Origin of the sequence: Amycolatopsis sp. lyj-23 (genome assembly GCF_046549135.1) — a bacterium.
In the GTDB taxonomy this organism is placed as follows: domain Bacteria; phylum Actinomycetota; class Actinomycetes; order Mycobacteriales; family Pseudonocardiaceae; genus Amycolatopsis.
In genome coordinates, this window is the sequence record NZ_JAJPWN010000012.1 from 113,736 (window position 1) to 333,514 (window position 219,779).

218 protein-coding genes, 2 tRNA genes, 2 pseudogenes and 1 riboswitch are annotated in these 219,779 nt (G+C 71.1%); of the genes and pseudogenes, 104 read left to right on the forward strand and 118 right to left on the reverse strand.

All coding sequences use genetic code 11. The annotated features are described in order from the left end of the window. Positions 1 to 2: 2 nt before the first annotated feature. Together ACLJPY_RS29200 and ACLJPY_RS29205 are read left to right on the forward strand one after the other, a co-directional pair. Positions 3 to 569 (forward strand): ArsR/SmtB family transcription factor, encoded by a 567-nt coding sequence (locus ACLJPY_RS29200; RefSeq protein ID WP_410593231.1) that lies wholly within the window; start codon positions 3 to 5, stop codon positions 567 to 569. 48 nt (positions 570 to 617) lie between these two features. Then, positions 618 to 1,874 carry an alpha/beta hydrolase family protein gene (locus ACLJPY_RS29205; RefSeq protein WP_410593541.1) on the forward strand — a complete coding sequence of 419 codons (1,257 nt, stop codon included), beginning with the start codon at positions 618 to 620 and terminating at the stop codon, positions 1,872 to 1,874. Here ACLJPY_RS29205 and ACLJPY_RS29210 read toward each other — a convergent pair. Beyond that, positions 1,871 to 2,464, reverse strand: a complete 594-nt coding sequence (locus tag ACLJPY_RS29210) for a C39 family peptidase (RefSeq protein ID WP_410593233.1) — start codon at positions 2,462 to 2,464, stop codon at positions 1,871 to 1,873. The genes ACLJPY_RS29205 and ACLJPY_RS29210 overlap by 4 nt on opposite strands. A gap of 159 nt (positions 2,465 to 2,623) precedes the next feature. On the opposite strand from ACLJPY_RS29210, the gene ACLJPY_RS29215 reads away from it, so the two are divergent. Together ACLJPY_RS29215 and ACLJPY_RS29220 are read left to right on the forward strand one after the other, a co-directional pair. Continuing rightward, positions 2,624 to 3,217, forward strand: a complete 594-nt coding sequence (locus ACLJPY_RS29215) for an RNA polymerase sigma factor (RefSeq protein ID WP_410593235.1) — start codon at positions 2,624 to 2,626, stop codon at positions 3,215 to 3,217. Next, positions 3,210 to 4,283, forward strand: coding sequence for a hypothetical protein (locus tag ACLJPY_RS29220; protein ID WP_410593236.1), 1,074 nt, complete (start codon positions 3,210 to 3,212; stop codon positions 4,281 to 4,283). Before ACLJPY_RS29215 ends, ACLJPY_RS29220 begins: the two co-directional genes overlap by 8 nt. On the opposite strand, the gene radA is transcribed toward ACLJPY_RS29220, so the two are convergent. Continuing rightward, positions 4,284 to 5,642: a DNA repair protein RadA gene (radA, locus tag ACLJPY_RS29225; RefSeq protein ID WP_410593238.1), complete on the reverse strand. Its 1,359-nt coding sequence runs from the start codon at positions 5,640 to 5,642 to the stop codon at positions 4,284 to 4,286. 40 nt (positions 5,643 to 5,682) lie between these two features. Then, entirely contained in the window at positions 5,683 to 6,390 is a 708-nt protein-coding gene (locus ACLJPY_RS29230) for a hypothetical protein (protein WP_410593239.1), read from the reverse strand. Positions 6,391 to 6,677: 287 nt separating this feature from the next. Here ACLJPY_RS29230 and ACLJPY_RS29235 point away from each other — a divergent pair, with 287 nt between their 5' ends. The 15 genes from ACLJPY_RS29235 to ACLJPY_RS29305 all read left to right on the forward strand — a co-directional run bounded on the left by ACLJPY_RS29235 (position 6,678) and on the right by ACLJPY_RS29305 (position 18,291). Further along, a complete protein-coding gene (locus tag ACLJPY_RS29235; protein ID WP_004559016.1) occupies positions 6,678 to 7,169 on the forward strand; it encodes a CarD family transcriptional regulator in 492 nt (163 codons plus the stop codon). Between the two features lie 53 nt (positions 7,170 to 7,222). Then, positions 7,223 to 7,837: a 2-C-methyl-D-erythritol 4-phosphate cytidylyltransferase gene (locus tag ACLJPY_RS29240; protein WP_410593241.1), complete on the forward strand. Its 615-nt coding sequence runs from the start codon at positions 7,223 to 7,225 to the stop codon at positions 7,835 to 7,837. Next, positions 7,834 to 8,301: a 2-C-methyl-D-erythritol 2,4-cyclodiphosphate synthase gene (gene ispF / locus ACLJPY_RS29245; RefSeq protein WP_086848942.1), complete on the forward strand. Its 468-nt coding sequence runs from the start codon at positions 7,834 to 7,836 to the stop codon at positions 8,299 to 8,301. The genes ACLJPY_RS29240 and ispF overlap by 4 nt, the downstream gene beginning before the upstream one ends. A gap of 265 nt (positions 8,302 to 8,566) precedes the next feature. Continuing rightward, the gene (locus tag ACLJPY_RS29250; protein ID WP_410593244.1) at positions 8,567 to 8,962 is read left to right on the forward strand and encodes a PPOX class F420-dependent oxidoreductase; all 396 of its coding nucleotides are present in this window, start codon (positions 8,567 to 8,569) and stop codon (positions 8,960 to 8,962) included. Positions 8,963 to 8,972: 10 nt separating this feature from the next. Further along, positions 8,973 to 9,368 carry a PPOX class F420-dependent oxidoreductase gene (locus tag ACLJPY_RS29255; protein ID WP_410593246.1) on the forward strand — a complete coding sequence of 132 codons (396 nt, stop codon included), beginning with the start codon at positions 8,973 to 8,975 and terminating at the stop codon, positions 9,366 to 9,368. Between the two features lie 22 nt (positions 9,369 to 9,390). Then, entirely contained in the window at positions 9,391 to 10,077 is a 687-nt protein-coding gene (locus ACLJPY_RS29260) for an HAD family hydrolase (RefSeq protein ID WP_410593248.1), read from the forward strand. A gap of 43 nt (positions 10,078 to 10,120) precedes the next feature. Further along, positions 10,121 to 11,509: a cysteine--tRNA ligase gene (gene cysS / locus ACLJPY_RS29265; protein ID WP_410593249.1), complete on the forward strand. Its 1,389-nt coding sequence runs from the start codon at positions 10,121 to 10,123 to the stop codon at positions 11,507 to 11,509. Positions 11,510 to 11,538: 29 nt separating this feature from the next. Beyond that, on the forward strand, positions 11,539 to 12,495 hold the full coding sequence (gene rlmB / locus ACLJPY_RS29270) for a 23S rRNA (guanosine(2251)-2'-O)-methyltransferase RlmB (RefSeq protein WP_410593251.1): 957 nt from the start codon (positions 11,539 to 11,541) through the stop codon (positions 12,493 to 12,495). A 52-nt stretch (positions 12,496 to 12,547) separates the two neighbouring features. Further along, positions 12,548 to 13,981: an MBOAT family O-acyltransferase gene (locus ACLJPY_RS29275; protein WP_410593253.1), complete on the forward strand. Its 1,434-nt coding sequence runs from the start codon at positions 12,548 to 12,550 to the stop codon at positions 13,979 to 13,981. Positions 13,982 to 14,004: 23 nt separating this feature from the next. Beyond that, the gene (locus ACLJPY_RS29280; protein WP_410593255.1) at positions 14,005 to 14,358 is read left to right on the forward strand and encodes a hypothetical protein; all 354 of its coding nucleotides are present in this window, start codon (positions 14,005 to 14,007) and stop codon (positions 14,356 to 14,358) included. A gap of 108 nt (positions 14,359 to 14,466) precedes the next feature. Beyond that, positions 14,467 to 15,072 (forward strand): histidine phosphatase family protein, encoded by a 606-nt coding sequence (locus ACLJPY_RS29285; protein ID WP_410593257.1) that lies wholly within the window; start codon positions 14,467 to 14,469, stop codon positions 15,070 to 15,072. 72 nt (positions 15,073 to 15,144) lie between these two features. Further along, complete coding sequence (locus ACLJPY_RS29290; protein ID WP_410593259.1) at positions 15,145 to 15,726, forward strand: transglutaminase domain-containing protein; 582 nt, start codon at positions 15,145 to 15,147, stop codon at positions 15,724 to 15,726. A 183-nt stretch (positions 15,727 to 15,909) separates the two neighbouring features. Then, the gene (locus ACLJPY_RS29295) at positions 15,910 to 16,923 is read left to right on the forward strand and encodes a hypothetical protein (RefSeq protein WP_410563953.1); all 1,014 of its coding nucleotides are present in this window, start codon (positions 15,910 to 15,912) and stop codon (positions 16,921 to 16,923) included. Positions 16,924 to 16,925: 2 nt separating this feature from the next. Then, a complete protein-coding gene (locus ACLJPY_RS29300; RefSeq protein ID WP_410593260.1) occupies positions 16,926 to 17,564 on the forward strand; it encodes a hypothetical protein in 639 nt (212 codons plus the stop codon). Between the two features lie 73 nt (positions 17,565 to 17,637). Beyond that, positions 17,638 to 18,291: an HD family phosphohydrolase gene (locus ACLJPY_RS29305; protein WP_410593262.1), complete on the forward strand. Its 654-nt coding sequence runs from the start codon at positions 17,638 to 17,640 to the stop codon at positions 18,289 to 18,291. On the opposite strand, the gene ACLJPY_RS29310 is transcribed toward ACLJPY_RS29305, so the two are convergent. Next, positions 18,288 to 18,938, reverse strand: coding sequence for a class II aldolase/adducin family protein (locus ACLJPY_RS29310; protein ID WP_410593263.1), 651 nt, complete (start codon positions 18,936 to 18,938; stop codon positions 18,288 to 18,290). The genes ACLJPY_RS29305 and ACLJPY_RS29310 overlap by 4 nt on opposite strands. Before the next feature lie 461 nt (positions 18,939 to 19,399). After that, positions 19,400 to 20,386, reverse strand: coding sequence for a hypothetical protein (locus tag ACLJPY_RS29315; protein WP_410593265.1), 987 nt, complete (start codon positions 20,384 to 20,386; stop codon positions 19,400 to 19,402). Positions 20,387 to 20,549: 163 nt separating this feature from the next. On the opposite strand from ACLJPY_RS29315, the gene ACLJPY_RS29320 reads away from it, so the two are divergent. Further along, positions 20,550 to 21,722, forward strand: a complete 1,173-nt coding sequence (locus ACLJPY_RS29320; RefSeq protein WP_410593542.1) for a DUF445 domain-containing protein — start codon at positions 20,550 to 20,552, stop codon at positions 21,720 to 21,722. A gap of 40 nt (positions 21,723 to 21,762) precedes the next feature. Further along, on the forward strand, positions 21,763 to 22,971 hold the full coding sequence (locus ACLJPY_RS29325) for a DUF445 domain-containing protein (RefSeq protein WP_410593267.1): 1,209 nt from the start codon (positions 21,763 to 21,765) through the stop codon (positions 22,969 to 22,971). A gap of 93 nt (positions 22,972 to 23,064) precedes the next feature. Here the strand turns inward: ACLJPY_RS29325 and ACLJPY_RS29330 are convergent, their stop codons facing one another. Genes ACLJPY_RS29330 through ACLJPY_RS29340 form a run of 3 tightly spaced genes read right to left on the reverse strand, consistent with a single transcriptional unit; the run spans position 23,065 to position 25,691 of the window. Next, positions 23,065 to 23,946 (reverse strand): metal ABC transporter permease, encoded by an 882-nt coding sequence (locus tag ACLJPY_RS29330; protein ID WP_410593269.1) that lies wholly within the window; start codon positions 23,944 to 23,946, stop codon positions 23,065 to 23,067. A gap of 3 nt (positions 23,947 to 23,949) precedes the next feature. Next, entirely contained in the window at positions 23,950 to 24,795 is an 846-nt protein-coding gene (locus ACLJPY_RS29335) for a metal ABC transporter ATP-binding protein (protein WP_410593271.1), read from the reverse strand. Between the two features lie 2 nt (positions 24,796 to 24,797). Next, on the reverse strand, positions 24,798 to 25,691 hold the full coding sequence (locus ACLJPY_RS29340) for a metal ABC transporter solute-binding protein, Zn/Mn family (protein ID WP_410593273.1): 894 nt from the start codon (positions 25,689 to 25,691) through the stop codon (positions 24,798 to 24,800). Positions 25,692 to 25,877: 186 nt separating this feature from the next. Here ACLJPY_RS29340 and ACLJPY_RS29345 point away from each other — a divergent pair, with 186 nt between their 5' ends. The 5 genes from ACLJPY_RS29345 (at position 25,878) to ACLJPY_RS29365 (ending at position 30,450) form a co-directional block, all read left to right on the forward strand. Further along, positions 25,878 to 26,978 carry a LacI family DNA-binding transcriptional regulator gene (locus ACLJPY_RS29345; RefSeq protein WP_410563935.1) on the forward strand — a complete coding sequence of 367 codons (1,101 nt, stop codon included), beginning with the start codon at positions 25,878 to 25,880 and terminating at the stop codon, positions 26,976 to 26,978. Positions 26,979 to 27,066: 88 nt separating this feature from the next. Continuing rightward, positions 27,067 to 27,558 (forward strand): beta-class carbonic anhydrase, encoded by a 492-nt coding sequence (locus ACLJPY_RS29350; protein WP_410593275.1) that lies wholly within the window; start codon positions 27,067 to 27,069, stop codon positions 27,556 to 27,558. A 45-nt stretch (positions 27,559 to 27,603) separates the two neighbouring features. After that, positions 27,604 to 28,545 carry a glycosyltransferase gene (locus tag ACLJPY_RS29355; RefSeq protein ID WP_410593277.1) on the forward strand — a complete coding sequence of 314 codons (942 nt, stop codon included), beginning with the start codon at positions 27,604 to 27,606 and terminating at the stop codon, positions 28,543 to 28,545. A 9-nt stretch (positions 28,546 to 28,554) separates the two neighbouring features. Further along, positions 28,555 to 29,430, forward strand: coding sequence for an A/G-specific adenine glycosylase (locus tag ACLJPY_RS29360; RefSeq protein WP_410593279.1), 876 nt, complete (start codon positions 28,555 to 28,557; stop codon positions 29,428 to 29,430). Positions 29,431 to 29,493: 63 nt separating this feature from the next. Continuing rightward, on the forward strand, positions 29,494 to 30,450 hold the full coding sequence (locus ACLJPY_RS29365; RefSeq protein ID WP_410593280.1) for an N-acetylmuramoyl-L-alanine amidase: 957 nt from the start codon (positions 29,494 to 29,496) through the stop codon (positions 30,448 to 30,450). Positions 30,451 to 30,516: 66 nt separating this feature from the next. Here ACLJPY_RS29365 and ACLJPY_RS29370 read toward each other — a convergent pair whose 3' ends face one another. After that, complete coding sequence (locus ACLJPY_RS29370; RefSeq protein ID WP_410593282.1) at positions 30,517 to 31,263, reverse strand: alpha/beta fold hydrolase; 747 nt, start codon at positions 31,261 to 31,263, stop codon at positions 30,517 to 30,519. A 126-nt stretch (positions 31,264 to 31,389) separates the two neighbouring features. On the opposite strand from ACLJPY_RS29370, the gene ACLJPY_RS29375 reads away from it, so the two are divergent. The 3 genes from ACLJPY_RS29375 to ACLJPY_RS29385 are packed head-to-tail and all read left to right on the forward strand — an operon-like array spanning position 31,390 to position 33,929. Then, the gene (locus ACLJPY_RS29375) at positions 31,390 to 32,796 is read left to right on the forward strand and encodes a M1 family metallopeptidase (protein ID WP_410593284.1); all 1,407 of its coding nucleotides are present in this window, start codon (positions 31,390 to 31,392) and stop codon (positions 32,794 to 32,796) included. Positions 32,797 to 32,827: 31 nt separating this feature from the next. After that, entirely contained in the window at positions 32,828 to 33,139 is a 312-nt protein-coding gene (locus ACLJPY_RS29380; RefSeq protein WP_285986939.1) for an antibiotic biosynthesis monooxygenase family protein, read from the forward strand. Next, the gene (locus tag ACLJPY_RS29385) at positions 33,132 to 33,929 is read left to right on the forward strand and encodes an SIR2 family NAD-dependent protein deacylase (protein ID WP_410593286.1); all 798 of its coding nucleotides are present in this window, start codon (positions 33,132 to 33,134) and stop codon (positions 33,927 to 33,929) included. Before ACLJPY_RS29380 ends, ACLJPY_RS29385 begins: the two co-directional genes overlap by 8 nt. Here the strand turns inward: ACLJPY_RS29385 and ACLJPY_RS29390 are convergent, their stop codons facing one another. Next, on the reverse strand, positions 33,930 to 34,889 hold the full coding sequence (locus ACLJPY_RS29390; RefSeq protein WP_410593288.1) for an endonuclease/exonuclease/phosphatase family protein: 960 nt from the start codon (positions 34,887 to 34,889) through the stop codon (positions 33,930 to 33,932). A gap of 162 nt (positions 34,890 to 35,051) precedes the next feature. Between ACLJPY_RS29390 and ACLJPY_RS29395 the strand changes: the two genes are divergently transcribed. Both ACLJPY_RS29395 and ACLJPY_RS29400 read left to right on the forward strand, forming a co-directional pair. Beyond that, the gene (locus ACLJPY_RS29395; protein WP_410593290.1) at positions 35,052 to 36,029 is read left to right on the forward strand and encodes an ATP-binding cassette domain-containing protein; all 978 of its coding nucleotides are present in this window, start codon (positions 35,052 to 35,054) and stop codon (positions 36,027 to 36,029) included. Further along, on the forward strand, positions 36,026 to 36,832 hold the full coding sequence (locus ACLJPY_RS29400; protein ID WP_410563919.1) for an ABC transporter permease: 807 nt from the start codon (positions 36,026 to 36,028) through the stop codon (positions 36,830 to 36,832). The genes ACLJPY_RS29395 and ACLJPY_RS29400 overlap by 4 nt, the downstream gene beginning before the upstream one ends. An 82-nt stretch (positions 36,833 to 36,914) precedes the next feature. Here ACLJPY_RS29400 and ACLJPY_RS29405 read toward each other — a convergent pair whose 3' ends face one another. Further along, positions 36,915 to 40,076: a BTAD domain-containing putative transcriptional regulator gene (locus ACLJPY_RS29405; protein ID WP_410593292.1), complete on the reverse strand. Its 3,162-nt coding sequence runs from the start codon at positions 40,074 to 40,076 to the stop codon at positions 36,915 to 36,917. Between the two features lie 148 nt (positions 40,077 to 40,224). Between ACLJPY_RS29405 and ACLJPY_RS29410 the strand changes: the two genes are divergently transcribed. The 3 genes from ACLJPY_RS29410 to ACLJPY_RS29420 all read left to right on the forward strand — a co-directional run bounded on the left by ACLJPY_RS29410 (position 40,225) and on the right by ACLJPY_RS29420 (position 42,767). Beyond that, a complete protein-coding gene (locus ACLJPY_RS29410) occupies positions 40,225 to 41,658 on the forward strand; it encodes a M1 family metallopeptidase (protein ID WP_410593294.1) in 1,434 nt (477 codons plus the stop codon). A gap of 66 nt (positions 41,659 to 41,724) precedes the next feature. Then, positions 41,725 to 42,366 (forward strand): pyroglutamyl-peptidase I, encoded by a 642-nt coding sequence (gene pcp, locus ACLJPY_RS29415; protein ID WP_410593296.1) that lies wholly within the window; start codon positions 41,725 to 41,727, stop codon positions 42,364 to 42,366. A 35-nt stretch (positions 42,367 to 42,401) separates the two neighbouring features. Then, complete coding sequence (locus ACLJPY_RS29420) at positions 42,402 to 42,767, forward strand: hypothetical protein (RefSeq protein WP_410593298.1); 366 nt, start codon at positions 42,402 to 42,404, stop codon at positions 42,765 to 42,767. 57 nt (positions 42,768 to 42,824) lie between these two features. Here ACLJPY_RS29420 and ACLJPY_RS29425 read toward each other — a convergent pair whose 3' ends face one another. Together ACLJPY_RS29425 and ACLJPY_RS29430 are read right to left on the reverse strand one after the other, a co-directional pair. Next, on the reverse strand, positions 42,825 to 44,504 hold the full coding sequence (locus tag ACLJPY_RS29425; RefSeq protein ID WP_410593300.1) for an Hsp70 family protein: 1,680 nt from the start codon (positions 44,502 to 44,504) through the stop codon (positions 42,825 to 42,827). A gap of 104 nt (positions 44,505 to 44,608) precedes the next feature. Beyond that, entirely contained in the window at positions 44,609 to 47,167 is a 2,559-nt protein-coding gene (locus ACLJPY_RS29430; RefSeq protein WP_364278627.1) for an ATP-dependent Clp protease ATP-binding subunit, read from the reverse strand. A 373-nt stretch (positions 47,168 to 47,540) separates the two neighbouring features. Between ACLJPY_RS29430 and ACLJPY_RS29435 the strand changes: the two genes are divergently transcribed. Beyond that, positions 47,541 to 48,365, forward strand: a complete 825-nt coding sequence (locus ACLJPY_RS29435) for a (2Fe-2S)-binding protein (RefSeq protein ID WP_410593302.1) — start codon at positions 47,541 to 47,543, stop codon at positions 48,363 to 48,365. A 403-nt stretch (positions 48,366 to 48,768) separates the two neighbouring features. On the opposite strand, the gene ACLJPY_RS29440 is transcribed toward ACLJPY_RS29435, so the two are convergent. Further along, positions 48,769 to 49,353: a TIGR03086 family metal-binding protein gene (locus tag ACLJPY_RS29440; RefSeq protein ID WP_410593303.1), complete on the reverse strand. Its 585-nt coding sequence runs from the start codon at positions 49,351 to 49,353 to the stop codon at positions 48,769 to 48,771. 33 nt (positions 49,354 to 49,386) lie between these two features. Between ACLJPY_RS29440 and ACLJPY_RS29445 the strand changes: the two genes are divergently transcribed. Beyond that, positions 49,387 to 50,244 carry a DUF6597 domain-containing transcriptional factor gene (locus ACLJPY_RS29445; RefSeq protein ID WP_410593543.1) on the forward strand — a complete coding sequence of 286 codons (858 nt, stop codon included), beginning with the start codon at positions 49,387 to 49,389 and terminating at the stop codon, positions 50,242 to 50,244. A gap of 130 nt (positions 50,245 to 50,374) precedes the next feature. Here ACLJPY_RS29445 and ACLJPY_RS29450 read toward each other — a convergent pair whose 3' ends face one another. Continuing rightward, complete coding sequence (locus ACLJPY_RS29450) at positions 50,375 to 50,725, reverse strand: histone-like nucleoid-structuring protein Lsr2 (RefSeq protein WP_410593304.1); 351 nt, start codon at positions 50,723 to 50,725, stop codon at positions 50,375 to 50,377. A gap of 145 nt (positions 50,726 to 50,870) precedes the next feature. Continuing rightward, a complete protein-coding gene (gene lysS, locus ACLJPY_RS29455) occupies positions 50,871 to 52,382 on the reverse strand; it encodes a lysine--tRNA ligase (protein WP_410593305.1) in 1,512 nt (503 codons plus the stop codon). A 76-nt stretch (positions 52,383 to 52,458) separates the two neighbouring features. Between lysS and ACLJPY_RS29460 the strand changes: the two genes are divergently transcribed. The 3 genes from ACLJPY_RS29460 (at position 52,459) to ACLJPY_RS29470 (ending at position 54,080) form a co-directional block, all read left to right on the forward strand. Further along, positions 52,459 to 53,211, forward strand: a complete 753-nt coding sequence (locus ACLJPY_RS29460; RefSeq protein WP_410593306.1) for a class I SAM-dependent methyltransferase — start codon at positions 52,459 to 52,461, stop codon at positions 53,209 to 53,211. 27 nt (positions 53,212 to 53,238) lie between these two features. Continuing rightward, positions 53,239 to 53,301: riboswitch (guanidine-III (ykkC-III) riboswitch) on the forward strand. A 29-nt stretch (positions 53,302 to 53,330) separates the two neighbouring features. After that, on the forward strand, positions 53,331 to 53,645 hold the full coding sequence (locus ACLJPY_RS29465) for a DMT family transporter (protein ID WP_410593307.1): 315 nt from the start codon (positions 53,331 to 53,333) through the stop codon (positions 53,643 to 53,645). Positions 53,646 to 53,678: 33 nt separating this feature from the next. Further along, positions 53,679 to 54,080: a DUF6640 family protein gene (locus tag ACLJPY_RS29470; protein WP_410593309.1), complete on the forward strand. Its 402-nt coding sequence runs from the start codon at positions 53,679 to 53,681 to the stop codon at positions 54,078 to 54,080. Between the two features lie 7 nt (positions 54,081 to 54,087). On the opposite strand, the gene ACLJPY_RS29475 is transcribed toward ACLJPY_RS29470, so the two are convergent. From ACLJPY_RS29475 to ACLJPY_RS29505, 7 genes and pseudogenes are all read right to left on the reverse strand, one after another. Continuing rightward, positions 54,088 to 54,864, reverse strand: a complete 777-nt coding sequence (locus ACLJPY_RS29475) for a type III pantothenate kinase (RefSeq protein WP_410593311.1) — start codon at positions 54,862 to 54,864, stop codon at positions 54,088 to 54,090. Between the two features lie 5 nt (positions 54,865 to 54,869). Then, positions 54,870 to 55,367, reverse strand: a complete 498-nt coding sequence (gene panD, locus ACLJPY_RS29480; protein WP_410593313.1) for an aspartate 1-decarboxylase — start codon at positions 55,365 to 55,367, stop codon at positions 54,870 to 54,872. Between the two features lie 10 nt (positions 55,368 to 55,377). Continuing rightward, positions 55,378 to 56,283, reverse strand: a complete 906-nt coding sequence (gene panC, locus ACLJPY_RS29485; RefSeq protein ID WP_410593315.1) for a pantoate--beta-alanine ligase — start codon at positions 56,281 to 56,283, stop codon at positions 55,378 to 55,380. Further along, positions 56,280 to 57,197 (reverse strand): annotated as a pseudogene (locus ACLJPY_RS29490) (Rossmann-like and DUF2520 domain-containing protein); the annotation flags it as partial. The pseudogene ACLJPY_RS29490 and the gene panC, both read right to left, overlap by 4 nt. A gap of 131 nt (positions 57,198 to 57,328) precedes the next feature. Then, positions 57,329 to 58,432 (reverse strand): PrsW family intramembrane metalloprotease, encoded by a 1,104-nt coding sequence (locus tag ACLJPY_RS29495; protein ID WP_410593545.1) that lies wholly within the window; start codon positions 58,430 to 58,432, stop codon positions 57,329 to 57,331. A 713-nt stretch (positions 58,433 to 59,145) separates the two neighbouring features. Next, on the reverse strand, positions 59,146 to 61,521 hold the full coding sequence (locus ACLJPY_RS29500; protein WP_410593316.1) for a DUF6779 domain-containing protein: 2,376 nt from the start codon (positions 61,519 to 61,521) through the stop codon (positions 59,146 to 59,148). Between the two features lie 69 nt (positions 61,522 to 61,590). After that, a complete protein-coding gene (locus ACLJPY_RS29505) occupies positions 61,591 to 62,052 on the reverse strand; it encodes a DUF3180 domain-containing protein (RefSeq protein WP_410593318.1) in 462 nt (153 codons plus the stop codon). 61 nt (positions 62,053 to 62,113) lie between these two features. Between ACLJPY_RS29505 and ACLJPY_RS29510 the strand changes: the two genes are divergently transcribed. Continuing rightward, positions 62,114 to 63,049, forward strand: a complete 936-nt coding sequence (locus tag ACLJPY_RS29510) for a MerR family transcriptional regulator (RefSeq protein ID WP_410593320.1) — start codon at positions 62,114 to 62,116, stop codon at positions 63,047 to 63,049. Positions 63,050 to 63,308: 259 nt separating this feature from the next. Here ACLJPY_RS29510 and folK read toward each other — a convergent pair whose 3' ends face one another. The 13 genes from folK to dacB form a co-directional block, all read right to left on the reverse strand. Continuing rightward, the gene (folK, locus tag ACLJPY_RS29515) at positions 63,309 to 63,800 is read right to left on the reverse strand and encodes a 2-amino-4-hydroxy-6-hydroxymethyldihydropteridine diphosphokinase (RefSeq protein ID WP_410593321.1); all 492 of its coding nucleotides are present in this window, start codon (positions 63,798 to 63,800) and stop codon (positions 63,309 to 63,311) included. Beyond that, positions 63,797 to 64,156, reverse strand: coding sequence for a dihydroneopterin aldolase (folB, locus tag ACLJPY_RS29520; RefSeq protein WP_410593322.1), 360 nt, complete (start codon positions 64,154 to 64,156; stop codon positions 63,797 to 63,799). The genes folK and folB overlap by 4 nt, the downstream gene beginning before the upstream one ends. Then, positions 64,149 to 64,946, reverse strand: coding sequence for a dihydropteroate synthase (gene folP, locus ACLJPY_RS29525; protein ID WP_410593547.1), 798 nt, complete (start codon positions 64,944 to 64,946; stop codon positions 64,149 to 64,151). Before folP ends, folB begins: the two co-directional genes overlap by 8 nt. Positions 64,947 to 64,981: 35 nt before the next feature. Continuing rightward, the gene (gene folE / locus ACLJPY_RS29530; protein ID WP_410593324.1) at positions 64,982 to 65,587 is read right to left on the reverse strand and encodes a GTP cyclohydrolase I FolE; all 606 of its coding nucleotides are present in this window, start codon (positions 65,585 to 65,587) and stop codon (positions 64,982 to 64,984) included. After that, the gene (gene ftsH, locus ACLJPY_RS29535; RefSeq protein WP_410593326.1) at positions 65,565 to 67,958 is read right to left on the reverse strand and encodes an ATP-dependent zinc metalloprotease FtsH; all 2,394 of its coding nucleotides are present in this window, start codon (positions 67,956 to 67,958) and stop codon (positions 65,565 to 65,567) included. The genes folE and ftsH overlap by 23 nt, the downstream gene beginning before the upstream one ends. 201 nt (positions 67,959 to 68,159) lie before the next feature. Continuing rightward, positions 68,160 to 68,984 (reverse strand): ESX secretion-associated protein EspG, encoded by an 825-nt coding sequence (locus ACLJPY_RS29540; protein WP_410593327.1) that lies wholly within the window; start codon positions 68,982 to 68,984, stop codon positions 68,160 to 68,162. Between the two features lie 100 nt (positions 68,985 to 69,084). Further along, positions 69,085 to 69,861 (reverse strand): ESX secretion-associated protein EspG, encoded by a 777-nt coding sequence (locus ACLJPY_RS29545; protein ID WP_410593329.1) that lies wholly within the window; start codon positions 69,859 to 69,861, stop codon positions 69,085 to 69,087. Between the two features lie 62 nt (positions 69,862 to 69,923). Then, positions 69,924 to 71,342, reverse strand: coding sequence for a hypothetical protein (locus ACLJPY_RS29550; protein ID WP_410593331.1), 1,419 nt, complete (start codon positions 71,340 to 71,342; stop codon positions 69,924 to 69,926). A 22-nt stretch (positions 71,343 to 71,364) separates the two neighbouring features. Continuing rightward, on the reverse strand, positions 71,365 to 71,730 hold the full coding sequence (locus ACLJPY_RS29555) for a hypothetical protein (RefSeq protein WP_410593333.1): 366 nt from the start codon (positions 71,728 to 71,730) through the stop codon (positions 71,365 to 71,367). Between the two features lie 157 nt (positions 71,731 to 71,887). After that, positions 71,888 to 72,439, reverse strand: a complete 552-nt coding sequence (hpt, locus tag ACLJPY_RS29560; protein ID WP_410593334.1) for a hypoxanthine phosphoribosyltransferase — start codon at positions 72,437 to 72,439, stop codon at positions 71,888 to 71,890. A gap of 3 nt (positions 72,440 to 72,442) precedes the next feature. Then, positions 72,443 to 73,402: a tRNA lysidine(34) synthetase TilS gene (tilS, locus tag ACLJPY_RS29565; protein WP_410593336.1), complete on the reverse strand. Its 960-nt coding sequence runs from the start codon at positions 73,400 to 73,402 to the stop codon at positions 72,443 to 72,445. Then, complete coding sequence (locus ACLJPY_RS29570) at positions 73,399 to 74,409, reverse strand: zinc-dependent metalloprotease (protein ID WP_410593548.1); 1,011 nt, start codon at positions 74,407 to 74,409, stop codon at positions 73,399 to 73,401. Before ACLJPY_RS29570 ends, tilS begins: the two co-directional genes overlap by 4 nt. Before the next feature lie 114 nt (positions 74,410 to 74,523). Continuing rightward, positions 74,524 to 77,226 carry a D-alanyl-D-alanine carboxypeptidase/D-alanyl-D-alanine-endopeptidase gene (dacB, locus tag ACLJPY_RS29575; RefSeq protein WP_410593338.1) on the reverse strand — a complete coding sequence of 901 codons (2,703 nt, stop codon included), beginning with the start codon at positions 77,224 to 77,226 and terminating at the stop codon, positions 74,524 to 74,526. Between the two features lie 171 nt (positions 77,227 to 77,397). Between dacB and ACLJPY_RS29580 the strand changes: the two genes are divergently transcribed. Beyond that, positions 77,398 to 77,910 carry an inorganic diphosphatase gene (locus tag ACLJPY_RS29580; RefSeq protein WP_410593340.1) on the forward strand — a complete coding sequence of 171 codons (513 nt, stop codon included), beginning with the start codon at positions 77,398 to 77,400 and terminating at the stop codon, positions 77,908 to 77,910. 67 nt (positions 77,911 to 77,977) lie between these two features. Here the strand turns inward: ACLJPY_RS29580 and ACLJPY_RS29585 are convergent, their stop codons facing one another. From ACLJPY_RS29585 to ACLJPY_RS29615, 7 genes are all read right to left on the reverse strand, one after another. Next, the gene (locus ACLJPY_RS29585) at positions 77,978 to 79,630 is read right to left on the reverse strand and encodes an MDR family MFS transporter (RefSeq protein ID WP_410593341.1); all 1,653 of its coding nucleotides are present in this window, start codon (positions 79,628 to 79,630) and stop codon (positions 77,978 to 77,980) included. A gap of 171 nt (positions 79,631 to 79,801) precedes the next feature. Then, positions 79,802 to 81,070, reverse strand: a complete 1,269-nt coding sequence (glyA, locus tag ACLJPY_RS29590) for a serine hydroxymethyltransferase (protein WP_410593343.1) — start codon at positions 81,068 to 81,070, stop codon at positions 79,802 to 79,804. 112 nt (positions 81,071 to 81,182) lie between these two features. Next, complete coding sequence (locus ACLJPY_RS29595) at positions 81,183 to 81,587, reverse strand: hypothetical protein (RefSeq protein WP_410593345.1); 405 nt, start codon at positions 81,585 to 81,587, stop codon at positions 81,183 to 81,185. A 1-nt stretch (position 81,588) separates the two neighbouring features. Then, positions 81,589 to 82,014, reverse strand: a complete 426-nt coding sequence (rplK, locus tag ACLJPY_RS29600) for a 50S ribosomal protein L11 (protein ID WP_410593347.1) — start codon at positions 82,012 to 82,014, stop codon at positions 81,589 to 81,591. Positions 82,015 to 82,047: 33 nt separating this feature from the next. Continuing rightward, entirely contained in the window at positions 82,048 to 82,566 is a 519-nt protein-coding gene (locus tag ACLJPY_RS29605; RefSeq protein WP_410593349.1) for a gamma carbonic anhydrase family protein, read from the reverse strand. 85 nt (positions 82,567 to 82,651) lie between these two features. Then, on the reverse strand, positions 82,652 to 83,875 hold the full coding sequence (locus tag ACLJPY_RS29610; RefSeq protein ID WP_410593351.1) for a M14 family metallopeptidase: 1,224 nt from the start codon (positions 83,873 to 83,875) through the stop codon (positions 82,652 to 82,654). A gap of 89 nt (positions 83,876 to 83,964) precedes the next feature. Beyond that, positions 83,965 to 84,552 (reverse strand): TetR/AcrR family transcriptional regulator, encoded by a 588-nt coding sequence (locus tag ACLJPY_RS29615; RefSeq protein WP_410593353.1) that lies wholly within the window; start codon positions 84,550 to 84,552, stop codon positions 83,965 to 83,967. Positions 84,553 to 84,676: 124 nt separating this feature from the next. Here ACLJPY_RS29615 and ACLJPY_RS29620 point away from each other — a divergent pair, with 124 nt between their 5' ends. Next, positions 84,677 to 85,132: a GreA/GreB family elongation factor gene (locus tag ACLJPY_RS29620; protein ID WP_410593355.1), complete on the forward strand. Its 456-nt coding sequence runs from the start codon at positions 84,677 to 84,679 to the stop codon at positions 85,130 to 85,132. A gap of 787 nt (positions 85,133 to 85,919) precedes the next feature. Here ACLJPY_RS29620 and ACLJPY_RS29625 read toward each other — a convergent pair. Together ACLJPY_RS29625 and ACLJPY_RS29630 are read right to left on the reverse strand one after the other, a co-directional pair. After that, a complete protein-coding gene (locus tag ACLJPY_RS29625) occupies positions 85,920 to 86,768 on the reverse strand; it encodes a glycosyltransferase family 2 protein (protein WP_410593357.1) in 849 nt (282 codons plus the stop codon). After that, on the reverse strand, positions 86,765 to 87,589 hold the full coding sequence (locus tag ACLJPY_RS29630; RefSeq protein ID WP_410593359.1) for a GntR family transcriptional regulator: 825 nt from the start codon (positions 87,587 to 87,589) through the stop codon (positions 86,765 to 86,767). Before ACLJPY_RS29630 ends, ACLJPY_RS29625 begins: the two co-directional genes overlap by 4 nt. Before the next feature lie 127 nt (positions 87,590 to 87,716). Here ACLJPY_RS29630 and ACLJPY_RS29635 point away from each other — a divergent pair, with 127 nt between their 5' ends. The 14 genes from ACLJPY_RS29635 to ACLJPY_RS29700 all read left to right on the forward strand — a co-directional run bounded on the left by ACLJPY_RS29635 (position 87,717) and on the right by ACLJPY_RS29700 (position 97,505). Beyond that, positions 87,717 to 87,896, forward strand: a complete 180-nt coding sequence (locus tag ACLJPY_RS29635) for a hypothetical protein (RefSeq protein WP_410593361.1) — start codon at positions 87,717 to 87,719, stop codon at positions 87,894 to 87,896. Between the two features lie 41 nt (positions 87,897 to 87,937). Beyond that, positions 87,938 to 88,261 (forward strand): hypothetical protein, encoded by a 324-nt coding sequence (locus ACLJPY_RS29640; RefSeq protein ID WP_410593362.1) that lies wholly within the window; start codon positions 87,938 to 87,940, stop codon positions 88,259 to 88,261. 110 nt (positions 88,262 to 88,371) lie between these two features. Beyond that, positions 88,372 to 88,635: a hypothetical protein gene (locus tag ACLJPY_RS29645; protein ID WP_410593363.1), complete on the forward strand. Its 264-nt coding sequence runs from the start codon at positions 88,372 to 88,374 to the stop codon at positions 88,633 to 88,635. Then, positions 88,632 to 89,060, forward strand: a complete 429-nt coding sequence (locus ACLJPY_RS29650; protein WP_410593364.1) for an RRQRL motif-containing zinc-binding protein — start codon at positions 88,632 to 88,634, stop codon at positions 89,058 to 89,060. Before ACLJPY_RS29645 ends, ACLJPY_RS29650 begins: the two co-directional genes overlap by 4 nt. 91 nt (positions 89,061 to 89,151) lie before the next feature. Then, positions 89,152 to 89,397, forward strand: a complete 246-nt coding sequence (locus ACLJPY_RS29655; protein ID WP_372671295.1) for a hypothetical protein — start codon at positions 89,152 to 89,154, stop codon at positions 89,395 to 89,397. Next, positions 89,394 to 89,687, forward strand: a complete 294-nt coding sequence (locus ACLJPY_RS29660; RefSeq protein WP_410593365.1) for a hypothetical protein — start codon at positions 89,394 to 89,396, stop codon at positions 89,685 to 89,687. The genes ACLJPY_RS29655 and ACLJPY_RS29660 overlap by 4 nt, the downstream gene beginning before the upstream one ends. After that, positions 89,684 to 90,784 carry a hypothetical protein gene (locus ACLJPY_RS29665; protein WP_410593366.1) on the forward strand — a complete coding sequence of 367 codons (1,101 nt, stop codon included), beginning with the start codon at positions 89,684 to 89,686 and terminating at the stop codon, positions 90,782 to 90,784. The genes ACLJPY_RS29660 and ACLJPY_RS29665 overlap by 4 nt, the downstream gene beginning before the upstream one ends. A gap of 13 nt (positions 90,785 to 90,797) precedes the next feature. After that, positions 90,798 to 92,987, forward strand: coding sequence for a zonular occludens toxin domain-containing protein (locus tag ACLJPY_RS29670; protein ID WP_410593368.1), 2,190 nt, complete (start codon positions 90,798 to 90,800; stop codon positions 92,985 to 92,987). A 232-nt stretch (positions 92,988 to 93,219) separates the two neighbouring features. Next, positions 93,220 to 93,393, forward strand: a complete 174-nt coding sequence (locus ACLJPY_RS29675; RefSeq protein ID WP_410593369.1) for a hypothetical protein — start codon at positions 93,220 to 93,222, stop codon at positions 93,391 to 93,393. Between the two features lie 5 nt (positions 93,394 to 93,398). Continuing rightward, a complete protein-coding gene (locus ACLJPY_RS29680; protein WP_410593370.1) occupies positions 93,399 to 93,860 on the forward strand; it encodes a hypothetical protein in 462 nt (153 codons plus the stop codon). Continuing rightward, a complete protein-coding gene (locus ACLJPY_RS29685; protein ID WP_410593372.1) occupies positions 93,857 to 94,792 on the forward strand; it encodes a bifunctional DNA primase/polymerase in 936 nt (311 codons plus the stop codon). Before ACLJPY_RS29680 ends, ACLJPY_RS29685 begins: the two co-directional genes overlap by 4 nt. A gap of 30 nt (positions 94,793 to 94,822) precedes the next feature. Continuing rightward, positions 94,823 to 95,872, forward strand: a complete 1,050-nt coding sequence (locus ACLJPY_RS29690; protein ID WP_410593374.1) for an AAA family ATPase — start codon at positions 94,823 to 94,825, stop codon at positions 95,870 to 95,872. A gap of 210 nt (positions 95,873 to 96,082) precedes the next feature. Continuing rightward, complete coding sequence (locus tag ACLJPY_RS29695) at positions 96,083 to 96,316, forward strand: helix-turn-helix domain-containing protein (RefSeq protein ID WP_020664218.1); 234 nt, start codon at positions 96,083 to 96,085, stop codon at positions 96,314 to 96,316. After that, entirely contained in the window at positions 96,300 to 97,505 is a 1,206-nt protein-coding gene (locus tag ACLJPY_RS29700; protein WP_410593376.1) for a tyrosine-type recombinase/integrase, read from the forward strand. The genes ACLJPY_RS29695 and ACLJPY_RS29700 overlap by 17 nt, the downstream gene beginning before the upstream one ends. A 71-nt stretch (positions 97,506 to 97,576) precedes the next feature. Here ACLJPY_RS29700 and ACLJPY_RS29705 read toward each other — a convergent pair. Continuing rightward, positions 97,577 to 97,650 (reverse strand) — tRNA-Thr (locus ACLJPY_RS29705). A gap of 133 nt (positions 97,651 to 97,783) precedes the next feature. On the opposite strand from ACLJPY_RS29705, the gene ACLJPY_RS29710 reads away from it, so the two are divergent. Continuing rightward, complete coding sequence (locus tag ACLJPY_RS29710) at positions 97,784 to 99,451, forward strand: hypothetical protein (protein ID WP_410593378.1); 1,668 nt, start codon at positions 97,784 to 97,786, stop codon at positions 99,449 to 99,451. Between the two features lie 53 nt (positions 99,452 to 99,504). On the opposite strand, the gene ACLJPY_RS29715 is transcribed toward ACLJPY_RS29710, so the two are convergent. The 8 genes from ACLJPY_RS29715 to topA form a co-directional block, all read right to left on the reverse strand. Then, positions 99,505 to 100,710 carry a DNA polymerase III subunit delta' gene (locus tag ACLJPY_RS29715; protein ID WP_410593380.1) on the reverse strand — a complete coding sequence of 402 codons (1,206 nt, stop codon included), beginning with the start codon at positions 100,708 to 100,710 and terminating at the stop codon, positions 99,505 to 99,507. Continuing rightward, on the reverse strand, positions 100,707 to 102,827 hold the full coding sequence (locus tag ACLJPY_RS29720; protein ID WP_410593382.1) for a bifunctional MFS transporter/dTMP kinase: 2,121 nt from the start codon (positions 102,825 to 102,827) through the stop codon (positions 100,707 to 100,709). The genes ACLJPY_RS29715 and ACLJPY_RS29720 overlap by 4 nt, the downstream gene beginning before the upstream one ends. Positions 102,828 to 102,976: 149 nt before the next feature. Continuing rightward, positions 102,977 to 103,576: a hypothetical protein gene (locus ACLJPY_RS29725; RefSeq protein ID WP_410593384.1), complete on the reverse strand. Its 600-nt coding sequence runs from the start codon at positions 103,574 to 103,576 to the stop codon at positions 102,977 to 102,979. 726 nt (positions 103,577 to 104,302) lie between these two features. Beyond that, positions 104,303 to 105,094 (reverse strand): hypothetical protein, encoded by a 792-nt coding sequence (locus ACLJPY_RS29730; protein ID WP_410593386.1) that lies wholly within the window; start codon positions 105,092 to 105,094, stop codon positions 104,303 to 104,305. Then, positions 105,087 to 105,287 (reverse strand): hypothetical protein, encoded by a 201-nt coding sequence (locus ACLJPY_RS29735; protein ID WP_410593388.1) that lies wholly within the window; start codon positions 105,285 to 105,287, stop codon positions 105,087 to 105,089. The genes ACLJPY_RS29730 and ACLJPY_RS29735 overlap by 8 nt, the downstream gene beginning before the upstream one ends. After that, positions 105,280 to 106,071 carry an ESX secretion-associated protein EspG gene (locus tag ACLJPY_RS29740; protein ID WP_410593390.1) on the reverse strand — a complete coding sequence of 264 codons (792 nt, stop codon included), beginning with the start codon at positions 106,069 to 106,071 and terminating at the stop codon, positions 105,280 to 105,282. The genes ACLJPY_RS29735 and ACLJPY_RS29740 overlap by 8 nt, the downstream gene beginning before the upstream one ends. An 86-nt stretch (positions 106,072 to 106,157) precedes the next feature. Continuing rightward, entirely contained in the window at positions 106,158 to 106,736 is a 579-nt protein-coding gene (locus ACLJPY_RS29745) for a hypothetical protein (protein WP_410593392.1), read from the reverse strand. Positions 106,737 to 106,884: 148 nt separating this feature from the next. Beyond that, complete coding sequence (gene topA, locus ACLJPY_RS29750; RefSeq protein ID WP_410593394.1) at positions 106,885 to 109,761, reverse strand: type I DNA topoisomerase; 2,877 nt, start codon at positions 109,759 to 109,761, stop codon at positions 106,885 to 106,887. Positions 109,762 to 110,057: 296 nt separating this feature from the next. Between topA and ACLJPY_RS29755 the strand changes: the two genes are divergently transcribed. Further along, on the forward strand, positions 110,058 to 110,864 hold the full coding sequence (locus tag ACLJPY_RS29755) for a serine protease (protein ID WP_410593396.1): 807 nt from the start codon (positions 110,058 to 110,060) through the stop codon (positions 110,862 to 110,864). 16 nt (positions 110,865 to 110,880) lie between these two features. On the opposite strand, the gene ACLJPY_RS29760 is transcribed toward ACLJPY_RS29755, so the two are convergent. The 3 genes from ACLJPY_RS29760 to ACLJPY_RS29770 all read right to left on the reverse strand — a co-directional run bounded on the left by ACLJPY_RS29760 (position 110,881) and on the right by ACLJPY_RS29770 (position 114,620). Next, positions 110,881 to 111,531 (reverse strand): hypothetical protein, encoded by a 651-nt coding sequence (locus tag ACLJPY_RS29760; protein WP_410593398.1) that lies wholly within the window; start codon positions 111,529 to 111,531, stop codon positions 110,881 to 110,883. 51 nt (positions 111,532 to 111,582) lie between these two features. Then, complete coding sequence (locus ACLJPY_RS29765) at positions 111,583 to 112,173, reverse strand: hypothetical protein (RefSeq protein ID WP_410593400.1); 591 nt, start codon at positions 112,171 to 112,173, stop codon at positions 111,583 to 111,585. A 146-nt stretch (positions 112,174 to 112,319) separates the two neighbouring features. Further along, positions 112,320 to 114,620: a sodium-translocating pyrophosphatase gene (locus ACLJPY_RS29770; protein WP_410593401.1), complete on the reverse strand. Its 2,301-nt coding sequence runs from the start codon at positions 114,618 to 114,620 to the stop codon at positions 112,320 to 112,322. Positions 114,621 to 114,894: 274 nt separating this feature from the next. On the opposite strand from ACLJPY_RS29770, the gene ACLJPY_RS29775 reads away from it, so the two are divergent. Further along, complete coding sequence (locus tag ACLJPY_RS29775) at positions 114,895 to 117,384, forward strand: DEAD/DEAH box helicase (protein ID WP_410593403.1); 2,490 nt, start codon at positions 114,895 to 114,897, stop codon at positions 117,382 to 117,384. 98 nt (positions 117,385 to 117,482) lie between these two features. Here ACLJPY_RS29775 and ACLJPY_RS29780 read toward each other — a convergent pair whose 3' ends face one another. The 9 genes from ACLJPY_RS29780 to ssd all read right to left on the reverse strand — a co-directional run bounded on the left by ACLJPY_RS29780 (position 117,483) and on the right by ssd (position 123,967). Continuing rightward, positions 117,483 to 118,100: a bifunctional DNA primase/polymerase gene (locus tag ACLJPY_RS29780; RefSeq protein WP_410593405.1), complete on the reverse strand. Its 618-nt coding sequence runs from the start codon at positions 118,098 to 118,100 to the stop codon at positions 117,483 to 117,485. A gap of 868 nt (positions 118,101 to 118,968) precedes the next feature. Next, positions 118,969 to 119,403 carry an Rv3654c family TadE-like protein gene (locus ACLJPY_RS29785; protein ID WP_410593407.1) on the reverse strand — a complete coding sequence of 145 codons (435 nt, stop codon included), beginning with the start codon at positions 119,401 to 119,403 and terminating at the stop codon, positions 118,969 to 118,971. Then, positions 119,390 to 119,746 (reverse strand): TadE family type IV pilus minor pilin, encoded by a 357-nt coding sequence (locus tag ACLJPY_RS29790; protein ID WP_410593409.1) that lies wholly within the window; start codon positions 119,744 to 119,746, stop codon positions 119,390 to 119,392. Before ACLJPY_RS29790 ends, ACLJPY_RS29785 begins: the two co-directional genes overlap by 14 nt. Next, the gene (locus ACLJPY_RS29795) at positions 119,743 to 119,919 is read right to left on the reverse strand and encodes a DUF4244 domain-containing protein (protein ID WP_410593411.1); all 177 of its coding nucleotides are present in this window, start codon (positions 119,917 to 119,919) and stop codon (positions 119,743 to 119,745) included. The genes ACLJPY_RS29790 and ACLJPY_RS29795 overlap by 4 nt, the downstream gene beginning before the upstream one ends. A gap of 28 nt (positions 119,920 to 119,947) precedes the next feature. Then, positions 119,948 to 120,664, reverse strand: coding sequence for a type II secretion system F family protein (locus ACLJPY_RS29800; protein WP_410593413.1), 717 nt, complete (start codon positions 120,662 to 120,664; stop codon positions 119,948 to 119,950). Next, entirely contained in the window at positions 120,661 to 121,419 is a 759-nt protein-coding gene (locus ACLJPY_RS29805; RefSeq protein WP_410593415.1) for a type II secretion system F family protein, read from the reverse strand. Before ACLJPY_RS29805 ends, ACLJPY_RS29800 begins: the two co-directional genes overlap by 4 nt. Before the next feature lie 64 nt (positions 121,420 to 121,483). Continuing rightward, the gene (locus tag ACLJPY_RS29810; protein WP_410593416.1) at positions 121,484 to 122,635 is read right to left on the reverse strand and encodes a TadA family conjugal transfer-associated ATPase; all 1,152 of its coding nucleotides are present in this window, start codon (positions 122,633 to 122,635) and stop codon (positions 121,484 to 121,486) included. Positions 122,636 to 122,639: 4 nt separating this feature from the next. Further along, positions 122,640 to 122,903, reverse strand: a complete 264-nt coding sequence (locus ACLJPY_RS29815) for a hypothetical protein (RefSeq protein ID WP_410593418.1) — start codon at positions 122,901 to 122,903, stop codon at positions 122,640 to 122,642. After that, positions 122,900 to 123,967, reverse strand: coding sequence for a septum site-determining protein Ssd (gene ssd / locus ACLJPY_RS29820; protein WP_410593420.1), 1,068 nt, complete (start codon positions 123,965 to 123,967; stop codon positions 122,900 to 122,902). The genes ACLJPY_RS29815 and ssd overlap by 4 nt, the downstream gene beginning before the upstream one ends. A gap of 593 nt (positions 123,968 to 124,560) precedes the next feature. Between ssd and ACLJPY_RS29825 the strand changes: the two genes are divergently transcribed. The 7 genes from ACLJPY_RS29825 (at position 124,561) to ACLJPY_RS29855 (ending at position 134,273) form a co-directional block, all read left to right on the forward strand. Further along, the gene (locus tag ACLJPY_RS29825) at positions 124,561 to 125,391 is read left to right on the forward strand and encodes an HAD family hydrolase (RefSeq protein WP_410593422.1); all 831 of its coding nucleotides are present in this window, start codon (positions 124,561 to 124,563) and stop codon (positions 125,389 to 125,391) included. Between the two features lie 796 nt (positions 125,392 to 126,187). Next, positions 126,188 to 127,945, forward strand: a complete 1,758-nt coding sequence (locus tag ACLJPY_RS29830; RefSeq protein ID WP_410593550.1) for a glycoside hydrolase family 3 protein — start codon at positions 126,188 to 126,190, stop codon at positions 127,943 to 127,945. Beyond that, complete coding sequence (locus ACLJPY_RS29835; RefSeq protein WP_410593424.1) at positions 127,942 to 129,198, forward strand: exo-beta-N-acetylmuramidase NamZ domain-containing protein; 1,257 nt, start codon at positions 127,942 to 127,944, stop codon at positions 129,196 to 129,198. Before ACLJPY_RS29830 ends, ACLJPY_RS29835 begins: the two co-directional genes overlap by 4 nt. Before the next feature lie 46 nt (positions 129,199 to 129,244). Beyond that, positions 129,245 to 130,966, forward strand: a complete 1,722-nt coding sequence (locus tag ACLJPY_RS29840; RefSeq protein WP_410593551.1) for a serine hydrolase — start codon at positions 129,245 to 129,247, stop codon at positions 130,964 to 130,966. Between the two features lie 211 nt (positions 130,967 to 131,177). Then, positions 131,178 to 132,179, forward strand: coding sequence for a MurR/RpiR family transcriptional regulator (locus ACLJPY_RS29845; RefSeq protein ID WP_410593552.1), 1,002 nt, complete (start codon positions 131,178 to 131,180; stop codon positions 132,177 to 132,179). 23 nt (positions 132,180 to 132,202) lie between these two features. Continuing rightward, positions 132,203 to 133,132, forward strand: coding sequence for an N-acetylmuramic acid 6-phosphate etherase (locus ACLJPY_RS29850; RefSeq protein ID WP_410593426.1), 930 nt, complete (start codon positions 132,203 to 132,205; stop codon positions 133,130 to 133,132). A gap of 52 nt (positions 133,133 to 133,184) precedes the next feature. Beyond that, on the forward strand, positions 133,185 to 134,273 hold the full coding sequence (locus tag ACLJPY_RS29855; protein ID WP_410593428.1) for a HoxN/HupN/NixA family nickel/cobalt transporter: 1,089 nt from the start codon (positions 133,185 to 133,187) through the stop codon (positions 134,271 to 134,273). On the opposite strand, the gene ACLJPY_RS29860 is transcribed toward ACLJPY_RS29855, so the two are convergent. Beyond that, complete coding sequence (locus ACLJPY_RS29860) at positions 134,209 to 135,402, reverse strand: MFS transporter (protein ID WP_410593430.1); 1,194 nt, start codon at positions 135,400 to 135,402, stop codon at positions 134,209 to 134,211. The two genes, ACLJPY_RS29855 and ACLJPY_RS29860, sit on opposite strands and share 65 nt — an antisense overlap. 61 nt (positions 135,403 to 135,463) lie before the next feature. Between ACLJPY_RS29860 and ACLJPY_RS29865 the strand changes: the two genes are divergently transcribed. After that, positions 135,464 to 135,769, forward strand: a complete 306-nt coding sequence (locus ACLJPY_RS29865) for an ArsR/SmtB family transcription factor (RefSeq protein ID WP_410593432.1) — start codon at positions 135,464 to 135,466, stop codon at positions 135,767 to 135,769. Here ACLJPY_RS29865 and ACLJPY_RS29870 read toward each other — a convergent pair. Together ACLJPY_RS29870 and ACLJPY_RS29875 are read right to left on the reverse strand one after the other, a co-directional pair. Continuing rightward, positions 135,766 to 136,488, reverse strand: a complete 723-nt coding sequence (locus ACLJPY_RS29870) for an oxidoreductase (protein WP_410593434.1) — start codon at positions 136,486 to 136,488, stop codon at positions 135,766 to 135,768. The genes ACLJPY_RS29865 and ACLJPY_RS29870 overlap by 4 nt on opposite strands. Continuing rightward, entirely contained in the window at positions 136,481 to 136,978 is a 498-nt protein-coding gene (locus ACLJPY_RS29875) for a phosphoribosyltransferase (protein ID WP_410593435.1), read from the reverse strand. The genes ACLJPY_RS29870 and ACLJPY_RS29875 overlap by 8 nt, the downstream gene beginning before the upstream one ends. Before the next feature lie 113 nt (positions 136,979 to 137,091). Between ACLJPY_RS29875 and ACLJPY_RS29880 the strand changes: the two genes are divergently transcribed. The 3 genes from ACLJPY_RS29880 (at position 137,092) to ACLJPY_RS29890 (ending at position 140,427) form a co-directional block, all read left to right on the forward strand. Next, a complete protein-coding gene (locus ACLJPY_RS29880) occupies positions 137,092 to 137,694 on the forward strand; it encodes a GNAT family N-acetyltransferase (RefSeq protein ID WP_410593437.1) in 603 nt (200 codons plus the stop codon). A gap of 100 nt (positions 137,695 to 137,794) precedes the next feature. After that, the gene (acs, locus tag ACLJPY_RS29885; protein ID WP_410593439.1) at positions 137,795 to 139,777 is read left to right on the forward strand and encodes an acetate--CoA ligase; all 1,983 of its coding nucleotides are present in this window, start codon (positions 137,795 to 137,797) and stop codon (positions 139,775 to 139,777) included. A gap of 143 nt (positions 139,778 to 139,920) precedes the next feature. Continuing rightward, the gene (locus tag ACLJPY_RS29890) at positions 139,921 to 140,427 is read left to right on the forward strand and encodes a DUF6319 family protein (protein ID WP_410593440.1); all 507 of its coding nucleotides are present in this window, start codon (positions 139,921 to 139,923) and stop codon (positions 140,425 to 140,427) included. 157 nt (positions 140,428 to 140,584) lie between these two features. Here ACLJPY_RS29890 and ACLJPY_RS29895 read toward each other — a convergent pair whose 3' ends face one another. Next, complete coding sequence (locus tag ACLJPY_RS29895) at positions 140,585 to 140,926, reverse strand: cupin domain-containing protein (protein ID WP_410593441.1); 342 nt, start codon at positions 140,924 to 140,926, stop codon at positions 140,585 to 140,587. Between the two features lie 129 nt (positions 140,927 to 141,055). Between ACLJPY_RS29895 and ACLJPY_RS29900 the strand changes: the two genes are divergently transcribed. Continuing rightward, positions 141,056 to 141,772 carry a VIT family protein gene (locus tag ACLJPY_RS29900; RefSeq protein ID WP_410593443.1) on the forward strand — a complete coding sequence of 239 codons (717 nt, stop codon included), beginning with the start codon at positions 141,056 to 141,058 and terminating at the stop codon, positions 141,770 to 141,772. Here ACLJPY_RS29900 and ACLJPY_RS29905 read toward each other — a convergent pair. Next, entirely contained in the window at positions 141,769 to 143,226 is a 1,458-nt protein-coding gene (locus ACLJPY_RS29905) for a peptide MFS transporter (RefSeq protein WP_410593445.1), read from the reverse strand. The genes ACLJPY_RS29900 and ACLJPY_RS29905 overlap by 4 nt on opposite strands. 188 nt (positions 143,227 to 143,414) lie before the next feature. Here ACLJPY_RS29905 and nhaA point away from each other — a divergent pair, with 188 nt between their 5' ends. Genes nhaA through ACLJPY_RS29920 form a run of 3 tightly spaced genes read left to right on the forward strand, consistent with a single transcriptional unit; the run spans position 143,415 to position 146,061 of the window. Continuing rightward, the gene (nhaA, locus tag ACLJPY_RS29910) at positions 143,415 to 144,602 is read left to right on the forward strand and encodes a Na+/H+ antiporter NhaA (RefSeq protein WP_410593446.1); all 1,188 of its coding nucleotides are present in this window, start codon (positions 143,415 to 143,417) and stop codon (positions 144,600 to 144,602) included. 42 nt (positions 144,603 to 144,644) lie between these two features. After that, complete coding sequence (locus ACLJPY_RS29915) at positions 144,645 to 145,130, forward strand: phage holin family protein (protein WP_410593448.1); 486 nt, start codon at positions 144,645 to 144,647, stop codon at positions 145,128 to 145,130. 4 nt (positions 145,131 to 145,134) lie between these two features. Continuing rightward, complete coding sequence (locus ACLJPY_RS29920) at positions 145,135 to 146,061, forward strand: alpha/beta fold hydrolase (RefSeq protein WP_410593450.1); 927 nt, start codon at positions 145,135 to 145,137, stop codon at positions 146,059 to 146,061. On the opposite strand, the gene ACLJPY_RS29925 is transcribed toward ACLJPY_RS29920, so the two are convergent. Beyond that, a complete protein-coding gene (locus tag ACLJPY_RS29925) occupies positions 146,048 to 147,136 on the reverse strand; it encodes an FAD-dependent monooxygenase (RefSeq protein ID WP_410593451.1) in 1,089 nt (362 codons plus the stop codon). The genes ACLJPY_RS29920 and ACLJPY_RS29925 overlap by 14 nt on opposite strands. Before the next feature lie 110 nt (positions 147,137 to 147,246). Here ACLJPY_RS29925 and ACLJPY_RS29930 point away from each other — a divergent pair, with 110 nt between their 5' ends. Then, a complete protein-coding gene (locus ACLJPY_RS29930) occupies positions 147,247 to 148,128 on the forward strand; it encodes a GntR family transcriptional regulator (protein WP_410593453.1) in 882 nt (293 codons plus the stop codon). Here the strand turns inward: ACLJPY_RS29930 and ACLJPY_RS29935 are convergent. Genes ACLJPY_RS29935 through nth form a run of 4 tightly spaced genes read right to left on the reverse strand, consistent with a single transcriptional unit; the run spans position 148,125 to position 151,279 of the window. Next, positions 148,125 to 149,309, reverse strand: a complete 1,185-nt coding sequence (locus tag ACLJPY_RS29935) for a MarP family serine protease (protein ID WP_410593455.1) — start codon at positions 149,307 to 149,309, stop codon at positions 148,125 to 148,127. The genes ACLJPY_RS29930 and ACLJPY_RS29935 overlap by 4 nt on opposite strands. A 4-nt stretch (positions 149,310 to 149,313) precedes the next feature. Further along, the gene (locus ACLJPY_RS29940; RefSeq protein WP_410593456.1) at positions 149,314 to 150,006 is read right to left on the reverse strand and encodes an NUDIX hydrolase; all 693 of its coding nucleotides are present in this window, start codon (positions 150,004 to 150,006) and stop codon (positions 149,314 to 149,316) included. Continuing rightward, positions 150,003 to 150,599 carry a TlpA family protein disulfide reductase gene (locus ACLJPY_RS29945; RefSeq protein WP_410593458.1) on the reverse strand — a complete coding sequence of 199 codons (597 nt, stop codon included), beginning with the start codon at positions 150,597 to 150,599 and terminating at the stop codon, positions 150,003 to 150,005. The genes ACLJPY_RS29940 and ACLJPY_RS29945 overlap by 4 nt, the downstream gene beginning before the upstream one ends. After that, entirely contained in the window at positions 150,596 to 151,279 is a 684-nt protein-coding gene (gene nth / locus ACLJPY_RS29950; protein ID WP_410593553.1) for an endonuclease III, read from the reverse strand. Before nth ends, ACLJPY_RS29945 begins: the two co-directional genes overlap by 4 nt. 226 nt (positions 151,280 to 151,505) lie before the next feature. Here nth and ACLJPY_RS29955 point away from each other — a divergent pair, with 226 nt between their 5' ends. The 4 genes from ACLJPY_RS29955 to ACLJPY_RS29970 all read left to right on the forward strand — a co-directional run bounded on the left by ACLJPY_RS29955 (position 151,506) and on the right by ACLJPY_RS29970 (position 155,382). Further along, a complete protein-coding gene (locus ACLJPY_RS29955; RefSeq protein ID WP_003081722.1) occupies positions 151,506 to 151,757 on the forward strand; it encodes a hypothetical protein in 252 nt (83 codons plus the stop codon). 149 nt (positions 151,758 to 151,906) lie between these two features. Further along, on the forward strand, positions 151,907 to 152,581 hold the full coding sequence (locus tag ACLJPY_RS29960) for a Crp/Fnr family transcriptional regulator (RefSeq protein WP_003081747.1): 675 nt from the start codon (positions 151,907 to 151,909) through the stop codon (positions 152,579 to 152,581). A 445-nt stretch (positions 152,582 to 153,026) separates the two neighbouring features. Then, on the forward strand, positions 153,027 to 154,280 hold the full coding sequence (locus tag ACLJPY_RS29965; RefSeq protein WP_410593460.1) for an MFS transporter: 1,254 nt from the start codon (positions 153,027 to 153,029) through the stop codon (positions 154,278 to 154,280). A gap of 40 nt (positions 154,281 to 154,320) precedes the next feature. Further along, complete coding sequence (locus ACLJPY_RS29970; RefSeq protein ID WP_410593462.1) at positions 154,321 to 155,382, forward strand: DNA polymerase III subunit beta; 1,062 nt, start codon at positions 154,321 to 154,323, stop codon at positions 155,380 to 155,382. On the opposite strand, the gene ACLJPY_RS29975 is transcribed toward ACLJPY_RS29970, so the two are convergent. The 8 genes from ACLJPY_RS29975 to ACLJPY_RS30010 form a co-directional block, all read right to left on the reverse strand. After that, complete coding sequence (locus ACLJPY_RS29975) at positions 155,372 to 156,334, reverse strand: hypothetical protein (RefSeq protein ID WP_410593463.1); 963 nt, start codon at positions 156,332 to 156,334, stop codon at positions 155,372 to 155,374. The genes ACLJPY_RS29970 and ACLJPY_RS29975 overlap by 11 nt on opposite strands. A 123-nt stretch (positions 156,335 to 156,457) precedes the next feature. Next, entirely contained in the window at positions 156,458 to 156,709 is a 252-nt protein-coding gene (locus ACLJPY_RS29980; RefSeq protein WP_410593465.1) for a glutaredoxin family protein, read from the reverse strand. Next, complete coding sequence (locus ACLJPY_RS29985; RefSeq protein ID WP_410593466.1) at positions 156,706 to 157,476, reverse strand: MBL fold metallo-hydrolase; 771 nt, start codon at positions 157,474 to 157,476, stop codon at positions 156,706 to 156,708. The genes ACLJPY_RS29980 and ACLJPY_RS29985 overlap by 4 nt, the downstream gene beginning before the upstream one ends. After that, positions 157,473 to 158,291 (reverse strand): NUDIX hydrolase, encoded by an 819-nt coding sequence (locus tag ACLJPY_RS29990; protein ID WP_410593468.1) that lies wholly within the window; start codon positions 158,289 to 158,291, stop codon positions 157,473 to 157,475. The genes ACLJPY_RS29985 and ACLJPY_RS29990 overlap by 4 nt, the downstream gene beginning before the upstream one ends. A 331-nt stretch (positions 158,292 to 158,622) precedes the next feature. Then, entirely contained in the window at positions 158,623 to 159,747 is a 1,125-nt protein-coding gene (locus ACLJPY_RS29995; protein ID WP_410593469.1) for a hypothetical protein, read from the reverse strand. A 36-nt stretch (positions 159,748 to 159,783) separates the two neighbouring features. Beyond that, positions 159,784 to 160,410, reverse strand: a complete 627-nt coding sequence (locus ACLJPY_RS30000; protein WP_410593470.1) for a hypothetical protein — start codon at positions 160,408 to 160,410, stop codon at positions 159,784 to 159,786. After that, a complete protein-coding gene (locus tag ACLJPY_RS30005) occupies positions 160,410 to 160,865 on the reverse strand; it encodes a RidA family protein (RefSeq protein WP_348948873.1) in 456 nt (151 codons plus the stop codon). The genes ACLJPY_RS30000 and ACLJPY_RS30005 overlap by 1 nt, the downstream gene beginning before the upstream one ends. A 4-nt stretch (positions 160,866 to 160,869) precedes the next feature. Beyond that, positions 160,870 to 161,031 (reverse strand): DUF4177 domain-containing protein, encoded by a 162-nt coding sequence (locus ACLJPY_RS30010; protein WP_003068074.1) that lies wholly within the window; start codon positions 161,029 to 161,031, stop codon positions 160,870 to 160,872. A 117-nt stretch (positions 161,032 to 161,148) separates the two neighbouring features. Between ACLJPY_RS30010 and ACLJPY_RS30015 the strand changes: the two genes are divergently transcribed. From ACLJPY_RS30015 to ACLJPY_RS30025, 3 genes are read left to right on the forward strand one after another with little or no spacing between them, the layout of a single operon-like run. Further along, entirely contained in the window at positions 161,149 to 161,397 is a 249-nt protein-coding gene (locus ACLJPY_RS30015; protein WP_410593472.1) for a hypothetical protein, read from the forward strand. 21 nt (positions 161,398 to 161,418) lie between these two features. After that, a complete protein-coding gene (locus ACLJPY_RS30020; RefSeq protein WP_410593473.1) occupies positions 161,419 to 162,426 on the forward strand; it encodes an ArsA-related P-loop ATPase in 1,008 nt (335 codons plus the stop codon). Next, positions 162,423 to 163,544, forward strand: coding sequence for an ArsA family ATPase (locus ACLJPY_RS30025; protein ID WP_410593475.1), 1,122 nt, complete (start codon positions 162,423 to 162,425; stop codon positions 163,542 to 163,544). Before ACLJPY_RS30020 ends, ACLJPY_RS30025 begins: the two co-directional genes overlap by 4 nt. Positions 163,545 to 163,582: 38 nt before the next feature. Here ACLJPY_RS30025 and ACLJPY_RS30030 read toward each other — a convergent pair whose 3' ends face one another. Then, positions 163,583 to 163,879 (reverse strand): WhiB family transcriptional regulator, encoded by a 297-nt coding sequence (locus tag ACLJPY_RS30030; protein WP_364283517.1) that lies wholly within the window; start codon positions 163,877 to 163,879, stop codon positions 163,583 to 163,585. Between the two features lie 345 nt (positions 163,880 to 164,224). Between ACLJPY_RS30030 and ACLJPY_RS30035 the strand changes: the two genes are divergently transcribed. From ACLJPY_RS30035 to ACLJPY_RS30045, 3 genes are all read left to right on the forward strand, one after another. Next, positions 164,225 to 166,399, forward strand: coding sequence for a transglycosylase domain-containing protein (locus ACLJPY_RS30035; protein WP_410593476.1), 2,175 nt, complete (start codon positions 164,225 to 164,227; stop codon positions 166,397 to 166,399). A gap of 184 nt (positions 166,400 to 166,583) precedes the next feature. After that, complete coding sequence (locus ACLJPY_RS30040; RefSeq protein WP_410593477.1) at positions 166,584 to 167,006, forward strand: hypothetical protein; 423 nt, start codon at positions 166,584 to 166,586, stop codon at positions 167,004 to 167,006. Next, positions 167,003 to 167,452: a hypothetical protein gene (locus tag ACLJPY_RS30045; RefSeq protein WP_410593478.1), complete on the forward strand. Its 450-nt coding sequence runs from the start codon at positions 167,003 to 167,005 to the stop codon at positions 167,450 to 167,452. Before ACLJPY_RS30040 ends, ACLJPY_RS30045 begins: the two co-directional genes overlap by 4 nt. A gap of 9 nt (positions 167,453 to 167,461) precedes the next feature. Here ACLJPY_RS30045 and ACLJPY_RS30050 read toward each other — a convergent pair whose 3' ends face one another. Further along, positions 167,462 to 169,183, reverse strand: coding sequence for a protein kinase domain-containing protein (locus ACLJPY_RS30050; protein WP_410593480.1), 1,722 nt, complete (start codon positions 169,181 to 169,183; stop codon positions 167,462 to 167,464). Between the two features lie 118 nt (positions 169,184 to 169,301). On the opposite strand from ACLJPY_RS30050, the gene ACLJPY_RS30055 reads away from it, so the two are divergent. Next, a complete protein-coding gene (locus tag ACLJPY_RS30055) occupies positions 169,302 to 170,282 on the forward strand; it encodes a metallophosphoesterase (protein WP_410593481.1) in 981 nt (326 codons plus the stop codon). Positions 170,283 to 170,310: 28 nt separating this feature from the next. After that, a tRNA-Pro gene (locus tag ACLJPY_RS30060) sits at positions 170,311 to 170,384 on the forward strand. Between the two features lie 41 nt (positions 170,385 to 170,425). Here the strand turns inward: ACLJPY_RS30060 and ACLJPY_RS30065 are convergent. Beyond that, positions 170,426 to 171,199, reverse strand: coding sequence for a methyltransferase domain-containing protein (locus ACLJPY_RS30065; RefSeq protein ID WP_410593482.1), 774 nt, complete (start codon positions 171,197 to 171,199; stop codon positions 170,426 to 170,428). A 39-nt stretch (positions 171,200 to 171,238) separates the two neighbouring features. On the opposite strand from ACLJPY_RS30065, the gene ACLJPY_RS30070 reads away from it, so the two are divergent. Continuing rightward, entirely contained in the window at positions 171,239 to 173,089 is a 1,851-nt protein-coding gene (locus ACLJPY_RS30070) for a prolyl oligopeptidase family serine peptidase (protein ID WP_410593483.1), read from the forward strand. A 37-nt stretch (positions 173,090 to 173,126) separates the two neighbouring features. On the opposite strand, the gene ACLJPY_RS30075 is transcribed toward ACLJPY_RS30070, so the two are convergent. After that, the gene (locus ACLJPY_RS30075) at positions 173,127 to 173,312 is read right to left on the reverse strand and encodes a tautomerase family protein (RefSeq protein WP_086840847.1); all 186 of its coding nucleotides are present in this window, start codon (positions 173,310 to 173,312) and stop codon (positions 173,127 to 173,129) included. A gap of 10 nt (positions 173,313 to 173,322) precedes the next feature. Further along, on the reverse strand, positions 173,323 to 173,949 hold the full coding sequence (locus tag ACLJPY_RS30080; protein ID WP_410593484.1) for a TIGR03085 family metal-binding protein: 627 nt from the start codon (positions 173,947 to 173,949) through the stop codon (positions 173,323 to 173,325). A 73-nt stretch (positions 173,950 to 174,022) separates the two neighbouring features. Between ACLJPY_RS30080 and ACLJPY_RS30085 the strand changes: the two genes are divergently transcribed. After that, complete coding sequence (locus ACLJPY_RS30085) at positions 174,023 to 175,084, forward strand: NADH:flavin oxidoreductase/NADH oxidase (RefSeq protein ID WP_410593486.1); 1,062 nt, start codon at positions 174,023 to 174,025, stop codon at positions 175,082 to 175,084. Here the strand turns inward: ACLJPY_RS30085 and ACLJPY_RS30090 are convergent. The 4 genes from ACLJPY_RS30090 to ACLJPY_RS30105 all read right to left on the reverse strand — a co-directional run bounded on the left by ACLJPY_RS30090 (position 175,081) and on the right by ACLJPY_RS30105 (position 178,195). Beyond that, the gene (locus tag ACLJPY_RS30090; RefSeq protein WP_410593488.1) at positions 175,081 to 176,469 is read right to left on the reverse strand and encodes a glutamate decarboxylase; all 1,389 of its coding nucleotides are present in this window, start codon (positions 176,467 to 176,469) and stop codon (positions 175,081 to 175,083) included. The genes ACLJPY_RS30085 and ACLJPY_RS30090 overlap by 4 nt on opposite strands. Before the next feature lie 73 nt (positions 176,470 to 176,542). After that, complete coding sequence (locus ACLJPY_RS30095; RefSeq protein ID WP_176174268.1) at positions 176,543 to 177,019, reverse strand: Dps family protein; 477 nt, start codon at positions 177,017 to 177,019, stop codon at positions 176,543 to 176,545. Between the two features lie 46 nt (positions 177,020 to 177,065). Next, positions 177,066 to 177,488 (reverse strand): organic hydroperoxide resistance protein, encoded by a 423-nt coding sequence (locus ACLJPY_RS30100; RefSeq protein WP_410593489.1) that lies wholly within the window; start codon positions 177,486 to 177,488, stop codon positions 177,066 to 177,068. 134 nt (positions 177,489 to 177,622) lie between these two features. After that, a complete protein-coding gene (locus ACLJPY_RS30105) occupies positions 177,623 to 178,195 on the reverse strand; it encodes an NADPH-dependent FMN reductase (RefSeq protein ID WP_410593491.1) in 573 nt (190 codons plus the stop codon). A 126-nt stretch (positions 178,196 to 178,321) separates the two neighbouring features. Between ACLJPY_RS30105 and ACLJPY_RS30110 the strand changes: the two genes are divergently transcribed. Beyond that, positions 178,322 to 179,374, forward strand: a complete 1,053-nt coding sequence (locus ACLJPY_RS30110; protein ID WP_410593492.1) for an alpha/beta hydrolase — start codon at positions 178,322 to 178,324, stop codon at positions 179,372 to 179,374. Positions 179,375 to 179,390: 16 nt separating this feature from the next. On the opposite strand, the gene ACLJPY_RS30115 is transcribed toward ACLJPY_RS30110, so the two are convergent. Next, the gene (locus ACLJPY_RS30115; protein WP_410593493.1) at positions 179,391 to 179,990 is read right to left on the reverse strand and encodes a TetR family transcriptional regulator; all 600 of its coding nucleotides are present in this window, start codon (positions 179,988 to 179,990) and stop codon (positions 179,391 to 179,393) included. Then, positions 179,971 to 181,497: a DHA2 family efflux MFS transporter permease subunit gene (locus ACLJPY_RS30120; protein WP_410593494.1), complete on the reverse strand. Its 1,527-nt coding sequence runs from the start codon at positions 181,495 to 181,497 to the stop codon at positions 179,971 to 179,973. Before ACLJPY_RS30120 ends, ACLJPY_RS30115 begins: the two co-directional genes overlap by 20 nt. Before the next feature lie 173 nt (positions 181,498 to 181,670). Here ACLJPY_RS30120 and ACLJPY_RS30125 point away from each other — a divergent pair, with 173 nt between their 5' ends. After that, positions 181,671 to 182,819, forward strand: a complete 1,149-nt coding sequence (locus tag ACLJPY_RS30125) for an MFS transporter (RefSeq protein ID WP_410593555.1) — start codon at positions 181,671 to 181,673, stop codon at positions 182,817 to 182,819. Positions 182,820 to 182,982: 163 nt separating this feature from the next. Here the strand turns inward: ACLJPY_RS30125 and ACLJPY_RS30130 are convergent, their stop codons facing one another. Beyond that, a complete protein-coding gene (locus ACLJPY_RS30130) occupies positions 182,983 to 183,363 on the reverse strand; it encodes a hypothetical protein (RefSeq protein ID WP_410593496.1) in 381 nt (126 codons plus the stop codon). Positions 183,364 to 183,378: 15 nt separating this feature from the next. Next, positions 183,379 to 184,569, reverse strand: coding sequence for an RtcB family protein (locus ACLJPY_RS30135; protein WP_410593498.1), 1,191 nt, complete (start codon positions 184,567 to 184,569; stop codon positions 183,379 to 183,381). A 98-nt stretch (positions 184,570 to 184,667) separates the two neighbouring features. On the opposite strand from ACLJPY_RS30135, the gene ACLJPY_RS30140 reads away from it, so the two are divergent. Further along, complete coding sequence (locus ACLJPY_RS30140) at positions 184,668 to 185,651, forward strand: DUF4034 domain-containing protein (protein ID WP_410593500.1); 984 nt, start codon at positions 184,668 to 184,670, stop codon at positions 185,649 to 185,651. A gap of 42 nt (positions 185,652 to 185,693) precedes the next feature. On the opposite strand, the gene ACLJPY_RS30145 is transcribed toward ACLJPY_RS30140, so the two are convergent. Continuing rightward, positions 185,694 to 186,734 carry an aspartate-semialdehyde dehydrogenase gene (locus tag ACLJPY_RS30145; protein ID WP_410593501.1) on the reverse strand — a complete coding sequence of 347 codons (1,041 nt, stop codon included), beginning with the start codon at positions 186,732 to 186,734 and terminating at the stop codon, positions 185,694 to 185,696. After that, the gene (locus ACLJPY_RS30150; protein ID WP_013230598.1) at positions 186,734 to 187,999 is read right to left on the reverse strand and encodes an aspartate kinase; all 1,266 of its coding nucleotides are present in this window, start codon (positions 187,997 to 187,999) and stop codon (positions 186,734 to 186,736) included. The genes ACLJPY_RS30145 and ACLJPY_RS30150 overlap by 1 nt, the downstream gene beginning before the upstream one ends. A gap of 243 nt (positions 188,000 to 188,242) precedes the next feature. On the opposite strand from ACLJPY_RS30150, the gene ACLJPY_RS30155 reads away from it, so the two are divergent. Then, on the forward strand, positions 188,243 to 188,818 hold the full coding sequence (locus ACLJPY_RS30155) for a nitroreductase family protein (protein ID WP_410593556.1): 576 nt from the start codon (positions 188,243 to 188,245) through the stop codon (positions 188,816 to 188,818). Here the strand turns inward: ACLJPY_RS30155 and ACLJPY_RS30160 are convergent. Continuing rightward, positions 188,815 to 189,516 (reverse strand): hypothetical protein, encoded by a 702-nt coding sequence (locus tag ACLJPY_RS30160; RefSeq protein WP_410593502.1) that lies wholly within the window; start codon positions 189,514 to 189,516, stop codon positions 188,815 to 188,817. The genes ACLJPY_RS30155 and ACLJPY_RS30160 overlap by 4 nt on opposite strands. Positions 189,517 to 189,599: 83 nt before the next feature. Next, the gene (locus tag ACLJPY_RS30165) at positions 189,600 to 189,965 is read right to left on the reverse strand and encodes a hypothetical protein (protein WP_410593504.1); all 366 of its coding nucleotides are present in this window, start codon (positions 189,963 to 189,965) and stop codon (positions 189,600 to 189,602) included. Positions 189,966 to 190,193: 228 nt separating this feature from the next. On the opposite strand from ACLJPY_RS30165, the gene leuA reads away from it, so the two are divergent. After that, positions 190,194 to 191,954: a 2-isopropylmalate synthase gene (gene leuA / locus ACLJPY_RS30170; RefSeq protein WP_410593505.1), complete on the forward strand. Its 1,761-nt coding sequence runs from the start codon at positions 190,194 to 190,196 to the stop codon at positions 191,952 to 191,954. A gap of 3 nt (positions 191,955 to 191,957) precedes the next feature. Then, positions 191,958 to 192,929 (forward strand): helix-turn-helix transcriptional regulator, encoded by a 972-nt coding sequence (locus tag ACLJPY_RS30175; protein WP_410593506.1) that lies wholly within the window; start codon positions 191,958 to 191,960, stop codon positions 192,927 to 192,929. Positions 192,930 to 193,036: 107 nt separating this feature from the next. Here the strand turns inward: ACLJPY_RS30175 and ACLJPY_RS30180 are convergent, their stop codons facing one another. Next, on the reverse strand, positions 193,037 to 193,939 hold the full coding sequence (locus ACLJPY_RS30180) for an SDR family oxidoreductase (protein ID WP_410593507.1): 903 nt from the start codon (positions 193,937 to 193,939) through the stop codon (positions 193,037 to 193,039). 130 nt (positions 193,940 to 194,069) lie between these two features. Between ACLJPY_RS30180 and ACLJPY_RS30185 the strand changes: the two genes are divergently transcribed. Continuing rightward, positions 194,070 to 194,621 carry a DedA family protein gene (locus ACLJPY_RS30185; protein ID WP_410593509.1) on the forward strand — a complete coding sequence of 184 codons (552 nt, stop codon included), beginning with the start codon at positions 194,070 to 194,072 and terminating at the stop codon, positions 194,619 to 194,621. Here ACLJPY_RS30185 and ACLJPY_RS30190 read toward each other — a convergent pair. Next, positions 194,608 to 195,222, reverse strand: coding sequence for a peroxiredoxin-like family protein (locus ACLJPY_RS30190; protein ID WP_410593511.1), 615 nt, complete (start codon positions 195,220 to 195,222; stop codon positions 194,608 to 194,610). The two genes, ACLJPY_RS30185 and ACLJPY_RS30190, sit on opposite strands and share 14 nt — an antisense overlap. A 58-nt stretch (positions 195,223 to 195,280) precedes the next feature. On the opposite strand from ACLJPY_RS30190, the gene ACLJPY_RS30195 reads away from it, so the two are divergent. After that, complete coding sequence (locus ACLJPY_RS30195; RefSeq protein WP_410593512.1) at positions 195,281 to 195,883, forward strand: TetR/AcrR family transcriptional regulator; 603 nt, start codon at positions 195,281 to 195,283, stop codon at positions 195,881 to 195,883. Here ACLJPY_RS30195 and ACLJPY_RS30200 read toward each other — a convergent pair. Beyond that, positions 195,873 to 196,778: a LysR family transcriptional regulator gene (locus tag ACLJPY_RS30200; RefSeq protein ID WP_410593514.1), complete on the reverse strand. Its 906-nt coding sequence runs from the start codon at positions 196,776 to 196,778 to the stop codon at positions 195,873 to 195,875. The genes ACLJPY_RS30195 and ACLJPY_RS30200 overlap by 11 nt on opposite strands. 86 nt (positions 196,779 to 196,864) lie before the next feature. On the opposite strand from ACLJPY_RS30200, the gene ACLJPY_RS30205 reads away from it, so the two are divergent. After that, the gene (locus ACLJPY_RS30205) at positions 196,865 to 197,755 is read left to right on the forward strand and encodes an EamA family transporter (protein WP_410593515.1); all 891 of its coding nucleotides are present in this window, start codon (positions 196,865 to 196,867) and stop codon (positions 197,753 to 197,755) included. On the opposite strand, the gene ACLJPY_RS30210 is transcribed toward ACLJPY_RS30205, so the two are convergent. Continuing rightward, a complete protein-coding gene (locus ACLJPY_RS30210) occupies positions 197,752 to 198,399 on the reverse strand; it encodes a DedA family protein (RefSeq protein WP_410593516.1) in 648 nt (215 codons plus the stop codon). The genes ACLJPY_RS30205 and ACLJPY_RS30210 overlap by 4 nt on opposite strands. Before the next feature lie 709 nt (positions 198,400 to 199,108). On the opposite strand from ACLJPY_RS30210, the gene ACLJPY_RS30215 reads away from it, so the two are divergent. Both ACLJPY_RS30215 and ACLJPY_RS30220 read left to right on the forward strand, forming a co-directional pair. Next, entirely contained in the window at positions 199,109 to 199,468 is a 360-nt protein-coding gene (locus tag ACLJPY_RS30215) for a YciI family protein (RefSeq protein WP_410593517.1), read from the forward strand. Continuing rightward, the gene (locus ACLJPY_RS30220) at positions 199,465 to 200,661 is read left to right on the forward strand and encodes an RNA polymerase sigma factor (RefSeq protein WP_410593518.1); all 1,197 of its coding nucleotides are present in this window, start codon (positions 199,465 to 199,467) and stop codon (positions 200,659 to 200,661) included. Before ACLJPY_RS30215 ends, ACLJPY_RS30220 begins: the two co-directional genes overlap by 4 nt. A 37-nt stretch (positions 200,662 to 200,698) precedes the next feature. Here ACLJPY_RS30220 and ACLJPY_RS30225 read toward each other — a convergent pair whose 3' ends face one another. The 8 genes from ACLJPY_RS30225 to ACLJPY_RS30260 all read right to left on the reverse strand — a co-directional run bounded on the left by ACLJPY_RS30225 (position 200,699) and on the right by ACLJPY_RS30260 (position 208,522). After that, positions 200,699 to 201,811, reverse strand: a complete 1,113-nt coding sequence (locus ACLJPY_RS30225) for an ABC transporter ATP-binding protein (RefSeq protein WP_410593519.1) — start codon at positions 201,809 to 201,811, stop codon at positions 200,699 to 200,701. Further along, positions 201,808 to 202,803, reverse strand: coding sequence for an ABC transporter ATP-binding protein (locus ACLJPY_RS30230; RefSeq protein ID WP_410593520.1), 996 nt, complete (start codon positions 202,801 to 202,803; stop codon positions 201,808 to 201,810). The genes ACLJPY_RS30225 and ACLJPY_RS30230 overlap by 4 nt, the downstream gene beginning before the upstream one ends. A gap of 6 nt (positions 202,804 to 202,809) precedes the next feature. Beyond that, on the reverse strand, positions 202,810 to 203,739 hold the full coding sequence (locus tag ACLJPY_RS30235) for an ABC transporter permease (protein ID WP_410593522.1): 930 nt from the start codon (positions 203,737 to 203,739) through the stop codon (positions 202,810 to 202,812). Continuing rightward, complete coding sequence (locus ACLJPY_RS30240; RefSeq protein ID WP_410593523.1) at positions 203,736 to 204,737, reverse strand: ABC transporter permease; 1,002 nt, start codon at positions 204,735 to 204,737, stop codon at positions 203,736 to 203,738. Before ACLJPY_RS30240 ends, ACLJPY_RS30235 begins: the two co-directional genes overlap by 4 nt. Positions 204,738 to 204,824: 87 nt before the next feature. Further along, a complete protein-coding gene (locus ACLJPY_RS30245) occupies positions 204,825 to 206,504 on the reverse strand; it encodes an ABC transporter substrate-binding protein (protein WP_410593525.1) in 1,680 nt (559 codons plus the stop codon). Between the two features lie 327 nt (positions 206,505 to 206,831). After that, on the reverse strand, positions 206,832 to 207,320 hold the full coding sequence (locus ACLJPY_RS30250) for a uridine kinase (RefSeq protein ID WP_410593558.1): 489 nt from the start codon (positions 207,318 to 207,320) through the stop codon (positions 206,832 to 206,834). Positions 207,321 to 207,372: 52 nt separating this feature from the next. Then, complete coding sequence (locus tag ACLJPY_RS30255; RefSeq protein ID WP_410593526.1) at positions 207,373 to 207,807, reverse strand: DUF2304 domain-containing protein; 435 nt, start codon at positions 207,805 to 207,807, stop codon at positions 207,373 to 207,375. Positions 207,808 to 207,820: 13 nt separating this feature from the next. Then, the gene (locus ACLJPY_RS30260) at positions 207,821 to 208,522 is read right to left on the reverse strand and encodes a glycosyltransferase family 2 protein (protein ID WP_410593559.1); all 702 of its coding nucleotides are present in this window, start codon (positions 208,520 to 208,522) and stop codon (positions 207,821 to 207,823) included. Between the two features lie 226 nt (positions 208,523 to 208,748). Between ACLJPY_RS30260 and ACLJPY_RS30265 the strand changes: the two genes are divergently transcribed. Further along, positions 208,749 to 210,809: a DUF6541 family protein gene (locus tag ACLJPY_RS30265; RefSeq protein ID WP_410593528.1), complete on the forward strand. Its 2,061-nt coding sequence runs from the start codon at positions 208,749 to 208,751 to the stop codon at positions 210,807 to 210,809. Between the two features lie 468 nt (positions 210,810 to 211,277). Here the strand turns inward: ACLJPY_RS30265 and ACLJPY_RS30270 are convergent, their stop codons facing one another. Together ACLJPY_RS30270 and ACLJPY_RS30275 are read right to left on the reverse strand one after the other, a co-directional pair. Next, the gene (locus ACLJPY_RS30270; protein ID WP_410593529.1) at positions 211,278 to 212,567 is read right to left on the reverse strand and encodes a hypothetical protein; all 1,290 of its coding nucleotides are present in this window, start codon (positions 212,565 to 212,567) and stop codon (positions 211,278 to 211,280) included. Further along, a complete protein-coding gene (locus tag ACLJPY_RS30275) occupies positions 212,564 to 213,583 on the reverse strand; it encodes a glycosyltransferase family 2 protein (RefSeq protein WP_410593531.1) in 1,020 nt (339 codons plus the stop codon). Before ACLJPY_RS30275 ends, ACLJPY_RS30270 begins: the two co-directional genes overlap by 4 nt. A gap of 71 nt (positions 213,584 to 213,654) precedes the next feature. Here ACLJPY_RS30275 and ACLJPY_RS30280 point away from each other — a divergent pair, with 71 nt between their 5' ends. Beyond that, positions 213,655 to 214,764 carry a UDP-N-acetylglucosamine 2-epimerase gene (locus tag ACLJPY_RS30280; RefSeq protein WP_410593533.1) on the forward strand — a complete coding sequence of 370 codons (1,110 nt, stop codon included), beginning with the start codon at positions 213,655 to 213,657 and terminating at the stop codon, positions 214,762 to 214,764. Positions 214,765 to 214,822: 58 nt separating this feature from the next. Next, entirely contained in the window at positions 214,823 to 215,377 is a 555-nt protein-coding gene (locus ACLJPY_RS30285; RefSeq protein ID WP_410593534.1) for a glucosaminidase domain-containing protein, read from the forward strand. Here ACLJPY_RS30285 and ACLJPY_RS30290 read toward each other — a convergent pair. Further along, positions 215,374 to 215,538 (reverse strand): annotated as a pseudogene (locus tag ACLJPY_RS30290) (recombination protein RecR); the annotation flags it as partial. The gene ACLJPY_RS30285 and the pseudogene ACLJPY_RS30290 sit on opposite strands and share 4 nt — an antisense overlap. Positions 215,539 to 215,670: 132 nt before the next feature. Between ACLJPY_RS30290 and ACLJPY_RS30295 the strand changes: the two are divergent. Further along, on the forward strand, positions 215,671 to 218,721 hold the full coding sequence (locus ACLJPY_RS30295; protein WP_410593535.1) for an AfsR/SARP family transcriptional regulator: 3,051 nt from the start codon (positions 215,671 to 215,673) through the stop codon (positions 218,719 to 218,721). On the opposite strand, the gene ACLJPY_RS30300 is transcribed toward ACLJPY_RS30295, so the two are convergent. Further along, a complete protein-coding gene (locus ACLJPY_RS30300) occupies positions 218,718 to 219,635 on the reverse strand; it encodes a PIG-L family deacetylase (RefSeq protein ID WP_410593537.1) in 918 nt (305 codons plus the stop codon). The two genes, ACLJPY_RS30295 and ACLJPY_RS30300, sit on opposite strands and share 4 nt — an antisense overlap. A 17-nt stretch (positions 219,636 to 219,652) precedes the next feature. Next, entirely contained in the window at positions 219,653 to 219,742 is a 90-nt protein-coding gene (locus ACLJPY_RS30305; RefSeq protein ID WP_410593561.1) for a hypothetical protein, read from the reverse strand. Between the last annotated feature and the right edge of the window lie 37 nt (positions 219,743 to 219,779).

A 219,779-nucleotide genomic window follows, 5' to 3' on the forward strand; every position in this document is an offset into this window, starting at 1 on the left:
CCATGACCAGCGCTCCACCACCGGAAGAGCTCGACCCGGACGCCCTCAAGGCCGTCACGCACCCGCTGCGCCGCCGGATCCTCGGCGTGTTGTCCGCGGGCCCGGCCACGGCCACGAAAGTCGCCAAGGCCCTCGGTGAGAACACCGGCGCGACCAGTTACCACCTGCGGGAACTGGCCCGCTTCGGGTTCGTCGAGGACGCCCCGGAGCTCGCACGGGGCAAGGAACGGTGGTGGCGGACGCGGCCGCGGGACATCCGCTGGCCGCGCCGCAGCGCCCAGAGCGCCGAATCCCGGGTGTTGTTCGACGACATGCAGCGCCAGGGGTTCGAGGACGACCTCGAAAAGCTCAACCGGTTCGCGGAACAGCGCGACGGACTGCCCGGCGACTGGCCGGACGCGCTGCTGTACGCGCGCGGCGGCACCTGGCTCACCACCGAGGAGACCAAGCAGTTCTGGGACGACTACCTGGAGCTGTTCCGCCGGTACTGGCGGAGCGAGGACGACCGGTCACCGGAAGCGCGGCGCGTGCTCGTGCGCTGGCTCGCGTTCCCGGATCCAGGGGAATGACATGACACAGGGGGTTTTTCCATGCGAAGAGGGGTTCTGCTGGCCGGGGTGATCCTGGCCGTCACGGCGTTGGCGCCACCGGCGTCGGCGGCGGAGGGGGAAGTGACGTTCACGAACGGCGGCGTGACCTTGCACGGCACCGTCGTCGCCCCACCAGGTGGGTCGAAACTGCCGGGCCTGGTGATGGTCCACGGCTCCGGGCCGCACAGCCGGGAGGACTACCGCGACCAAGCGGAAGCCTTTGCGCGGCAGGGCATCGCGACCCTCATCTACGACAAGCGCACCGAAGGCTATTCGCAGTTCTCGCGGTCGTACTCGACGCTGGCGGACGACGCGCTCGCCGCCGTGGAGGTGCTGCGGAAGCGACCGGACGTCGACCCGGCGCGGGTGGGCGTCTGGGGGTTGAGCGAAGGCGGCTGGGTGGCACCGCTGGCGGCTTCGCGTTCTTCGGACGTCGCCTTCGTCGTGACGCTGGGCGCGAACGGCGTCGAGCCGTCGCGGCAGCAGGCGTGGGCGGTGGAGAACCAGTTGCGGCGCTTGGGAATGGACGGGTCGATCGTGCGGATGGCGTCGTCGACGATGATGCGCCAGCTCGTCGGCGGCGGCGTGTTCCCGGAGGCGCACCACGACCCGGTGCCGGTGCTGAAGAGCCTGCGTCAGCCGGTACTCGGGCTGTGGGGCGCGAAGGACGTCCTTACGCCGCCGGGTGAAGCCGTCCGGATCTTCCGGGAATCGGTGGCCCACCACACGTTGCGGGTCTTCCCGGACGCGCAGCACCAGCTGCGCCGGACCACCGACGGCTTCGACAAGCTGCCCGGGTACGCGCCCGGGTACCTCGAGCTGGTCGGCACCTGGGTGCACGACCAGCTCGCCGCGTCGACGGCCGACGCACCGCCGGCGCAGGACCGGCCGAGCACCGACGTGCCGCCGCTCGCCTGGTACGAGCCGATGTGGCTGCAGCTGGTCGTGCTGGTGTTGCTGCTGGCCGCGTTCGGTTCGGGACTGGTCCGCCGGATCGCGCGCCCGGCTCGCTGGCTGTCGGTCCTCGGCCTGGTGTCGGTGCTCGGTTTCGCGGTCGTCGACGTCGTGATCCAGCTGAGCATGGGCAAGGGACTGGGCCCGGTGGTCCTGGGGCGCCCGCTGCCGTGGCTGGCGCTGCAGCTGCTGTCGCTGGGGACGGTGGCCGCCACCATCGGCACGGCGGTGGCGTGGTGGCGGCACCGCGGCCGGCGGCTCGGCGTGCTGCTGGCCGGCGGCGTGGTGTTCGTCCCGTGGGCGGTCTACTGGGGACTGCTGGGCGTCTAGGCGGAGTAGCCCTTCGGCGGGATCAGCGTCGCCAGCTGGTTGAAGGTCAGCCAGTAGAGCTGGTTCCCGCCGAAGCTCGCCGGGTCGGCGATCTTGACCGTCATGTCGGAGCTGTCGTACCCGATGACGGTGAAGTAGTGGTAGACGGTGTAGTTCGGGTAGCCCGGCGGGTGGTTGTTCGCGGGCGCGACGATGTTCGCGACGATCGGGTAGCCGTTGTTGATGTCGAGCACGATGTCGCGCCACAGGAGATCGCGCTGGGCCTGGGTGGGCGGGTCGTTCGGCATCTCCTTGGTCTCGTACCAGGAGGTGCCGAGGTCCCGGTTGAGGACGCCGGTGACCTGGCCGATCCAGTCGGTGCCGTTGGTGGTGGTGCCGAGCTGGCCGGCCAGGGTGGCCTGGCTCGGCAGGTTCGACGTCCGCGCGGACATGGCGATCCGCGTGGCGGCCGGCCCGCACCAGTAGCCGGTTTGCTGCACCTGGTACTGGACGGCGAGAACGGCTTCGGTGGTGGCCGAGGCCACGGCGGGCAGGGCGACGAGCCCCATGGCGGCCACGAGCGTGACGAAGCCCAGGCGGAATCTTCGCATGACGGTCCTTCCCCAGTTGTGGCGCCGGTTGGCCAGCGCCTCACCAGGGGATGATCTCGGCAGAACTCGCCGGTTGTCCCTCACCCGCCCCCGGACGGAGCACGACGAAGGTAGGCTCGCCCCCCTGAACGCTCGCGCGCGCTGCGGGCAACTGGGGGCATGCAGGTGATCCACGAGGGTCCGGAGCTCTGGGGGCACGACCGGCCCGACCTGGGCGGACCCGATCCCGGGCCGGCGTTCGGCCGGCTCTTCGACGTCCACGCCGCCCCGCTGCGGCGGTACCTGGCCCGGCGGGTCGGCACCGAACCGGCGAACGACCTCGTCGCCGAGACGTTCCTGGTCGCGCTGCGCCGCCGGGAAAGCTACCGGCCCGAGCTGGGCACCGCGCGGTCGTGGCTCTACGGCATCGCCACCAACCTCCTGCGCCACCACGTGCGGTCCGAACTCCGCGGGCTTCAGGCCACCGCGCGGCTGGCGCGGAGCGGTGAAACCAGCCAAGCGGGTCACGACGGCCGCGTCGCCGAGCAGGTCGACGCCCAGGTGCGGGCCGCGCAGCTGGCGGGTGCGCTGGCCCGGCTCAACCCGGCCGACCGCGACACGCTGCTGCTCGTGTCGTGGGCCGGGCTGGAGCCGGCCGAGGTCGCCGAGGCACTCGGGATCCCGCCCGGTACCGTCCGGTCCCGGTTGCACCGGATCAGACGCTGGCTCAGGACGAACGCCCCGGCTCCGGAGGAGGTGCAGGACCTTGCGTGAAGACAACGTCCGGAAGATCTGGTCCGAAGCCGAACTGGACGCGGCCCTGGCGGACCTGAACAACGACGTCGAAGCGGACGACGGGCTGGCCTTCGCCCGCGCCTCCCTGCTCGCGGCGGCCGGCGTCGAGGAGGCGCCGCCCGCCGGGCCGCGCCGGAGCGGGGCGTGGCGGTGGCTCGCGGTCGCCGCGGCCGTCGTCACCCTGGTCGGCAGCCTCGGCGTCGCGGCCACCCTGTGGACGCCCGACCCGCCGGCGATTTCCCGGCCCGCCGCGCCGGTCGACCTCGACCGCCCGCTCGTGCCCGGCGAATTCCGCTACGCGCAGAAGCTCGGCTGGGAGCTCCAGATCCGGTACCAACAGGCGGTCTGGGTCCAGCAGAAGGTGGAGCTGTGGATCCCGGCCGATCCCGCCGGCGTCTGGCACCGGCGGACGACGTGGACGGGTGTCGTGCAGGGCCTCGGCCCGGCCGACGCCCAGCACGTCCAGGTGGACCTGCCACCCAAGGACGAGTTCGGCCCGGGCGGCGGGTTCCCCGGCGATTACCAGGCGCCCGGCGCGAGCACGCCGCCCGGGCGAACGCCCCCGCAGAAGTGGCTGCAGCCGGACGCCGCGTTCGTGGCCTCGCTCGTCCCGGACCGGGCAAGCTTGGCCACCCGGCTGAAGTACGACCCCCTCAACAACTTCTACGACGGCCGGGAGCACTCCGCCACCGAGGCGCTCACCATGGTGCGCAGCGTGCTGGAACTGGGACTGGCGCCCGAGAACGTCCGGTTCGCGCTGTCCGGCGCCTTCGGCGGCGTCACCGGCGGGTTCGTGGTGCCGGGGCACACCCCGGACGGCCGCCCCGCCGTCGTCCTCGGCGCCAAGGACTCGGACCAGCGGCTGTACCTCGACCCGGCGACGGCTCACCTGCTCGCCTGGGACGGGGGGCAGCCGGCCCCGGCGATCACCTCCACGCCGAACTCCACGCCCTCGTGGACGACGACGGAACGGCAGAAGCCCCAGCGGCGGCCCGGTGACCCGACGTCGGTGTACTCGTTCGCCATCACGCGCACCTCGGGGTGATCAGCGGGCGTGGTTGGCGGCGTTCAGCGCGTCCGCGACGTTCGCCACCTCCAGCACCCGGATCCCGGCGGGCGGCTTGCCCGAGTCCGGCGGGACGAGCGCGTGCGTGAACCCGAGCCGGGCCGCCTCCGCCAGGCGGCGGCCCACGCTCGGCACGCGCCGGATCTCGCCCGCCAGCCCGACCTCGCCCACCGACACCAGCCGGGGCGACAGCGCCACGTCTTCGAACGAAGACGTCAGCGCCAGCACCAGCGCCAGGTCGATACCCGGTTCGGTGATCTTCATGCCGCCGACGGTGGCCGCGTAGACGTCCTTGTCGCCGAGCTTCAGCCCGCCGCGCTTCTCCAGGACCGCCAGCACCATCGCCACCCGCGCGGAGTCGAGGCCGCTGACCGCGCGCCGGGGCTGGGGCGCCGACGTCGACGACACCAGCGCCTGCACCTCACCCAGGAGGGGCCGCTTGCCCTCCAGCGACACGGTGATGGCGGTGCCCGACACCGGCTCGGCCGTGTGGCTCATGAACAGCCCCGACGGGTCCGGCACCCCGACGATGCCTTCTTCCTGCAGCTCGAAGCAGCCGATCTCGTCGGCCGCGCCGAAGCGGTTCTTGATGCCGCGGACCATCCGCAACGTCGAATGCTTGTCGCCCTCGAACTGCAGCACCACGTCCACCAGGTGCTCCAGCACGCGCGGACCGGCCACCGAGCCGTCCTTCGTGACGTGCCCCACCAGCACCACCGGCAGCCCGCGTTCCTTGGCCAGCGCGACCAGCCCGGACGTGACCGCGCGGACCTGCGTCACCCCACCGGGTGAGCCGTCGACCTGCGGCGACGCCATGGTCTGCACCGAGTCGACGATCAGCACGCCCGGTTTGACGTCGTCGACGTGCCCGAGGATGGCCGAGAGGTCGCTTTCGGCGGCCAGGTACATCCGGTCGTGGACGTTGCCCGTTCGCTCGGCGCGCAACCGGACCTGGCCCGCGGACTCCTCGCCCGTGACGTAGAGGGAGCGGTCGACCGTCTTCGCCCACTGGTAGGCGACCTCGAGCAGCAGGGTCGACTTGCCGACCCCCGGTTCGCCGGCGAGCAGCACCACGGCGCCCGGCACCAGGCCACCGCCGAGCACCCGGTCGAGCTCCGGCACCCCGGTGCGGCGGGCCCGCGCCGTTTCGACGTCGACCTCGCCGATGGGCCGCGCGGGCGCGCTCGGCGCCCCGGCCGCGACGCGCTGGATGGCCGGCTTGACCGGCGCCCCGCGCTCCTCGAACGAGCCCCATTCCTGGCACTCCGGACACCGGCCCAGCCACTTGGCCGCTTCGTACCCGCAGCTGCCGCAGCGGTAGGTGGTCCCCTTCTTCACCCCGCGAGGCTATCGGCGACCACCGACAAAACCGCCGGACCTACTCCTTGACGTGCGCCGGCGCCGCGACCGGCAGCTCGACCGTGACCGGCCCGGCGTTCTGGAAGACGAAGGTGACCTTGATGACCTGGCCGGGCCAGAGCGGCTGCTTCAGCGCCGGCAGCGTCACGGTGGCCTGGCCGACCTTCTCGGGCGCGGTCGGCGTCGCCGCCGGGCCGGAGGACGGGACCTCGGAGGTGGCCGTCGCGGTCAGGTTGCCCGGGCTGTTGGACGCCGAGCTGCTGCCGGGCGGGGTGGCGCTCGAGGACGGGGCGCTCGAAGACGGGGCACTCGACGACGAGGTCGGCGCGCCCGAGGACGTGGGCTGCACCTCGTTCGTGGACTCGGCGGCGGCGTCGGGGCCGATCACCAGGGAGTGCCCGGCGACGACGGCCTTCGAGCCGTCGATGGTCGCCTGGCCGCCACCTTCGACGGTCACCGAAACGAGCGAGTCGTCCCGGGCGTCGCGGTTCACGATCGTCAGGGTCAGCGCGGGGGTCGCGCCGGCCGCGTAGCCCGGCCCGGACGTCGGGTACTGGACCGCGGCGTTGCGCAGGTCGATGTTCTTGACCTGGGCGTGCGTCCCGTTGACCGCGGCCTGCTGCGTCGAGGTCTGGGTGATCTGGCCTGCCCCGCACCCGGCGAGCGCGAGCGCGGCACCGAGCGCCAGCACGCCCGCACCGAGCACGCGACGATTCTGCAGCCTCACGTCGCAGTCCTTCCCTTTTTCACGGCCTCGTCGCCCCGAAGACTAGCCGGGGTCGATCTCCGCCGCGGAACGGGTGGGCGTTGCCGGGGCGCGGCGACCAAGATCAACCGTCCACAAAGGAATTCCCGGCCTGTGACGAAACGCTTCCCCGCTACCTGCGTGAGCACGGGGGTCCGACGTTTGTCAACCCCCGGCCAGGCCGCTGACCTGCGAGGACGAGTCCGGCCCGCTAGGTGGGCACTGGCGGCCCGTGCTAGGATGGAGTCAGCGAAAGGGGCAGAGGACACATGGTTTTCAAGGTCGGAGAGACCGTCGTCTACCCGCACCACGGTGCCGCACTCATCGAAGCCATCGAGACCCGCGTGATCAAGGGCGAGGAAAAGAAGTACCTCGTCCTCAAGGTCGCGCAAGGGGATCTCACGGTTCGCGTGCCCGCAGACAACGCCGAAATCGTCGGCGTCCGCGATGTCGTCGGGCAAGAAGGACTGGACAAGGTCTTCGACGTTCTGCGTGCTCCGCACACCGAAGAGCCCACCAACTGGTCTCGTCGGTACAAGGCCAACCTCGAGAAGCTCGCCTCCGGCGATGTGAACAAGGTGGCCGAAGTGGTGCGCGACCTCTGGCGGCGAGAGAAGGACCGCGGACTTTCAGCCGGTGAGAAGCGCATGCTGGCGAAGGCGCGGCAAATTCTGGTCAGCGAGCTCGCGCTCGCGGAGGGCACCGACGAGGACAAGGCTGAGGTCCTCCTCGACGAAGTTCTGGAAACCGCGACGGTCTGAAGCCCGGGCATCCCGCTCGACGGGCGGGCGGGTGCCTCTACGATCGCGTACCGATGAACGTCGTCGCGATCGTGACCGTCGCACATCATGCCTCCGACGGGGAGCTCGCTCTCACGCCGGTCCATGGTGACGCGCTACTCACGCACACCGTGCGGGGGCTGCTCGAAGTACCGGAGATCGATCTGGTGCTCGTGGCGGCCCCCCAGCGGTGTGCGTCGTCGTTTTCCGAGGCGGTCGGCGGCCTCGGCTGCCGGGTCGTGCCCGGCACGCTCCGGCAGGCCTTCGCCGCCGTCGAGCCCGAACTTTCCCGTGACTCAGTTGTACTCCTCCACGACGCGCTGCGGGCCTTCATTCCTGCGCAAACGGTGAGTGACGTGATCGCTGCGGTCCGCGACGGCTCGCCGGTGGTGGTCCCGGTCCTCCCCATGGCCGACACGGTGAAGGTGACCGACGCGGCTTCGCTGATCGTCGGCACGCAGGACCGCGCGCGCCTGCGCACGCTCCAGACACCGGTCGGCTACGCGCTCGAAGCCTTCCAGCCGGACCTCGTCCCCGCCGGCGCGGCGACGGTCCCGGGCCACCCGGACGCGATGCGCGTGACCAGCGCGTTCGAACTGTCACTGGCCGAGGCGATCGCGGCGGCACCGAAGAACGAGGAGACGCTGTGAGGATCGGCAACGGGGTCGACGTCCACCCGATCGAGCCGGGCCGCGAATGCTGGATGGCGGGCCTGCGGTGGCCCGACGCGGACGGCTGCGCGGGCCACTCGGACGGCGACGTCGCAGCCCACGCCCTGTGCGACGCCCTCCTCTCGGCGGCCGGCCTCGGCGACCTGGGCGCGGTGTTCGGCACGGGTGACCCCCGCATGGACGGCGCCCACGGCACGGACATGCTGGCCGAGGTCAGGGGCCTGATCGAGGCGGCGGGCTGGCGGGTGGGGAACGCCACGGTCCAGATCGTCGGCAACGCGCCCCGGGTGGGCAAGCGCCGCGACGAGGCCCAGAAGGTGCTCTCGGAAGCGGTGGGCGGCCCGGTGAGCGTGTCGGGGACGACGTCGGACGGCTTGGGGCTGACGGGTCGCGGGGAGGGCATCGCCGCCTTCGCGACGGCACTGCTGCTGGCGGCGGAGTAGGTCCGCCTCTGTGGCGCTCGTCGCACCCGGCCCACTGCCGCGGTGACCAGGCCGTCGAGTCGTCCACAGGCTGCCGCGAATGTGGACAAGCCCGGCGCAGGATGTGAGCTTTCCCGCTTTTGTCAGACCGGCCCGATAGACTGGAGCGGGGCCGGTCCCCCGGAGAGGGTGGGGGTCGGTTCCGGGGCGGCGATCGGCGCTCAGCTCCCGGCGACCGCACCGCGGGCAGCGGAATAGCCGCCTGCCCGAGCCGGTTCGCCGTGATATGTCCCTCACGCTCCCGGAAGCCGTCCGCGCCCTGGTCGACGGCAAGAACTTCGCCACCGTCGCCACCCTCGACCCGGACGGCAGCCCCCAGACCTCCGTCGTCTGGATCGGGCTCGACGACGGCGAACTCGTCTTCAGCGCGACCGAGGACCGCCGGAAGGTCCGCAACCTGCGCCGCGACCCGCGCACCAGCGTCTCGATCACCGACGCCGAAGACCCCTACCGGCACACCCAGCTGCGCGGCACCGTGGAAATCACCCCGGACCCGGACAAGACCCTCCCCAAGACGCTCAGCCACAAGTACCTCGCCCAGGACCCGCCGCCCGAGGGCGCCGACGTCCAGCGGGTGGTCGTGCGCCTGAAAACCCAGCACATCGCCGGGAACGTCAAATAGGGTCCAGACCATGACCGCGACCTTCAACGAGGCCACCAAGGCCCTGCTCGACGGCAAGAACTACCCCGTCGTCGCCACGACCAACGCCGACGGCTCGCCGCAGAGCTCGGTCGTCTGGGCGCGCCGGGACGGGGACACCGTCGTCTTCGCGACCGTCCAGGGCCGGCGCAAGGAGCGCAACATCCGGCGTGACCCGCGGGTGTCGGTCTCCGTCTTCGACCTGGCCGATCCGGAGAACTACGTCGAGATCCGCGGGCGCGCCGAGGTCACCGCCGAGGGCGGCCGCGAGCTGATCGACGAGCTCTCCCGCAAGTACGTCGGCCAGGACTTCCCGCCCGAGCCGGCCGACGTCGTGCGCGTGCTCGTGCGCGTTGTCCCCGAACACATCACAGGGCATTCGGCCTGAAGGTCCCGTTAGGCTGAAACCCATGACGATCAGGGCGGTGTTGTTCGACTTCTCCGGCACGTTGTTCCGGCTCGAGCAGGACGAAACCTGGCTCACCGAGCTGACCGACCACGACGGCGACCCGCTCGACCTCGAGGCGCAGGCCGAGCTCATGCGCCGGATGACCGCCCCGGTCGGGCAGGTCGTCGAGCTCGACGCCGAGCACCTGCACGCCTGGCACCACCGGGACCGCGATCCCGCGCTGCACCGGAAGGTGTACCTCGAGGTGCTCAAGAAGTCCGGCGTCCCGCGCGCCGACCAAGCGAAGGCGCTCTACGACCGGCTCATCGATCCCAGCCAGTGGACGCCGTACCCGGACACCGAAGCCGCGCTGAAGGCCGTCGCCGAGCGGGGCCTCAAGGTCGGGGTGCTGAGCAACATCGCCTTCGACATCCGGCCGGCCTTCACCGCGCGCGGGTGGGACGCCTACGTCGACGAGTTCGTGCTGTCCTTCGAGGTCGGGGCGATCAAGCCGGAGCTGGAGATCTTCCGCAAGGCCGTCGGCGCCCTCGGCGTCCCGGCCACCGAGACGCTGATGGTCGGCGACAGCGAGGAGGCCGACGGCGGCGCCCGCGCGCTCGGCTGCGAGTTCGCGCTGGTCGACCCGCTGCCCACGGCCGACCGGCCGGACGCCCTGCTCACGGCGTTGCGCACGCACGGGGTGGCGTGAGGGCCTGCGACGTCGCTCACGCCCGACCCCGTACTCTCTGAGGGTGGCCCTTCACCTTTTCGACACAGCGACCCGGAGCGTGCGGGAGTTCCACCCCGTCCGTAGCGGAACGGCGTCGATCTACGTGTGTGGGGCCACCGTGCAGGGCGTGCCGCACATCGGGCACGTCCGCGGCGTCCTGAACTACGACGTCCTGCGCCGCTGGCTCGTCCACAGTGGACTGGACGTGCTGCTGGTGCGCAACGTCACGGACATCGACGACAAGATCCTCACCAAGGCCGCCGAGCACGAGCGGCCCTGGTGGGAGTGGGGCGCGACGCACGAGCGCGCCTTCGAGACCGCGTACGAGCAGCTGGGCTGCCTGCCGCCGTCGATCAACCCGCGCGCGACCGGGCACGTCACCCAGATGGTCGAGCTGATGGAACGCCTCATCGAGGCGGGCCACGGCTACGTCGCGGACGGCGACGTCTACTTCTCGGTCAAGTCGTTCGACGAGTACGGCAAGCTCTCCGGCCAGGTCCTCGAGGACGTCCAGCAGGGCGAGACGCCGACCCGCGGCAAGCGCGACCCGCGCGACTTCACCATGTGGAAGAGCGCGAAGCCGGGCGAGCCGTCGTGGCCGACGCCGTGGGGGCAGGGCCGGCCGGGCTGGCACCTCGAGTGCTCGGCGATGGCGACGGCGTACCTCGGGCATGAGTTCGACATCCACGGCGGCGGCATCGACCTGGTCTTCCCGCACCACGAGAACGAGCGTGCCCAGTCCAACGCGGCGGGCGACGCGTTCGCGCGGTTCTGGCTGCACAACGCGTGGGTGACCATGTCGGGCGAGAAGATGTCGAAGTCGCTCGGCAACACCGTGTCGATCCCCGCGATGCTGGAGCGCTACCGGGCGCCGGAGCTGCGGTACTACCTGGTCCAGCCGCACTACCGGTCGACGATCGAGTACTCCGACGCCGCGGTGTCCGAGGCCGCGCAGGGCTACCGGCGGATCGAGACGTTCCTGCGCCGCGCGGCGCAGTCGGGCCCGGTCGGCGTCGGCACCGTCCCGGAGGCGTTCGCGAACGCCCTCGATGACGACCTCGCCACCCCGCAGGCGTTCGCCGTGGTCCACACCACGGTCCGGGACGGTAACGCCGCCCTCGACGCGGGCGACACCTCCAAGGCACTCGAATTCGCCGCGGCCGTCCGCGCGATGACCGACGTGCTCGGCCTCGACCCGCTGTCCGCGCGCTGGTCCGAGGCGGGCGGTTCCGAAACGCCCACGAAAGAAGCGCTGGCCCGGATCGTCGAAGGGCTGCTGGCCGAGCGCCAGCAGGCCCGCGCCGAGAAGGACTTCGCCCGCGCGGACGCCGCCCGTGACCGCCTCTCCCAGGCGGGCATCGTGGTGGAGGACACCCCCAACGGTCCTCAGTGGACTGTGAAGTCCGACTGATCTCGTTACAAAGCAAGGAAACTTTCACCATGGCAGGCAACTCGCGGCGCCAGGGCGCGATCCGCAAGACGGGCACCAAGAAGGGTGCCGTCGTCGGCTCGGGCGGTCAGCGCCGCAAGGCCCTCGAAGGCAAGGGCCCGACCCCGAAGGCGGAGGACCGCCCCGGGCACAAGGCCTACCGCCAGGCGAACGCCCAGACCAAGCGCGACGCGGCCCGGCAGAAGAAGGCCGACAAGCCGGAGCTGATCGCCGGGCGCAACCCGGTGGTCGAGGCGCTGCGGGCCGGTGTCCCGGCGACGGCGCTGTACGTCGCGCTGAACATCGAGATCGACGACCGCGTCAACGACGCCGTCCGGCTGGCCGGCGACAAGGGCATCTCGATCCTGGAGATCCCGCGCGAGGAGCTGGACCGCAAGACGAACCGGGCCGTGCACCAGGGCCTGGGCCTGCAGGTCCCGCCGTTCGAGTACGCCCACCCGGACGACCTGATGGCGGTGGCCCGGAACTCGGGCGAGGTGCCGCTGTTCGTCGCGCTCGACGGCGTCACCGACCCGCGCAACCTGGGCGCGGTGATCCGCTCGGCAGCCGCGTTCGGCGCGCACGGCGTGCTGCTGCCGGAGCGGCGCAGCGCGGGCATGACCGCGGTGGCGTGGCGGACGAGCGCGGGCACGGCGGCGAAGCTGCCGATCGCGGTGGCGACGAACCTGACCCGCCAGCTCAAGGCGTGGGCGAACGACGGCCTGATGCTGGTCGGCCTGGACGCCGACGGCTCGGTGGACATCGACGAGCTGGAACTCGCGGCCGACCCGCTGGTCATCGTGCTGGGCTCGGAGGGCCGCGGCCTGTCCCGTCTGGTGCGCGAGACGTGCGACGCGACGGTGTCGATCCCGATGGCCGCGGGCGTGGAGTCGTTGAACGCCTCTGTGGCGGCGGGGGTGCTGCTCGCGGAGGTGGCGCGGCGCCGTCGTGCCGCCGGGCGGGTCTGACACCGCCACCCAGTCGGGTTAAGGTCACGGTCGGATAGACCGAGGGGACCCGATGTCGTTCGTTTCGCCGCTCTTCCTGTGGTACTTCATGCCGGCGGTGCTCATCGCCGTGCTGGTGTGCCCGCGGACGTGGCGCAACGGCATCATCGCGGTCGGCAGCCTGCTGTTCTACACGATCGGCGCCGGCGCGTTCGTGTTCCTCCTGCTGGGTTGCATGGTCGTCAACTTCCTGGCCGGCCCGCTGCTGGCCCCGAGCCCGTGGGACGTCCACGGCGTCCGGCGGCGGCGCATCCTGATCGCGGTGGTGTCGCTCGACGTCGCGGTGCTGCTGATCTGGAAGTACGCGGGGTTCGCGACGCAGCAGATCGCGGCGGTGGCGCACTGGTTCGGCGGCAGCGTGCCGGTGGCGAGCCTGGTGGTGCCGATCGGCATCTCGTTCTACACGTTCCACCACATCTCGTACGTGGTCGACATCTACCGGGGCGAGCGCCAGGCGCTGCGCAACCCGGTGTCGTTCGCGGCGTACATCGCGATGTTCCCGCAGCTGGTGGCGGGCCCGATCGTGCGCTACCGCGAGATCGCCGACCAGCTCCCCCAGCTGAGGTCGCACCGGCTCGACGACATCGCGGCGGGCTTCCCGCGGTTCGCGCTGGGCCTGTGCAAGAAGACGATCATCGCGGACTCCCTGAGCCCCTTGGTCGAGGCGTGTTTCAAGGTGCCATCGGACCAGCTGACGTTCGCAACGGCCTGGCTGGGCGCGATCGGCTACACGCTCCAGCTGTTCTTCGATTTCTCGGGCTATTCGGACATGGCGATCGGCTTGGGCCGCATGCTGGGCTTCCGGCTCCCGGAGAACTTCGCCCGCCCGTATTCCTCGGTGACGATCACGGAGTTCTGGCGCCGCTGGCACATGAGCTTGAGCCGCTGGTTCCGCGACTACGTGTACATCCCCCTGGGCGGCAACCGCCAGGGAGCGGCGAAGACGTACCGGAACCTCTGCATAGTGTTCGTCCTGACGGGTTTCTGGCACGGAGCCCAGTGGACGTTCCTGGTGTGGGGCTGCTACCACGGAGCGCTCCTGGTGATCGAGCGCCGCTTCGCGTTGGACCTGAACCCAACCCAGCCCTGGAAGCGCCACCTCCGCCGCGCCCTGACGATGCTCCTGGTGGTGTTCGGCTGGGTGTTCTTCAGATCCCCGGACCTGGGCCACGCGCTCTCGATGGTCGGCCACATGCTGATCCCCGACTTCGACGGCCTCGGCACAGGGGTCGAGCAGGCGTTCACGAACCAGCGCCTGGTCCTGCTGCTGGCGGCACTGGCGGTGTTCCTGCTCCCGGCCCACCCGGTAACGGGCCCGCTGCTGGAGTCATCCCGAAGCCGCCCGGCAACGGCGTTGCGCATCGGCGTGATGACGGTGGGGCTGTTGTACGCGGCGATATTGATCGCCACGGGAACCTTCAGCCCGTTCTTGTACTACCAGTTCTGAGCAACGGCCCCGAGGACGAGAACGTGACCGACCTGTCCAGCACCCCGGGCGTGATCCCGTACGTGGACCACCACAACGGCCCCCGCCGCCTGCTCACCGTGGAAATCCCCCACCTCGGCCACACGGTCCGCGCCTACGCCCCCATCGCCAGCGTCGACGGCCGCCAGTACATCGTCACCTGGGGCTCGGTCTCCTTCGAGATCCCGGCCGACCGCAACGTCCACGTGAGCGTCCACCTCCAGACGAACAGCGGCCACGACTACACGATCACCCCGTTCGCCTCGCTCGTCCTGTCACCGCACCCCGCGCCGGTGCGTCTGGTCGCCCAGTTCGCCCCCAGCCAGCGACCCGAAGGCGTCCTCGTTCCCATCGGCTGACTTCGCCGCAGCAATCCGGTCTCGTGGTCGCTCTCGACCGGGCTCGCTCACCAGTTCAGTATGCTCAACCAGCTCACCCGAACGGCGCAACCGTGAAAGCCTGACCCCGTGCTGACCACGCGGTACCTCTTCCTCACCCGTCACGGTGAAGCGGGTCCAAACGGGAGACTCACCGAAGCCGGCCAGCGGCAGGCCGTCCTCCTCGGCCTGCGCCTGCGTGACGTCCCCGTCACCTCGATCCACCACGGCCCCCTCCCGCGCGCCGCCGAGACCGCCCAGCTCATCGCCGCGCAGCTGCCCGGCGTGCCCATCCACGTCGATGAATCCGCCGGCGACTTCGTCCCCTACCTGCCGAAGCGCGAGGAGCTCCCGGAGACCTCCGGTGACCTCTTGCTCGCCTTCGCCCGCCAGTTCCCGCCCGCCGACGAAGAGCTCGCCGCCGATGCCGAACGGCGGTTCAGCGGGCCCGTGCCGGGGTCCGAGCCGCGGTACCAGGTGGTCGTCACGCACAACTTCCTCGTCGGGTGGCTCGTCCGCGCCGCGCAGGACGCGCCGCCGTGGCGGTGGCTGACCTTCAGCCACGCCAACGCCGGGCTCACCGTTCTCCAGTACTCGCCCGGGCGGCCCGCCGCGCTGCTGACCTACAACGACCTCAGCCACCTGCCCGCCGAACTGCGCTGGACCGGCTTCCCGCCCGATTTCTACATTCCGTAGTCGACGAACGCGGAGCGTGGGCACGCCGAAAACCGGTCTCGCCCGAATGGCCGCACCTGTCAGGATGCGTGGATGGACCCCGGCCCAACGCCCACCTCCGATCGGCTGAGCGACTACCTCGCCGCCGACGCCGTCGTCGACCACGAGCACCCGTCGATCCGCGCGCTGGCCGGCGCTTGGCGCCGCGACAGCGGGGATCCCGTCACCGGCGCCGAAACCGCGTTCCTCTTCGTGCGGGACGAGGTCGAACACGTCATCGACGCCGGTGATCCGCGGGTCACCTGGCGGGCGTCGGACGTCCTGCGCGAGCGCGTCGGGATCTGCCACGCGAAGGCGCACCTGCTCGCTGCTTTGCTGCGGGCGCAAGGAATCCCCGCTGGGTTCTGCTACCAGGAACTCTCCGCGCTGCACGGGCTGAATGCCGTGTACCTGCACGGCAAGTGGTCGCGGCTCGACGCCCGCGGCAACCGCACGGGCGCGCGCGGCGAGTTTTCGCTCGATGCGGAGAAACTGGCCTGGCCGGTCGACCCCGCCCGCGGCGAACGCGACCACCCGGAGATCCACCCCGCCCCGGCACCGGTCGTCGTCGACTTCCTGATGACGGCCGAGCCGGGTCCCGGCTGGTACGAAAACGGGCTGCCGACCACGCTTTGATCATGGTTTTCCGGTATTTTCGGAAAACCGGCCGACCCGGTGAATTATTGCCGAGAGTGACGTCTGTCCGTCAGTCTTGTCCCCCGAACTTCTTATTTCGCACACCCAGCGAGGCGCGTAAAGTGACTCCCCGCGCTCGAACAGACACTTTACGCGTTCGTCCGTTCGAGTGGTTCGAGGGAGGTGAAGCACGTGGCCGCGGCTGGCGGACGCCTCCGCCGTACCCCACTGCAGGAGATCTTCTGGACCAGGACGAGCCTGCTCCTCACGGTGCTCGTCGTGGTCGCCGGCCTGAGCCTGTGGATCGCCGGCCTGATGGATCCCGGCACCGGGAAGAACCTGGTGACGTCGCTGGGCACCGGCACCCTGATCTCCGCGATCGTCGGGTTCGGCCAGACCCTGATCACCGCCAGCGCCTCGCAGCAGGCGCTTGTGACCCCGGTGATCGAGGAAAGCCGGCGCGCGCTGGAGGACCTGAGCGCCGAATACCGCGCGCTGAACAAGGAGTTCTTCCCCACCGACGTGTTCGAGGCGACGACCGATCCCGACCCCGCGTTCAACCGCGCGCTGATGGCCGACCTCGACGCGACCCGGCAGTACTTCTTCCGCGGCTTCTCCGGGCGGCACGCGGCCGCCCGCCTGCTGCTTTCGCGCACCGAACGGGAACTGCGGGCCGTCATCGCCGATCCGCGCGACGCGAACTCGATCAGCGGGCGCGCCCGCTACCTGTTGCGCCGTGAGGCGGCCGACGTCGACTACGAGCAGATCCAGACCCGGCTCGAAGAAGAGATCAGGATCGGGCTCGTCGGCCTCTTCCTGGCGCGCAGCCGGTGCGCGTCGGTCGACATCACCGTGGTCGCCGATCCGCCGCTGGACCGGCTCGAGCTGTTCGACGACAGCGTTTGGGTGTCGCTCTACAGCGACGTCCGCGGCGCCACGAAGCTGTACCCGCGGTCCCTGCGGTTCACCGAAGGTTCCTTCCTGTACAACATGGAACGCGCCGAATTCCTGCGCGTCTCGCAGTCCCGGACCGGCCGCCACTTCCGCATCACGTCCGCGACGACGCGGACGGATTTCCTGGCGCTGTTCGAGAAGATCACCGGATCCCCGTTGTCCGAGGAGCAGTTCCGCGAGCTGGAGGGCAAGTTCCACGCCTTCCGCGCGGAGTTCTCCGCAGTCGCCGAGCTAGGGAGCTGACCTTGCTCACCCGCCTGTCCCCCCTTTCCGAACTGGCCACGCGCCTGCGCACCGCCGGTTTCCCGCTCGCCGCGGACTGGCGCGCGGTCGACGGCTGGTTCCGGCCGTGGGCCGCCCAGCCCGGCCTGCGGGAGGAGCTGCGCACGCAGCTCCGCGCGCTGTCCGCGGCGCAGGCCACCAAAGTCCTGCGCTCGTCCCGGGAAACGACCACCCACTTCGCCTGGTGCCTGCTCGATTCGCCGGCCGACCCGTTTTCCTTCTGGCTGCACGAATACAAGGCGCAGCAGGACTGGCGGGAGGGGTACGCGGATTCCGTGCACAACCACAGGTACCACTTCTGCACCACGATCCTCCGTGGTGACTACCTGCACGAAAGGTACGAGACGACGATCGACGGCGACACCGGGCTGATTTCGTCCGCGCGGTTGCGCCGCCGGACGCGGTGCGCGGCCGGGGCCTGCGCCACCATGCTGGCCCACGAATTCCACCGGATCCCCGAAGCCGGCACCGGCACGATGACTTTCCTCGTTAAATCACGCCCGGTGAGCAGTTTCAGCCTCTCTTTCGACCCGGCCAGCGGAATCGGGCATCGTCACGTTCCGGTGGAGGTCCGATTGGGGGATCTGGCCGACCGCATCTAGCTACACACCGGCGTCAGCGGCGCTTACCATTACTCCACCCGTCTGAACACCACGGCCGGGATGGGAGAGGTGTATGCGCACGCAGGAAAGCACGATCGACCACGTGATCGTCGATGCCGTCGAGAACCGGGTCCACCGGCTCTGCCGGCAGTACGCCGATCGGCTGCAGTTCCACGGCTGGCACCACGTGAGTTTCGTCCGCGCGAAGGCGGTCGGTTTCGCCCGCCACAACGGGGCCGACGAGGCGGTGGTGGAAACGGCCGCGCTCGTGCACGACGTCAACTACTTGGTGCTCCGGAACTCGCCCGCCGCGGCGGGGAGCAGCCTGCGGCTGGAAATCCTCGCCGAGTGCGGCGTTCCGCCGCGGATCGCGCGGTGGATCGACGAAATCGTCGACGAAGCGGAAATGGCCACGCGCGGCCGCGACATTTCGCTGGAAGCGCAGGCGTTGAGCGACGCGGACACGTTGTTCAAGGCGCTGCCGGTGACGCCGGTGGTGCTGGCGCACCGGTACCTGCGCGAAAACGGCCTGAGCCTGCGCGAGCTGGCGCACAAGATCGTCGGCGAGCAGTGCGACGTCCACGACGAGGGCTACTACTTCTACAACCCGGAGGCGGCGGCGACGTACTCGCGCTGGGCGACGGCGAACCTGCAGCTGTGGCAGTGCATCAAGGAGGCGGTCGACGACCCGACGGTGGTCGAGCTCCTGGACGCGGTCGCGTCCTAGCCCTGCCCGTACCCGCGAAGCCGTTCGACGACGTTGGCGACCTCGGCCGGCGGCAGCAGGCCGGGGCGCCCGGCGCTCTGGGCGAGCAGCCACACGCGGCAGGCCCACTCGAGCTGCTGCGCGCGGTGGTAGGCGGCCTCGAGGCCGTCGCCGTAGGTGAGGGTGCCGTGGTTGGCCATGAGGCACCCCCGCCGCCCGTCGAGCGCTTCCAGCACGGCGGCGGCGAGCTCCGGCGTGCCATAGGTGGCATAGCGCGCAACGCGCACGGAGGGTCCGATGGCGGCAACCATGTAGTGGATCGGCGGAACTTCCCGGACGAGCGTGGAGACGGCGGTGGCGTGCGGCGAGTGCGTGTGCACGACGGCGCTGACGGGCTCCCCGTCCGGGTCCCGGACGTCCCAGTACACGGACAGGTGCATCGGCAGTTCACTGGTCGGCTTGAGCGAGCCATCGACAACCTGCCCCCCGAGATCGACGACGGGGATATCGCCGGGGGTGAGGCTCGAGTAGGCAACCCCGGTGGGCGTGACGGCAACGAGGTCCCCACCCCGCACGGAGACGTTGCCGGAGGTACCGACGACAAGGCCATCCCCGACCATCCGCCGCGCATAGGCACAGACGGCGGCCCGTTCGGTCTCGAGGATCATGCACAGGTCCCGTCTCGTGGGTTGATCAGCAGTGCTTTGCAGACTGCCAGTCACCCGTGAGTGTCGGCCACCCACCCACCCGGGGGATTCGGTCCGACCTCGGCCCACCCAGAGTGGTGCCCGGCAGACAACGAACGCGAGATTCAGGTGCACAACCGGCACGCGGACGCACGACCGGCGTCCCCACCCAGACCTCCCCCGCCACCCCGATACGAAGCCAAAAACACGGACGGTGGTGCCGGGTCAAGGCACGCTTTCCCGCCTTGACGCGGCGCCACCGTCCGTAGTCACAATCAGGCTTCGGGGTGGAGGGTTTCGAACACCGCTTTGCGGCCCGGGCCGCCCCCACCAGACCAGCCCCCACCCTCTCCGGGGGGCGTCCCCAGTTCCAGTCTACCGGCCCTGGCCTGCAAAAACGCCCACTCCGAAAATCTGTGGACAGCCCAACCCGATGTGGATAACTACGCCTTCGCCGGAGAAGGAGCAGAGGCAGGACCAGCCGCGGACTTGGGAGCCGGAGCCGGCTTGCGCTCACCGCCCGCCGAACCCGCCGAGCCCGCCGGCCCAGCCGAACCCGCCGCGGAAGCCGGCCCACCCGCCTTCACCGCCGAAGCAGGCTTCTCCGCGGCCGGAGCATCCCCCTCAACCGGCGCCAACAGCCTCATCGCCTCCTTCACAGCCTCATCCGTAGCCGCGATCCGCTCCGCAACCTTCGCCCTCAACTCGAACGCCAGCTTCCGAGCCTGATCAGCCGCCGCCTGCTGGGACCGCGCCGACTCCAACGCCGCCTCGGTCTCCGCCTTCTTGCGCGCGAACTCCTCCTCGAACGCCTTCTTCCGCGCGGCCAGCTCCTCCGCGGCCTTCCGGTCCGCTTCCTCCCGCACCGCCGCCGCCGCGGCTTCCGCCGCCGTGTCCGCTTCCTTGCGGGCTCGCTCGGCCGCCGCTGCCTGCTCGACCCTCTTCGCGCCCGCCGCCGCGTTCAGCTTCTCGATCTCGGCCCGCGCCTCCGACAGCAGCCGCGCGCGGTCCTCCTCCGCGTCCTTCGCCAGCTTGTCGGCCGTGCGGCGGGTCTCGTGCGCGTACTTGTCCGCCTGGTCGCGGGTCGAGGCCGCGTCCGCCTCGGCCGCCGACCGCAGGTCCGCGATCTCCTCCTCGGCGAGCTGCATCATCATCCGGACGCGCTCGGCCATCGCGCCCGCGCCGGACGGGCTCGAGCTCATCCTGGCCAGCGCGGCCTTCGTCTCGGCCAGCTCCTTCTGCGCGTACGCGAGGGCCTTCGTGAGGTCCGCGGACGTCGCGACGGCTTCGTCGCGGCTGCGGGACGTCTCGCGCAGGTCCTTGTTCAGCTCGGCGAGGCGTTCGTCGACCTGACGCTGGTTGTAGCCGCGGACACCCACGGCGAACTGGGCGGTCTTCGGGGCGGACTGGGGCTTCTCAGGCGCGACCATCGGGCCACCTTAATGAGCGGGGGTCCGTGAAGACGTACCGCCAAACGGATGCATCACGATTTCGGCAACCCCCCGTGACGCATGGCATTCCGCGCTGGTGGCGGCCCGAGCCGCTACCGTTCGCCGCGTGGACTTCGGCACGCACTGGCAGGTGTACGTCACCATGCCGTTCATCGCGGCCCTGATCGGTTACGTCACCAAGCGCGTCGCCATCGAGATGATGTTCCGGCCCCTGGAGTTCGTTGGCGTCCGGCCGTTCGGCTGGCAGGGCGTCCTCCCGGCCAACGCCGAGCGCATGGCGGCCACCGCCACCGAAATGCTCACCACCAACCTCGTCGACCCGAAGGAGATCTTCGCCCGGCTCGACCCGGCGGAGGTGGCGAAGGAGATCGAGGAGCCGCTGCTGCGGGTCGTCGAGGACGTCACCCGCGAGGTGATGGAGACCTACCAGCCGCGGCTGTGGGAAGTGCTGCCGAACAGCGCCCAGCAGCTGCTGCTCAAGCGCGTCCAGGCCGAGGCGCCGAAGGCGATCACCAAGATCATGCGGGAGATCGCCGGCAACATCGAAGACGTCCTCGACCTCAAGCACATGGTCGTGACCAACCTCGTGCGCGACAAAGCCCTGCTCAACCGCCTGATCCGGGACATCTCGCGGCCCGAAATGCGGTTCATCGCCCGGTCCGGCATCGGCTTCGGGTTCGTCCTCGGCTGCGTGCAGCTCCTGGTGTGGGCGCTGACGAAGTCGCCGGTCGTGCTGCCGCTGTTCGGCCTCGGCATCGGCTGGTTCACCGACTGGCTCGCCCTCAAGATGATCTTCCTGCCGCGCGAACCGCGCCGGTTCTTCGGCCTCTACACCTGGCAGGGCATCTTCCAGAAGCGCCGCGACGAGGTGGCCGCCGACTACGGCGACATGATCGCGCGCGAGATCATCACCATCCCCAACCTCCTGGAAGCGGTGCTGCGCGGCCCGAAGTCCGACCGGCTGTTCGCGATGATCACCCGCGAGGTGCAGAAGACGATCGACGCGCAGGCGAGCGTCGTCAAGCCGTTCGTCGCCATGGCCGTCGGCACCAGACGGTTCCAGGAGATGAAGCAGACGGCGGCGGCGAAGGCCGCGGAGCGAGTTCCGGAGACCATCCGGTACGCCGAGGACTACGCGGTCAACGCCCTCGACGTGCGCAACACGATCGTCGACCGGATGAAGAAGCTGAGCGCCCTGGAGTTCGAGCAGCTCCTGCGGCCGGCGTTCCGCCAGGACGAGTGGAAGCTGATCGCCGTCGGCGCGGTGATCGGCGGGCTCGTCGGGGAACTGCAGGTGCTCGCCCTGCTCGGATAGCCGGTACGGTTTCGATCTCGGAACCGCGAGGGAGGCCGGAATGGACGCTGTCCTGCACGACCTCGCCCTGCACTGGCCGCTGTACGCGGCGATGCCGTTCATCGCCGCGCTGATCGGGTACGTGACCAAGCGCGTCGCCATCGAGATGATGTTCCGGCCGCTGGAGTTCGTCGGGATCCCGCCGCTGCTCGGCTGGCAGGGTGTGGTGCCGAAGCACGGCGGCCGGATGGCCGCGGTCGCGACCGAGCTGCTCACGGCCAACCTCCTCGACCTGCGCGAAGTGCTCGAGCGGATCGACCCCGTCATCATCACCAGCGAGCTGGAGCAGCCACTGCTGCGCGCGGTCGGCCAAACCGCGCGCGAGGTGCTGGCCGAGCACCACCCGCGGCTGTGGGAGGTCCTGCCGACGCTGGCCCAGGAGATGCTGATCAAGCAGGTCCAGGCGTCGGCGCCGCGGCTGGTGCGGGAGTTCCTCGACGACGTCCGGGAGAACCTCGAGGACGTCCTCGACGTCCAGCACATGACCGTCCAGCGCCTGACGCGGGACAAGAAGCTGCTGGTCCGGCTGATCCGCGAGACGTCCCGCCCGGAGATGGCGTTCATCGCCCGGATGGGCGTCTACTTCGGGTTCGGCCTGGGTCTGGTGCAGACGCTCGTCTGGGCGTTCACGCGCGAGCCGTGGATCCTGCCGGTGTTCGGCGGGGTCATCGGGCTCTGCACGGACTGGCTGGCGATCAAGCTGATCTTCGTCCCCCGCGAGCCGGTGCGGGTGGGCCGGGTGATCCTGCAGGGCAAGTTCCAGCGCCGCCGGGCGGAGGTGGCGCGGCAGTACGGCGAACTGATCGCGACCGAGGTCCTGACGGTCCAGAACCTCCTGGACGCCGTCCTGCGGGGCCCACGGGCCGACCGGCTGGCGGCCCTGGTGGAGAACCTGGTGTCGGAAACGGTCGACGCCCAGATGCCGCTGGCCTGGACGGTGGGCGGCACGCGCCTGCGTGAAATGAAGCGGGCCGCGGCCCGGAAGGCGCTGGAGCAGCTGCCGGACACGGCCCGGTACGCCGAGGGCTACCTCACCGAGGCGATGGACGTGGCGAAGGTGATCGAGCAGCGGATGCTGGCCCTGACCCCGCTGGAGTTCGAGGGCCTGCTGCGGCCGGCGTTCCGCCAGGACGAGTGGAAGCTCATCGCGGTCGGCGGGGTGATCGGGTTCGTGGTCGGCGAGCTGCAGGTCCTGCTGATGCTCGGCTGACAAGCGCCCCAATGTGGCCTTCGGTGCGTCAGACGCAACCAAGGTGGCCTTCGGTGCGTGGGACGCAACCAAGGCCGCTTTGGGGCGCTTGGGTCAGGCCGCCGCGACCAGGTCCGGGGCCGGGTCCACCGAGCGGACCCGGGTGCGGCGGTCGCGCTGCCACGCCAGCACCCGGCACACGACGTAGATCAGGAACGAAATCGCCGTCACGAAGGCGCTCACCGGCAGCCCGGGCGCCAGCGACAGGACGATCCCGCCGATCGCCGACACCTCGGCGAACACCACCGAAAGCACCGTCGCCTTCCACGGGGACGCCGTCACGCGCGCCGCCGCCGCCGCGGGCGTCACCATCAGCGCCACCACCAGCAGCGAGCCGACCACCTTCACGCTCAACGCCGTCGAGACGCCCACCAGCAGCGCGAACACCACCGTCAGCGTCTTCACCGGCACCCCGCGGGCCACCGCCACGTTCCGGTCCACCGAAGCGAACAGCAGCGGCCGGTACACCAGGGCCAGCACCGCCAGCACCACCACCGAGGACACCACGAACAACGTCAGGTTCGTCGAATCGATCGTGATGATCTGGCCGGTGAGGATGCCGAACTTGTTCCCGGACCGTCCTTTGTAGAAAGACAGGAACAGCACGCCCATGCCCAGCCCGAAGGACAGGATCACGCCGATCACCGAGTCGCGGTCGGCGTCGCGGGCGCCGAGGATGCCCAGCAGGAGCGCCGCCACCACCGCCCCGATCAGCGCGCCGTACTCGACGCCGATGCCCAGCAGCAGCGCCGCCGCGCCGCCGGTGAAGGCCAGCTCGGACGTCCCGTGCACCGCGAACGACATGCGCCGCATCACGATCAGCGGGCCCAGCACGCCGGCCACCAGGCCGAGGATGGCCGCCGCCAGCAACGCCGTCTGAACGCCGTCGAGCTCGGTGATCAGCTCCCAGGTCTTGCCGAAGTCGAACAGGTTCAAGACTCAGCCCACTTGTTCTTCGACGTCGTGTTCGTGGTGGTGCGGCTCCGCCTCGCACAACGCGCTCTGCGCGCCCGCGATGTGGATCTGGCCGCCGACCTTGAGCACCTCGACGCGGGTGCCGTACAGCTGCGACAGCGTCTCGGTCGTCATGACCTCGTCCGGCTTGCCGATCCGGAACCTGCCGTTGACCAGGTACAGCACGCGGTCGACGAACGGCAGCACCGGGTTGATCTCGTGGGTCACGAACAGCACCGCCGTGCCCGCCGTGCGCCGCCGCCGGTCGATCAGCTCGCTGATCGCGCGCTGGTGGGCGAGGTCGAGCGACAGCAGCGGCTCGTCGCAGAGCAGCACCTCGGGGTCGCCGACCAGGGCCTGCGCCACCCGCAGCCGCTGCTGCTCGCCGCCGGACAACCGGCCGACGGGCTGCTTCGCGTACCGGGTCGCGCCCACGGCGTCGACCGCTTCGGACACCAGCCGCCGCCGGGCCGCCATGCCGAACAGGCCGGGACCCCAGCGGTGCCCGTCGAGCCCCAGCCCGACCAGGTCGACACCGCGCAGCGTCAGCGACTCGTCGATCGCGCGCTGCTGCGGGATGTAGCCGATCTTGCGGTTCGCGCCGCCCGGACGGCCACCGGCGATCTCGACCGAGCCCGCCGAGAGGTCCTGCATGCCGAGCAGCGCCTTGAGGAAACTGCTCTTGCCGGAGCCGTTGGGGCCGAGCACGGCGAGGAACTCGCCCGGCTCGACGACGAGGTCCAGCCCGGACCAGAGGGTCCGCGGACCGAACGCCAGGCCGGCCCCGCGGACCCGGACCGCCGGACGCAAGTCGTCGGATACGAGTGCCATGGCTACTTCAACGCCCCAGCCAGCTCGTCGACTTCCCCGGTCATCCAGCCAATGTAGTCCGTCACACCCGCGGGGAGCGTTTCGGTCACGCCGACCACGCCGATCCCGGCTTCCTTCGCCTGCTTGACGACGTCCTGGGTCAGCGGCGTGACGGTCTGCTCGTTGTTGACCAGCGCCTTCACCTGCTTGGTCGCGATCAGCTGCTTGTAGGCGCTGACGGCATCGGCCGGGACGTCCGTGTCGTTCTCGACGGCGTCCGAGAAGGCCTTCGGCGTCGCGTCCGTCAGCTTCGCGCTCTGGAGCAGGTAGTGCGCCACCGGCTCGGTGACGACGACCTTCGTGCCCGGGTGCGCCGCGCCCAGCTCGCCGAGCTGCTTCTCCAGCGCGTCGACCTTCGCCTTGAACGCCGTGGCGTTGTCGGTGAACGCCTGCTTCGACGCGGGCTCGAGCTCGCCGAGCTGCGCCGCGACCTGGTCGGCGACCTTGCCGACGCCCGGCAGGTCGTACCAGACGTGCTCGTTCTCGTCGCCGGTCGCGGCGATGTCGTAGGCGACGAGCTTCTTCGCGGCCCCGGCCTGCGCGGTGAGCTTGTCGAAGAACTCGTCGTAGCCGCCGCCGTTGGACAGCAGCAGCTTCGCGTTCTTCGCCGCCAACGCGTCATCAGCGGTCGTCTCGTACGAGTGCGGGTCGGCCGACGGGTCGTGAATGATCGACTTGACCTCGACCTTGTCGCCGCCGACGGCGTTCACGACGCTGCCCCAGACGTCCGTCGAAGCCACGACCTCGATCTTGCCGGACCCGCCGGACTGCGCGCCGCCGCCGGAGCACGCGGCCAGGGCGAGCACGGACAGGGCCGAAGCGGCGGCGAGCACGCTCCTGGTGCGGCGGGAACTCATCGGTTGACTCCTGAGAGGGGCGCAGACGCTAATGGAAACCGTTGTCAGATTCACCTTACCCCATCCGGATGACTTTTCCGCCGTCCGCTCCCGCTTTGGTGTATGCGACTCCACGCATGCGGATCGAGACATCGACCACGCGGGGTGTCTCTTCAGGAAACCGATCTGAACCGTTACGGTTTGCTGATGGGCCGTCCTATTCGCACCCGGAGGCAGGCGACACTGGCGTCGCTCGCGGCGGAGCTCGGTGTGTCCAGGACCACGGTGTCCAACGCGTACAACCGGCCGGACCAGCTGTCCCCGGAACTGCGCCGCCGCGTCCTCGAGACCGCGCGGCGCCTCGGCTACCCCGGCCCCGACCCGGTCGCCCGCTCCCTGCGCACGCGCAAGGCGGGCGCGGTCGGGCTGCTGCTCACCGAGAACCTCTCCTACGCCTTCCGCGACCCCGCCGCCGTCGGTGTCCTCGAAGGACTGGCGCTGGCCTGCGAAGACGCCGGCGTCGGCCTGCACCTGGTGCCGGCCAGCCCGGGCCGCGAAGACGTCGCCGCGGTGCACCGGGCGGGTGTCGACGGCTTCGTCGTCTACTCCGTGCCGGACGACGACCCGCACCTGGCCGCCGTGCTCGAGCGGCCGGTGCCGACGGTGATCATCGACCAGCCGAGCCTCGAAGGCATCGACCGCGTCGGCCCGGACGACGCCGCCGCCGTCGGCAAGATCGCCGAGCACCTGGTGACGCTGGGGCACCGGCAGGTCGGCGTGATCTGCATGCGGCTGGCCCGCGAGCGCAACGACGACTTCGTGTCGGCGACCCGGCAGAGCGGCGCGCACTTCCACGTCCAGCGCACCCGGCTGGAGGCGCTGGCCGCCGCGTTCTCGGCGGCGGGTGTCGACTGGGCCGGCGTCCCGGTGGTCGAGCGCTTCGACCACACGGTGGACGACGGCGCGTCCGCGGCCCGCCAGCTGCTGGACGCCTACCCGCAGATCACGGCGGTGATCTGCACCTCGGACATCCTCGCGCTCGGCGCCATGGCCGAGGCCGAGCGGCGCGGCCTGCGGGTGCCGCAGGACCTGACGGTGACCGGCTTCGACGGCATCGCCGAAGCCGAGCGGATCGGGCTCACCACGGTCCACCAGCCGGTGCTGGAAAAGGGCAAGACGGCCGGCAGGCTGCTGCTCAGCTCGGGCGAGCGGAGTGCGCCGAAGGTGATCACCCTGCCGACCGAGCTGCGCGTCGGCCGGACGTCGGCGCCGCCGCGGACCGTCGAGGAGCCCTGGTTCGGGGGTTAACCCGCCGTGACATTGCTCGTACTGCATTGCCGGTTCGGCCGCCGCCCGGTGGAATGGAAGGGATACGCCACCGGCCGGAAGGTGACCGATGACCTCGATCGACGTCCTCCTCAAGCGCAACCAAGAGCTCGGCGAGGTGACGCCGGGTGACCGGTCGTCCCCGAAGCCCTCGTTGCAGGTGGCCGTCCTGACCTGCATGGACGCCCGGATCCGGGTGTTCGAGCTGTTCGGTCTGCTGCAGGGCGAGTCGCACGTCCTGCGCAACGCGGGCGGCGTGGTGACCGACGACATGATCCGCTCGCTGGCCCTGTCGCAGCGCAAGCTCGGCACCCGCGAGGTGCTGATCGTGCAGCACACCGAGTGCGGCCTTTCCATGGTCACCGAGGACGACTTCAAAGACGAGCTCGAGGAAGCCACCGGCCTGCGCCCGACCTGGGCGGTCGAAGCGTTCCGCAACGTCGAGAACAGCGTCCGGACGTCGGTGGAGCGCGTGCGGCGGAGCGCGTACCTGCCGCACACGGACAACGTCCGCGGGTTCGTCTACGACGTGAAGACCGGAAAGCTCGCCGAGGTCAAGTAGCGGCCGCTAGCATTCGGATGTTGCAATCATCCGGATGGGAGCGGCATGCGCATCCTCTTCGCCGGGCTGGCGTCGCCCGGCCACACGTACCCGATGGTCCCGCTCGCGGTCGCGGCGCGGGACGTCGGGCACGAGGTGCACTTCGCCGCCGGTGAGCACGTCCACGCGCCGCTGCGCCGGCTCGGGCTGAACCCGTTCCGGCCCGCGGACTCGTTCTACGAGATCTACGCCGAGGATCTCGAGCCGGACCTGAAGCGGCTGCGGCCGGACCTGGTCGTGCCCGGGTGGGGCGTTCCCGAGGTGGCGGTGGCCGCCCGGCGCGCCGGGATCCCGGCGCTCTGGCACGGGTTCGGCCGGATGATCCCCGACGGCATCGGGTTCGACCGCCCCGCCGGTGGCGTGCACCTCGACGTCTGCCCGCCGTCGCTGCAGGACGCGGACTTCCTCGCGACCGCCGAGCGCATCCCGCTTCGGCCCGTCCCGTACGCCGAGCCGGGCGGTTTCCGGGGGCCGCTGATCTACCTGACCCTCGGCACCGCGTTCGGCACCCCGGAGGTGCTCGAAACGGCCGTCGAGGGCCTGGCCACGCTCGGCACGCGCGTCGTGGTGGCCACCGGCGGGGTGCCCCTGGGGCCGCAGCCGGCCCACGTGACCGCCCAGGCCTGGGTACCGCAGGCAGCGGCGATCGTGCACGCCGACCTGGTCGTGCACCACGGCGGCAGCGGCACCACTCTCGGCGCGCTCGCCGCAGGCGTTCCGCAGCTCGTCCTGCCGCAGGGCGCCGACCAGTTCGCCAACGCCGAGGCGCTGGTCACCGCGGGTGCCGCCGTGCGCCTGTTGCCCGGTGAGCTGAGCGCGGACGCCGTAGCCGAACAGGCCCGGAAGGCGTATGCGTGCCGGGACGCCGCCCGGGCGATCGCCGGCGAGATCGCCGCCATGCCGGCCCCGGACGAGGTCGCTCGCGAGCTGCCGAAGCACGCGAAGTAGCCTCCCGGCGTGGCTGTGGACGCTGACGTACTGCTCGACTGGTTCTCCGCGCACGGCCGGGATCTCCCGTGGCGCGAGCCGAGCTGCTCGGCCTGGGGCGTCCTGGTCAGCGAAATCATGCTGCAGCAGACGCCGGTCGCCCGCGTGCAGCCGATCTGGCACGAGTGGATGGCGCGCTGGCCGGTCCCGTCGGCGCTGGCTGCGTCCTCGCAGGGCGAAGTCGTGCGGGCGTGGGGCAAGCTCGGCTACCCGCGCCGGGCGCTGCGGCTCCACGAGGCCGCCGGCGTCATCGCGAAGGAGCACGGGGACGTCGTTCCGTCCGATGTGGACACCCTGCTCGCGCTGCCCGGGATCGGCGCCTACACCGCGCGGGCCGTCGCCGCGTTCGCCTACGGGCGCCGGGCGCCGGTGGTCGACACGAACGTCCGGCGGGTCGTCGCGCGGGCGGTGCACGGGGCCGGGGACGCCGGACCGGCGTCCAACACCCGGGACATGAACGACGTCGAGGCGCTGCTGCCGGCCGAGGACGCACCCGCCGCCCGGTTTTCGGCGGCGATCATGGAACTCGGCGCGCTGATCTGCACCGCGCGCGCCCCGAAGTGCGCCGACTGCCCGATCTACGACGAGTGCGCGTGGCAGCACGCGGGACGCCCGGAGTACACCGGGCCGGCCAAGCCGGTGCAGCGGTACGCGGGCACCGACCGGTACGTCCGCGGACGCCTGCTCGACGTGCTGCGCGGCAGCGAGGGCCCGGTCGAAAAAGCGCGCCTCGACCTGGTGTGGCACGACGGCGGCCAGCGCGACCGCTGCCTGGACTCCCTGCTGGTCGACGGCCTGCTGGAGCAGACCAGGGACGGCCTCTTCGCCCTCCCGGGGGAGCACTGACGCACTACAACCAAAGTTGGTCAATAGTTGTCAATGACGCGGTGCGGAGTTACCGTTTCACCCATGGTCACTGTTGACCGCCGGACCCTCTTCAAAGCGGGGGTGACCGCGACCGCGGCCGGCGCACTGGGGATGACGACCACCGGGACGGCCGCCGCGGCCGTGCCGACACCGACGATCCACCCGACCTCCGACTGGGGCGCCCGGCCGCCCAGCGGCACGATCGTGGTGGAGAACCACAAACCGACGTACATCGTCGTGCACCACGCGGTCGACCCGCCGATGAACGACGACTTCTCGCTGGCGCGCGCGTACTACGTCTCGCGGTTCATCCAGAACCTGCACATGGACAAGAACGGCTGGATCGACAGCGGCCAGCAGTTCACGAACAGCCGCGGCGGGTTCATCACCGAGGGCAGGCACCGCAGCCTGGAGATCCTGCGCGGCGGCACGCAGCACGTCCAGGGCGCGAACGTCGGCAACCACAACAGCGAGGTCATCGGCATCGAGAACGAGGGCCTCTACAGCACGGTGGACGTCCCGCCCGCGCTGTGGAACTCGCTGGTCTCGCTCGTCGCCTACATCGCCCACCAATACGGCATTTCGCCCGAGTTCATCAAGGGCCACCGCGACTTCAACTCGACCGAATGCCCTGGTCAGGTGCTCTACAACCGGCTGCCCGAGCTGCGGACGGCCGTCGGGCAGGTCCTCGGGGTCGCGGTGGCGCGGACGGAGGCCGAGTGGCCGCTGCTGAAGCCGGGCGACACCGGCCGGAAGGTCCAGCTGGCGCAGCAGTTCCTGCGCGCGTCCGGCTTCGGCGTCCCGGCGGACGGGGTGTTCGGTAAGTCCACAAAGGACGCGGTGGCCGCTTTGTCCGTTCAGGCCGGGTTGGCTCGCGACACGTGCACCGCGACCAAGGTGACCGACGAGACGGGCTTCCTGGGCGCCGATGTCTGGCCCCTGATCGTGCCCGCGGACCGGTCGGCGGCGGCCTGGCGGGCGGACCTCGCCCGGACGTGACCGGGAGGTCGGTACGCCGGGCTCAACGACGCGCTCGATGTGCCGTCCTTCTGCTCACGCGCGCCTTCAGCGGCTCAGGACCCGGCTGAGGAACGCCTCGACGGCGCCGCGGTAGGTCTCCGGGGCCTCGTCGTGGGGCAGGTGGGCCGAACCCGGCACCACCAGGTGCTTCGCGCCCGGGACGCGCTCGGCGACTTCGGCCTGCTGCCCCGGCGGCATCGCCGTGTGCTCGCCCTCGACCAGCAGCAGCGGGCAGCGGATCGCCTCGACGACGTCCCAGTAGTCCCGGCGGCCCCATTCGGCGGCGACGACGTAGAGGTCTTCGAGGTCCGCGACCAGGTGGAAGCCGTCGTCGCGCTCCTCGACGCAGTCCGCGAAGTAGTCGCCGGCGTCGCCGAAGAACTCGCGGACGTGGTCGAGCGACGCGAACGGCACCGGCCAGCTCTCGAAGTACCCGCGCCAGGCCTCGACGGTCCGGCCGCGCTGGTCCGGCGCGAAGTCCTCGGACACGACCGCGCGCACCAGCTCCGGGTGCCGCGCGGCGGTCGCCCAGGCGTGCAGGCCGCCCATCGAGTGCCCGACGAGCACCGCCGGACCGGCGTCGAGGTTCCGCAGCGCTTCGGCGACGTCGTCGGCGAAGCGCTCGGTCGTCCACGGCCCGACGCGCGGTGCGTTGCCGTGGCCGCGGGCGTCCAGGCCGTAGACCGCGCCGTAGGGCCGGAGCCACTCCGCGACCCGCCACCACGTCCGCGCCCGGCCCATCAGGCCGTGGAGCAGAACGATCGGCACGCCGCTGCCGCCGAAACAGAGCACGCGGCCACCTAACCACAAACCCCTGGTGCAGAACGTGACCAAGTGCTCGCAAGCCATCCCCTCCCCGCCCCACCACCACCCTCAGCCGAGAAGCTTCGCTTCACTGTGTCTTCTATGGTGGTGGACATGCGCCGCCGACTCATCGCCCTGGCTGTCTGCGCCGCGGTGGTGCTCGCCGCGGCGTGCGGCGGCGACGCCGTCACGGCGGCACCCCCGCCGCCACCGATGCACCCCGTGCCGGGCGCGTCGGGCGCCGGGGATCCCTATTACCCCGACGACGGCAATGGCGGTTACGACGCGCTCGGCTACCAGGTCGACGTGAAGTACGACCCGCCGAGCGGCCACCTCGACGGCGACACGACGGTGACCGCGAAGGCCACCGAGGACCTGGGCTGGTTCGACCTCGACCTGCGCGGGCTGACCGTGCGCAGCGTCGAGGTCGACGGCAAGCCGGCGACGTTCCGCCGCGAGAAGGCGTTCGAACTGGTCGTCACGCCGCCGGCGCCGATCCGCGCCGGGACGACGTTCCGCACGCGGGTGCGCTACGGCGGCGACCCGGCGAAGACCCCGCACGAAGGCGGCAGCGAGAACGGCTGGCAGCACTCGGCCGACGGCGGGGCGTTCATGGTCGGCGAGCCGCACTCGGCGGCGTTCTGGTACCCGGTGAACGAGACCCCGCGCGACAAGGCGACCTTCACCCTCATCGCGCACGTCCCGGCGGGCTGGACGGTGATTTCGAACGGCCGCGAGGGACCGCCCGGCACCTGGACCGAGCCGAACCCGGTGGCGAGCTACCTGACGACGATCGCGATCGGCAAGTTCGGTGTCGACAGATCGACGTTGCCGGACGGCACCCCGGTGGTCTCGGCGTACGCGCCGGGCGCCGAGGGCCGCCGCGCGATCGGCGGCCGCCTGCCGGAGGTGCTGACCTTCCTGAGCAGCAAGTTCGGCCCGTACCCGCAGTCGGCGGCGGGCGGGATCTACCTGAACGAGAACGTCCCGTTCTCGCTCGAGACCCAGACGCGGCCCACGTACGCGAAGTGGGCCGACCTGCCGACGCTGGTGCACGAGAACGCCCACCAGTGGTTCGGCGACTCGGTCTCGGTGCGCAGCTGGTCCGACGTCTGCCTGAACGAGTGCTTCGCGTCGTACTCGCAGTGGCTGTGGGCCGAGCGCGAGGGCCAGAACCTGGACGACCGCTACCGCGCGGCCATCGAGATCACCCGCGGCAGCACGGACTTCTGGGCGCAGAAGCTGGTCGGCATGGGTCAGGGCCACGAGTTCGAGGGCGTCTACAACAAGGGCATCCTGGCGCTGCACGCGCTGCGCCGCGAAATCGGCGACCCGGCGTTCGCCCGCCTGCTGCGCGAGTGGCCCACCCGCTACCGCCACGGCAACGCGGACTGGGCCGGCTTCGAGGCGATGGCGACGCAGGTCAGCGGCAAGGACCTGCGCGAGTTCTTCGACACGTGGTTCCGCGGCACGAAGCTCCCCGCGGACGCCGACCTGTTCCCCGGCTCACTGCGCAGCTGAAGCCACCCCGCCGCCAACTAGGGTGGGAGGCATGAGTGTCGTGAAGATCAACGCGATCGAGGTTCCCGAGGGCGCCGGCCCCGAGCTGGAGAAGCGGTTCGCCGCGCGCATGCACTCCGTCGACGAGCAACCCGGCTTCCTGGGCTTCGAGCTGCTCCGGCCGGTTTCCGGCGAGACGCGCTACTTCGTCTACACGAAGTGGGAGACCGAGGAGCACTACCAGGCGTGGGCGAAGGGCGGCCCGGCCGCCGCGGCGCACGCCGGCGAGCGCGCCAAGCCGGTCTCCACCGGGGCGAACCTGCTGGAGTTCGAGGTCGTCCTCGGTTCCCAGCCGGGTGAGTGACGACGCCGCGAAGCTCCTGGACGGCGCCGGCGCGCTGCTGATCTGCGCCGGCGCCGGCATGGGCGTCGACTCCGGGCTGCCGGACTTCCGCGGCGGCGAAGGGTTCTGGCGCGCGTACCCGCCGTACGCCCGGCTGGGGCTGCGGTTCGAGGAGCTCGCCGACCCGCGGCACTTCGCCGAGGATCCCGAGCTGGCCTGGGGTTTCTACGGGCACCGGCTTTCGCTGTACCGCAGGACCGTGCCGCACGACGGTTTCCGGCTGCTGCTGGAGTTCGGCTCGCGGCTGCCGCACGGCGTGCGCGTGTTCACGTCCAATGTGGACGGCCAGTTCCAGGCGGCGGGCTTCGGGTCCGTCGCCGAGGCCCACGGCTCGATCCACCACCTGCAGTGCCTCGCCGGGTGCACCGCCGGCATCTGGCCGGCGGACGCCGAAGTCGTGGTCGACGAGGACACCGTGCGCGCGGTGCCACCGCTGCCGTCGTGCCCCCGCTGCGGCGGCCTCGCCCGCCCCAACATCCTGATGTTCGGCGACTCCTCGTGGGTCCCGGACCGCAGCCAGGCCCAGCTGGACGAGCTGACGGCGTGGCGCCGGACCGCCCGTGACCTGGTCGTGGTGGAGCTGGGCGCGGGCCAGGCGGTGCCGACGGTCCGCCGCTACGCGGAACTGGCGAGCGCGGCGACGGGCGCGTTGATCCGCATCAACCCGCGCGAACCGCAGATCCGCCACGGCCGCGGCGTCTCCATCGCGGCCGGTGCGCTGGAAACGCTCAAGCGGCTCCTGCCGCGCTGATCACGGCAGGCGGACCTCGGCGAACACCGCCCGGTGATCGCTGCCCGGGACGTCGAACACGCCGTAGTCCAGCACCGCCGCGCGGTTGTCCACCGCCACGTGGTCGATCGTCACCACCGGCAGCGACGACGGCCACGTCGGGATCAGTCCCGCGCCGCGTTCCTCGCCCGCGTCGCGGTAGCCGCGGGCCAGGATCGTGCGGTAGGCCGCGTGGTCCAGCGTCGCGTTGAAGTCGCCGGCCAGGATGCGCAGGCCGTGCTCGCCCGCCGGCTGCGAGAGGTCCTTGAGCTCGTGCTCCCACTGCGGTGTGTCGACGTCCGGGGAGATCGGGTGGACGGCCACGATCTCGGCCACCACGCCGTCGCCGAGGTCGGCCTCCGCGCCCGGCTGCTTGGCCGCCGAGTCGCCGGTCAGGTTGACCTCCTTCAGCGGGAAGCGCGAGACGATCCCCGAGCCGAACGCGCCCGGCGCCGGGTGCAGCACCCGGTACGGCAGCGTCTCGAACAGCCCGGCCGCGGTGAGCCCGTCGACCACGCGCGGGGTCATCTCGACCAGGTTCAGCACGTCGATCCGCTGCGTGCGCACCAGGTCGACGACGGCTTTCGGGTCCGCCTGGCCGTAGAGCAGGTTCGACGAAAGCACCCGCAGGGCCTTGCCGTGCAGGTCGCGCTGCTCGCTCACCGACGTCCGCGGGAGGACGAGCAGGCCCAGCGCGAGCGCCAGCACCAGCGCGACCCCGCCGGTCCACCACCGCCGCAACGCCAGCGCGAGGCCGCCGAGGAGCACGCCCGCGGCGGCCGCGTACGGCGTCAGTGACAGCGCGATGAGCGTGTACCAGCCGCCGTCGTACCCGACCAGGCGCAGGGCCGCCAGCACCGCCAGCGGCACCACCAGCACCGCGACCAGGCCCGTGACCAGCGGTTTCTTCCGCCGCAACCGCGTCCGTTCCGCAACCACCATGCTGCCGAGTATGCCGAGGACGGCGCCGGGCGGCCTGCGCTGCGGCAACTCCTCCACAAGATCTCCACCAGCGCCTGCCAGCCGCTGCCAGCGCGCTGTGCGCGGGCTACCAGCGCGGCCGTCCAGAGTGGGCTCCGACAGCGACGGTGAAGGAGGACGCCCATGTCGCACGCAATCCAAGCCGAAGGCCTGGTCAAGCGGTTCGGGGAGACGAAGGCGCTGGACGGGGTGGACCTCGAAGTCCCGTTCGGGCAGGTCGTGGGGGTGCTCGGGCCGAACGGCGCCGGCAAGACGACCGCCGTCCGGATCCTGGCGACCCTGATGAAACCGGACGCCGGCCGAGCCACGGTCGGCGGCTACGACGTGGTCGCCGACCCGGTCCGGGTCCGCAGCATGATCGGGCTGACCGGGCAGTACGCGTCGGTGGACGAGGACCTGAACGGCATCGAGAACCTCGTCCTGATCGGCCGGTTGTACGGCTACTCGCGCGCCGACTCGAAAGCCCGCGCCACCGAGCTGATCGACCGGTTCGAGCTGACCAAGGCGGCCAAGCGGCCGATCCGCACCTACTCGGGCGGCATGCGGCGGCGGCTGGACCTGGCGGCCAGCCTCGTCGGCCGGCCCGAGGTGCTCTACCTCGACGAGCCGACCACCGGCCTCGACCCGCACGCCCGCAACGAGGTCTGGGACGTCGTCCGCGGCCTCGTCGCCGAGGGCGCCACGGTGCTGCTGACCACGCAGTACCTGGAGGAGGCCGACCAGCTCGCCGACAAGATCACCGTGTTCGACCACGGCCGGGTCGTCGCCGACGGCCGGGCCGACGAGCTCAAGCGCCGCGTCGGCGGGCAGACGCTGCAGGTCCGCCCGACCCAGCTGTCCGACATGGACGCCGCCGGCCGGATCCTCGGTGACCTCTCCGGCGTCCGGCCGACCCGCGACGACGCGACCGGCCTGCTCACCGCGCCGGTCAACGACCCGGTGCTGCTGTCCACCCTGGTCCGCAAGCTGGACGAGGCCGGGATCACCGCGGACGAGCTGGCGCTGCGGCTGCCCAGCCTCGACGAGGTGTTCCTCGCCCTGACCGGCCACACCGCCGAACCGTCCGTTGAGGACAAGACCCTCGAAGGGAGCCTGGCATGACGACGCTGGCCCTCGACCGCCCGGCCCCGCCGCGGCACATCAGCCCCGGCAAGGGCCTCCAGCACGCGCTTTCGCTGGCCTGGCGCGGCATCCTGAAGATCCGCAAGAACCCCGAGCAGCTCGCCGACGTCACGCTGATGCCGATCGTCTTCCTGGTGATCTTCGTCTACCTGTTCGGCGGCGCGCTGTCCGGCTCGACCGACGCCTACCTGCAGATGGTCGTGCCCGGCATCATCGTGATGAACATCCTGCAGGCCTGCCTGACCGTCGGCGTGCAGCTCAACACCGACGTCACCAAGGGCGTGTTCGACCGGTTCCGCAGCATGCCGATCGCCCGCTCGGCGCCGCTGATCGGCGCGGTGCTCGCCGACGTCGTCCGGTACGTCGTTTGCCTGACCGTGCTGATGGTCGTGGCGACGATCATGGGCTACCGGATCGCGACCAGCCCCGGCGAGTTCGCGGTGGCGATCCTGCTCGCGCTGGCGTTCGGGCTGAGCTTCTGCTGGGGTTCGGTGTTCGTCGGCATGCTGATGAAGACGCCGGGCTCGGCGCAGGCGCTGATGTTCGTGTTCATCATGCCGCTGACGTTCGGCAGCAACGTGTTCGTGCAGACGTCCACCATGCCGGGCTGGCTGCGGGCGTGGGCGGACATCAGCCCGGTCAGCCTGATGGCGAACGCCCTGCGCGGCCTGATGAACGGCGGCGCGGTGGCCGGCCCGCTGACCGGGGCACTGGCCTGGATGGCCGGCGCCGTCGTCGTGTTCTTCCCGCTGGCCACCTGGGCCTACCGTCGGCGGGTCTGAGAAGGCGCACACACGGGGGTGAGTAGCGCCAGGGGAAACCGGAGGGGACGGCCGCGGGGGCGGCCGTCCCCTCCGGCGTGCGCTAGCCCAGCTCGGCCAGCAGCCAGCCGATGACGTCCTTTTTGGACTGGCTGCGGACCCCACCGTGGATGGCGTCGTAGTCCGGCAGCACCGTGCGGAGCTCGGCGATGAGTGCCCGGACCTCGGGGCTGCCGAGGTCGAGCCGCCCGCGCACGACGGCCGACGCGGCGAGGACCCGCGCTGCCCGCTCGTACCGGCCCTGCCGCGCGCGGATCATCGCGAGCAGTTCCACCGCGCCCGCCATGTCCGGCATGTCCCCGCGCTGGTTCGTCGCGCGGATGGACAGGGCGATGTGCGGTTCCGCCTCGTCGGGGCGGTCCTGGGCCAGCAGGATCCGCGCCTCGAAGGCGTGGATCCACTCGTCGCCGATCCCGCCGGGGAACCAGTCTTCGCCGCCGAGCGTGGCGACCCGGTCGAGCAGCGCCCGCGCTTCGGCCACCTCGCCCGTGCGCAGCAGCAGCTCGAGCCGGCCGAACATCAGGACGGCGCGCTGCTGCGGGTTCGTGATCTCCCGGCCGTAGCGCTCGGCCGCCTCCTGATCGCGCCAGGCTCCGGCGAAGTCCCCGGCCCGCGCCCGCTCCACGGCCAGCCGCCACCAGTGCTGCACGGCGTCCTCGTGCGAGCGCAGCTCCATCGACAGCGCCAGGCCCCGCTGGTAGGTCTCGATCGCCTTCGCACTCTCGCCGTCCTGGGACAACGCGAAACCCTTGAAGCTCAGCGTCATCGCGATGCCCCAGCGGTCGCCGACCGCCTCGAACCCGGCGTGGGCCAGGTCGCGCGCCCGGTCCGCGCCCTCGACGTCACCGGCGTCGTCGAGCAGGAAGCTGTCCACCCAGTACCCGCCCGCGCGGGTCCACGGATCGGCGTACTGCTGGGCGCGGCGCACCTCCCGGACCGCGACTTCGCGGTCGCCGCCCAGGAAGGCCAGCATCGGCAGCGCCACCGCGAGGCCGGGGTAGCGGTCCACCGCACCGGTGCGGACGCAGTCGTCGACCAGCGCCACGATCTCGGTCCGCTCCGAGCGCACCGGGATCTCGTCCATGAGGTAGACGAGCGCCCGGTAGGCGGCCGAGACCGGCTCGGGCAGGCGATCACCGAACGCCAGGGTGTCGCGGATCAGGCTGCCGACCCGGCCGCCCTGGCCCAGGATCGTGAAGTACCAGAACATCCCGTCCAGCAACGCGACCGAGTTGTCCACATCGGACATCTCGATCGCGCCGCGCAGGGCCGCGATCATGTTCGCGTTCTCGGCCTCGAACGCGTCGATCGCGGCGAGCTGGTCGGCGGTCCGCAGCGTCGGCTCCAGCCGCTGGGCGAACTCGGCGTAGTAGGCCGCCACGACCCGGCGGGTCCGGTCGTGCTCGCCCGACTCCACCAGGCGCTCGGTCGCGTACGCGCGCAGCGTCTCGAGCATCCGGTACCGCGGCTCGCCGGCCCCGGCGTCCACCCTGTCCACTATGGACTTTTCGACGAGGCTGCCGAGCACGTACGGCACGTCCGCGGCGGGCAGCCGCTCATCGGCGCAGACGGCCTCGATCGCGCCGAGCTCGGCGCCGCCGGCGAACACCGCGAACCGCCGGGCCAGCACCAGCTCCGGCTCGGTCAGCAGCTCCCAGCTCCACTCGACGACCGCGCGCAGCGTCCGCTGCCGCGGCAGCGCCGTCCGGCTGCCCGAGGTGAGCAGCCGGAACCGGTCGCCGAGGCGGGCGGCGATCTGGGCCACGGTCATCGAGCGCAGCCGCGCCGCGGCCAGCTCCAGCGCCAGCGGCATCCCGTCGAGGCGGCGGCAGATCTCCCCGACGTGGTCCACAGTGGACTCGTCGAGCACGAAGTCGGGCCGCACCGCGGCGGCCCGGTCGAGGAACAGCCGGGTCGAGTCGAGTTCGGCGGCCTCCGCGGGCGCGGCGCGTTCCGCGGGCACCGGCAACGGCCCCAGCGGGCACAGCGCCTCACCGGTGATGGCCAGCGGCTCACGGCTGGTGGCCAGTACCCGCAGCTTCGGCGCCCGCTGCAGCAGTTCGTCGGCCAGCCGGGCGGCGGCGTCGACGACGTGCTCGCAGTTGTCCAGCACCAGCAGCGCTTCCTCGCCGCCGAGCACCTCGACCGCCTGTTCCACCGGGTCCGGCTGACGGCGGTTGATTTCGGTCTCCGTGCGGATCTCCCGGACCTCGAGCGCGCCGAGCAACGCCCCGGGGACGTCGTCGGGGTCGCGAACGCCGGCGAGCGCGGCGAACCAGACCCGGCCCCGCTGGTGCGCGGGGTGCCGTGACGCCGCTTCGGTGGCCAGCCGGGTCTTGCCCGCCCCGCCCGGCCCGGCCAGGGTGACCAGCCGGGCGCCGGCGAGCAGCTCGGCCAGCAGCTTGAGCTCGTCGTCGCGGCCGACGAACGTGGTCAGCCGGGTCGGCAGCCGGTCGGTCACCGGGGACGGCGGCGCGAACTCGCCGCGCAGCGCGGCGACGTGGATCTCCTGCAGCTCGGCCGAGGGGTCGACGCCGAGCTGGTCGGCCAGGGTGCGGCGGAGCTCGCTGTAGACGGCCAGCGCTTCCGACTGCCGCCCGGCCGCGCACAGCGCGCGGATCCGCAGCCCGGCGAGCCGTTCGCGCAGCGGGTCGGCGTCGGCTGCCGCGGCCAGGTCGGCCAGCACGCCGGCGGGCCGGCCCAGCCGGATCAGGGCCTCGAACCGGTCCTCGGCCGCCTCGGTCCGCAGCTCGGTGAGGCGCCGGGCCGGCGCCGCCGCGAACGGCGCGTCCAGGACGTCGGCGAGCGCCGCGCCCTGCCACAGCGCGAGGGCCTCGGTGAGCAGGTCGGCGGCGTGGGCGTCCCGGCCCGCGGCCAGTTCCCGGCGGCCCTCGGCGGCGAGCCGTTCGAACCGCTCGGCGTCGACGTCGGCGGCCGCCACCGCGAGCCGGTAGCCCCCCGGGCCGGATTCGACGGCCACCGGCAGCACCTTCCGCAGCCGGGAGACCAGCGACTGCAAGGCGTTGGCCGCGTCGGACGGCGGCCCGGCGCCCCACAGACCGTCGACGAGGACGTCGGCGGGAACCGCGCGCCCGGCGTCCAGGGCGAGCCGGGCCAGGAGCATGCGGAGGCGGGCGCCGCCGATGTCGATCGGCGTGCCGTCGTCTTCCGCCGCCCGCAGCGGGCCCAGCAGCGCAACGCGCATGCGTCCAGCTTTCCAGACGCACGCCGGTCGCCGGGGCGGGCCGACGTAAGTGCTGATTATCCGGACAAACAAGACGAGACCGGCAGGGTCACCCGTTCGTGGCGATACGTTGCCGACGAGGTCCACCCGATTACGGACAGGAGCGTTCATGAGGGGACAGAAACCGGTCGTGGTGGCGGCCGCCGTGGTCGCCAGTCTCTGCCTCGGCGCCGGCGCCGCCGCGGCCGGTGACGGCTGGGGCCCGGCCAAGCCCGGCAGCGACGGCGCGGGCGACAGCTACTACCCGCAGGACGGCAACGGCGGCTACGACGTCGCCGACTACAACCTCAAGGTCGGCTACGACCCGGCGTCGCACCAGCTCACCGGCGTCCAGGACATCTCCGCCCGTGCGACGCAGTCGTTGAGCTCGTTCGACCTCGACCTGCACGGCCTGACCGTCGACTCGGTGCAGGTCGACGGCCGGGACGCGGGGTTCAGCCGGACCGGGGACCACGAACTCGTCGTCACGCCGTCGCGGCCGCTGTGGCGCGGCCGCAACTTCCACGTCAAGATCGCCTACCACGGCGTGCCCGTGCCGATCAGCGACCCGTCGCTCGGCGACAACGGCTGGCAGTACGCCCGGGCGGGCGGCGCGTTCGTCGCCGGCGAGCCGAAGTCGGCGACCACCTGGTACCCGGTCAACGACACCCCGCTCGACAAGGCCACGTTCCACCTGGCCATCACCGTGCCCGACGAGTGGGGCGTGATCGCCAACGGCCGCGAGCGCGGCTCGGCCAAGGCACCGGGCGGCACCACGCACTTCTGGGCCGAAGAGACGCCGATCGTGCCGTACATGACGACGGTGGCGATCGACAAGTGGACCTTCGACCGGCAGCAGCGCAAGGACGGCACCCCCGTCGTCAGCGCGTACGCCCCGGGCACGCCGGACTCGACGAAACAGGCCGAAGGGCGGCTGCCGGAGATCCTCGACTTCCTGGAGTCGAAGTTCGGCCCGTACCCGATCGACGCGGCGGGCGGCATCTTCCTCAACGAGGAGATCGGCTTCTCGCTGGAGACGATGAGCCGCCCGATCTACTCCGCGGGCTGGGCCGGCACGGTCCCGACGATCGTCCACGAGAACGCCCACCAGTGGTACGGCGACTCGGTGGCGGTCGCGCACTGGCGTGACGTCTGCCTCAACGAGTGCTTCGCCTCCTACGCCGAGTGGCTCTGGGACGAGGCCAAGGAAGGCGTCGACCTGGACAAGCAGTACGCGGCCGACGTCAAGACCGCCCCGGCGCGGCTCTGGGACGGCAAGCTCTACGACATGGGCGCGGGCAACGAGTTCACGTACGTGTACTCGAAGGGCCCGCTGATGCTGCACGCGCTGCGCCACTACATCGGGCAGCCGGCGTTCGACTTCGTGCTGAAGACGTGGCCGTCGCTGCACCGGGGCGGCAACGCGAGCATGCCGGAGTTCCAGCGCTTCACCGAACTCGTCGCGCACCGGAGCCTGAAGGGCTTCTTCGACGCCTGGGTGTACGGCACCGGCAAGCCGGCCGACCAGTACCTCTTCCCCGGCGGTCTGAAGCCCGCCGCCTGAGCGCGGTCGTCGAGGCCACCCTGCGGACGTAGGGTGGCCTCGACGCATTCCGCATCGGGAGGGTGCATGACGCAGGTGCTCATGACGGGGTTCGCGCCCTTCGGCGGCGAGGCGGTGAACCCGTCGTGGCAGGCGGTTTCGCGGGTGGCCGCGCGCCGGGACGACGTCGCGGCGGTGGAGCTGCCGTGCGAGTTCGAGGCGTCACTGCCCGCGCTGCGACGGGCGATCGAGGAGCACCGGCCGTCCCTGGTGGTCTGCACCGGCCAGGCGGGCGGCCGGGCCGGCGTGACACCGGAGCGGGTGGCGATCAACCTGGTCGACGCCCGCATCCCGGACAACGCGGGCGCGCAACCGGTCGACGTCCCGGTGGTCCCGCACGGCCCGGCGGCCTACTTCACGACGCTGCCGGTGAAGGCGGCGGTGGCGGCGATCCGCGCGGCGGGCGTCCCGGCGTCGGTGTCCCACACGGCCGGAACGTACGTGTGCAACCAGGTCTTCTACGGCTTGATGCACCTGCTGGCCACGGAGTTCCCCGACGTGCGCGGCGGTTTCGTGCACGTCCCGTTCAGCACGGAACAGGTCGCGGCGGCGGGCCAGGCGGAGCCGTCGTTGAGCGTGGCCAGCATCGCCGACGCCCTGGAAACGCTGGCGGACACGGCGTTGCGGGTCACCGAGGACTTGGCGGTCACCGCAGGCGCGGAGCATTGACCACGCAGCGGAGTGACCCACGGGTACTCGCCGCCGTGGGGACGCTGGGCGCGCTCATCGGCGCCGGCGCCGGCGCTTTCTGGGTCGCCATGGGCGGCCGCTACGACCGGGTGTGCGATGGCGGCGAAGAAACGTGCGGTCTCGGCGTGGTGCTCCTCGGCCTGATCGTCTTCTTCGCGACCGCCGCCGGATCGGCGCTGCTCACGCTGCTCGCGGCGAAGATGACCCGGATGTCGCCGAAAGCGCCGATCGTGCTGACCGCACTGCTGGCCCCCGCAGCGCTGGTGATCGTCTACAACGTCAGCGGGGCCATCGGCGCCTTCCGGATCCTGCTGCTGGCCGCCGTCTCCGCATTCCTGCACGTTCTCGTGGACACGGTCGCCCGGATCCGCGTCCGCTGACCGCCGCGGACGACGACCGGTACGGCCGCGGCGTGCGGCTCGACCGGGCCCGGTGAGTCAGGCCGGCTTGATCTCGCGGGTGAACCCCGCAACCAGCTCCTCGAGGCCGGTGGGGTCCTCCGTGAGGTAGATCGCGGCCACCCGGCGCTCGTGCACGCCGAAGAGCACGATCGACGACTTCCGGTCGGCGGTGGCGAGGTACTCGCCGTGCAGCCCGCCGCCGTCCCAGGTGCCGCGGCCGACGGCGCTGCCCGGGGGCGTCAGCTTCGTGTTCGCCTCGATGTATTCGGTGGTCAAGCCCTGGAAGTAGCGGACGCTGCCGCCCGTGAAGTTGCAGACGACCGAGAGCTGGGCGCCCAGCAGCTGGGCGAAGTGGTCGTTTTCCTTGCACGTGCCCCGGTCCGCGACCGGCCCGGCCAGTGCGCGCAGGCACGGGGTGAACCCGGCCCGGTCGCGCTGCGCCGTCTGCGTGCAGTCCGCGGCGGCCTGCGCGGCCTGGTCGCGGATGACGTACACGACGACGGTGGCCACGACCGCGGCGACCAAGAGCACGGCGAGCGCGAGGAACCACGGCTTGGGTTTCCGGCGCGGTTCCGCCGGCGGCGGAGCTTGCTGCCACGGCTGCGGCCGTGGCGGCGCCACCGGCGGCCGCACGGGCGCGAAGGCGGGCACGGTCAGGTCGGAGGCGCCGAGCGGCACCTGCTGGAGCCCGAACGCCACAGCCGTCTCGGGCTGGTCCTGCGTGGTCGGCGTGACGCCGAGCTGGCGTTCGAGCAGGGCGGCCAGCAGCGGCATCCGGCTCGGCCCGCCGACGAGGTAGACGCCGCCGAGCTGCGCGGGGGTCAGCCCGGCGCGCGCGATCGTGGCGGCGAGCAGTTCGGCGCTGCGCAGCAGGCTGGGCACGAGGGCCTCGAGTTCGTCCCGGCTGACCAGGACGTCCCCGAACGGCTCGGGCATCGGCACGTGGGTCTGCGCGTGCCGGGAGAGGCTTTCCTTGGCGTCGCGGACGTCCTGCAGCAGCGCCCGCCGCGTCCGGCGGTCGGCGGTGGTCTGCGGGCGCAGGAGGCGCTGCCACTGCGCCGGGTCGGCGTGCGAGACCGAGCGGCCGATGTGGACGAGCAGGGCCTGGTCGATGTCGAGGCTGCCGAGGTCGGGCAGCCCGTCCTCGGCGAGCACGGTGAACCCCTGCCCGGTGACCCCGACGACGGCGCAGTCGAAGGTGCCGGCCCCGAGGTCGTAGACGCCGATGGGACCGTGGTCCCGGCTCCGGAGGCCGGCGTAGTGCGCGGCGGCGGCGACCGGCTCGGGGATGAGCCGGACGTCGACGAGCCGTGCCTTCGCAGCGGCGTCCCGGAGGACGCCTTGCCGGGCGGCACCCCAGCCGCCGGGGTGCGCGATCCGCGTCTGCGCGGGCGGGCGGCCCAGCTGCCGTTCGGCCTCCTCACCGACTCGGCGCAGGACGGCGGCGAAGGCGTCTTCGATGCCGACCTCGGTGTCCCCGAGCCTGAGCACGCCCTCGTCGATCCGCCGCTTGGGGCTGGGTTCGAACCGGCTGGGGTCCAGCCGCGCCCGCCGTTCGGCGTCCTGCCCGACGACGAGCAGCCCGTCGTCGTTGGCGAAGACGGCGGACGACATCGTGACGGACCCGTCGACCTCGACCGCCCGCGCCCCACGCCCGCCGGCGGAAAGGACGGCGACGGTGCTGGACGTCCCGAAGTCGATCGACAGCACGTCCACGCGGATTCCCCTCCCAAGGTCCGCGGGCATCGTCTCACGGCCCCGGAACGCCGGAAGGGCGGCTCCCGCTCGGGGAACCGCCCTCCTGGCGCACTACTCGACGATCACTCGCCTTCGGCTTCGCCGCCCTGCTCCTCGTGGCCGGCGCCGATGCTGACCGGCGGGGCGTCCGGGATCGACGACGGACGGCGCTCGCCGCGGAAGGTGAACCGCGCCTGGTCGTCCTTGTCCTCCGGGTTGCCGCTCCAGCCTTCGACGTCGACCAGGATGATCTGGCCGGGCTCGACCTCGCCGAAGAGGATCTTCTCCGACAGCTGGTCTTCGATCTCGCGCTGGATCGTGCGACGCAGCGGCCGCGCGCCCAGCACCGGGTCGAAGCCGCGCTTGGCCAGCAGCGACTTGGCCTTCGCCGTCAGCTCCAGCTCCATGTCCTTGGCCTTGAGCTGGGTCTCCACGCGCCCGATCATCAGGTCGACCATCATGATGATCTGTTCCTGCGTGAGCTGGTGGAACACGATGATGTCATCGATCCGGTTCAGGAACTCCGGGCGGAAATGCTTCTTCATTTCCTCGTTGACCTTCTGCTTCATCTTCTCGTACCGGGTGCCGGTGTCGTTGGACCCGGCGAACCCGAGCGAGACGGACTTCGAGATGTCCGAGGTGCCCAGGTTGGACGTGAAGATGAGGACCGTGTTCTTGAAGTCGACCGTGCGGCCCTGACCGTCGGTCAGGCGGCCGTCCTCCAGCACCTGCAGGAGCGTGTTGTAGATCTCCTGGTGCGCCTTCTCGATCTCGTCGAACAGGACCACCGAGAACGGCTTGCGACGCACCTTCTCCGTCAGCTGGCCGCCCTCTTCGTAGCCGACGTAGCCCGGAGGGGCACCGAAGAGCCGCGAAGCGGTGTAGCGGTCGTGGAACTCACCCATGTCGATCTGGATGAGCGCGTCGTCCTCGCCGAACAGGAACGAGGCCAGCGCCTTGGACAGCTCGGTCTTACCGACACCGGACGGGCCGGCGAAGATGAACGAGCCCGACGGGCGCTTCGGGTCCTTCAGACCGGCACGCGTACGGCGGATCGCCTGCGAGACGGCCTTGACCGCGTCCTCCTGGCCGATGATGCGCTTGTGGAGCTCGTCCTCCATGCGCAGCAGCCGGGTGGTCTCCTCCTCGGTCAGCTTGAACACCGGGATGCCGGTCCAGTTGGCCAGCACCTCCGCGATCTGCTCGTCGTCGACCTCGGCGACGACGTCGAGGTCGCCGTCCTTCCACTGCTTCTCCCGCTCGCCCTTCTGGCCGAGGAGGGTCTTCTCCTCGTCACGCAGGCGGGCGGCCCGCTCGAAGTCCTGCGCGTCGATCGCGGACTCCTTGTCGCGGCGGACGTTCGCGATCTTCTCGTCGAACTCGCGCAGGTCCGGCGGCGCGGTCATCCGGCGGATGCGCATCCGGGCGCCGGCCTCGTCGATCAGGTCGATCGCCTTGTCCGGGAGGAACCGGTCGTTGATGTACCGGTCCGCCAGGGTCGCGGCGGCGACCAGCGCCGAGTCGGTGATCGAGACGCGGTGGTGCGCCTCGTACCGGTCGCGCAGGCCCTTGAGGATCTCGATCGTGTGCTCCAGCGACGGCTCGCCGACCTGGATCGGCTGGAACCGGCGCTCGAGAGCGGCGTCCTTCTCGATGTACTTGCGGTACTCCTCGAGCGTGGTCGCACCGATCGTCTGCAGCTCACCGCGGGCGAGCATCGGCTTCAGGATCGAAGCCGCGTCGATCGCGCCCTCGGCGGCACCCGCCCCGACCAGCGTGTGCAGCTCGTCGATGAACAGGATGATGTCGCCGCGGGTCTTGATCTCCTTGAGCACCTTCTTCAGGCGCTCTTCGAAGTCACCGCGGTAGCGGCTGCCGGCGACCAGCGAGCCCAGGTCCAGCGTGTAGAGCTGCTTGTCCTTGAGCGTCTCGGGCACCTCGCCCTTGACGATGCTCTGCGCGAGGCCCTCGACGACGGCGGTCTTGCCGACGCCGGGCTCGCCGATGAGCACCGGGTTGTTCTTGGTCCGGCGGGACAGCACCTGCATGACCCGCTCGATCTCCTTGCCGCGCCCGATGACCGGGTCGAGCTTGCCCTCGCGGGCGAGCACGGTCATGTTGCGGCCGAACTGGTCCAGCACCAGCGACGACGACGGGGTGCCCTCACCGCGGCCGGAACCGGTTTCGGTGGACTCCTTGCCGCCCTGGTAGCCCGAGAGCAGCTGCAGCACCTGCTGGCGGACCCGGTTGAGGTCCGCTCCCAGCTTGACCAGGACCTGCGCGGCGACGCCCTCGCCCTCGCGGATCAGGCCGAGCAGGATGTGCTCGGTGCCGATGTAGTTGTGGCCGAGCTGCAGCGCTTCGCGCAGCGACAGCTCCAGCACCTTCTTGGCGCGCGGCGTGAACGGGATGTGCCCGCTCGGCGCCTGCTGGCCCTGGCCGATGATCTCCTCGACCTGCTGGCGCACGCCCTCCAGGGCGATGCCCAGCGACTCCAGCGCCTTGGCGGCGACACCCTCACCCTCGTGGATCAGACCCAGGAGGATGTGCTCGGTGCCGATGTAGTTGTGGTTGAGCATCCTGGCCTCTTCTTGAGCCAGGACGACCACCCGCCTCGCGCGGTCGGTGAACCTCTCAAACATGTGCACTCCCTCGACTGCTGCGCCGGCGGCCCGTTTCCATCGCGTGCTTTCACCGCGATGGATTCAGCACCGTGAGACCACTCTAGTAGCCAAGTCGTCGCGCTGGCGTACCACTACGGCTGTCGGCGGTCGTTTCCGCACCCGGACGTGGCATCTCCCGGGTGCTCCCATCATCAGGTTGCCCTGCACCTTTACGTCAAGTCCAACGTGCGGACGGCCATCCGGATTCCGCCATCCGCGCGCTGTCCGCTCACCGCGAACAGTCCGCAACCTGAGAGGCCCGGATCACCGCGCCACCCGATTGGCGCAGCTCCCGCCGCCCTGTAAGGTTAGGCACGCCTAATCCGGTACGGCGCTTCGAGGAGGGCCGCGGTTGAACCAGCAGCGCTCCTTCCGTGACGCACGCGAGGTCGGCGACGGCCTCGCGTCGTCGTTGCGGCGGGTCGCCGGCCTGCAGGAGCGCAGCGAGCTCCGCCGGGACGTCCCGGCGGGTTGGATCCGCTGTTCGGAGCTGCTGGAGACGCCCGCCTACTTCGGCGAGTGGCGCGGCCTCCTCGGCGACTGGCTGCTGCGCGAGCACTCCTCGGCGCCGGCGCAGACCACGGCGAGCTGGGTGATGACGTGGTACCTGCACGTCCCGGCGTACGTCGGCGCGCTGTTGTGGCACCACGAGCGCCGGGTGCCGTCCCTGAAGCCGTCCGAGCTGGCCTTCCGCCTGGCCGACGACCGCCCCCACCCGGACGGCATGGCGGTGCTGGGTGACGCGTTCCACTGCCTCCCGACGGACCCGGGCTCGGCCCGCCCGGAGGCGACGACGGTCCGCGACGAGCGAGCGCTGGCGGCGATCCTGCGGGCGCGCTACCTGGCCCACGCGGCCCAGTTCGTCCGCGCGTACGCACCGATGAGCAGACTGGGCCGCCGCACACTGTGGGCGGCGGCGACGGACGCGCTGGAGAACTCACTGTGGTGGGCGGGCCTGCAGGGCGGCACCCCGGAGGCGGAGGGCGCGGGCGTGGCGGACGCGGCCTTGGTGCTGGACGAGCGCTACCCACCGCTGACGTCGGCATCGACGCTGCGGTTGGAGGAGGGGCAGGACGGCCACCGGGCGTGGACGCGGCGACGGGAGAGCTGCTGCTTCTCGTACCTGCTGCCGTCGTCGCCTGAGTGTGAGGGCTGTCCGCGGACCTGTTCGCGGTAGGCCCACGCGGTCGGTGGTTTCCTGGGGTGGCTGCGGGACCTGAGTGTTCAGGCGTTGCTTCATGCCCGGGCGTGATCGAGATCGTGTCCCAGGCTGCCTCTCCCGTGATCCTGGTCGGTCTGGGCGGGCGTTGACCGCCGAGCGGGAACCTACGTTGACCTGGTCGAAGCGGGGACAAGCAGCAGAGAAGCGACGCGGCTAGCCGGATCGATGACCCCGAAACGCCGGCGAGCCGCGGCTGCAGCGGCGCCCGATGGTTCCGCCGGCCGAGGTGTCCGCGAACCTGTTCGCGGCAGCCACCAGCCCCACCAAACAGCCCCCACCGCTCCCTGGGGGGCGTCCCCAAGCCAGTCTACCGGCACCCCCCGACAAAACCCCCCGCTCAACCGCACTTGTCCACACCTCAGCCCACCTGTGGACAACTCCACCCCGGATCCCGCCCAGCCGCACCCAGCGCCCGCTCCAGCGGCGAAGCCTCCGCAGGCACCGCCACCACCGGCCCGTACACCCCCATCGACCGCGCCTGCTCGCCCATGGCCACCGCGGACTCGTACACCGCCGTCGCCGCCTCCGGCGCGTACGAACACGACTGGCCGCTCGCCCGGGCCAAGTCCCAGCCGTGGAGGACGAACTCACCCAGCACCATCGCGCCCACCACCGCCGATGGCATCGGTGCCGATCCCAGCGACGTCGTCCCCGTCCACGCCGACGGCGTCTCGAACACCGAAACCAGCGTCTCGGTCTGCTTCTCCAGGTCCGCCCGCCATTCCGCCCCCACCAGCGCCGCCGCCGGGGAAGGCGGGGAAGACGGGGAAGGCGGCGCCGCACGGCGGCCCGCGGCGATCAGCCACGGTCCCCAATACAGGAGGTGGTTGAGCAGCCCGCGGACGTCGTACCCGGCGCACGGCGTCGGGGCGGTCAGGTCGGGGACCGCGCTCGCGATCCGGAGGAACTCGGCCGCGGCCGGGCGCAGCAGGGAAGCAGTCATTCGGTGATCGAAACCGCCGGCGACCGGGCCGTCTTGAACGAACGCGACAGCTACCGTGACCGGGTGACGCACCGGATCCCGCGTGGCATCGTGGCCGAGGCCACCGCGCGCACGATGTTCACGCTGACCCGGCACCCGCCCGCGCCGGAGCTCGCCGATTTCGTCGAATACCACTGGGTCCTGCGGTGGGACCGGCGCGGGAAACCGCCGTACGAGCAGCGCGTGCTGCCGAACCTCTCGGTCCACGTGACGTTCTTCCCCGGCGCCTCCGGCGTCCACGGCCCGGCCCGCGACGTCTTTTCGCACCGCTTGGCCGGCCGGGTGCAGGGCCTGGGGGTGCGATTCCGTCCCGGCACCTTCCGCGCGTTCCTCGGCGGCCCGGTGCGTGACATCGCCGACCGGGCCGTCCCACTCAGCCGCGTATTCGGGCCGGCGGCCTCGGCGGCCGCCGAATCGGTGCGGTCGGCGGCCGATGACGCGCAAATGGTGGGTGCGATCGACAACTTGCTGATCGCAAATCCTGTGCGGCTGTCCCCGGCCGCGCGCGAGGCGGCGGAGGCGGTGGAATCAATCGCGCGGGATCCGGGAATTACCCGGGTGGCGCAACTGTGCGCGGATACTGGACTAACCACCCGCTCTGTCCAGCGGTTGTTCGCCGAACACGTCGGCTGCCCGCCCAAGTGGGCGATCCGGATTTACCGCCTCAATGACGCAGCGCAGCGGCTCGTCACCGAAGGAGAACCCGATTACGCCGGTCTGGCGGTTCGACTGGGCTATAGCGACCAGTCGCACTTCATCCGCGATTTCCGGACCGTGACGGGCCAGTCGCCTGCGGAGTACGCGCGAACCGCACGTACCACCGATCGGGAACCGCACGGGGATCGGACGTGAAGAAAGCCGCCGGGCGGAATTCCACCCGGCGGCCACCCCGCGTCGACGATTGGCCACGCCGCCACCGGCATGGGGATAACTGCTGGTCAGCGCCCCACATAGGCCCGCACCAGTGCGGCGTGAACAAACTTCAGTTCTTCTTGTGGTAAGCCTCGACGACCTCGGAAGGGATGCGGCCGCGGTCGGAAACCGCGTACCCGTTCTTGCGTGCCCAAGAGCGGATGGCCTGGTTCTGCTCGCGGTCGACCGCGGCGGGCCGAGCGGAACCCTTACCGGCGACCGGGCGAACCGAGGCGCGCTTGCGACCGCCCGCGCGACGCGCGTGCTCGACATACTGGGCGAGCGCGTCCCGCAACTCCTCGGCGTTTTCCGAGGAGAGATCGATCTGGTAGCTGACCCCGTCCAAACCGAACTCGACGGTCTCTTCCGCCTCACCGCCGTCGAGGTCGTCGACCAGCGAGACGAGCACCTTCTGTGCCATCCGATTCCTCCTGCGGGGCTTACTCAATGATCTGGTACGGGGCAAGCCCCGGGACAGAAGACTTTGTCCAGATCATTAGTACCCGCTTCTGCAGTGCAACGCAAATCTCATTGCCATAACCGGCCGCTATCCTCACACGGCCGGGTTATTCGGGTCGCACCAGCGGGAAGAGGATCGTCTCCCGGATACCGAGACCGGTCAGCGCCATGAGGAGCCGGTCGATCCCCATTCCGACGCCGCCGCTCGGCGGCATTCCGTACTCCAGGGCACGCAGGAAATCCTCGTCGAGCCGCATGGCTTCGCTATCGCCCTGCGCGGCCAGCAGCGACTGTTCGGTGAGGCGTTCCCGTTCGACGACCGGATCGACCAGCTCGGAGTATCCGGTGGCGAGTTCGAATCCGCGCACGTAGAGGTCCCACTTCTCGGCCACGCCCGGCCGGGACCGGTGCTGCCTGGTCAATGGCGAGGTCTCCAGCGGAAAATCACGGACAAACGTCGGTGCGTGCAGGTGATCTCCGACGAGGTGTTCCCACAGTTCCTCGACGAGCTTCCCGTGCCCGAGCTTCGGGTCCACTTCCAGGCCCCTGGCCTGCGCGAATCCGAGCAGTTTGGCGGCGGGCGTCTCCGGCGTGACCTCTTCGCCGAGGGAATCGGACAACGACTCGTACATTCCGAGTGTGGTCCATTCGCCGGAGAGGTCGTACTCCGAACCGTCGGGCAGCGTGACGACCTGGGTGTCCAGCACCGCCTGCGCGGCCTCCTGGATCAGCTCGCGGGTCATCACCGCATTGGTGTCGTACGTGGCGTAGGCCTCGTAGTACTCGAGCATCGCGAACTCCGGCGAGTGCGACGAGTCGCTGCCCTCGTTCCGGAAGTTGCGGTTGATCTCGAAGACCTTTTCGATGCCGCCGACGACGCAGCGCTTGAGGTAGAGCTCCGGCGCGATGCGCAGGAACAGCTCCATGTCGAACGCGTTGGAATGCGTGACGAAGGGGCGGGCCGCGGCGCCGCCGTGCAGCGTCTGCAGCATCGGCGTTTCGACCTCGGTGAACCCGCGGCGGTGGAACGACTCCCGCAGCGACCGGACCACGCCGGCGCGCGTGCGCACGACGTCCCGCGCGCGCGGGCGCATGACGAGGTCGACGTAGCGCTGGCGGATCCGCGTTTCCTCGGCCAGCTCCTTGTGCGCGGTCGGCAGCGGGCGCAGCGCCTTCGAAGTGATGCGCCAGGCGTCGGCCATCACCGAAAGCTCGCCGCGCTTGGACGTGATGACCTCGCCGTGCACGAAAACGTGGTCGCCGAGGTCGACGTCGGACTTCCACGCCGCCAGCGCGTCCTCGCCGACCTTCGCCAGGCTGATCATCGCCTGCAGCTCGGTGCCGTCGCCCTCGCGCAAGCTCGCGAAGCACAGCTTGCCCGTGTTTCGCATGAACATCACCCGGCCGGTGATGCCGACGACCTCGCCCGTGGCGGTGTCGGCGGGCAGTCCGGAATGGGCCGCGCGCACCTCGGCGAGCGAATGCGTCCGGGGTACCTCGACCGGGTAGGGATCGATACCCTCGGCGAGGATCCGGTCGCGCTTCTCCCGGCGCACCCGCATCTGCTCGGGCAGTTCGTCTTCGGCGGGCTCGCTGGTGGAAGCGGGGTTTTCGGTCATGGCCATAGGGTACGAACCCGGCTGTCCGCTACGCCAACCGGATTACCTTTACGTTTCCGTCCATTAGCCTGGGTGTGTGAGTGATCCCACCCGAGGTCAGCGCGCTTCTTCCTTCGGCAGCCGCGCCGCCGAGTACGCCGAGCACCGGCCCGATTACCCGCGGGAAGCCATCGAGTGGGGCCTTTCCGGGGCGAGCGGAACACCGCGCCGGGTGCTCGATCTCGGCGCCGGAACCGGCAAACTCACCCTCGGCCTGACCGCGCTCGGGCTCGACGTCACCGCGGTCGAACCCGACCCGGAAATGCGCGCCCAGCTCGAGCGGGCCGTGCCGTCGGTGACGTCGCTGGCCGGCCAGGCGGAACGGATTCCGCTCCCGGACGGGGCCGTCGACGCGGTGTTCGTCGGCCAGGCGTTCCACTGGTTCGACGTGCCGGTGGCGCTGACGGAGATCGGCCGCGTGCTGCGCCCGGGCGGCGTGTGCGTGCCGCTGTGGAACTACGAAGACGAATCGGTGCCGTGGGTCGCCGAGTTCACCGCGCTGGGCCGCGACGGCGCCCGCCGCCCGACGAGCATCGAAGACATGCGCGAAGTGACGCACCCGCAGTTCGAGCCGTTCGAAAGCGACCGGTTCCGCCACGCGCAACGGCGCACGGCCGAGAGCCTGGTGGAAACGATCGCGACGTATTCGAAGGTGATCGTCTCGACGCCGGCGGAGTCGGCGGCCCTGCTGGGCAGGCTCCGGGAGTTCCTGGCGCGGAATCCGGCGACCGCGAACGGCGAGTTCGACCTCCCGCTGGTCACGACGGCCTTGCGCGCGCGACGGCGATGAGGACATTTCCGGCGTGCTAGGTTCGGCAGCGACCTGATCTCCAGGTCCCGGACGAGCGCGTCGTACCCGGTCAGGACAAGACGGCGCAGTGCCTGAAAAACACTGCGAAAGGTCCGATCGTGTCCTGGTTCGTCCTCGTCCTGTCCGGCGTGCTGGAAACCGTCTGGGCGGCCGCTCTCGGTGCCTCGAAGGGGTTCTCCCGGCCGCTCCCGGTCGTGACGTTCGTCGTCGCGCTGGTGCTGAGCATGAGCGGTCTGGCTTACGCGCTGCGCGAAATCCCGCTCGGCACGGGGTACGCCGTCTGGGTCGGCATCGGCACGGTCGGCACGGCGGCGTACGGGATCCTCGCACTGGGCGACCCGGTGACGGCGACCCGGATCACCTGCCTGGCGCTGATCGTCGCGGGTGTCGTGGGGCTGAAACTCCTGCCTTGACCTCGATCGAGGTGGAGGTTCGATACTGCGGGGATGCGCAGGAAATCACTGGGGCGGGCCTTGATCTCGCTGACCTCGTTGGTGACGGCAGTGGGCCCGTACAAGGCCGACTGGAACGAAACGCACGTCTACAACCCGCAGTGGCCACCGCACGCGAAGTTCCACAACGGGCAGACCATGAGCCTGGGGCTCGCGCTGGGGGCGACGAGCCTGTGGCAGCTCTGGCGACGGCCGACCCGGGCGGGTCTCGACGCCGGGGCCGTGCTGGCGTCGCTGTACTGGCTGACGCAGATTTCGGCGCTGGCCTACCCGGGGTCCCGCGCGGTGGACCCGCCGGGGGCCGACCGGTTCCCGCAGGCGAAGATCGCCTTCCCGGCGCTGGCGGTGACGGCCCTGGGGTACGTGCTGGAGCGCCGTCGCCTGGCGCGCGGCTGACGGCCGGTCAGGGCCGGGTGTTGCGCTCGTAGGCCAGCCGGAGGCCGAGCAGCGTCAGCTCCGGGACGTGGTGGGTGATCGTCTCCGACTCGCCGAGCACCAGTGGCGCGAGGCCGCCCGTGGCCAGCACCGCCACCGGTTCCGCGCCGCCCGGGGAAAGCTCGCGGACGATCCGGCGGACCAGGCCGTCGACCTGGCCCGCGAAGCCGTAGAGGATGCCGGATTGCAGGCACTCCACGGTGTTCTTGCCGATCACCGACCGCGGCCGGACCAGCTCGACCTTCCGCAGCGCCGCCGCGCGCAACGCCAGCGCGTCCACCGAGATCTCGATGCCCGGGGCGAACGCGCCGCCCAGGAACTCGCCGCGGGCCGAGATCGCGTCGACGTTGGTCGACGTGCCGAAGTCGACCACCACGCACGCGGTGTCGTGGAGGTGGTGCGCGGCCAGCGTGTTCACCAGCCGGTCCGCGCCCACCTCCTTCGGGTTGTCCACCAGCAGCGCCACGCCCGTGCGCACGCCCGGCTCGACCACGACCTTCGGGACCCGGGCGTAGTACCGCCCGAGCATCACCCGCAGCTCGCGCAGCACCGCCGGCACCGTCGACAACGCGCTGATCCCGGACACCTCGTCCGCGTGCGGGCCGAGCAGACCGCGGACCGTCAGCGCCAGCTCGTCGGCCGTCATGCGCGCGTCCGTGCGCATGCGCCAGTCGCCCACGAGTTCCGGCCCGGACCACAGGCCCAGCACGATGTTCGTGTTGCCGACGTCGACGGTGAGCAGCAAGCGGGTCAGCTTTCCGCGTGCAGCAACGCGTCGAGCCGGCGGGCGTCCGCCGTCTCGGCGACCGGGAAGATCGCCGCCTCGTCGTCCGGCGGCAGCGTCACCGTGCCCGAGAGCAGGCCCGATCCTTCCGGCGCGTGGCCGGGGTCGGTGTGCCGGTCGACGATCCGGTTGTCGGCGTCGACGAACACCACGCGCGGCTGGTACGTCGCCGCTTCGGCGTCGTCCATCTGGCCGTACGAGATGAGGATGACCAGGTCACCCGGGTGCACCAGGTGCGCCGCGGCACCGTTGATGCCGAGCACCCCGCTGCCGCGTTCCCCCTTGATGACGTAGGTCTCCAGCCGGGCCCCGTTGGTGACGTCCACAATGGACACCTGTTCCCCCGGCAGCAGGTCCGCGGCCTCCATCAGGTCCTCGTCGACCGTCACCGAACCGACGTAGTGCAGGTCGGCCTGGGTCACGGTGACCCGGTGGATCTTCGACTTGAGCATCGTGCGGTACATCGTGGACTCCTTATTCCCCTGCGTCCAACCGCTCCGGGTGCTCGACGGCGGCGCCGAGCAACACCGGAACGTTGTCGATCAGCCGGGTACTCCCCACCCGGGCCGCGATCAACAAGCGTGCTTCCCCATCGACGGGCGCGGGCCCGAGATCGGTTCCCCGCAATTCGAGGTAATCCACCTCGACCGCGGGCCGCGCGGCGAGGGTCTTCCACGCGGTCTCGAGGACCGCGTCCGCCCCGTCCCGGCCGACGAACGCCCCCGCGGTGAGGGCGGCCGACAGGACGATGGCGTCTTCGCGCTGCTCAGGCGTCAGGTAGACGTTGCGGGACGACAACGCGAGCCCGTCGCGCTCGCGCACGGTCGGCACGCCGATCACGCGCGTGTCGATGTTCAGGTCGCGCACCATCCGCTTGATCAGCACCAGCTGCTGGTAGTCCTTTTCGCCGAAGAAGGCGTAGTCCGGACGGAGCAGGTTGAACAACTTCGCCACGACGGTGAGCACACCGGCGAAGTGGCCGGGGCGCGCGGCGCCTTCGAGCTCGTCGCCGAGCGGGCCCGGGTGCACGGTCACCACGGCACCCTCGGCGTAGAGGGCGTCCACGCTCGGCGTGAACGCGATCTCGATGCCGTCTTCGCGCAGGACGTCGAGGTCGGCTTCGAGCGGCCGGGGGTAGGCCTCGAAGTCCTCGCCCGCGCCGAACTGCAGCGGGTTCACGAAGATCGAGGTGGCCACGACGGTGTTCGGCAGCCGCTTCGCGCGGCGGATCAGCTCGCGGTGCCCGGCGTGCAGCGCGCCCATGGTCGGCACGAGCGCCAGCTTGCGGCCGACGCCGTGCAGCGCCCGGCTGACCTGGCTCACGTGCTCGGGCGACGCGAACGCGTTCAGGGTGCCGCGGCTGAATTTCGGTGTGGTCACTGGTCTGGGTGCCCTTCGGCGGGATCGTCGAGGAGTTCGGTGAGGTCTTTCGCGGCCGCGGTGTCCAGCAGCCCGGCTGCCGACGAGCGCGCCACCGTGCGCTTGGCCAGCGCGCGGTAGGCCGGCGCCACGTCCGGCGCCCGGTCCGCCAGCACCGCGAGGTGCTTGCGGACGGTGCCGGCGTCGCCACGGGCGACCGGACCGGTGAGGGCGCGGTCGCCGTGTCGCAGCACATTATCCAACGCCGCCGAGAGCAGTGGGGCGACCAGGCGTTCGGATTGCCCGATTCCGGCTTGGCGCAACAGGTCCGCGCAGTCGGCGACCAGCGTCATCAGGTGGTTTGCGCCGTGGGCCAACGCAGCGTGGTAGAGCGCTCGCGCGGAGTCGGGGATCCGCACCGGTTCGGCACCCATCTCCACGGCCAGCGCTTCGCCGACGTGCCACGCGGCTTCGTCGTCCTCGGCGGCCGTGACGCCGATGCTGCACGCCGCCAGCCGCTCGAGGTCCTCCTCGCGGCCGGTGAACGTCATCACCGGGTGCAGGGCGAGCGGCAGGGCCCCGGCCTCGGCCGCGGGGGCGAGGACGCCGATACCGTGCGCGCCGGAGGTGTGCACGACGATCTGCCCGGGCCGCAGCGACTCGGTGGCGACGAGCCCGCGGACCATCCCGGCCAGCGCGTCGTCGGGGAGGGCGAGCAGCACCAGGTCCGCCCGGCGGACGGTCTCGTCGGGCGGCAGGAGGGGCACGTCGGGCAGGAGACGTTCGGCACGGGCCAGCGACGAAGCGGACAGGCCGGACGCGGCGACCACGGTGTGCCCCGCCCGGGCCAGCGCGGCGCCGAGCACGCTGCCCACCCGGCCGGCGGAAACGACGCCGACCGCAAGGCGGGCGGGCCGCATCATGGCGTGCGCCTGTGGACGCTCATGCTGGCAGACTCCCTCTGCTCTCGTTCCAGTCCCATTTCCGGGTACCGGACGACGGCGCGAGACTAACTCGGGCGAGCGGGCGCCGTTGAGCCCGGGTGACCAGCTTCACCCGGACCGGTTCACCCGCGGGCGGCCTCGTCGGCGAGGCGCGTCGCCTCCGCGCGGGCGGCTTTGAGGGTGCGCAGCAGCTCCTGCTGGCGCTGCCGGTCGGCGTCGCTGGTGAGCTGGTGCCGGTCGAGGAAAGCGAGCTCGGTCACGCTCGCCTGGTACACGGCGACGGCCTTCGCCGCCCGCTTGCCCGACTGCCGCTTGGCCTGCCGCCGCCACGCCCGCCTGCCGGGCAGGCTGGCCAGCAGCTCGACCTCCGACGGCGCGATCCACCGCGCCGCGGCCATGTGCGGCAGCGCGGCGGCGATGATCCGCTGTTCCCGTTTCCGCTGCAGGACGACGAGGTAGAGCACGCCGACGAAGAGCGGCAGCATGATCAGGAAGTAGACGGTGAGGAACTTCGACCCGCCGAGCAGCGCGGCGCTGTTCCACAGGGCGTGCAGGCAGACGGCGGCGAGGTACCCGGCGATCGGCGCGATGATCTTGAGGGCCTTGGTGGTCGTCCGCGCGGCGATGCCGAGCCCGATGCCGGTGAGCACGGCGAACAGCGGGTGCGTGAAGGGCGCGAGCACACCGCGGAGGAAGAAGGCGGTGATGACGCCCTGGCTGTGCCCGTCCCCGAAGCCGTAGTCGGCGAAGGCGCGCCCGAAGTAGTAGATGTTCTCGGTGAAGGCGAACCCGGCGGCGCTGAACCCGGCGTAGACGACCCCGTCCACGACGCCGTCGAACTCGCTGGAGCGCCGCCAGAGGATGAGCACGACGAAGAGCGCCTTCGCGGCCTCCTCGACGACGGGGGCGGAGACGAGCGCGGCGACGGTGTTGCCGCTGCCCTGGCCGAGCAGCTCGTCCCCGACGGCCTCGGCGGTGGTGTTGATGAGCAGCGCCGTGATGGTGGCGATGCAGGCACCCCAGGCGAAGGCGAGCAGCAGGAATTTGGCGGGCTCTGGCTCCCACCGGTCGACCCAGAGGAACCCGGCGACGACACCGGCCACGGGCACGAGCGCGGCGAGGACGCCGATGGTGACGGCGAGCGGGCCCACCCGCGCGGTGGCGAGCCCGAACAGGAAGAGGCCGCACAGGGCCACCACGATCAGCCCGAACACCGGCAGCAGCACGGTGACCCGGCGAGGCCGCCGTCCACGATCGAGTCCGGTCGCAGGCGAGAGGGTTCCGCTCACAGCGGGTCACCCTACGCAGACTGGACGGGAACACCAACGCCACCTGGCACAGACGGGCCCGTCTGCGGCTCGCACGGGTTGCGCCCCAAGGCGGCCTTGGTTGCGTGTGACGCACCCAAGGCGGCCTTCGGTGCGTCCGGTGCACCCGAGGCCGCTTTCGGTGCGCGACGCCAAAGCGACCTCGGGCGTGGCCAGCGCCCCGACGCGGCCTTAGGTGCAGCACCTCGAGCGGCTCGCGGTGCAACCGCCCGCGCAACCCGACGTGGCCGTAGTGGCGGCTGGCTTGTCCCACGCACCCGAAGCGGCCCGCGGCGCACCTGCGTACCCAGAACGGCGTCCGACGCGGCCCGCGCACCCAAGTGGCGCAGACATGTCCGCACCAAAGCGGCCTTCGTCGCGTAGTGGCGGCTGGCTTGTCCCGCGCGCCCAAAGCGGTCTTCGGTGCAACCTGCGCGCCCAGCGCGACCCGCGCACCCAAGTGGCTCAGATATCCCGCACCAAGGCGGCCTTCGTCGCGTACGCGACGTGGCCCTCGGCGCCTTCCGGACCCAACGTGGCCTTCGGTGCGTGAGACGCACCCAAGGCGGCCTTCGGTGCGTCTTGCGCACCGAAGGCCGCCTTGGGGCGCTTGGCTCAGCGGGCCGGGAGCCTCAGTCCTCCGCGCGCCGGCGGCGGCGGGGGGTCGAGCCCGTTCCGCCGTTGGCCGCCAGGAGCTCGCTCACCGAACGGCCCGCCGCGTGCGAGCCGCTTCCCGGGGCCGGCTCCGGGGCCGCGCGGTGGCCGTTGCGGGATCCGTTGTGGCCGTTCTGCTCGACCTCGGCCGGGTCCACCGGGGTCATTCCGCGGCGGGACATCGAAGCGCGCTCGGCGACCATGCCCTCCCAGGCCGGGGGCTCGCCGTCCGGACGGCGGCGGCGGCCTCCGCCCGGCGGCTCGGGCGCCGCGGGCACGGCCGGCAGCTGCTGCGAGTCCTCCGGCTTGCGGCGGCGGCCGCCCGAGCGGCCCTGGAAGTTGCGGACCGACTCCGGCAGCGTCGGGTTCGCCATGGGCGTCTCGGCCTTCGCGGCCTCCGCCGGCGCGCGGTGCGAGCCACCGTGGCGGGACGGCGGCTCCTCCAGGATCGGCGACATGTCCGCCCGCGAGAACTGCTCCAGCCGCGACGGGCGGCGGCTGTCGGCGGCCGGGACCGGCGTGGTCGGCGGCACCACCGGGGGCAGGTCCGTGCGCGACGGCTGCCGCGGCGACGGGCTCTTGCTCGGCACCGGTGTCGTCGGCGGGACGACCGGCGGGATGTCGGTGCGCGACGCCGCGGCGTCCCGCGGCATCGGCTCGGGCGGCTTCGGCCGGTTCGGCCGCTGGCGCTCGGCGAAGTCGTCGCGGTTCTGGAAGGCCGCGCTCAGGTCCTTGACCGGCCGGATGTCCGAACGCGACATCTCGGACGGCTTCACCGGCGGCACGTTCGCCGCCGGACGACCCGGCACCGCCCGCGGCGGCTCGGGCGCCTTGCGGGGCTCGGGACGCACGCCGTTCGGCTGGCCGCCCACGCGGGGAAGGTCCGGCCGGGACATCTCGACGCGCGGGATGTCCGGCCGGGACATCTCCACGCGAGGAATGTCCGGTCGCGACATTTCGACCCGCGGGATATCGGGCCGCGACATCTCCACCCGCGGAATGTCCGGCCGCGACATCTCCACGCGGGGGATATCGGGGCGGGACATCTCGACCCGGGGGATATCCGAACGCGACGCCTCGGCGCGCGACACATTCGGCCGCGGCGCCTCGACCCGCGGCATCTGCGGAATCCCCGGACGCGGTGCCTCCGGACGCGGCGCCTCGACACGCGGAATGTCCGGACGCGACATCTCCACCCGCGGGATGTCCGTCCGCGACACCTCGACCGGCCGGATGTCCGACCGGGACATCTCGGCCCGACGCGCGGGCGGCGGCTCGGGACGGCGGATCTCCGTCTTCGGCTCCGGCGGCTGCGGGCGGCGGATCTCCGTCTTCGGCTCCGGCGGCTGCGGGCGGCGGATCTCGGTCTTCGGCTCCGTCGGGCGCCGGATCTCGGTCTTGGGGTCGGCGGGCCGCGGCGGCACGTCCCGGCGCGTCGGCTCGGCGGCGACCTCGGGACGGCGCTCCGGCTGCTTCGCGGCTTCTTCCGGCTTCGGCAGCCGCATCGGCTGCGACTCGGCCTGGCGGCGCGCGGCTTCGGCGCGCAGTTCGGCGGCCTTCAGCTCGCGCTGCGCGGCGTTCAGCGCCGGGTCGACCGGCGGCACCGGCGGACGGCGATCGCTCAGCGGCTTCGGCCGCGCCATCTGCTGGGTGCTCTGCACGGAGACGTTCGCCGGGGTCTTCGGGACCGGCTTGCCGCCGAACCCCTTGCCCTTGCCGAGGCCCTTGCCGTTCGCGGGCTTCCCGTTCGACGCTTTGCGACGGCGCTCGTCGAGGACGCGGTCGATCAGCTCGGTCGGCCGCTCGCCGCCCTCGGGCACCGGCTTCTTCCCGGCCATCAGCTGAGCGGGCTTCTTCTTCGGCGCGCCGTCGGTGACCAGGCGGTTCTCGTCGGACACCTTGCGCATCCGGGTCGCCTGCGCGGTCAGCGCGACGCGTTCGAGCAGGACCTCGCCGCCGAACAGGGACTGGAGGCTGTCGCGCAGCGCGGACACCTCGGCGCGCAGCGCCTCCAGCTCCTCGCGGCCCTTTGAGTCGGCGACCGAGCTCTTCTCGGCCTCCACCTCCAGCTCGAATTCGCGCCGGGCCGCGATCTCGCGTTCCAGCTCCAGTTCGTACACAGCCTGCGCCTCGGCGACCGCGTCCTCGCTCTGTGCCGCGTGCTTGCGGTACTTCACGGCGAGGAAAGCGCCGATCAGGGCGGCCCAGAGGGCCGCGACGATCCCGAGCCTGAGGTAGCGGAGATCGTCGCTGAGCACCAGTGCGAGGGTGGCTCCGATGGCGAGGACAAAGCCGACGACGAGCCACGGCCTGCCCAAGAGGCGGCCGCGCGAGTCGTCACCCACGCCGGTCATGTCTGACACCGTACCTGCTCGTAATCCGAACGAGACCTACTCGGTCCAGCGAGCGGTGGGATTCCAGCGCTAACCGGTCGTCCCGCGGGTGCGCTCCCGATCGTGGTCGTTCGGGGTCCGGCAGCAGTGTTCGAGCCACAAAGCCGCTGCTACCAGGGCTGCGGCGGACGCCGCGCCGACCACCGCGGCCCGCGTGTCGAGCACCGCCGCGACGAGTTCGTCACGTCGGGGAAAAAGATAGGCGAGCGCCGCCAGCCAGGCGCCCGCCATGAAGGCTCCGGCGAGTGACGAAGCTTTGGCGAGCGCCACCGATCGGGCTACCCCGATCGCGCCGGCGATCCGGCCGTTCTTGATCCGCGACCGGATCGAGAAGGCCAGCACGAGCTCGATCACGGCGAGCACGGCGAAGGTGACGCCGGCGAGCAGCGGCAGCTGCGGCAGCGAGCCGTACGCCGCCTGGAAAAGCAGGTAGCCGAGGCCCAAGCCGAGCAGCCCGGCGACCACGAGGTCACGGGGCCGGGTGAAGTGCATGCCTCAACCGTACCGTGACAGAGTTGACTCTCCACCGACTGGAGAGTTCATCATGCGTTTTGTGGGCACCACCGCGACCTTCACCATCGGCGAGCTGTCCCGGCGGACCGGCCTGCCGGTCAAGACGATCCGCTTCTACTCGGACGAAGGCCTCCTGCCGCCGACCGAGCGAACGGACGCCGGCTACCGGCTCTACGACGCGGCGGCGATGGCCCGCCTGGAGCTGGTCCGCACGCTGCGGGAGCTGGGGCTCGGCCTCGCCGACGTCTCCGCGGCCCTGAGCCAGTCCGCGACCGTCGGCGAGCTGGCGACCCGGCACGTCGAGGCGCTCGACGAGCAGATCCGGCGGCTGCGGCTGCGCCGGGCGGTGCTGCGCGCGGTGGCCAAGCGCAATTCCGAACTGGAGGAAGTGAACCTGATGAACCGTCTCGCGTCGATGTCCGACGAAGAGCGCAAGCGGCTGGTCGACGAGTTCTGGGACGAAATGGTCGCCGGGCTCGACATCGACCAGGAGTTCTACCGCCGGATGCGCTCGGGCAAGCCCGAACTGCCCGACGACCCGTCGCCCGAGCAGCTCGAGGCTTGGATCGAGTTCGCCGAGCTGGTCCAGGACCCGGACTTCCGGGCCCTGATCCGCGGCATGAGCGAAACCCAGGCCCAGCAGATCAAGGACGGCGACTTCCAGCAGCCGGCGGACGCCTGGCGCACGCACTGGAACGAGTGGATGGCCCGCGCCCAGGAAGCCGTCGACGCCGGGGAAAACCCGACGTCGGAGGCGGGGCAAGCGCTTGCGGCCGAGGTCGCTACGGCCTCCGCGCGACCGGACCAGGACGCGGCGTCGGCCGGGTTCCGCCGCGAGCTGGCGGACCGCTTCGCGTCCAGCGGCGACGCCCGCGCCGAGCGCTACTGGCAGTTGCTCGCGATCATCAACGACTGGCCACCGGTGCCGACGACGCAGCCCGCGGTCGGCTTCATGATCGCGGCCCTGCGCGGCTGAGCGCACGGGAACGACAGCTCGCCGAACAACCGGGGGTGATCGGTAACGGCCACCCCCGGTTCACCGATATGCCGCTTCTCCAGCCCCGGCCGCTTGGGGGACCCCCGGTTTCAACGTTACTCGCGAGCACCGACAGTTCCGGGGCCGCGCACGGGAGTTGTCCACAGAGCTCGGCCTGTTGCTCGGGTTGTCCACAGAGTGCTCGACTCGGGTCCAGCTGGGCCGGCCACCTTCACGGCGCACCGGTCCGGCGCGGGTGTCAGCTCAGTTCGAGATCCGTCCGGCGGACCGTGGCCACCTCGTCCGCCGGACGGGCCTTCAGCAGCTCCGCGATCGGGCCGTGGCCCGGCAGGATCGCGTCCGGGTCGATTTCCGCCCACGGCACCAGCACGCTCGCGCGGTCCGGGGTGCCGGGGTGCGGCAGCAGCAGCTCCGGGTCGGCGGACGTCACGCCGTCCACCGTGACCACGTCGACGTCCAGCGTGCGCGGGCCCCAGCGCAGCTCGCGGACGCGGCCCGCCGCCTGCTCGGCGGCCTGGCCGGTGCGCAGCCACGCCCAGTGGTCGCGGGCCGGGTCGTCGACGATGCAGACCGCGTTCAGGAAGTCCGGCTGGTCCTCGACGCCCCACGCCTTCGTCTCGTACACGCTCGACACCGCCACCAGCGCCGGCCGGACCGCGTCCAGCGCCAGCCGCAGGAAACCCAGCCGGTCGCCCAGGTTGGAGCCGAGCGAGAGGACCGCGCGGCTCACCGGTCGCGCCGGACCGTGACGGCCACGTCGTCGAACGTCAGCGGGATCGGGGCCGACGGTTTGTGCACCGTCACCTCGACCGCCCTCAGGCGCTCATCCCGCATGACTTCGTCGGCCACCTTGCCGGCGACGCTCTCGATGAGGTCGTACGGCTCGCCCGCGACGATCCCGGCCGCCAGCTCGGCCAGCTCGCCGTAGTGCAGGGTCTTGGTCAGGTCGTCCGAAGCGGCGGCCGGCCCGAGGTCCAGCCACACCGTGATGTCGACGACGAACTCCTGGCCGTCCCGCTTTTCGTGCTCGAACACACCGTGGCGCCCGAACACGCGCAGGCCGGTCAGCGTGATCCGGTCAGCCATCCGTCCTCCAAGCGGCGGCCACGGCCACCGCGTCCAGCGATGCCCCGACCTCGTGCACGCGCACGCCCCACGCCCCGGCCGCTGCGGCGAGCGCGGAGACCGCGGCGGTGGCGTCCTCCCGGCCGTCCGGCGGGCGCGGGGTGCCGTCCGTTCCGGACAGCAGACGGCCGAGGAACCGCTTGCGCGAGGCGCCGACGAGCACCGGGAAGCCCAGCGACACCAAGGAATCGAGCCCGCGCAGCAACGCCCAGTCATGCTCGGCGTTCTTCGCGAAACCGAGCCCGGGGTCCAGCACGATCGCGCTCTCGGCCACGCCCGCCGCCAGTGCTTCGTCCACTCTGGACAACAGCTCGGCGCGGACGTCCGCCACCACGTCTTCGTACTTCGCGAGCGTCTGCATGTCCTTGCTGTGCCCCCGCCAGTGCATCAGCACCCAGGGCGCACCGCTGCCGGCGGCGACGCGCGCCATGTCCGGATCGGCCAGCCCGCCGGAGACGTCGTTGATCACGTGCGCCCCGGCTTCGAGCGCCGCGGCGGCGACGGCGGCCCGCGTGGTGTCGACCGACAGCGCCACCCCTTCGCCGGCGAGCGTCTTGATCACCGGCAGGATGCGCTGCAGCTCCGTCTCGGCGTCCACCCGGGACGCCCCCGGCCGCGTCGACTCGCCGCCGACGTCGATCAGGTCGGCCCCGCGCGCCCACATCTCGCGCGCGTGCTCCAGCGCCTGGTCGAGGCCGAGGTAGCGGCCACCGTCCGAAAAGGAATCGGGCGTCACGTTCAGCACGCCCATCACGACGCACCGGCCGGGCGCGGGGAGCCCCACGCTCACCGGCGGGCCCTGATGAGGTCGAGCGCCTCCGCCCGCGAACTGGCGGAGTTCTTGAACTGCCCCCGCACGGCGGACGTGGTGGTGCGCGCGCCGGGCTTGCGGATCCCGCGCATGGCCATGCAAAGGTGCTCGGCCTCGATCACCACGATCACCCCGCGCGGCTCGAGCTTCCGCACGATCGCGTCGGCCACCTGCGACGTCAGCCGCTCCTGGACCTGCGGACGCTTCGCGTAGAGGTCGACGACCCGGGCGAGCTTCGACAGCCCGGTGACCTTGCCGGCGGCGTTCGGGATGTACCCGACGTGCGCGACGCCGTGGAAGGGCACCAGGTGGTGCTCGCAGCTGCTGTACATCGGGATGTCCGTGACCAGCACGAGCTCTTCGTGGGACTCGTCGAACGTGCGGTCCAGGACCGCGTCCGGCTCGGTGTACAGGCCCGCGAACATTTCGCGGTACGCGCGGGCCACCCGGGCGGGGGTCTCCTTGAGACCGTCCCGCTCCGGGTCTTCGCCGCACGCCAGGAGGAGCTCGCGGATCGCCTTCTCCGCCCGGTCGTGGTCGAAGACCGGGCGGACGGCGTCACTGGGACTTTTCTGGTCCATCCACGTCACGACGCTGCTCCCCCTCGCTCTGCTGGTTGCCGGCTTGGTCGGCGAACCAGCCGTGCTCACGAGGGCGTTCTTCACCGCCGGGCCGCCACGACTGGCCCGGCTGACCGCCCGGCGAGGTCGCGGGCGTCCAGCCCGGAGGGGCACCGTAGTTCGGCGGACCGCTCTGGCCGGCCGGGCCGCCCGGCTGGCCGCCGTACGCCTGCGGCCAGTGCGCCGTGCCGTTGGGGCCACCGTTCGGGCCGCCGTAGGGACGGCCGCCGTTCGGGTAGGCGCCCGGTGGGGCGTACGGGTTCGCGTTCGGGTCGACCGGCGACGGGTACGGCGGCCCGCCGGGCAGGTCGCCCGCGCCCTGGGCGGTGCCGACCGGGGTCGGCTCCGGCTTCAGGACCGGCTTCTCCTTCTCCGGCGGGGGCCACGGCTCGCCGCGCTCCATCGCCAGCTCGCCCGGGGTCTTGATCGGCGGCTTGTCCGACGGCGTCCGCTCACCGAACTCGTTGAACACGGTGATGTGCGGGCGCTTCTCGACCGTCGCGAAGATCCGCTCCAGGTCCTTGCGGGTCAGCGTCTCCTTCTCCAGGAGCTCGATGACCAGCTCGTCGAGCACGTCGCGGTAGGTGTTCAGCACGTGCCACGCCTCGGTGTGCGCGGTCTCGATGAGCTTGCGCACCTCCTCGTCGATCTCGTGCGCCACTTCCAGCGAGTAGTCCGCCTGACGGCCGGCCGAGCGGCCGAGGAACGGGTCGCCCTGCTCCTGGCCGTACTTGACCGCGCCGAGCCGGGCGCTCATGCCGTACTCGGTGACCATCGCGCGGGCGATCTTCGTCGCTTGCTCGATGTCCGAGGACGCGCCGGTGGTGGGCTCGTGGAAGACGAGCTCTTCGGCCGTGCGCCCACCCATCGCGAAGACCAGCCGCCCGATCATCTCGGAGCGGGTCATCAGGTCCTTGTCGTCCTCCGGGACGAGCAGCGCGTGCCCGCCCGTGCGGCCGCGCGGCAGGATCGTCAGCTTGTAGACCGGCTCGATGTCCGGCATCGCCCACGCGGCGAGCGCGTGCCCGCCCTCGTGGTAGGCCGTGATCTTCTTCTCCTTCTCGGAGATAATCCGGCTCTTGCGCGCCGGCCCGCCGACGACGCGGTCGACCGACTCCTCCAGCGCCGCGTCGGTGATCACGTGCCCGTTCTGGCGGGCGGTGAGCAGCGCGGCCTCGTTCAGCACGTTCGCCAGGTCGGCGCCGGACATGCCGACAGTCCGCTTGGCCAGGCTGGTCAGGTCGGTGCCCTGGGCGATCGGCTTGCCCTTGGCGTGCACCTCGAGGATCGCCTTGCGGCCGCGCAGGTCGGGCGCGGACACCGGGATCTGCCGGTCGAACCGGCCGGGGCGCAGCAACGCCGGGTCGAGGATGTCGGGCCGGTTCGTCGCCGCGATCAGGATGATCCCGCCGCGGGCGTCGAAGCCGTCCATCTCGACGAGCAGCTGGTTCAGGGTCTGCTCGCGCTCGTCGTGCCCGCCGCCGAGGCCGGCGCCGCGCTGGCGGCCGACCGCGTCGATCTCGTCGACGAAGATGATGCACGGCGCGTTCTGCTTGGCCTGTTCGAACAGGTCACGCACGCGGGAGGCACCGACACCGACGAACATCTCGACGAAGTCCGAGCCGGAGATCGTGTAGAACGGCACGCCCGCTTCACCGGCGACGGCTCGCGCGAGCAGCGTCTTGCCGGTACCCGGCGGCCCGTAGAGCAGCACGCCCTTCGGGATCTTCGCGCCGAGCGCTTGATAGCGCGCCGGGTTCTGCAGGAAGTCCTTGATCTCGTACAGCTCTTCGACGGCCTCGTCGGCACCCGCGACGTCACCGAACGTCGTCTTGGGCATGTCCTTGTTCAGCTGCTTGGCCTTGGACTTGCCGAAGTTGAGGACGCGGTTGCCGCCGCCCTGCGCGTTGTTCATCATCCACATCAGCAGGCCCAGGACGAGGGCGAGCGGGATGGCGAAGATGAGGATCTGCGTCAGCACGCCCTGCTGGGTCACCTTGGTGGTGAACTTGATCGGCTGGGCGCCGTTCTTCGCCGCGATCAACGAGTCGTAGATCGGGCGGGTGGCGTCCGAGGGGTACTGCGAAATGATCTGGGTGACCTGCTGGCCGTCCACGTCGACAGGTTTGTTCAGCAGCAGCTTGAGCTGCTGCTCCTTGTCTTCGAGGCTGGCTTCCTTGACGTTGTTCGAGGTGATCTGGGAGTTCGCCACCGAGATGGGTGCCTGGGTGTACCCACGATCACTGTCGAAGATCGTGTTGTACGCGAACAACGCCAGCAACCCCGCGACGATCCACAGCAGTGGGTTCCTGAGCACGCTCTTCCGGTTCATACGACTCGGCCCTGGTGGCCTCGACCCTCCCTGGTTGGGCGGCTCCTGTGATACCCGCCATCACGATCTTGACAACCCGTGGTGCCTGGACACCTGCCCATCAGGGTACCGTCCGCTGCCGCGTTCATCCCCTGTGAGCCTCTCGCAGGTCAACGGGCGATACCGCGCCCGGGTTCCCGGCCGGTGTCCACGACCGCCACGCTAGCGCGTGCCGTCCGACACACTGCTCACCATCTCGCCCAGCCGGGTGCGCAGCGTCGCCGGGTCCGCGGGGGCCACGGTGACCCATTCGCGGCCGTCGCTACCTGCGCGGGAGACGCTCAGGTAGCGCCCGGTCGCGGTGTCGAACCAGCCCAGGACGCGGGACCGCTGCTTGGCTCCGACCTGCGAACGGCTGTTCGCGGCCAGCTGACCACCGCGCTGACGCGGCTGCCCGGCGATGCGGCCGTAGGCCTCCCGCGGGTCCGCCGTGAGCCGTTCGCTCAGCGGTGCCCGGCGGACCTTGCCCCGGCGTCTGTCTTCTTCCTCACCCCCGGACGGGAGCGACACCGGTACCCGGATCGGCGCCGTGCGCAAGGCGTCGTCCAGGGGGAGTGTGACCGACGCCTCGCTGCCGCGCGGCCCGGCGGGCAGCACCCCGACGACGGCGGAGACCATGCCGTCCGCCGGGACGTCGCGCAGCCAGATCCCGTCGGCGTCCTGGACGGCCAGCACGCCGGTGGTCTCGTCGGCCGCCGCGAGGACGCCGACCGTGGGGGCTTCGAACTGCGGGATGTGCAGCGCGTCGATGGTCAGCGGGGCGAAGGCCAGCAGGTGCAGGGCGTCTTCGATCGGCGGCGCGAGCCGGCCGCGCGGGTCGCGGATGCCCCGCGCCTTCAGTTCGACGTCGACGCGGTGACGCAGCGACACGCGCTCATCCTCGGTGGCGCCGTGCGACCGGACGACCAGCGGGTACGGCAGCTCCCCGACCTGCGCCGACTCCCAGAGGAAGTCGAACGCCAGTGGCGAGAAGAACTCTTGCATCATCACTCTCCCGGATCGGACTCTTGCTCACCGTAGCCCGCACCACCGACAAAACCGGACCGGTCCGGTGGCGAGCAGGGCACGGCCGAAGAACCCGGGCCGATCACACCGCGCTGGTCGTCGCGGCTCCGGCCAGCATCTCACCGAGGCGGTGGCGCAGCGTGGCGGCGTCCGCGGGGGCGATCGAGACCCAGTCCCGGCCGTCGCGGCCACGGGTGGCCTGCGTGAAGTACCGGCCCGTCTCGGTGTCGAACCAGCTCAGCACCGGCGTCCGGGTGCGCCCGCCCAGGCGGCTGCGGGCGTTGGCGCCGATCTGGCCGCCACGCAGCCGGGGTTGGGCCTGCAGCTTCGCCAGTGCCTTGCGGTCCTCGTCGGCCGACGCACGCTCGTCGCCGTGGCCGCGCCGCTGCAGGAAGTCGCCGCCGGTCAGCTGGTCCAGCGGGACGGTGACCGACTTTTCGCTGCCGCGCGGGGCGCCGGGCAGCAGCGACACGATCGCGCTGGCGAGCCCGTCGGGCGGGCACGGCTGCAGGTGCAGGCCGCGCGTGTCCTGCACGGCCAGCAGGCCCTGGCCGCCCAGCACGCCGGCGACGGCGAGCAGCGGTTCGGCCTCCGGGGCGATCAGCTGAACGGCGTCCAGGCTCAGTTCGGGGCTCGCCAGCACGCCGAAGTAGTCCTCGACGTGCGGCTCGGGCCGGCCGCGGCCGTCGGCGAGACCGCGCGCGGTGAGCCCCTCCAGCGTGCGGCGACGCAGCAGCTCCCGCTCGTCGACGGTCGCGCCGTGCGAACGGATGCGCAGCGGGTACGGCAGCTCGCCCAGCCCGGCCGACTCCCACAGGAAGTCCACCTCGAGCGGGGTGAGCAGCTCGGCGTTCGGCATCGAGCCCCCCACGAAGATGCTCGGGCCGGGCACACCACCGGCGTGCCCGGCCCGAGAAAGGATCAGTGGTCTTCGTCGTCCTCGGACCACGCGCCGATGACCGGCGGCGGGGTCGCCTGGTTCGCGCCGAAGGCCTCGTCCGGGTCCGCCTCGATGAGGAAGGACGCGTGCGTGTGCTCCTCGTCCTGCTCGCCCTGAGCACCGTGCGGAGCCATGCCGCCCATGCCCGCCGGGTTCATCGGCGGCGCGGTCTGCCCACCGATCGTGCCCGCGGACGAGACCAGACCCTGCTGCGGCGCCTGGGCCGACGCGGCGCTCTGGCCCTGGCCCTCGGCCGCCGCCAGCTTCGTGTCGTTCTCGGACTTCGCGCCGGACTTGCTGCCCGCGCCCAGCACCCGCGACGCCAGCGCGCCGAGACCGCCGGCGACCCCGCCGATGCCGAGGCCCATGCCGACCTTGCCGAGCGGGTTGCTGCCGCCGGGGTGGGCGCTGCCGGAGCCGACGGTGCCCGCACCGGTGCCGGTGCCCGCGCCCGTGCCCGTGACCGAGCCGCCCGCGCCGTCGCTGCCGAGCGTCGCCGCGTCCTGGCCGAAGCCGGCCGCCGGGACGCCGCCGTGGGTCCCGTTCGGCCCGGCGAAACCGGCGTGCTGCGCATCGATCGCGCCGCCGTGGCCGCCGAAGCCCGTGGCGCCGGCCGCGAAGACAGCGCCGCCCGCACCGGAGAGGCCCTCGACCGGGCCGGTGCTGCCGACGGTGTTCACCGAGTCGAACGAGAAGGAGTTGTGCGACCCCGTCGGCTTCATGCCGAGCGACTCGGGGCCGAAGCTCGGCGTCGAGTTGTCGACCTCCTTCATCGCCTGGGTGTAGGCGTTGAAGAACGCGACCTGCTGCGCCTTGACGTCGTTGGCGGCGTCCGCCTGCGCCTTCTGGTCGGCGATCAGCGCCGCCGGACCGCCCGCGAGCGCGGCCGCCATGGCCTGCTTGGGGTCGTAGTCCTTCGGGGCGGGCATCTTCTTGACCTCGGCGGCCGCGGCGGCCTGCCGGGCGAGCCGGTCGGACATCGTGTGCGCGGCGTCGGAGGCCTGCGAACCGGAGTTCGCGATGGCCACCAGCGCACCCTGCGCACCCGCGGCACCGCGGCCGACCCAGGCGTTGCCCAGCTCGGCGATCGCGTTGTACAGGTGGTCGGACGCCTGCTTCAGCTCGCTGCCGTGGTGCGCCCAGGCCTGCCCGGTCGCCTCGGCGGTGCCGGGGTCGTTGTTGTTGACCGCGCCGGCGTAGAGCTGCTGGCTCTCCTGCGCGTTCCAGTTCGGCGGGTTCGCGATCGCGCGGTCGCTGCCCATGTCGAAGCCGCCGGCACTGCCGCGGGCGTTCTGGACGATGTTCTGCGACGCCGAGTTGTCGCCGAGCGGCACCAGCGAGCCCTGGTCACCAGGGCCCGGAGTGGTCGCGGCCGGCTGGTCGGTGTGGTTCGGAGCCATGACTACGAGTTCCCCTCTGGACTCAGGCGTTGCGGAACGGGTCGGCGGCGGCCTGGTCGATCTCGTGGTACCGGGACATCGCCGTGACGATGCCCTCTTCGGCGGCGGAGTACTGGTCGAGCAGGTTCTGCAGCGCGGCGGCGTAGGAGTCGCCCCCGCCGTCCGCGCGCTGCACGAACTTCGCGGCCATCGCGTTGCCCACCGGGTTGTCACCGAGCTTCGGCGGCTGGGCGAGCGCGCCCGCCCCGGCGAGCAGGGCCTCGACCGCGTCCTTGCCGGTGCGGATCTTGTTCAGCACGGTCTGCGCGGCGTCGGGGTCGATCCCGACCTGACCCGCCGCGGCCGCGGCCTTGAAGGCGTTCGCGTCGGCAGTGCTGCTGTTCCCCATCTGCACTCTCTCCCGTTCCCCCGACCCGGACACCGCGGGCACGATTGGTCTTCGCATAGGTTAACGCACGTGATCAGAGCCTATGACGCAAACTTCGTGCCCGGGGTTCCGCGAATCCGGTAGTTGCGGTGAACGGTCGGTGAACTCCGCCGCCGGACTACGCCGAGTAGACCTTCGGGTCCAGCGTGCCGATGTAGGGCAGGTCCCGGTAGCGCTCGGCGTAGTCGAGGCCGTAGCCGACCACGAACTCGTTGGGGATGTCGAAGCCGATGTACTTCACCGGCACGTCCACCTTCACCGCTTCCGGCTTGCGCAGCAGCGAAACGACCTCGAGCGACGCGGGGTTGCGGCTGGCGAGGTTCTTCAGCAGCCACGACAGCGTCAGGCCGGAGTCGACGATGTCCTCGACGATCAGGACGTCGCGCCCCGCGATGTCCCGGTCGAGGTCCTTGAGGATCCGCACGACACCCGACGACGAAGTCGCCGAGCCGTACGAGGACACGGCCATGAATTCCAGCTGCGTCGGCAGCGGCAGCGCACGGGCGAAGTCGGTCATGAACATGACCGCACCCTTCAGGACGCCCACCAGCAGGAGTTCGCCCTGCCCGGTGGCCGGATAGTCGGCGGCGATCTGCTCCGACAGCTCCGCGATCTTGTCCTTGATCTGCTGCTCGGTGACGAGCACGGAGGCGATTTCGCCCTCGTACACGGGTCATTCTCCTCGGGTGGTGGGTTGGGAGGTGAGGGAGAGCCTGCCACGGCACCGGCGCGCCTCCAAGTTGCCCGGCAGCCACACGCCGCCCTGACCACGCCACCGGGCGACCAGCGCGTCGACCGCGCGCAGGTGCGCGTCGGTGAGCTCGCGCACACCCGATTGCAGCAGCCACCTGCGGAGAACCCGGCGCCGGATGGCCGCGGGCTCCGCCGCGAGCGCCCCTGCATCGAGCCCATCGGGGCCGCCCGCGCGGGTGAAGATCAGGTCCGCCGATGTGTCCAGCGCCTCATTGTCTTCACGCAGTTGCGCCGCCGTCCGGGCGAGCGCGGCGGCGACTCCGCCGTTGAGGACGTCTTCCAGCAGCGGCAGGACTTCGGTGCGCAGCCGGACGCGGGTGAAGCGCGGCTCGGCGTTGTGCGGGTCGTCCCACGGCTCGACGCCGAGCTCGGCGCACGCGGCCCGGGTGGTGGCCCGGCCGACGGCGAGCAGCGGCCGTCCCCACGGCGGGTCGTGCGGCCGCATGCCGGCGACGCTGCGCGGGCCGGACCCGCGGCCGAGCCCGAGCAGGACCGTCTCGGCCTGGTCGTCGAGGGTGTGGCCGAGCAGGACGAGGTCGTGACCGGCCAGCGCCCGGTAGCGGGCCTTGCGCGCGGAGGCTTCCGGGCCGCCGGGCCCGGTCACCTCGACCCGGCGCACCTCGGTTTCGTCGACGCCCAGTGCCTTCGCCGCGGCCGCCGCGTCGGCCGCGACCTTCGCCGAGCCCTCCTGCAGGCCGTGGTCGACGACCAGCGCGCGGACGGCGTGCCCGCGGTGGTGCCCGACGTGCGCGGCCGCCTCGGCCAGCGCGAGGGAGTCGGCACCGCCGGACACCGCGACGCACAGTTCGGGTGGGACGTCGACGCTCTCCAGGAAGGCGCGGACGGCCCGCCGCACGGCCGCGACCGCCGGCCCGGTCATCCGTGCAGGCGCCGGACCCACGCCGCCGGGTCGGCGATCTCGGCCCGCGAGGGCAGGGTGTTCGGCGACCGCCAGACGGCGTTGAAGCCGTCCATGCCCACGGCGTCCACGACGTGCTTGGTGAACTTCGCGCCTTCTTCGTACTGGCGGATCTTCGCGTCGACGCCGAGCAGCGCACGCAGCAGCCGGTCGAAGACGCCGCCACCCTTGCGCCGGGCGGTGAACCGCGAGCGGATCGTGTCGACGCTCGGCACGACCTGCGGCCCGACGGCGTCCATCACGTAGTCGGCGTGCCCCTCCAGGAGCGTCGAAAGCGCCAGCAGGCGGTCGAACACCGCGCGTTCCTTCGGCGACTGGATCAGTTCCGCCAGGTTGAGCTTCGGGCCCTGCTTGATCGCCTCGGGGAGCCGGCCGAACAGGTCGGACAGGCCGTCGGTCGCGCCGCCCGCGAGGCCGGAGACCAGCCGCTCGACCTCGTCGGCGAAGTAGTCGCGCAGCCACCGGACCGCGGTGAACTGGAGCCGGTGGGTGCACTCGTGCAGGCAGACCCAGAGCCGGAAGTCACGGCCGGGCACGTCCATCGCCTGCTCGGCGGCGACGACGTTGGGCGCGACCAGCAGCAGCCGGCCTTCCTTGTCCGGACCGCCGAAGGGGTCGTACTGGCCGAGCACGCGGCTGGCGAGGAACGCCAGCACCAGCCCGGTCTGCACGCCGGCGCCGCCGGCCAGGATCGGCCCGAGCGGGCCGCCCTGCTGCGGCAGCGCGCGCCCGGTCAGCGCGTCCAGCCCGGCCGCGGCCGAGCGGACCCAGCCCGGCCGGTCGACGACCTCACCGGGCAGCAGCGGCAGGTCGAGCCCCAGGTTCGTCAGCTGCCGCACGTGGCCCTCGGCCTCGGCGGTCAGCTCGCGCAGGTCGGTGACGGCTTCCTCGGCCCGTTCCCGCGGCACCTGCGGGCCGCCGCGCACCAGCAACGCGCCGGTCTGCGCGGCGATCGCCCAGTCGACCATGGGCCGGGTCTGCGTTTCCTGACTCACCCTTCCGACGCTACCTGCCCCGGCGCGGGTTTCCGGCCACGATCTTCGTACGGTTCGGCGTCCGCCGGTCCCGCGCGCCGCCGGCGCTCAGGCGCAGCCGCACTTGCGGAGGCTCGTCGCGAGGGCGTCGATGGCGTCGCGGCCGGGTTCGGTGTCGGAGCCGTTCGACATGAACGCGAACACCAGCACCCGGCCGTCCTGGTCGAGGACGAGCCCGGCGAGGGTGTTGACGCCGGTGAGCGTGCCCGTCTTGGCCCGCACCCAGCCGCGGCCCGCCTGCGACGCCGTCGTGTCGAACCGCTTGTCGGCGAGGGTGCCGGAGCCGCCGGCGACCGGGAGGCCGGCCAGCACCGGGCGCAGCTTCGCGGTGTTCGGGTTCTTGCCGTCCGGCGCGGCCGCGGCCGCCAGGAGCTGCGTCAGCAGCCGGGCCGGGATGCGGTTCTGCGACGAGATGCCGCTGCCGTCGGACAGCGTGACCCCGCTGACGTCGAAGCCGTGGTCCTTCAGCACCTTGATGGTCGCCCTGGTGCCGCCGGCGTAGCTGGCTTCCTCGCCGTTCGCGAGCGCGACCTGCCGGGCGACGGCCTCGGCGAGCACGTCGTCGGACAGCTCCATCAGGTCGGACACCAGCTCGGTCAGCGGAGCCGACTTGACCTCGGCGACCACCTTCGCGTCCTTGGGCGCGGTCGCCTGGCCGGCCGCCGACACCCCCAGCTTCGAGGCGATCGACGACGCCAGCGCGCTGCCCGCGTTCGCCGTGCGCTGCGAGTTGTTGTCCTTGGGGTTGATGCGGCCGCCGTCGGCCATCACGGGCGCCATCTGCGTCGCGTACGTCGACGGCGCGTCACCCGCTTCCCAGCCCGGCGCGGTCGTCGGGCCCTTGAACAGGGTCAGGTCGACCTGCACCTTCTTGACGCCCGGCACCGCCTTCTTGACCTGCGCGACGAGGTCGTCGACGTGCGCGCCCCCGGGGTACAGCGGGGAGTCGGTGCCCAGCGGCAGGCTGGTGAGCGTCGTGTCGCCGCCGCCGACCAGGATCACCGTGCCCGGGTCGGCGCCCTGCACGATCTTGGTCGACAGGCGCAGGTCGTGGTCCAGCGAGAGCAGCGCGGCCGCGGACGTGAGCACCTTCGTCGTCGACGCGGGGGTGACCGGGGTGGCCGAGCCGTGGTCCCACAGCACCGTCCCGGACACCGGGTCGATCACGCTGCCGGTGAGCTGCCCGAGCGCGCCGTTGCCGGCCGCCGCGGCCAGTGCGGACTTGACGCCGTTCGCGGTCGGCGTGGCACCGGAGGTGGCCGGCCCCTGCAGCTGACGCGAGGCCGCGGACGGCGACGGCGCTTCTCCCTTGGGCGCGTTCGGCGCCCAGGGCAGGGCCAGCCGGTTCGCCACCTTCGGCGTCGCCGCGGCGACCCCGGCGCCGGCCAGCACCAGGAGGACGACCACGACGAGCGCGATCAGCTTGCCCTTCCGCTTCTTCTTCGGCGGCTCACCGGCGGGCGGCGCGTCGGCCGCGGACGGCGACGGCGGCTCGGCGGGCGGCTCGCCGGTCCGCGGCGGCTCGGTGCGCTGCTGCGGCTGCTGCTGGAAGACGCCGGGGAACTGGCTGGGGCGTTCGATGCCGACGGTCGCCTCGGCGTCGAACCGCTGCCCGTCCGGTTCGATCCGCTGCGGCCGGGCGAGCGTCCCGGCGGAGGCCGATGGCACGACCCCGCGCGGCGGTTCCGGCGGCAGCACCGGACGGCGGTCGCCCGGTTCGGCAGGCCGGTCACCGGCGCGGTCCTCCTGCAGCTCGATGCGCTGGCTCCAAGGGGCGGCCGGGGCTTCTTCGCGGCGCTGGGCGGTGCCGCGGCTCAGCTGCTCCTCACGGCGCTGCTGCTCCTCGCGCCAGTGCTGCAGCTCTTCCCGCCACTGCTGCTGCGGCTCCTCCGGCTTCGGCTCCTCCCGGGGCGGGACGTGGCGCTCGATCGGCACCACCGGCACCGGCCCGGACGGCGTCACCTCGATGTACTGCGTGCTCTCCGCGGCCGACGCCGCCGCGGCGGGCTTGGGCTGTTCGACGTACTGCGTGCTCTCCGCCGACCCGGCAGCGGCGGTCTCCGGATCGGATGGCTTGGCGTACTGAGTGCTTTCCGCCGACTTGGCCGTGGCGGCCTTGGATTCCGGCGACTTGGCGTACTGAGCGTTCTGCGCCGCCGACCCAGCCGCGGCGGCCGTCGCCTCAGGCGACTTGGCGTACTGCGTGCTCTCCGCGGCCGCGGCGGCGGGCTTGGCCTGCTCGACGTACTGAGTGCTTTCCGCCGACCCGGGCGCCGACCCGGCCGTGGCGGTCTTCGCCTCGGGCGACTCGGCGTTCTGAGCGCTCTCCCCGGCCGATGCCGCCGGGAGCTCGAGCTCGGACCGCTCGACCCGGATGTACTGGGTGCTCTCGTCGGCGGGCTTGGCCGTCGACGACTCCTCCTGGGCCTGCTCAGCGGACGCCTGCTTCGCGGCGGGCGGCTGCTTCGGCGGACGGCTGCCGAGGCGGTCGGCGAGGTCCTGCTTGGCCGGCGTCGGCGGAGGCGGCGGCTCCGCCGCCGGGGCGTTCAGCCCGGGGATCGGCTCGGGCGGGACGTTCGGCGCGAACCACGAGCCCTTCGGCGCCTCACTGCCTGTGACCTTGGGCACGCCGGGGCTGCCGCCGCTGCCCGCCGGCGGGTCCGGCAGCGCCATCGGAGTGGTCTCCCGCGCGCCGGACGACGAGCGGTCTTCGTCCGACGAAGGCCACATCGGCTGGTCGTTTTCCGGCACCCACCACTCCTTCTCACCTGCCCCGGGAGGGGCCAAGCTCACATGCCGCGTGGCCGACATCGATGCGGCTCCCCGGCAGGGCGTAGTCCACACTAGGAGACGTCAAGACAGTCATGAAGGTTGCCGCCCACGACGTGTGGGGCCCGATCTAAAAGAAGCAGCGAGGACGGCGTGGAGTTCGACGTCACGATCGAAATCCCCAAAGGGGAGCGCAACAAGTACGAGGTCGACCACAAGACCGGCCGCATCAAGCTGGACCGGACCCTGTTCACGGCCACGCAGTACCCGGCCGACTACGGGTTCATCGACGACACGCTCGGCCAGGACGGCGACCCGCTCGACGTGCTCGTCCTCGTGCAGGAGCCGACGTTCCCGGGCTGCCTGATCCGCTGCCGCGCGATCGGCATGTTCCGGATGACCGACGAGAAGGGCCCGGACGACAAGGTCCTCGCGGTCCCGACGAACGACCCGCGCCTCGAGCACCTGCGGGACATCCACCACCTGAACGAGTTCCACAAGCTGGAGATCCAGCACTTCTTCGAGGTCTACAAGGACCTCGAGCCCGGCAAGAGCGTCGAAGGCTCGTCCTGGGTCGGCCGCTCCGAGGCCGAGGCCGAGATCGCCCGCTCGTACGAGCGCGAGACCGACCGCCTGGCCAAGGAAGAAGCCAACGGCGGCCACTGAGCCCGCGCAGAGTCCATTCACGAGAAGGCCCCCTCGGGATCTCCCGAGGGGGCCTTTTTTCACCCGATCAGTGCGCCAGGGCGAGCGCCGGGGCGTCCGCCTCGGCTTCGGCGCGCTGCTCCATCGCCGACTTGTCCGACAGCGGCTTCTCCTTGAGGAACCACACCAGCGCGAAGCCCACGGTCAGCACGATCCCGCCGACCAGGAACACCGTGCTCATCGACTCCGCGAACCCCTGCAGGATCGGCCGGGCCAGCGTCGGGTCGAGCGTCGAGAGGAACGACGTGTCGTTGACGTCGAGGCCGCTCTGCATCTGCTTCGCGAACTCCGGGTGCTGCGCCAGCGCCGTCACGTAGGCCGGCTGGGTCATCGCCGAGCGGATGGCGTTCGCGATCCGGTCGCCGACCGTGCCGAACAGGATGGACAGGAACACCGCGGTGCCCGCCGTGCCGCCGATCTGCCGGAAGAACGTCGCCGCCGAGGTGGCGACGCCGATGTCCTGCGGGCGGACGTCGTTGGTGGCGGCCAGCACCAGCGTCTGCATCGAGGCGCCGAGGCCGAGGCCGATCACGAAGGCGATCACCATGACCAGGGCCAGCGAGGAGTCGACGGTGATCGTCGACAACGCGAAGAGCGCCGCCGCCATCAGGCCGATCCCGGCCACCGCGAACATCTTGTACCGGCCGGTGGCCGCGATGATCCGGCCGCTGGTCAGGCTGGCGACCATGATGCCGAGCGTCAGCGGGAGCATCTGCAGGCCGGCCTGGGTCGGCGTCGCACCCTTGACGATCTGCAGGTAGAGCGGCAGCGACATCATCGCGCCGAACATCCCGGCGCCCTGCACGACCGTGACGATGGTCGACATCCGGAACACCGGACGGCGGAACAGGCGCAGCGGCAGCAGGGCGGCGTCGCCCATCCGGCGCTCGATCCAGACGAAGGCCGAGACGCCCAGCGCGCCGACGACGTACATCGCGATCGAAGCGGCGGAGCCCCAGCCCCACTCGCGGCCCTGCTCGGCGACGATCAGCAGCGGCACCAGTCCGGCGGCCAGCGCCACGGCACCCCAGTAGTCGACCTTCTGGTCCACGCGGGTGTGCGGGAGGTTCAGCACCTTGGAGACGACGGCCAGCGCGGCGAGCGCGATGGGGACGTTGACCAGGAAGACCCAGCGCCAGCCGGTGATGCCGGCGAAGGTGTCGATGCCGGCGAAGAACCCGCCGACCACGGGCCCGGCCACGCTCGAGATGCCGAACACGGCCATGAAGTAGCCCTGGTACCTGCTGCGTTCCCGCGGCGCGGTGATGTCGGTGATGATCGCCAGCGCCAGTGACATCAGGCCACCGGCACCGAGGCCCTGGAAGGCGCGGAACGCGGCGAGCTCGTACATCGACGTCGCCATGCCGCTGGCCAGCGAACCGACCAGGAACAGCGAGATCGCCGTCAGGTACATGGGTTTGCGGCCGTAGAGGTCGGACAGCTTGCCGTACAGCGGCGTCGAGAGCGTGGCGGTGATGAGGTACGCCGTGGTGGCCCAGGCCTGCAGGGACAGGCCGTGGAGCTCGTCGGCGATGGTGCGCATGGAGCTCGACACGATGGTCTGGTCGAGCGCGGCGAGGAACATGCCGAGCATCAGCCCGGACAGCACGGTCAGGATCTGGCGGTGGGTCAGTTTGCCGTTCGTAGCGGCTGCTCCTTCCGCCGTGGTGGTGTCGCTCATGGTGGTCTCCCTCGGAAGTCTCCGCGTAGTTGCTTGTACCTCTCAACTACTTGCTTGACCCAAGTATTCCGCGGGACGCTTGTATCGTGCAACCAAATATTCTGTGACCCCGGTCTCGGACACACCGAGGGCGGCACTTCCACGTGAAAGTGCCGCCCTCGGGGTTCAGGATCAGGCGGAGTAGCCCGGGATGGGGAACGGCGCGAGGAACTCGCGGATCTCCGCGGCGATCGTGTCCAGCGCGGACTCGTCGGCCGCGGCCGCCGCGGTGATCGTGCGGTCGATCCACGCCGCCACCTCGACCTGGTGCTCCGGGCGCAGGCCGCGGGTCGTGATCGCGGACGTGCCCAGGCGGATGCCGGACGGGTCGAACGGCTTGCGCGGGTCGAACGGCACCGTGTTGTAGTTCAGCTCGATGCCCGCGCGGTCGAGGGCCTGCGCGGCCGGCTTGCCCGCGACCCCCTTGTTCGTCAGGTCGATCAGCAGCAGGTGGTTGTCGGTGCCGCCGGACACGAGGTCGTAGCCGCAGGCCAGCAGCGCGTCGGCCAGCGCGCGGGCGTTGGCGACGATCCTGTGCGCGTAGTCGCTGAACGACGGCTGCTGCGCCTCCCCGAGCGCGACGGCGATCGCCGCGGTCGTGTGGTTGTGCGGGCCGCCCTGCAGCCCCGGGAACACGGCCTTGTCGACGGCCTTCGCGTGGTCGGCGTCCGACAGGATCATGGCGCCGCGCGGGCCGCGCAGGGTCTTGTGCGTGGTCGTGGTGATGACCTGGGCGTGCCCGACCGGCGACGGGTGCGCGCCCCCGGCGACCAGGCCGGCGATGTGCGCGATGTCGGCGACGAGCACCGCGTCCACCTCACGGGCGATCTCGGCGAACGCCGGGAAGTCAATGATCCGCGGGATCGCCGTGCCGCCGGCGAAGATCAGCTTCGGCCGGTGCTGCCGGGCCAGGTCGCGCACCTGGTCGAGGTCGACGCGGCCGGTCTCCTTGGCGACGCCGTAGCGCACCGGGTTGAACCACTTGCCGGTCGCGGAGACGCTCCAGCCGTGCGTGAGGTGGCCGCCGTCCGGCAGCACCATGCCGAGCACGGTGTCGCCCGGCTGGGCGAAGGCGAGGTACACGGCCAGGTTCGCCGGAGACCCGGAGTACGGCTGGACGTTCGCGTGGTCGGCGCCGAACACGGCCTTCGCCCGCTCGATCGCCAGCTGCTCGACCTGGTCGATGAACTGCTGGCCCTCGTAGTAGCGCTTGCCCGCGTAGCCCTCGGAGTACTTGTTCGTGAGCACGCTGCCGGTGGCTTCGAGCACGGCCTGCGAGACGTAGTTCTCCGAGGCGATCAGGCGGATCTTGTCGTGCTGGCGCTTGGCTTCGTCCTCGACGAGCCCGGCGATGGCGGGGTCGGCGGTGGCGAGCGCGTTCAGTTTCGGCTGGTGTGTCATGGCGTACTCCGGCTCTGGAGTGGCCTTCACCCAGGCGCGCGGTGCCGGCCTCGTCGTCGCTTCCCGGTGGTGCTCCACCTCGATGGCGCCAGTCGCTGCTGCGCGTAAGAGCCTAGTCCACGGCGCTGGAAGCTCGACGGTGCTCGAGGCACCACTTGCGGGTGCAGCCGGAGGTCCGGTCGCAGAACGGACGAGCGCAGGTCGCGCAGCGCTTGACGCGCCGCCAGCCGCCGACGGTCACCAGTTCCGCCAGGCCCGCCGCGCCCGCGGCCAGCTCGCCGGTCTCCGCGTGCGGCGTCACGTAGACGATCCGCCACGTCACGCCGGTGTCGACGAGCCGCGGCCGCGCTCCCGCCCCGGCCAGCACGGCGTTGAGGCGGCGCGCGGCCGCGTGTTCGTCGGGCAGCTGCGCGACGATCCCGCACAGGTGGCGGTTTCCCTGGCGCAGCAACCGTTCCGCCACCCCGAGCTCGGGGTCCAGCGCGTGGAACGGCGGCACGACCGCGTGCTTGCGCACGTCAGCCGACGACCACGACGCCCATGGACCGGGCCGTGCCCGCGATCGTGCGCATCGCCGCTTCGACGTCGGCGGTGTTGAGGTCCGGCAGCTTGCGTTCGGCGATCTCGCGCAGCTGTTCCTTGGTCAGCTTCCCGGCGACTTCGTGCCCCGGCCGCGCGGAACCCTTGTCCCCCAACGCCTTCTTGATGAGGAACGACGTCGGGGGCGTCTTGAGCCGCAGCGCGAACGAGCGGTCCTCGAACACCGAGACGACCACCGGGACGATGTCGCCGCGCTGGGCCGCGGTCGCCGCGTCGTAGGCCTTCTTGATCTCGACGAGGTTGACCCCGGTCTGGCCCAGCATCTTGCCGAGGTCGACGACCGGGGCGTTGCCCGCGGTGAGTTCCAGGGTGACCTGGTGGGTGAGTTTCTTCTTCGGAGCCATGCCCCGAAGCTAGGGTCTCCAGTTACTGGAGGGTCAAACCGGTTTGGTGCCTGCCCGGTGCCGCCGGGCCAGCTCCTGGTAGATCGCCGCGTTGTGCTCGACCCACATCCGGGCCGAGTCGGTCAGCGGGACGAACTTCTTCGCCGGGCTGCCCATCGCGATCACCTCCTCCGGCACCTCCGTCGCCGGCGTGACGGTGGCCCCGGCCGCGACCAGCGCCCGCGCGCCGATCTTCGCCTTGTCGAGCACCGTCGAGCCGTTGCCGATCAGCGCCTGCTCCCCGATCGTGCAGTCGTGCACCAGGCACTGGTGGCCCACGGTGACGTTCTTGCCGACCTCGCAGACGCCGTCGTTGACGTGGATCACCGAGTTGTCCTGGATGTTGGCGCCCTCGCGGATGACGATCCGGCCGAAGTCGGCTCGGATCACCGCGCCGTACCAGACCGAGGCGTCCTTCTCGACGACGACGTCGCCGATGAGGGTGGCGGTGGGCGCGATCCAGGCGTCCGGGTGGACCTGCGGGCTGAGCCCTTCGAACGAGAACAGAGGCATGCCCGCACCCTAAACCGCGCAGGCCCCCTCCCCCGGCCGAGCGGGGAAGGGGGCCGTTCGCGAGCCGCGCCGGAGCTGCTGGGGGTCAGCCCGTGATCGCGGCGTTGATCAGGATGTCCACGGCCTGGTCGTTGCGCGTGGTCTGCGGGACGATCTGCGTGTCACGCGGGTAGAAGCCGGGGCTGCTGCCCTTGGGGTACATCTCGAAGGTGAAGCTCCAGATCTTGTGCGTCGCCCACATCCAGTCGTTGACGCTGCCGTCGGTGATGTAGAGGTCGCTGGACTGCTCCGGCGTGTAGCCGTTGGTCGCGGCCATCTGCTTGCCGAGCGTCTGGAACTTCTGCGCCTCGGCCGCGGTCATGCCGGGGGCGGTGTCGGCGTAGGTGTAGCCGAACGGCCAAAGCACCAGCTCGGAGTAGGTGTGGAAGTCGATGTGCGTCTTGATCTGCTGGACGCCGCCGACCACCCGCGAGTTCACCCAGTTCGAGACGGCCCGGGTCTCCGGCGCGGAGAACGCCGCCGTGCCGCGGTAGGTCTCGCTCGACGTCGAGCCGGACGAGCCGCCGCAGCAGCCCCACTGGTAGCCCCAGTTGCGGTTGGTGTCGGTGCCGGGGCCCTGGCGGTTCTTGCGCCAGCTGTGGAAGGTGCCGCCGGAGATGTCGTACTCGGAGCCGTCCGGGTTGACGCTGGGGATCACCCAGATCTCGGTGCTGTCGACGAGCCGCTTGATCGCGGGATCGGTGGCGTACCCGCTGGTCAGGCGCTGGACGATGTGGAGGCACATCTCGGTGGTGAGGTGCTCGCGCGCGTGCTGGTTGCAGGTGAACAGGACCTCGGGCTCGTTCTCGTCGGTACCGACGTTGTCGCTGATCTTGATCAGTGACAACGCCCGGCCTTCGTACGAGGTGCCGGCGCTGCCGAGCTTCGCGAGCGCCGGGTAGTTCGCGACGGTCTTCTGCAGCTCGGTCTGCGTCTCGGCGTAGGTGTGGTAGCCGGTGTAGCCGGCCGGGAAGTCCGCGGCGGCCGCCGCGCCCGGCGACCGGTCGACCTTCCCGAGCGCCTTGACGCCGAAGCCGTGCGCGCGCAGCTGGGCCGCTTCGCCGGGGGTGGCGATGACCGTGGTCGTGCCGTTCGTGCTGTCGAGGATGTCGGCACCGGTTCCCGCGACCTCGGTGCGCTGCTGGGCCGTGCCGGTGCCGGTGATCTCGTAGACCTGCGGTCCGGCGGGCTGGGCGGCACCGGCCTGGCCGCCGGTGGTGAGCACCAAGAGGACGGCCGCGGCCGCTGCCGTGCACGTTCGTGTGCGCATCACGTCTCCTGCTCTCGGGGGTTCCTCGACCTTGGCGGGAGCCGGACGGAGGGCGCAATCCGGAGCAGTACGGATCTATTGGCGGTTTTCTACCCGTAGTTCGCGAAGCAGAGCGCCTCGATGTCGGCACGCAGCGTGGCGAACGGCCGCGGGCGCACCCGCTGCTGGACGACCGTGCCCAGCAGGTACGACAGCAGCGCCCGGGCCCGAGCCCGCGGGTCGTCGACGTCGAGCGGGGCGAGGAGCTCGGCCAGCAGCTCGGTGAGCGAGGTGAGCATGACGTCGATGGCCTGCGGGTGCTGCGCCCGCCCGGCGGCGATCCAGTACTCGAACCAGAGGAAGGCGGCGTTCGGGTTCGCGGCGAAGACGCTCAGGTACTCCTCGAGGACGGCGAAGAGCCGCTCGCGGGGTTCGTCGTGCTTCGCGGCGACCTCGCGCAGGCCCGTGGCGAAGGCGGTGATGTGCGCGGCCATCGCCCGGTCGATGAGGACGTCGATGTCGGCGAAGTAGTAGTGGATCGCGCTCTTGGTGAGCGGGCCGGCGTCGGCGATCGCCCGGACGGTGCACCCGGCGAGGCCGTCGCGGGCGAGGACGACCCGGGCGGCTTCGACGATCTGTTCCTGCTTGGCCAGCTGGTTCGGCGAGAGCCGCTCGCTGCGGCCGGGGACTGCGCTCACGGTGATTCTCGTTACCTTCTTCCTGGACGCCCGACCCCAAACCCTAGGGCAGACGTCCTGTCGGTGGCTTTCGGGTGAAAAACCGGATTGGCCACCCCGCTCCGCGCAGCGGACAATGCCCGGCATGGTGATCTCAGGGGACAAGGGGCTCAGCCCGGCTGCGCGCAGCCAGCTGGAGAAGGAAATCGCGAACTTGCGCGCGCAGCGGGAAGCCCTCGCGCCGCAACCCGGCGAGCAGGAACGCACCGGGGACGCGGCGGACCAGGCGGACGTGATCGACCGGGCGGAATCCGCGGCCCGCCTGGACCGCCAGATCGCCGACCTCGCGGCCAAGATGGAACACGGCGGCTACGGCAACAGCCAGCTCCCGGACGGCACGGTGGTGTCGTTGCGCTTCCCGGACGGAGACGAAGAGACGTTCCAGGTGGTGACGGTCCCGGGCGAAGACGCGGACGCGATCACCTCGGACAGCCCCCTGGGCCTGGCCCTGGTGGGAGCGGCAGCGGGCGACGAGATCACCTACCGAACCCCCCGAGGCGACGCCAAGGCCACGGTGGTGAAGGTGACCCCGCCGAAGTAGCAATCTCACACGTAGGGCCCCGCCTCCGGGCGGGGCCCTACGTGTGCCTCGGCCCGGACGAATCGCAAGGGTTCGAGCGAACGCAACCACAACGGGGGGCCGGGGGCGGAGCCCTCCGGGCGGGGCGCGGGGCGGAGCCCCGCAAGACACGCGAGACAAGAGAAGGCCCCTGCCCTAGAGGGGCAGGGGCCAACCACTTGTCGAGCCGCCTAGGGGAATCGAACCCCTGACCTATTCATTACGAGCGGAATTCGTCACTTTTTGACCTTGGTCGCGAGGCTCTGACCTGCACATCTACCGTCCCCGAACGTCCGTGTATGTCCGGGGTTAGTCACCCCTATTGTCACCCACTTAGTCTCCCACCACCGACTAAAAGAGGCTGGAACATCGTTAGGCGGAGCACGCCTCCACTTAGCGATGTTTCAGCCTCTTTTCGCTGCTCAGTGACTAGAGAGACATAGTAGTAGAGTGGGAAAAAAGCTGTCACCGAAGGTGTCACTCACCTGTCACACCTAAACCCGCAGGTCAGAGGGGGTGGAGTGACAGAGTGACAGGTGTGACAGTCTCGACACCCCCCGAGTGTCACTCGACTACGTTTCCCCGACGCGGCCGAGTCGTCGCCGACAGTCTCCCCTCTGAAAACGGGGCCTGAGAGCGCCTGCACCGACCACGCAGGTCCAACCACACCGGCGCACTCGCGTTCGCTTGTGTACGGCCCTCTCAGGCGGCTGAATTAGGCGCTTTCCGCCGCCTGAGACTGCCCGTACGCGACGAACCGCCACGCTCGCTACTCACGTCGCTCCGCCCCTGATTTCCACCACGCGCCGCCGATAGCGTCCTTTGCGGCAGGCTCTACGTGTACCGTCTTCGAGGACTCAAGCTGCGAAAGGTCACCTGTCGGAACAAGCCCCACTGCCCGAACTGCCTCGATCCGCTGAAGGGCAATGCGCCGTCCGTCACTGCTGCGCTCGCGCCAAGTCGCGCTCTTTGACGTCTGCCGCTCGTGGACGCGATAGAGCCACGTCACGGCGCTGTCGTTGTAGCCGTCGACGAGTTCAGACAGTCCCGCGAACATGATGATGTCGTCGTCTACCGGCGCACCACCCCACCCGCCAAGTGCGCGCACCAGCTCCGTGCGCAGGAACAGTCCGGCACAGTGGATCGGCCAGTTGCCCCCCTGCTCGATTGCCCACGTGTTGACCAGGCCTGCCGGAACGCGGCCAAAGTCGATCGCTGACTCGTAACCGCGTCGGGTGCCATCCGGCAACAGGTCGTCTGCCTGACCAACCGCCCAATGCACGTTGTATTCATCGAAATGCGGAAGAATGCGGGTCCACGCCCCAGGCAACAGCACATCATCGTGGTCCAGAACCTGCACAATATCGCCAGTGGCACGCGTCAGAGCAAGGTTGCGAGTCGCAGCAATACCAGTGTGCGCCCTGTTAGCCGCATAGCGGATATTCGGAAGGTGTTCCACCTTGCTCGCAAGCCCAGGCGTCTCGCCGTCCTCCTGAATGAGCCATTCAAATTCCCATCCATCGGGCACCTCCTGACTGAGAACGCTAGACACCGTCGCGTCGAAATACTCGGAGAGCGGCGCATATGCAGCAGTGATGATCGAGAGACGCTTCGTCATTCGCTTTCTTCCCATCGCTTGAGCGGCGTGTGAAAGGTGAGCATGGTTCGATCGGCCGGGTATTGCGCGTCGCTTACCTCAACAACTCGCTCGTTTGTGTCGATTGACACCCGACGCACCAAAAGCAGAGGTGTTCCAGCAACAAGGTTCCATTCCTCAATTTCGACGGTTGTCGGCATTGCGGCTGTCACATAATCGATGACGTGATCTACCTCGATGCCAACCGTGTAGAGCTGATGCATGGTGCCACCCGGCCAGGCAGCTTCTTTCAAGTCAGAAATCTTCGGATTTGCACTGACGACGTCGTTTAGCAACCACGAAATTGATTTCGCATCCAACGCCCCGGTTCGCTTGTCGCGATGAACGTACTCCCGCCGGAGGAGCGTTGTCCCTTCGGGCACTCGAAAGGCGTCGGCGAGGTCGATATCCGCCGGCACGATCGAGTATCTCGGCTCGAAGCTGAATTGGTCGAGAGCGTCACCGATGTCGTCCTCGGCGAGACCATGCCCGCGGCGCACGTCCTCAGGCTGACGCACGAGGTCCTTCTCTGCCTGGTGACGCTCCGAACTTCGCTCGATACGCCGCGGCTTGGGGCGGACCCGCGGAGCAACGCCCCGCCCGCCGACCACCAAACCCTGCTGCTTGAGCAGCGCGACGGCTGCACGAGCCGACGCCATCGAGGTGTCGTAGTCGCGCGTGATCTCGTGGAGCGTGGGCAAGGAGTCCCCAGCCCGCAGCTCGCCCTGCTCGATCTTGATCCGCAGGTCGTCGGCGATCCGGACCGAGATCGACTGCCGCGCCGGCGTCCGCTGTGTATCCATGACGCCATCGTAGGGCGTTTGCAGGTTTGCACACAAACCCCCTTGCGCTCGCCTTGATCGGCGCGCTAGTATCCTCCTCGTCAGCAAGTTTGCAGGCAAACCTGCAAACTGGTTAGAGGAGGTAGAGATGGCGCGCAAGCAGCAGGGTTTCCCGGTCCTGAAGACCGGTTCGGGGTTCGGTCGGAAGCTCTTCGGCCTGGTCGCGGTGGTCACGGTGCTGGTGTTCGTCGTGTCCTCGCCGCTGGAGGCGGCCGGCCACGTCAAGCACGTCGTGCACAGCCTGACCACGTTCTTCAGCTCGCTCTGACACGCCCACTGACCAGCACGTTTCTTCGAGAGGACTTCGCAATGGACACCAACGTCTACCGCCGCCGCATCGACGCCACCGTGTCGGCCGCCGACGAGTTCGCCGGCGAGGCGGTCTACCCGGACGGGCTGACCGAGACCGACATCGACGCGCTTCTTCAGAACGTCTACGGCGAGCTGGCCGCCGACGAGCACGCCGCGGAGCGCGCATTCCGGCACGACTTCAACGACCAGCGCCGGGTGAGCCGGGCGCGTCGCCGTGCCAGCCGCGAGCTGCTGCGGTCGAACTTCCTGATCGCCGGCGTGCAGGGCCAGGGCAAGAGCGCTGCGGCGCTGTCGCTGCTGCTGGACGACGAGGCCGCGTGATGGCGGCCCGCCTGCTGATCAGCCCCGACGCGGCGGCCCCTTCCTGGCAGAACGTGCCGACCGCGCCGGGTTCCACCGCCCAGTCACGAAACCGCACGGAGGAACCCCAGATGGTAGACACCACCGCCCCGGTCCGCGAGGTCGCTTTCAGCTACACCGCGGACGAGCTGAACCGCCTGATCTCCCGCGCGCTCTGCGGTCGCCTGCATGAGCTCGGCATGTCGCTGATGTCCAACGCCGCGTTCCTGCTGGCCAACGACACGGTGCCGGCCGCGGTCAAGCGGGACCGCGCCCGCGTCTACCTCGACGTCTCCGCGCAGCTGCGGCTGCTGGCCATCGATGAGCTGGACGGCATCGCTTGGGGTGCTCGGTGAACCCGCGCAACCGTCGCCAGGCGGTGATCACGGTGTTCGACGGCCGGACGCACCACGTGTGCCTGTGCCGCGGGGAGCGGGACGGGCTGCCGGTGTTCGGGTGGGGCGAGGCCCCCTCGACCCTGTTCACCCGCTCGCAGCTGCGGGAGGTCGGGTTGCGGCCGAACGGGCAGGACCCGTTGGCGCTGCTGGTGTTCCGCCACGTCAAGCCCTACGCCCGGGAGACCGTGGCGGAGCTGTTCTCGGTGGAGCTGGCCGCGGTCAAGCGCCCGCCGGTGCCGGGTCAGCTGGACCACGCGATGGAGGCCCGCCGCACCTGCGTGGACTGCGGACAGGTGCAGGAGTACTGCGTGCCGACCAGCACGCGGCAGTGCTGGGCCTGCTTCGAGGGTGAGCAGGCCGACCGGGTGGAGGTGGCCGCGTGAGCCAGAACGACTCCGGCGCGTGGCACGCGGAGCTGCAGCGCCCGCAGGAAGCCATCGACAAGGCCCGTCGCGAGGCGAAGGAGGCGTCGCGGTGAACACGTTCGAGGTGTTGCAGCGCCACGGAACCCTTGCGCTGATGCGGTTCGCCGGGACGGTGTGCCTGTTCCTGGTCCTGCACCTGCTGCGCATCCCGCTGGTCATCGCCGAACAGGTCCTCTCCGGCGTGTTGGTCCGGCTTGACCGGGCCGCCGCGGTGCAGGCGTCGCGGCCGCCGCGGCGGCCGGTCAACCAGTTCTTCCCCGCAGGTTTCCCGACCGGGCAGGAGGTGCCCCGATGAACGTGCAGCGTGAGCAGCGGACCCGGTTGCAGGTGGCGATCGAGTGGGCGGTGTGGCACTTCGGTGAGCTGGCCGGCGTGCTCGGGCCGCTGGTCCTGGCGCTGGTGTTCACCCCGTGGTTCGCCCTGGTGTCGGCCGTCGTGGCGGCCGGGTGGGCGGTGCACGAGGTGCGCGACCACCGCGAGCAGGCCCGGCTGCGCGCCGGCACCGACCGCAAGCAGCTGCCGGCGACCCCGGCCGCCACCGAGGACGAGACGACCAGCCATGAGAACCGGGAGGTCACCCGATGAGCTGGGCAGAGGAGCGCCGCGCCACCCGCGCGGCGGAGGCGGAGATCGAGCGGCAGAACGCGGACGCCGCAGTGGAGCGCAAGCTGCGGATGCAGAGCGCGGCGGCCGACCAGCGCCGCATCGACGCCACGGCCGCCGACAAGCGCGCCGACCAGCGCCGCAAGTCCCGGCAGGCCAAGCGGAAGGCCGCGTGGGACGCGCTCACGGAGTGGCTGTCGGCGAACCGGGTGCGGCTGCCGATCTACCTGCTCGCGCTGGTGTCGGCGGGCATGGCGGTCCCGGCGATGGCCGGCTACGGGATGGCCACCTACGGGGACGTGACCGGTGCGGCGCTGCCGGCCCTGTCGGAGCTGGGCATGTGGGCGTTCGCGTTCGCGGTGGAAGTCACCCGGCACCGCTACCCGGAGCGGCCGGTGTGGGCGTTGCAGCTGGGGGTGTGGCTGTTCGCCGGCGTCGGGTTCGGCCTGAACGTCGTGCACGGCCTGGGCCGCGGCTGGGACGCCGCGGTGGTGATGGGCATCGTGTCCGTCGCCGGCGTCATCGCTCACCAGCTCGCCGTGGCCTCGCCGCCGCGGTCGCCGGCGGAGCGGGCCGCCGCCCGGATCGAGCGCCAATCGCTGCGCAAGGTCGCCAAGGTCCGGGCCGCCGCGGTCCGCACGGCGGTCGCCGAAATCGACGCGACCGGCGCGGCGCGGCTGGTGTTCACCCCGGGCCGCTACACCCTCGACGGCCGTCGACTCGCCGCCGTGGTCGACCCGGACACCCACGCCGCGGACGTGCTCGACGAGGAGATCGCCGCGTTCTTCGCCGAGCAGGACCAGGCCCGGCGGGCCGATGACGGCCCGATCGTCGACGCCCCGGTGCTGACCCTCGATCCGCCCGCCGACCAGCCGAAATCGACCCGCAAGCCCCGCCCGCCGCGCGCACCGAAGACCCGGTCGATCGAGGACCTGCGCGCCGCGTTCACCGCCGCGATCGACAACCCCGACGTGGCGATCAACCCGAAGTCGGCGGAGTCGATCCGCAAGACGTTGCACTGCGCGCCCAAGTTCGCCCGCCAGCTGCGCGACGAGCACGCCAACCCCAACCGCAAGTGAGCCGGAGGACCCGATGAGCGACAACACCGAGCAGACCCCGGCCGCCGGCGAGCTGGCCACCGTCCACCACCTCCCGGTCAACCAGGAGCACGGCGAGGTGATCGAAGGCGAGATCGTCACCGACGAGGAGTACGTGCGACTCACGTCGCAGAAGGCGCGGGCGATCGCCCGCTACCGCGGCTACGGCCACGACGTGGTGACTGTGGCCCGCACCGCCCGCAACGTCGTCAAGCACGAGCGCACCAAGACCGCGTTCCGGCACGGCGTTGCCTACCCCGCGGCCGGGGTCAAGGTCGTGGTGACCCGGTGGCGCGACGCCCACGGCGCGAACCGCTACGAACGGATGATGCGCGCCGCGGAAGCGGCCGGCGACCACGACAAGCTCCTCGAATGGGAGGCCCGCGACGTCGCGGAGAAGCAGCGCCGTCACGACCGCACGATGGACTGGCTCCGCGCCCCGGGCCAGTGGATCAAGGCAGCGGTCATCGGTTCCGTTGGTGTCACAGGGTTTCTGCTGGTCTTGGGCATCATCCTGGCGATCAACGACGGCGAGATCGGCGAGATCCTTACGCCCATCACGTTCGTGTTCGACGCGGTGGCGTTCGTGGTGTGGTTCCTGACCACCTGGGGCGTGTTCCTGCTGGTCGCCGGCACCGTCGTGGGTGTCGGCTACCTCTACCGGCAGGGTCGCGACCACGGCGACGTGCCCGCGTGGCTCGCCCCGCCGGTCGACGGCGACACGATGGACGAGCTTCCCGACGAGAACACCATCCTGAACGCGCTGAAGAACCTGAACATCCCGGGCTTCAACCGCGCGGTCAAGGACGGGTGGCGGATCAAGTTCATCGACCCGCCGCACAAGGACGGCAAGGGATGGCGTGCGCAGGTGGCGCTGCCGCCGGCGTGCCCGGTCGAAGAGATCGTCAAGCGCAAGACCACCTTGGCCCACAACCTGGTCCGCTACCCGCGCGAGGTCTGGCCGACCGAACCGCAACCGTCCGTGTTGGACCTGTGGGTGGCCAAGCCCGGTGCTCTGTCCGGCCCGGTCGACCCGTGGCCGCTGCTGGCTGACCTGGACAACGCGACCGCGGACTACTTCGTCGGGGTTCCGGTCGGGGTGACGCTCAAGGGCGACGTGGTGCGCGGCCGGCTGTTCGAGGCGAACTACGCCCTGGGCGGCATGATGGGCTCGGGCAAGTCCACCTTGGCGATCAACCTGGTGTTGGGCGCGATGCTGGACCCGGTGGTGGACATCGACGTCGTGGTCATGGCCGAGAACACCGACTACGACCCGATGAAGCCGCGGTTGCGGACGCTCACCACCGGCGCCGGCGACGAGACCGTCGATGCGTGCCTGAACCTGCTCTACGAGCTGTACGACGACCTTTCCGTGCGCGGTAAGGCGCTCAAGGAGCACGCCACCGACCGCGCGGTGACCCGGGCACTGGCCGAAAAGGACGGACGACTCCGCCCGCGCGTCGTGGTCATCGACGAGTGCCAGAACCTTTTCATGGGCAAGAACGGCACGAAGGCGATCGAGGTCGCCTCGAAGCTGATGAGCACCGCACGCAAGTACGCCATCACGCTGATCTTCCTCACCCCGGAGCCGTCGAAGGACGCTCTCCCGCGCAAGATCACGTCGGTGGCCAGCAACAAGGCGTGCTTCGCCATCGGTGACCACATGGCCAATGACGCGGTTCTCGGGACCGGGTCCTACAAGGCGGGCATCTCCGCGGTGGGCCTCATGCCGAAGACGGACGAGGGTCCCGGCGACGTCGGCACCTGCATGGCGCGCGGCTTCACCGCCAAGCCCGGCCTGCTCCGGTCGTTCTACGTCTCGCCCAAGGACGCGCACAAGGTCACCAAGCGCGCGATGGCGCTGCGCGAGCAGACGGCGCTGCCGGCCGGTCCGGACGCGCCGGCCCCGGCCGGACCGGTCGATCACCTCGCGAACATCGCCGGCGTGCTTGGCACCGAAGCGCGGATGCGGACGCAGAAGGTGTTGCAGGGCCTGATCGAACGCGACCGCGGCACCTACGAAGAGTGGACCTTCGCCGACCTCGCCGACGCGTTGCCGGAGTCGGCGAAGCCGTACAAGACCGGCGGGCACATGCAGGTCTCCGCCGCCCGCGTCCGCGACGCTATCGCGGAGCGTGACGAAGACGGCGAGTTCGACCTCGACGAGACCGAGGGAACCGAGTAAGGGAGGCCGCGAGATCCGGGGAGTTCTCCCTCACTGCCTCCCCGGACTCGCCTCCCTCACCTGACCAGCACCGACCCTCACCGGGGAGGCGAGGGAGCTACCTCCGCAAACTCCCTGATCACGGCCCGAAACCCCACCTGAACATCCCCTGACGCGGGTCCCTCCCCGGGCACCGCGCCGGCCGACCCTACCCAAAAACAGGCACACACAGTCACCGACGACGGGAGACGTGATGAGCAGCAAACCGCTCGTGCACCGCGGCCGCAGGTCGTGGTGGTCCGGCCGGATCACCACCCTGTGCGGGCTCGTGCTGGAGCCCGGCGAGGCCCGCGCGCCCTGGTTCTGGATCTTCACCGCCAAGTGCCCCGGCTGCGAAGCCGTCCACCAGCTCACGAAAGGCAACTGACCACGATGGACACCCGCGAGTTTGACCTGTACTCGATCCTCGCCGTCACGCACCGCCTGCCGTCCGGCGCTTTGCAGTTCCGCACGATCCTCGCCCACATCACCCGCCGCGAGCTGGCCGCGATGCCCGGCGCGGGCGTCTCGGCTCTGACGGTCGGCGCGGAGTGCCGGGCGTGGCTGCTCAAGCAGCACCCGCAGCTGCGCGAGATCCCGTTCCCGCCGGACTTCGACGGCGACGAGGCCGCGATGGACGCATGGGCGGATGAACAGGCCGCGCGGCTGGGCGTCGACCGGCTTCCCGTCTCGCCGCTGCCCGAGGGCACCGAGCTGCGCACGTCGCTGGGTGACCTGCTCGACGTCATCGCCCGCGCCCGCGACGGGCTCGACGACGTCGCGGTCATCGACCCGGGCGCGCCGGACTTCGGACTCGCCACCCCCGACCAGGACCACCCGCAGGAGGACCGATGAGCACGACCACAGTGGACGCCGCACTCGACGCGGCCGGCCGCGGCTGGCACGTCTTCCCGCTCCGCCCGCGGGACAAGCGCCCCGCCGGCCACGGCGAGGACGCCTGCCCCGGCACCGGACGGTGCGCCGGCGGACACCGCACCTGGGAGCAGCGCGCCACCACCGACCCGGACAAGATCCGCGCCGCGTGGACCCACGCCCCGTACGGCATCGGGGTAGCGGCCGGCCCGTCCGGGCTGTGCGTGCTCGACCTGGACACCGCCAAGCCCGGCGAAACCGTGCCGGAGCGGTGGGCCGCGGCCGGCGCGCGGTGTGGGGAAGACGTGCTCGCCGTGCTCGCCGACGAGGCCGGGCAGGAGCTGCCCGGCGACACCCTCACCGTCCGGACGCCGTCCGGCGGACTGCACCTGTACTACCGCGTCCCGGCCGGCGTGGCGCTGCGCAACACCAGCGGCGAGCGCGGGCAGGGGCTCGGGTGGAAGGTCGACACCCGCGCGTGGGGCGGCTACGTCGTCGGCCCCGGCACGGTCACCGACGCCGGCCGGTACGCCTACGTGTGGGACGGCGAGGTAGCGGAGCTGCCCGCCTGGCTGGTCGACCGGCTCACCCCCGCACCACTGCCGGCCGCGCCGGTGGTGCCGATCCGGCCGGCCGGTAGCCGGCGCTCGCGCTACCTGGACGTCGCGGTCCGGGCGGAGGCCGGGAAGGTCGCCGACGCCAAGGACAACCGCAACGCCACCCTCTACGCCGCCGCGGTCGCGCTCGGGCAGCTGGTGGCCGGCGGCGCGCTCACCGAAGACGAGGTGCGCGCGGCGCTGCGGACCGCGGCCGGCCGCCACATCGGGACGCGGCACTTCACCGCCCGCGAGGCCGACAACACGATCACGTCCGGTCTGCGCGCCGGCCGCAACCGTCCCCGCCGGATCGCCTAACCACCCGCACCAATCTCGGAGGTCCGAACCATGACCACGCCCCGGCCGCTGGCCGCCGTGCCGACACTGCCCGCCCGCCGCACCCGCTGGACGGACGCGGAGCTGATGCGAGAGGAGTTCCCACCGCCGAAGTGGGCCGTCCCCGGTCTGCTCGCGGAAGGGCTGAACCTGCTGGCCGGCGCGCCGAAGCTGGGCAAGTCGTGGCTCTCGCTCGGGCTCGGGGCCGACATCGCTAACGGCGACCAGGTGTTGGGCTCGATCGAGGTGGAGCGCGGCCCGGTCTTCTACTGCGCGTTGGAGGACACGGGTCGGCGGTTGCAGCGCCGGCGGCGGCAGATGCTCGCCGCCGGCGGCCGGGCCGCGCCGCTGCTCACCCTCGAAACCGCCTGCCCCACCATGACCGCCGGCGGTGACGCCGTGCTGGTCGAGTGGCTGGAGGACAACCCGCACGCCCGGCTGGTCATCATCGACACCTACGAGAAGATGCGCGGCTCCGACGCCTCGGGCATGTCCGCCTACGCCGGCGACTACGCCGCGGCTGGCCGGTTCAAGCAGCTGGCTGACCACTACAGCGTCCCGTTCCTGCTGATTCACCACGTCCGCAAGCAGGGCGCGGAGGACTGGCAGAACCTCGTCTCCGGCACGAACGGCCTCACCGGTGCCGTGGACGCGACGCTCGTTCTCGAGCGCGGCCGTGGGCAGGCGGACGGGGTGCTGCACGTGACCGGCCGCGACGTCGAAGAGGCCGACTACGCGATGACGTTCGACGCCACCGCCGGCCGGTGGACCAAGCTCGACGGCCCGGCCGCCGATCACCTCGTCGGCGACACCCGCGCGCAGATCCTGCGGGTTCTGCGCGACCACGGGCCGCTCACGCCCAAGGCGATCGCCGCCGCGCTTGAGGCCAAGCCGGAAACCATCCGCCAGACCTGCAAGCGCATGGGCGACGCCGGCCAGCTCGCCCGCACGGTGGACGGCATCTACAGCGCGCCGGGGGCGAGTGACAGCGGTACCGCACCCACCCTGTCACACCTGTCACCGCTGTCACTCCAGGCCGCTGACCAGGCCAAATCGGAGTGACACCCCGAGTGACAGCTTCTCCGGCTGTCACACCGCCGGCGTGGGAGTGACACCCGCGACCACCCCACCTCTGTCACACCTGTCACTCCGTCACTCCACCACCTCTGACCAGGCCAAACGGGAGTGACAGCCCGAGTGACACCTACCGAGAGGAGCACCCGTGTTCATCGCCTCCACCGACCTGCAGCACGACCCGAGGGGACACACCCGATGGACACCGCCATCACGCCGGCCGCGGTTCCTGCGCGGCACCTGTACACGGTCGAAGAGGCCAAGCGCCTGCTTTCCATGAGCCGTTCGGTGATCTACGAGCAATTGCGCGCCGGTCGCCTCGGGTCCGTGAAGCAGGGCCGGGCACGGCTCATTCCAGCGAAAGCCATTCAGCAGTACGTGGATCTTCTCATCAGCGAAGCGGAGGTGACCGGCTATGGCCACGCGGCGTAGTCGTGGGGACGGCGGACTCTACTGGGACGAGTCGCGCCAGCGCTGGACGGCGGAGGTCACCGTTGGGTTCCGGCCGAACGGTAAGCGCATCGTGCGGAAAGCACGCGGAAAGACGAAGACGGAAGCCAAAGCCAAGCTCAAGGAACTGCTCGACGACATCGAGAAGGGTGCCGTAAACGCGTCGGCCGGGTACTCGGTCGAGCAGGCGCTTGACGACTGGTTGAAGCGCTACGCACAGGGCCAGCGAGACCCGAACACGGTCAAGGCAGTCCGCTCGCTGGTCAACAACCACATCGTGCCGTCGCTGGGCGCGCGTCCGCTGGTGAAGCTCGAAGTCGACGACGTAGAAGACTGGCTCGCGGAAAAGGCGGAAGTGCTGGTGACGTCGACCGTGCGGAACCTCCGGTCGATCCTCCGGCGAGCGATCAACCGCGCGCAGGTGGGGAAGCGCGTCAAGCACAACGTGGTGTTGCTGTGCGATGAGCTACCGGCCGGAAAGGGGGCCGGGCGTCCGTCGAAAGCGCTCACGCTCAAGCAGGCGGAAGCGGTGCTCACGGCGGCAGAGGAATCTCCGATGCGGGCCTACATCGTGGTGTCGCTGCTGACCGGCGCACGGACCGAGGAAATGCGCCCGCTCACGTGGGATCACGTCGACCTGGTCGGCAAGCCGGACGCGACGCCGGCGATTCCGCCGAACATCAAGGTGTGGCGTTCCGTCCGCGCCAAGGGCGAGACGAAGACCCGAAAGTCCCGCCGCACGCTGGCACTGCCTGAGCGCGCCGTGAGGGCGCTGGAGGACCACCGGGTGGCCCAGAAGGCGGTGAAGGTGGTCGCGGGCGACGACTGGCGAGAACACGGACTTGTCTTCGCGACGAACGTCGGCACCGAGCGGGACGTCAACAACGTCCGGCGGGACTTCCGTCGCGTGGTCAAGGCGGCCGGGCTCAACCCGATGCAGTGGACGCCGCGCGAGCTGCGCCACAGCTTCGTCTCGATCCTCTCGGACGGCGGTATGCCGATCGAGGAGATCTCGCGGTTGGTCGGGCACAGCAGCACGGCCGTGACGGAGCTGGTCTACCGGAAGCAGATCCGCCCGGTGGTCGAGTCGGGCGCGATCGCGATGGACCAGCTTTTCCCCGTGACGGGTGAACCGGCGGAGCTTTCTCCACCCACGGACCAGGCGTCTTAGTCACCCACTTAGTCACCCACCAGACGAGTCAGGCCCCATCCGATGATCTTCGGATGAGGCCTGACCTGCGGAGCCGCCTGGGGGAATCGAACCCCCGACCTATTCATTACGAGTGAATCGCTCTGGCCGACTGAGCTAAGGCGGCGTGTCGTCTCGCTTGCGCTCGCGACGGTACCAAGTCTAGCGGACGCTGTGCGCGTCACTTTCCGGGGGGACCGTCGTTAGGGCCCTATGACGCCGGTGTCATGCCGGCCGACCCACTATGGAGGCTCTGGCACATGCGGCGAAGACTGGCCCGCTCGGCGGCCCTGCCCGCGGCTGCGGCGTTGCTCCTGCTCAGCGCGGCGCCGGCGACTGCCGATACGACCTATCCGACCACGCCGATCCCGCAGCCGGCGCATCCCGGGCAGGCGCCGATCTCCGCGCCGAACGGGCCGCAGCCGCTGGGACAGGCCGTCGGGGATGCCGGGACCGCGCTGGGGATCATCCGTCTGCTGCCGAACGCCGTGCCGACGAACACGATCCTGCCGGGGTTCGGGCAGACGCTGCCGAAGCAGTCGGCGCTCGAGGCCGGGATGGGTCTGTCGAGCGCGTCGGCGAACTCCGACGCCTACCTGAACTACGAGAAGGCCATTGCGCAGGCGTCGCCGTTCGGGCTGTCCGTCGGCGGGAACGCGCCGCAGACGCCCGGCAGCGTCGTGCAGACCGCGTTGCCGGACAACCCGCAGCCGGTCAGCGGTGGGCTCAACGCGCCGTCGAACCCGCTTCTCAACATCAGTGGGCTCACCGGCAGCGCGCACGCTCGCTGGAGCGACACGCTCGGTCCGTGCGTCGACACGATCGCCGACGCCAGCACGGCGTTGGCGAGCCTGTCGCTGCTGAACGTCATCCCGTCGATGCCGAACCTCAAGCTGGACGCGCTCAAGCCGAAGCTCGACCCGAGCTCGCTGGCCAGCGGGTTCGACCTCACCCAGGGCCTGCAGAGCCTCGGCGGCCTGCTGCAGGGCGGCGGGCAGACGGCGCAGAACGGCAGCGGTTCGCTGCTGAGCCTGCCGAACACGCTGTCGTCGCGGTCGCAGGTGAAGCTCGTCGATATCCCCGGCTCGAAAAACAAGGCCGTGCAGTCGACGTCGACGCTGCAGGCCGCGGACATCGAAATCCTCAAGGACACGCCGCTGGCCCTCAGCATCAAGGTCGTCAGCCAACCGACCCTGAGGGTGACCTCCACCGGCGACGCGAAAACGTCCAAGGTGGAGTACACCGCGCCGGTGCTGACCATCGCTGCGAACGGCAAGACGCTGTACACGCTCGATGCTGCGAACCCGACCAAGGACATCCCGATCGGGCTGCCGCTGAAGCCGCTGAGCGACCAGTTCGGCACCCTGAAGGACCTGCCGGTGGTCGGCGGTCTGCTGGCCCCGCTCACCGGGCCGCTGCAGCAGGTCGGCGACACTACGGGGAAGGTCCTCGACCTCGGGGTGCTGCGGCTGAGCATCGCCGGGCTCGACCAGAAGTCGGCGAACATGACCACACCGTTCGCCGGTTACCAGCTGGGCGCGTCGGCGCGGATGTTCGACCTGCAGCTGCTGCCGACGACCAAGCTCAAGAGCCTGCTGCCGGACGACCAGGCGAAGAACCTGCCCTCGTCGCTGGCCCAGCTGTCGCTCGGCGAGCAGATCGCCCGCGCGTACGCGCCGACCGGCGGCGTGGTCTGCGGGACGACGTCGACGCCGCCGCCCGCCGGTGGCGAGGCGCCTAAGGGCCCGGTGAAGAACCTGGCCTACACCGGTGGCGCGTACGACACCGTGCCGCTGTTCTGGACGGGGACAGCGATGCTCCTGCTCGGCGTGGTCATGGTGGCCGCGATGCCGGGCGGGCGGCGGCGTCCGCTGGCCGTGGCCGTCGCGGAGAAGCCGTTCAAGCCCTCACCTCGTCCGCGCGAGTGACCCGAGGGGTGTGAAGGAGCCCGCCAGGTGCGCCTGGCGGGTTCCTTCGCGTTTCAGCCCTGGCGCAGGGTCGTGACCATCGCTTCGACGGCGATGCGCGGCTTCACGTTCAGCTCGATCGCCTCGCGGCACTCCAGCACCGCTTCGAGCCGCCGCAGCGTCGACTCCATGGTCCACGACGCCGCCGCCTCGCGGATCTGGTCGGCGTGGTCGGGGTGGTTGAGCGTCGCGCCGGAGCGGGTCGCCGTCACCAGGACGTCGCGGTAGAAGCCGGCGAGGTCGACCAGCGCCAGGTCCAGCGTGTCGCGCTGGGTGCGGGTCGCGCGGGACTTCTGCTTCTTCTCGAGCTGCTTGACCGCGGCCTCGGCGGCCCGCTTGGCGCCGGCGACGCCCTTGCCGACGCCGTCACCGCCCATCGCCGTCCGCAGCTCGTTGCGTTCGTCTTCGTCGCGGGCCTTGCTGGCCTCGCCCGCGTCCGCCTCGGCCGCGCTGATCAGCTGGTCGGCGCAGGTGAAGACGTCGCTCATCCGGCGGAGGCCGAGCGGGATCCGCAGCACGGTGGCCCGGCGCTGCCGCGCGGCCTCGTCGGTGGCGAGCCGGCGCGCGCGGCCGACGTGGCCACCGCACACCGAAGCGGCCCACTGCGCGCGTTCGGCGTCGACGTGGTCCCGGCGCACCAGCACGTCGGCGATCGCCTCCGGCGGTGGCGTCCGCAGCATCACCAGGCGGCAGCGCGACCGGATGGTCACCGAGACGTCCTCGGGGTGGTCCGACGGCGCGCAGAGCAGGAACACCGTGCGGTCCGGCGGCTCCTCGACGGCCTTCAGCAGGGCGTTCGACGCGCCTTCGGTGAGCCTGTCGGCGTCCTCGATGATCACAACCTGCCAGCTGCCGGTCGTCGGGCGGCGCGCGGCGGCCTGGACCAGCGCGCGCATCTCGGCGACCGAGATCGACAGGCCTTCCGGCACGACGAGCCGGACGTCGGCGTGCGTGCCCGCCATCGTCGTGTGGCAGCCGGGGCAGGCGTCGCAGCCGGTGCCGGTGCTGCACTGCAGGGCGGCGGCGAACGTCCGGGCGGCCACCGAGCGGCCGGAGCCGGGCGGGCCGGTGAGCAGCCAGGCGTGCGTCATCGCGCCGGGCGGGGCCGGCTCGCCGGCGACGATCTTGGCCGCGGCGGACGCGGCCGCGCTCAGCGTTTCGACCGCGGGTTCCTGGCCGACCAGCTGGTTCCAGACGCCGATGCGTTCGGTCGTCGTCACTTCGCCTCCACGCGAGGCTCTTCCGGGGTCTCGATGGTTTCCACGGGCAGCGTGTCCAGCGGGAGCGTCACCGGCTTCTCCGACGTCGGCGCCAGCGCGGCCAGCCGTCCGACGAACACGGCGCGCAGCGCGGTGCGGATGCGCTCGGCGACCTCGGTGTCCGTGCCGTCGGCGTCGATCACGACGTAGCGGTCCGGGTCGGCCGCGGCCATCTCGGTGAGCAGGTGCTGAACGCGCCACTGGTCGTTCAACGCGGCCGACTTGTCGCGCGGGGCCCCGTTCGGGGCCGCGTCCAGCAGGATGGTCAGGTCCGGGCGCAGGCGGCCGGTCGCCCAGTCGGCGAGGCCTTCCAGCTCGTCGCTGTCGAGCCCGGCGACGGCGGACAGGTGCGCCAGCGGCGAGTCGACGAACCGCTCCATCACGACCACCGAACCGGCGTCGAGCGCCGGCTGGACGTGCCGCTCGACGATGTCGGCCCGCACCGCGGCGGCGGCCAGCGCCTGCGCCCGCGCGCCGGTGAGCGAGGCGCCGGAGACGAGCGCGGTGAGCCGCTGGTCGTCGAGCGCCGGATCCGCGGCCACGACGACCGGCCGGGTGCCGCCGCGCAGCCAGTCGGCGAGGTTGACGGCCTGGATGGCGGTGTTGATCGCGGTGGTGCCTTCGACGGCGATGAGGTAGCCGTTGACCCGCCGGGGCGTGAGGCGCAGCGCGTTGCGCAGGTCGGCGAGGATCGGCTCGGTGCGCTTGTCGTCCATCTGCCGGTAGGCGAACAGGCCGGCGACCAGCGCGATCGCGGCGCCGCCGAGCATCACCGGGCGCGTGCCGTCGATGGTGAGCTCGCTGCCCCAGACGGTGACGTTGCGCTGGTGCACCAGGCCGACCAGCAGCGGCACGGTCACGGTGGTGCCGAACAGCACCAGCTTCATCATCAGCTGGTAGATCGCGTTGATCCGGCCGCGGATGGCGTCCTCGACCCGCGAGCCGATGATCGTGACGCCGGTGAGGAACGCCGTCCCCGCCCAGATGCCGACGAAGAACACCGCGACCAGGGAGAACGCCAGGTGCGGCGACAGGGCCACCACCAGCAGCGAAAGCGCGGCGGCGACGATGGAGATGCCGAACAGGCGGTCGTGCGCGAGCCGCCGGGCGAGCTTCGGGGCGGTGGCCATGCCGGTGGCCAGGCCGAGGAAGACGGCCAGCACCAGCAGGTTGAACGCCGAGTCACCGGCGCCCAGGCTCGAGGAGTACGGCTTGGCCGAGCCGATCACCGCGCCGCCGGCCGCGAACGCGCCGAACGCGCCGACGAGCAGGCCCCGCACGAGCGGCGTGCTGCGGATGAACCGGAAGCCGTCGGCGATCATCTGGCCGATGCCGAACTTCTCCTCGTCGGCCGGCTTGACCTTCTGGTCCGGCAGCGCGTGGACGTTGCGCAGCGAGAGCTCGGGGATCCGCGTGGCGATGAGGATCGCGCTGGCCAGGTAGAGCAGGCCGGTGATGATGACGACCAGCTTCGCGATGTTGAGGCTCGGGTCACCGGGGAAGAGGTGGAAGGTCGTGTTGACGCCGGTGATGACCGCGTTCGCGCCGGCCGCGGTGATGACGGCGAGGCCGTAGGTCATCACCATGCCCAGCTGGTTGGCCGTTTCGACCTGGTCGGGACGGCGGAGCAGGTTCGGGACCGCCGCCTCTTTCGAGGGGATCCACATGCTCGACGCGCTGCCGACGAGGAAGTTGCCGGCGAGCAGCCACCAGGGCGCGCTGACGATGGCGATGGACAGCAGGAACCCGCACCGCAGCAGGTCGGCGACGACCATGACCTTGCGGCGGTCGAACCGGTCCGCGAGCAGCCCGCCGACCGGGGCGAACAGCAGCCCCGGGGCCAGGCCGGTCAGGACCACGCCGACGAAGGCGAAGTTCTGCGCGAAGTAGTTGTCCGTGAGCTTCGTGGCCAGGCCGGTGAGGGCCAGGATGTTCAGCCAGTCGGCCACGCTGCACAGGTACGTGACGCCCCAGAGGCGCCGGAACGGTTTGATCGCCAGTACCCGCCGGACCCGGTTGATCGTGGACGCCTCGGCGCCCGACGACGCACCCGGGCCGGCCCCGGGTACCGATCGCACGCCCTCGCTGATAAGCCCACCCCACTAGTCACCGCGGTGCCGGACGCCGTCGTGAGCGAGCCCGACCGTGAAGTCAGGGTAGCCCGATCGGCGTCTGGCGCGCGGTACGCCCCCGTGGTGCGGGACCCGCGGTGACCGGCGGCGGGACGCTAGTCGAACAGCCCGGTCACGCTGCTGACGAGGCTGGACACCATCTCGATGGCGACGAAACCGAACACGATCAGCAACGCCACGGCGAGCATGACCCCCGCCGCGCTCGACGACGGCCGGTTGAACGCCGGCATCGACACCGACGGCACCTTCGGCAGCCGCCGCCGCTTGACGGGCACGAATTCGACGTCGTCGGCATCGCCTTCGGCGAGCGGATCCGCCCGCACGGGCCGCATGATCTGCGGCGGCCGGGTCGGCCAGGTGCGTCGCCGGGTCCGCTGACGGGGCAGCAGGCCCAGCGGCTGGCCCGGGTTCAGGGTGCCCGCCGGCGGGACGGCCTCGGGAGGCTTCGCGTTGTCCTCGCGAAGGGTCTCCTCGACCATCCGGCGCACGGCTTCCTCGTCCGGCTTGACCGGCCCGGCCACCGGGATGGCGGCGGGCTCTTGGCCATTCGGAACCGCGCCGCGCGGCTCGGGCGCCGCGGTGACCAGGCCGGAGACCGGGTCCGCGAACATCTCGGCTGGTGCTTCGGACAGAGTGCCGTCGCGCTGAGTGAGCTCGGGGGCATTGAAGAAGGGAGCCTCACCGTTCGCGCTCATGGTGACCACCTCACTACTGAATGTCCTCGCCTTTCCAGGGTAGCGACGCTGGCGGATAACGCATCCGCCCAATGGTTGTGTCTCGATCCGCTGGTCGTCACGGAGCGCAAGCCCGCACCCGAACCCCCTGCAGTGTCCAGTCCGCCGGTGGCCGGGTCGACCGCCGATCGTGACGGATTGTAGTGAGTCCGATCACAGTGGCGGCGGGACGTGGCTGGCCAGTGACTGGCCGTGGGTGGCCAGTTCGGTGGGGTTGGAGCGGGCTCGCGGGGGCCGGCCGCGTCGATCTTGGAGGGGCGCCGAGCCGGGCTGTACGGCGGCGGTGGGGACCTTTGCCGGGTGCGCCGGCTGTGGCCGGACCGCTCAGTCAGGCTGCATGGGAAGCGTCGAGGCCTTTCCCGGCTGCGCCGAATCCGCCCGGACAGCCCAGCCGGACGGGGTTGGCTGCGGCCGGACCGCTCGCAATCGCCGGGCGCTGGCAAGCGCATCCGGACCCCGGCCGGACTGTTCGGTGGGCCGCGCCGCGATTGCCGGGCGCTGGCAAGCGCACCCGCACCCGGCCGCGTTGCTGGTCCGGCGGCGCGGCGAGCTCCCTGCCCCGCGGCTGGACCGACGGCGCGGCGACCTCCCGACCGCGCTGGGCGCTCACCGGGTGGCACTTCCTTCTTCCCTGGCCCCCGCCCCCGCCCCCCGCCCTCCCCTCCCCTTCCCTCCCACACACTCAGCTCAGGGCACCTCCTCCTGCCCGAGGTCGATCATCTTGCGGCACCAGTCGCGGAGCATGCCTCGGCTGAAGGGGCTCAGCACCAGCTGGCGGTGGCCCTCCCCTCGGTCCAAGGCGGCCAGCGCGTAGCGGCCCAGGTCCGTGTCGACCAGGACGAATCCGTGGTCCGGGAACTCCGCGCACAGGCCGCCGAAGGCCAGCATGTCCAGGACCGCCGTTCCCGACCTCGGGCGGGCCAGCAGCTCGCGCATCGCGCCCACGTCGTCGTCCTGGCCGTCGTGGACCAGGCCGTCGTCGTCCACCGAGACCCAGATCGCTCGCGCCGAGGCGCCGAACGGGACCTCCGGCAGCTCGGCCACCAGCATCTCCGGCAGCTCGTCGAAGTCGGCCAGGTGGATCGCCGTGCGGCCGGGCAGGGAGCCCATCATGAACGCCCGCTCGCCGTCGGCGTAGCAGCGGATGTCCGCCACCTCCGGCCCTTCGTCGAACACCCCGCACAGCGCCGCCCGGACCGAACCGCGCAGCATCAGCGAGACCACCTCGAAGCCGATCTCGTTCAGCTCGCCGTCCTCGCCGAACGGGGTGCCGTCGATCCAGGCGGCCCACGCCGTGTGCCGCTCGACCTCGGCCACCAGGTCCGCCGGGTCGTCCGACACCGGGCCGTGGACCAGGATGTCGTGGTCGCTCACGTCCGGGTTGTACAGCCGGTCCACCGGCTCGCGGTCCGGCATCGCCGCCAGCACCGGACCCGCGGCCAGCTCGAGCAGCTCCCTCGCCGCCGTGCGGTCAGCCATGCCGCCGCCTTTCGTCCGGGCCGGACCCGGCCTCCGAGTCATCGGCGGCCGGCTGCCTCTGCTCCGGGACGCCGCTGTTGAGCTCGGCGGCCGCGAGGATCGCCTCCCGCACGGTCAGGTCCTTCGAAGCCGCCGCCACCACCCTGTCCACTCCCTCGCCAGCCGTCTTCCGCACCTCCACGTCTTCACGCATGGCTCTGCACCGCCTCGACGATCCACTGCTCGGCCGTGCTCCGCGACGCCGGACCCCAGGTGACCGTCCAGCGGCCGCTGCGGGCCACCGCGGCGCTGAACTGGTACCGGCCCAGGTCGTTGTCCACCAGCCCGAACGCGCCGTGCGGGTACTCGGCCAAGATCGCGTTGCGCACCGCGAGGTCGACCAGCACCGTGCCCAGCCGCGGCCGGGCCGCGGAGGCCCGGATCAGCTCGACCGCCCGCTCGCACCCCCGGGGGATCAGCCCGCGCTCGTCGGTCTCGATGCGCAGGTGCTCCCCCGGCCCCGGCGGCCGGTCGGGCAGGCCGTCGAACACCCAGCCCGGCAGCTCGCTGAGGAAGCCCGACCGCAGCCGCGCGCGGTTGCCCAGCTTGTGCAGGACCGTCGTGTAGTCCTCGTCGCCGAAGAACCGCACCTCCCACGGCTTGGCCCGGGCCGGGAAGACGCCGGTGACCACGCCGCGGATGAAGCCGCCGCGCAGCGCCCGGTACAGCCCGACGGCTTCCGCGGTGACCTCGCCACCGGGCGCGAGGCCGATCGCGGCCATCCCGGCGACGAACCGCGTGTACTGCTCCACCTCGTCCGCGAGGCTCGACGCCGGCGAGGAGCGACGGCCCGGCAGCGGCTCGGTCGCCGCCAGCACCGGCGGGATCTCGAACTCGGGGTCGTAGAACTCCATCACCGAGGGCCGCTCCGGCACCTCGGCCGACAGCGGGGCGATGACCTCGTCGATGACGTCGAAGACGGCTACTGCGTTGCTCACCCCTTGATTGAACACCCTGGCACCGACAATTTCTCGCACAGGTGTTCGAGCGGGGGACATCGTTCGGCGAGCGGTCGGCAAGCGGCTCAGGCATGCTCCGGCACCCGCCCTTCGACGAACTCCGCGAGCCGCGCCACGGTACCGGGCAGCCACCAGAGCCGGCGGTGGCCGCCCCGCGGTCTGCTCAACGCCGCCAGGTGCCGCCCGCGGTCGTCGTCGACGAACGCCAGCACCTCCCACCGCGACGGCGAGCCGTCGACCGCGATGTCGAACTGGACGGTGCCGCGCCGGGCTCGCCGCAGGTCGTCCACCAGATCGAGGACGAGGCACTCCTGCTCGGACTCCAGCACGCCGCGCTCGTCGGCGTCCAGGTACAGCCCCTCGCCCGGCACCGGCGGCAGCGGCGGCAGGCGCGTCAACGCCAGCCGGAGCAGCTCCGCGACACCGCCCGGCGATGGCCCGGACAGCCTCAGGCCGTCGCCGGCGACCGCGAACCCGGTCCGGTCGTCGTAGAACGCCGAGGTCCACGGCTCGTCGGACATCGCGACGGCCACGCCGCAGACGCCGCCACTGCCGGCGAAGCCGTCCAGCGACTCCATCAGGTCCGCCGCGGTGGGACTGCCGGTGGCCGCGGCCCGGACCGGCTTCAGGATCTTGGTGGTCACCGTGTGCACGGTGCGTGGTTTTGTGGTCACGCGTCCATGGAACCCGGCACCACCGACAATTTCCCGAACATGCGTTCGAGGTGTCACCTGAAGGTGTGACGCCGAAGGCCTCCCCGCCGGTCGGCGGGGAGGCCTTCGAAACGAGGACTTACTTGGCCTTCGTCGCCGTCGAGCTCGAGCGCTTGGCCGTGGTCGACTTCGCGGCCGCGGCCTTCTTCGTCGTGCCCGCCTTGACCGTCTTGGCCGTCGTCGACGCCGGCTTGCGCGCCGGCGCCTTCCGCTTCGGCGCCGGCCCCTTGGCCCGCTTCTCGGCCAGCAGCTCGGACGCGCGCTCCGCGGTCAGCGACTCGATCTCGTCGCCCTTCCGCAAGGTCGCGTTGTACTCGCCGTCGGTCACGTACGGGCCGAACCGGCCGTCCTTGACCACCATCGGCTTCTTCGACACCGGGTCCTCGCCGAGCTCCTTGAGCGGCGGCTTCGCCGTCGCGGACCGGCCACGCTGCTTCGGCTCCGCGTAGATCTTCAGCGCTTCTTCGAGGGTGATCGAGAAGAGCTGGTCCTCGGTCGAGAGCGAACGCGAGTCCGTGCCCTTCTTCAGGTACGGCCCGTAACGCCCGTTCTGCGCGGTGATCTCGTCGCCGGACTCCGGGTCCTTGCCGACCACGCGCGGCAGCGAAAGCAGCTTCAGCGCGTCGTCGAGCGTGATGGTCTCGATGTCCATCGACTTGAACAGCGAGCCCGTACGCGGCTTCGGCGCCTTCGCCTTCGCGGCCTTCTTCTGCGCGGCCGTGGCGTCTTCGGGGATCTCGATCTCCGGCAGCACCTCGGTCACGTACGGCCCGAAGCGGCCTTCCTTCGCGACGATCTCGTGCCCGCTCACCGGGTCGGTGCCCAGCGTGCGGCCCTCCTGCGGGGTCGCGAACAGCTTCTCCGCGATCTCCTGCGTGAGCTCGTCCGGCGGCAGGTCCTCCGGCAGGTTCGCGCGCTGCGACGTCCCGTCGACCTCGCGCTCGAGGTACGGCCCGTAGCGGCCGACGCGGACCACGACGGTGTGCCCGTTCTCGTCGCTGAACAGCGGGATCGAGTTGATCTCCCGCGCGTCGATGTCCTCGACGCTGCCCTCGACCAGCTTCTTCAGCCCGCCCAGGCGGCCGATCGAGCCGTCGACGCCCATGTCGCCGCCGAAGTAGAACTTCGACAGCCACTGGGCGCGCTGCTCGTCACCGGCCGCGATGCGGTCGAGCTCGTCCTCCATGCCGGCGGTGAAGTCGTAGTCGACCAGCCGCTCGAAGTGGCGTTCCATCAGGCCGATCACGGCGAACGCGACCCACGACGGAACGAGCGCGGAGCCCTTCTTCCAGACGTACCCGCGGTCCTGGATCGTCTTGATGATCGACGCGTACGTCGACGGGCGGCCGATGCCCAGCTCTTCCAGCTTGCTGACCAGGCTCGGCTCGGAGTACCGGGCCGGCGGCGACGTCGTGTGCCCGTCCGGGCTCAGCTCGGTCGCGGTCAGCGCCTGGTCCTTCTCCAGCACCGGCAGGCGGCTCTGCTTGTCGTCGGCCTCGCCGCCGGTCTCGGTGTCGACCGCCTCGACGTACGCCTTCAGGAAGCCCGCGAAGGTGATCGTGCGGCCCGAAGCGGCGAAGGTGCACTCCTCGCCCGAGGTCGCGTTGCCGACGATCCGCACGGACATCGTGGTGCCCTTGGCGTCCGCCATCTGCGACGCGATCGTGCGCTGCCAGATCATCTCGTAGAGGCGGAACTCGTCGGTGTCCAGTTCGCCCGCGACCTGGCCCGGCGTGCGGAAGACCTCGCCCGACGGCCGGATCGCCTCGTGGGCCTCCTGCGCGTTCTTCACCTTGCGCGTGTACTGGCGCGGCGTCGGCGAGACGTACTCCTTGCCGTACAGCTGCGTGGCCTGGCTGCGCGCGGCCGAGATCGCCGACTCCGACAGCGTCGTGGAGTCGGTACGCATGTAAGTGATGTAGCCGTTTTCGTACAGCTTCTGCGCGATCCGCATGGTGCGCTCCGAGGTGAACCGCATCTTGCGGCCCGCCTCCTGCTGCAGCGTCGAGGTCATGAAGGGCGCGTACGGCTTGCGCGTGTACGGCTTCTCTTCGACGCTCGCGACCTTGAAGTCACGCTGCTTCAGCGCTTCGGCCAGGCGCCGCGCGTCGGCTTCGGCGAGCACGCGGACCTCGTTGTTCGACGCCTTGAGCTGCCCGTCCGAGCCGAAGTCGCGGCCGGTGGCCAGGCGCGCGCCGTCCACGGCGACCATGCGGGCCGAGAAGTTGCGCGGCGAGGCTTCCTCGCCGGCGTCCATCGTCGCGGAAACGTCCCAGTAGGACGCCGAGGTGAAGCGCATCCGCTCGCGTTCGCGCTCGACCACGATCCGGGTCGCCACCGACTGCACGCGGCCCGCCGAAAGCTTCGGCATGACCTTCTTCCACAGCACCGGCGAGACCTCGTAGCCGTAGAGGCGGTCGAGGATGCGGCGGGTTTCCTGCGCGTCGACGAGGTCGGCGTCCAGCTCACGGGTCGAGTCGGCGGCCGCGCGGATGGCCTGCTCGGTGACCTCGTGGAAGACCATCCGGCGGACCGGGACCTTCGGCTTCAGCGTCTCGAGCAGGTGCCACGCGATGGCCTCGCCCTCGCGGTCGGGGTCCGTGGCGAGGTAGAGCTCGTCGACGTCCTTCAGCAGGCCCTTCAGCTCGGTGACCTTGGACTTCTTGTCCGGGGTGACCACGTAGAGGGCCTTGAAGCCGTTGTCGACGTCGACGCCGAGCCGCGCCCAGGCCTCGCCCTTGTACTGGGCGGGCACGTCGGCGGCACCACGCGGCAGGTCGCGGATGTGCCCGACGGAGGATTCGACGACGTAACCGCCGCCCAGGTAGGGCGCGATCTTGCGGGCCTTCGTCGGCGACTCGACGATGACGAGCCGCCGGTGCCCGGCGCCGTTGCCCGCCGCGGCTCCGTTCTTCTTGGTCCGTGCTCCTGCCACGCTGTCCTGCTCTCCGCTCATCTCGTCCCGCCGCCGCGGGACTGCACCACGTCCCTGCCAGGGCCCGTGTCTCGACCTGCCAGTGTGCACGCTGTTCCCGGCCGGACGGCGTGGAGGTGGCCCAACACGCCGCCGGTCCTGTGCCCAGCGCATCGCCGCTGACCTCGACGATGTTTCCCCAACGTACCTGCCACGTGATTTCCGCCACGTCTTCCGCAGCCTAGCGCGTGACCGTCCGGATACCCTCCGTTCGACGGTGGTGGGCGCCGGGACGTCACCGCTTCACTGGTTTCCCCGCCCAGCCGAAAGGATCCGCCATGACCCGACGCCTGCTCGGCGCCCTCTTCACCGCCGCGACCGCCACAGTATTACTGGGCACCACCCCGGCGAGTGCGGCCGCGGCGAACTTCGCCGGCACGGTGGCGCTGTCCAACTGCTCGGGGTCGGTCGTCAAGCCCGCCGCGACGCCCGACACCGCGCCCGCGCTCGTCATGTCCAACGGCCACTGCCTCGAGACCGGCTTCCCCGGCCCGGGCGAGGTGATCACCAACCGCGCCTCCAGCCGGACGTTCACGCTGCTCACCGCCAGCGGCAGCAACAAGGCCACGCTGCGGGCCAAGAAGATCGTCTACGGCACGATGACCGACACCGACGTCTCGCTCTACCAGCTCACCACCACCTACGCGCAGATCAAAGCCAGTTACGGGATCTCGCCGCTGGAACTTTCGAACGCCCACCCGACGGCCGGCGCGGCGATTGACGTCGTCTCGGGTTACTGGAAGCGGATCTACTCCTGCAACATCGACGGGTTCGTTTACCGGCTGAAAGAGGGCAGCTGGACCTGGAAGGACTCGATCCGCTACACCTCCGCCTGCCAGACCATCGGCGGGACGTCGGGCTCGCCGATCATCTCCGGCGGCAAGGTCGTCGGCGTGAACAACACCGGCAACGAGGACGGCGAACGCTGCACGGAGAACAACCCGTGCGAGGTCGACCAGGCCGGCAACGTCACCGTGCACTACAAGACGAACTACGGCGAGGAGACCTACGGCATTCCCGCCTGCCTCACCTCGGCCAACGAAATCGCGCTCACGCAGGCCGGCTGCACCCTGCCCCGGCCCTGACCGCCCTCGCACCCGGTCAGGCCGTGCTCGTCACGGCCTCCGGGTGCGGGACCGGTTGCGGTGTCGCGCCCGGCCACGCCGCCTCGGCGCCGGGCGGCGGCTCCCCGATCAGCTCCAGCAGCGCCTCCAACCGGCGTTTTCCGGTGACCTTGACGGCCGGTACCTCGGCTTTCGGACCCGTCAGCTTCGCCGCGACGCCCAACGGCGTCAGCGCTTCAACTAGCCGCTCGTGCATGCCGGGGGCGAGCGGGTCGACGCCCAGCAGGTAGCCCTGCGTGCCGGGGCGGCCACCGGCCAGCGCCCACATCCGCAGCATCGCGCCGCTCAGCCGGAAGCCGTCCGGCACCGCCTTGCCCGAGTCGTCCTCGGCCGGCCCCACGCAGCCCTCACGCAGCCACCGCACCGCGAGCGGCAGCAGGTCGACCCGGAACGACGTGCGCACCTGCGGACGGCCGCATTCGGCCTTCGAGACCTGCGCGTCCGCGCCGCGACAGCGGAACTCGCCGGCCAGGACGTGGGCCCGCCACGGCTCCTCGACGACCACCGACAGCCGGGCGGCCGTGCGCCCGAAACCGGTGATCTGGCCGTGGCAGCACAACAGGCCGGCCAGGTCGCCCAGACCCGGCCCGCTGGCCTCCGCGGAGAAGAGCGAGATCGTCCGATCCACCGCGCCATACTAGAACACAAGTTCGATTCGCGGCAGGTCCCGCGCGGATCTTCAGCCGGCAGGCTGATCCAGCCGTCGGCAGGACGGCGCGCGCTGTTGCGCCGCCGCCAGGGCCGGCACGTCCTTGAGGCCCTTGAGGTAGTCGAGCGCGTCGATGCGGTCGAGCGTCGCCCTGGCCTGGCCGAGGGCGTCCTTCGTCGCCGCTGCGTTCCCGCGGGCCGCCCCGATGCGCCGTCGCGCGTTCTCGGCCTCCGCGCGGATGCCGGCGAACTGGGCGATGACGTCCTTGCGGCCGCCGTCCGCCGACACCACCGGCGGCGCCCCGAGCGCCTTCAGGCCGGCCAGGCTCTCGTCGAGCCCGTCGACGACCGACGACAGGAGGTCACTGGACGTCCGGGACGCGTTCTGCGGGGTGCTCGGGTCGACGGCAGGCAACTCCGCGAGCGCGCGGACCAGGTGCGTCACCGCGTCGCAGTAGCCGCCCGCCCACGTCGCGGCGGGATCGGCTTGGGGAACCACGGTCGTCACGGGGAAGCTCTGGTCCCGCGGCGGCGACTGCACCGGGGAAGGCTGCCCGCACCCGGCGAGACCGATGGCGATCGTCGTGGTCAGGGCGGCGAAGACGGTCGACCGCTGCCGCACCCGCGCACCTCCTGCCCGACGACGTCCCGGCTGCCCAGACGGTACCGACTCGGTGCTGCTTCGCAAGTCGCGCGGCCTTTCTGGGACGGCAAGCCCCGGGCCCGGCACGCGTCGTTGCGCACCGGGCCCGGGGTCGACCGTGGAACTCAGGCCTTGATCTCGGCCGGGGTGTCGGAGATGACGGTGCCCCGCCGCTTCGACACCACGATCGCCGCCACGATCACCGCGACCGCGACGAGCGAGATGATGATGCGGAGGGCGGCGTTCTCGTCGGGGCCGATCGAGAACTGCACGACGGCCGGCGCGATCAGCACGGAGACCAGGTTCATCACCTTGATCAGCGGGTTGATCGCCGGGCCCGCGGTGTCCTTGAACGGGTCACCGACGGTGTCACCGATGATGGTGGCCTCGTGCGAGGGCGAGCCCTTGCCACCGTGGTTGCCGTCCTCGACCAGCTTCTTCGCGTTGTCCCACGCGCCACCGGAGTTGGCGAGGAAGATCGCCATCAGGGTGCCGCAGGCGATCGCGCCGGCCAGGTAGCCGGCGAGCGCGCCGGTGCCGAGGCCGAAACCGACCGCGATCGGGGCGAAGACCGCCAGCAGACCCGGCGTCGTCAGCTCACGCAGCGAGTCGCGCGTGACGATGTCGACGACCTTGCCGTACTCGGGGCGGGTGGTGCCCTCCATGATCCCCGGGATGTCGCGGAACTGGCGGCGGACCTCGAAGACGACCGCACCGGCGGCGCGGGAGACCGCGTTCACCGCGAGGCCGGAGAAGAGGAACACCACGGCCGCACCGATGATCACGCCGACGAGCGTGTTCGGGCTGACGATCTCGTTGACGAACGACTTCGCCGCGTCGAGACCGGTGACCACGCCGGTGCCCATGCCGGACAGCGTCTTCGTGATCGCGTCCGAATAGGAACCGAACAGCGCCGTCGCCGCGAGGACCGCGGTGGCGATCGCGATGCCCTTGGTGATCGCCTTGGTGGTGTTGCCGACCGCGTCGAGCTCGGTGAGGATCTGCGTGGCCTTCTCGTCGACGTCACCGGACATCTCGGCGATGCCCTGCGCGTTGTCCGAAACCGGGCCGAAGGTGTCCATCGCGACGATGACGCCGACCGTGGTGAGCAGGCCGGTGCCGGCCAGCGCCACGGCGAACAGCGCGATGCCGCCGCCCAGCAGGTAGGCGCCGAACACGGCGGCGGCGATCACGAGGGCGGTGTACACAGCGGACTCGAAACCGACCGAGATGCCGGACAGGATGACCGTCGCCGGGCCGGTTTCCGAGGTGCGGCCGACGTCCTTGACCGGCTTGTACTCGGTGCCGGTGTAGTACCCGGTCAGCTTCAGGATGATCGCCGCGAGCACGATGCCGATGATCACCGCGACGGTCGCGATGACCGCCGGGTTGCCGGTGGTCTGGGCGAAGTCCGCGCCGAAGTCGGAGAAGCTGCTCGGCAGGTACACGAACGCCGCGATCGCCGACAGCACCGCGGAAATCACCGCGGAGATGTAGAAGGAGCGGTTGATCGTGACCAGACCGCCTTCGCCCGCCCGCGCCTTGGTGATGTAGACCCCGATGACGGCGGTGACCACGCCGATGGCCGGCACGATCAGCGGGAAGATCAGGCCGTGCACGCCGAAGGCGGTGCTGCCCAGGATCAGCGCGGCGACCAGCATGACGGCGTAGGACTCGAAGAGGTCCGCGGCCATGCCGGCGCAGTCACCGACGTTGTCGCCCACGTTGTCCGCGATCGTCGCGGCGTTGCGGGGGTCGTCCTCCGGGATGCCCTGCTCGACCTTGCCGACCAGGTCCGCGCCGACGTCGGCGGCCTTGGTGAAGATACCGCCGCCGACACGCATGAACATCGCGATCAGGGCGGCGCCGAAGCCGAAGCCCTCCAGCACCTTGGGCGCCTGGCCGGTGTAGACCAGCACGACGACCGCGGCACCGAACAGGCCGAGGCCGACGGTGATCATGCCGACCACGCCACCGGTGCGGAACGCGACGCGCATCGCCTTCTCGCGGCCGCCTTCCTCACGCGACGCGGCCGCGACGCGCAGGTTCGCCTGCGTCGCCAGCCACATGCCGAGGTAGCCGATCGCGAACGAGAAACCCGCACCGACCAGGAAGAAGATCGAGCGGCCGATCTTCTCGTTCCAGTCGTCCGCGGGAAGGATGAAGAGCAGGAGGAACACGATCACGCCGAAGATGGCGAGGGTGTTCCGCTGCCGCTTGAGGTACGCGGCCGCGCCTTCCTGCACCGCCTTGGCGATGTCCTGCATCTTGGCGGTGCCCTGGCCTGCGGCCAGCACCTCCTTGAGCAGGACGTAGCCGATGACGAGTGCGGCAAGCGCGACCACGGCGACTACACCGACAATCGTGTAGCCACCTCCGGAGAGGGCGATTTTTTCGCCGCCCTCCGCGAGGAACTGCCGTGACATTCGTCCTCCATGAGACGTCGCCGATCGCCAGCGTCGACGGCAAGCCGAGGTTCGACACGGCCGGCGCTGGCATGGACCCTGTACCGAGCGACACGCTAGCCGGGCAGCAATGCACGTCTCACATGACGCTCACCACAGAGGGTGTGGATTGCGGGAGTGTATTGGTATCGCAACCAGCGTCTTCACGCCGTCCCGGTGACGGTACATTCCGTTACCTTGTGAGCCTCCTCACTTGATCGATCCCCCTGCCGCCGATCCGTTGGCGCAGCTGGGGATGCCCGGAACTGTCGGACCCCTGTGCCAAGCTCGGCAGGTGGACGAATCACGTGGGCAGCGGCTGCTGAGGCGGGTGACCGCCGGCACCCCGTCGCGCGAGCACCCGGTCACGCACGTCGCGGACCTGCCGGGCCGCGCCGCGCGCTACGCGGAGTGGCCGTCGTGGGTGGATCCGGCGGTCGTCGCTGCGCTGCGTGACTGCGGCGTCTCGGCGCCTTGGGCGCACCAGGCGGAGGCGGCGGCGCACGCGTACGAGGGCCGGCACGTCGTGGTTTCGACGGGGACGGCGTCGGGCAAGTCGCTCGCCTACCAGCTGCCGGTGCTGTCCCGGCTCGCGGCGGGCGAGAAGGCGAACGCGCTGTACCTGTCGCCGACCAAGGCGCTGGGGGCCGACCAGCTGCGATCGGTGTCCTCTTTGGACGTGCCGGGGGTGCGGGCGGCGTCGTTCGACGGGGACACGCCGATGGCGGAGCGCGACTGGGTGCGCGCGCACGCCAACTGGGTGTTCACCAACCCCGACATGCTGCACCGCGGGATCCTCTCGGCGCACGGCCGGTGGGCGACGTTCTTCCGGCGGCTCAGCTGCGTGGTCGTCGACGAGTGCCACAGCTATCGCGGCGTCTTCGGCTCGCACGTCGCTCTGCTGCTTCGCCGGCTTCGGCGGGTTGCCGAGCACTACGGCGCTTCGCCGGTCTTCGTGCTCGCATCCGCGACGACGGCTTCGCCGGCTTCGTTCGCTTCGCGGCTGACGGGGGTGCCGTGCGTCGCCGTGACAGAGGACGCCTCGCCGCGCGGGGCCCGGACGGTCGCGCTGTGGGAGCCGCCGCTGCTGGAGGAGCTGACCGGGGAGAACGGCGCGCCGGTCCGGCGATCGGCGGGTGCGGAGACGTCGCGGATCCTCGCCGACCTGGTCCTGGAGGGGGCGCGGTCGCTGGCGTTCATCCGGTCGCGGCGGGGTGCGGAACTGGCGGCGCTGGGCGCTCGGCGCATTCTGTCCGAAGTGGACCCGATGCTGGCGGAAACCGTTGCAGCGTACCGGTCCGGCTACCTGCCGGAGGAGCGTCGCGCACTGGAGGCGGCGCTGCTGTCGGGGCGGTTGCTGGGCGTCGCGACGACGAACGCGCTGGAGCTCGGCGTCGACATCGCGGGCTTGGACGCGGTGGTGCTGGCCGGCTACCCGGGCACGCTCGCATCGTTCTGGCAGCAGGCCGGCCGGGCGGGCCGCTCCGGCGACTCGGCGCTGGTGGTGTTCGTCGCGCGAGACGATCCGCTCGACACCTACCTGGTGCACCACCCGGCGGCGCTGCTGTCGCGCCCGGTCGAGACGGCGGTGCTCGATCCGGCGAATCCGTACGTGCTGGCGCCGCAGCTCGCGTGCGCCGTGGCCGAGCTGCCGTTGACGCTGCCCGAGCTGGAGGTGTTCGGCGGTGCGGCGGCCCAGGAAGTGCTGGCCGAGCTGGCGGAGCAGAAGCTGGTGCGGCGCCGGTCGAGCGGCTGGTACTGGACTTCGCGGGACCGGCCGCACGCCGAGGTCGGCATTCGCGGCACCGGCGGGGAGCAGATCGCGGTGGTCGAATCGGACTCCGGCCGGATGCTCGGGACGGTCGATCCGGGCTCGGCCTGCTTCGCCGTGCACCCGGGCGCGGTGTACCTGCACCAGGGCGCGTCGTACGTCGTCGATGAGCTGGACCTGGAAACCGGGCTGGCGCTGGTGCACGCGGAGAACCCGGACTGGACGACGACACCGCGCGAAATCGTCGACATCTCGGTGCTGAGCACCCAGGAGAAGCAGGACTACGGCGGGGTGAGCGTCTGCCTCGGCGAGGTGGCCGTGACGTCGCAGGTGGTCGGCTACCTGCGGCGGCGGCCGTCCGGGGAGGTGCTGGACCACACGCCGCTCGACCTACCGGAGCAGAGTTTGCGCACGCGTGCGGTCTGGTACACGGTGTCCGCGGAACTGCTCGGGAACTCCACAGCCGATGGCGAGGCGGGGACCGGGGGCCATCGGGTGGGGACCGAATCTGCGGGGCCGGTGGGGACCGGGGAGGAACCCCTGGCGAACGGTCGGGGGCCCGTTCACGAGGGTGGCAGGGCACCGGGGGGTGCCGGATTGGTTCCGGCACGGGTCCCCGGTGCCCTGCATGCCGCCGAGCACGCGGCGATCGGCCTGCTACCGCTGTTCGCTACGTGCGACCGGTGGGACATCGGCGGGGTGAGTACCGCGTGGCACGAAGACACCGGGGAGGCGACGGTGTTCGTGCATGACGGGCATCCCGGGGGTGCGGGATTTGCCGAACGCGGTTATGCCGCGATTGTCCCGTGGCTGGCCGCAACGCGGGAGGCGATCGTCTCCTGCGAGTGCCCGACGGGGTGCCCGTCCTGCGTTCAGTCGCCGAAGTGCGGGAACGGCAACGAACCGCTGGACAAGGCGGGGGCGGTGGCCGTGCTGGGCACCGTGCTCGGGGCGTTGCGTCGACACGGTGCCTAGAACGGCCACTTGGTGGTCCATGGAGTTGTGTCCTGCGCCGCCTCGGCCGGGCTGGGACCGGCCTTCGGGGTGGTCGTTCGGTGGTTCAGACCGCTGGGTCAGGCCGCGCTGGTCTGGACCAGCTGCGGGGCTGCGGCACCGGCCAGCGCGCGGACGAGGACGTCGTGCACCTCGGCGGCGTCCGGCAGCTGCCAGCCGCAGACCTCGGGCTTGACGCGCCAGTGCACGACACCGTGCTGGAACGGCGACGGCGGCAGCGGGATGTAGCTGTCCTTGCCGTGCCACTGGATGGCGGCGCGGGTGGCCAGTTCGGCCGGGATGCTGTCGGCGACGGTGGTGAGGAAGAGCCAGCGGCCGTTCGGCAGCGCGATGATGGGCGCGGGGTGGCCGATGGCGCGGAGGAGGCGGCAGGCGCGCTTGCCGAGTTCGTCGTCGACCTCGACGGCGTCGAGCACGGTGCCGGTGGCGACGAGCAGGCTGTGGGTGCGGTCGGAGAACCAGGTGGCGACCTCGTGAGCGTGGGTGCCGAGCTGCTCGCGCCAGGCGTCACTGGCCGGAACCGGACGGCGCCAGGTGAGGTCGTCGCCGTCGGTGAGCGGAGCGGGGTTGACGCCCGGGAGCACCGGCCAGCCGCGCCAGGCGAGACCGATCGCCTCCGCCCGCAGTTCGATGCGGAAGGCACCGCGCCAGCTGTCCGGCCAATTCGCGTCCAACATTGTGTTTCCTGCCTTCAAGTTCCGGTTCTCAGCGACCCGCTAAACCCGGTCGTGGTGTCGCACATCTCACTTAACGGCAAGTTGCACATTGCCCGGAACCCCCGCGCGACAACCGGTGGTTACGAGGCGATGAACGCCCAGTGATCCATACGGCCCGACCGAATCCCGCGGCACGGCTGGACGGTGAACGGCAACCGCACAGGGACCGTTCGTCGCGGGAAACCCCAGGATCCGCGGGGTCCCGGACGCTGGTTCGGCGGCGTTGACGCATCGCTTCGGCGCAGGTGGACGGCCCCTTCGACCGCTCACCGTGCATCAACGACCGCTGCCCGTGACAATCGGCCGCTCATCGCCCGGGCCCGGCGATGAGCCGGTCAACGCGCCATACCGACCGGTCGGCGTCCGCTGGGCGGTGGTGTCGCATAAGTGCGACACCACCCGCCGGGTGGGTGACGGCCAGCTTGGCGGGTGCCGGCGGGAGGCCGCGCTCCGCCGCCGGAGCCAACTTGATGGCAGGCCGCGCCTCAGCCGTGCGGCCCCGACCGGACTGGGCATGGCACCGAGGCCGCCGGTCGCGGAGCTCCCTGCGGCTCGGGATGGTTCACCGTGGGCTCAGAGCCCTACCGCCGGGAGGAGCCGATCCCCACAGCCATCGCTGGACGGAATGGTTCACCCGCGGACGCGGAGCCACCGGTGGGTGCCGAGCCGGGTCACCGCGGGTGCCGAGCGAGGCCACCCGCGGATGCGGCACGAAGCGACCCGTGAGTGCCGAGCCGGGTCACCGCGGGTGCCGAGCGAGGCCACCCGTGGATGCGGCACGAAGCGGCCCGTGGGTGCCGAGCGGGGCCGTCGTGGGTGCGGCGCGGGGTCACCCGTGGGTGCGGTGCGGGCTGGTGGGCGTGTCGCCGAGGCCTCCCCGCTGTGCGGGCGCCGGGAGCGCTGGGGCGCTCGCTGGGCCGGCGCGGGCGTGGGCGGATGGGTTCGGCAGGCCTGCGAAGGCTGGGCCTCGCGCTTCCACCTCCACCAGCGCGTCGAGTCCTTGCCATCGGCACGTTCGGAGCGTCACTGCCATTCGTTCGGCCACCCATCTCGCGCGTTCGCATGCCCGGGCCTGGCCTTCGCTCGCGTGGGAAGCCGCGGCCAACGCACCCAGGTCTGCTGCCGACTCCACTCGGTGGCGAGCCGTCAGTGTTGCTCCCAGCCACAACGCGAGCGTTGCCACTCCGGTCAGGGCCGCCACCGCCATTGCCGTCCAGATCGTGGCCGCTCCGGTGTCTTCGGCTTGCCCGTCAGCCCGGGGCATCCGTCACCTCCGTGCCCGGCTCGGCCACCGCGTAGGCCGTGGCGTCGAGGTGGATCGCCGGGAGCAGGTTGGCCGCTGGGTGGGCCGTTACCTTTGCCGTGATCTCGTCGCCGGTTCGTTCGAAGGCCAGCCTCGCGTCCGGGGGGCCTATCTTCCGGACCGCGGCCGCTGCCTCTCCGGGCTGGCCCCTCGCCAGCAGCCGCGCTGCCTCGCGGGCCGCGTCGGTGCAACGGAGCTGGCTCGTCATGGCCATGAGGCCCGCGACCAGCAGGACCGTCACCACCGTCAAGCCGGCCAAGCCGAGCGCGGCCTCGACCGTTACCGAACCTTCGTCGCGTCTCATGACGGGACCGACAGGGCCTTCATGACCAGGTTCGTCAGCCACGAGACGACCGAGTCCCCGGTCAGCAAGGAGTAGAGGACGGCAGCGAAGGCCGCGACGGCGACCGTGACGATGGCGTACTCGACCGTCGTGGAACCTTCGTCCGAGCGGGGCCGTCGGCGGAACGCGCGCATGGGGTTTCCCTTCCATAGGAGTTCTGGGTCAGAAGAGCGGGCCGAGCCGTCCCGCGAGGCCGAGGACGACCGGCAGCACGCCGAGGCAGAAGAAGGCGGGCAGGAAGCACAGCCCGACCGGTAGGGCGAGCGCTACCCCGGCCCGTTCCGCGCGTTCCTCGGCTTCGGTGGCCAGCTCGTCGCGGAAGCGGCCGGCGAGGTCGGCCGCCGCCGTGGCGAACGCTGCGCCCGAGCGGGACGTGCGGATCGCCGCGGCCGCCAGCTCCCCGAGGCCCGGGACGGCTTGTACCGGCGCCCAGGCCTCGTCCGGCCGGGAGCCGAGAGCGAGCAGCCTGGCCGTCGAGCTCAGCGCCGGCCTCGCGGCCGCGGGCGCCGTGCCGGCCACCGCCTCCAGGGCCGAGGAAACCGGCAGTCCGGCGCGCAGGCAGGCGGCGAGGAGGTCGAGCGTTCCCGCCAGCCGCAGTTTGGCCGCGATGTCCACGGCCGCCGGTCGCGGACGGCGGGCACGGCGGATCGCCCACCACCCGGTCGTGGTCACGGTCGCGCCCGCCACCGCCCCGGCGCCCCCGCCGACCAGCACTGCCACCGAGACGCCACCGACCGCCGTCGCGATGTACGGCATTGCGCGGTGCACCCTGCGGACGGGCTGCGGGTCGCCGAAAAGCCAGTCGAAACGCCGGGCGATGGCTTCGTCCGGCCAGCTCAGCGCTGCCCCGGCGAAGAGCAGGACCGCGATGGCGCTCACCGGATCCGCACCCGTCCGCTCAGCGTCCGGCACCAGGCCGTGCCCGCCCAGAGCAGAACGGACCCGGCGACGAGCAGCACTTGGCCGGGTGAGCTGCCGGTCAGCACCGGCAGTGGAGCCGCGCCCATGGCCTGGCCGAGCAGCACGCACAGCGCCGGGAGCCCGGTGAGCACCGCCGCGCTCGCCCGTGGCCCGGCCAGCTTGGCGCGCATCCGGCGGCCGAACGTCAGACCGGCCTCGGCGTCACGACGGGCCGAGTCGAGGACGTCGGCCATCGGGAGGCCGTGCCGCTTGCCCAGCGTCCAGGCCGCGGCCAGCTGCGGCAGAGCCGGTGCACGCAACTCGGTGTCGAGCCGGGCCGCCGTCGCCAGGGCGCGAAGCTCGCCCGCGACCGCCGGGACCACCTCCGCGGCGGCCTCCGCCGCCGTGACCGGGTGGGCACCGGACCGGAGCTCGGCCACCATCGTCCGCAACGCGGTCGCGGTGTGCGCGGCCAGCGCGAGGTCCGCGGTGGCCCGGCGGTGGGCTCGCCACTCCTGGCGCCACGCCAACGTCAGCGCGACGGCGGCGAGCGCGCCACCTGCTCCCGCGAGCAAGCCGGCCAGAGCCGCCGGGAGGAGCCAGCGGAGGACGCGCCACGCCTCGGGGATCCGGACGGTGGGCGGTGGCTCGATCGCCAGCTGGAGCCGGTTCGGCGCGGCGGGCCAGCACGCCAGCGCCGCTCCGGCGCAGAGCAAGGACCACGGGGTGATCACGGGCGCCTCCTTCGGACGCGCGGGAAAGCGTTCAGCAGCAACGAAATCCGCACCAGCAAGAGGCTCAGCACGCGATCGCCCCCAACGTCGCGAAGAGGTGGCGATCGACCGTCCACCGGCCCGCGCGCCACACCGGCACGACCCGGGCCCGGCCGTGTTCGGCGCGGAGTACGCCGACTTCGGCGAGCCGACGGCGGCCGCCTGGCTCGCGCCGCATGTGCAGCACGACGCGGATCGCGGCGACGAGCTGGCTGTGCACGGCTTCACGGCCGAGGCCGCCGAGCGCGGCCAGTGCCTCGATGCGGGCGGGCACTTCGGCCGGGGAGTTGGCGTGCACGGTGCAGGCGCCACCGTCGTGACCGGTGTTCAGCGCCGTCAGCAGCGCACCTACCTCGGCGCCGCGGACCTCGCCGACCACCAGCCGGTCGGGACGCATGCGCAGCGCCTGGCGCACGAGCTCGGGCAGGCCGACCGCACCGGCACCCTCCACATTGGGCGGACGGGCGACGAGGCCGACGAACTGCGGGTGCGCGGGCTGCAGCTCGCCGGCGTCCTCGACGCAGACGATCCGCTCGCCCGGGTCGACCGCGCCGAGCAGGGCGGCGAGGAGCGTGGTCTTGCCCGCGCCCGTGCCGCCGGTGACGAGGAACGCCATCCGCCTCGAGACGACGGTGCGGAGGAGCTTCGCGCCGGCTTCGTCGAACGCGCCGAGCTCCCCGAGGGTGGCGAGGTCGTGCGTCGCCGGCCGGAGGACGCGAAGGGACAGGCAGGTGCCGCCGGCCGCGATCGGCGGGAGGACCGCGTGCACGCGGATGCGGCCATGAGGACCGGCGCCGGGGAGCCAGCCGTCGACGTAGGGCTGCGCGTCGTCGAGACGCCGTCCGGCCGCGAGAGCGAGGCGCTGGGCCAGGCGGCGGACGGACTCTTCGCCGGTGAAGTGGATGCCGGTGCGGACGAGGCCTTGCGGGCCGTCCGTCCAGACTTCGTGCGGGCCGGTGACCAGCACGTCGGTGGTGGCCGGGTCCTCGAGCAGCGGCGCCAGCGGGCCGGCGCCGACGAACTCGTCGCGGGCTTGGCGGGCCGCGTCGAGGACGGCCTCGTGCCCGAGGACGCCGCCTGCTTCGGCACGGACAGCGGTCGCGACGGCGACCGGATCGGCCTGACGGCGGTCGCCGGCGAGACGGTTGCGGACGCGGTCCACGAAGTCGGTGCTCATCGGTTCACCTGCCTTTCTCGACGTCGGCGAGGCCGGTGACGCGGGTGCCCGAGGACGGCCAGGATTTCGGAGGCGGTCCCGAGGGAACGCCGGTGCCCTGCTGCGCAAGGCGGGTTCCGGGTGCCGTCGGCTGAGGCGGGAGCAATATCGAGAAGCTCGCCGCGGTGGCCGGGCCGCGGCTCAGGAGGGTCAGCACCGTCGGCAGCAGGAGCTCGGCCACTCTGGTCGGGGCGCTCGTGGGGCGGAGGTCGCCGGCCGCGGGCGTCATCGGGCGACCGCCTGGGCTTCGCGGCGGGCGATCGCCAGGATGTCGGTCGCCGCCTTGGCCAACGGCCCCTTGCGCTTCACCGGGAACTCGCCGCGCTCCAGCGCGGCCCACAAGCCGCGCTCCGGGGGCATCGTGGCCATCAGGGGCGGGCCCAGGAGCGCGGCCGTGCGGACGGCCGGGTCCTTCGAGTGTCCACAAGTGACCACGCCGATGCGGGCCGTCAGCTTCGACAGCCGGCTCAGCACCTTCTTCGCCGCCAGGCACGCCCGGATCTCCAGCGGCACCACCAGCAGCACCAGGTCCGCCCGCAGCACCACCTCTTCGGCCGCCTCGCCGAGGGTGCGCGGGAGGTCGCACACCACCGTGCGGCCCGAGCGGCGACCGGCCGACAGGATCGCCGACAGCGACTCGGCCGCCGGGCCTTCGCCTTCGGACGCGCACGTCAGCACCGGCAGGCTGCCACCGCGGTGCCTTCGCTGCGGCAGGGACGCGGCCAGTGACGACACCGACGCACGCCCGCTCAGCCGTACGTCCGGCCAACGTGCTCCCGGCGTCTTTTCCAAGCTGAGCAACACATCCAGGCCACCGCTGAGCGGATCGCAGTCCACCAGCAGCGCGCCACCCGGGTCGCAGTCGGCCGTCAGCGCCAGCGTCGCCGCGAACACCGACGCGCCCGCACCGCCCCGGCCGCCGACCACGCCGAGCACCAGACCCGGTTGCTCCGCCGGTGTCTCGACGACGTCGGCGAACGCGCCGGCGAGCGCGGTCTCTTCCTCCGGCAACGAGATCACGCGTTCGACGCCGACGCGGAACGCGTGCTCCCACGTCTCCGGGCCCGGACTGCCCTTGCAGACCAGGAGGATCCCGCCGCGCCGCGGCAGTGCGGGTGGCAGCCGCGCGGCTTCTTCGTCGAGGACCACCAGCGGCGCGCGGGCCCAGTGCCCGCCCGCCGCGACCAGGTCCGGGGCCCGGTCGAGTTCGCAGCCCGCGACCGCGGCCACGCGCAGTACCTCGTCGAGCACGGTTTCGTCCGCGGCGATCACCAGCGGTCGTTGCCCCGTCATGCGTTCCTCCCCCGTCGTCGGTGCGGGCCGTGGGTGGCCCGGCTTCCACCGTCGCGGGCGGGGGCGGTGCGGCACAACGGGGCGGGAGGCCGGCTGTGGACAACCGGGGTGTTGTGGACAACTGCCGCGCACGGACCGGCTCGCGGGCCGGTTCCGTCGGTGGGGTGTGGCAGGATCCCGGCCCGCCCGCGACGCATCTGCGGCGGGAAATGGGCGCGGATATCCGCACCACGGGATTCCGGAAATCGGCGAAGGTAAGCGGAAGGTAAGAACGCCGGCGCGTAAGCGGAATGCGGCGGGCACAAAAGCCGGAAAAGGCAAACGGGAGGTAAGAGGGCGGCCCCCGCCAGGGGGGAGGGACGGGGGCCGCCGTGGGTTCAGCCCCGGGGGGTCGGACTGAACCGGCCCGGTTGGACACCGGGCTTCATCACTGTAACTCCGCCCGGCGCCGGTTCGCGCACCGGATGACGCACACAGTTCGATAACGGCACAGCGCGCCCGAAGTGCCTGCCTGTCATGGATTTTCCGCCCGGCGCGACGCGCGCGTGGTGGATCAACGGGACGCGCCTCGATCAAGCTCCTATCCTGGGCGGGTGGCCGAACCGAGCAGTGCGCCGTCGCGCATCCGGAAGCCGGGCCCGGAGCACGCGGTGGCCGCGTTCTTCGACCTGGACAAGACGATCATCGCTTCGTCGAGCGCGCTGGCGTTCAGCAAGCCGCTCTTGAAAGAAGGATTGATCAACCGTCGCGCGGCGTTGCGAAGTGCCTACGCGCAGCTGGTGTTCTCACTCGCGGGTGCGGACGAGAACAAAACGGAGCGGCTGCGCGCCGAAGTTTCCGCGTTGTGCGCCGGCTGGGACGTCGCCCAGGTGTCCGCGATCGTCCGCGAGACCCTGCACGACGTCGTCGACCCGCTCGTGTACGCCGAGGCGGCCGAGCTGATCGCCCGCCACCGCGAGGACGGCCACGACGTGATCGTGCTGTCCGCGACCGGCGAAGAGGTCGTCGCGCCGGTGGCGGAGATGCTCGGCGCGACCCGCAGCGTCGCCACGCGGATGCAGATCGTCGACGGCCGCTACTCCGGCGAAGTCGACTTCTACTGCTACGGCGCGAACAAGGCCGTCGCGGCGAAGCAGCTCGCCGCCACCCACGGCTACGACCTCGCCGAGTGCTTCGCGTACACGGATTCGAGCACCGACATCCCGCTGCTCGAGGTCGTCGGGCACCCGCACGCGGTCAACCCGGACAAGCTCCTGCGGCGCGAGGCCCTCGACCGCGGCTGGCCGATCCTGGCCTTCGACCGGCCGATGTCGCTGCGCACCCGGCTCCCGACGCGGTCGGCCGGGATGGTCGCGCTCGGCGTCGGCGCGGTGGCCGCCGGGGCGACCTGGTACGGCCTCAACCGTCGCCGTCGGTCCCGGTAGCGGTCAGCCGCCACCCACACGGCCGTACGGCCCCGGCTTTGCTTGGCCCAGCCCCGAATTGTCCGTCGCGCAGGGTGCCGGTGTCACCCGATCCAGCCTCTGTACCGGTGCACCCGTCCGCGCACTTGAAGTGACCCGGCTCACGGCGTAGAAAGTAGGTGCGGACGTTCGGTCGGCCAGGGAACAGGTAGAAGAGAAGCCTGTTCCACCCCGGCAAACCTCCGTGCGCGGACTCCGGGTACCCACGCGCAGCGCGCCGCGGGAGGCTCGTCGTCTAGGGACTGCGTAGTGGGACGCCACACGCCGAGTCCATGTAGGTACGACCAGAGTTGCACGCTTGGTCGCCCGAGAAGTTCGCGCTTGCAGGCGGCGCCCGTGGCTACGGCCACGGGCGCCGCCTCGTCCATGTGGGGGGTACGTCGGGCCTCACGCGTGATTGCAGGGGCATCACGTGTGATTGGCGGGGCATCTCGCGTGATCAGAGGGGCATCTCGCGTGCGCGGGAGCGGATCTCGCATGATTGGGGGAGGGACTCGCGTGATTGGGGACGGGAGTCGGTCTCGGCCGTTCGGACCTGGGGGTCGCTTGCGAACGGGGTCTTTACCTACCGATCCGGGTACGACTGGGCCGTTCGCGCGGTCGGTCGATGGACAGCGCCGGATTCGGTGAGTAGCTTCCCGATACTGGCGCCTCTGAGTGGACTTCTGACGTCCGGCCGGCGCCCGCTACTTCTGGGAGGCTGGTCGTGACGACCCGAAATCGGAGGTTCCATGCGCTCGCCCTGCCCGTCGCGGGGATGCTCGCCCTCACCGGTGTGGGTGTCGCGACCGCGGCGAGCGCACCGCGAGTGAGCGCGGACGCGCAAGCGGAAGCCGCGGCGACGCAGGCGCTGCGGGGGCTGACGCTCGAGCAGAAGGTCGGGCAGCTGTTCGTCACCTGGGTGAACGGCAAGACCGCCGACGAGGTCAACCCGAAGAACCAGAGCGACTTCGGCGTCGACACCCCGGCCCAGGTCATCGAGAAGTACCACCTCGGCGGGGTCATCTACTTCAACAACGACACGCGCGACAACTTCGACGACCCGGTGCAGGTCGCGAAGCTGTCCAACGGCCTCCAGCGAGCCGCCGTCACGAGCGGGGCGCACATCCCGCTGCAGATCGCCGCCGACCAGGAGGGCGGCACGGTCACGCGGATGGGCGCGCCGGCCACCGAGTTCCCGAACGCCATGGCCATCTCCGCAGGCCGGGACACCGCCCGCGCGACGCAGGCCGCGACCATCCTCGGCCGCGAACTGCGGGCCGTCGGCATCAACCAGGACTTCGCGCCCGATTCGGACGTCAACTCCAACCCCGTCAACCCGGTCATCGGCGTGCGGTCCTTCTCCGGCCAACCCGGGCTGGCCAGCGACTTCGTCCGGGCCGAGGTCCGGGGCTACCAGGACTCCGGCTTCCCGACGAAGACCGTGGCGGCCACGGCCAAGCACTTCCCCGGGCACGGCGCCGCGCCGACCGACAGCCACACCGGGCTGCCGCGGATCGACAGCACCGAGGCGCAGTGGCGGGCCACCGACGTGCCGCCGTTCAAGGCCGCCATCGCGGCCGGCGTCGACTCGATCATGAGCGCGCACATCCAGTTCCCGAGCCTCGACCCGTCGCTCGAACCCGCGACGCTGTCGAAGCCGATCATCACCGACCGCCTGCGCCACGAGCTCGGCTACAACGGCGTCGTGATCACCGACTCGCTGGAGATGGAGGGCGTGCGCAAGCTGCACAGCGACGCCGAAATCCCGGTGCTCGCGCTCAAGGCGGGCGTCGACCAGCTGCTCATGCCGGTGCACCTCGACGTCGCCATCAACTCGGTCCTCGCCGCCGTGAAGTCGGGTGACATCCCGATGCGGCGGATCGACCAGAGCGTGTTGCGCGTGCTGAAGCTGAAGTTCGAACGCGGCATCCTCTTCTCGCCGTTCGCCGCCCCGGACCGGGTCATGCAGACCGTCGGCACCCCGTCGAGCCTGAAGACCGCGCAGGACATCGCCGACCGCGGCATCACCGCCGTCGCGAACGACGCCGGGCTCCTGCCCCTGAAGCAGCAGCCCGCGACGACGCTCGTCACCGGCTGGGGCGTCTCCACGACGGCGACCCTCGCGCAGAAGCTGACCGCCCACGGCACCGCCGCGACGGCCTACCAGACCGGCCAGACGCCGACCGACGCCCAGATCGCGCAGGCCGTCGCCAAGGCGCAGAGCGCCGACCTCGTCGTCGTGCTGACGAACAACATCGCCACCTACCCCCTGCAGACGAAGCTGCTGAACGCGCTGCAGGCCACCGGGAAGCCGGTCGTCGCGGTCGCCGCGCAGATCCCGTACGACGCGGGTTACCCGAGCGCCGTGCCGACCTGGCTCGCGACCTACGGCTACATCGGGCCGACCCTGGAGGCGCTGGCCAAGGTGATCCTCGGCGAGACGAAGCCGGTCGGGAAGCTGCCGGTCGACATCCCGGCGGGCGCGGACGTGCAGACCGTGAAGTACCCGTTCGGCCACGGGCTGACCTGGTGAACCTCAACCGGCGCCACTTCCTCGGCGCGAGCGCGCTCGCCGTCCCGGCGCTGGCGGGCGGCTCCGCCGTCGCCGGGGCCCAGCCGGAGCAGGCCGAAAGCCACGGCCGCGTGCTCACCGGCGCGGAGCAGCTGGCCGCGCAGGGCTGGCGACCACTGAAAGGCCGCAAGCTGGGCGTGCTGTCCAACCCGACCGGCGTCCTGCGGAACGGCGACCACATCGTCGACTCGATGGTGGCCGCCGGGGTGAAACCGGTGGCGGCCTTCGGGCCCGAGCACGGCTTCCGCGGCAGCGCGCAGGCCGGCGGTTCCGAAGGCGACTACACCGACCCCCGCACCGGCATACCGGTCTACGACGCGTACGGCGTCGACGCGACGAAGCTCGCTTCGCTGTTCACCAAGGCCGGCGTCGACACGGTCGTCTTCGACATCGCCGACGTCGGCGCGCGCTTCTACACCTACATCTGGTCGCTCTACACCGCGATGGTGGCCACCGCGAAGACGCACGCTGCCCTCGTCGTGCTCGACCGGCCCAACCCGCTCGGCGGCCGGGCGGCCGGGCCGGTGCTCGACCCGAAGTTCGCCTCCGGGATCGGGCGGCAGCCGATCGCCCAGCAGCACGGCATGACCGTCGGCGAGCTCGCCCGCTTCTTCGCCGGGGAGTTCTTGCCGGGCGAAGGAGTGCAGCTCGACGTCGTCCAGGTCCGCGGCTGGCAACGCGACACGCTCTTCGCGCGGACCGGGCTCAACTGGGTGCTGCCGAGCCCGAACATGCCGACGCCGGACACCGCGCTCGTCTACCCGGGCACCGGGATGTTCGAGGGCACGGTGTTCTCCGAGGGCCGGGGCACGACCCGGCCGTTCGAGATCATCGGCGCGCCGGGGCTCGACTGGCGCTGGCGGGAGAAGCTCGAAGACGAGCAGTTGCCCGGAGCGAAGTTCCGCGAGACCTACTTCGTCCCCACCTTCAGCAAGTTCGTCAACCAGACGTGCGGAGGCGTGCAGGTGAGCGTCGACGACCCGCGGGCCTTCGACGCGATCCGGACCGCGGTCGCCATGCTCGTCACGGCGAAGGCCCTGCACCCGGACGTGTTCGCCTGGCGGCCCGACAACTACATCGACAAGCTGTCCGGGTCCGACCGGCTCCGGACCATGGTCGACGCCGGCGCGGGCGTCGACGAGGTCACCGGCGCCTGGCGGACCGAGCTGGCCGAGTTCGACCGCAGACGTCGCCACTACCTGCTCTACCGCTGAGGGGGAACTCGTGCGTGCTAGGAAGGTCCTCGTCGCGGCCACCGGAGTGCTGGTCGCCCTGACCACCTTGACCTCTGGAGCCGGCGCCATTACCAGCCACGATCCGGCGGCCGGGCGCTTCGACCGGCCGCAGCACGGGTTCGCCCCGCCGTGGACGACGCTGCGCGACGGACCACCGCAGGCCGTCGGCCTGGACCCGGCGCCGATCAAGGCGGCCGAGGACTTCATCGCGAGCTGGACCCGGCCGGACGCCTCCGGGCACCCGCACTTCTCCGGGGCGGTCGGCCTGCTCGCGCACGACGGGGTGGTCGTCGACCGGTACGCGGCCGGCGGCGCGCTGCGGTACGCCGATGCCCAGGGCACCGAGCTGCCTGCGAACCAGCAGGTTCCGATGCGGAACGACACCATCTTCGACATGGCTTCGATCTCGAAGCTGTTCACCTCGATCGCCGTGCTCCAGCTCGTCGAGCGCGGGCAATTCACCATCGACACGCCGGTCAGCCGCTTCTTCCCCGAGTTCGCGACCGGCGACAAGGCCGCCATCACGGTCAAGATGCTGCTCACGCACACCTCCGGCTTCGACGCCGACCCGGTCCCGTCGCTGTGGGCGGGCTACCCGGACATCCCGTCGCGCCGGCAGGCCGTGCTGGACAGCCCGCTGAAGAACAAGCCGGGGACGACGTACCTCTACTCGGACATCAACCTGCTGACGCTCGGCTTCATCGTCGAGAAGGTCACCGGGCAGTCCCTCGACAAGGTCGTCCACGACCGGATCACCGCACCCCTCGGCATGGCCGACACCGGGTACAACCCGCCCGCCGCGAAGCTGAACCGGATCGCCGCGACGGAGTTCGAGGCGAACCCGCCGCGCGGGCTGGTGCGCGGCAGCGTGCACGACGAGAACGCCTGGTCGCTCGGTGGCGTCGCCGGGCACGCCGGGGTGTTCAGCACCGCCGGCGACATGGCGACCCTCGCCCAGACGATCCTCAACGGCGGCACCTACCGCGGGCACCGGATCCTGCGGCAGGAGACCGTCGGGCAGATGCTGACGAACTACAACCAGCAGTTCCCGGAGGACTCGCACGGCCTCGGCTTCGAGCTCGACCAGCCCTGGTACATGGGCGCGCTGGCGTCGCCCGTCACCGCCGGGCACACCGGTTACACCGGAACGACGCTGGTCATCGACCCGGAATCGCGCTCGTTCGCGATCCTGCTGACGAACCGGGTGCACCCGACCCGCAACTGGGGCTCGATCAACACCGCGCGCCAGGTTTGGGCGACGTCGCTGGCCAGGGCCATGGCGGTGCGGCCGGTGGCCGGGAAGGACGCCTGGACGAGCACGCTGGGTAACGCGAGCGTCGCCACGCTGAGTACCAGCGCGTTTACTACGCATAGTGATCAAGCGCGCGTCTCGTTCGCTGCCTTCGTGGACACCGAAGGCCCCAGTGATCCACTTCAGCTGCAGGTCAGCACCGACGGCGTTAACTGGCAACCGGTCGCCCTCTCGGTATCCGGACCGGGGGCACCCTCCGGAACCGTCACGTCGCTCTCCGGACATGGGCACCGCGCCTGGTGGCGGGCGGTGGGCCCGCTGCCGCAGGCCGCGTCGCTGAGCCTCCGCTGGCGTTACAGCACCGACCCGAGTTACACCGGAAGAGGCGTTTCGGTGGACGGTGTGAAAGTCACCGAGGGCGGCCGATCACTTCTCGACGGTGAACGAGACCCCGCGGATTTCGTCGCAGAGGGTTGGCAGTTGAGCTCTTGGTGAGCAGTCGATCGCCGACCGTCGACCCTGCGGCCGAATTTACCGTCCGCTTGCCGCTTGCACCGCGACACTAAGTTGCCAAGTCGTTAGCTTGACCTCGTTAACAAGGTCGACCTGGTTGGCGACTTTCTGGTCAGTGATTAATCGCAAATCCAGATCCGCAGACACGGACGGGTTGCGATCCGACCGAAGGGTGTGGGTAGCCTTGTCGCAGATGCCAACGGTTAGTAACTTTCCGACGGTGACTGATACCGAATCCGTAGTCGGCCCGGCACCGTCCGAGGCCGTCTCGGTCCAGCCGGTCGTGCGGGACGCCGACTCCAGCCCGCTGGTGCGGATCCGTTCGCTGCTCCCCGGCCTGGCCCGCGCCGAGCAGCGCGTGGCCAAGGTGGTGCTGGAAGACCCCGCGTCCGTCGCGCGGCGCAGCATCACCGAAGTGGCTCTGGCCGCCAACACGAGCGAGACCACGGTGACGCGGTTCTGCAAGGCCGTCGGGGTCGGTGGCTACCCGCAGCTGCGCATCGCGCTGGCCGCGGACACCGCCCGCACCGAGGCGCGCACCACGCGCAACCTCGGCGGCGAGATCGGCCCGGAGGACGACCTGGCCGCCGTGATCGGCAAGGTCAGCTTCGCCGACGCGCGCGCCGTCGAAGAGACGGCCGACCAGCTCGAAGTCGCCACGCTCCAGAAGGTGATCGAGGTCGTCGCGAGCGCCGGCCGCGTGGACGTCTACGGCGTGGGCGCCAGCGCGTTCGTGGCCGCCGACCTGCAGCAGAAGCTGCACCGCATCGGCCGCGTGTGCTTCGCGTGGTCGGACACGCACATCATGCTCACCTCGGCCGCGGTGCTGAGCCCCGGTGACGTCGCCATCGGCGTCTCGCACACCGGCGCGACCACCGACACCGTCGAGGCGCTGCGCGTGGCGCGCGAGCACGGCGCGATCACCATCGCCGTGACGAACTTCCCGCGCTCGCCGATCACCGAGGTCGCCGATCATGTTTTGACGACCGCGGCCCGGGAAACCACCTTCCGTTCGGGAGCGACGGCGAGCCGCATCGCTCAGCTCACCGTTATCGACTGCCTGTTCATCGGCGTCGCGCAGCGGCACATGGACGCGTCGGTCAGCGCACTGGACGCGACCCGCGACGCAGTCGGATCGCACCGCTTGGGGGTCAGGCCGGACGGTCGTCGCCGTCCGCGGGAAACCGGCAAGTAATGACCGGAGAAAATGTGAGGCGCATGATGACCGTCCCCGTGCAGGCGGTGCACGTCGATTCGCCGACCGAGACCCGCAATCCCCGCACCCAGGACATCGACCTGATGTCCACCGCGGGGATCCTGGGCGCGATCAACGCCGAGGACCGCACGGTCCCCGGTGCCGTCGCCGCGGTGCTGCCCCAGGTGGCGCGCGCCGTGGACCACGCGGTCGACGCCCTGCGGGCGGGCGGCCGGGTGCACTACGTCGGCGCGGGCACGTCCGGGCGCCTGGCCACCCTGGACGCGGCCGAGCTGGTGCCGACGTTCAACGTGCCGGGTGACTGGTTCATCGCGCACCACGCCGGCGGCGAGCGCGCGTTGCGGCACGCCGTCGAAAACGCTGAGGACGACTCGGCGGCCGGCGCCGCCGAGATGGCCGCGATGGTCCAGCCGGGTGACTTCGTACTGGGGCTGACGGCGTCGGGCCGGACGCCGTACGTGCTGGGCGCGCTGCTGGCCGCGTCGCGCCAGGGCGCCCGCACCGGCCTGGTGTCGGGCAACCCGAAGGCCGCCAAGCCGGCGGGCGTCGACGTCCTCATCGCCGTCGACACGGGCCCGGAGGCGATCGCCGGCTCGACCCGGATGAAGGCGGGCACGGCGCAGAAGATGATCCTGACGTCGTTCTCCACCGCGACGATGATCAAGCTCGGCCGGACCTACTCCAACCTGATGGTCAGCATGCGGGCCACCAACGCGAAGCTGCGCGGCCGGACCATCCGGATCCTGCAGGAGGCCACCGGCATGACGATGGCGGACTGCTCGGACGCGCTCACCGAGGCCGGGGGCGACCTCAAGGTGGCGCTGGTGCACCTGCTGTCCGGCGAGGACGTGACGCGCGCGGCCCAGGCGCTGCACGCGTCCGGCGGGCACGTGCGGAAGGCGCTGGACACTCTCAGGGTGCGAGCCAGCTAGCTCTTCACCTGTTCATCTGCTTAACCTCTCAGATGAGGAAGGGCGGGTGGCGATGACCGGCACGACGGAGGACTCGCGGCGCGGGCTGACGCGCCGCGAGTGGGTGTCGATCAGCGGGATGGCCGGGTTCATCCTGCTGCTCAACGTCGTGGGCTGGGTGGTGCTGGCGGCCTTCGTCGCCCCCCGGCACTACGCGCTGGGCACGTCCGGCGTGTTCGGGATCGGGCTGGGCGTCACGGCGTTCACGCTCGGCATGCGGCACGCGTTCGACGCCGATCACATCGCGGCGATCGACAACACCACCCGCAAGCTGATGGGTGACGGCCAGCGGCCGCTTTCGGTCGGCTTCTGGTTCTCCCTCGGGCACTCGACGATCGTGTTCGTGCTGTGCCTGCTGCTCTCCCTCGGCGTCCGGGCGCTGGCCGGGCAGGTCGAGGACGACTCCTCGGCGCTGCACCAGACCACCGGACTGATCGGGACGTCGGTGTCCGGCGTCTTCCTGTACGTGATCGCGATCCTGAACCTGGTCGTGCTCGTCGGGATCCTCCGGGTTTTCAAGAGGATGCGCCGCGGCGACTTCGACGAAGCCGCGCTCGAACGCCAGCTGGACAACCGCGGCGTGCTGAACCGGCTGCTGCGCGGCGCGACGAAGGCCGTGCGCAAGCCGTGGCACATCTACCCGGTCGGCCTCCTGTTCGGCCTCGGCTTCGACACCGCGACCGAGATCGGGCTGCTCGTGCTGGCCGCGGGCGCGGCGACGTTCGCGCTGCCGTGGTACGCGATCCTCGTGCTGCCGGTCCTGTTCGCGGCCGGGATGAGCCTGTTCGACACCGTGGACGGCTGCTTCATGAACTTCGCCTACGGCTGGGCGTTCGCGAAGCCGGTGCGCAAGATCTTCTACAACATCACGGTGACCGCGCTGTCGGTCGCGGTCGCGCTGCTCATCGGGACGATCGAGCTCGTGTCGATCCTTGCCGAGAAGCTGGCCATCAGGAGCGGGCCGCTGGCCGCGATCGCCTCGGTGAACCTGGACTACGTCGGCTTCGGGATCGTCGGGCTGTTCGTGCTGACGTGGGTCATCGCGCTGGCGGTGTGGCGGTTCGGGCGGATCGAAGAGAAGTGGTCGGCGAAGCTCTCCTGACCGCGATGCCCAGCGCCGCGACGGCGGCCAGCGCGCCGGCCGGACCGACCCAGGCCGGTCCGGCGGCCGCGAGCACGAGCCCGCCCAGTGCCGAGCCGAGTGCGCCGCCGACGTAGATCGCCGAGCCGTTCACGCCCAGCGCGACGGTCGGGGCGTCCGGCGCCAGCGTGAAGAGCCGGTGCTGCTGCGGCACCATCAGCATCCCGACGAAGACCCCGGAGAAGACCGCGAGCAGGATCGCCCCGGGCAGCGACCGCACGGCGAGGTCCAGGACGGTGAGGACGGCGGCGGTGCCCACCAGCGAAACCGCGAGAACCCGGGCCGGCCCGAAGCGGTCGGTGGCCCGGCCGGTGACCGTCGTCCCGATCACCTGGCCGAGCCCGGACCCGACCAGCACCCACGACAGCACGGCCCCGCTCGCGACCGGGGCGACCAGCACCGGCAGGTAGACGAAGACGGTGAAGCCGGCGAGCGTGCCGAAGACCGTCACGAGCAGCACCCGGGCGACCGGACGCCGGACGACGACCTCGAGCCGGGCGCGCAGCCCGGCCGCGGGCACGCGGACCTCGGGGATGAGCGGGATCAGCACCGCGACCAGCACGGCCGCCACCCCGATGCCCCACATCACCGCGCGCCAGCCGAACCAGGTGCCCGCCAGCACGCCGATCGGCACCCCGAGCACCATCGACACGCTCATCCCGGCGGCGACGGTCGCGAGCGCGCGGCCCCGGCGTTCCGCGGAGGACAGCGCGCCGGCGAGGACGTAGGCGTTGGACTGGAAGGCCGCCGCGCCGACCGCGGCGAGCAGCCGCGCCACGGCGACCACGGCGAACGACGTGCCGAGCGCCTGGCCTGCCATGCCCACGGTGAACAGGGCCATGCCACCGGCCAGCAGCCACCGGCGGTCCCAGCCGCCGGTGAACGCCGCGATGAGCGGGGACGCGACCGCGTACGTCAGGGCGAAGACCGTGGTCAGCTGGCCCGCGACGGACTCCGTCACGTGCAGGTCGGCGGCGATGGCGGGCAGCAGGCCGTTGAGCACGAACCCGTCGGTGCCGACGGTGAACGTGCCCACCGCGAGGACGAGCAGGACCCCCAGCCGATCATTAGATGATCGTCGAATCGTCATACGGTCATGATGGAGATACACTTCGATTGTTGTCAAACGATCCAAGTGTTGGGAGGCCGTGGTGGCCAGGACGCTGCCCCAGCCGTCGTGCGACGCGATCGAGATCGTGACGGTGCTGCAGGCGCTCGCCGATCCCGTGCGCCTCGAGATCGTCCGCGAGCTGTCGCAGGAGACCGAGCCGCGCAGCTGCGCGCTCGAGGAGTACGACGTCGACATCAGCGCCGCGACGCTTTCGCACCACTGGCGCGTGCTGCGCGAAGCCGGGTTGACGACGACGACCGTGGAAGGCCGCCGGCGGTGGATCGTGCTGCGGCGCGACGATCTGCAGAAGCGGTTCCCGGGACTGCTGAACGCGGTCCTGGCTTAAGAAGCCGCGTCCGAGATGCTCTTCGCTTCGCGCGCACCGGCTTCGAACGCTTCGCAGCAGAAGAGCAGCCACGCGCGTACGCCTTCGGGCGTTCCGCTCGCGAAGCCTTCGGCCGCTTCGAGGTAGCGAGGCACCCGGCGGAAGTACGCCACCTCGGGCACGCTCAGCGCCTTCGGGTCGAGGCCCGTCGCGACCATCGTCAGGCGGGCGGCCGCCCGGGCCACGACGCCGTCCGCGCTGCCGAACGGCTTGAGCGCCAGCAGTTCGCCGTGCACGACGGCCGTCAGCACCGGGCCCGGCACCGACGTCGCCCCGGTCACCAGCTGGGCGAGCAGTTCGAGACGGCCGCCGCCGGAGTGCGGGCGGCCCAGCGCGTCCAGGTCGTCGACCAGGTCCGCGGCGGCGAGGACGTGCAGGCGGGCCAACGCCTGCAGCGGCGCGCGGCGCCACGTCGGCAGCAACGACTCCAGCGTCTCCGCGACGCGCAGGGCGCCGGCCAGCACCGGGTCGGCGACCGCGCCGTCCGCGGGCAGTTCGGGGTTCGCGCCCTCGATGCCGGCCGACGCGCGGGCCGCGCGGACCGACGCTTCGGCCGCCGTCGCCGCGCCGCCGCGGAGGTTCGCCGGGAGCCGGTGGACCGCGAACACCGCGTCCTGGGCGGACTTCGCCGCCGCGGCGACGCCTTCGAGGTCGAGGAGGGGCTTCAGCGGATCAGGCATCGAGCACCTGGCCTTCGCGGGAGACGACGGGCGGCAGGACCGACCACGGGAAGTTGATCCACTTGTCCGTGCGCCGCCAGACGTACTCGCACTTCACCGTCGAGTGCGGCTTCTCGTAGACGACGGCCGAGCGCACCTCGGCGACGTGCTCGAGGCAGAAGTCGCGGACCAGCTTGAGCGTGGCGCCGGTGTCGGCGACGTCGTCGGCGATCAGCACCTTCTTGCTCGTCAGGTCGACGACGTTGGGCACCGGCGGCAGCATCACCGGCAGGTCGAGGCGCTGGTCGACGCCGGTGTAGAACTCGACGTTCATCACGTGCAGGTTCTTCACGTCGAGCGCGTAGCCGAGCGCTCCGGCGATGAAGAGGCCGCCGCGCGCGATGGACAGGATGAGGTCCGGCGCGAAGCCGTCGCCGGCGATGGTGTGAGCCAGTTCACGGCTCGCCGTGCCGAACAGCTCCCAGCTCAGCTCTTCCCGCTCTTCGGCCATCGAGCCTGCCCTTCCGTCGTGGTCCGCCGAGCATAGGCAACCGGCAAGTGGCTTCTGGAAACGAGCGGAAATTGGCTATCCTGAACGACCACTTGCCAATCTACGGTGATCACGTGAGTGACTGGACCACGCAACCGACCCTCTCCGGCGAGCACGTCCGCCTGGAGCCGCTGACCTCCGCCCACGCCAAGCGGCTGCTGGAGGCCGGCGCCGACCCCGGCATCTGGGCGTGGCTGAGCATCCGGCAGCCGGCGGACCTCGCCGCCGCCGAGCGGATGGTCGAGCAGGCGCTCGCCGACCCCGATCGCCGTCCCTTCGCGCAGATCGACGTCGCCTCCGGCCGCGTCGCCGGGACGACGTCGTACTACCAGGTCGTCGAGAAGCACCGGATCCTGTCCATCGGGCACACGTGGCTCGGCGCGGACTGGCAGCGCACCGGGCTGAACACCGAGTCGAAACTGCTGCTGCTGACGCACGCGTTCGAAACCCTTGACGCACAACGGGTTTCCTGGGAGACCGACATCCGCAACCTCCGCTCGCAACGCGCCATCGAACGCCTTGGCGCGCTTCGCGAAGGTGTGCTGCGGGCGCACCGGATCCGGCCGGACGGCTCGTCGCGCGACACCGTCACCTACTCGATGCTGGCGCCGGAGTGGCCCGCCGCGAAGGCTCGGCTGAACGAACGCTTAGTCACCGGGGCTCGCCTGGCACGGTGAACCGGCAGGCCGGGGTGGGTGCAACCTTTTACAAGGCGGACTAACGTCGCTAGCGTGCCGCTAGCCGTCATGTCGGCGCACTACAGGAGGCCTTGCAACCATGACCGAGCAGTCCCCCGCCCTGGACAACCTGCTCACCGAGAGCCGCACCTTCCCGCCCAGCGAAGAATTCGCTGCTCAGGCCAATGCCAAGGCCGATCTCTACGCCGAGGCGGACGCCGACCGCGAAGCGTTCTGGGCCAAGCAGGCGGAGCGGCTGACGTGGGACACGAAGTGGACCACGGTACTGGACTGGACCAATGCGCCCTTCGCGAAGTGGTTCGTCGGCGGCAAGCTGAACGTCGCCTACAACTGCGTCGACCGGCACGTCGAGTCCGGCCACGGCGACCAGGTCGCGATCCACTGGGTCGGCGAGCCGGGCGACACGCGGGACATCACCTACGCCGAGCTGAAGACCGAGGTTTCCAAGGCCGCCAACGCACTCGCGTCGCTGGGCGTCACCGCGGGCGACGTCGTGGCGCTCCAGCTGCAGATGGTCCCCGAGGCCATCTTCGCGATGCTCGCGTGCGCCCGGATCGGCGCGCTGCACAACGTCGTCTTCGGTGGTTTTTCCCCGACGGCACTGCGAGCCCGCGTCGACGACGCCGCGGCGAAGGTCGTGATCACCTCCGACGGCCAGTTCCGCCGCGGCAAGGCCGCGCCGATGAAGGCCAACGTCGACGAAGCGCTCGAAGGCGCCGAAACCGTCGAGAAGGTCATCGTCGTGAAGCGCACCGGCGACCAGCTCGAAAGCGAAGTGCCGTGGACGGACTCGCGGGACGTCTGGTGGCACGAGCTCGTCGACGGACAGTCCGAAGAGCACACTCCCGAAGCGTTCGACAGCGAGCACCCGCTCTTCATCCTGTACACCTCCGGCACGACCGGGAAGCCGAAGGGCATCCTGCACACGTCGGGCGGCTACCTGACGCAGACCGCGTACACGCACCACAACGTCTTCGACCACAAGGCCGGCGAAGACGTCTACTGGTGCACCGCGGACATCGGCTGGATCACCGGCCACAGCTACATCGTGTACGGCCCGCTCGCGAACCGCGTCACGCAGGTCGTCTACGAAGGCACGCCGAACACCCCGCACGAGGGGCGGCACTGGGAGATCATCCAGAAGTACAAGGTCTCCATCTACTACACCGCGCCGACGCTGATCCGCACGTTCATGAAGTGGGGCGCGGAAATCCCCGAGAAGTACGACCTGTCGTCGCTGCGCGTGCTGGGTTCGGTCGGCGAGCCGATCAACCCCGAAGCGTGGATCTGGTACCGCGAGAACATCGGCGCGGGCAAGGCGCCGATCGTCGACACGTGGTGGCAGACCGAAACCGGCGCGATCATGATTTCGCCGCTGCCGGGCGTCACCTCGACCAAGCCGGGTTCGGCGCAGCGGGCGCTGCCGGGTGTCTCCGCGAAGGTCGTCGACGAGCAGGGCACCGAGGTCGGCGCGGGCGGCGGCGGGTACCTGGTGCTCGACAAGCCGTGGCCGTCGATGCTCCGCGGCATCTGGGGCGACGAGGAGCGCTTCAAGGACACGTACTGGTCGCGCTTCAAGGAGCAGGGCTTCTACTTCGCCGGCGACGGCGCGAAGTACGACAACGACGGTGACGTCTGGCTGCTGGGCCGCGTCGACGACGTGATGAACGTGTCCGGTCACCGCATCTCGACGACCGAGGTCGAGTCGGCGCTCGTGTCGCACCCGACGGTGGCCGAGGCCGCGGTCGTCGGCGCGACCGACCCGACGACCGGCCAGGGCATCGTGGCGTTCGTGATCCTGCGCGGCAACGCCGTGGACGGTGGCGAGGAGGCTATCCAGGAGCTGCGCAACCACGTCGCGAAGGAGATCGGGCCGATCGCGAAGCCGCGGCAGATCATGGTCGTGCCGGAGCTGCCGAAGACGCGCTCGGGCAAGATCATGCGCCGCCTGCTGCGGGACGTCGCGGAAAACCGGCAGGTCGGCGACGTCACCACGCTGGCCGACTCGACGGTGATGGACCTGATCTCGTCGGGCCTGAAGACGGGCAAGTCGGAGGAGTGAGCTAGCGTCTCCTGTTGTCAGAGCCCTTCCGGCTTCGCGCCGGGAGGGCTCTGTCATGACACCCCGTGTGGCACGAGTCGAACGCATGTTCTACGCTGTGCCGCGAACCACACCCACTTCCCGGGCAAGGAGACGACACGACGATGACCGTGGATGTCCTGACGCACGACGAGGAAACGGCCGAGGCCCCGGTTTCGGCTCCCGCTCCGGCTTCGACTCCGGAGGTTCCGGCTTCGGAGGTCTCCACCGACGAGGCGGCCGTCACCGAGTCCGCGTCCCCGGCCTCTTCGGAGGGCTCGCCCGAGCCCGCCGAGGAAGAGGCCCCCAAGCCGAAGCGCGGCCGCCCGAAGGGCGCGGCGACGGCGTCGACGGCGAAGAAGACCCGCACGGTCGAGCTGATCCTGACGGTCACCGGCACCGCCGACGGCGAGTGGCAGGCCGAGCTGAAGAACGGCTCGAAGTGGGTCGCGAAGGGCCTCGAGATCCCCGCCGCGGCGGTCTCGCGTGCGGCGAAGGAGCTGCACAGCGACCTGTCCGGCCCGATCGACGAGGTGATCAACCAGGCTCGCGAGGCGCAGGCCGCGAAGGTCGCCGCGCTGGAGGCCGAGCTCGAGAAGGCCAAGCAGGCTCTCGCCGAACTCGACGGCTGAGCTTCATTCCGGGAAGCGCCCGGTTCCGCGATCGGCGGGGCCGGGCGTTTCCGCTTTCCGGGTCCGCTCACGTGCCTGCAGGGTCGGCGCGTACCTGGACGGTCGGCTTGCGTACCTGCAGGGTCGGCTTGCGTACCTGGACGGTCGGCTTGCGTGGTCAGGCGATGGGTGGGCGGTCCGGGAGCGGGGACTTGAACTCCACCCACATCGCGTCCGTCAGTGCTTCCACGTGGTGGGGTACCCCGCGCGGGTGCAGCACCGAATCGCCGGGCTCGAGGACGGCCTCCACGCCGTCGACCGCGCCGCGCAAGCGGCCCGACAAGACGTAGACGATCGAGTCGTGGTCGTGCGCGTGGGTCTGGGAGGCCACTCCCGCGGGGTAGTGGATCAAGTACGCCAGCCCGCTCGCCGCCTGCTCGAGCAGCCGGAACCGGCCCTCGCCGCCGAGCAGCGGCCGGCCCTCCACCGTCGCCAGCGGCTGCCACACCTGCTCTTCCATGCCCCCATCATGACCCAGCCCGGCTGAGAGTCCACACAGGACCACTTAGGTAAGGCAGCCGTTATTTAGGCGTCCCTGACCGAAAACCCTGGTCTCGCCACGATTCCGCTTCCGTGTTTCACTTGTCCGGTGACCGATACGGCCGTTGAGCACGCCCACGAACCGCACCAGGGACTGGGCGGGAAGCTGAACTGGCTGCGGGCCGGGGTGCTCGGGGCCAACGACGGCATCGTGTCCGTCGCCGGCATCGTCGTCGGCGTCGCCGGGGCGACCACGGAAAGCACCACCATCCTGACCGCCGGGATCGCCGGGCTGGTCGCCGGTGCCTTTTCCATGGCCGGCGGCGAATACGTTTCCGTGAGCACCCAGCGCGACACCGAACAGGCCCTGCTCCGGCTGGAAAAGCACGAGCTCAAAACCATGCCGGAGGCCGAGGAGCGCGAACTCGCCGAGATCTACGAGGCGAAGGGCCTGTCGCCGGAACTGGCGACCCGGGTCGCGCGCGAACTGACCGAAAAGGACGCCCTGCAGGCGCACGCGGAGGCCGAGCTCGGCATCGACCCCGGCAACCTCACCAGCCCGTGGCAGGCCGCGTGGGCGTCGCTGCTCGCGTTTTCGGTCGGTGCGGTGCTGCCGATCCTCGCGATCGCCTGGACCGGCGTCTCCCTGCGGGTGTGGGCGTGCGCGGCCGCGGCCGTCGTCGGCCTCACGCTGACCGGGTGGATCAGCGCGAGGCTCGGCGACGCGAAGGTGGGGCGCGCGATCGTCCGCAACGTCGGCGTCGGCGCCCTCACCATGGTGGTGACCTACTTCGTCGGGGTGATCTTCGGGGTCACCGTCGGTTAGTGCACGCCCTTCATCAGCTTGCGGATGAACGGGATGCCCAGGAACAGCAGCACGCCGACCGCGACCGCGACACCGCCGACCGTGCCGAAGTACGGCGCTTCGTCGTCGACCGAGTAGTACTCGGCGAGCTTGCCGGACATCGCGGTGCCGAACGAGACCGACAGGAAGTTCAGCGCCACCATCTGCGTCGGGAACGCCGCCGGCGCGAGTTTCGTCGACAGCGACAAGCCCACCGGCGACAGGCACAGCTCGGCCATCGTGAACACGAACAGGATGCCCACCAGGGCCAGCAGCGGGCTCGCGTTCTTGCCGCTGCCGACCATCGGCAGGAAGAGCAGGAACGCCACGCCCATCAGCACCGTGCCGATGACGAACTTCATCGGCGTCGACGGCTGGCGCTCACCCAGCTTGGTCCACAACGCGGCCAGCACCGGCGCGAACACGATGATGAACACCGGGTTGACCGAATTGACCCAGGAAACCGGCATCTGCCAGCCGAACAGGTCCCGGTTCAGCCGCTGGTCGGCGTACACCGTCACCACGGTGAACTGCTGCTGGTAGAGGGAGAAGAACACCGCGCTGGCGATCCACATCGGGATGAACGAGAACACCCGGCTGCGCTCGTCCGCGGTGATCTTGCGGCTGACCAGGATGATCACGAAGTAGACCACCGAGATGACGCCGACCACCCAGACGACGACGTCGGCGAGGTTGCCGGGGTTGACCACCCCGGTCAGCAGCAGGACGAGCACGGCGGCGATCAGCACCAGCGCGACGCCGACGGCGAGCAGCCGCCGGGACGCGGGCAGCGGGTCGGGCACCACCTTCGCCCGCTCGCCGAGGTTCTTGCGGCCGAGCGTGTACTGGACCAAGCCGAGGGCCATCCCGATCGCGGCCAGGCCGAAGCCCAGGTGGAAGCCGACGTCCTGCTGCGCCCACCCGGTCAGCAGCGGGCCGACGAACGCACCGAGGTTGACGCCCATGTAGAAGATCGTGAAACCGGCGTCGCGCCGCTCGTCACCTTCGGCGTAGAGGGTGCCGACGATCGCCGTCGCGTTGGCCTTGAGCCCGCCGGAGCCGACCGCGACGCAGGCGAGGCCGACACCCACGCCGGCGAAGCCCGGCAGCACCGCCAGGCTGATGTGGCCGATCATGATCAGCACGGCGCTGTAGAACAGCGTCCGCTCGGAACCCAGTAGCCGGTCGGCGACCCAGGCGCCAGCCACGGCGAACAGGTACACCAGCCCGCCGTACGCGCCAACGATGCCGAGGGCGTCTTCCTGCGGCAGGCCGAGTCCGCCTTCGGCCGCGGTTCGGTAGAGATAGAGCGCGAGGATGCCGAGCATCCCGTAGTAGGAGAAGCGCTCCCACAGCTCGACCCCGAAGAGGTTCGCCAGTCCTCGTGGGTGCCCGAAGAACCTCGTGTCCTGCTGGACCTCGGTGGAGGTGCTCACAACTCGTCTTCCTTTGTCTAGGGACTTCGTTGTCCCTTGGCATGCTAAGAGCCCAGCTGGTGACCCACCACCGACACCCGATGTGGCGACGACCATAACCGTCCGTGACAAGCGGCGCTAAAATAAGGTCAGGGTGCGCCGGGAAGCCTGGTCGGCAACAGTGATCAGCGACCCCAGGAGCCGCCCCGATGTCCCGCCCGTTCAGCGAATTCGCCCGTTACCTGCGCACCGAGACGACCGGCGGGCTCATCCTGCTCGGCGCCACGGCGGTCGCGCTGCTCTGGGCCAACTCGCCGCTGCGGGACAGCTACCACGCCCTGCGCGACTTCCGGCTCGGCCCCGCGTTCCTGCACCTCGACCTCACGGTCGGCGACTGGGCGAAGGACGGCCTCCTCGCCCTGTTCTTCTTCGTCGCCGGGCTGGAGCTCAAGCGCGAGCTCGTCATCGGCGAGCTGTCCCGGTTCAAGCAGGCCGTCCTGCCGGTCGTCGCGGCGATCGGCGGCATGGTCGTGCCCGCGCTCGTCGCACTGGCCGTCGGCTGGGGGACGCCGGGCATCGACCGGGCGTGGGCGATCCCGGTCGCCACGGACATCGCGTTCGCCCTCGGTGTGCTCGCGCTGACGGCGTCGAACCTGCCCTCGAGCGCGCGGGTGTTCCTGCTTTCCCTGGCCGTGGTCGACGACCTCGGCGCGATCATCGTCATCGCCGTGCTGTTCACGACGGGCTTCGACCTGGTCGCGGCGGCGGTCGCCGTCGCCGCGCTCGCCCTCTACGCGTTCCTCCAGCACCGCCGCGTCCGGACGCCGTGGCTGTACGTCCCCTTGGCGCTGGTCACCTGGGTCGCGGTGCACTCCGCGGGCATCCACGCCACGATCGCCGGCGTCGCGCTCGGCCTGCTCACCCGTGTCCGCGCCGACGAAGGCGAAGCGGAGGCGCCCGCGCTGCGGCTCGAGCACCGGCTCCAGCCGTGGTCGGCCGCCGTCGCCGTGCCGGTGTTCGCGCTGTTCGCGGCCGGGATTTCGGTCAACGCCGAAGCGCTCGGCGCGGTGTTCACGACGGCGTTGCCGCTCGCGGTGCTCGCCGGGCTGCTCGGCGGCAAGGTCGTCGGCATCCTCGGGGCCGCCCTGCTCGCCGTGAAGCTGCGGCTGGCGGAGAAGCCACGCGGGATGGGCTGGCGGGACCTGGCCGCGTTGTCCGTGCTCGGCGGGGTCGGGTTCACGGTGAGCCTGCTGATCGCGGAGCTGTCGCTGCCGGAAGGTGAGAGTGAACTGGCGAAGGCGGCGGTCCTGATCGCGTCGGCGACGGCGTCCCTGCTGGCGGCGGCCCTGCTCCTGCGTCGCAGCAAGGTTCACGCGCAAATGTCCGACACACTGTGACTCCGCCGCGCCCGGTTTCGAGACACATGGCACGATGACCCGGTGAGCAGCCCCAAGCACGAGCGCACCGGTCCCGACGGCGTGGGGGCCGTGCCTTACCTCCCGCTGTCCTCCGCCTCCGACATCCCCGGCGACCAGTCCATCGGCCGCCTGGTCGGCGACGCGACCCAGCACATCTCCACCCTGGTCAGGGCCGAGATGGAACTGGCGAGGTCCGAGCTGGTCGGCGAGGTGAAGAAGGGCCTCAAGGGCGCCGTCTTCTTCCTGATCGCGCTGACGGTCTTCCTCTACAGCACGTTCTTCCTGTTCTTCTTCGCGGCCGAGGGGCTGGCCGAGTGGCTGCGGTACCGCTGGATCGCGTTCGGCATCGTGTTCGTCCTGATGCTGATCGTCGCGGGCGTGGCCGGGTTCCTCGGCTACCGCAAGGTGAAGAAGTTCAAGGCCCCGGAACGCACCATCGCCAGCGTCAAGGAGACCGCCGCCGCGCTCAAGCCGCAGCGCGCTCCCGAAGCCGGCCCGCGCGACTGAGTCGTTGCCCGCGTCCCCCGACCCGTCGAGCGTTCGGCTCGACGGCCCGTGGGTCCACCGCGACGTGTCCGCGAACGGCATCCGCCTGCACGTCGCCGAGCTCGGCGACGGCCCGGTCGTGGTGCTGCTGCACGGGTTCGCCGAGTTCTGGTGGACCTGGCACCACCAGCTGCGTGACCTGGCCGCCGCCGGGTTCCGGGCGGTCGCCGTCGACCTGCGCGGCTACGGCGACTCCGACAAGCCGCCCCGCGGCTACGACGCCTGGACCCTCGCCGGTGACGTCGGCGGGCTGATCAAGTCGCTCGGCGCGCGGCGCGCGCACCTCGTCGGGCACGCCTGGGGCGGCATGCTCGCCTGGACGGTCGCGGCGCTGCACCCGCGGCTGGTGTCCTCGGTGACGGCGATCGGCGCGGCCCACCCGCTCGCCCTGCGCAAGGGCGCGGCCCGCCCGTGGCGCGGGCAGGGCCGCGCGGCCGGGCACCTCTTCCGCTTCCAGGTGCCGATGGCGCCGGAGAAGTGGCTCGTGAAGGACGACGCCCAGGCCGTCGCGGACCTGTTCGGCGGCTGGGCCGGCCGGCACTGGCGGTCCACATCGGACTTCACCGGGAGCGTCGAGGCGTTCCGGCAGGCGATGCTCGTGCCCGGGGTCGCGCACAGCGCGCTCGAGTACTACCGGTGGGCGTTCCGCGCGCAGTTCCGCGGCGAAGGCCGCCGGTTCACCGACGCCGTCGGCTCCCGGATCGCGGCGCCGACGCTGCAGCTGCACGGCGCCGAAGACCCCTGCATCCTGCCCGAAACCGCGGTGTCGTCGGCGCGGTGGGCGGGCCCGCACGCCGAGCCGGAGATCTGGCCGGACGTCGGGCACTTCCCCCACCTCGAAGAGCCGGACCGCACGTCAGCGGCCCTGGCCGGCTTCCTCAAGCAAGGCTGATGGCGTTCTTCGCCCGCGCCACCGACTCCTCGGACGCCGGTCCTTCCGCGTTCTCGGTGGCCAGGGCCTGGTTGAGCGCGACGAAGGGCCGCATCCGGCGTTCGTAGGCCGCGAAGGCCTCTTCGTGTCCGGCGCGGCCGAGTTCCTGCGCGAGGACGTACGCGCCGACCAGCGCCAGGCTCGTCCCCTGCCCGGAGAGCGCGGACGCGCAGTAGCCGGCGTCGCCGACCAGCACGACCCGGCCCGCCGACCAGCGGTCCAGCTGGATCCGGGCCATCGCGTCGAAGTAGAAGACGTCGGCGGCGGCCATCGCTTCGAGCAGCTTCGGCACCTCCCAGCCCACCCCGGCGAGCCGCTCGGTCAGCAGCCGCTTCTGCTCCGGGACGGTCATCCGCGGCAGCGGTTCCGAGCCGAAGCCGAGGGTCACGCGGAGCTCGGTGTTGTCCCGCACGGGATACGCGACGCCGCCGGTGTGCTCGTGCCGGAACCAGACCTGCCAGTCCTCGAGGCCGAGGAAGTTGGCCGCCGGGAAGATGGCCAGGTACTGCCCGAGGTGCCGGACGAAGTCCTCCTCGGGGCCGAAGGCCAGCCGCCGCACCGCCGAGTGCAGGCCGTCGGCCCCGACGACCAGGTCGAACGCCCGAGACGCACTGCTGGAAAACTCGACCCGCACGCCGTGCGCCTCTTCGCGCAGGGCCGTGATCGAGTCGCCGAAGACGTACTCGACGTCGGACGCCTCCAGCAGCATCGCGACGATGTCGTCGCGGAGCACCTCGAAGTCGGCGCTGTCGAGCCGTCCGCTGCTGTAGGTGAAGTCCTCGGAGCGGAAGAGCTCCTGGCCGTCCCCGTCCACCACGGACATCCCGCGCATCCGGGTCCGCAGCGCGCGCAGCCGGTCGCCGAAGCCCAGTTCGTCGACGACGTCGAGCGCGACCCCGCGCACGTCGATCGCCTGGCCGCCGGTGCGCGGCCCGGGTGCGCGCTCCACCACGGTCACCGCCCAGCCGTCGCGGGCGAGCAATCGGGCCAGGGTGCCGCCGGCGACACCGGCGCCGGAGATCAGGACGTTCCGCATGGTTTCCTCCCAGGTCGTACGCTTGTACGCTCCACCGTGGAGAAGGCCCAGCTCGAAGGCTATTTCTGTACTAGTACAGCTAGCCTTCTGTACTAGGTCAGGAGGACGCCGTGAAGTACGTCGCCATCGCCGACGAACTGCGTGCGCGGATCACGCGCGGCGAGCTGCCGCCCGGTGCGCGGGTGCCTTCGACCCGGCGGCTCGCGGCCGACCACGGCGTCGCGATGGCGACCGCGGCGAAGGCGCTGGCCCAGCTGAGCCACGAAGGGCTGGTCCGCGCGGAGCCGCGGTCCGGCACGGTCGTCGCCGACCGGGACCGCCGCGGCGCGCACCGCGGGCTGACCCGCGACCAGCTCGTGCGGACCGCGATCGCCATCGCCGACGCCGAGGGCCTCGCCGCGCTGTCCATGCGCGGGGTCGCGGCCCGCCTCGGGGTCGCGGCGATGGCGCCGTACCGGTACGTGCGCGGCAAGGACGAGCTGGTGCTGCTCATGGCCGACACCGCGTTCGGCGAGCTCGGCTACCCGGCGAAGCCGTCGGGTGACTGGCGCGCCCGGCTGACGCTCGGCGGCCGCACGCTCTGGTCGCTCTTCCGCCGGCACCCGTGGCTGGCCCAGCTGGGGCCGATCACGCGACCGCTGCCGCTGCGCAGCCTCGCGGTGCACGGCGAGTGGGCCCTGTCGGCGTTGTCCGAACTGGGCGTGGACGCGGCGACGCTGTGCGACCTGCACGTCGTGTTCTTCAGCCACATCCAGGGTCTGGCGGTCCACCTGGAACGCGAGCAGAGCGCGCTGGCGTCCTCCGGGCTGACCGAGGACGGCTGGATGGACCACCAGGGTCCCGCGGTCGCGGCCATGACGGCCGGGCACCCGACGTTCGCCAGGATGCTCGCCGACCTCACCGAGACCGGCTACGACCTGGTGCTGGACGACATCTTCGAGTCGGGCCTGCGCGCCCTGCTCGACGGCGTCGCGCTCCGGTACGGACGCTAGGCCGCGCAGGAGCCGGTGGACACGTTCGCTGTCTGCGACGGCGCCGCGTCGACCTCGGCGCGCACCTGCTCGGCGGTGAGCGTGAACCCGGTTTCCGGGTCCTCCACCGCCGCGCCGAAGACGACGCCGATGACCTTGCCGTCCGGTGTCACCATCGGGCCGCCGGAGTTGCCGCTGCGGATCTCGGCGCGGACCGTGAAGACGTCCCGCTGCACGGTGTTGGCCTCGTAGATGTCCGGGCCGCGCAGGTTGATCCGGCCGCGCAGGCGCGCGGGCGTCGCCCGGTACGGACCGTCGAGCGGGTAGCCCAGCACGATCGCACTGTCGCCGGCGCCCGCGGTCTCCGAGGCGAACGACAGCGGCTCGGCCCGCAGCCGCGGCACCTCGAGCACCGCGATGTCGACCTCCGGGTCGAAGTAGACGACGCGCGCGGGGTAGTCGCCCTGGGTCGTTTCGATGCCGACGGTGTCGGTGCCCGCGACGACGTGCGCGTTCGTCATCACCCGCTGCGGCGCGATCACGAACCCGCTGCCTTCGAGCGAGCGCGAACACGAACTGGCGGTGCCGCGGATCTTCACCACGCTGCCGTGCAGCCGCTGGACCGTCTCGCTGGTCTGCAGCTTGGGGTCCGGCGGCGAGGTGTCCGCCGTCGGCGCCTTCTGGAACGGGTCCACGATGGACGGGAAGCCGGACGCGTCGAGCAGCTTGCGCAGCTGGCTCGGGAAGCCCTGGGCGGCCGGCGGCATGGCGTCGTTGACCTTGCCCAGCACCACCGAGCCGTTGATCGCCTTGGCCAGCCCGGGCAGGCCGGACACGGTCGTCAGCGGCGTGGCGATCAGCCAGGCCACCACGAACACGACCACGGCCTGCACGACCGCGCCGAGCGTCTTGTCGATGCCCGAGAGCTTGTCCGGGTTGATCTTCTGCCGCAGCCGCCGTCCCACGTAGACGCCGATCGCCTCGCCGAAGGCGACCAGGAAGACCACGGTCGCGACCGCGAACGCGACCTTCCATACGGGGTCGTCGAAGAACGCGACGACGACCGGCGCGAGCTTGATCCCGGCGACCGCACCGAGCACGACGCCGACGAGCGACGGCAGCGCGATGATCACGCCCTGGTACGCGCCGGACACCGCGGCCAGCAGGGCCAGCAGCAGCACCAGCACATCGACCCAGTTCACGGTGTCATCCCTTCACGCGGGCCTGGTAGGCGGCCAGCGCCTCGTCGAGGTCGCGGACTTCGCCCGAATCCCAGTCGCGTTCCCAGCCTCCCAGGCTCAGGAGGACCGACAGCAACCCGGCGGTGAACCCCCAGACGAACAGGCCGCCGACCTCGAAGGCCGGCCCCTTCCAGGGCGCGCCCTTCTTCTGCACCGTGAACCGGTTCGCGGGGTCGACCAGGTCGGCGATGGGCACGCGCGCGACGGACGCCGTCTCGGCCGGGTCCACCGCGTGGACCGGCGACGGTTCCGCCCAGTGCGCCAGCACCGGCGTCACGGCGAACCCGGACACCGGGACGAACAGCTCCGGCAGCACCGCGACCGGCCGGACACCGGACGGGACCACGCCGGTCTCCTCCTCGGCCTCGCGCAGCGCGGTGCCGATCGGGCCGCCGTCGCCGTCTTCGGCGCCGCCGCCCGGGAAGGCGACCTGACCGGCGTGCGAGCCCAGCGTGTCGGCGCGGCGCTGCAGGAGCACGTCCGGCTCGCCGTCGGCCTCACGCTCACCGAAGAGGACGAGGACGGCGGCTGGGCGCGTATAGGCGTTCTCGGGCGGGCTGAACCGGGTGAACGTCTTCGAATCAACCTCGCCGCTCACCTTGACCAGCGGCCGGAGCCACTCGGGGACCGACTCGGGTTCGACAAGTGGTCCGATCACGATGCCCCCTCGACTGCCGCGCGCACCTGGTCAGTGTTCACGAAGGTGGGTGGATTCGCGATGAACCGGATCTCGCCGGCCGCGGTGACGAGGTAGGACGCCGGGAGCCTCGGCGGCACCTTCAGCGCGTTCCGGACCGGACCGGTCTGCCCGTTGCCGTCGTACACCGACGGCAGGTGCACGCCCAGCTTGGCCAGCAGGTCCAGGCCGTCCTTCGCCGGGCTCTGCACCTGGACGCCGAGGACCCGCACGGCTCCCGGCTGCTTCGCGTACTCCTGGAGCACGGGCAGCTCGGTCCGGCACGGCTCGCACCACGACGCCCACACGTTGACCAGCACCGGAGCCCCGGCGAGCGCCTTGCCGACGTCGACGCTCGCGCCGTCGCCGAGGCAGTCCGCCGTGACGCCTTCGAGCTGCTTCACCGGCTGTGCGGCCCCCGGCGCCGGGCACGGCTGGAGCGCCGCCGCGGACCGGGCCGGCCCGAGGTCGCCGGCCGGTTTCGCGGCAGAGTCACCCCCGCGCGGCAGCAACGCGACGATCAGCGCCACGGCCAGCACGGCGGCAGCGATCGCCCACTTGGTGACTCTCGTCACCGGGGCGCCGCCATGGCCAGGATGTGGTCCTTTTCTTCGCCTTTGACCAGCTTCGCGGCTTCCTCGAACCCGGTCGGCCCGGTGCCGTAGGACGGGCAGTCCTTGGCCAGCGGGCAGGCGCCGCAGGCCGGCTTCTTGGCGTGGCAGACGCGGCGGCCGTGGAAGATCACCCGGTGGGAGAGCATCGTCCACTCCTTGCGGGGGATCAGCTCACCGATCGCGTGCTCGACCTTGACCGGGTCCTCCTCCGCCGTCCAGCCCCAGCGCCGGACCAGCCGGCCGAAGTGGGTGTCGACGGTGATGCCCGGGACGTCGAAGGCGTTGCCGAGGACGACGTTGGCCGTCTTGCGCCCGACGCCGGGCAGCGTGACCAGGTCTTCGAGCTTGCCGGGGACCTCGCCGCCGAAGCGCTCGACCAGCGCGGCGCCCAGGCCCATGACGGAGTTCGCCTTGGCCCGGTAGAAGCCGGTGCTGCGGAGGTACTCCTCCAGCTCGGTGCGGTCGGCGCCCGCGTAGTCGGCGGCGGTCTGGTAGCGCTTGAACAGCGCGGGGGTGACGAGGTTCACCCGGACGTCGGTGGTCTGCGCGGACAGCACGACCGCGACCAGCAGTTCCAGCGGCGTGGTGAAGTCGAGCTCGCAGTGGGCGCCCGGATACACGTCGTCGAGGCAACGCTTCATCCGCCTGGCGCGTCTCACCAGAGCCAATCGGCTTTCACCAGCGCCCTCTCGGGGGGCGTTCGTGGTGGCAGGTGGCACCCCGATAGCCTACGGGCGCCGTCGGACGAGCCGGTGACTGCACCGGTGGACGACCGACACGCCAGAGCACCACCTCGGCGCGTTTTCCGGCCGCCATGAGCGAGGATCTGGAGTAGATGCTTTCCATCGAGTGTTTCGGGGTCCGGTCATGACCGTCTGGTTCGTCATCCTGGTTCCCCTGGTGATCATGTTCTTCGCGCTGGGCATGGAGCGCGTCGAGAGCAGGCTGAAGCACGTCGCGGTGCAGGAGAACGAGGTCGAAGAGTTCCTCGAGCAGGCGCAGCCCAACGAGGTCAGGGCGCTCTACGGGCACGGCATCGGGCGTGCGCTCGAGCTGTTCCGGCTGCGTAGGCTGGGCGGACGGGCAGCCAGGCTACGCGCGCGTCGCGTGCGGAGTTAGGCTCCACGTTCGAACGAGATCGTTTGGCCGGGCCGCGCGTCCGACGGGCGATCTCGGGAGTACGCCCTAGACTGACGCGCAAGTGATCGGCGTCACGCTCCTCCAGCCCCGGGGGAGCGCGCACGTTTCTCGACGAGGAGGCACCCGAGGTGGACGAAACCCTGGCCCGTGCGGGCATTTTCCAGGGTGTGGAGCCGGCAGCGGCGGAGGCGCTGGCCCAGACCTTGGAATCCGTGGAGTTCCCCCGCGGCCATGTCATCTTCAACGAGGGCGAGCCCGGCGACAAGCTGTACATCATCCAGTCCGGCAAGGTGAAGATCGGCCGCAAGTCCCCGGACGGCCGCGAGAACCTGCTGGGCATCTTCGGCCCGTCCGACATGTTCGGCGAGCTGTCCATCTTCGACCCCGGTCCCCGGACGTCGAGCGCGACCACGGTCACCGAGGTCCGCGCGGTCACCATGGACCGCCCGGCCCTGCGGCAGTGGATCTCGACCCGCCCGGAGATCGCCGAGCAGCTGCTGCGCGTGGTCGCGCGCCGCCTGCGCCGGACGAACAACATGGTCGCGGAGCTGATCTTCACCGACGTCCCGGGCCGCGTGGCGCGGGCGCTGCTGCAGCTCGCGCAGCGGTTCGGCAGCCAGGAGGCGGGCCTGCTGCGGGTCACGCACGACCTGACGCAGGAAGAGATCGCCCAGTACGTCGGCGCCTCGCGCGAGACCGTCAACAAGGCGCTGGCCGACTTCGCCCACCGCGGCTGGCTGCGGCTCGAGGGCAAGAGCGTGCTGATCCTGGACCCGGAGCGGCTGGCCCGCCGGGCCCGCTGAAGTCCTTCCGAAGTCTTAAGAAGCCGTCTCACGAAGAAGGCCCCTCGGGTTGCCGAGGGGCCTTCTTCGTGTCTTCATGTTTCATAACAAAGAGCCGGGCGCCACCCCCGACGTGGCGCACCGGCTCTTCGTTGTTGCGCGGACCATCCCCCGACGATCCGCGCTCCCCGCCCTCCGGGCCAGGCCCCGACCCGTGTGCCGGAGGGAGCTGGGTTTTTCGTGCTGTCGTTCAACCATCACGGCCCATACCCACGAATTCAAGGCCATTCACTCTCAAGGACGCCGTCCGGGGCGTTTCGTTGCAGGATTCCACGGAGAATATCGTCAGCGTTACCCGATCGAGACGTGTTGGCCCGGCTTCAAGATCCACTACCGGTGTCGCGGTGACGCACGTGACCGGTAAATAACTGGTACTGACGTACCAGTCTGCGGCATACTTGTACGCGTGTCCCAGTCTGTCTCGAACCACGAAAGCCGCACGTCCCTCGCCGACTACCGCACCGCGCTGACGACCCGCGCCGCCCGGCGGCCCGCCGTCGCGTCCGTGCTCGCGCGCCTGCCGATCGCGATGATCGGCATTTCGGCCCTGCTCTACGTCCAGCGCGAGACGGGTTCCTTCGCCGTCGCGGGGCTCGTCTCCGCCGGTTCGCTCGTCGGGGTGTCGGTCGGTGCGGTCGTGCAGGGCAGGCTGATCGACCGGTTCGGGCCGACGCGGCCGCTGCTCGTCGTCTCGGTCCTGCTGGCGCTTTCGATGGGTGCGCTGGTGACCGCCATCGAGTCGCACGCCGAGACGGCCGTGCTCGTCGCGCTGGGTGCCCTCACCGGGCTGACCGAGCCGATGGTCGGGTCGGCGTCACGGGCGCTGTGGGGACGGCTGCTGCCGCCGGGAGGCGCGCGCAACGCCGCGTTCTCCTACGAGGCGATCAGCATGGAGGTCTTCTTCATCCTCGGCCCCGGGGTGGCCGGGTTGCTCGTCATGGCGCCGTGGGCGGGGACCGGCCTGGTGCTGGGCGTCACGCTGCAGTTCACCGGCGCGGTGCTGTTCGCGCTGAGCCCGGCCGTGCGGCAGTGGGGTCCGTCCGCCGGTTCGCGGGGTTCGCTGCTGGGCGCGCTGACGAGCCCGGGCATGCGCACGCTGGCGCTCGCCGCGCTGGGCTTCGGCGTGGTGATCGGGTTCGTCGAGGTCGCCGTGCCGGCGGCCGCCACCGAAGCGGGCCACGCGTCCGTCGGTGGCCTCCTGCTGTCGGCGTGGTCGCTGAGCTCGGTCGCGTTCGGCGTCGCCTACAGCCTGCGGCCGTGGCCCCGGCAGCTGGGCCTGCGGCTGCCGGTGCTGCTCGGCGGGTTCGGTGCGCTGGTCGCGCTGCTCGCGTGGCCGTCGTCGCTGTGGGGGCTGGCCCTGATGATGCTGCTGGCGGGCGCGTTGATCACCCCGCAGTCGACCGCCCACTCGACGACGATCGAGGTCGTCGCGCCGTCCGGGACGGCCGCGGAGGCGTTCGGCTGGGTGCTCACCGCCGTGACGCTGGGGCTGGCGGCCGGCCAGTCGATCAGCGGGTACGTCGTCGAGCACGCCGGTCCGGGTGCGGCGTTCCTGGCGGCGAGCGTGGCCGGGCTGGCGCTCGCGGCGGTCGTCTGGCTCCTGCGCGGCACGGTCCGGCCGGCGCAGCCCGCTCCGGCTCCTTCGCTGGTCAACGCCTAGTCCGGCGGTTTTTGTCGGTGCCTCCCGCTAGCTTGCGGGGATGGACGTCACCGCGCCTGCCCACCGCCTCTCGGCGGCCGTCTCCGCCGCGTCGCGCCTGCTGCCGGCCCGCGCCGGGCTCCGCCTGGCGGCCGGCGCGGCGGGGCTGACGGTCACCGGGAGCGACCCGGACCTCGCCGTCCGGCTCGACTGCCCGGCGACCACGCACACCGACGGTTCGGTCGTCGTCCCCGCGGCCCCGCTGGCGGAGACGCTGAAGGTGCTCGACGCGGAACTGGTGCGCCTGGTCGTCGAAGGCACGCGCCTGGCCTTGCGGCTGGACAACGCCCGGTTCGCGCTGCCCCTGCTGCCGGAGTCCGCCGTCCCGCCGCCAGCACCGGCCCGGGTGTCCGAAGTGGACGGAGCCGCGTTCGCGTCGGCCCTGCGGATCGTCGCGGGCACGGCGGCGAAGGACGACCCGCTGCCGCTGTTCACCGGCGTCCGGCTGCAGGCGGCCGGCGCCCGGCTGACGCTGACGGCGTCCGACCGCTACCGGATGGCGGTGGCCCGGTTGCCGCTGGCCTCGCCGGGTGACCTGGACGTCCTGGTGCCGGCGGCCTTGCTGTCGGAGGCGGCCCGGCAGGCCCGCGGCCGGGTGGGCCTGCACGTGGGGCCGGGCCGGTTCGGGGTGAGCTGGCCCGGCGGCCTGGTCGCGACGGCGGTGCTCGACGCCGGCTTCCTGTCGGCGGAGTCGATCCCGGCGGGCACGGTGGACACAACGGTGGCCGTGGCCGCGGACGCGCTCGCGGCCGCGGTCCGCCGCGTGGGCGTGTACGCCGAGGACAGGCGGGTGCTCACCCTGGAGGTCGGTGACACCCAGGTCCGCTTGGCCGGCGCCCGGCAGGACACGGGCGAGGCCGAGGAAGTGCTGAAGGCGGACGTCGGCGGCGGCCGGACGTCGCCGTCGTTCCAGGCGCGGTACCTGCTCGACGCGCTGGCGGCGTTCGCGGGCGAGCGGGTGGTGCTGTCGATCCAGCCGGGGATGCGGGCGTGCATCCTGCGGGCGGCCGAGCCCGGGGAGGTGGCGCTGACGTACTACCTGATGCCCATGCTCAGCCGATGAGCTCGGACAGGTCACGGAGGACGACGTCGGCCGCCGGCCCGGCGGTGAACTGGCCGACGGTCAGCACCGCACTGCCGAAGCGGTCCTCGTAGGCCTGCCGCAGGCGCGGTGACGAGCGGCCGAGCGCCCACCCGATCGTCGACGTGCTGGTGCGCAGGTACTCGACGGGCGCGGAGCCGAGCACGTACAGCTCGGCGCGGCGATCCCCGCGGTCGAGGACCAGGCCGACCAGGTCGGCGACGAGCAGGCGCTTGCGCAACGTGTTGCAGCCCTTCCACTGGGCGGCTTTGAATTCGGCCACGCGGCGGTCGGTCTCGAGGTCGAACTTGCGGCTGCCGTCGTTCGCGGAGGCCAGCGACGGGCGCCGGACGATGCGTTCGCCGGGCTCGAGGATCTTCGGCAGCGCCCGGACGATCATCGCGGCGTGGATGAGGTCGTTGACGTGGCCGGCGTGCTGCCGCACCAGCAGCGCGCCGTGGAGCAGGTCCCGGGTGAGGCCTTCGGGGGCGACCCGCTCCTGGACGGTCTCGCTGTCGGCGCCCTCCAGGCGGTCTTCCAGGCGGCTCACCCGGCTGGTGAGGTCCTCCTCGCCGAAGAACTCGTGCAGGTCGATGAACGACTTGATCGCCGAGCCGAGGTCGCTCGTGCGCGGCGACGGCTCGGCGGCCGGTCCGGCGGCGGCCGGCACGCCGGGCTCGTAGGGCAGCGGGCTCGTCTCGAACCCGAGCCGCCGGAGCTGCCGGATCGCGTAGTGCGAGATGAAGTCGGTCCGCGGCACCCCGACGGCGCGCTCGAAGATCTGCCTCGGCGGCCACCGCTGCTCCCCGATCGCCACCCAGTGCGTGCGGATCGGCTCCGGGCCGCCCAGCCCGGCCGCGCGCAGCACCTGCGTCCGGCTCAGGTGGTGCTGCTCGCCGTTGAGGATGAAGTCGATCGCCCGCTCATCGTCCATAGGCTCTGAGTCGCCCGGACGCCTCCTTGCGCTACAACGTCCGGAGGATCGGCACGGCCCCAGCCGGTGTCGACAAGTCGGCTGGGGCCGCGCGGTCCGGCCCGGTCCCCGGGCGGGACGCGGTCAGGCCGACGCGGCCTTGACCGCCGCCTCGACCTCGGCGAACGACGGGTTCACCATGGCCTTCGAGCCGACGATCACCGTCGGCACGGTCTCGTTGCCGTTCGCGACCTCGCGCACCCGCGCGGCCGCCGCCGGGTCCTCCCAGATGTTGATCGCGCGGATGTTGAAGCCGCTCTTCGACAGCGGCCGCTCCAGCGCGGCGCAGAACCCGCACCCCGGCCGCCAGTAGAACTCGACCTCGACGTTGCTCATCCGTTGTCCTCCGACCGCAAGTAGTCCAGCTGCGCCTGCACGCTCCACTCGGCGGGCGCCCACAGCGCCCGGTCGACGTCGGCGTACACGACCTCGACGACCTGGCGCGGGGTGGCGTCCGCCCCGAGCGTCTTCAGAGCCGAACGCACCTGATCGAGCCGCTGTTCCCGGTGCGCGAGGTACTCGCGCGCGGTCGCGGGCAGATCGGGCAGCTCCGGACCGTGGCCGGGGAGGCCGGTCGTCCCCGCCGGCAGCTCGATCAGCTTCCGCAGCGACCGCAGGTAGTCGCCGAGGTCGTGCAGCACCGTCGTGCCGCGGCCGAGGATCGTGTCGCCGGTCAGCACCTGGCCGTCGAGGACCAGCGACACGGAGTCGTCGGTGTGGCCCGGCGTGTGCAGCACGCGGATGGCCAGGCCGCCCGCTTCGAGCACTTCACCGTCCACAAAGGACGAAGCATCGCGGCACAGGGCCGGGTCGAACGCCCGCACCGGCGCGCCGACGCGCTCGGCGAGCCACGGCGCACCCTCGGCGTGGTCGGGGTGGTGGTGCGTGAGCAGGATCAGCTCCACCTCGCCGGCCCCGGCGAGCCGTTCGAGGTGCTCGAGGTCGCGGTAGCCCGGGTCGACGACGACGGCCGGGGTGTCCGGCGTCGCCCGCAGGACCCAGCTGTTGGTGCCTTCGAGCGTCATCGACGACGGGTTGTTCTCCAGCAGCACCGAAGCGGTGTCGGACACCTGGCGCAGGACGCCGTAGGCCGGGGCGGTCATCGCGGCTCCAGGACGACTCGGACGTGGTCGTTCTCACGCACCAGCGTCGGCGCGATCCGGACGATCTCGCGCGGCGCGTCCAGCACGTCGTCGGCGGTGGCGAACTCCGCCAGCTCGCTCAGGGTCAGCCAGGTCGGCGGCATCAGCATCCGGCGGCCTTCGCGCGCGTCGGCGATGGCTTCTTCGGGACGCTGCCAGCCGGAGCTCGACGCCTCCGACGTCGCCCCGTCGGCTTCCTGGCCTTCGGGCAGCTTCGCGACGTAGAACCGGGTGTCGTAGCGACGCGGCTCCTGCTCGGGCGTGATCCAGTGCGCCCACGGGCGCAGCAGGTCGGCCCGCAGCGTCAGGCCGGCGTCGGCGAGGAACCCGGCCAGCGACACCTCCCGCGTTTCCAGCGCCTGGCGGGCCGCGGCGTACGGCGTGACGTCGGTGAGCACGGCGTCCGCGCCGCCCGCGAGCAGCACGCCGGACTCCTCGAACGTCTCGCGCACGGCTGCGCAGGTCAGCGCCCGCGCGAGCGCTTCGTCGCAGCTGAACCGCGAAGCCCACCACGACGGCTCGGGTCCGGCCCACGCCACCGAGGTGTCGGCGTCGCGCCGGTCGACCCCGCCGCCGGGGAAGACGGTCATGCCGCCCGCGAACGGCATGCCCTTGACCCGGTGCTGGAGGAAGACCTCGACGCCGTCGGCGCCGTCGCGGACCAGGATGACGGTGGCCGCGTCCTTCGGCGTCGCCGGCGGGCCGTCGGCGTTGGCGCGGGTGGCGACCCCGGCGCCGACCGGGATGTCGAAGACGAACTCCGTTGGCTGCTCCACCCGGGCAACATACCTCCGCCACCCGACGCGCCGTCGCGCAGTTGTGGCACGCCGGACAGCACCAAGAGGGCACTTTCACGTGAAAGTGCCCTCTTGGCGAGAAACTGGGACTACGGAGCCGTCCAGCCGCGCTGGTCGCCGCCGGAACGGGACGCGCCGTTGAGGCGCATCTTCGCCGCCTCCGCCCGCTCGCGCTCGGCCAGCTCCGCGTGCAGCTCACGCAGCAACGCGCGGTCGCGCTCGCTCAGGCTCGGGTCGTCCAGGTCCAGCGCCGGCAGACGAAAGGCGGCCCTCCCGACACCGGGAGAGCCGCCTTCTCGCGAACAGAGTCCTACGGGGCCGTCCAGCCGCGCTGGTCGCCGCCGGAACGGGAAGCGCCGTTGAGGCGCATCTTCGCCGCCTCCGCCCGCTCGCGCTCGGCCAGCTCCGCGTGCAGCTCACGCAGCAACGCCCGGTCGCGCTCGCTCAGGCTCGGGTCGTCCAGGTCCAGCGCCGGCAGCTCGACGACCTCGTGCATAGACGGCTTGCCCGCGGCGATCTCGCGGCCCTTCTCCGGGTCCTCGGCCAGCGCCTGCCGCAGCTGCGCCACCTCGGCCGGGGTCAGGTCGGCCGTGCGCTCCGCCCGGGTCTCCGAGTGCGCCTTGCGGGGCGGCTCGGGGGCCGGCGGCGACACGATCGGCACCACCGGGGCGACCGGCTCGACCGGCGCCGTCGTGGTGCTGCTCGAGCGCATGCTGTGCCTGCTGCCCGACTCCGCGACCGGCTCCGGCGTCACCGGGGCCGCCGGCTTGACCGGCTCCGAGCGGTACGACGACGAGCTCGACGTCGTGCTTCCGGTGACCCAGGCCGGCGACGCGGCCGCCGAAGCGGCCTGGTGGTACTCGGAGTGCGCGACGCCGGGGCCGCTGACCTCGACGACGGAGTGGATCCCGGCCCGGCGCAACGCCGTGTCGACGCGGAACGCAACCGCGGGCGGGTTGCCCTCCGGCCCCAGCTCGACCAGCACCACGCGCTGCGGCAGCGCGCCCGGCACGCTGCCGGCCGGGGTGTTGCGCCACACCGCGTGCACCGAGCGGACGTCCGGCAGCACCTGCAGGGTCCGGTCGAGCGCCTCGGCGATGCCGAACTCCGGGGCGTTCTCGCCGCTGAACCGGTGCGTGTTGACCGGCTCGGTCTCGTCGACCAGCAGGTCGTTCGCCAGCGTCGCGTCCGACCGGCTCATCTCGAGGACCAGCGCCAGTTCGCGCTGCTCGGCGGAACTGACCGGGATCCGGCCCGCGATGAGCGTGCCGGTGGTCAGCTCGACCGCCTCGTCGATGTGGGCACGGGCGATCAGCTCACGCGCTTCGGTGAGCGCGCTGTCGTCGATCCGGCCCGCCAGGGCCAGCAACAGGTTGTGCAGGCGCAGGGGCACCGAGAACCCGTCCATGGGCGGGCCGTCGTGGACCTCCACCATTGCCTTGCTCCCTCCCAGCTCGCTGGCGGGCGAGCGTTATGCGGCTACTAGCCGGGTCCCCGCCGCGGCACCCACGCAGACCAGCTCTGAGTCGGCCAGCGCGGCCCGGTGGTACCCCGGCAGGTCGAAGCGCGGCGGGATGACCTCGACGCTGGGCTCTTCGTCGCCCAGCACCCGCAGCACCCGCTGCAGTTCGCCGGTCAACCTCGGCAGCCCCGTCAGCGCGGTGATCAGCAGGACGCGCTTGGCGGTGCCCTGCCCGACCACACCGACGTGTCGCCAGCTCTGCCGCACTTCCCCCACGTCCGGGCGTCCGCGCAACGTTGCGTGGATCAACACGGACACGGAGTCGACCGAGTTAACCCATTCGGGCGCACTCGACGTGAATGTGTACCGGTTCTCGGTGACGTCGTCTACCCCCAACGTCGAACTGACCTGGTGCCAGTCCGCGCCGTGCGGGATGAGACCGGCCACGAGCAGCCGGTACTCCGTCTGGTCGAGGTCGATCCTGTGCTTAAGCAAAGACCTCGGCAGGGTGCGCGCGAGCGTGCCCATGGCGCCTTCGCCGAGCCAGTCGCGGAACCGCCACAGCAGCTGGTCGGGCAGCCGCCCAGCCAGCCGGAGCAGCAGCTCGTGGGTGGACTGCTCGATGTCCGGGTCCATCACTGCACCTCCACGATGAGTTCGACCTCCACCGGCGAGCCGATGGGCAGCTCCGCGACGCCGACGGCCGAGCGGGCGTGGATGCCCGCGTCGCCGAAGACCTCGCCGAGCAGCTCGGACGCGCCGTTGACGACCGCAGGCTGGCCGGTGAAGCCCTCCGCGGAAGCCACGAAGCCGACAACCTTGACGATCCGCACGACGTTGTCAATGCCGACCAGGGCGTGCACGGCCGCGAGCGCGTTGAGCGCGGAGGTGCGGGCGTGGCCCTTCGCCTCTTCGGGGCTGATCTCCGCGCCGACCTTGCCGGTCGCGGCGAGCACGCCGTCGACGAAGGGCAGCTGGCCGGAGGTGTAGACGTGCTTGCCGCTCTGCACGGCAGGCACGTATGCGGCCAGCGGGGCCGCCACGCCGGGCAACTCGATGCCGAGCTCCTTCAGCCGTTCGCTCCAGCTCACCGGGTCAGCCCTTCGGACGCTTCAGGTAGGCGACGTGCTGCTCGCCGCTCGGGTTCGGCAGCACGGTGACCAGCTCCCAGCCGTCCTCGCCCCACTGGTCGAGGATCTGCTTCGTGGCGTGGATCAGCAGAGGGACGGTGGCGTACTCCCACTTGGTGGCGCTCATGAACCGGGAGCGTAGCCAAGCGGGCAAGACCGGCGCGGGCCACCGCCGGAAAACCGCACGCGACGCGCCGGACTGTGTGCCATCTCACGTCCGACGGCGAGCGGCTAGCGTGGCCGGGTGGAGACGTGGCGGGTGCTCGCGACGGCGTTGCTCGCGGCGGCCGGGCTGCCGCTCGTGCTCGTCGTCATGGCCAAAGTGCGCGACCGGACGCAGAGCTCCGGCCAGGTCGCGCTGGGCGGGGTGATCACCTTCACGCTGCTGGTCGTGGTGGGCGTGCTCACGCTCACCGTGCTGCCCGGCCTCGTGAGCTGGGTGCTCGTGGCGGGGGTCGCCGCTGCGGTCAGCGTCATGCTGCTGGCCAGCTGAACGCCGGTTTAGGGTGAAGAAGTGACCACTTCCCATGCCGGCTGGACCGACGAGCTTGCCCGCGCCCGGCTGCACTTCGTCACCGGCAAGGGCGGGACCGGCAAGACGACGCTGGCCGCCGCGCTCGGCCTCGCGCTCGCCCGGCAGGGCCGTCGCGTGCTGCTCATCGAGGTCGAAGGCCGGCAGGGCATCGCCCAGCTCTTCGACACCGAGCCGCTGCCCTACGCCGAGCAGCGCATCGCGTCCGTCCCCGGCGGGGGCGAGCTGCGGGCGCTGCACATCGACGTCGAAGCCGCGCTGCTCGAGTACTTCGAGATGTTCTACAACCTCGGCTTCGCCGGCCGGACGCTGCGGCGGATGGGCGCGATCGAGTTCGCGACCACCCTCGCGCCCGGGCTACGGGACGTCCTGCTCACCGGGAAGATCAAGGAGTGCGTCGGCCGCACCGAGTCCGACGGGCGGCACACCTACGACGCCGTCGTCGTCGACTCGCCGCCGACCGGCCGGGTGGTCAAGTTCCTCGACGTCACCAAGGCCCTGACCGACCTGGCGAAGACCGGTCCGATCCGCGGCCAGGCCGAGGGCGTCGTGCGGCTGCTGCACTCCGGCGAGACCGTCATCCACCTGGCCACGCTGCTGGAGGAGATGCCGGTCCGCGAGACCGTCGAGGCCGTCGCCGAGCTGGACGGCGCCGACCTGCGCCCGGGCGCGGTGCTGGTCAACCGGGTCCGGCCGGAGCGGCTGCCCGCCCGCTCGATCACCGCGGCCGCGGACGGGCGCGTCGACGCCTCGCGCGTGCGCACCGGGCTCGCGGCGGCCGGGCTGAAGCTGCCGCAGGACACCCTGGACGCGCTGGTCGACGAGACCGTCGAGCACGCCGTGCGGGTGGCGGCCGAGCAGCGGGCCCGGGAGCAGCTCGCCGAGGCCGACCTGCCGACCATGGAGCTGCCGGACCTGACCGAAGGCGTCGACGTCGCCGCCCTCTACGACCTGGCCGAAGCCCTGACCGACCAGGGGGTGCGGTTGTGACCACCATCGACATCGACGCGCTGCTCGACGACCCGGAAAGCCGCGTGATCGTCTGCTGCGGCTCCGGCGGCGTCGGCAAGACGACGACCGCGGCCGCGCTGGCCCTGCGCGCGGCCGAGCGCGGCAGGCAGACCGTCGTGCTGACCATCGACCCCGCCCGGCGGCTGGCGCAGGCGCTCGGCCTGCGCGAACTCGGCAACCACCCGAGGCAGGTGCAGGTCGACGGGTTCGAGCCCAAGGGCGAGCTGTGGGCGATGATGCTGGACATGCGCCGCACGTTCGACGACATGGTCCGCGTGCACGCCGGCCCGGAACGCGCCGAGCAGCTGCTCCAGAACCCCTTCTACCAGACGATTTCCACGTCGTTCTCCGGCACGCAGGAGTACATGGCGATGGAGAAGCTGGGCCAGCTCGCCGCCACCGGCGAGTGGGACCTGATCATCGTCGACACCCCGCCGAGCCGGTCCGCGCTGGACTTCCTCGACGCGCCGACCCGGCTGTCGTCCGCGTTGGACGGCCGGATGATCCGGCTGCTGACGGCCCCGGCGAAGGCAGGCGGCTGGGGCCTGCGCAAGGTCGTCAACGCCGGGTTCTCGATGTTCGCCAAGGCCGTGTCGACGATCATCGGCGGCCAGCTGCTGACCGACGCGTCGGCGTTCATGCAGGCCTTCGACAGCATGTTCGGCGGTTTCCGCGAGCGCGCCCGCAAGACCGCCGAGCTGCTGCGCTCGTCCGGGACGTCGTTCCTCGTGGTGGCTGCGCCGGAGCCGGACGCGCTGCGCGAGGCGTCCTACTTCGTCGAGCGGCTCTCGGCCGAGTCGATGCCGCTGGCCGGGCTGATCGCCAACCGGACGCACCCGGTGCTCGCGAAGCTGTCCGGCTCGGAGGCGCTGGCGGCGGCCGAGTCGCTGCAGGAGGGCGACACGAACGCGCCGCTGGCCGAGGCCGTGCTGCGGCTGCACGCCGACCGCGTCGGGCTCGCGGCCCGCGAGGAGCGGCTGCTGGCCCGGTTCACCCGCGCGCACCCCGAGGTGGCGCTGGCCCGGGTGCCCGCGCTGGCCGGCGACGTCCACGACCTCGACGGCCTGCGCGACATCGGCGTGAAGCTCGCCGGCTGAGAGAGCGCCACTTCCCCTGCGGAAGTGGCGCTTCGCCGTCAGCCGACCTTGACCCGCTCCTGTGCGTCGCGCTTGGCCGCTTCCAGCAGGTCGGCCCAGCTCTCCACGTCGGGGCGGCGGCGCAGCAGGGCCCGCCGCTCACGTTCGGTCATGCCTCCCCAGACGCCGAAGTTGATCCGGCCGTCGAGCGCTTCGGCGAGGCATTCGGTGCGCACCGGGCAGCCCATGCAGACCGCTTTGGCCCGGTTCTGCTCCGCACCCCGGACGAACAGGCCGTCCGGATCGGCGTCCCGGCAGGACGCGTTGATTCGCCAGCTCGACTGGTTGGTTTCCATACCCCCAGCTCCCTACCCTGGTGATCGACGCACCAGCGGGGAAAGGCACTGCGCCGCCCTGCCCCCGCGAGCGTGTCTCCCTCTGCTCACGTCGGTTACCCGGGCACCTCCCCGGTGCCGGTGCCGCCGATCGGACCAGGCGAGCTCCCACCCGCGTTGATCCATCCGTCGGCTTTTCTTCGTGAGACGTTGACGGACTGTAGGGGCCCTCGGTTCCCCCCGTCGAGACCCAGAATGCCTTCCGTTACCAGTTGTCACCGAAGGGGGGCTGTTTTGTCACTGAATTCACACTCTCGGAGACACGGCGTCACCGGCCTCCGAGCCGGTCCGGGTAGCCTGGCCCTCGTGCGAAAAGCGGATGGTTTGTTCAAGCTCATCGGCCTCTGCCTGCTCGCCGGGGTGCTGGTCGCCGGCATGCTCTTCCCGGTGGTGGGGGCCGCCGGCGTCATGTCCAACCAGGCGAGCGAGACCGTCGAGAAGACCTCTTCCGACCTCGCCGACATCCCGCCGCCGCTGGTGACGACGGTCACCGACAGCACCGGCAAGCCGATCGCGACCCTGTACGACCAGTACCGGCTGCCGATCACCGAGAACCAGATCAACGAGGCCATGAAGTGGGCCCTGGTCTCGGTCGAGGACAAGCGGTTCTACGAGCACCACGGTGTCGACTGGCAGGGCACGCTGCGCGCGGCCGTCAGCAACACCACCGGCGCCGACACCCAGGGCGCCTCGACGCTGACCCAGCAGCTCACCAAGAACTACCTGATCAACGTCGTCTACCGGACCGACCCGATCGGCCAGAAGAAGGCCCAGGAGCAGTCGATCTCCCGCAAGCTGAAAGAAGCGCGGATCGCGATCCAGCTCGAGACGAAGCTGACCAAGCAGCAGATCCTGGCCAACTACCTCAACATCGTCGAGTTCTCGCGCCAGATCTTCGGCATCGGCGCGGCGGCGCACGCGTACTTCGACACGACCCCGGAGAAGCTCACCGTGCCGCAGGCCGCGCTGCTGGCCGGCCTGGTGAACAACCCGATCAACAACGACCCGTGGAAGCACCCGGACAAGGCCACCCAGCGCCGCAACCTGGTCCTCGACCGGATGGTCGACAACAAGAAGCTGGCGAAGGCCGACGCGGACCGGTTCAAGGGCGAGCCGCTGGGCGTGGTCCCGGACACCCCGAAGAAGCCGCCGGCCAACTGCATCGGCGCCGGCCCGGAGGCCGGGTTCTTCTGCCAGTACGTCGAGGACTACCTGCTCAAGGCCAGCGGGCTGACGAAGGACCAGCTCTACACCGGCGGCTACACGATCAAGAGCACGCTGGACGAGCGCGCCAACCACGAGGCGAAGGTCTCGGCGGAGGCGCAGGTCGACAAGACGCAGCCGTACGTGGCGAACACGTTGTCGCTGGTCAAACCGGGCAAGAACCGGCACGAGGTGGTCGCGCTGGCGGCGAACCGCGACTACGGGCAGAACCAGGACGCGGGCCAGACGACGTACGCGCTGCCAACGGGTGTCTACAACACCGGTGGCGCGGGGTCGACGTACAAGATCTTCACCACGGCCGCCGCGATGGAGAAGGGCGTGGCCGGGATCTTCTCCCCGGTCGACGTCCCCGACACCTACGTGTCGCGCGTGTTCATGGGTGGCGCCAAGACCTGCCCGAAGACCGGGCCGCCCGCCAACTCGAACTGGTACTGCGTCGGCAACGCCGGTGACTACAGCAAGATCGCCCAGGGCGCGACCGTGCAGACGGCGCTGGCGACCTCGCCGAACACCGCGTTCGTGGAGCTCGAAGACCGGCTCGGCAGCACCGGGCCGGGCATCGACATGGCCAAGCGGCTCGGCATGCGCGAGACGATGGCGAGCACCACCGGCGGCGGCACGGTCGACCCGAAGTCGCCGGACCCCGGCAAGCGGGTCAGCCAGGCCGAGGTCTACGGGCCCACCGCGAACAGCCCGGGCTACGGCGCGTTCACCCTGGGCTTCAGCCCGCTGAGCGGCCTCGAGCTCGGCAACGTCGCGGCGACGATCCTCTCCGGCGGCGTCTGGTGCCCGCCGACGCCGATCGCCGGCGTGACCGACCGCAACGGCAAGCCGGTGCCGATCAAGGAAGCGCCGTGCGAGCAGGTGGTGCCCGAAGGCCTGGCGAACACGCTCGCGGTCGGGATGTCGAAGGACGACCAGCCGGGCGGTACCTCGGCCCGGGCGGCCGCCGACGTCGGCTGGGACCGGCCGATGATCGGCAAGACGGGCACGACGCAGGGCAACGTCTCGGCGACGTTCGTCGGCGGCACCGCACAGCTGGCGGGCGCGGCGATGACGTTCAAGTTCGGCGGCGGCCAGGGCGGTATCTGCGACGCCGGCGCCGGCAACGTCCGCGTGTGCCCGAACGGGAACATCTTCGGTGGCAAGGCCCCGGCCCGGACCTGGTTCGGCGCGATGAAGAACATCATGAACGGGCAACCGCCGTCGGACCTGCCGCAGCCGGATCCCCAGTACATGGGCGGCGGCCCCCGCTGACCCGTGCGGGGGAGGGCCGGAAACGGCCCTCCCCCTACGACGTTCGATCAGATGCCGCCTTCACCCGCACTGCACCAGCGCACGGGCAGGACGTTGCCGGGGTAGTCGATGTAGTAGCTCGCCACCCACGCGTAGTTGGCGAACGCCAATTTCGATCAGCATTGTCAGAATTCAGTGGCGAGAAATGAACAAGCTCGTCTTCGTGGACATCCTCAAGACATGTGCCACTTACGACCGCACGAATCCGGTCGACCTGTCGTCCGCGGACATGGTGATACCAGGCGGCACCAAGCCGATCTCCCAGTTGGAGCCGGACAGACTCGTCAACACGGTCATGCCTGCCGTCGCCGAAACGATTTCCAAAATCCACTACTTCGCACCCAACGCGGCCATCCTCCTGATGGGATATCCACAACCGGTCGAAGCCAGCGCATCGTGCAACCAGCTGTTCCGTACGAAATCGATTCTGTGGTTCCAGGACATCACCAACCAGTTGCACGACCTGATGGCGACCAAGGTCACCGCCTTCCACCCCAACGAATACGGTTCCAGCCTTTATGCAGGCGTTTTCACCGCTGTTGTGAAAACTGGTAGGATCCGAAAATGAAGTTCAGGCACGCGGCCGTGAGCGGGTGCATCTTCCTGGCCCTCGCCATCCCGGCCGCGTGCCAGCTCTTCGGCGAGCGCGGCGGAAAGCCCGCCCGGGCTAGGGCAATCGGTATCGTGCGGACAGCGGCAGCCGAAGTCCGGCAGGAGATGGCCCAGGATCCGGCGGTGCACGTCCCGGATACCGCCGCGGCTTTGCGAGCCGCACAAGCCCACCTGTCCGAACACAAGGTCGTGACCGCCGGCAGTTCGGCGACGGGGTTCACCCTGGTCGCCCGATTCGACCAGAACTGGTACGACGCCAGTCAGCAGTATCGAGTCCGGCTCTGCGTCGAGTACGGAGCAACGCCCGACCCGGCCGAGCCGGTGCACATGATCGACGCAACCTGTCCGCCGGATCCCACCTTCCAATCCGGTCTCGACGAGTTCGTCAAGCTCGCCAGCTGAACGCGGCGGTCAGCTCTGCGGCATGTCCGACAGGACCTCCGAGTTCCACCACTGGTAGAGCTTGTCCAGCTCGTCGTTGGTGGTGACCTTCGTCGAAAGCAGGACGCCCGCCACGAGGTTCTTCTTTTCCGTCCACACCAGCTGCGCTGGATCGCCGAGGAAGCAGGTCAGGTACTCGCCCGGGACCGGGTTCCGGACTTCCGCCCGGTAGTACGTGCCCCAGATCTTGGGGTACTTGTCCGGGCGGCACGCTCCCTGCGCGTCGTTGCGGGTGAGGCCCTGGGTCTTGACGATGTCCTGGAAGAACGCGTCCATCGCCGCCGCGTCGGCGAAACGGATGAATCGGGCGCCGGTCGGCTCCTGGAACCAGACGTTGCCGATCCTGACGTCGCCGACGGTCGAACCGGCGCACTCGACCGCCGCGGCCGCGCCGGCGGGTGCCGCCGCGTCGGTGCAGGTCCGGTAGATCGGCGGTACCGCGGCGGCCAAGCGGTCGTCGTGCGGCGGCTTCGATTCCGAAGTCTTCGGAGATTCCGAAGTGGACGGTGGATCCGTCGTCGGGGTTTCCGGTGCCGGTGTAGAACTTCGGACGTCGGGGGTGGGCGTCGACGGCCCGGGTCCGGCCGTCTGGCTCGTGTGGTCCCGTGTCACGACGTAGGTGATCACCAGCGCCACCACGACGATTCCGGCCAGGACGGCGCACAGCGCGATCCACCGGTTCCGCTGCGACTTCGGCGGTTGGACCGGCTGGACCGGCGGGGCGATCGACGGCGGTCCGGTGAACGGTCCGGTGAACGGTCCCGTCGGCGGCCCCGGCCGCGGGGCCACCGGGATCGGCATCGGCCGCGGCGGGGTCATCGGCGCCGCCTGCGGTACCAGCCCGGGCAGCGTCTTCTGCCACGTCGGGAAGGGCGGCGCGGGCGCGGTCAATGCCGAGCGGACGGCGGCGGCGAACGCGCCTGCAGTCGGGTAGCGGTCGGCCGGGTTCTTCGCCATGCCGCGCGCCACCACGGCGTCCAGGGACGGCGAGAGGCCCGGGCGTGCCTGGGAAAGCACCGGCGGCGGCGCGGTCAGGTGCGCGCCCATCTGCGCGGCCGCGCCCTCCGCCGGGAACGGGCGGCGGCCGGTGAGGCACTCGAAGAACACGCACGCGAGCGCGTAGACGTCGACGAGGCCGGTGATCGGGGCGTCGCCGAAGCGTTCCGACGCCATGTAGTCGAGCGTGCCGATCACGTTGCCGGTGCCGGTGATCGACGTGCCCTCCGCGGTCATCGACCGCGCGATGCCGAAGTCGACCAGGTACACGAAGTCCGCGCTCGTCACGAGCACGTTCGACGGCTTGACGTCCCGGTGCACCAGCCCGTCGGCGTGGGCGGCGTCGAGCGCACCGGCGACCTGCTCGACGATGCCCGCGGCGCGCGCCGGGTCCAGCGGCCCGTCCTGGAGCACTTCCTTCAGGTCACGGCCTTCGACGAGCCGCATGTCGAGGTAGAGGCGGCCGTCGATTTCGCCGTAGGCGTGGATCGGGATGACGTGCGGTTCCCGCAGCCGCGCGACGATCTGCGACTCACGGCGGAAGCGCGCGCGGAAGGCTTCGTCGGCGACGAAGGGGTCGGACAACAGCTTCAGCGCGACAACGCGGTCGTGCGCCGTGTCGTAGGCGCGGTGCACCTCGCCCATGCCGCCGCGGCCCAGCAGGCCTTCGATCCGGTACGGCCCGAACTGCTCCATCGTTCTCCCCAAGCCCCCCGGCCTGTTTCCCGTGTTCGGGTCGACGGAAATGTTAAGCGGCAGGTTCCCCGTAACGGCGGCGAAGTCATCCAACTGTTGAGCACGTATCCTGGACTTCGTGAGCACGCTCAGTAACACAAGCACGTCGGGGGCGACAGCCGCGCGCCTCGCCGCGGGGACGGTGGCGCTCGGCGTCGCGACCCTCGGTTACGCCGTCGGGATCGAACGGCGCCGCTGGACCCTCCGCACCGCCGAACTCCCGGTGCTGGCGCCCGGGTCCCGGCCGTTCACCGTCCTGCACGTCTCGGACCTGCACATGCTGCCCGGTCACCACAGCAAGCAGCGCTGGGTCGCCGCGCTCGACGAGCTGGACCCGGACCTCGTCGTCAACACCGGCGACAACCTCTCGCACCGGACGGCCGTCCCGGCCGTGCTGCGCGCGCTGGGTCCGCTGCTCGACCGGCCCGGGGTGTTCGTCTTCGGCAGCAACGACTACTACGCGCCCAAGCCGAAGAACCCGGCCCGCTACCTGATGCCCCGGGGCAAGAAGAAGCGCATCCACGGCGTCCAGCTGCCCTGGCGCGACCTGCGCGCGGCGTTCGTCGAGCACGGCTGGACGGACCTGACGCACGTCCGCCGCACGATCGACGTCGGCGGGCAGCGCGTGTTCGCGGCGGGCGTCGACGACCCGCACCTGCGCCGCGACCGCTACGCCGACATCGCGGGCCCGGCCGACCGCGGCGCGGCGGTCCGCATCGGCGTGACGCACTCGCCGGAGCCGCGGGTGCTGGACACGTTCGCCACGGACGGTTACGACCTGGTCCTGGCGGGCCACACCCACGGCGGCCAGCTCCGGCTCCCGGGCTACGGCGCCATCGTCACGAACTGTGACCTGGATCGCAGCCGGGCCCGGGGCGCCTCGCGCTGGGGCGCGCACATGTGGCTGCACGTCTCGGCCGGGCTGGGGACGTCGCCGTGGGCTCCGGCGCGGTTCGCGTGCCCGCCCGAGGCGAGCCTGTTGACGCTGGTCCCGCGCGGATCGGGGGCGTCCGAGCCGCATAAGTCGGCCCCCCGAAAAGCCCGAGACAGCGTCCGCTAGACTTCTCCACGACCCGATAGCAAGACCTCGGGGTGTGGCGCAGCTTGGTAGCGTGCCTCGTTCGGGTCGAGGAGGTCGTGGGTTCGAATCCCGCCACCCCGACGAGTAAGAGCCGGTGTCTTCGGACACCGGCTCTTCTGGTTTCACGGCCGGGTGGCCGTCACCTCCACCCAGCATTGGCTGAAGTCGCCGTCGCCACCGCGGGTCCACACCACGGCCGACCGAGCCGCGCTCGCCAGCTGGTCGCGGTCGCGCGCGTACGCCGGGTCCGCGACCGCCGCGTCGAGCCTGGACTCCACGTACTTCGCCAGGTCGCGGTAACTCAGGTCCTCGCGGTACTTCACCCGCGAAGCCACCTCCGTGAACCCCGCCCGGGCGCACTGCTCCGCGATGTGACGGCCGGCGAACGGGTCGCCACCCGCGCGGCGGCGCAGGAGATAGTGGCCGCGCAGGGCCGCGTCGACGTTCGCCGTCTTCGGCCGCAGCCTCGCCTTGCTCCAGTCCGATGTGGACAACGCCAGCCTGCCGCCCGGCTTCAGCACCCGGCGCAGCTCCCCCAAGGCGTCCGCCGGAACCGCGAGGTGTTCGAACAACGCGTGCGAGAACGCCACGTCCACGCTGCCGGACGCGAACGGCAGGTCGTACGCCGACCCGACCACGAAGTCCACTGTGGACCTTCCGGCCCGGCGGGCCGCCTCGCGCGCGAGCACCACCTGGCCCGCGTCGCGGTCGACGCCCGTCACCCGGGACTCGGCGGCCAGGCCCAAGGTGATCGAGCCGGGGCCGCAGCCCAGATCGACCACCCACATGCCCGGCCGGAACAGCGGCTGGGCGAACGCCGCGCGCTCCGCCGCCGTGCGCGCGGACACCATCGACACCGCGTCTCGCCCGTAGCCCGGCGCGTAACCCTCCAGCACCCCGCACACAGTACGGCCAGAAGGTGGCAGGATCGAGGGGTGAGCACGCAGTCAGCCAAGCAATATCCGCCCGCGGTGGTCCCGGACCGGCTGTTCGACGACGCCGAAGCCGAAGCCCGCTGGCGCGCCCGCTTCCACGCCCCGCGCATCTCCGTCCCCGAGTGGGCCCGCGACGCCCCGGAGGCGAACGTCTACGTCTCCAACGCCAGCGGCGTCTGGGAGGTCTACGCCTGGAACCGCGCGACCGACGAGCACCGCCGCGTCACCGACCGGCCCAACGGCACCCTGCACGCGACGCCGTCCCCGGACGGCGAGTGGATCTGGTGGTTCGACGACACCGACGGTGACGAGTTCGGCTCCTGGGTCCGCGAGCCGTTCGCGGCGACCGAGGGCAGCAAGCCGGAGAAGGCCGTCCCGGACGTCCACGACGGCTACCCGGCCGGCCTCGAGATCGGCACCCGGCTCGTCGCGGTCGGCGTCTCGACCGACGACGGCAGCGAGCTGTTCGCCCGGATCGGCGGTGAGACGCGCCGCTTCTACAGCCACCCGGACGACGCCGGGATCGCCTCCCTCTCGCGCGACGAGAGCCTGATCGCGATCTCGCACTCGGAGCACGGTGACTCGCGCCACCCGGCGCTGCGGGTGCTCGCGACCGACGGGTTCGCCACGGTGGCCGACAAGTGGGACGGCGAGGGCAAGGGCCTGTCCGCCCTCGACTTCTCCCCGCTGCCCGGCGACCAGCGCCTGCTGGTGCTGCACGAGCGCCGCGGCCGCGAGGAGCTGCTGGTCTGGGACGTCCGGGCCGGCACGGAGACCGAAATCGAGCTCGACCTGCCCGGTGAGGTCGTCGCGGGCTGGTACCCGGACGCGCGCGCCCTGCTCGTCGTGCACTTCCACGAAGGCCGCAGTTCGTTGTACCGCTACGACCTGGAGACGGCCGAACTGTCCTCAGTGGACACTCCGGCCGGCCGGATCGGCGGCGCGGGCGTCCGCCCCGACGGCACGATCGAGTACTCGTGGTCCAGCGCCGCGGAGCCGGCCGCCGTCCGGGCGCGGACCACCGACGGCAGCGACGCGATCCTGCTCGAACCGCCGGGTGAGCGGGCGCCGGGTTCGGAGCCGGTGACCGACGCGTTCGTCGAAGGCGTCGGCGGGCGGATCCACGCGCTCGTCTCGCGGCCTTCGAACGCGCCGGAGGGCCCGCTGCCCACGGTGTTCTCGCTGCACGGCGGCCCGCACGCGGCGGACGAGGACCGCTTCTCCGCCTACCGCGCGACCTGGCTCGACGCCGGGTTCGCCGTGGTCGAGGTCAACTACCGCGGCTCCACCGGCTACGGCTCGGCCTGGCGCGACGCCATCGAGGGCCGTCCCGGCCTGACCGAACTCGAAGACGTCGCCGCGGTGCACGACTGGGCCGTCCGAACCGGACTCAGCGACCCGGCGAAGTGCGTCGTGAACGGCGCTTCCTGGGGCGGCTACCTGTCCCTGCTCGCGCTCGGCACGCAGCCGTCGCGGTGGGCGGCGGGCGTCGCCGGGGTGCCGGTGGCCGACTACGTCGCCGCGTACGAGGACGAGATGGAGCAGCTGCGCTCGTTCGACCGCGCACTCTTCGGCGGCTCGCCGGAGGAGGTGCCGGCGGTGTACGGGGAGTGTTCGCCGATCACGTACGTCGACGCCGTCACGGCGCCGGTGCTCGTGCTGGCCGGCGACAACGACCCGCGCTGCCCGATCCGCCAGATCGAGAACTACCTCGACCGGCTCGGCCACCGCGAGCTGCACCACGAGTTCTACCGCTACGACGCCGGCCACGGCTCCCTGGTGATCGCCGAGACGATCAAGCAGACGTCGATCGAGGTCCACTTCGCGCTGCGGGCCCTCGGCCTGCGCTGACGCGTGCGCCGGGAGGCCGGACCGGCCTCCCTGCGGTTCAGCGTTCGGAGTACAGGACGCCGCCGCTGGCCCAGTGGTCGGCGCCGATCTCGACGAGCGTCACCTGGACGCCCTCGGGCTTGCCGCCGCAGGTCCGGACGAACGCGTCGGTCAGCTCCCGGACCAAGGCGCTCTTCTGGGCCGGCGTGCGGCCGGGGAACATGGCAACGCTGATCATCGGCATGAGGCGCAGCCTAGAGCCCCCGGTTCACCGACTGAAGCCTGGTGACGGCGGCGGCGTCGCCCTCGAATCCGAGCCGGACGGCGTCGCGCCCGAAGACGAACAGCAGCAGGTCGACGGGCTCCCCGACGACGGTCACCGGATCGGGCCCGGTCTTGACGGCGGCCTGCCGGCCGTCCTTCGTGCGCAGTGTCACGCCGACGGGTGACTTGCGGAGGTTCAGCTTCGCGGCCTGTTTCGCGGACTTCCAGGCGGCGGCGTCCCGGGTGGGGTCGGCGGGCCGCGGCTCCCAGCCGTCCTGCGCGCGCCGGACGTCCTCGTGGTGGACGAGGAACTCGGCGGTGTTGGTCAGTTCGTCGAGCGGGCCGATCGCGGTGGGCCAGAACTTCGACGGCCCGTTCCGCACCTGCTCGACGAGGCTCGCCCAGGGTCTGGCGGCGTAGCGGTCCTGCACCTTCTGCGTGTACCCGGCGAGCGCGGGCACGAGGATCCCGGGCGCGGCGTCGGGCCGGTGTTCGCGCACGACGAGGTGCGCGGCGAGATCCCGCGTCCGCCAGCCTTCGCACAACGTGGGCGCGTCCGGCCCGAGGTCTTCGAAGAGCGCGCTCAGCGCCCGGCGTTCGTCAACAGCGACACCCATGTGAGCGAGGTTACCCGTCGGTAGACGCGGTGGCGACGGGAAGAGACGCCGAGCACGTGTCGTTGACCTTGAGGTGAGCCAACTCTTCAGCCCGATCACCGTCCGCGGCCTGACCCTGCCGAACCGCGCCTGGGTGTCGCCGATGTGCCAGTACTCCGCCACCGACGGCGTCCCCGGCGACTGGCACCTCGTCCACCTCGGGCAGTTCGCCGCCGGAGGTGCGGGGCTCGTCATGACCGAGGCCACCGCCGTGACCCCCGAAGGCCGGATCAGCCCGCAGGACACCGGCATCTGGACCGACGAGCAGGCCGAAGCGTGGCGCCGGATCACCGGCTTCGTCCACGGCCAGGGCACGGCGATCGGCATGCAGCTCGCCCACGCCGGCCGGAAGGGGTCGACCCGGCGGCCGTGGGAGGGCACGGGCAGCGTCCCGGCCCAGGACGGCGGCTGGCCGAGCGTCGGCGCCGACGCGCAGCCGTTCGGCAGCTACGCCCCGGCCCGGCCGCTGACCACCGACGAGGTCGCCGCGCTCCCCGAGGCGTTCGCGGACGCCGCCCAGCGGGCCGTCGACGCCGGGTTCGACCTGCTCGAGCTGCACTTCGCCCACGGCTACCTGGTGCACCAGTTCCTGTCCCCGCTGTCGAACAGCCGCACCGACCGCTACGGCGGCGACTTCGACGGCCGCACGCGGCTGCCCCTCGAGATCGCCGACGCCGTCCGCGCGCGCACCGGCGTCCCGCTGTTCGCCCGGCTTTCGGCGACGGACTGGACCGAGGGCGGCTGGACGCTCGACGACTCCGTCCGCCTGGCCAAACTGCTCGCCGAACGCGGTGTCGACCTGGTCGACGCCTCCAGCGGCGGCAACACGCCGCACCCGGACATCCCCGTCGGCCCCGGTTACCAGGTGCCCTTCGCCGAGCGCATCCGCGCCGAGGCGGGCCTGCTCACCGGAGCGGTCGGCATGATCACCGATCCGCGGCAGGCGGAGGAGATCCTCGAAACCGAGCAGGCGGACGCGGTCTTCCTCGGGCGCGCCCTGCTGCGCGACCCGCACTGGCCGCTGCGCGCGGCGAACGCACTCGGCGCGGACGTGCGCTGGCCCGACCAGTACGCCCGCGCCAAGTCCTGGCACTAGTGGTGGAAGGCGGTCGCCTTCGCCGGATCCTTCGGGCGGCCGCCCAGCTGCTCCAGCTCCGGGAGGACCCGCTGCAGGTCCGCCAGCAGCAGGTCCGCCAGGTCGTGCGTGAAGCCGTTGCGGACGACGATCCGCAGCACCGCCAGGTCCGTCCGGTTCTCCGGGAAGGTGTACGCCGGCACCAGCCAGCCCCGCTCGCGCAGCCGGCGTGACACGTCGAAGACGTCGAACCCGGCGTCCGGGCGGGTCGTGAACGCGAACACCGGGAGCTGGTCACCGCGGGTCAGCAGCTCGAAGGGGCCGAGCGCGGCGATGCCGGACGACAGGTGCACGGCGACGTCCCGCGAGGCCTGCTGCACCGCGCGGAAGCCTTCGCGGCCCAGGCGCACGAACGTGTAGTACTGGGCCACGACCTCCGCGCCCGGGCGGGAGAAGTTCAGTGCGAACGTCGGCATGTCGCCGCCCAGGTAGTTCACGTTGAACACCAGCTCGGACGGCAGCGCGGCCTTGTTGCGCCAGAGCACCCAGCCCACGCCCGGGTACACCAGCCCGTACTTGTGGCCCGACGTGTTGATCGACGCCACGCGCGGCAGGCGGAAGTCCCACTCCAGGTCCGGGTCGAGGAACGGGGCGATCATCGCGCCGGAAGCGCCGTCGACGTGCACCGGGATGTCCCAGCCCGTGCGCTCGGCGAGCGCGTCGAGGGCCGCGGTGATCTCCGCGACCGGTTCGTAGCTGCCGTCGAACGTCGAGCCCAGGATCGCCACCACGCCGATCGTGTTCTCGTCGCAGCGCGCCACCGCCTCTTCGGCGGTCAGGTGGTAGCGGTCGCCCTCCATCGGGACCAGACGCGCCTCGACCTCCCAGTACTCGCAGAACTTCTCCCAGCAGACCTGGACGTTCGCGCCCATGACGAGGTTCGGCCTGCCGCTGCGCCCGAGCTTCGCCCACCGCCGCTTCAGCGCCATCCCGGCGAGCATGCACGCCTCCGACGACCCCGTCGTCGAGCAGCCCATGACGTCCGCGGGATCGGGCGCGTGCCACAGGTGGGCGAGGATGTTCACGCAGCGCCGCTCGAGTTCGGCCGTCTGCGGGTACTCGTCCTTGTCGATCATGTTCTTGTCGACGCACTCGGCCATCAGCTCACGCGCCTGCGGCTCCATCCACGTCGTGACGAAGGTCGCGAGGTTGAGCCGCGCGTTGCCGTCCAGCATCAGCTCGTCGCGCACGAGCTGCAGCGCGGTGTCCGGTGGCAGCGCGTCTTCGCGCAGCTCGTCGTGCGGCATGACGAAACCCGCCGCCAGCGCCGGGTTCGCCCCGGCGTAGAGCGGGTTCGTGCCGGCCGTGCGGTCCGAACCCGCGGCTTCTCCCTGATGCAAGACCATGCCACCGAACGTACTCACCCGCACCGACGGAAAAGGGCCGTTCCACCCGGAACGGCCCTTTCGTGGCGGAAGGTCAGGCTTGCTGGGCCTGCCACATCCAGTGCGCCTCTTCGAGCGCCCGGGTGATCTCGATCAGCAGGTCCTGCGTGACGAGGTCGCTCTTGTCGGTCTCGTCGATGCGCTGGCGCAGCCGCTCGATGAGCGCCGCGAGGATGTCGACGATCGCGGCGACCGTGGACTCGACCGACTGCCAGTTGTCCGGGTACTCGGGCACACCCGAGCTCTCGACGACGGTCTTCGCCTTGCCGTTCGGCGAGATGCCGATGGCGTTGGCGCGCTCGGCGACCTCGTCGACGTACTGGCGCGCGGTGTTCACGAGCTCGTCGAGCTGCAGGTGCGCACTGCGGAAGTTCGAGCCGACGACGTTCCAGTGCGCCTGCTTCGCGATGAGGGACAGGTCGACCAGGTCGACCAGCGTCGCCTGCAGGGCGTTGCCGGTGATCTCCTTGTCGGCCTCGGAAAGCGGGCTCTTGATCGGAGACTTGCTCATCTCTGGTTATCCCTTCCTCGGACTCGTGCGGGCTTGGTGGGCCGGGTCAGACGGTGGCGGAGAGCGCGACCTCGATGTTGCCCCGGGTCGCGTTGGAGTACGGGCACACCTGGTGGGCCTGCTCGACCAGCTGGTCGGCCTGGGCCTGGTCGAGGCCCGGCAGGGAGACGTTGAGCGCGACGCCGAGGCCGAACCCGACCTCCTGCTTGAGCACGCTGACCTCCGCGGTGACGGTCGAGTCGTGCAGCGGCACCTTCGCCTGGCGCGCGACCAGCTGCAGCGCGCTGTGGAAGCAGGCGGAGTAACCGGCGGCGAAGAGCTGCTCGGGGTTGGTCTTGTCCCCGCCCGGGCCGCCCATCTCCTTCGGGATGGCCAGCGACTCGTCGATGACGCCGTCGGACGACGTCACTTCGCCGTTCCGCCCGTCGCCGCGCGCCGTCGCCACCGCCGTGTAGATCGCCTGACCCATGCTCAGCCTGCCTTCCGTCGCGGACGCTCCACAGCGAGCGTCTCACTGGGCACAACATCCCGCAGCCGCGGAACGGTGCCCCCACATGGCAGGCGTCACGTCGGTTACGTACCCGGCGGCCACCGGGCGAAACGTCATGCGGCGCGGGTCACGGCGAATTCGGCGACCTGCCGCCCGATCAGGCGAAGGGTGCGGACGCTCTTCTCGTCCGACGCGCCGCCGGCTTCGTCGAACTTGGTCTCGGCCGAGTTGATCGACCCGCCCAGCGGGGTGGCCCAGCCGCGCAGCGCGTGCGTGATCGTGCGGAGCTGTTCGAGCGTCGTGACCGCGGCCTGCCAGCCGTAGGCGACGGCGGCGAGGCCGACCGCGCGGCCGTCCAGGTACGGCCGGGTGTCCTCGCGCAGGTCTTCGACGTAGTCCAGGGCGTTCTTGACCAGGCCGGACAGCGCGCCGTGGTAGCCGGGCGAGACGACGATGAGCCCGTCGGCCTCCCGGATGGCCTCCACCAGCCGGGTGGCGCGCTCGTCGCGCTCCGGGACACCGGCGTCGTAGAACGGCAGCACGAGTTCCGGGCCGGTGAGCAGCCGGGTCCGGACGCCCGCTTCCGCGGCGCCCTCGAGCGCGATCTGCAGCGCGCGTTCGGACTGGGAGCCCTCGCGCAGAGAGCCGCCGATCCCGAGCACGTTGACCGTCCTGGCTGAAGTCACGTTTTCCAGGCTAACCCCTCCACTTAACTGGAGGACCAGACTCTGAGACCGAGGTGCCGGTCACACCTGGACCTGTTACCTACTGACAAGTAACCTCCTGGGCAGTCCCGACGCCCAGGAGGAACCATGGCGATCCCGCTCCCGGTCCGCGCCCAGGCGGCCGCGTCCCAGCTCGCGTTCTGGCTGCCCGCGCCGGCGCGGCGGGCGATCGCGGGCCGCGCCGTCCGCATCGACGGCCAGGAGCTCGCGCTCGACGCCCAGCTGCTGCTCCGGCTGCAGAAGATCGCGCGGGCGGAGCTGGTGCGCGGCTCGGTCGAGCAGTCGCGGGCCCTGCTCGACGCGGGCAGGCACCTGGTCAGCGGCAAGCCGATCGAGCCGGTCTCGGTGCGCGAAATCGCGGTGCCCACGCCCGACGGCGATCTCCCTGCCACGCTCTACACCCCGGTCGGGCTGCCGGAGCCGTCGCCGCTGCTGGTGTTCTTCCACGGCGGCGGCTGGGTGATCGGCACGCGTTCGAGCCACGACAACGCCGTCCGCTTCCTGGCCAAGCACGCCGGGGTCCGGGTGCTGTCGATCGAGTACCGGCTGGCCCCGGAGTTCCCGTTCCCGGCGGCGACGGAGGACGCACTGGCGGCGTTCGAGTACGCGGTGGCGAAAGCGGCCGACCTCGGCGCGGACCCGGCCCGCATCGCGGTGGGCGGCGACAGCGCGGGCGGCAACCTCGCGGCGGTGACGGCCCAGCAGGCACTCCGCCGCGGCGGCCCGGCACCGGCGTTCCAGCTGCTGATCTACCCGGCGACGGACTTCGCGAAGCGGTACCGCTCGCAGGACCTGTTCGCCGAGAACCTGTTTTTGACGGACGTGCACATGAAGTGGTTCGAGGGGCATTACGTCCCGGAGGGCACGGACCCGGCCGACCCGCGGCTTTCGCCGCTGCACGCGGAGGACTTGAGCGGCCTGCCGCCGGCGTTGGTCGTAACGGCAGGGTTCGACCCGCTGCGTGACGAAGGGGAGGCGTACGCGGAGAAGCTGCGCGAGGCGGGGGTCGAGGTGGCACTGCGGAGGCACGAGGACCTGATCCACGGGTTCATCAACTTCACGGGGGTCGGCACGCGGTTCCGGGAGGCTCTGGCGGAGACGGCGGGCGCGCTGCGGCAGGGTCTGTCCAAAGTGAACTGACCGCGGCGGGACGCGGTCAGAGCGGCAGCCCCGCCTCCAAGTGGGCGACCGCCCGATCGACGACCACCAGCGGGTCCGCCTCCGGGTCCGCCGCCGCACCCAGGAACGCCGCCATCACCACGCCCACCACCGCGCCCGCCCAGTTGCGGGTCTCGAAGTCGTCCGCCGAGCGGCCCGTGCGGCGCGCGGCGAGGCTCGCCAGGAGGTCGATCCCCTCGGCGAACTTGTCCATCACCGCCGTGCGCAGTTCCGGCTCCCGGAACACCAGCAGCTGCCGACGGCGTTCGTCCTCCCACGCGTCGGGCGGGATCTGCTCGCGGATGACGTCCATCGTCGCCCGCAGCGCGTCGATCGGGCTCAGCCCGGGGTCCTGGGCGAGCGCCGCCTCGATGAGCACCGGGTCGAACGGGTCGTACAGGACCGTCGCCTCCTTCGTCGGGAAGTACCGGAAGAAGGTGCTCGGCGAGATCTCCGCCGCCGCCGCGATCTGGTCCACCGTCGTGGCGCTGTAGCCCTGCTCGTGGAACAGCCGCAACGCGTGCCGCTGGATCGCGGCGCGCGTCCGGGCCTTCTTCCGTTCCCGCAGTCCCGCTGGCTCAGATGGCGACGACGTCATGCTCCGATTCTCGCGGCTGCGCTCCCGCCGCCGACCGGCCGGGCAGGAACAGCAGCGCGAGCAGCGCGCCGGCGACGCCGAGACCGGCGCACACCCACAGCGTCGCCGCCATGCCGTCGGTGAACGCGGCCCGCGCCGAGCCGGCCAGCGACGGCAGGTGGAGCTTCTCCGCGACGGCGACCGCGGCCGACGCGCTGCCCCGTGCCGCCTCCGCGACCGGCGCGGGCAGGCCGGCGGTGGCCACGCCGTCCCGGTAGACGCCGTTGAGCACCGTGCCCAGCACCGCCACCCCGATCGTGCCGCCGACCTGGCGCAGCACCTGGATCAGCGCCGAACCGGCGCCGGAGCGGCCTTCGGTGAGCGCGCCCATCGCCATCGTCATCAGCGGCGGCAGCGTGGCGCCGGTGCCCAGGCCGATCACGACCTCCCAGCCGACGGTGGCGCCGTAGCCGCTCGACGGCGACGTCGTCGAACCCCACGCCAGACCGGCCGCGAGCAGCACGAACCCGCCCACGACGACCGCACGCACCCCCAGTGCGGCGACCAGCCGCTCGGCCGCCTTCGCCGACACCAGCATCCCGCCGATCAGCGGCAGCAGCCGCACGCCGGTCTGCAGCGCGTCGGCCCCCTGCACCGCCTGGAACAGCTGCGGCAGCACGAAGAGCAGGCCCATCAGCGCGAAGGACGCCACCGTGGCCAGCACCGCACCCCAGACGAACCGCGGCTCGCGGAACAACACCAGGTCGGTGAGGGGCGCGGCCACCCGCGTCTGCGCCCAGCAGAACACCGCCACCAGCGCGGCACCCAGCGCGATCAGGCCGTACGTCACCGGGTCGTCCCAGCCGTGCACGCCGGCGTTGACGAAGCCGTAGGTGAGCGCGACCAGCCCGGCCGCCGAGAGCGCGATGCCGGCGAAGTCGATCGCGCCGCGGCCGGAGCCCGGCGTGCGCGGCAGCAGGAACAGCACCGCGACCACGCCGACCGCCGTCAGCGGGACGTTGATGAGGAACACCGAGCCCCACGCGAAGTGGTCGAGCAGCCAGCCGCCGAGCAGCGGCCCGAGCGGGATGCCGACGAACATCGCCAGCACCCACGTCGTCAGCGCCTTCGCCCGCTCCTGCGGCGGGAACAGGACGTTGAGCAGGGAAAGGGAGAGCGGGATGAGGAACGCGGCGCCGACGCCGAGGCCGACCCGGGCGGCGATCAGCTCGCCCGGCGAGCCGGCGTTGGCGCACCACAGCGAGGCCAGCCCGAACTCCACGAGCGCGCCGAGCAGCAGGTTCTTCGGGCCGAACCGGTCGCCGAGCAGGCCGGCCGGCAGCAGCAGGGCGGCCAGCGCCAGCGTGTAGGCGTTGCCGAACCACTGCAGCTGCGTGGTCGTGGCGCCGAGGTCGACGGCCAGCGTCGGCACGGCGACGTTGAGCACGGTCAGGTCGAGCCCGATGGTCAGCAGGCTCACGGCGAGCGCGCCCAGCGCCCACCACCGGCGAGGTTGCACTTCGGTCATAGCGACCCCCAATTGATAGTTACTACCAAAAGAGGGTAGCTCTCATATTTAGAGCGCACCACCCCGAAATAACTTGCACGCGCGTACCACCTTGGGTTCTCATCGAGTACGTGCCGTTCCAGCCGTACCGCCGGGTCCTGTCCGTCCCCCGCGTCCCGTCGACGATGGCGTTGATGTTCCTGGCGCGGCTGCCGATGACCATGAACGGCGTGCTGATGACGCTGTACGTCGTCACCGGCCTGGGCCGCGGCTACGGCGCCGCGGGGCTGGTCGGCGCCGGTGTCACGCTCGGCATGGCCCTCGGCGCCCCGCTGCTGGGCCGCTCGTTCGACCGCTACGGCCTGCGCCCGGTCGTCGCTGTCTGCGGGATCGGCACGACGGTGTTCTGGTTCGCCGCGCCGCACCTGCCCTTCGAGGCGCTCGCCGCGGTGGCGGTCCCGGCCGGGATGCTTTCGGTGCCGGCGGGGTCGCTCGCCCGGCAGATCCTGGCCGCGCTCGTCCCGGACGAGGAGCTGCGCGCGGCGTACTCGCTCGACACGATCTCGGTCGAAGCGACGTTCATGATCGGCCCGGCGATCGGCATCGCGGCGATCACGACGCTCTCGCCGACCTTCACCCTCAGCGCGCTCGGCGCCCTGTTCGGCGGCACGGCGTTCCTGATCTGGCTCATCGACCCGCCGATCCGCGCGTCGGCCGAGCCGGGTGCGTCCACCACCCGGCCACCGCTGCGGAGCTGGCTGTCGGGCAAGCTCGTGGCGACGCTGCTGATCGCCGCCGGCACGCTGTTCGTGCTCGTCGGCACCGAACTGGCGACGCTCGCGGCCCTGCGCGCCAACGGCGACATCGGCATGACGGGGCTGGTGATCGCGGTGATGTGCACGGCGTCGATGACCGGCGGCGTCGTGCACGGCGCGGTCAAGAAGTCGCTGCCGCAGGGCCTGCTGATGCTGCTGCTCGCGCTGCTGGTGATCCCGGTCGGCCTGGCGGACCACCCGTGGTGGCTGCTGATGCTGGTGCTGATCCCGACGAACCTGCTGTGCGCCCCGACGCTGGCGGCCACGACCGAGACGGTCAGCCGGATCGCCCCGCCGCAGGCCCGCGGCGAGGCGATGGGGCTGCAGGACGCCTCGACCCGGCTCGGCCTGGCGCTGGGGAGCCCGGTGGTCGGGTTCGCGATCGACCACTCGAGCCCGGAGTGGGGCTTCGTCGCGGCCGGGCTGGGTGGTCTGGTGATCGCCGCGGCGGGCCTGCTTCGCCGCCGGTCGGCATCGGCCGCCCGGGAACCGGCGATCGCCGCCGCCGGGGGCGGCGGGAACGGCTAGCGCTCACCGGCGCAAGCGCCCCGACGGCCTTGGTCCGCCCCTCGCCGGCGGGGTTGATGCAAGCGCCCCAAGGCGGCCTTGGTTGCGTCTCATGCACCGAAGGCCGCCTCGGTTGCGTCTCACGCACCGAAGGCCGCCTTGGGGCGCTCGGGAAGCCGGACCGCTAGGAGCAGGCGGTGCGGAGCGCGTCGAGCTTCTTGACGTTGCGCTGCACCCACCCGGCCACCACGCCGGCGTCCTCGATGCGTTCCTTCTGCACCTGGACGTACGAGTCGGCCATGCCGAGCAGCGCGTTCTTGACGTTCTGGTCCTGGACGTCGCCCGCCAGCTCGCGCAGCCGCTTCTCCTTGTCCTCGGCTCGTGCCCGGAACTTCGCCGGGTCGACCAGCGGGTTCAGGTCGGCCAGCCCGAGCGCCTCGGTGCACACCGCGACCTTGTCCGCCGTCCTGCTCCCCTGGTCGACCGCGTTGCCGACCTCGGCGCAGCCGCTCAGCAGCAAGCCCGCCGCAGTCAGCAACGCGGCCAGAGTTCCACCCCTCGTCATGCCGCCAAAATACCGTCAGCCCTTGACGCAGACCACCTGCTTGAGGTGCGCCACCACTTCGACCAGGTCCGTCTGCGCGCGGATCACCGTTTCGATGTCCTTGTACGCCGCCGGGATCTCGTCGACCACGCCGGAGTCCTTGCGGCACTCGACGCCGGCCGTCTGCGCCGCCAGGTCTTCGGCGGTGAACAGCTTCTTCGCCTTGTTCCGCGACATCCGGCGGCCCGCGCCGTGCGAAGCCGACTGGAACGAGGACTCGTTGCCCAAGCCGCGGACGATGTACGAACCGGTCCCCATGCTGCCGGGGATGATCCCGAGGTCACCCGATCCGGCCCGGATCGCGCCCTTCCGGGTGACGAGCAGCTCGACGCCGTCGTACGTCTCCTCCGCGACGTAGTTGTGGTGGCAGGAGATCGCGTCGTCGAAGGTCACCTGCGGGAGCTCGTCGCGCACCGCCTGCTTCACCAGTGCGACCATCGTGGCGCGGTTGCGCGCCGCGTAGTCCTGCGCCCAGAACAGGTCGCGCCGGTACGCCTGCATCTCCGGCGTGCCGGCGACGAACACCGCGAGGTCCGGGTCGGGCAGGTCGGCGTTGTGCGGCAGCTTGCGCGCGACGGCCATGTGCCGCTCGGCGAGTTCCTTGCCGATGTTGCGCGAACCCGAGTGCAGCATCAGCCAGACGCGCCCTTCGTCGGCGCCGCCCTGTTCGAGGCAAACCTCGATGAAGTGGTTCCCGCCGCCGAGGCTGCCGATCTGCCGCGCGGCCCGGTCGTGCAGCTCCTGGACGCCGCTGTGCAGCTCGCCGAACTGCTTCCAGAACGCGTCCCAGCCGCCGACGCCGTGCACCTTCGCCGGGTTCACGGGCGTCTTGTGCAGCCCGAACCCGACCGGCACGGCGCTCTCGATACGCCGGCGCAGCTTCCCGAGGTCGTCCGGCAGGTCCTTCGCCGTCAGCGACGTCCGGACGGCGCTCATCCCGCACCCGATGTCGACACCGACGGCGGCGGGCGAGACGGCGTCGCGCATGGCGATGACGCTGCCGACGGTGGCCCCCTTGCCGTAGTGGACGTCGGGCATCACGGCGACACCGTGCACCCACGGCAGGTTCGCGACGTTGCGCAGCTGCCGCATGGCCTGGTCTTCGACGGACGCGGGATCCGCCCACATCCGGATCGGGACGCGGGCGCCCTCGACAGCGGTGTGCATGTTTTCCTCCCCTTGTTGCCTTGCGGGACTTAGGATCGCTCTTGCGAGCCGATCGGACAAGGCGATTTCCGGTCGTCCACTGTGGAGGGGGAACACACATGCGCCTGCTGCCCGGAGCCGGGCCGGCCGCCCGGGGGATGGTCCCGGACGGCGAGCTGACCGCCGATCCGCACCACGCCGACCCCGAGGTCGCCGCCGCCGTCTCCGCCGCGCTGGCCGGCGACTGGCACCCCGCGGCCGCCCTCGTCGCCTCGCTGCACGGCGACTGGGACCGGCGGACCGCCGCCATCGGCGCGCTCGCCACCGCCGCCACGACCGAACGCCAGTGGCTGCGTGACTGGCTCGCCGAGCGGGACGGCGATCCCGACGCCACCGTCGTGCAGGCGGAGACGTTCGTCGCCCTGGCCTGGCAGCGGCGGGGCGCCGCACGGGCCCGGTACACCAGCCGCCAGCAGTTCGGGCCCTTCCTCCAGTTGCTGGAATACGCCCGCGACACCGCCTGGAAGGCGGCCGAACTCGCCGGCGCCGATCCGACGCCGTGGGCGACCCTCGTCACCGTCTGCAAGGGGCTCGAAGTCCGGTACCAGCCGTTCGACGGGATCTGGTCGGGTCTGCTCGTCCGCGCGCCCGCGCACCGCCCCGGCCACAACCGTGCCCTGCAGTACTGGTGCCCGAAGTGGCACGGCACCGAAGAACGCCTGCTCGACTTCGCGGCCGGAGCCGCGGCTCTCGCACCGTCGCTGACACCACTGCCCCTGCAGGCGGCCTTCGAAATGGCCATGGAAGGCAATCCGATCTGGCGCAGCCGCTACGTCCAAGAGGCCCTCGACACGGCCTTGCCCTGGCTGAACGGCGAAGGTGCCCAGCACCCCGCGACCAGGGAAGACCGCGGCTACGCCATCTACGCACTGCACCACAACGACCGCCACGACGAAGCCCTCGCCCAGTTCCGGCAGCTCGGCGCGCACGCCGACGGCTACGTCTGGAACTTCACGACCGACGTCAAACGATCGGCGGACCCCCTGAAACAGTTCGCCGCCCTGCGCTCGCAAACCTGCCGGAAAGCGAGCCGGGACGCGTGAAGGCCCCTCACCGGGCGAGGTGAGGGGCCTTCGGAACCGCCGTCAGAGCTGCTGGGCCACCAGCTCCGCGATCTGCACGGCGTTGAGCGCCGCGCCCTTGCGCAGGTTGTCGTTCGAGACGAACAGCGCCAGGCCGCGGCCGCCTTCGACGCCCTGGTCCGCGCGGATGCGGCCGACGTAGCTCGGGTCGTTGCCCGCCGCCTGCAGCGGGGTCGGGATCTCCGACAGCTCGACACCCGGCGCGTGCGCGAGCAGCTCCGTCGCGCGCTCGACGGACAACGGCTGCGAGAACTCCGCGTTCACCGAGATCGAGTGCCCGGAGAACACCGGCACGCGCACGCAGGTGCACGAGACGGCGAGGCCCGGGATGCTCAGGATCTTGCGGCTCTCGTTGCGGAACTTCTTCTCCTCGTCCGTCTCCAGCTCACCGTCGTCCACAATGGACCCCGCCATCGGCAGGACGTTGAACGCGATCGGGCGGACGTACTTCTCCGGCTTCGGGAACTCGATCGCCGCGCCGTCGTGGGTCAGCAGTGACGCGTGCTCGGCCGCCGCGCGGACCTGCCCCACCAGCTCGTCGACCCCGGCCAGCCCGCTGCCGGACACCGCCTGGTACGTCGACGCCACCAGGCGGACCAGCCCGGCTTCGTCGTGCAGCGGCTTCAGCACCGGCATCGCGGCCATCGTGGTGCAGTTGGGGTTCGCGATGATCCCCTTGCGCGCTTCCTTGATCGCCTGCGGGTTGACCTCGCTGACGACCAGCGGCACGTCCGGGTCCATCCGGAACGCCGAAGAGTTGTCGATCACCGTGGCACCGGCGGCCGCGAACCGCGGAGCCTGCGCCTTCGACGTCGAGCCGCCCGCGGAGAACAGCGCGATGTCCAAACCGGACAGATCCGCCGTCGAAGCGTCCTCGACCGTGATTTCGGTGTCGCGCCACGGCAGCTTCGAACCCGCCGAACGCGCCGAAGCGAAGTAGCGCAGCTCGGCGATCGGGAACTCCCGCTCCGCCAGCAGCTTGCGCATCACCGCACCGACCTGGCCGGTCGCGCCGACCACCCCGACCCGCAGCCCGTCCGCCATCAGCGACCACTCCCCGCGTAGACGACGGCTTCTTCGTCGCCGCCGAGTTCGAACGCCTCGTGGATCGCGCGCACGGCGTCGTCGAGCTGCGCGTCCCGGATCAGCACCGAGATGCGGATCTCCGAGGTGTTGATGATTTCGATGTTGACGCCGGCCTCGGCCAGCGCTTCGCAGAACGTCGCCGTGACGCCCGGGTGCGAGCGCATCCCGGCGCCGACCAGCGACACCTTGCCGACGTGGTCGTCGTAGAGCACCGACTCGAAGCCGATCTCCGCCTTGACCTTCTCCAGTTCCTTGACGGCCTTGGCGCCGTTGGCCTTCGACAGCGTGAACGTGATGTCGGTGCGGCCGGAGACGGTGCTGGACACGTTCTGCAGCACCATGTCGATGTCGATCTCGGCGTCGGCGATCACGCGGAAGATCCGGGCCGCGGCGCCGGTGTGGTCCGGCACCCCGGTCACCGTGATCTTGGCTTCGGAGCGGTCGTGCGCCACACCGGTGATCAGGGCTTGTTCCACGGGGATCTCCTCGATAGAACCGGTCACCGTCGTGCCCGGCTTGTCGCTGTAGGAAGAACGGACTCGGATGGGGACGCCGTAGCGGCGCGCGTACTCGACCGACCGCAGGTGCAGGATCTTCGACCCGCTCGCGGCGAGCTCGAGCATCTCTTCGTACGTGACGGTGTCGAGCTTCTTCGCGTCCGGCACCACCCGCGGGTCGGCCGTGTACACACCGTCCACATCGGAGTAGATCTCGCAGACGTCGGCGTTCAGCGCGGCGGCCAGCGCGACGGCGGTGGTGTCCGACCCGCCGCGGCCCAGCGTGGTGATGTCCTTCGTGTCCTGCGCGACGCCCTGGAACCCGGCGACCAGCGCGATGTAGCCCTGGTCGAGCGCCTCGGTGACCCGGCTCGGGGTGACGTCGATGATGCGCGCGTTGCCGTGCACCGACGTCGTGACGACGCCGGCCTGCGAACCGGTGAACGACCAAGCCTCGGCGCCCTGCGCCGCGATCGCCATCGCGACGAGCGAGTTCGAGATGCGCTCACCGGCGGTGAGCAGCATGTCCATCTCCCGCTCCGGCGGCGCCGGGTTGACCTGCTGCGCCAGGTCGAGCAGCTCGTCGGTGGTGTCACCCATCGCCGAGCAGACCACGACGACGTCGTTGCCCGCCTTCTTCGTCGCGACGATCCGCTCCGCCACGCGCTTGATCCGGTCGGCACTTTCCAGCGACGATCCGCCGTACTTCTGGACCACGAGGGCCACGCCCGAACCTCCTCGCGGGCCGGGCGGCTCCCTGGTGGGCACCGGAGAGCCCCCGCGTCCCATGATTTGAACTGGAGCCTACCGGGGCTCAGGCGGCCCGCCACCCCCTTGACGTGGGGCGCACCCGTCCGGCAGCGGCCTCGGATGTAAATCTTCCGCAACACCAACGAAATGCGCGGAGCCCTTCCTCCCGAGTGACGCACAGCACTCGTCGGTAGTGTCGGCAACGTGCGGAAACCAGCTGTGACGAGCGTCCCGATCGCAACCCTGATGGCGGAACGGTGGAGCCCGCGGGCCTACGACGAGTCAGCCGTCGTCACCCACGAGCAGGTGCGCGCGCTGCTCGAAGCGGCCCGCTGGGCGCCGTCGTTCGGCAACACCCAGCCAGCCCGCTTCCTGGTGGGCGTCCGCGGGACGCCGGCGTTCGACGCGATCCTGGGTGCGCTCAACTCGGGCAACCGGGCCTGGGCGCACCGCGCGAGCCTGCTCTTGGTCGGCGTGATCGTGACGACCAACGAGAAGGGTGACGTCCCCTACGCGGAGTACGGGCTCGGGCTGGCGTCGGAGAACCTCGTGCTGCAGGCCGTCGAGCTGGGGTTGATCGCCCACCAGATGGCGGGGTTCTCGCCGGACGCGGTGCGCACGTCGTTCGCCCTTCCAGAGGACGCTGTCCCGAAGGTGGCGATCGCGGTGGGGTCGCCGGCGGCGCCGGATGTGCTCGAGGAGGACTGGCGGATCGAGCGCGAGAAGGCGGACCGGGTGCGGCTGCCGCTCGATGAGTTCGCGTTCACCGACCGGTGGGGAAAGCCGGCGCTCTAGGCCGGCAGGACGATCGCGCGGTCGCGCACGCGGTCCATCGCCGCGTAGGGCACCACGGTGCTGACGTCGTCGACGGCGGCGAAGCCACCGACGGTCGTCCGGATGTCGACGACGGCTTCGGCGGTGGCGGCGTCGAGCCCGCAGACCGAGGCGATGACACCCGCCGGCGCGTTGTTGAGGTCGACGAGACCGCCGTCGTCGTAGTCCCGCGCCAGGTCAGGACGGCCGATCCGCAGGTCACGCGCGATGAGCGGGTCGCTCGCCACGAGCTTGCGCGCCTCGGCCCGGCGCTCCCGTGCCGCGAGCGCGGTGGCGAGCGCGGGGTTTTCGCCGGGCCGCTCGGCCGGGGCGAGGCCGAGGATCCGGCGGCGCAGCTTGCCTTGCTGGACGCACCCGGCCACGACCGCGGCGATGGCCAGCATGACCCCGGCCAGGCTGAGCAGACCGCCCGTCGTGCCGACCGCCTTGCCGGTCGTGTCCGTGGGCGTCACGGCCATCAGCACCCCGATGAGCACCGCCACCGCGGCGAAGACCGCGGCCCGGACGTACAGCGCGGTCCGCCCCAGCCGGGCGGCGGCGTGCACGAACGGCACCCAGGCGAACAGCCCCAGCGAAGCGATGGTGACGACGAAGTACCAGAGGCTCACGACGCGGACCGCCGCACTCGGTTTCGGCACGGCGGGCGGGGGAACGGACATGATCAGCACTCCTTCCGGCGTGCTGAAGTCGAGCCGCGGCGACCGCCCGTTACGAGGCCCGGGCGATCGTGATCACCGCGAGATCAGGACGTCCCGCCCACCCGGCGGATGACCTTGGCGAGGATGCCCGACACGACCATCCAGAAGAGGGCCGCGATCCCGTAGTTCACCAGGACGCGCAGCTTCTCGTCACTCGGCGTGAACAGGTCGCTGAAGCCCAGCGCCAGGCTGTCCGCCCAGGACTTCACGAACGAGACGATGCCGTTCGCCGGGTTGGCCGAGCCGACCGTGAAGATCACGTGGATCACCAGGATCGCCGCGAAGACCAGCCCCACCCAGCGGACGATCGAGGCCACCAGCGAGGCCGCCCGGCCCCCGGTCCGGCGCCAGTCGACGGCGGCGCGACGGGAGACGCGCGTCTCCTCCGACGACTCTGCGTGCTCACCCATGCCCGCAGTTTCGCACGGCACCCGGCCGATTGCTACCCACAAGTAACCGTCTGGGTAACAGTTCCGTCGCGGCCCGGCTTCCCTCGGACGGCGTCGCCTGGCTATGGTGGGGCCGTGGCGCGTGCTCTCCTGCTTCGCTGCCGCGACGGGGCCTGACCGGACCGGCTCCCCGTCGCGGGGCTTCGTGGTGCCGGTCGCACCCGTCGAGCTGGAGACACCCCAAATCCCATGAGCAAGATCCGCAAGCCCTCTCGTCCCGCGCCCGCCGGCCAGCCCGCCTGGAACACCCAGCGCGGCACGTCCATGCCGGTGCACCGCTACCGCCCCTGGTACGACCTGGTCGAGAACATCGACCTGCCCGACCGCACGTGGCCCGACAAGCGCATCGACCGCGCGCCGCTGTGGTGCGCCGTCGACCTGCGTGACGGCAACCAGGCCCTGATCGACCCGATGTCGCCCGCGCGCAAGCGCAAGTTCTTCGACCTGCTGGTCCGCATGGGCTACAAGGAGATCGAGGTCGGCTTCCCGGCCGCGTCCCAGACGGACTTCGACTTCGTCCGCGAGATCATCGAAGACCACGCCATCCCGGACGACGTCAGCATCCAGGTGCTGACCCAGTGCCGCCACGAGCTGATCGAGCGCACCTTCCAGGCCCTCGAAGGCGCGCCGCGGGCGATCGTCCACATCTACAACTCGACGTCGATCCTGCAGCGCCGCGTGGTCTTCCGCGAGGAGCGCGAGGGCATCAAGAAGATCGCCACGCAGGCCGCGGAACTGGTCGTCGAGCTGGCCGCCAAGCAGCCGGACACGGACTTCCGGTTCCAGTACTCGCCGGAGTCCTACACCGGCACCGAGCTGTCCTACGCGCTCGAGGTCTGCAACGCCGTCACCGAAATCTGGCAGCCGACGCCGGAGCGGCCGGTGATCCTGAACCTGCCGGCGACCGTCGAGATGGCCACGCCCAACGTGTACGCCGACTCGATCGAGTGGATGAGCCGGAACCTGGCCCGCCGCGACTCGGTGATCCTGTCGCTGCACCCGCACAACGACCGCGGCACCGGCATCGCCGCCGCCGAGCTGGGCTACCAGGCCGGCGCGGACCGGATCGAGGGCTGCCTGTTCGGCAACGGCGAGCGCACCGGCAACGTCGACCTGGTCGCGCTGGGCATGAACCTCTACAGCCAGGGCATCGACCCGCAGATCGACTTCTCCGACATGGACGAGATCAAGCGGACGGTCGAGTACTGCAACCAGCTGCCGGTGCCCGAACGCTCGCCGTGGGGCGGCGACCTGGTGTTCACCGCGTTCTCGGGCAGCCACCAGGACGCGATCAACAAGGGCCTCGACGCGCTGAAGGACGCCGCCGGCAAGGCCGGCGTACCGGTCGACGAGTACCCGTGGGAGGTCCCGTACCTGCCGATCGACCCGAAGGACGTCGGCCGCACGTACGAGGCCGTCATCCGGGTGAACTCGCAGTCCGGCAAGGGCGGCGTCGCCTACATCATGAAGGCCGAGCACCAGCTCGACCTGCCGCGGCGGCTGCAGATCGAGTTCTCGAAGGTCATCCAGCGCTACACCGACACCGAGGGCGGCGAGGTCGACCCGACGACGATGTACAACGCCTTCGCGGCCGAGTACCTGGAGCTGAAGACCCCGCTGGAGCTGATCCGCCAGCACGTGCGCGACAACGGCGACGGCGAGTACGACATCGCTGCGACCGTGCGCGTGGAGGGTGACGAGCACGAGGTCACCGGCCGCGGCAACGGCCCGATCGCGGCGTTCTTCGACGCGCTGTCGACGGTCGGCTTCGACCTGCGCCTGCTGGACTACAGCGAGCACACGCTCTCGCCGGGCGACGACGCGCGCGCCGCGTCCTACATCGAGTGCGCGATCTCGGACCGGGTGTTCTGGGGCATCGGCATCGACGCGTCGATCGTCACGGCGTCGCTGCGCGCGGTCGTCTCGGCGGTGAACCGCGCCAACCGGTAGTCAGTGAAAGCCGAGCGGCTGGTCGCGCTGCTGTTCACGCTGCAACGGCGGCGCAGCGCGACCGCCGCCGAGCTCGCCGCCGAACTGGGCGTGTCGGAGCGCACGATGCACCGCGACCTGGCGGCCCTGCGCGACGCGGGCGTACCCCTGTGGACGGAGCCGGGCCGGCACGGCGGCTTCCGCCTGGTCGACGGCTGGCGCTCCGGGCTCGACGGCCTCACCGCGCGTGAGGCCGTCGCGCTGTTCGCGCTCGGGGTGCCTTCCGCGCTGGCGGGACTCGGGTTGGACACCGCCGGCAGCGCGGCGCGGGCGAAGGTGTCCGCGGGCATGCCCGCCGAGCTGCGGGAACACGCGACGCTGGTGGCGGGCCGGTTCCACGTGGACGCGCCGGGCTGGTTCGGCTCGGCCGACGAGCCGCCGTCGCTGGCCACGGTGGTCCAGGCGGTGTGGACGCAACGGCGTCTCGCGGTGACCTACCGCCGGCGCGACAAGGTGGCTTCGCGCGAGCTGGAGCCACTGGGGCTCGTGCTGAAGGCGGGCGTCTGGTACCTGGTGGCGCGGGTGGTTCCGGCCGACGCCCTGCGCACGTACCGGGTTTCGCGGATCCTCTCGGCGGCTCGGCTCGACACCGCGTTCGAGCGGCCGCCGGACTTCGACCTGGCGCGGTGGTGGGAGTCGTCGTCGACGGCGTTCGAGCAGGTGGCCCGGCCGGTGCGGGTGCGCGCCCGGCTGAACCGCACGGCGGTCCGGGAGCTGCGCCGCGTCTTCGGCGGGGAGCACCTGGCGGACACGGTGGTTTCGCTCGGGCCGCCGGACGTTTCCGGCTGGGCCGAGGCCGAGCTCGCCCTGGAAGGAGACGAGATCGGCCTCGGTCAGCTGGTGGCGTTGAGCCCCGGGGTGGAGGTCCTGGAGCCGGCTTCGCTGCGGGCGGCGCTGGCCGCGATCGGCGCGGAGCTGGCCGCCCGCAACGGCTGATCCACAGGGGCCGGTGGTTGTGGACAACCAGGCTCGGGCGGGCGGTTTTGTCGGTGCCCGCCGGTAGAATGGACCTGGGGACGCCCCCCGGAGAGGGTGGGGGCGCGTCAGCGGTAGCCGGTGGTGTCCGCAGGCTTTCCCGCGTCCGCGACCTCCCGCATGTACCGCCAGGCGTCCGGCCTGCTGCCGTCGACGTCGTCCACCCCGTACTCCTTCGCCAGCTGTCCGCTGCTCACCGTCTGCCCGCTCCACCGGTCCCGCGCCGGATCCGCCGCCAGGGCCACCACCGTCCGGCCGCAGAACGTCGGTGTCTCCGAAATCGCGAAGTGCGGCACGCGCTCACACGCGTCGCGCCAGTTCTCCTCTTTCACCCCATAGATCTCCAGCATCATCTCCGACCGCAGGTACCCCGGCGTGAACGCCACCGCGGTCGCGCCGGACGAAGCCAGCTCCGCCGCCTCGCCGATCGCCAGCAGGTGCGCCGACGCCTTCGCCACGTAAAACGGCAGCGACGTGCCGACCCGGTACTTCGCGTTGTACTCGGCCGTGCCGTCGGTCAGCTCGACGACCAGGCCGCCCGGGCGGTCGATCAGCCGCGGGAGCAGGAAGTGGCTGGTGATCAGGTGCGCGTCGATGCCGAGGCGGATCATCCGCAGGCCCGCGGCCAGGTCGTGCTCCCACACCGGCTTGGCCCAGCCGAGGTGCTTGTCGCCGCCCCAGAGGCCGTCGATCAGGATGTCCAGGTGGTCGATCCGGTTGGCCAGCGCCTCGACCTCGGCCGGCACCAGGTGGTCGACGCGGATCGCTTCCGCCTGCCCGCCGGCCCGCTCGATCAGCTCGGCCGTCTCCTCGATCGTCTCCGGGCGGTCCACTTCGGACCGTCCCGCGCGCGTCGTCCGGCCGGTCACGTACACGAAGGCGCCCGCGCGGCCCAGCTCGACGGCGATCGCCCGGCTCGCGCCGCGCGTGCCGCCCGCCACCAGTGCGACTTTTCCGGAAAGTGTGTTCATGCACCCAGCCTCGAGGCGAACCATGACAACTCCTGTCATGGTTTCCGTGAGTCTGTGGACCAGCTGTCGGGTTGCTGTGAGTACCCGGTGATCGGGAGTGCCGGGCCGCACCCGGGCGGTTAATGGAGGTGTGGACGGATCGACGGCGGGACTACTGGTGCTGTTCGTCGTCGCGCTCGTGCCGCTGCTGCCCACCGAGGTGACCATCCTCGGCATGGGCATCGAGGCGGCGCAGGGCGGGACGTCGCTGGCGCTGGTGATCGCCGTGGCGAGTGCCGGGTGCCTGGCGTCCGACCAGGCGCTCTACGCCCTCGGCCGGTTCGGTGGCCGGGCGGCGCTGGACCGGCTGAGCCGGCGGAAGAAGATCGCCGCCGGGCTCGGCTGGCTCGACGGGCGGCTGCAGCGCCACCCCCGGCCGGTGCTGGTGGTCGCCCGCTGGCTGCCGTCGGGCGGCACGCTCGGCGCCCTGCTCGCCGGATCGCTGCGGTGGCCGGTGACGGAGTTCCTCACCGCTTCGGCCGTCGGCGTCACGCTCTGGACGTCGTACGTGGCCTTCCTCGGGTACGCCGGCGGCCGGATCGTCACCGAACCCGGGATCAGCCTGCTGCTCTCCCTGGCGGTGGCCTTGATCCTGGGTTCGGTGATCACCTACAGCGTCCGGCACAGCGTCAAAGCGACTTGACCGCCTCCAGGATGTCGCCCGGCTCGGTCCGCGTGACGAAGTCCGGGTGGACGTCGACGTACCGGATCACCCGGTCGCGGTCGACCACGACGACCGCCGGGTGGACCAGCTCCCAGGTGCCGTTGACCGCCTCGAGGTCCGTGCCCAGCGTCTCCATGGCCTGGCGCACGACGTCGGAGACCGGGTAGCTCAGCCCGAGACCGCGCGCGACCGTGCTCCCCACGTCCGACAGCACCGGGAACGCCAGGTCGGGCGCCGGGCCGTCCGGCCGCTGCGGGCTGATCGCCGCCAGGGTCACCCCGAGCTTCCCCAGCTCGGGCAGCAGTTCCTGCTGGTAGGTGCGCAAGGTCAGGTTGCAGTACGGGCACCACTGGCCGCGGTAGAACACGAGCACCGCCGGCCCGTCGGCGACAAGCTCGCCCAGGCTCGTCGGCGTCCCGCCGGCCCCCGGCAGCGTGAAGTCCTCGATCTTGTCACCGGCTCCGGCGAACTCCGTCGCGCCGCCCCGGCGCCGGTCCGCTTCGAGGACGTCGAAGACCTCCGGCGGCAGCACGCCGCGAAGGTGGTCGTTCACGCCGGTCAGGGCGGTGTCGAGCGTCATGGATCCCCCAGTTCGTTGTACTGATCGGTACAGTGGCGTGAACTGTACTATCCGGTACATGGAGACGCAAGCGGCTTCGACCCCGCGCGGCAAGCGGACGCGCGAAGCGATCGTCGACGCGGCCGCCGCGCTGATGTACGTCGACGGCGTCGCGGGCACCAGCGTCGACAAGGTGCTCGCCGCGAGCGGGGCCGGGAAATCGCAGATGTACCACTACTTCAAGAACAAGGAACAGCTGGTCGGCGCCGTGATCGACCGGTACGTCGAGCAGATACTCGGCAACCAGCCGGCGATCTTCACCCTCGCGTCGTGGGCCGACCTCGAAACGTGGACCGGCCAGCTGCTGGACGTCCACCGCCGCGCGGGCGCGCCGATCGCCTGCCCGCTGGGCAACCTCGCCGGCGAAGTGGGCGACAACCCGAAGCTCGCGCCACTGGTCGACCGGGCCTACCGGACGTGGGAGTCGCACCTGGAGCGCGGGTTGCGAACGTTGCAGGACAAGGGAGAGCTCGCGCCCGACGCCGATCCGGCGCGGCTGGCGCAGGCGGCGATGACGTCCGTCCAAGGTGGACTGCTGCTGGCCCACATCCGGCACGACCTCACCGCGCTGGAGGACGCGCTCGGCATCGCGCTGGCGTACCTGCGCGGCTTCAAGCGGTGAGCTGACCGACTTCGGCGCGCAGTTCCTCGATCACTTGGGCCACGGCCGGCCGCTGCCGGGCGCCGGTGCGGCAGACCGCCTCCACCAGCCGCGCCGCGCGGATCCCGGCCAGCGGCCGGGCGACCAGCCCGCTGCCCCGGCGGGCGTCCATCGTGTAGCGCGGCAGCAGCGCGATGCCGTGGCCCGCGGCGACCAGCCGCTCGGTGATCCGGAAGTCGTTGATCCGCTGCACCACGACCGGCCGCACGCCGGTGCGGATGGTCAGCGAGCGCAGCACGTCGTCCACCGGGAAGCCGAAGTCGACGCTGATCCAGCGTTCGTCCGCCAGCTCGGACAGCTCGACGCGCCGGCGGTTCGCCAGCCGGTGCCCGACCGGCAGCGCGACGTCGAGCGGCTCCCGCAGCAGCGGCACCACGTCGAGCCGACCGGAGTCGAACTCCGGCGCGTGCTCGTCGCGGTGGGCCACGACGATGTCGTAGTCCGCGACCAGGCCCGGCACTTCCGGCGGCGTCATGTCGACGTCCCGGACGTCGACCTCCAGGCCCTCGTACCCGGCGACGCGGGTCAGCAGCCCCGGCAGCAGCATCAGCCCGGCCGACTGGAAGATCGCGATCCGCACCCGCCCGCGCGGCGCGCTGCGGTAGGTGTCCAGTTCGGACTCGGCCCGCTCGAGCGCGGCGAGCACCTCGTCGGCGCGGGCGACCAGCGCGCGGCCCGCGTCGGTCAGCCGCAGCCCGCGCCCGGCAGGCTCGGTGAGCGGCAGGCCGACCTCGCCCTGCAGCGCGCGCAGCTGCTGCGAGACGGCGGACGGCGTGCAGTGCAGCGCCCGCGCCGCCGCCGTCACGCTGCCGCGGTCGGCGAACTCTCGCAGGGTGCGCAGCCGGCCCAGATCCACGCGGCCACTGTACTTGAAGCACAGCTACAAGGTCCCTGCAGATAATCTCGCTGGTCCTTCACTGTCCGGCTTGCGAGAGTGGAGGCATGCCCGCCCGTGATCGCCTGCTCGCCGTGCTCGTCGCCGTCCTCTGGGGCCTCAACTTCCTGGCCATCCACGCCACGCTCGGCCAGTTCCCGCCCGTGTTCGCGGGCGCGCTGCGGTTCGCCGTGATCGCCGTGCCGACGATCCTGTTCGTCCCGTGGCCGAAGGTGAAGGTGCGGCACCTGCTCGGCTACGGCCTCGGTTTCGGCACCGGGCAGTTCGCGTTCCTGTTCATCGCGATGAACACCGGGATGCCGACCGGGCTCGCGTCGCTGGTGCTGCAGGCGTCGGCGCCGTTCACGGTGCTGCTCGGCGCGGTCTTCCTGGGCGAACGCGTCACGCCGCACCAGCTGGCCGGCATCGCGCTGGCGGTGGCCGGGATGGCGGCGATCGCGTGGCAGCAGTCCGGGCACGCCGCCCTGCTGCCGATGATCCTGACGCTGCTGGCCGCGCTGAGCTGGGCGTTCGGCAACCTGAGCACGCGCAAGGCCGAGCCGGACAACCCGCTGCACTTCACGCTGTGGATGTCAGTGGTGCCGCCGCTGCCGATGTTCGCGCTGTCGCTGGTCATGGAGGGCCCAGCCGCGCAGTGGCGGTCGCTGACGACGCTCGGCACCCCGACCGGCCTGACCGCGCTGGGCGGGCTGGCGTACGTGGTGCTGATCGGCACGGTGGTGGGCTCGGGCCTGTGGACGACGTTGATGCGCCGCAACCCGGCGGGCGTGGTGTCGCCGTTCTCGCTGCTGGTGCCGGTGGTCGGGCTGACGGCGTCGTTCCTGCTGCTGGGCGAGCGGCCGACCTGGCTGGAGGTCGGCGCCGCCGTCGTGGTGATCGCCGGGGTGCTGCTCGGGTCGCTGCGAACCGCGCCCAAGCGGGAGCTCGTCGCGGTTTAGGCGGCGGTCTCTTCCTGCTTCGGGGCTTCCGCGTCGCTCTTGTGCTCGCGGCCGAGGCGCTTCTTCATGACGACGAAGACGACGGCACCGATCACGATGGCCGCGACCAGGCCGTACTTGGAGAAGTCGCCGAGCCACTTTTCGGCGGCCTCGCCGACGTAGTAGATGAGGGCGGTCGTGCCGCCCGCCCAGGCGATGCCGCCGAGCGCGTTGGCGAAGAGGAACTTGGGGTAGTGCATGCGCAGCGACCCGGCGAGCGGGCCGGCGAGGATGCGCAGGAACGCGATGAACCGGCCGAAGAACACGGCCCACATGCCGCGTTTGTTGAAGATCCGTTCGGCGTTGGCGATGTGCGTCGGCCCGAAGTGCTTCGGGAACTTCCGCCCGGCCCAGGCGAACAGCCGCTGCCCGCCGGTCTTCCCGATCAGGTACCCGATGCTGTCCCCGATGATGGCGCCGGCACTGGCCACGACGCCGACCCACAACGGGCTCAGGTTCGGGTGGCTCAAGGTCAGCAAGGCGGCGCTGACCAGCACGACCTCGCCGGGCAGGGGAATGCCGAGGCTTTCGATCATGATGACGCCGCCGACGATCAGGTACACCGAGATCGCCGGGATCGACGCCAGCCACTGGTCGATGTGCACAGCCCGTACCCCCTGGTACCACGTCCGGATTGGTGTTCGCTTTCCGAAGCGTACCGGGGGTGGAGCCGCCGGGGCGGCATCCTCAGGTATTGCCCGAGGTACGACTTTGGTCGGGGTAGCCGCGGGTTCCTCCAGCACAGGGGCCGGAAACGCGCTCTCGGGTCTTGTCCGGCAGGCACGTCTTTTTCACCCGACGCGATGGAGCGGGAACCGATCTTCGGACCCGGCACGGTCGGCATCGCTTTCAGCGCGCGTCCTTCTGCAACCGGACCCCATCGGCACCCACCCAGCAGGCACGCCCTCAATTCGGCAACGTCGGCACCCACCGAGCACGTACGCCCTCGTCCGGCAGCGTCGGCACGCCAGCGAGCACACCCCCTGCCGACCCGATACGCAGCCCCATCAGCGGCCGTCGCGCCGGGTCAAGGCACGCTTTCCCGCCTTGACGCGGCACGACGGCCGTTGAACAATCCGGCGTTCGGGTCGGTGGAGGGACCCAAGCAGAGCCATCCACGGCCGCATCCCCAAGTTGTCCACAGACCTGTCCACAGCCCCCAACCCATGTGGACAACTCCCGCCGAAACGCCCCGATCAGCCGGTTCCGTCAGGGACCGCCGATAGAATGGACTTGGGCACGCCCCCCAGGGAGTGGTGGGGAGCGGTCGGGGGCTTCAGCCGGGTGAACCCGGACGTCCTCGAGGAGGCTCCCGTGAAGTACGTGGTTCTGATCTACGGCAACCCCCACTCGCGCACAGCCTGGGCGGGGATGAGCGACGAACAGCGCGCCGCCGGGCTTGCCCACTACCAGCGGCTCAACGACGAACTCGATGCCTCCGGCGAGCGCATCGTCTCCGAACGGCTCGCCTTCCCCGAACTCGCCAAGCGGATCAGCGGCGGCAGCACGACCGACGGGCCGTTCGCCGAGACCAAGGAGTTCCTCGCCGGCTTCTACCTGCTCGACTGCGACACCGAGGCACGCGCCCTCGAGATCGCCGCGAAGATTCCGGAAGCGTCGTTCGGTGTCGTCGAGGTGCGGCCGGTGATGGGGTTGCACGGGCCCGAGCTGTGAGCGACGTCGAACGCCTGCTCCGGGAGCTCGCGCCGCAGGTGCTCGCCGCGGTGGTCCGGCGGTACGGCGGTTTCGACGCCTGTGAAGACGCCGTCCAGGAGGCGCTGCTCGCCGCGGCTCGGCAGTGGCCGGGCGATGGCGTTCCGGATCACCCGAAAGGGTGGCTGATCACCACCGCCTCGCGGCGGCGGATCGAGCAGTGGCGCAGTGAGACCGCGCGGCAACGGCGTGAGGAAACCGCCGCCCAGCTGGAACCGCCCGAGCAGGAGCCGGTCAGCGGGGTCGATGACACCCTGACCCTGCTCCTGCTCTGCTGCCACCCGTCGCTGACGCCGCCGTCGCAGGTCGCGCTCACGCTGCGCGCGGTCGGCGGGCTGACCACCGCCGAGATCGCGAGGGCCTTCCTCGTCCCGGAAGCCACGATCGGCCAGCGGATCAGCCGCGCGAAACAGAAGCTCAAGGGCGAACGCCTCACGCAGGACGGCCGTCCCGAACGGCTGGCCGCCGTCCTGCAGGTGCTCTACCTGATCTTCACCGAAGGCCACACCGCCAGCTCGGGCGACGCGCTCAGCCGCGTCGACCTGACGACCGAGGCCATCCGGCTGGCCCGGCAGCTGCGCGCGGAACTGCCGGACGACGGCGAGGTCACCGGGCTGCTGGCGCTGATGCTCCTGACCGAGGCCCGCCGCCCGGCGCGGACGGACGCGACCGGCGCGCTCGTCCCGCTGGCCGAGCAGGACCGCACGCGCTGGCACCGGGCGTTCATCGACGAAGGCGTCGCCCTGATCACCCGGGCGCTGGCGACCGCGCCCGTCGGCCCCTACCAGCTGCAGGCGGCGATCGCCGCGGTGCACGACGAGGCCGCCACCGCCGCGGAGACCGGCTGGGCCGAGATCCTCACCCTCTACGACCTGCTGCGGGTCGTGGCGCCCGGGCCGATGGTCACGCTGAACCGGGTGGTGGCGTTCGCGCAGGTCTACGGCCCCGAAGCCGGGCTCGCGGAGCTGGCGGAAGCCGAGCAGGATTCCGCGCTGGCGCAGCACCACCGCGTCGACGCGATCCGCGCGCACCTGCTGGAGCGCTCCGGGGACGCGCCCGGCGCCCGGGAGGCGTACCTGGCCGCCGCGCGGCGGACGTTGAGCCTGCCGGAGCAGGCGTACCTGCAGTCGCGGGCCGCCGAGCTGGAAACGTGAGAACGGCCGGCCGGGACAACGCCCGGCCGGCCGTACCTCAGAGGATCTCGGCGGAGGTGCCGACGTCCGGCGGGCCCAGGTCGGGGTTCAGCGCCCCGGTGAGCTCCACCAGCTCCGGCTCCACCTCGTGCGGCTGGATGCGCCCGTCGCGGATGTCCTCCGCGTAGTGGCACGCCACCCGGTGCCCGCCGCCGATCTCACGCAGCTGCGGGCGGTCGGTGTCGCACAGGCTCGCCTGCCGCCACGGGCAGCGCGTGTGGAAGCGGCAGCCCGACGGCGGGTTGGCCGGCGAAGGCAGGTCGCCCGCCAGCAGGATCTGCTCGCGGGTGTCCTCGACCACCGGGTCCGGCACCGGGATGGCCGAAAGCAACGCCCGCGTGTACGGGTGCAGCGGGTCCCGGTACAGCGAGTCCGCGTCGGTCTCCTCGACCAGCGCGCCCAGGTACATCACGCCGATGCGGTCGGAGATGTGCCGCACCACCGCGAGGTCGTGCGCGATCACGACGTAGGTCAGGCCGAGCTCCGCCTGCAGGTCCTCCAGCAGGTTCACCACCTGGGCCTGCACCGAAACGTCCAATGCGGACACCGGCTCGTCGGCGACGATCAGGTCCGGCTCCACCGCCAGCGCCCGCGCGATGCCGATGCGCTGGCGCTGCCCGCCGGAGAACTCGTGCGGGTACTTCCGCAGCGACGTCTCCGGGAGACCGACCGCGGCCAGCAGCTCGCGCAGCCGCCGCTGGGTGGCTTCCTTGTCCTGGTCGAGGCCGTGCGCGTGCATGCCCTCCAGCAGGATCGACTCCACGGACTGGCGAGGGTCCAAACTGGACATCGGGTCCTGGAAGACCATCTGCATCCGGCGCCGGGCCTTCCGCAGTTCCTCGCCCTTGAGCTGGGCGACGTCAGTGCCGTCGAACTTCACGGAACCGGCGGTGGGCTCGTTGAGCCGCAGGATCGCCCGGCCCAACGTGGACTTGCCGCAGCCGGACTCGCCCACCAGGCCGTAGGTTTCGCCGCGGCGGATGGCCAGGTCGACGCCGTCGACCGCGTACACGTGCCCGACCGTCCGGTCGAACACGATGCCGCGCTTGATCGGGAAGTGCACCTTGAGGTCGGTGACCTCGAGCAGCACGTCACCAGCAGGACGGGTCATCGGGTTCCTCCTCCCGCGGCGACCGGCGGCCGCACGGGGTTGTGACAGCGCAGCAGCCCGCCCTGGTCGGGCGCCAGCTGCGGCTGGACCTCGCGGCAGACCGGCAGCGCGTTGGGGCAGCGCGGCGCGAACGCGCACGCGTGGTCCCACGGGATGTTGTCGGCCACCGAACCCCGGATGGGGATCAGCTTTTCGCCGCGGCCCGCGTCCAGGCGCGGGATCGAGGCGAGCAGGCCGTGCGTGTACGGGTGCCGCGGCTCGGCGAACAGCTGGTGCCGCTGCGCGCGCTCGACGATCTTGCCGCCGTAGAGCACGTTCACCTCGTCGCACAGCCCGGCGACGACGCCGAGGTCGTGCGTGATCATGATCAGCGCGGTGCCGGTGTCCTGCACCAGTTCCCGCAGCAGGGCGAGGATCTGCGCCTGGATGGTGACGTCCAGCGCGGTCGTCGGCTCGTCGGCGATGAGCAGCCGCGGACGGCACGCCAGCGCGATCGCGATCAGCGCGCGCTGCCGCATCCCGCCGGAAAGCTGGTGCGGGTACTCGGAAAGCCGCCGGGACGGGTCGGGGATGCCGACCTTGTCGAGCAGGTCCACCGCTTCGGTGGACGCCGCCTTGCGGGACAACCCGCGGTGGCGCTCCAGCACCTCGGTGATCTGCAGCCCGATCGGGATGACCGGGTTCAGCGAGGACAGCGGGTCCTGGAAGACCATGCCGAGGTCGCGGCCGCGGCGGTCACGCATTTCGCGGTCGGACAGCGCAAGCAGGTCGGTGCCTTCGAAGCGCACCGAACCGCTGACCTTGTTGCCGCGCTTGGCCAGCAACCGCATGATCGCCAGGGACGTCACGGACTTGCCGCAGCCGGACTCGCCGACCAGGCCGACCGTCTGGCCCGGCTCGACGTCGAAGCTGACGTGGTCGACCGCGGTGAACGACTGCTCGCCACGGCGGACGAACTCGACCGTGAGGTCGCGGACTTCAAGGAGTGCCATGGGTTCTCACCGCCTGTTCTTCGGGTCGAGGGCTTCGCGGAGGGACTCGCCGAGCAGCGTGAACCCGAGCGCGACGATGATGATCGCGATCGCCGGGTAGTACGCCAGCTCGGGCCGGACGTCGAGGAACTGCCGAGCGCCCTTGCTCAGCATGATGCCCCACTCCGCCCGGTTCGGGTCCGGGTCGCCCAGACCGAGGAACGACAGCGCCGCGGCCTCCAGGATGGCGGTCGCCAGGGTCAGCGTGGCCTGCACGATGACCGGGCCGAGCGAGTTCGGCAGCATGTGCCGGAACACGATCGCGCCGCGCTTGACACCCAGCGACGTCGCGGCGAGGACGTGGTCGCTGCCGCGCTGCACCAGCATCGAGCCGCGCAGCAGCCGCGCGAAGATCGGCACGCCGATCAGCGAGACGGCGAGGATCACCGTCCACTGGCTGGGCTTGGCGAACAGCGCCGCCACCGAAATCGCCAGCAGCAGCGACGGCACCGACAGCATGACGTCGACGAGTCGCATGAGGACGGTGTCGACCCAGCCGCCGAACGCGCCGGCCAGCCCGCCGATGATGACGCCGAGGAGCACGCCGATCACCGTCGCCAGCACACCGACGAGGAGGGTGTTCTGCGCGCCGGCGATCAGCCGCGACAGCTCGTCGCGGCCGAAGTCGTCCACACCGAGCGGGAAACCCGGTTGCGAGCCGGGGATGATCCCCTGGCCGAGCGCGACCTTGTCCTGCAGGTACCGCTCGAGCGGGTCCTTCGGCTCGAGCAGCGGCGCGAAGATCGCCAGCAGCACGAACAGGCCGGTGATCACGGCACCGGTGATGGCGACCGGGCTGCGCAGCATGCGCCGCAGGGCTTCGCCGCCGAGGCTGTGCCCGCTCGCCGCGGCCAGCTTGTCGATCGGCTCCTTCTTCTTGTTCAGCAGAGTGTTCATCGCACACGCACCCTCGGGTCGATGATCCCGTACGAGACGTCGACCAGCATGTTCACCAGCACGTACACCAGCGCGCCGAAGAGCAGCAGCGCCTGGAGCCGGGGATAGTCACGCCGTTCGATGCCTTCGGCCAGCAGGAACCCGAGGCCGCGGAAGTTGAAGACGCGCTCGGTCAGCACCGCGCCGCCGAGCAGCGCGCCGGTCTGCAGGCCGATGGTGGTGACCACCGGGAGCAGGCCGTTGCGCAGCACGTGCCGCCGCCGGACGACGGGCTGCGTGAGGCCCTTCGAGTTGGCGGTCCGGATGAAGTCCTCGTTGAGCACTTCGAGCACCGACGCGCGGGTGATCCGGGTGATCACCGCGAGCGGGATGGTGGCGAGCGCGAACGCCGGGAGGATCAGGTGCTTGATCGCGTCCCAGACGGCGTCCCACTCGCTCGTCATGATGCCGTCGAGGACGGCGAAGTTGGTGATGGCGGTCGCGTCCAGGCCCGCGGTCTGCCGTCCCTGCGACGGCAGGCCCAGCGGCCCGGCCAGCAGGTCCTGCATCATGTAGCCGAGGAAGAACACCGGGACCGCGACGCCGATCAGCGTCAGCACGATGATCACGTTGTCGGCGACGCCGCCGCGGTAGCGCGCCGAGAGGTAGCCCGCCGGGATGCCGATGAGCACCGCGATGATCATCGCGGAGATCCCCAGCTCGATGGTGGCCGGCAGGAAGGTGCCGATCTCCGACATCACCGGCTGGGTCGACACGAGCGACGCACCGAAGTCACCGGTGATCGCGCGGCCGAGGAACTTGAAGTACTGGATGATGACCGGCTGGTCGAGCCCCAGCACGTGGTTGAGGTTGGCGATCTTTTCCGGCGTTGCCTTGTCGCCGAGGAGGGCGGCCGCGGGCCCTCCGGGCAGCGACCGGAGCCAGGCGAAGACCAGGATGGACAGGATGAGGAGCGTCGGGATCGCTTGTAGCAGCCGACGCACGAGAAAACGGAGCACTTGCAGTCCTTAGGGGGCAGCCCGCTGCTTACGGACATGGGGTGGGCGCGGTAGCGCCCACCCCATGCCTCGCGGCGCGTGGAACCGTCAGTTCACGGTCACGGTGTTGAACCGCTCGTCGGTCAGCGGGCTGGCGACCAGGCCCTTGACCTTCGGGCCGACCACGATGGCGGGCGGGCCGTAGGAGATCGGGATGGCGGGCAGGTAGTCCATGATCTGCTTGTTGACGTCCTGGTACGCCTTGGCGTGCGCGTCGCCGGCGGGCGAAGCGTCCGCGGCGGCCAGCGCCTGGAACAGCTGCGGGTTGTCGAACCCGAACTCCGGCTTCTTGCGGCCGAAGAAGGTGCCGACGAAGTTCCCGGCGTCGTTGTAGTCACCGGTCCAGCCGAGCAGGTGCAGGTCCTGCTTGCCGAACTTCTGGACGTCGTCCTTGTAGCCACCGTTCCACGGCTTGGCGACGGCCTCGACCTTGACGCCGATGGCCTTCAGGTCCTCGGAGATCGAGGTGAAGACGTCCGCCGGGTTCGGCATGTACGGACGGGTGACCTCGGTCGGGTAGTAGAACTTCAGCGTCAGGTTCGTCGCCCCGGCCTCCTGGAGCAGCTGCTTCGCCTTCTCCGGGTTGTACGGGTACTTCGTGACCTCGTCGGTGTAGCCGGAGATCGTCTTGGGCACGAACTCGGTGGCCACCTCGGCGCCCTCGGGCAGCTTGCTCTTGACGAACTGCTCGCGGTTGATGCCGTAGGCCAGCGCCTGGCGGACCTTGACGTCCTTCAGCTTCTCACCGGCCGGGCCGGACTGGTTGATGCCCAGGTACAGCACGTTGAACGGCGGGCGCACCAGCACCTGCTCGCCCTCGTTGCGCAGCAGGCCGTAGTCCGCGGGCGCCGGGTAGTCGTAGCCCTGGATGTCGCCGGCCTTGAGGGCCTGCTTGCGGGCGTTCTCGTCCGGGATCACCTTGAAGATGAGCTTGTCGAGCTTGGCCGTCTGGGTCGGGCTGGTGTCGTTCTTGGACAGGGTGATCTCACCCTTGCCCTGGTCCCAGCTGTCGAACTTGAACGGGCCGGTGCCGACCGGGTGCTTGTTCGCGTACTCGCTGTAGGTGAACGAGTCGCCGGACTGGGTGACCTCGTCCGACTTGTACTGCTTGAGCGCGGTCGGGCTCTGCATCGCGAACGACGGCAGGGTGAAGGCCGCCGGGAACGCGCCCTTCGCCCTGTTCAGGTTCACGACCGCGGTCGCCGGGTCCTTGGCTTCGCAGCTCTTGTAGACCGGGTCGCTGTAGTCGGTGCTCTCGTTCTTGGCGAAGCCGCCGAAGACGTCGGCGTAGTAGATCATCTGGCTCTGGGCGGCGGCGCCCTTCATGTTGTACCAGCGGTCGAAGTTGAAGCAGACCGCGGTCGCGTCGAAGGCGGTGCCGTCGGAGAACTTCACGCCCTGCTTGAGCGAGAAGGTCCAGGTCTTGCCGTCGTTGCTCGGCTCCCACTTCTCGGCCAGCGAGGGCTCGAGGTCGGCGGTGCCCGGCTTGTTCTGGATCAGCGTGTCGAAGATCTGCCGGGTGATCCGGAAGGTCTCGCCCTCGTCGTTGAAGATCGGGTCGAACAACTTCGGGTTGCCGGCCGCGCCGAAGATCATGGTGCCCCCGGAACCACCCCCCGCGCCTTCGTCGCGCTTGGATTCCGCACAGGCGGACAGCGAGACCGCGAGCGCGCCGGCGAGCCCGATCAGGGCCACGCGGCGTGTCCGGGTCAGCCGCAATTGCTGCATCTGGCACCCCTTGGGAGATGTTTCGGGTTCAAAGTCACCGTCCGGTCGGTCAGGAACTCGACGGACGATCGGTGTGCTCGCCGACACTAGCGGGAACTCGGCCCGCACTTAAGCACGTGAGGTTACGATCGCGCTACGTGGACGTCGATTTGACCGCAATGTGTCCGTAAATCGCGACAGAATGTGACCATTTGCCGTCTGCGGCTCCGTCGAGTGTCCGATCACTGACACAGATGGCGGTACCGACATTGGTCCGGACGTGTATCCGGCTACGGACCGCTGGATCGATCCGGACCTATCCGTCACGCTGAGTGACCACTTCGTCCCCTACGAAAGTCGGGTTCCGGCGGCTTCGGCGGTGCCGTCGACGGCGAACCAGCCGCGTTCGAACCGTTGCCACCGCGCCAAATCCGCTCGAGCGGCCGCCCCGTCGCGCTCGACCGCCCTGGCCAGCCGCTCGGCCTCCGAACCGCCGGAGAGCCAGCAGAGGTGGGAAAGCAGGGGTCTTGCCGAAGCCCGGCCGCTCGAAACGCCTTCCAGCACCAGGACGTCCGGCACGGGCACCCGGACGAGCTCGCCCGGCCGGGGCGTCCCGGTGGACCAGTCCATTCGCCGGTACGCCCCCGCGACGCCGCCGGCCAGGGGCCGCAGGACGCCGTCGAGGAGCTCGGGCCACCACGCGACCGGGTCGTCCCACGTCGCGAAGGCGTCGGTGCTGACCAGGGCCGGGCGGCACCCGCGGGCGGTCAGCCCGGCGACGACCTCGGCGGCGAGCGTCGACTTCCCGGCGCCCGACGGACCGTCGATCGCCAGCACGCGCACCGGTCCCAGCCGCGCGGGCGCGGCGAGCAGGGCGTCGATCAGCGCGTCACTTGCTGACGCGCTCGACCTCCGGGAGCCCTTTGACGTCGTCGGGAGCCGCCGTCTTCGCTTCGAGCTCGGCGATCCGGCTCGCCAGCTCGCGACGGGTGTCCTCGAGTTCACAGCGCAGCAGCGCGATCTCCTCGACCGACGTGCGCACCTCTTCTTCGAGGTGCCCGGTCTCGGTGGACAGGTGCAGCGACACGAGCGCCAGCACGACGCCGGCCAGGAGGAAGACGAAGTTCGACGGGGTCTCCACCCCGGTCAGCCGGGCCAGGAACTGCGCGGCCGCCGGGATCGCGGCCAGCACCACGACGCCGATGGCCACGACCAGCCACACGCCCGCGTACTTCTCCCGCAGCTTGCGCCGCCGCATCATCTCGACGACGACGAAGAGCACCAAGCAGGCGATGACGATGCTGAGGATGCGCCAACCGGCCATCTTCCCAAGCTCCTTAAGCCGAATCCGAGGAGTCGACCGCGGGACGGCGGCGGACCAGCGCGAGCAGCAGCGCGAGCCCGGCGCGGCCGAGGTAGACCGCCGACTTGACGGGCGAGTGGCTGGGCGTGCCGCCCGCGCGCTCGCGCATGATGACCGGGATCTCCTTGATGATCAGTTCGGCCCGGATGGCCATGACCAGCGATTCGACCGTGTCGCCGAGGTACTCGGCCGGGTAGTAGCCGGCGAACAGCCGGATCGCGCGCGGCCCCATCGCCTTGAAGCCCGACGTGACGTCGGTGAGCCGGGTCTTCGCCAGCCGCGAGAACACGATCGACAGCGCGACCATGGCGTACTTGCGCGGCCCGCTGGCCTTGTACGCACCCTTGCCGGCGAACCGGGAGCCGATCACGATGTCGGCGTCGTCGAGGCCGCGCAGCAGCGCGTCGAGTTCGTCCGGGTCGTGCTGGCCGTCGGCGTCCACCTGCACGACGACGTCGTACCCGCGGGCGGCGGCGTAGCGGAAGCCGGTGCGCATCGCGCCGCCGACCCCGAGGTTCACGGCGAGCCGGGCCACCTCGGCGCCCGCGGCGCGGGCCAGCTTGGCGGTGTCGTCCACCGAGCCGTCGTCGACGACCAGCAGGTCGGCGGTGGGGCAGGCCCGCTTCACGTGCTCGATGACGGACGCCACGCTGGCCGACTCGTTGAGGGCGGGCATCACGATGAGCACGCGGCGGCTGGTCACCGAGGTCGCCGAGGTCACAGACACGCGATCACCTTAGCCCTTCACTTGCTGTCACAGCCGCGGACCCGGGTGCGGTGGCCGTGGTGAACACCGTTCGCCGAGCGGGCGGCCGGTCAACCGCGCACGTCACCCGCATCCTGGGCACACCGCGGTCACCCCTAGACTCCGGGCGTTGACGGCTTTGTTGATCGGAGAAGGCATGCTGTCCGAAGCTGTCCGGCTGGCCGTGGGAATCCTGGTGGTGTTGCTCCCCGGGTTCTCGATCCTCGTGGTCACCGGCGTACGCGAACGGCTGTGGCTCGCGGGCCTTTCGGCGCCGCTGACCACCGGGTTCGTGCTGCTGGTGTCCCTGTTCACGGGGGTCACCGGACTCCGCTTCGGCCTGCTGACCGCGCTCGTCGCGCTCGTGGTCGTCCTGCTCGTGCTCGGCGGGGTGCGGTGGCTGGTCCGCCGCCGCCGTCCGGCCGCGGAGCCGGTCGAGCCCGCCGAAGACCCGCGGCTGCGCACGCTGACCGGCCGGGCCGGGACGATCGCGCAGGTACTGGGCGCGCTGATCGCCGTCGGCGGCGTCGGGCTCGGCATCCGCGTGTGGCACAAGGGCCTCGGGTCGTGGCGGACGCCGACCCAGGAGCACGACACCGTCACGCACGCCGTGCTGACCGCCTTCACGCACTTCACCGGCAAGGCCGCGCCCTGGCAGATCCTGCCCATCGACGTCGTGCACGACACCAACGTCCAGTTCTACCCGCCCGGCTTCACCGACATCAGCGCGCTGCTCACCGACGTCTTCGGAGACACGATGCTGTCGCTGAACCTGGTGACCGTCGTGTTCTCGGTGGTCGTGCTGCCGCTGTCGGTGGCCGCCCTCACCGCGGCGGTGCTGCGGCACGGGAGGCTCGGCCGCGGCTGGGTCGAGCTCGCCGCCGGGGTGGCCGCGTTGGTCTCCGTGCAGCTGTACCGGCCCGGCATCGCCTTCGCCCACGACGGCGGGGTCCTGCCGAACGCGGCCGCGATGACGCTCATGCCCGGGCTCGTCGCCGTGATGCTGGTGATCGGCAAGCGCAACGGGGGCCGCGCGGTGCTGGTCGGCGTGGCCGCCGCCGGTGCGTTCAACCTGCACCCGAGCGCGCTGACCTCGGTCGCGCTGACGACGGTCGCGGCCATGGTGGGCCTGCTGTTCACCAAGGCGGGCCGCCTGGCGTTCGTCCGCGCGCTGCTGCCGTTGGTACTGGCGGGCGTGGTCGCGGTCGTCCTCATCGTCCCGGACGTGCTGGCGTTGCTGCGGCTCGGCAACGGCTCGGTGGTCGACGCGCCGGCCAACATCCGCGGCACGCAGCTCGGCGCGTCGTTCGAGCTGGTCGCCCGGCTGCCCTACGGCGGCTACTTCGACCCGAGCGGCACGATGGGCCAGCTGGTGCTGGGCCTGCTCGGCCTGGCGGGCGTCGTCGCCACGCTCCTTTCGCGGCGGGCGTGGCCCCTGCTGACGGCGTGGCTGTTCTGGGCGGCGGTCGTGGTGAGCTTCCACTACTCGCCCAACTCCGGCTTCGGCGCGATGATCGGCCGGTACTACTACCGGGTCGCCAACCGCCTCGACACCCACATCTACCTGCTGATTCCGCCCCTGGCCGGAGTCCTGTTCGCGGCGCTGGGGCTGTTCGTCGTCGCGGTCCGGAAGCGCAACCCGATCCCGGCGCGGCTCCGGCCCGCGGTGGCGTACGGGCTGATCGTGGTGCTGCTGGGCGCGCTCACGGTGACGTCGTTCCGCGGCTACATGAACACCGGCGCGCTGTCGCTGAGCCAGCGTTACGCGGCCCCGCAGTTCGTCCGCTACGACGCTTCGGACGACGCGGCGGCGAAGTGGCTGCACGAGCACGCGGCGCCGGGCGAAACGATCCTGAACAACGCGAACGACGGGTCGACGCTGCTGTACGTCGACTACGACCTGCCGATCCTCAACATCGTCCCGGACGGCCACAGCCCGATCCAGGACAACGTCACCCTGCTGGCGATGTTCAACTACTACCCGGCGGACCCGCAGGTCCAGAACATCCTGCGCGAGAAGAACGTCCGCTGGGTGTACGTGGATTCCTCGGCCCCGACGGTCGGCACGGACGGCCACCACTGGACGGGCAAGCTGACGTACAGCCTGGCGCCGGGGCTGAGCCGGCTTTCGGGACTGCCGGGGCTGACGAAGGTGTTCAGCGCGGGAACGGTGAGCGTGTACCGGCTGGACCTGCCGCAGACCCCGCCCCGAGGCTGAAGCTCGCTTTGGCCCGCGGGCTGAAGTTTGTTTTTATGGGGTTGAGGCTTGTCTTTCACCCGGGGCTTGAAGTTCGGCTTTACCCGGGCTGAAGTTCGCCCTCCACCTGGGTTGAAGCTCGCCTTTCCTCCGGGCTGACGCTCGCCTTCCACCCGGGGCTTGAAGTTCGGCTTTCCTTCGGGCTGACGCTCGCCTTCCACCCGGGGCTTGAAGTTCGCTTTTACCCGGGCTGAAGTTCGCCTCCCACCTGGGGCTGGAGCTCGTCTTCCACAATCGAGCCGGGGTGTGGACAACTTGGCTCGGACGGCTCCTCGGCGGAGGTTTTCGTCGGGCGGGCCCGATAGGCTGAAGCCGGGGATGGTCCCCCAGGGAGGGCGGGCCCTGGCCGGGGGCGATCCGGCAGGCGATCCGGCAAGCCTCGGCCAGATCGATCCGGCAGGTCTCGGCCAGGTCGATCCGGTGAGAACCTCAGGCAGCGTCCGGGCCGGACTCGACCGGCTCCGGCGCCCGCCGCAGCACGAACGCGAGCACCACCGCCAGTCCCAGCGTCGGGGCCACCGCCAACGCGATCACCGCGCGGAACACCGTGTCGCCCGGCAGGAACAGCAGCACCAGCGAGGCCGTGCCGGTGACCACCGCCCAGGTCGCCAGCACCAGCTTCGCCTGCGTGCGGGCCACCAGGACCGCCGTCAACAGCTGCATCGGCACCAGCAGCACCGACGACCACACCAGCCCCGCCACCGACCAGCCGTCGATGGCGTACTTCGGGCCGCTGATGAACCGGACCGCCCACGGGCCGAGCCACAGGCCCACCAGCGCACCCAGCGCCGCCAGGACCAGGGACGCCAGCGCGCCGAGCGCGAGCACGCGGCGCAGCCGGTGGCGTCCCTCTTCCGTCACCGACAGCCGGACGACGAACGGCACCGCCAGTGACTGCACCGGTCCGATCAGCGTCAGCGGCAGCCGCGCGATGACCAGGGCCGCGAACAAGGCGCCGACGCGGTCGCCGTCGCCGCCCGGGGCGAGCAGGCCGACCAGGGCCGGGTAACCCGTGATGACCGCCGCCGTCAGGGCCGCGCCGAGCAGGAGCATGCCCATCCGGCGGGAGGTGACGCCCCAGCCGTCGCCCTCGACGTGGAAGTCGAGCAGCCGCCGGGCCGGGCGCGCGAACAGCAGCCAGGCGAACGAGCCGGCCGCGACCGCGATCGCCAGCGAGACGACGTTGTAGGCGACCGAGACGAACAGGACGCCCAGTACCAGGGCGCGGATGGCCGGTTCGGCCACCACGAGCAGCGAGAACGCCTTCACCTTGTGCTGCCCGATGAGCAGCCCGCGCGTGCCGAACTGGCAGGCGAACGCGACGCCGCCGGCCAGCACGATCACCGCCAGCGACCAGTCGCCGCGGAACAGCTTGTCGTTGATCGGCGGGATCAGCAGCGCGAGCGAAAACGCGGCCGCGACGACCACGCCGACCGCGACCGCCCGCAGCGCCGGGCGGCCGGCCTTGCCGCCGGTGAGCGCGGCCACCGCGGACTGGCGCGAGAGCTCCTGCTCGAGCGGCGACAGCGTGCTGCCGAGGCCCATCACCAGGCCCCAGAACGTGACGAAGACGGCGTACTCCGGCGGCGGCAGCAGCCGCTGGCAGGCGACCGTGAGCACGTAGCCGAGGCCGATGGACACGATCAGCGAGCCGCCGAGGCTGCCCGCGGTCGTGCGTCCGCTGCGCGCGCCGGCCGGGGTGTCCACTTCGGTGCTCATCGGCGGCGGAGCTTGGCCCGCACGGCCATGGCCAGCCCGCGCCCGACACCGGCGCCGAACCCGCCGGCGAACACCGGCAGCAGCTTGGTGACCGCGCGCGCCTCGGGGCCGGTCGCACCGCACTTCTTGACGACTTCGCCCGCCGCGACCGCGCCGAGGACGCCGGCGGCCAGCGTCGTCTTCGGCTTCTTCGCGGCGAAGACCAGGCCGATGACGCCGGCCGCGAGCGCGCCGAACAGGGCGTTGCGGGCCGGGCCGGGCGAGGCGATGTAGGAGTCGACGTACGTCGTGCCGCGGAAGTACGCCTGCTGCGTGAACTTCTTGAACGAGTCGCGCCCGTTGTAGGTCGCCGACAGCTCGGGGGCCAGCCAGATCCGCTCGCGCTCGGCGATCCAGCGCAGCATGCGGGTGTCGTCGCTGGCGAAGCGGAGGTCGTCGAACAGCGACGCGAACGCCGTCACCGAGCCCTCGAGCAGGCCGCGGCGGGCGCAGAAGAACGTCGTCCCCTTCGGGTAGACGTCGAACTCCTCGATGCCGTAGGACATCAGCCGCGGGTTCGCGCAGTACTTGCGCCACGGCACCTTGACCAGGCCGGCCATGAAGCCGGCGTACGGGTTGTGCTCGGACGCGACGTTGATGTGGCCGTTCCAGACCGCGCGCTCGGGGTGCGCCACGAGCTGGTCGCGCAGGAACGTCAGGGTGGGTTCGTCGACGATGACCCGGCTGTCGAGCAGCGCGACCCACTCGCCGGACGACTTGGCGATGCCCGCCCGCCGCGCCTCGAACCGGCCGGAGTTGGCCTGGCTCAGGACGGTGATGCCGTGGCGTTCGCGCAGGTCGTCGAGCCGGGACGGGGTGGCGTCGGTGCTGCCGTCGTCGACCACGACGACCTCGATCGGCCAGCTCGCGGCCGACGCCGAAGCGAGCAGCGCGCCGACACTGCGTTCGATCCAGTCCTGCTCGTTGTAGACCGGGATCACGACGCTGAGCGAGGGGAGGAGCGGGTTCGCACTCACCGGGCCGAGGCTACCCGGCGGCCCGCGCGCCGGGTCGGCCAGTATCCTTACGCCACCGCACCCGACCGGAAATGGGCTCTCTGGTGATTTCCTTCATTCTCGGCACCACCGCGGAACTGATCAAGATCGCGCCCGTCTACCACGGGATCCGCGAGCGCGGGATGCGGCCGAAGATCTGGTTCACCGCCCAGCACGTCGACGAGGTCGCGGACGTGCTCGCCGACCTGAACATGCCGGAGCCGGACGTCTGGCTGGTGCCCGAGGACAAGGCCCACAACCTCGAGTCGCCGGCCCAGGTCCCGGGCTGGGCCGCGCAGGTGCTGCGGACGGCGTGGAGCCGCCGCCACGAGCTGCGCGCCGCGCTGACCGAGGACGGCCGTCCCCCGCTGGTGCTGGTGCACGGCGACACGTTCACCACGCCGTACGGCTCGCTGATCGGGAAGCGGATCCTGAAGTCCCGCGTCGGGCACGTCGAGGCGGGCGCGCGGTCGGGCAGCATCCTCTCGCCGCTGCCGGAGGAGCTGAACCGGAAGATCGCGGCGAAGATCGTCGACATCCACTTCGCGCCGAGCATCCGCGAGGTCAACAACCTCCGCAACGCCCGCGGGGTGGTCGTCGACACCGAGGCGAACACGGCGATCGACGCGATGCGCCTGGCCATCAACGGGCCGCTGGACGTGCCGAACCTGCCCGAGAAGTTCGGCCTGGCCACGCTGCACCGCTTCGAGCTGGTCTCGCGCCCGGACAAGTACCGCGAGGCGCTGGAGATCCTGCGCGAGCAGAGCCGCAAGATGCCGATCCTGTACATGGCCGGCGCGCCGGAGCGCGAGAAGATCCGCGCGCTGGGCATCGGCAACATCTTCGACGACCAGTTCATCGTCCAGCCGAAGATGCGGTACCTCAAGTTCCTGCCGCTGGTGGCCCGCGCCGAGTACGTCGTCACCGATTCGGGTGGTCTTTCGGCGGAGTGCTACTACCTCGGCCTGCCGTGCGCGGTGCACCGCGAGCGCACGGAAACGCCGCAGCACCTCGGCGAGACGGTGGTGCTGACCGAGATGCGCGGCGACAAGCTGCAGAACTTCCTCGACACGTACCAGAACCGGCGCGGCGAGTCCTGGATGGACAAGTACCACCCGTCGGAGATCGTCGTGGACACGCTGGCGCAGCTCGGCTACTGCTGAGTCCTTCGTCCGGGTGACCGCCGGTTTTTCCCGGCGGTGAGCCGGGCAGAGTTCCGCCATGATCCACATCGGACTGGCGGCCGTGCTGGTGGTGGTCCCGCCCATCGACCAGGGCGCTGTTCGCGACGCCGCGCTGGCGGCGGGCTTCCAGGAGGCCTACGTCGGCGCGGTGAGCCCGATCGCGCGCACGATCCACGCGGAGTACGACGTCCCGGCGTCGGTGACCGTGGCGCAGTCGATCCTGGAATCGAACTGGGGTCGCAGCAAGCTGTCGACGGCCGAGCGCAACTACTTCGGCTTCAAGTGCGTGACGCCGACGAGCCCGGGCCCGTTGGCGGTGCGGTGCGCGCAGTACCCGACGACGGAGTGCGTTCCGGCGCCGTGCCACGCGGTGGACGCGTATTTCCGCTCGTACGCGTCGATCGACGACTCGTTCCGCGACTACGGCCGGCTGCTGACGACTTCGCCGAACTACGCGGCGGCGCTGCCGGTGCGCAAGGACCCGGACGCGTTCATCCGGGCGGTGGCGAAGAAGTACGCCACCGACCCGGAGTACGCGAACAAGGTGATCAGGCTGCTGAACCTGTACGACCTGCGCCGGTTCGACGCCTAGAGCACGCGACGGCCGGAGAGGGCGCGGCCCAGGGTCAGCTCGTCGGCGAACTCCAGGTCGCCGCCCATCGGGAGGCCCGAGGCCAGGCGCGTCACGCTCAACCCCGGGAAGTCGCGCAGCATGCGGACCAAGTACGTCGCCGTCCCGCCCGTCCGGGGGTTTCCGCCGTTCGGGTGCCTTTCCCCGCCTCGTTGCTCCGCGGGTGATCCGCTTCTTGTGCGGAATCCGGCGAGGTAACTAGGGTCCGAAGCGGGGTCACCTGTTCGTGTGATCTCACGGGCAGGGGGGCCTCGATGCGGTTTCAGCTTCTGGGGACGGTGACGGCACAGCGGGACGGGACGGAAATCCCGTTGGGCGGGCCGAAGCCGCGCACCCTCCTGGCGGCGTTGCTGCTGGCCGAGGGCCGGGTCGTGCACGCCGACCGGCTGATTTCGATCATCTGGGACGACACCCCGCCGGACAGCGCCTCCGCCCTGCTCCACACCTACGTCTCGACGTTGCGCCGCGCGTTCCAGCGTCCCGGCGGGGAGCCGGGCCTCGGAGCGATCCTCACCGAGCAGCCGGGATACCGGATCGAGCTGCGCGGCTGCACCGTCGACCTCCTGGAGTTCGGCCGGCTGGCGGCTGAGGGCGACTCCGCTGCCCACGCCGGAGACCACGCAGCGGCCGAACTCCGCTACGGCGAGGCGCTCGAGCAGTGGCGTGGTCCCGCACTCGGCGGCCTCAAGTCCCGGTTCGCCGCGACGGAAGCCGCCCGGCTGGCCGACCAGCGGCTCGACGTGCTCGAGAAGCGCATCGAATGCCGGCTCGCCCTGGGCCGCGGAGCGGCACTGGTCAGTGAACTGACGGCGCTCGTGGCGGAGCACCCACTCCGCGAACGCCTTCGCGGCCAGCTGATGACCGCGTTGTGGACCACCGGACGGCAAGCGGACGCCCTGCGTTGCTACCAGTCCGGGCGCACCCTGCTCGTCGAAGAACTGGGCGTCGAACCGGGGCCGGAACTGCGCGCACTGCACCAGCAGATCCTTCGGGGTGAGGCGAAGGAGGACGAGACCGGTGTCCCGCCGGCCCATGACGGAACCGCGCGAAGCGGCCCTTGCCAGCTGCCCCCGGACATCACGGACTTCGCCGGTCGCGCCGCCGAAGCCGCGGTGCTGACCAATCCGTCCGCTCGCCGCATCGCCATTTCCGGGAAACCCGGCTCCGGCAAGAGCTCCCTGGTCGTCCACGTGAGCCACCGGCTGCGAGACCGGTTCCCCGACGGCCAGCTCTACGTGACCCTGCGCGGTGCGCAGCAGTCGCCCGTCGAACCGGCGGAGGTGCTCGGCCGGTTCCTGCGCGCGCTCGGCGTCGCCGACACCGGGATCCCGGCCGGGCTGGACGAACGCGTCGAACTGTACCGGGCACTTTCGGCGTCGAAGCGGCTTCTCGTCGTGCTCGACGACGCCGCCGACGAACGCCAGGTCCGGCCGCTGCTGCCCACCGGCGAGGACTGCCTGTGCCTCCTGACCAGCCGCGTACGGCTGGCGGCGCTCGATTCCACCGAGCAGGTCGACCTGCAGATGCTCGACGACGACGCTTGCCTCGAACTCCTCACCCAGATCGCCGGCGACACCCGGATCGCCGCGGAACCGGACGCCGCCCGCACGCTCGTGCACCTCTGCGGCAACCTGCCCCTGGCCGTCCGCATCATCGGCGCCCGCCTCGCCGCGCGTCCGGACTGGCGCCCGTCGCGCCTGGTCCCGCGGCTGCGCGAGCAGCGGAAGTTCCTGAACGAGCTCGCGATCGGCGACCTCGAAGTCCGCGGCAGCCTCGTCCTCTCCTACCGCGGGCTCAGTGAACCGGAGCGATCCGCCCTGCGCCGGCTCGCCTGGCTGGGTGTCCCCGACTTCGGTGCCTGGCTGGTGAGCGTGCTGCTCGCGGTGCCGCCGGACGACGCCGAGGACATCGTCGAGGGCCTGGTCCGGGCCCAGCTGCTCGATGTGGTCGGCAGCAACGGATCGGGCCTCACGCGGTACCGCCTCCACGACCTCATCCGCGTGTTCGGCTGGGAACGGGCCGAAGCCGAAGAAGACGCCGATCAGCTGCGGCTCGCCGTCCGGCAGGCCACCGACGAGTGGTACCGGCTGGTCGAGTGGGCGTCGGGCGGCACACCGGTGCGTGCGCTGCGCACGGCGGCGCCGGGACCGGCGGTGGCACCGGAGGTCGTCCGCACCGACACCCTCGGCACGCCGCTGGCCTGGTTCGACGCCGAGCAGGCGACGCTGGTGCACATCGTCGAACGCGCCAGTGAGCTGGAGCTGGCCGACACGGCCGTGCGGCTGGCGACCGCGCTCTGCTCGTCGTCGTTCGCCGTGGACAACCACTTCCACCACTGGTGGCGGACCCACAGTGCGGCTCTCGCGGCCGCGCGGCAGGCCGGGGACAAGTCGGGGCAGGGCCTGCTGCTGGCCGGGCTCGGCTGGCTGCGGAGCGAGCAGGACCGGTTCGACGAAGCCGCCGACTACTACGGACAGGCACTCGAGGCGTACGCCGAAGTCGACGACGTCCGCGGCCAGGCCGTCACCCAGCTGATGTTGAGCAGCGCCCGGCGCGAGCAGGCGCGGCTCCCGGAGGCGCTGGAGCTGCTCGACGAGGCCCTTCCGGTGCTGAGCGAGCTCGGCGACCGGCAGGCGGAGGCCAGGGGGCACCACGGACGGGGCATGGTCCTGACCGAACTCGGCCGGCTCGGCGAAGCCGTTGCCGAGCTCGAGCGCGCCCTCGCCCACTACCGGTCGCTGCCGGACGACCACGGTGTCGCGCTCGTCCTGCGTTCCCTCGGCATCGTGCACCGCGCGGCCGGGCGCCTGACCGAGGCCGAAGGCGCCTGTGCGCAGGCGCTGGACCTGTTGCGCGGGATCGGTGACCGGCTGATGATCGCCTACGCCACCCAGGCGCTCGTGAAAGTCCACATCAGACAGAACCGCCACGACGCGGCCGAGCTGCGCGGGAAACTCGAAGACGCGCTGGAGACGTGCCGCGAAATGCAGGACGGCTTCGGCCAGGCCCTCATGCTCCGGACGCTGGGCGAACTCGACCTGGCCCGCGGCGCACCCGAGTCCGCCCGCCACCACCTGGAACTCGCGCTGACGTGGTGCGACGCGCTTTCCGTGCCCCTGTGGCGGGCACGGAACCTGCGTGACCTCGCGCAGGCGCAGCGAGCGCTCGGCCGGGCGGCCGAAGCCGAGGCCACCCACGCCGAAGCCCAGGCCATCTTCCAGCGGTACGGCGCACGGGAGGCGGGTGAACCGCGGATGTCCGTGGAGACCCCTTCCGGGGAAGTGGTCTCCACGGAACACCACTAGCAGTGGTTGAAGTCGCCCGGCGGCACCCAGGGGATGCCCGGCCAGAAGATCCGCCCCTCCGGCCGGTACTGCTTGCCCATCACGTTGTCCCACGAGGCCGGGCCGATCTGGTAGTCGAACGGCTTGTAGGCGTTCCAGATCTGCTGCTTGCGGTCGCGCCAGTAGCCGCCGACGTTGTCCGGGTAATCGGTGATGATGTAGCCCTGGTACTCGTCCCGCCGGATCCAGGTGTTGCCGGCGCCGTCGACGTCCGCGTCGGCCGCGAGGATCGCCCCGGCGACGTGGTCGACGTTGTCCGCCACACCGTCGGCGCGACGCTCCCGGTGCCCGAGGGTGCTCTGCGTGCGCAGGTAGTCGGGCTGGACGTAGTCGATGATGGACCGCAGCATGCCGACGAACGAGTCCTTCGTGTACGCCGGCCGGTTGTCGATCGGCTGGGCCACGTACGAGTCGTCGTGCAGCATCCGGTACAGGTCACCGCAGTTGTCCTCGGGCCCGGCGGCCGCGTGGATGTAGGTGAAGACGAGGTGGACGTTCGTGCCGTCGAGGTGGTTGACCGCGACGGGATGGCCGCCGAACCACATCTGCTCGTACGTCCAGGAGTTGGGCACCCCGGCCGTCTCGGCGTAGGCGGCGCGCTCCCCCGCGATCCGGTCGTTGGCGTAGTCGATCCCGCACGGGCTGTGGCTCGCGCAGGGTATCTCGCCCGCGGAGAGGTAGGTGACCCAGACGTTGTACCCGGCCTCGACGTCGGAGGCGATGTCCGGGTTCATGAAGAGCAGGTCGTCGTCCTGGTGTGCCGAGAAGCTCAGCGTCGTGGTGGTGTCCGCGGCCGACGCGGTGCCGTGGCCCGCGGCGAGCATCGCCGCGGCCAGTGCCACCGCGGCCAGCGATCGCGTGATCCGGGTTCGCATGACAGGGTTCCTTTCTTTCACTGGCCCCAGGTTTCGGTGTCGGGGGTGGTCATGTCGGTGTTCCAGTACCAGTGGGTGAGGGTGCCGTTGGTGGTGCGGCCGTAGATGTTTTCCTGGGTGGGGGTGGCGAAGCCGGTGGGGTTG

Coding starts and splice junctions, on each gene's coding strand:
- ACLJPY_RS29390 (WP_410593288.1), bottom strand. CDS start 34,889: ATGGTGGTTGCGGAACGGACGCGGTTGCGGCGGAAGAAACCGCTGGTC.
- ACLJPY_RS29400 (WP_410563919.1), top strand. CDS start 36,026: ATGACGACGCTGGCCCTCGACCGCCCGGCCCCGCCGCGGCACATCAGC.
- ACLJPY_RS29735 (WP_410593388.1), bottom strand. CDS start 105,287: ATGCGTGAAGACGTGGAGGTGCGGAAGACGGCTGGCGAGGGAGTGGAC.
- ACLJPY_RS29355 (WP_410593277.1), top strand. CDS start 27,604: ATGCGCATCCTCTTCGCCGGGCTGGCGTCGCCCGGCCACACGTACCCG.
- ssd (WP_410593420.1), bottom strand. CDS start 123,967: ATGACGGGGCAACGACCGCTGGTGATCGCCGCGGACGAAACCGTGCTC.
- ACLJPY_RS29555 (WP_410593333.1), bottom strand. CDS start 71,730: ATGGGGAACAGCAGCACTGCCGACGCGAACGCCTTCAAGGCCGCGGCC.
- ACLJPY_RS29610 (WP_410593351.1), bottom strand. CDS start 83,875: ATGCGCACACGAACGTGCACGGCAGCGGCCGCGGCCGTCCTCTTGGTG.
- ACLJPY_RS29620 (WP_410593355.1), top strand. CDS start 84,677: ATGGTGATCTCAGGGGACAAGGGGCTCAGCCCGGCTGCGCGCAGCCAG.
- ACLJPY_RS29275 (WP_410593253.1), top strand. CDS start 12,548: ATGTCGTTCGTTTCGCCGCTCTTCCTGTGGTACTTCATGCCGGCGGTG.
- ACLJPY_RS30000 (WP_410593470.1), bottom strand. CDS start 160,410: ATGGACCCGGACATCGAGCAGTCCACCCACGAGCTGCTGCTCCGGCTG.
- ACLJPY_RS29855 (WP_410593428.1), top strand. CDS start 133,185: ATGACCGGCACGACGGAGGACTCGCGGCGCGGGCTGACGCGCCGCGAG.
- ACLJPY_RS29315 (WP_410593265.1), bottom strand. CDS start 20,386: ATGGTCGCGCCTGAGAAGCCCCAGTCCGCCCCGAAGACCGCCCAGTTC.
- ACLJPY_RS29350 (WP_410593275.1), top strand. CDS start 27,067: ATGACCTCGATCGACGTCCTCCTCAAGCGCAACCAAGAGCTCGGCGAG.
- ACLJPY_RS29995 (WP_410593469.1), bottom strand. CDS start 159,747: ATGGTGGAGGTCCACGACGGCCCGCCCATGGACGGGTTCTCGGTGCCC.
- ACLJPY_RS30040 (WP_410593477.1), top strand. CDS start 166,584: ATGAACAAGCTCGTCTTCGTGGACATCCTCAAGACATGTGCCACTTAC.
- ACLJPY_RS29690 (WP_410593374.1), top strand. CDS start 94,823: ATGACCACGCCCCGGCCGCTGGCCGCCGTGCCGACACTGCCCGCCCGC.
- ACLJPY_RS30190 (WP_410593511.1), bottom strand. CDS start 195,222: ATGACGCTCGACACCGCCCTGACCGGCGTGAACGACCACCTTCGCGGC.
- ACLJPY_RS30205 (WP_410593515.1), top strand. CDS start 196,865: ATGCCCGCCCGTGATCGCCTGCTCGCCGTGCTCGTCGCCGTCCTCTGG.
- ACLJPY_RS30010 (WP_003068074.1), bottom strand. CDS start 161,031: ATGAGCGCCACCAAGTGGGAGTACGCCACCGTCCCTCTGCTGATCCAC.
- ACLJPY_RS30225 (WP_410593519.1), bottom strand. CDS start 201,811: ATGACCCGTCCTGCTGGTGACGTGCTGCTCGAGGTCACCGACCTCAAG.
- ACLJPY_RS29335 (WP_410593271.1), bottom strand. CDS start 24,795: ATGGCACTCGTATCCGACGACTTGCGTCCGGCGGTCCGGGTCCGCGGG.
- ACLJPY_RS29710 (WP_410593378.1), top strand. CDS start 97,784: ATGCGGCGAAGACTGGCCCGCTCGGCGGCCCTGCCCGCGGCTGCGGCG.
- ACLJPY_RS29770 (WP_410593401.1), bottom strand. CDS start 114,620: ATGTCACGGCAGTTCCTCGCGGAGGGCGGCGAAAAAATCGCCCTCTCC.
- ACLJPY_RS29870 (WP_410593434.1), bottom strand. CDS start 136,488: ATGCCTGATCCGCTGAAGCCCCTCCTCGACCTCGAAGGCGTCGCCGCG.
- ACLJPY_RS29725 (WP_410593384.1), bottom strand. CDS start 103,576: ATGAGCGCGAACGGTGAGGCTCCCTTCTTCAATGCCCCCGAGCTCACT.
- ACLJPY_RS29395 (WP_410593290.1), top strand. CDS start 35,052: ATGTCGCACGCAATCCAAGCCGAAGGCCTGGTCAAGCGGTTCGGGGAG.
- ACLJPY_RS30280 (WP_410593533.1), top strand. CDS start 213,655: ATGGGCTCTCTGGTGATTTCCTTCATTCTCGGCACCACCGCGGAACTG.
- ACLJPY_RS30180 (WP_410593507.1), bottom strand. CDS start 193,939: ATGAACACACTTTCCGGAAAAGTCGCACTGGTGGCGGGCGGCACGCGC.
- ACLJPY_RS29685 (WP_410593372.1), top strand. CDS start 93,857: ATGAGCACGACCACAGTGGACGCCGCACTCGACGCGGCCGGCCGCGGC.
- ACLJPY_RS30140 (WP_410593500.1), top strand. CDS start 184,668: ATGCGCCTGCTGCCCGGAGCCGGGCCGGCCGCCCGGGGGATGGTCCCG.
- ACLJPY_RS29545 (WP_410593329.1), bottom strand. CDS start 69,861: ATGCCGAACGCCGAGCTGCTCACCCCGCTCGAGGTGGACTTCCTGTGG.
- ACLJPY_RS29730 (WP_410593386.1), bottom strand. CDS start 105,094: ATGGCTGACCGCACGGCGGCGAGGGAGCTGCTCGAGCTGGCCGCGGGT.
- ACLJPY_RS30145 (WP_410593501.1), bottom strand. CDS start 186,734: ATGGCGGACGGGCTGCGGGTCGGGGTGGTCGGCGCGACCGGCCAGGTC.
- ACLJPY_RS29255 (WP_410593246.1), top strand. CDS start 8,973: ATGACCGCGACCTTCAACGAGGCCACCAAGGCCCTGCTCGACGGCAAG.
- ACLJPY_RS29345 (WP_410563935.1), top strand. CDS start 25,878: ATGGGCCGTCCTATTCGCACCCGGAGGCAGGCGACACTGGCGTCGCTC.
- ACLJPY_RS29340 (WP_410593273.1), bottom strand. CDS start 25,691: ATGAGTTCCCGCCGCACCAGGAGCGTGCTCGCCGCCGCTTCGGCCCTG.
- ACLJPY_RS29860 (WP_410593430.1), bottom strand. CDS start 135,402: ATGACGATTCGACGATCATCTAATGATCGGCTGGGGGTCCTGCTCGTC.
- ACLJPY_RS30115 (WP_410593493.1), bottom strand. CDS start 179,990: ATGACGTCGTCGCCATCTGAGCCAGCGGGACTGCGGGAACGGAAGAAG.
- ACLJPY_RS29310 (WP_410593263.1), bottom strand. CDS start 18,938: ATGATCCTCGAGACCGAACGGGCCGCCGTCTGTGCCTATGCGCGGCGG.
- ACLJPY_RS29850 (WP_410593426.1), top strand. CDS start 132,203: ATGATGACCGTCCCCGTGCAGGCGGTGCACGTCGATTCGCCGACCGAG.
- ACLJPY_RS30110 (WP_410593492.1), top strand. CDS start 178,322: ATGGCGATCCCGCTCCCGGTCCGCGCCCAGGCGGCCGCGTCCCAGCTC.
- ACLJPY_RS29450 (WP_410593304.1), bottom strand. CDS start 50,725: ATGGCACAGAAGGTGCTCGTCTCGCTGGTCGACGACCTCGACGGCGGT.
- ACLJPY_RS30130 (WP_410593496.1), bottom strand. CDS start 183,363: ATGACGAGGGGTGGAACTCTGGCCGCGTTGCTGACTGCGGCGGGCTTG.
- acs (WP_410593439.1), top strand. CDS start 137,795: ATGACCGAGCAGTCCCCCGCCCTGGACAACCTGCTCACCGAGAGCCGC.
- ACLJPY_RS29250 (WP_410593244.1), top strand. CDS start 8,567: ATGTCCCTCACGCTCCCGGAAGCCGTCCGCGCCCTGGTCGACGGCAAG.
- lysS (WP_410593305.1), bottom strand. CDS start 52,382: ATGACCGAAAACCCCGCTTCCACCAGCGAGCCCGCCGAAGACGAACTG.
- ACLJPY_RS29635 (WP_410593361.1), top strand. CDS start 87,717: ATGGCGCGCAAGCAGCAGGGTTTCCCGGTCCTGAAGACCGGTTCGGGG.
- tilS (WP_410593336.1), bottom strand. CDS start 73,402: ATGACCGGGCCGGCGGTCGCGGCCGTGCGGCGGGCCGTCCGCGCCTTC.
- ACLJPY_RS29775 (WP_410593403.1), top strand. CDS start 114,895: ATGCCCGGAACTGTCGGACCCCTGTGCCAAGCTCGGCAGGTGGACGAA.
- ACLJPY_RS29430 (WP_364278627.1), bottom strand. CDS start 47,167: ATGTTTGAGAGGTTCACCGACCGCGCGAGGCGGGTGGTCGTCCTGGCT.
- ACLJPY_RS30295 (WP_410593535.1), top strand. CDS start 215,671: ATGCGGTTTCAGCTTCTGGGGACGGTGACGGCACAGCGGGACGGGACG.
- ACLJPY_RS29305 (WP_410593262.1), top strand. CDS start 17,638: ATGCGCACGCAGGAAAGCACGATCGACCACGTGATCGTCGATGCCGTC.
- ACLJPY_RS29570 (WP_410593548.1), bottom strand. CDS start 74,409: ATGGTCGACTGGGCGATCGCCGCGCAGACCGGCGCGTTGCTGGTGCGC.
- pcp (WP_410593296.1), top strand. CDS start 41,725: ATGACGCAGGTGCTCATGACGGGGTTCGCGCCCTTCGGCGGCGAGGCG.
- ACLJPY_RS30125 (WP_410593555.1), top strand. CDS start 181,671: ATGTTCCTGGCGCGGCTGCCGATGACCATGAACGGCGTGCTGATGACG.
- ACLJPY_RS29890 (WP_410593440.1), top strand. CDS start 139,921: ATGACCGTGGATGTCCTGACGCACGACGAGGAAACGGCCGAGGCCCCG.
- ACLJPY_RS30235 (WP_410593522.1), bottom strand. CDS start 203,739: ATGAACACTCTGCTGAACAAGAAGAAGGAGCCGATCGACAAGCTGGCC.
- rlmB (WP_410593251.1), top strand. CDS start 11,539: ATGGCAGGCAACTCGCGGCGCCAGGGCGCGATCCGCAAGACGGGCACC.
- ACLJPY_RS29970 (WP_410593462.1), top strand. CDS start 154,321: ATGGACGTCACCGCGCCTGCCCACCGCCTCTCGGCGGCCGTCTCCGCC.
- ACLJPY_RS30255 (WP_410593526.1), bottom strand. CDS start 207,807: ATGGCCGGTTGGCGCATCCTCAGCATCGTCATCGCCTGCTTGGTGCTC.
- ACLJPY_RS30095 (WP_176174268.1), bottom strand. CDS start 177,019: ATGAGCAAGTCTCCGATCAAGAGCCCGCTTTCCGAGGCCGACAAGGAG.
- ACLJPY_RS30160 (WP_410593502.1), bottom strand. CDS start 189,516: ATGTCCGTTCCCCCGCCCGCCGTGCCGAAACCGAGTGCGGCGGTCCGC.
- ACLJPY_RS29440 (WP_410593303.1), bottom strand. CDS start 49,353: ATGACTGCTTCCCTGCTGCGCCCGGCCGCGGCCGAGTTCCTCCGGATC.
- ACLJPY_RS29210 (WP_410593233.1), bottom strand. CDS start 2,464: ATGCGAAGATTCCGCCTGGGCTTCGTCACGCTCGTGGCCGCCATGGGG.
- ACLJPY_RS29240 (WP_410593241.1), top strand. CDS start 7,223: ATGAACGTCGTCGCGATCGTGACCGTCGCACATCATGCCTCCGACGGG.
- ACLJPY_RS29470 (WP_410593309.1), top strand. CDS start 53,679: ATGCGCAGGAAATCACTGGGGCGGGCCTTGATCTCGCTGACCTCGTTG.
- panD (WP_410593313.1), bottom strand. CDS start 55,367: ATGTACCGCACGATGCTCAAGTCGAAGATCCACCGGGTCACCGTGACC.
- ACLJPY_RS29605 (WP_410593349.1), bottom strand. CDS start 82,566: ATGCCTCTGTTCTCGTTCGAAGGGCTCAGCCCGCAGGTCCACCCGGAC.
- ACLJPY_RS29790 (WP_410593409.1), bottom strand. CDS start 119,746: ATGAGACGCGACGAAGGTTCGGTAACGGTCGAGGCCGCGCTCGGCTTG.
- ACLJPY_RS30030 (WP_364283517.1), bottom strand. CDS start 163,879: ATGGAAACCAACCAGTCGAGCTGGCGAATCAACGCGTCCTGCCGGGAC.
- ACLJPY_RS29980 (WP_410593465.1), bottom strand. CDS start 156,709: ATGAGCAACGTCGAGGTCGAGTTCTACTGGCGGCCGGGGTGCGGGTTC.
- ACLJPY_RS30165 (WP_410593504.1), bottom strand. CDS start 189,965: ATGGGTGAGCACGCAGAGTCGTCGGAGGAGACGCGCGTCTCCCGTCGC.
- ACLJPY_RS30270 (WP_410593529.1), bottom strand. CDS start 212,567: ATGAGCACCGAAGTGGACACCCCGGCCGGCGCGCGCAGCGGACGCACG.
- ACLJPY_RS29780 (WP_410593405.1), bottom strand. CDS start 118,100: ATGTTGGACGCGAATTGGCCGGACAGCTGGCGCGGTGCCTTCCGCATC.
- folP (WP_410593547.1), bottom strand. CDS start 64,946: ATGGGCGTGCTGAACGTGACGCCCGATTCCTTTTCGGACGGTGGCCGC.
- ACLJPY_RS30080 (WP_410593484.1), bottom strand. CDS start 173,949: ATGGGTGTCGCTGTTGACGAACGCCGGGCGCTGAGCGCGCTCTTCGAA.
- nhaA (WP_410593446.1), top strand. CDS start 143,415: ATGTCCCGCCCGTTCAGCGAATTCGCCCGTTACCTGCGCACCGAGACG.
- ACLJPY_RS29405 (WP_410593292.1), bottom strand. CDS start 40,076: ATGCGCGTTGCGCTGCTGGGCCCGCTGCGGGCGGCGGAAGACGACGGC.
- ACLJPY_RS29680 (WP_410593370.1), top strand. CDS start 93,399: ATGGACACCCGCGAGTTTGACCTGTACTCGATCCTCGCCGTCACGCAC.
- ACLJPY_RS30135 (WP_410593498.1), bottom strand. CDS start 184,569: ATGCACACCGCTGTCGAGGGCGCCCGCGTCCCGATCCGGATGTGGGCG.
- ACLJPY_RS29365 (WP_410593280.1), top strand. CDS start 29,494: ATGGTCACTGTTGACCGCCGGACCCTCTTCAAAGCGGGGGTGACCGCG.
- ACLJPY_RS29550 (WP_410593331.1), bottom strand. CDS start 71,342: ATGGCTCCGAACCACACCGACCAGCCGGCCGCGACCACTCCGGGCCCT.
- ACLJPY_RS29815 (WP_410593418.1), bottom strand. CDS start 122,903: ATGACGCCCGCGGCCGGCGACCTCCGCCCCACGAGCGCCCCGACCAGA.
- nth (WP_410593553.1), bottom strand. CDS start 151,279: ATGAAGCGTTGCCTCGACGACGTGTATCCGGGCGCCCACTGCGAGCTC.
- ACLJPY_RS29325 (WP_410593267.1), top strand. CDS start 21,763: ATGGACGCTGTCCTGCACGACCTCGCCCTGCACTGGCCGCTGTACGCG.
- ACLJPY_RS29260 (WP_410593248.1), top strand. CDS start 9,391: ATGACGATCAGGGCGGTGTTGTTCGACTTCTCCGGCACGTTGTTCCGG.
- ACLJPY_RS29955 (WP_003081722.1), top strand. CDS start 151,506: ATGACCGTCTGGTTCGTCATCCTGGTTCCCCTGGTGATCATGTTCTTC.
- ACLJPY_RS29660 (WP_410593365.1), top strand. CDS start 89,394: ATGAACGTGCAGCGTGAGCAGCGGACCCGGTTGCAGGTGGCGATCGAG.
- ACLJPY_RS29895 (WP_410593441.1), bottom strand. CDS start 140,926: ATGGAAGAGCAGGTGTGGCAGCCGCTGGCGACGGTGGAGGGCCGGCCG.
- leuA (WP_410593505.1), top strand. CDS start 190,194: ATGAGCAAGATCCGCAAGCCCTCTCGTCCCGCGCCCGCCGGCCAGCCC.
- ACLJPY_RS30050 (WP_410593480.1), bottom strand. CDS start 169,183: ATGGAGCAGTTCGGGCCGTACCGGATCGAAGGCCTGCTGGGCCGCGGC.
- ACLJPY_RS29785 (WP_410593407.1), bottom strand. CDS start 119,403: ATGCCCCGGGCTGACGGGCAAGCCGAAGACACCGGAGCGGCCACGATC.
- ACLJPY_RS29675 (WP_410593369.1), top strand. CDS start 93,220: ATGAGCAGCAAACCGCTCGTGCACCGCGGCCGCAGGTCGTGGTGGTCC.
- ftsH (WP_410593326.1), bottom strand. CDS start 67,958: ATGAACCGGAAGAGCGTGCTCAGGAACCCACTGCTGTGGATCGTCGCG.
- ACLJPY_RS29235 (WP_004559016.1), top strand. CDS start 6,678: ATGGTTTTCAAGGTCGGAGAGACCGTCGTCTACCCGCACCACGGTGCC.
- ACLJPY_RS30090 (WP_410593488.1), bottom strand. CDS start 176,469: ATGGTCTTGCATCAGGGAGAAGCCGCGGGTTCGGACCGCACGGCCGGC.
- ACLJPY_RS29875 (WP_410593435.1), bottom strand. CDS start 136,978: ATGGCCGAAGAGCGGGAAGAGCTGAGCTGGGAGCTGTTCGGCACGGCG.
- ACLJPY_RS29215 (WP_410593235.1), top strand. CDS start 2,624: ATGCAGGTGATCCACGAGGGTCCGGAGCTCTGGGGGCACGACCGGCCC.
- ACLJPY_RS30100 (WP_410593489.1), bottom strand. CDS start 177,488: ATGGGTCAGGCGATCTACACGGCGGTGGCGACGGCGCGCGGCGACGGG.
- ACLJPY_RS30120 (WP_410593494.1), bottom strand. CDS start 181,497: ATGACCGAAGTGCAACCTCGCCGGTGGTGGGCGCTGGGCGCGCTCGCC.
- ACLJPY_RS29640 (WP_410593362.1), top strand. CDS start 87,938: ATGGACACCAACGTCTACCGCCGCCGCATCGACGCCACCGTGTCGGCC.
- ACLJPY_RS30075 (WP_086840847.1), bottom strand. CDS start 173,312: ATGCCGATGATCAGCGTTGCCATGTTCCCCGGCCGCACGCCGGCCCAG.
- ACLJPY_RS30300 (WP_410593537.1), bottom strand. CDS start 219,635: ATGCGAACCCGGATCACGCGATCGCTGGCCGCGGTGGCACTGGCCGCG.
- ACLJPY_RS29665 (WP_410593366.1), top strand. CDS start 89,684: ATGAGCTGGGCAGAGGAGCGCCGCGCCACCCGCGCGGCGGAGGCGGAG.
- ACLJPY_RS30260 (WP_410593559.1), bottom strand. CDS start 208,522: ATGCCCGCCCTCAACGAGTCGGCCAGCGTGGCGTCCGTCATCGAGCAC.
- ACLJPY_RS29795 (WP_410593411.1), bottom strand. CDS start 119,919: ATGCGCGCGTTCCGCCGACGGCCCCGCTCGGACGAAGGTTCCACGACG.
- ACLJPY_RS29505 (WP_410593318.1), bottom strand. CDS start 62,052: ATGCACTTCACCCGGCCCCGTGACCTCGTGGTCGCCGGGCTGCTCGGC.
- ACLJPY_RS29830 (WP_410593550.1), top strand. CDS start 126,188: ATGCTCGCCCTCACCGGTGTGGGTGTCGCGACCGCGGCGAGCGCACCG.
- ACLJPY_RS30245 (WP_410593525.1), bottom strand. CDS start 206,504: ATGCAGCAATTGCGGCTGACCCGGACACGCCGCGTGGCCCTGATCGGG.
- ACLJPY_RS29630 (WP_410593359.1), bottom strand. CDS start 87,589: ATGGATACACAGCGGACGCCGGCGCGGCAGTCGATCTCGGTCCGGATC.
- ACLJPY_RS29700 (WP_410593376.1), top strand. CDS start 96,300: ATGGCCACGCGGCGTAGTCGTGGGGACGGCGGACTCTACTGGGACGAG.
- rplK (WP_410593347.1), bottom strand. CDS start 82,014: ATGGCTCCGAAGAAGAAACTCACCCACCAGGTCACCCTGGAACTCACC.
- ACLJPY_RS29500 (WP_410593316.1), bottom strand. CDS start 61,521: ATGACCGGCGTGGGTGACGACTCGCGCGGCCGCCTCTTGGGCAGGCCG.
- ACLJPY_RS29320 (WP_410593542.1), top strand. CDS start 20,550: ATGCCGTTCATCGCGGCCCTGATCGGTTACGTCACCAAGCGCGTCGCC.
- ACLJPY_RS29645 (WP_410593363.1), top strand. CDS start 88,372: ATGGTAGACACCACCGCCCCGGTCCGCGAGGTCGCTTTCAGCTACACC.
- ACLJPY_RS29845 (WP_410593552.1), top strand. CDS start 131,178: ATGCCAACGGTTAGTAACTTTCCGACGGTGACTGATACCGAATCCGTA.
- folB (WP_410593322.1), bottom strand. CDS start 64,156: ATGGCTGACCGGATCACGCTGACCGGCCTGCGCGTGTTCGGGCGCCAC.
- ACLJPY_RS29585 (WP_410593341.1), bottom strand. CDS start 79,630: ATGAGCGACACCACCACGGCGGAAGGAGCAGCCGCTACGAACGGCAAA.
- ACLJPY_RS30285 (WP_410593534.1), top strand. CDS start 214,823: ATGATCCACATCGGACTGGCGGCCGTGCTGGTGGTGGTCCCGCCCATC.
- ACLJPY_RS29200 (WP_410593231.1), top strand. CDS start 3: ATGACCAGCGCTCCACCACCGGAAGAGCTCGACCCGGACGCCCTCAAG.
- ACLJPY_RS29810 (WP_410593416.1), bottom strand. CDS start 122,635: ATGAGCACCGACTTCGTGGACCGCGTCCGCAACCGTCTCGCCGGCGAC.
- ACLJPY_RS30265 (WP_410593528.1), top strand. CDS start 208,749: ATGCTGTCCGAAGCTGTCCGGCTGGCCGTGGGAATCCTGGTGGTGTTG.
- ACLJPY_RS29695 (WP_020664218.1), top strand. CDS start 96,083: ATGGACACCGCCATCACGCCGGCCGCGGTTCCTGCGCGGCACCTGTAC.
- ACLJPY_RS29380 (WP_285986939.1), top strand. CDS start 32,828: ATGAGTGTCGTGAAGATCAACGCGATCGAGGTTCCCGAGGGCGCCGGC.
- ACLJPY_RS29375 (WP_410593284.1), top strand. CDS start 31,390: ATGCGCCGCCGACTCATCGCCCTGGCTGTCTGCGCCGCGGTGGTGCTC.
- ACLJPY_RS29925 (WP_410593451.1), bottom strand. CDS start 147,136: ATGCGGAACGTCCTGATCTCCGGCGCCGGTGTCGCCGGCGGCACCCTG.
- ACLJPY_RS29975 (WP_410593463.1), bottom strand. CDS start 156,334: ATGGACGATGAGCGGGCGATCGACTTCATCCTCAACGGCGAGCAGCAC.
- ACLJPY_RS29625 (WP_410593357.1), bottom strand. CDS start 86,768: ATGACGAAGCGTCTCTCGATCATCACTGCTGCATATGCGCCGCTCTCC.
- ACLJPY_RS29985 (WP_410593466.1), bottom strand. CDS start 157,476: ATGACCGCCCCGGCCTACGGCGTCCTGCGCCAGGTGTCCGACACCGCT.
- glyA (WP_410593343.1), bottom strand. CDS start 81,070: ATGACACACCAGCCGAAACTGAACGCGCTCGCCACCGCCGACCCCGCC.
- ACLJPY_RS29290 (WP_410593259.1), top strand. CDS start 15,145: ATGGACCCCGGCCCAACGCCCACCTCCGATCGGCTGAGCGACTACCTC.
- topA (WP_410593394.1), bottom strand. CDS start 109,761: ATGAGCGGAGAGCAGGACAGCGTGGCAGGAGCACGGACCAAGAAGAAC.
- ACLJPY_RS30045 (WP_410593478.1), top strand. CDS start 167,003: ATGAAGTTCAGGCACGCGGCCGTGAGCGGGTGCATCTTCCTGGCCCTC.
- ACLJPY_RS29410 (WP_410593294.1), top strand. CDS start 40,225: ATGAGGGGACAGAAACCGGTCGTGGTGGCGGCCGCCGTGGTCGCCAGT.
- ACLJPY_RS29755 (WP_410593396.1), top strand. CDS start 110,058: ATGACCCGACGCCTGCTCGGCGCCCTCTTCACCGCCGCGACCGCCACA.
- folE (WP_410593324.1), bottom strand. CDS start 65,587: ATGGACCAGAAAAGTCCCAGTGACGCCGTCCGCCCGGTCTTCGACCAC.
- ACLJPY_RS30230 (WP_410593520.1), bottom strand. CDS start 202,803: ATGGCACTCCTTGAAGTCCGCGACCTCACGGTCGAGTTCGTCCGCCGT.
- ACLJPY_RS30195 (WP_410593512.1), top strand. CDS start 195,281: ATGGAGACGCAAGCGGCTTCGACCCCGCGCGGCAAGCGGACGCGCGAA.
- ACLJPY_RS29540 (WP_410593327.1), bottom strand. CDS start 68,984: ATGATGCAAGAGTTCTTCTCGCCACTGGCGTTCGACTTCCTCTGGGAG.
- ACLJPY_RS29670 (WP_410593368.1), top strand. CDS start 90,798: ATGAGCGACAACACCGAGCAGACCCCGGCCGCCGGCGAGCTGGCCACC.